The organism is Lactobacillus sp. RTP31084st1_F9_RTP31084_210423 (assembly GCF_040919545.1).
GTDB classification, from domain to species: domain Bacteria; phylum Bacillota; class Bacilli; order Lactobacillales; family Lactobacillaceae; genus Lactobacillus; species Lactobacillus paragasseri.
Genome location: NZ_JBCOVH010000001.1, coordinates 646,680 through 877,365, shown reverse-complemented (window position 1 = coordinate 877,365; position 230,686 = coordinate 646,680). Strand labels below are relative to the sequence as shown.

Genomic DNA, 230,686 nt, shown 5'->3' with positions numbered 1-230,686 from the left:
AACATTCTTTGGTTTAACATTCCAGTCGTTTAAACCATGAACTGAGATCCAAGAACATTTGATATTATCAGTATGATGACGGTAATTTCTAGCTTCCCAGAAATCAGAATATTGACCAGTTTCACGATCTGATTTTTCTAAGAGACGTTTTTGCATAGCATCAAACTTTGGCTTGATCTTAAGATAGTCGCCAGCATCCCAAAGGTTAGACTGACAAGTTTCGGCAAGCATGTCTAAATCTTCACCTTGACAAGCTTCTGGAGCAATTACTAATCCATGTTCACGGTAGTAATCATACCAAGAAGAAATAGCTGCTTCTGAAACTACAGTCTTAAGTCCAGCTACGCCAGTAGTGGCAATGGCAATTTGAAGCGTACCTAAGTATGAACGGCCAGTCATTCCAATATTACCATTACACCAAGATGCTTTAGTTTCATGCTTTCTAGTACGATCAGTATAAGCAATTCGGTCACCATGAAGCCATTCGATAATTTCTTTAGCAGATTCAGTTTCTTCTGGAGCGCCGGTAATTCTTAAACCATCTGAACCCCGAGTTCCGATTGCACCTGCATAGACATTAGCGAAACCGCGTGCAAGTAAGTATTCATTTAAAGAATAAGCTGCTTTGTGGACTGCTTCTTCAGTTGCCGCTTGATCTTCGCTAGCTGGCTTTTTAGCCTTAGCAGTCGGCATTGCTTCATATTTAGGATAAGGACTCTTGCTTGCATCTTCTAAGTTGACATCTACATTGTGATTACGTTTTTCATTAGCGATAATTCCACCAAAATAGGGGTCAGCTGTATAAAGGGCAGGGAACTTGAAGTTGTTTGATTGATATGGTCGAAAGACAGTTACTTGAAGTAAATCGGGTTTGCCATCTTCATCAGTATCAAGATCGCTTTCGACATAAACAACTTCACGAATTACCTTGCTCATATCAAAAACAGGTAAAGATTTTCCATTAAAGTACATAAACTTATTATTACCGTAAAATTGAGTGAAATAGCCCTTACCAGCCATATTATCAATGAAGGTTTGACCGTTTTTGGCACGAGTATTAAGTAAACGATAGAAGACCTTAATTAATTCATCACGATCAATCTCTTCTTTTTCGGTATATGGAAGGGCATTAGCCTTCATGCGAGCTAGGGGATCTTTTAAATCATAGTCATATCCCACGTGATATCCTAGCAATTGCAAAGCAATATTATAGAAACTATTGCGTGAAATTGTAGCAGGCTCTTTAGCCAAAAAATCTTTTAAATTTTCATTTTCACTAACTGCGAATTCTGCCAGCTTAGCTTCTTTTGCGCCATAAGTTTTTGCTTCCGCAACTGAATTCTCAACTAAAGTAGCTAAAAGATCAGAAAAGCTGTTTTCTTTCCAATTATCAGGCAAGAAATTGATGGATTCTAATTCTTTGATCATTTGGTCAAAATCAGTTTGAAGATAACCATATTGATTGTATTTCATTAAATATACGCTCCCTTTTATATAATCTCTTACTCATAATTTTACTAGTTTTACCTCAATAAAAGAAGAAATAAAAATGCCGCAAATTTTGCGACATTTTTGTTGAAATTAAGAGGTTAGTTTTAATTAATTTTGTTCTCAGTGTATTCATTACCAGATTGATAATCATTGAAATCTTCACCATTAAGATGGAAGTGTTCGCCGTAAACTAAGTTAATGATTTTTGGATTTCGATTATCTTCTAGACCGAAGAGGACATAATCCGTCCATTTATTTCTACTAAAACTAGCATCAAAGTCTTGATTAAATTGAATTTCTTTATCTTTGCCCAATACAGTTAATTTAGCAAGGAGCAAACTTTTATCTAGATGGGCTACTTCTTCAAAAATTACAGAATCGATGACTGTTTCATCAACTGTTCCGGTGTTTCTCTTAAGTTCAATTTCTTTAACCATTGCCTTGTAGTAATTTCGATCAAGATACTGCTTTAGACTTTTAACTTGGTACTTTGAGTTAACATACTTCTCTCTTAACAGCTGACTATATAGGAACTGTGCTTGAATATAGACCTCTTTATAAGCCGGGAAGTCATCTTTAGGATCTGGCTTAGTGAATTTGATATGGAGATGATGCAATAGTTTTTGGTATTTATCGAATCCTTGATTAGGATAGAAAAGTTTATAATTATTATCGCCAGAGTTCTTAATGAGGTAATTAGAATCATATTCAAAACGTAGCCGTACTTTAAATATGAAATCAAAAAGAGCAGCAATAATATAAGAACTGAAAAAGATAAGTACTAAAATGGCGAAGCCACCTACTATACCGCCAATAGAAGAATTGTTACTATCATCGCTACTATCAGATGAAGTGTAATTAGTTCCTCCGCCTGAAGAGCCACCAGTACTGTGACCACCACCGGTTGATCCCATTGAAGCAAAGGCTGGTTGAGAAAAATTGGTATTAGTCGTAGTGACGCTTATACCTAAAAAAAGAAGACAAACTAAGATAAATATTTTAACTTTCTTTTTCATAAAATCACCCAACAAATAAAACATGTTATTTATATTTTAACTAAATAAGAAGAAAAAAAGCAAATTAAGATTTAAAGATATTTTTTAGATTTTAATGAATATAACTAAATTATTTTTAATTCAAAAACTGGTAAGTAAGATTTTTATTTCTTATAATAAATACTTGAGAAGCTGTAAATATTGGAGGTCAAAATATGGCAGAAGTTAAACGTTTTTATGAAACTTTTCACCCAGATCATTATGATATCTATTTAGATATTAGCCGTGAAAAAAAGAGCTTCCACGGTAAAACTATTGTAGTTGGGGATGCTCAAGAAGAATTAGTTAAATTAAATCAAAAGTACTTAAAGATTACCTCAGTTAGAGTAGATCAAAAGAAAGCTGATTTTGATTATAACGATAAAGAAGAAGTCGTTAATATTAAGGCTGGCAAAGTTGGTAAGATGAAAATTGAGGTTGACTTTGAAGGCAGGTTAACTGATTCAATGATGGGTATTTATCCTTCTTACTATGAAGTGGATGGCGAAAAGAAGCAATTAGTTGGTACTCAATTTGAAACTACTTTTGCTCGTCAAGCCTTCCCATGTGTTGACGAACCAGAAGCTAAAGCTACTTTTGCGCTTGCAATTAAGTTTGATGAGAAGCCTGGTGAAACAATTATTTCTAACCAACCAGAAGAGAAATTTAAAGATGGGGTTCACTACTTTAAGCCAACTGTACGTATGTCTAGCTATTTAGTTGCCTTTGTCTTTGGCGATATGCAAAAGAAATTGACTAAGACTAAGTCTGGTGTTGAAATTGGTGTATTTGCAACAAAGGCACATAAAGCAAAAGAATTAGATTTCGCTTTGGATATTGCTAAGCGTTCAATTGAATTTTATGAAGATTTCTATGAAACTCCATATCCATTAGAGCATTCATACCAAGTAGCACTTCCTGACTTTTCAGCAGGTGCAATGGAAAACTGGGGCTGTGTAACTTACCGTGAAGCATATTTATTGCTTGACCCTGATAATACTTCACTAGATATGAAGCAATTGGTTGCAACTGTTATTGCTCACGAATTAGCTCACCAATGGTTTGGTGATTTAGTAACTATGAAGTGGTGGGACAACTTATGGCTTAACGAAAGCTTTGCTAACATGATGGAATATGTAGCAATTGATGCCTTAGAGCCAAATTGGAAGATTTGGGAAATGTTCCAAACTTCTGAAGTTCCTGCCGCTCTTCAAAGGGATGCTACTGATGGTGTGCAATCAGTTCACGTTATGGTAAATGACCCAGCTGAAATTGATGCTTTGTTTGATTCAGCTATTGTCTATGCTAAGGGTTCAAGAATGTTAGTCATGGTACGTGCTTTATTAGGTGATAAAGCACTTCGTGAAGGATTGAAGAATTACTTTGCAGCTCATAAATATAGTAATGCCACAGGTGACGATTTATGGAATGCACTTGGTAAAGCAAGTGGCTTAGATATTGGTGCGATTATGCATTCTTGGTTAGAGCAACCAGGTTATCCAGTCGTTAATGCCAAAGTTGAAGATGGCAAGTTAGTCTTAACTCAAAAACAATTCTTTATTGGTGAAGGTAAAGAAGTTTGCCGTAAGTGGCAAATTCCATTAAATGCTAATTATGCAGCTGTACCTAAGATTATGAAGGATGAAGAATTAGTTGTTGGTGACTACAAAGATTTACTTGCTAATAACGGTACTCCTTTCCGCTTAAATGTTGGTAATAATTCTGACTTTATTGTTAAGTATGATCAAACACTTCTTGATGATATCTTAAGTCATGTTGATGAGTTAGACGCAGTTGATAAGTTACAATTGCTCCAAGACTTCAGATTGTTAGCTGAAGGTGGTCAAATGTCTTATGCAGATATTGTGCCACTTCTTCCTAAGTTTGCAGATTCAACTTCACCAATTGTTAATAATGCCTTGTACAGAATTATGGCTACTTTACGTAATTTTGTAACACCTGGTTCAGATGAAGAAAAGCAATTGAAGAAACTCTATGATTTGCTTTCTAAAAAACAAGTTAAGCGTTTAGGCTTACTTCCTAAGGTAGGCGAGTCTAACGATGATAACTTAACTAGACCATACGTTGTTTCAGCTTCTCTATATGCTGATAATGATGATACTATTAATGGTCTTCACGCTATTTATTCAGAAAACTCCGATAACTTAGAGGGTATTTCAGCTGATATCAGAAGTGCTGTTTTAGTTAACGAAGTTAAAAACTTTGGTAATATGACCTTGTTTGATAAGTTGCTTAAGAAGTACCAAGAAACTTCTGACGCTAGTCTCAAACAAGACTTATGTGCTGGTATTACTTCAACTAAAATGCCTGAAATTATTGACGCAATTGTTGATGATTTTGAAAATGCACAAGTTGTTAAACCACAAGACCTACGTGCTTGGTACCGCAATGTTTTAGCTAACCCATTTGGTCAAGAACAAGCTTGGAATTGGATTAGATTAGAGTGGCCATGGCTTGAAGCAACTGTTGGTGGTGATATGGAATTTGCTACTTTCATTACTGTGACAGCAAATATTTTCCATACTGAAGAAAGATTGAAACAATTCAAAGACTTCTTTGAACCAAAGATCAATACTCCAGGATTAACTCGTGAGATTAAGATGGATACTAAAGTAATCGAAACTAAGGTCAACTTAGTTAAGAAAGAACAAGCTGCTGTTAATGCTGCAATTGCTAAAGCAGTTGCTTAAAAATAAAGATTAAATAAATAAAAAAGATGCGCTTTCAGTTTTGAAAGCGCATTTTTGATATAATTTATAAAATAGGAGTGACTTAATTTGATAAAAACAATCTTTTTTGATGTTGACGGAACATTAGTTTCGCATAAAACAGATAGTGTGCCTAAAAGTACTAGAAAGGCACTTAAGCTTTTACGTGAAAATGGAATCGAGCTTGTGTTAGCTACTGGGCGTGATATGAGCCAATTAAAAAAATTACCCGTTAAAGATATAAAGTTTGATGGTTATTTGACGATGAATGGGCAACTCTGTCTAGATGAAAATGGTAATGAACTTTTTGGTAATCCAATTGATGAAAAAGATACTGAAAAGATGATTGAATTAATTAAAGAGGAGGCTGTCCCGATTACTACGATTGGTAAAGAAGGACCATACATTAATTTTGTGACAGATCAAGTAGTTGCTGCTCAAAAAGCTGTTTCTAGTAAAGTTGCACCAGTTGGTAAATATCACGGTGAAAAGGTCTATCAATTTATTGCATATGGAAAGCGCGATGACTTAAAGAAATTAGTCGATAATCTTCCAAATTGCAAGTTAAGTTGGTGGAATGAGTATGCAGTCGACATTATTTCAAAAGATGGTGGTAAACTAGCTGGCGTTGAGAAGTATCTTAAATTGCAGGGACAAACTTTAACAGATGCCATGGCTTTTGGCGATGGCGAGAATGATTTAAACATGCTAAAGGCTGTTCAACTTGGTATTGCTATGGGCAATGGAGAAGAGCAGGTGAAACAGATTGCTGATTATGTGACTAGCGATATTAATGAAGATGGAATCTATAATGCCTGTAAGCACTATAAGCTGATTTAAAATAGCACTATAATAAAAGCAAAGATTAAGTTGAGGAGAAATTTGATGAAAATAATTAAGTGTGTATTCAAATGGTTAGGGATCGCCATTTGCCTATTTCTTATTTTTGCTTTTATGCAAGTGCCAATTTTGGAAAGTACACCTGTATAGTCAATCGATAGTCAGCAACAATTTATTGAAGCTTTTAAGCATGTGAATATGTTTCATAATATATTTATGATAATTATCTTTACAATTATCACATTTATTATGGAATGGTATGTTTGTAAATGGCTAAATAATAAATTGGATTTTTCAAAAAAATTAAGTCGAAAAAATCTGATTTTATCATTAGGAGCCGGTGTATTTTGTTTTATTCTTCAGTTATTAACAATGTTTTCTGTCTTTGTTAATGCCAAACCGGATGTATTTACAGAAACATTGAAAACTGGATTAGCTGTACCTTTAATCTTATCCCTAACTTTAATCGGTCCCACTTTAGAAGAATTATTATTTCAAGCTGGAATTCAAAAAGGTATTTTCAAAAGGTTAAATCCATGGATAGCGATTATTTTGACGGCAATTATTTTTGCTGGTGCTCATAATGTAACTCTGAATTGGTCATTTTTGAATAGATTTTTATCCGGAGTAGCTTTTGGATATGTTTACCAGAAGACGGATGATATAAAAATGGCAATTTTGAGTCATAGCATATCTAATCTTTTACCACTGATAATCTGCTGCATGCAGGCTTGGAGTTGAAAAATCAATTTAAATAAATTTCTTCAAAAAATAATTGACATCCAACTTCCTTTTCCCTATACTAGAATATGTTCTGTTAAGGAACTGGTTTGGTAGCTCAGCTGGATAGAGCAACGGTCTTCTAAACCGTGGGTCGTGAGTTCGAATCTCACCCAAATCACTGATAAGACGCTCCGTAAGGGGCGTCTTTTTTGTGCATTTTTTTATTTGACCCCCAAATGACCCCCAGCGTATTTTTTAAGCATTTTTCTTAAGATTGTTAAAGACTGAATTAACTTTAAAGTCAATCTTTTGGCGATGCTTTTCAAATGTTTCTGCATATATTTCCTCTGTAGTTTTAGTGGTTGCATGTCCTAATCTTTGAGCAATGTCATAGGTGCTTACGTCAGCACTTAGTAAAATTGCAACTTGAGAATGTCGAAGTGAGTGTATATGGTATCCTTCTCGTTTAATTTTTAATTCAGCCAAGTTATCTCGTAAAGTTCGATTTAAACTCTTTGAATTAGGGAAGCCATTCCGTGCTTTTGACCAAAAAACTTTTTCTGGATCATTTATCTTTAGTTCTTTGATTTTTTTCATTATAAAATCTGGAACTCCAATTGGACGAACAGAAGACTCATTTTTAGTTGGACCATATTCTTTTTGAGAATAAACCCAAGAACGGCGAACTTTAATAGTATTATCTTCAAAGTCTAAATCCTCCCATTTAAGCCCAGCCATTTCGCTTTCTCTAAGTCCAGTGGTCAATCCTAGTAAAATCATATAGCTACCTGGAAAATTAGGATTAGCAGCGTTATAGAGATGATTTAGTAGTAATTTTATTTCATCATATTCAAGATAATCTACTTTTAAATCATGATCTTTATTAAATGCTAACTGGATATTCTCAGTAAAGTCTCTTGTAATAATTCCATCTTGAATGGCTGACTTAACGCAAGTGCGGATAGCTCTATGCAATTTTTTTACTGTGTTTTTGGCGTGATCTTTTCCAAACTCATTAATAACTTTTTGATATTTGGAGCGATTTATATTTTTAATTTTGGTAGCTCCTAATAACGTCCTTATTCTTTTTCCTTCAAGACTGTATTCAATAAGGGTATTAGGGGCGACATTGCCTTTCTTATAGGTCTTAACCCAATCATCATAATAATTTGCAAAAATGGGGTTTTCTGTAACATCTATGCCATCATCTATTTCTACTGCAAGCTTATTATCCGCTTTTTCAGCTTCACGTTTTGTTTTAAAGCCCCGTCTAGTTAGATAATGCCGTTTACCATCAATATCATACCAAGAGCGTTTTACATACCACTTTTTTGATTTTTTATCTTGATAAACTCCCATACTATTCCTTTTCTTTATCTTTTTTTCCTAGTATCTCGACTATTTTTTCAAAGTCTTCATCACAAATATCTTTCTCTTCTCCATAGGGATCCCAAGCGAAAATTCCTAATCTTCTAAGTTTTTCCCGATTGGTTAACATTTTTGTCGCCTCCTTTAGAACATCAGTTCTGCTGAACCGTAAAAATAAAACCAGCGTTAACTGGTCATATTGCTATTTAAGTTTAGTTTGAGATTTAGTAGTCAATTTATCGTTTTCAAATGATAAGGTAGCACTAGCTCCATCGTCGCCCTTAATACCTGTTAGCCACACAGCATTAGTGATTTTAGTTCCTGCAACATTGGCTTCATGTAATCCGTCAGGTTCGCCATACTTGTTTACGATATCTTGGTAAGTAGAACCATCAGCAATGTTGTTAAATTCACCTAAAGTAATTTTTTCATCACGCTTGCCCCATTTGAAACCAGTAATTTCTTTTGAAACAACCTTGTTTGAGTCTAAGGTTTGAATTGCTACTGTCACAGCGCCTTTAGTCCAAGTGAGTTGCTTAACCTTAACGCCATTAGATGAGGTAGTGGTAGAAGAAGTAGGATTACCGAGCAATTGTTTTACTTCATCAGTGGTTGATCCACCTTCTCCTTGAGATAAGAAGTTACCAACTTTAATTTGATCGAACTTTTCCCTTAGTTCCTTGTTTTGAGAGATAACTTCGTTCTTTTTCTTAGATTGTTCAGTAGTCTTTTCAGAGTTTCCCTTACTACTGCTATTTGAAGAACAAGCTGATAAAGACAAGCCGAGTAGGGCAAGTCCAGTAGCAGCAACTAAATATTTCTTTTTCATAATATCCTCCTATGAGCTATACCTTAACAGTCAGCTTTTAAAGTCATCAGAATTGGACTATTAAAATAGTAGATCGTTGTTGCTCTCAAACTTTTTAGCAACAACTTTTTTCAATCTTTCAGGAATGCCAAAATGCAACATAAACTCTCCAGGATCTTCGCAAGTATAACCTTGGGAAGAAGCATAGTCCCAAATAAGATTTAAGCCATACAGATCAGCTTGATCTTCCTTGAATGCGTCATCGTTTCTATTAAAGGCATCATGTTCTTGCCAGTCATAATCATGGGCATAGTACATTACACCTTTATCGCCATTCATGTGATGCCCTAATTCATGCGCTGCCATAAATGGGACTTCTGGCGGATTCCACCAATTTGTGTTAATAATGATAGTTTTCTGTTTGGGGAGATACCTAGAGGGAAAATGCCTGTTTTCTACGCGGGATAGTATGACACCCAGACCTTGATCTTCGATTAAGTGACATATATAAAGTAATAAATCATTGTTATACATAGGCATTACTCGTAATGGGGTTCTCCGTCATTCTTATGTCTTTCAAGGATAGCCTTGATAACGTCCATGTCTTCATCTGACACAGGGCGTCCACCATAGCTAAGAACGACAGGGTCTTTTTCTAGGTCAACGGATTTAGGCTCACTAGTTTTGTCTGAACCCAATAAATAATCAGCTGACACATCAAAGTATTCAGCTAGTTTAGCTAAAGCACCGCTTGAAGGCTCAGCTTTCCCATTTTCCCATTTAGTAATAGTTTGTTGAGATACATGTAATAATTTGCTTAGTTCTGTTTGTGAGAGCCTATGAGATGTCCTCAACTCACGTATTCTATCGCCAATCATGCTCTTCAACCTCCGTTTATCAACTATTGTACTTAAATTATAATACTTTATACATATTTTTAACTTAAAAAGTAAAAAAAGTAGTAAAAAGTGTTTACATTATAAACTCTAGTGTATATAATATATATGTAAGTTGATAAAGGAGTTGATAAAATGAAGCGGGAACTTAAAAGCTTACGAGTTGGAGCTGGGCTTACGCAAGCTGAATTAGCAAAGCGATTAGGCGTTACTAATGTTACAGTTTCAAGGTGGGAGAGAGGAGAAGCAGTTCCAAAGCCCAAGTATATTAAAGCTATGGCAAAATTATTTAATATCAAGGGGCAGGATATTTTTTTAAATTTAATTACTACTAAAGTTTATAAAACCGCCACAAAAATAGAAACAAATAGTGATAACAAGGTAGGTGATTAAATGCCTGAGCTAATTAATAAAGATGCTCTCATAGTTATCTTTAAACCGATTATCAAAGCTTTATTTGATAAGGAAAAGGAAGAGGCAGAGGGCGCAACAATCAATATTGATGAGTTCCGAAAAAAGTACTGCGGAGGTAAGGGCAGGGAATGGGTCAGAGTTTTCATATTTGACGAGTTCCCGGAAGTTGATTTCGAAAATGATGGTTTTGTAGTTAACCCACACAACGGCAAAAAAACAATCATTTTTAGAAAAGACGCTAAAAAGTGGATTGAAGAAAATTACCACCGCATTGATTGGAACGCAAGTATTAAGAAAGATTTTGGGAGGTAGAAAAATGATAAAGGTTACAACGGGCGATGTAATTAGACAATTGGTATCAAGAGGCGTATTCGAGTGGAAGAAAGATGCTGAATATCAGATTGGCATCAAAGATGAACAGATTGTTGTTAACAAAGATGGATCGGCTGAAATTGCCTATCTAGGTAACACCTTAGAAAGTGTTATTCAGTTAGCCGATATGTTTAAAAAGGTTGGCACTAAGGAACAACAGGAGCAAATCAACGCAGCACTTACAGATTTAGTAACGATTGGAGATCGCTGGAATGAAGCGTAAGAAAACAGATTGGCTAGTTGCAATTGTGTGTTCAGAAGTAATTGCAGCAGGGGTTATATGTATCACTATGTTGGGCTATTACTTCTGGAGAGTATTTCTTTAAGGAGGTGGAAAAGATGACATTAGAAGCAAGGCTAATCAGCAATAGCAACGCATTTTTTGCAAAACAGGGCAAAGCACCCATTACAAATGATGAGTACGAAAAACAATTCCAAATTGCTTTAATGCAACAAAAAAAGCCGTTACCGACTGGCATCAGTGACGACTAAGAAAATAATATAAAAAAATCAAATTTCTAAAGGAGATTATACCACAATGATTGAGATCATGACACCCGCACAGGCTGCAACTTTTAGAGAGCAGCGTTTGAAAGAAGAACAAAGGAGGCTAGCAGATCAAGGCATTAGTTCAGCATTTGAAGGCTGGAACTTAGTAACTATTGGCGACAGTGATTGCGACTATTTAAACTTCAAGCATTTTGTTACTACTCAAATTTTCAGCCTAGGAATTGATAACTATATCAGTCGTACAGGCTGGGACAAGAAAGAATTGATCGAATACTTAGCCACTGTTGACCAATACGATGATATTTGGAAAGACGATGTCTTAGATTTCTTCGATGGACTGGAGGGTAACTACTGATGACCTCTAAACATGCCGAATTTGAAAAAGAGTACATGACTTGGCAATACAAGTTGGAAAAAGAAGCGAGCGATTGGAGGAAGAAGATAGCTGCCGAAGCCTTAACTCAAGGATCATATCAACAAGGTATTAACTGGATCAATAAGTTGAAACCAAAAATTGACGATAGTTTTCCCGGAGGAACGTTAGGAGCAGAGATCAATTACTTACGAGAAATTGCAGAAGACGCACGTCAAGACGTGATGAAGCAAGCATTATCACAGAAACCTAAGGAGTAACCACTATGACCGACAAGAAAAAATCAGTATATGAAACCTTAGCAAAGGTTGACGTTAAACCACTTTTAGAAAAGAAAGGCAAGCTAAATTATCTAAGTTGGGCTAAGGCTTGGGGCTTAGTTAAAAGCTTATATCCTGATGCTACATATCAAATTAAAGAATTTCCCGAATATATTTTTACCAAAGATGGTTGGCTAGCAACTGGTAGAAAGTTGGATTACCGACAAACCATAGCAGGAACTGAAGTAGAAGTAACAGTAACTATTGAAGGTCAAAATTACACTTCAAAGCTTTACGTCATGGATTACAAAAATAAAGTAATTGCTAATCCTACATATTTTGAGATTAACAAAACACAAATGCGTTGCTTGGTTAAAGCATTAGCATTCGCAGGTTTAGGCTTAGATGTTTATGCAGGAGAAGACTTGCCTGAACAACCTCAACAGAAACAGACAGCCCCTAAGCCTACACAAAAACCAGTAAGGCGACAAGCAGCACCTAGAAAGCCAAAGAAAATGACTAAAGATCAACTGTACGGGTATCAAGCTGACTACAACGGAGAAAAGAAGTTCTTAGTTACCATCTACACCGAGTGTGACAAACAAAAGAAGATGGGACTTGACGCTAAGACAAGTGTTCCGATTGAGTGGTGGCACGAAAAGCTAAAGGAAAATTCGGCTGACGGGGAAGCAGTAAGACAGTTCACTGAAATGGCTATAGCTGCTAACCAAAAGAAACAAGCTAAAGCCAAAATAGAACAATCTAATAGTATTCCTGACTATGCCAAAGATCCCGAAGTTGAAAAAGCAATTGAAGAAGCAATTTCTTAAGAGAGGAGATAGAAATGGGTAGAAGAATGATAAGTAGCAAAGTAGTTGATACAGATAACTTCTTAGATATGCCTGCTACTTCGCAAAACTTATACTTCCACTTATTAATGCACGCAGATGATGATGGTTTTCTCGGAAATCCTAAAACTATCACAAGATCAATTGGAGCACATCAAGATGATTTGAAACTCTTAATTGAAAAAGGATATTTGTTTGTGTTTGAAGACGGAGCAATTGCAATTAAAGATTGGTTCATTCACAACTATATTCCTAAAGATCGTTATCATGAAACAGTTTATAAGGAAGACAAGAAGAAATTAGAAGTCACTGAAACCCAGCAATACCGCCTTGTTACAAGATCCCCGATTATTCAGGATACAAAAAGTAAGCAAGATGATAGCAACATGGATACTAAAAAAGAACAAGATGTAAACAGTTTGGATACAACTTGTATACAAGATGATGACAACGTGTATACCGAAGATAAGTTAAGTAAAGATAAGTTAAGTAAAGATAATAATATAAATAAATTGTCGAGTTCAGAGAACGTCGACTCCGAACCAAAACAAAAATCTCAAAAAATACCTTACGAAAAAATTATTGACTACCTAAACAGAAAGACTAATTCACATTATCGACCAACTTCTAAAGCTACAAGGCGACTAATTAAAGCTAGATACAACGAGGGCTTTATTGATATTGACTTTAAGACAGTTATCGACAAGAAGTGTGCTGAATGGCTACAAGATGGCAACATGGTTCAGTACTTAAGACCAGAAACACTTTTCGGGACTAAGTTTGAAGCATATCTAAATCAGCCAGACACAGGACCTATTCCACGAAGGAATTTTGGAAATAAGTCAGTTCGAAGGGCTACTGATTGGGGACAGGTTCAACAGCAAATTCAGAAACAAAATCCAGTATCGCATATATCACGAGAAGAACGTGACGCAATTTTTAGAGAGTACGGGAGGTAACCACCATGCAAAACAGAATTAAAGAATTAAGACAAGCTAAAGGCTTATCATTAAGAGATATGAGCGAAAAAATAAATATGTCATACATAACTATTAGCCAGTATGAACGGGGGAAGCGTGAGCCAAAACTAGAAACGTGGCAAAAGCTGGCTGATTTCTTTAGAGTTTTAGTACCTTACTTGCAAGGATATGTTGACGAGTATATCGAAATTAACGATTTGAACGATAAAGAACAAGAAGCATACGAACGTATCACGGATATGCTTAGTCAAGAATACCCACAAACTCGTCCAGAATTTAACTGGTCAAAAATTGGTCAATTGCTAATTAATTCAGACATTACGGAGGAATAGAAAATGGAAAACATTATTTACAAAGAGGAAGTATGCGGAAGAATTGCCGTAGTGAAAGAGATGGATATGCCTTTCGGTCACTATTACACGGGATATATTGAAATCTTGCATAAAGATCCATTTAGCTGGAGAAATCACGTTGAGATGGGCAAAGAATTATTTTTTGATTCGTGGGATGAATTTGGAGAGTTTCCTGGTGGTGTAACATTCGCTGGTTCTTTTCCAAATATTGAAAGTGAAGAAGGGTTTGTTGGGTTTGATACAGAACCATTTGCCCCAGGTGAATACACCAAAGAAGATTGCCTTGATATTTTGAAGAAGACAGCTAATATTCTTGCAATTAGAACTAGAGCAGCCCAAGAAGCTATTGCAAGTCAAAAAGTAGAAAATCTAGGCACTAAAGCTGATAAGAAGCCGAAGAATGTAGGGCTGTTGTTGGATACAGTTAACGATATAGCTAATGCTGTTGCATTTAACAAAACTGATGAAACAGACAAAGCAAACCAAAAACTTGAAAATGCTGGTCTTAAGTTGGTTGCATTTCTTGATAAAGAACTAAATGTTAGTCCGGAAGATGTTGCTATGTTTGCTATTTTAAAAACCATATTAAGCGAAGATGAGGACGATGAAGATGAATAATGAATTAATCAAAGTAACGGTCAAGAATGACCAACAGCTAGTTAGTGCTAGAGAGCTATATAAAGGACTAGGTATCAAGCGAAGATTTTCCGCTTGGTGGGAACAGAACAGCAATGACTTTAAAGAAAATAGTGATTTCCAACGTGTACTTATAAGTACACCTAGAGAAAACCGCGGTAGCATTGAGCTTCAGGACTATGCACTCACAATTGATATGGCTAAGCAGCTGTGTCTTTTGAGCCGTACCTCAAAGGGCAAGGAATATCGAGAATACTTAATCGAAGTTGAAAAGAAGTGGAATAATCCGGACATGATTATGCAACGCGCCTTAACTATCGCTAACAATCGGGTGAAGTTGCTGGAAACTGAAAAGAGAGAACTAAAAGAAGCAAATGCTAGACAAGCAGCTAAGATTGCTAAAGATGCTGATGATGTGGTTTTTGCCAAGGCTATTAGATATAGCCATCATGCAATCCCTGTTGGCGAATTAGCTGAAATTCTAACTCAAAACGGTTTTGTAATTGGGAGAAATCAGCTATTCCAGTTGCTTAGAGAAGAAAAATATCTTTCAAGTTTTAATCATAGCTGGAACGTACCAATGACGCAGATGGTTAAAAGAGGACTATTTAGAATTACTCATAACTTGACCAGAGATGGCAGAGGATATTCTCAAACGTGGGTAACACCTAAAGGCCAGAAGCACATTATTAACAAAGCGCTAAGAGGAAAATTTGATGATACTTACCAAAAAGTCATGGTATCAACGTTAAACGTTTAGAAAGGACTAGCACGATGAACGAAATTGAAAATATTAAAGCCGGTTTGACTTATCTTTTAGATATTAACGATTTGAAGAACAATGTAACGGTAACCGAAGATGGCAAGTCGCATTCTATGAATGTGAAAGATTTGAAAGAAGCAAATTATGATGTTCTTTTACAAATTGCTGAATTATTAGGTATGGATGTTAATAACTAGGAGAACAGAATGCTTGAAGAAAATCACGATTTAGAGAAAATCATCGAAGATGCTAAACAATATCGCTGGTACTCAGTTCCTGATATGTACATGGTTGAAATCTTAGACACGACAGGACGTTCAGCTGGATTTGTTCAGTCAATCTTTATAGATAAGAAAGAAGCTAGTGAGGTTGCTAAGGTGCTTCATGGCGTGGTTAGAGAAGTAGTTGGAGGTTAAGCGATGGAAGTTAGTGAATTAGAAACTAAGCTCAATAATTTGGCAACATCATCATTTAAATTTGAGATTAAAGAAAGTCAAAACGAAGATGGAAGCGTTGAATTTAATGGCGATCTCATAAAGCTGGAGCAAGTATATCAGGGAGAAATTATTGTATATCTTGTCAAAGAAAATGATAAGGAGGAAATTTAAAAAATAATGCCTCCTCATGATGGAATTGACCAATGGTATGTAAATACCGAAAGTGCTGCTTGTCTATTCGGTGTTGATGATTTAAAACTATATATCGAAATTTTAAAAATAGTAGCTGTATTTTTACAGGAAAAAGTTGTGGAGGATTAACAATGAGTAAAAAACAGCAACAATGCCCGTATTGCCACACGGATACTTGCTATACAGGATCGGCAGGAGAGCGAGAAGAAAAAGTGCCTCAGAAGTATCTATATAACTACGAATCACAAGATAGTTTATTTAACGCAGCAATATATGTATTGAGTGGAGAACTCTGTATAGATGTTGACGATGAAAGCGGAGCACTTGCAGACAAAATTAAGATTAACTATTGCCCAGTGTGCGGGAGGAAACTATGAAAGTTAGAGTTTATTGGGAATATCCAGATTTTGCTACGCATTAGGCGAACAAAATTACGAAGATATTGAATTGCCAGATGATTACACCGAGGAAGAGATTGAACGAGAAGTGAAAGAGGTAGCTTTGGAACACTTTGGTTGGAGCTATGAAATTTTAACTGAGGAGAAAAAATAATGTTTTTAAATGGTGAAGATTGGAAATGTCCTAAATGTAAAACTGAAAATTATATTGGAGATAGTGTAAATGATGTGGCTACATCAAAAAGTTTAGAATATCTTGAAAATTATAATATTGAAGTACCATTTATTTGCGATAAGTGTGGTTTTAAAGAAGTATTATTAGTTGCGTATGACTTGGCTAAAAATCGTTACGAAGTAGATTATGAAGATACAGCATTTTGTAATAAAGACACAAAATGGAGAGATAAGTTACTCAAAGAAGCTGGATTAATTAGAGGAGATTAGCTGAATGATTAAAACAAAGATTATTACTAGACCAAAATACGAAAATTATGAGTTTGAATTTGATATAGAACGTTTTTCTAATCAACTCAATAGAAAGATTATAGATATTCAGTACACATCAAATAATTCAAACTATGAAGCAATTATTACTTACGAAGTTTAATTGAGGATAAGTAGCATGTCAGATTGGATTTTTGCAGCAGCATTCTTAATTCTGCTAGCTATAGTAATTTTGGTAGTAGGAGCGATGTAAATATGATTTTTAAATTGGAAGAAGATTTACCTTTTGATATACAGGGAAATTTAAATGAATACTGGTTAAATATCTTGGAAAGGAATAAAAAAACACGTGAACTTGAGTACCGAATAGAACTTATGAGTCTTGATGATCTACGGAAATTACAGAAAAAAATCGGATTAAACTTGACAATTTCGTTTGAAGACGATGAAGGCACAAACGAAGTTGATGGGATTATTACAATTTAGGAAATTAAGTATATGAGAGTTAACTTTACGATTGAAGGACCGCCGATTGGTAAGGCAAGACCGAGAGTTACTAGAACGGTAACTTACACGCCATCTAAAACGGCACGATATGAGGATTTAGTTAGGTATACAGCGATTAACAGTTTCAAAGGCATATTCGATAAAGATGAACCTTTAGACGTTAAAATTATTGCGTATTTTGAAGTTCCTAAGAGTTTAAGCAAGAAACGTAAGGCTTTATGTTTAGCTAACCAAGAACTGCCAACTAAGAAGCCTGATGCTGATAACATCGGCAAGATCATCATGGACGGAATGAACCCAAAAATGAAACGTGATAAACGACTTCACAAAATGGTTGAAGTTATGAGGGGCGTTTACCACGATGACAAGCAAGTAACAACCTTGTTAGTCAAAAAAAGGTATGCCGAGCGTGCAAGAGTTGACGTGAGAATTAAGAGAGATATGGGTGATTAGAATGGAAAAGATTAAGGCAAGCGATCAAATTTGCTTTGTCAATTTGATATTTAAGAATGGCTGTACTGATTCTATTGCAGTTGCTAATAGTAAAGAACATCTGTGGGAACATATTGCAAAAAAGTTAGATAAATACGGAGGAGGAATAAAGAACGATATTTTAACTTTTAACGGAATTCATGGATATGGGTATGTAGATCTATCGACAGTAGCAAAAATTGAAATCTCTGAAATTGATAAAGGACCAATGGTATTAGTTAAGTCTAAATTGAACAAGGATTTAGAGCTATGAAGTATAATGCCGAGTTAATCACTGTAGCAGGGATGTTGATCTGTTTAGGAGCTGTCGGATTTGTGGTATTTTGCCTATGAGTAGCGATTTAAAGTATCAAAAGGGTAAATGGTACCACGTACAAGAAGACGGCTCACTTGAGCCAGTAAATTACGATAAAGAAGTTAAAGAGTATTACAAGAAATGGAGAGATAACTATGGCAATTGAGTTAAAGATTGGGGCTAGAGGAACGAGAGAAGATTTTGAAGACACATATACTAGAAGTTTCTTAGAAGATAACGGTCTGTTGAAATTTGATCCAAGAAAGTTTGCAGTTAACTGTGTATGGGGAGTTCATACTAAATACGGCTATATGTGTTCTTTCAGTTATGATGACATTTTGACATACATGGGCGATGGTGTCTGGGACTTAAGAGTAGCTGAAGAAACAAAAATAACTGATGAAGAGTTGAAGAGAGCATTATCAGAACCTGACAAGGAGTTCTAGCAATGCAACTATACGGGCATGAAGTAAATCCTTATACGTATAAGGATTTTAAGACAGAACAACTTAAGAATTTTAGATCAATGCTTAAATCAAACATCAAGAATTTTGAAAATATTATAGAGCCAACAATCGAAGAAATGATTGACGAAGATAAAGCTGAGGAGCTGCTGCCTTTGATTGAGCATGAAATTAAAGTGAGGTCGAATGATGGACGAAACTAGGAACGATTTAGAAGTAGGCAATGAAACAGCAGTCATGATGTACTTGAACATCTTGAAGTATGCTAAGCACCATTGTCCCGAAGATGAAGATCCTTATGAGATCACTGACCGAATATTCACTGATATGTTTGCAGCGAATAAAGCAAGTAACTAAACAACTAGAAGACGAGAGGGAGTGTAAGTGTGTATCAGATTGACTTAGGATTACAGCCAAATTTAAAAGCTACAGCTAAAAGGGTGGATAAGTTCCTGACTATTAATTTTCAGAGCTATCTTAATTTAGCTGGCTTACACCGTAATCAGCTTACAAGCCCTCAATTATCATTTGCACCTGGATCAACGAACAAGAATGGCGTTGAGAAGAATTTCATTGACGAAGCACAAGACGATATTGATATTGTTGATCCTGCTAGGAAGGTCTGTGCAGCTATCTATAAAACAATGGACAATTGCACGGATACAGCCTTTAAACCTTATAGACGCATCTTAATTGGAACATACATAGATCAATTAAGAATTGTTGATGTAGCAGCGACTGTTAATTTATCTACTCGGTCAATCGACAATAAGAAAATTAACGCACAATGTGAATTTGCCGACCGTTGGCTGTACTGGAAGAAGTATTTTGATGTTGAAGACTTACCAGACTTAAGAGTTTTCAGTCAAAAGGTAAAAACAGTATGGCCGGATAAAATTAAGATCCGGAAAAATTAGTCGTGCGTAAAGCTTGCGTAAACCTTGCGCACTGCTTGCGTACGTTTCATGATAAATTGTTATTGTCGAAAGATTAGACGTGGTGGTTACGATCTTTCGACTTCACCTTGAAACGTGCGGTACGTTCGAAAAAATCTCCTTTCGAAATTAATACAGAAGATCTTAATTTGTTTCGGTAAGTAACGAATTAAAGTAACCGTTCTTGGTAGACGTTAGCAGTTGTTCGATCCGACTGGCGGTTATAGCCTGATTAAACTCAGGCGATAAACATTCCTCTAAATGAATTTTTTGGTTTTGGCTTACAATTCTTTTATTTTTTACTTTTTCTTATTTACTTTTTTTATTTGATACAGGCAATCGGGTTCGACTCCTGTTTGCTTGATAACCTAGGCGGTAGTCCATTGTTGATTATTGTATATAATAGTTTGCCTAGGGAGATCCTATGCCATGACCCTCAACGGTTTCGAGGAGAGCGTGGGAAGAGCTGGGGCGTTGTTGGCTGGCCCGCAGCAGCAACTGCCGTGGGTAGAGTGGCACAATTTGGAATTTAGAAAGAAAAGAGGAATTTTCTTTCACAACTATGTAGCGGGGTTCAATTCCTCGCCTGCCCATTGCCTGTCGGAAAGCAGGCGTAAAAATAATATTATTCAGATCACGAATATATTTTGTTTGTCTGATTTTAATTTACAGAATTGCATCTGGTTTAGCTCTGTACCTAACAGAGCATTCTAGGACTATAGCCAAATTGGTAAGGCATCAGGTTTTGATCCTGTGTATTGTTGGTTCGAGCCCAGCTAGTCCTATAGATTAGCTCGTTTTTTGTTTTATAGTGTTTATTTCAAGGAATAGGAGTTAAGTATGAAAGTTGAGACAGTTTCAATTAATAAGATTAAACCTTATGAGAACAACCCTAGAAATAATGATGATGCAGTTGACGCTGTAGCTAATTCTATTAAGGAATTTGGCTGGCAACAGCCCATAGTTGTCGATAATGGGGGGGGTAATCATAGCTGGTCATACACGGTACAAGGCTGCTAAGAAATTGGGCTATAAAGAAGTTCCAATTGTGGTTGCAGATAGCTTCGATTACTGGCAAAGGTTTAATAACTGTGAACCTATTGTTGATCTTCATAAATATAAGTAAGGGTACTTTGAAGGTATAATTATGGTACTTCAATAGTCTTTAGGTATGGTTAAATATATATTGTGAGTTAATGAAAATTAATTCACCGCATTAATAGAATTCCTCTCTATATTTATGTATTTAACATTTAGGCTATTGCTCTGTGTTAGCTGCGCATACATGCATTCTTTAAGAATGTCCTTTAAGAGCATAATTATGATTAGCTTTAGTTTTGAAATGCTTAGTTTTAAGCCACTAAGGCTAATCTTTATAGCAACTTAGTTCAATGGGAGAACAAAGCGTGTACAGTTAAACAATGTGCTTGAGAAGGTGGTTCGATTCCATCAGTTGCTGTAGTCCTTTTTAGGACTAAATAATTCCATTCGTTTCAAAAAGTCAAGTCTTTTAATTAGGCTTGACTTTTTTATAATTATTTTTGAAACGAATGGAGGCTAAATAAAATGAATGTTTTTACAAATAATATTATTGATGGTTATATAAGATGGAATAAAAACAATATGATTAGCAAAAATTTTACATGCGGTTACTGTGGAGCGTATGTTTCTAGTGATAAAGGAATGCCTCTTGTAGATCAAGGTAGAGTAAATCCGACAGAAAGTATTGGTGTGTATATATGTACTAATTGTTATATGCCTACTTTTATTTATGATGATATTCAAGTACCAGGAAATAGATATGGGGTAGCAGTTAGTGGAGTTCCTAAAGATGTAAACGATGTTTATGAAGAAGCTAGAAGTTGTTACGGTGCAAATGCTTTTACTGGAGTAGTTCTATTGTGCAGAAAGTTATTAATGCATGTTGCTGTAGATTTAGGGGCTAAAGATAATCTTAAATTTGTTGAATATGTAAATTATTTAAATGAGAATCATTTTGTAAGTGTTAAAAGTCATGATTGGGTTGATCAAATTCGAAAATACGGCAACGAAGCAACTCATGAAATACAAGTTAATACTAAAGAAGATGCACAAAAGATTATAAAGTTTTGCGAAATGATATTAAAAATGAATTATGAATATCCTTCGGAGATAAATGATTCGAATGATGGGAAAAATAATTAATTTTATAATGACTAGTCGAAAGGCCAGCTCTTTTTTTATGAAGGCTTTTATGAAATTTTTAGCAGTAGTTCTAAAATATTTACCATTGTTGGACTTAGTTAGCTTAAATTTATATTCATCTCAAAGAATAAATCCTATTATTTCGAAATTGATTTTTTTATAATTGTTATTGAGGTGATTTTATGACTGCTTTAAATGCTGAAATTAGTCCTAATAGTATTATTTTATCTATGGATACTTTAGCATCGAGAAAAAACAACAACGGAAAAACTATTCCATCTTACTTTACTCAAAAATTTGAATATTATCCTTTTACTCAAAGCATATTGTGTGGAACTGGAGATTTTTCAATTATTAGACTAGCTTTTGATAGATCTAGATCAATTTTATCGAAAGAAGTTAAAACATTTAGTCTAATAATTCGAGATGTTTTAAAAAATAATATTGAAAAAGTAAATACAGACACAACAATTTATATCTTCGGCTTTGATGAAGATATGAATACACATGCTTATGCTCTTAGGAGCACTAATAAATTTGGTATTCAGGAGATCGCAAGTTATTCAAATCCTAATTGGATATTAAAGCCTCAGTGTGAAGAAGCGATAGATTATTTGCTTAATAGCGATTCAAATAATAAAATTCATATATTCAAAGAACTAATGAAAATCGAAAAAAATATTGACGACAAAAAAACTAAAGAAAGGGTTGGGATTGGTGGTCAAAATATTTTAATTAATTTAGTAGCTAAAGATGGAGAGATATTATCTAGCATTAATATAATTGATGAATTTGAAGATTACGATAAACAATATAAGTTTTGTCTGGAAAATTTATGATTTTTAAGTCAGCATAAGCTGGCTTTTTATTTTACGTAAATTAAGGTGGTGGTGAAATGTTTTGGAATGGAAGTTAACCGCTAAACAGAGATTATTCTGTGATGAGTACATTAAGTCTGGAAATGCTAAAGATGCAGCAATTAAGGCGGGATATTCTCCAAGAACAGCGTATTCAATTGGTAATGAAAACCTGAATAAACCTGAACTTAAATCCTATATTGACGCTAAAATGGCTGAAATTGAGTCTCATAAAATTGCTGATGCCAAAGAGATATTAGAATTTTATACCAAGGTACTTCGAGACGAAGTTGTTGAAGAAGTTCCAATGTCTACTGCTGATGAAGTGATTGTAATTAAAAAGAAACCATCATTTAAAGACAAAATTATGGCTTCGAAGGAAATCATGAAGCGATATCCATTATTTGATCCAGTTGAAAAACAAAAACTTAAAAAATTAATTGCTGATACTCGGATATCAGAAGCAAAAGCAACGGTAGCCGAACGTTTGGGTAGCGAAAGCAATGAACAACTTGATGAATTGATTAACAAACTTGTAGGAGAGGAGAATAAAGATGGGAATAGACGAGATCTTAACAAATAAGCAACAACAAGTTCTGAATTCATATTTACATGATGATTGGAAATTTCTCATTTTAACTGGTGCTTTTCGTGCAGGTAAGACAATCATGAATAATTATTTGTTCATTATGGAGCTTAAAAGAATAGCACGTCTATCAATTCAAAAAAAGGATCCACATCCGCAGTACATACTGGCAGGATATAGTTCTAATTCAATTTATACCAACGTTATCAGTGCAATTGAGTCGTATTTTGGTATCACAATGAAAACTGATCGACATGGTCATTACCATTTATTTGGAATTGATATAGTCCCATCTTATACTGGTTCAATCCGTGGTGTTGGTTCTATTCGTGGTATGACAAGCTATGGGGCATATGTAAATGAAGCTAGTTTAGCTACACATGATGTATTTCAAGAAATTTTGCAACGTTGCTCTATTGAAGGCGCACGCATTATTTGCGATACAAACCCAGATATACCGACGCATTGGCTTAAAACTGATTACATTGATAATCATGATCAAAAAGCACGTATAAAGTCATTTACGTTTACAATAGATGACAATACATTTCTTTCTAAAAATTATGTTGAGGCAATTAAGGCTGCTACTCCAAGAGGAATGTTTTATGACCGTGGTATTTTAGGTCAGTGGGTTACAGGTGACGGAATTGTTTACCAAGACTTTAATAAGGACACTATGGTAATTCCGAGAGATCGTGTTCCAGATGGCTTAGATTACTATGTTGGCGTTGACTGGGGTTATGAACACCCTAATCCGATTATCTTATTGGGCGATGATAAGAACGGTAATACTTACGTCTTAGAAGATTACACACAAAAGCATAAATTCATTAATTACTGGGTTAAGATTGCACAGAACTTACAGACAAGGTTCGGTCGCAATCTTATTTTCTACGCTGATAGTGCCAGACCTGATAACGTGAACGAGTTTCAATCTAATGGCATTAACTGCATCAACGCAAATAAGAATGTGTTGCCCGGAATTGAATGCGTAGCAAGGAAAATGCGTGAGGAAAAATTTTATGTGGTTGATACAGCGTCAAGTGGCTTACTTGATGAGATATATCAATATGCTTGGGACGAAAGTACAGGACTTCCACTTAAAGAAAATGATGTAAGACACAATGACCGGCTAGACGCTATTAGATATGCAATTTATAGCAGAAACAAGAAAGGAGGTTTCATACCTTGGAATTAGACGCATTAAAGAAGTTAATCCAAAATACTTCTACTAGTAGAAATGATCTAATTAATAATTACAAACAAGCAGTTAATTATTATGAAAATAAGACCGATATTACTACCAGAAACAACGGTAAAGCTAAGCTTAATAAGGAGGGTAAGAAAGATCCTTTAAGAAGTGCCGATAATCGTATTCCATCAAGCTTTTATCAATTATTAGTAGACCAAGAAGCAGGCTATGTTGCTTCTGTTTTTCCTGACATTGATGTTGGTAAAGATGCTGACAACAAGAAAATTATTGACGTCTTAGGCGATGATCGAGCTTTGACGCTTAACGGCTTATTAGTAGACAGTTCAAATGCTGGCCGAGCTTGGCTGCACTACTGGATTGATGAAGATAACAATTTCAGATATGGCATTATTCAACCTGACCAGATCACACCTATTTATGCAACAACGCTAGATAATAAGTTGCTGGGTATTCTAAGAAGCTATAAACAGTTAGATCCTGATAGTGGTAAGTACTTTACAGTTCACGAATACTGGACGGATAAAGAAGCACAATTCTTCAGGACAAGTACAACCGACAGCACAGTGATTGAGCCGTATAACATCATTACTTCTTACGACTTAAGTGCTGGCTATGAAACAGGACAGTCCAACATCTTAAAGCACAACTTTGGACGTGTTCCTTTTATCGAATTTCCTAAAAATAAATATCGCTTGCCTGAACTTAACAAGTATAAGGGCTTGATTGATGCTTACGATGACATCTACAACGGATTTATCAATGACCTAGACGATGTTCAAACTGTAATTCTTATCTTAACCAACTATGGCGGTGCTGACTTACATCAATTTATGGACGATTTAAGAAAATATAAGTCTATTAAGATTAATAATACAGGTAACGGGGATAATAGTGGCGTTGACAAGCTACAAATTGATATTCCTGTTGAAGCCCGTGACGATGCACTTAAGATAACCCGTGATAACATTTTCTTGTTTGGTCAAGGAATTGATCCAGCTAACTTTGAAAGTAGCAACGCAAGTGGTGTAGCAATCAAAATGCTGTATTCTCACTTAGAATTAAAGGCTGCTAAAACACAAACTTACTTTGAACATGCTATTAATGAGTTGGTTCGTGCAATTATGCGTTACCTTAACTTTTCAGATGCGGACAAGCGCCATATATCGCAACATTGGACGAGAACTAAGGTAGAAGATAGCTTAACTAAGGCTCAAATTGTTTCTACAGTAGCCAATTACAGTTCAAAAGAAGCAGTTGCTAAAGCTAATCCTATTGTTGATGATTGGCAGCAAGAACTGAAAGACTTAGCCAAGGATAGAGAAGAAAATGATCCATATTCTAAACAAGCTGACGAGTTAAACGGTAAAGGCGTAGACGATGAAGAGTAGTGACTACTGGCGTCAACGTGCTATTGCTGAAAAGAAAAAGCAACTTGAAGCGTCAGCAGATTATGAAGCTGCTATGCAAGTTAGACTAAGACGGTTAGAGCATGAATTCGAAAAAGAAGCATTAGTTTACTTACAGCGATATGCTAATGAGAATAATGTCGGCTTAAAACAAGCTGCTAGCGTCTTAGGAAGTATTAACACAACTAAATGGTCTATGACCTTAGAAGAGTTTGAACGTAAAGCTAAGGCTGGTGGTTATGATAAAGAGCTAAACGCTGAATATTACAAGAGCCGTATTTACAGACTTCAACAGTTGCATGACCAGATGGTTGAGTTTTCTAAAAAGTATGGCATGGCTGAACAACTAAAAATGCAAAAAGGTTTAGCCAAACAGTATCAGAATAGCTATTACTTACATGCTTATGATAAGTACCGAGCTACTGGTCAACTGGATATCAAGCTAAATCATTTCAACGAACAGCAATTAGAAAATATTGTTTACAGCCCTTGGAAAGGTAGCGATTTTAGCAAGCGAATTTGGAAAGAATACACTAAAATTCTTCCTGATGAGTTAACTGATGCACTGCTAAGAGGTACATTGTTTGGTTACTCTACAAGTAAAGTAGTTAGAATGATGCGAGACAGATTCCAAAAGGTTTCTGAAAGAGATTTACATAGACTAGTTATCACTGAGATGGGACACGCTGCCGAAGAAGCTACAGCACAGTTCTATAAAGACAGTGACATTGAACAGTACCAATATTTAGCTACATTAGAAAGTCACACCTGTGACCAATGCGCCCACTTAGATGAGCGAATTTTTAATGTCAAAGATAAAAAAGAGGGTATTAACTATCCTTTGATTCACCCTTATTGTAGATGCACGACTGTTCCTTATGATAAAGACTTACCAGATGTTGAAACTCGCTGGAGTAGAGATCCTGAAACAGGTAAAAGCGTTTATGTTAAGGATATGAATTACAGTGAGTGGAATAAGTCCGTTAATCAAAAACGTTTAGATTATCAAGGTTGGAAGAAAGCATCTGGTGTTAAAATACTTAGCTTAGGAACGTTAACATCATTGCTTTCTCCTAAATTATCATTTGATGAGAAGAAAGCTACAACGAATTACGTTTCAACTGATGCTGATGATTTAGATGACAGGCTTAGAAATGAATAAGATTTGACCTGAGTATGTCGTTAAACTGCTCTTTGTGTGTGCCCTTATGAGAGGCGAACTCGTATAAAACGTGTGAAAGGATAGAACAACAATGAAAAGAAAACAATTAGAAGAGCTTGGATTACAAGAAGAGCAGATTAAAAAGATTATGGATTTAAATGGTGCTGATATTGAGAAAGCTAAGGGCGAATCATCTGACCTGCAGGCAGAAAATGAAGCTCTTAAGTCTCAAATGAGCGAAAGAGATAAGGATTTAAAGAAGTTGCGCTCTCAAGTTAAAGATAATGAAGGCTTGACTAAGCAATTCAACGATTTAAAGAGCAAATATGACAAGGACACAGCTGATCTTACTCAAAAACTTGCTGCTAATCGTTTAAATAGCGCAATTGACCAATCATTAAGCAAAGCTAACGTTCGCAACAATAAGGCTATTAGAGGTCTTTTGAACATGGACGAAATTAAGCTTGATGATGATGGTAATTTGACAGGGTTAGATGATCAAATTAAATCTTTACATAAATCTGACGCTTATCTGTTCAATGAAGGTCAGAAACAGGGTTACCAACCTAGTGACGGTCAACCTCCTGCAACTGATACGACCCAAGCAATGGTAAACGTGTTTAAAGGAGTATAGATAAATGACAATTAATTATGCTGAAAAATATCAATCAGCTGTACAACAAGCCTTTTATGATGGTCACTTATATAGTGCTGATTTATGGAACTCTCCATCGAACTCAATTATTAAATTTGACGGTGCAAAGCATATTAAAGTTCCACGTTTAGAAATTACCAGTGGTCGTAAGGATAGACAACGTAGAACGATCACAACACCAGTAGCTAACTACAGCAACGACTGGGACTCATACGAATTAAAGAATGAACGTTACTGGTCAACTCTTGTAGATCCTTCTGACATTGACGAAACTAACATGGTTGTTTCGTTGGCTAACATTACTAAGCAATTCAACTTAGATTCTAAGATGCCTGAAAAAGACCGCTACATGTTCTCCCACTTATACAGTGACAAGGAAGCTGCAAATGATGGTGGTATTACTACCAACACGTTAGATGAAAAGAATATTCTTACTGCTTTTGATAATATGATGCTTGATTTTGATGAAGCCCGTATTCCATCAACCAACCGTATTCTTTATGTAACACCTAAGACTAATGCAATCTTAAAACGTGCGGAAGTAATGAATCGTGCTTTAACTTTGAAAGATCCTAACAAGGTTCAACGTACTGTTTACAGCCTTGACGATGTAACTATTCGAGTTGTTCCATCTGATTTAATGCAAACGGCTTACGACTTCTCCGATGGTTCTAAGACGATTGATAGTGCCAAGCAGATTGAAATGTTCTTGATTTACAATGGGGTTCAAATTGCGCCTGAAAAATATTCATTTGTAGGTTTTGACCAACCATCAGCTGCAACATCTGGTAATTATTTGTACTACGAACAATCTTACGACGATGTTTTACTATTGAAGACTAAGACTAAGGGAATTCAATTTGTAGTAAGCAATAAGCCTCAACAGAGTCAAGACACAAAACCAACTGCTGCAAGTAGTTTAGAAGAAATCAAGGCCTACTTAGATAAGAATCACATTGATTACACTGGTAAGACCAAGAAAGACGAATTATTAGCTTTAGTGAAGTAGGTGGTTAGATGGATAAATACCCACGATTTGAAGAGGTCAAAAAACATTTAGCTGATTTTCTGCCTAATACTGATAATGCACCTAACTATGACAGCGTATTGGAATTTACACTAGAAAAAGTTATTTCTGATGTTTCAATTTACACAAATATTCCAATTTTAGAGCTACCAGAAGAGCTTGAACCAACTATTTTAGGCTTAGCAGTACAAACTATTGACACTCATCAATGGCTAGTACCAAAAGATCAACAAGTAGAGAATATTCAATCCCTATCAGAGGGCGATACATCTGTTTCTTTTAGATCTCCAAGTGATATTTATTCAGCATTGCAAGCTATTAATACGATTACGGATAACTATGTATTGTTACTCAATAATTTTAGAAGGTTAGCCCAATGAGTTACTTTAATGGTTTAAAAAATGCACTTCCTAAGCTATGGAATGATCGAGTTAAGATTGTGGGTACTCAGCCAACCAAACATGGCTACATCACTAATAACGAAGATGTGACTATTGTTGAAGATGAACCAGCTAAGGTTGTCTTAAAAGGGCAATCAGCTAGTGAACAATCATTCTTCGGCACTGACGAATATGATGCAAAATTGATTATTCGAAATGGCATTAAAATCCCTGCTGGTGCAGATATTTATGTGACTGATGTAAATGGTCAAATGACTAAATATAAACGTGCTAGCAAGGGCTATAGTGGTTATTTCAGTCATCAGGAAGTAGCAATGGTTAGGAGTGAAAAAGCATGAGTTTAGGTCATGTTGATGACGCCCAATTTCAGCAATTTGCTAGCAGAGTGAGACAGAAGATTGACAGTGGCTATGTGAAACAGGAGCTTGGCAAGAGTTCTAAACGCATTGGTACACAATCACTAAGAATCCTTAAAGCTAACACTCCTGTAAAAGAAGGTAATTTGCGGAGATCTTGGACTGCCGAAGGACCTAGTTATAGTGGTGGTGGCTGGACAATTAAACTAATCAACAATGCTGAATATGCTTCTTGGGTTGAGTCTGGGCACAGGCAAACCTCTGGCAGATATGTTCCAGTGCTTAAAAAACGGTTGGTTAGAAATTGGGTGCCAGGGCAGTTTTATATGAAAAAATCTATTCCACAGATCCAAAGCCAATTGCCACAATTGGTAACAGAGGGTCTATGGGGCTTAAAGGACTTGTTTGAATGACAATAGTTGAAAGAATAGCTAAGCGAATATCAGAGATATTTCCTGATGTGACAATTTATTCAGAAAAACAGAAAAGCGGTTTTCAAGTGCCGTCATTTTATATCAGTAAGATAATGACAGTCACTAAGAGTCGCTTTTTTGATATTCAAGATAGAAGCTTGTCTTACTCAATAACATATTTTGCTAATCCAGATCGCCCTAATGCTGATATGGAAGAAGTAGAGCAAAAATTACTGAATAATTTTACAAGATTAGATGATTATGCAACGGTTAGAAACCGAGAAACGACTATCAACCAAGATGATGAAACTTTAGTAATGAGTTTTGATTTGAGGTTAGAGATGTATCCGGTTCAAGACGGTGGAAAGCTAGAAAGGATTGAGTTTAATGGAGGAATCCAATAAAACGGAAACCGAGACTCCGATGGGCGAAATTAAAGCGCCTATTCAAGTTGAAGACGTTAAATTCACAAAACAAGCTTTGATTTCAAGCCCTAAGTTCTCAGTTATTGAACGGGATATTTTGAAATTAGCTTTAGATGATGACAAAGAATACACAATTGCCGAAGTTCAAAAGGCGATTGACAAATTTAAGGAGGGATTTTAATGGCAGGAGGAACTTGGAAAGCTCAAGATAAGCGCAGACCAGGCGCTTATATCAATGTCGTAGGTAATGGTCAAAGAGAAGCAGCTTCTTCTCTAGGTAGAGTGTTGTTAATTCGTGATAAAGGCTTAGGCTGGGGAAAGAATGGTGTCATTGAAGTAGAAGCTAACAGTGATTTCACTAAGAAATTAGGTACTACTTTAGATGATCCATCTCTTACAGCTTTAAAGGAAACACTAAAAGGTGCTTCTAAAGTGCTTGTTCTTAACCCCAATGAGGGTACAGCAGCGACTTTGACTAAAGAAGGACTGCCTTGGACTGTTACTGCAAATTATCCAGGTGAAAAGGGTAATCAAATTACAGTGAGTGTTGAAGTTAGTCCAGCTGATCAGAATGCGGCTACTGTATCAACTATCTTTGGTACTAAGTTGGTTGATGAACAATCAATCAAGTTCAATGAATTAGATAAGTTCAAGGGCAATGATTACATCACTGCAAAAGTAGTCGAAGAGGGTAGTTCAAAGCCTGTAGCATTTACTAATGTTTCAGGCACTTTGACTGGCGGTACTACTACTGAGTCTAATAAAGTTGAAAGCTTATTGAATGACGCTTTAGAAAATGAAGAGTACGCAGTTGTTACTACTGCTGGCTTTGAACCATCAAGCAACATAAACAAGTTGGTTGTGGAAGCAGTTAAGCGTCTCCGTGAAAATGAAGGTCGCAAGGTTAGAGGTGTAATTCCTACTGATGCAGATACTACTTATAACTATGAAGGTATTTCAACCGTTGTGAATGGTTACACTTTAAGCGATGGTACTAATGTAGATGTTAAAGATGCAACTGGTTACTTCGCTGGTATTTCCGCTTCTGCTGATGTAGCAACTTCTTTAACTTATTTTGAAGTTGAAGATGCTGTTTCAGCATATCCAAAATTTGATAATGAAAAGACAATTAAGGCTCTTGATGCTGGGCAAATTGTGTTCACTACACGTCCTGGCCAAAGAGTAGTAATTGAACAAGATATCAACTCATTACACAAGTTTACGGCTGAAAAGCCACAGTCATTCTCTAAAAACAGAGTAATGAGGACTTTAGATGAGATTGCTACTGATACTGAAAATACTTTCGAAAGAACTTATTTAGGCAAAGCCGGTAACAATGCAGCTGGTCGTGATCTCTTTAAGGCAGACAGAATCGCTTACTTAACGGGTTTACAAAATAGAAATATCATTCAAAGCTTCAAGAACACTGATGTCACAGTAGAAGCAGGGAATGATACTGACTCTATCGTTGTTAACTTGGCAGTTACTCCAGTTGATGCAATGGAAAAACTTTACATGACAATGGTAGTTAGATAGGAGGAACGTAAATGGCTGCAATTGATGAGTTTTTAAATGGTCGAGATACCATCTCAACCAAAGATGCTACTTTATCAATCAAAATTAATGGCAACATTATTAAGATGATTGAATGTGATAAGTTCACAGCTAAGCTTGAAAAGAACAAGGAAGATGTTCAAACTTTAGGCTCTCACTGGAAGAGAAAGAAAACTACTTCTGTTGAAGGTACAGGAACTTTAGGTGGCTATTTGATTAGTTCAAATTGGCTTAAGTACGGTATTCCATACACTCAAGACGGTGGGGATTTATATTTTGACGCAACTTTAACTATCCATGACCCAACTTCAAGAGCAGGTAAGCAAGTGGTGCAATTAACAGATGTTAACTTGGACGATATCCCAATTGCTGATTTTGAAGCTGATGATGGCGTAATGGAATGGGAAAGTGATTTCACCTTTGAAGGTGTCAACTTAGTACAAGAATTTAACGGAATTAATTAAGGAGTATTTAAATGGCTGAAAGTGTTGAAGATTTTTTATTTGAAAATGTAGGTAGTCCAGTAGAAGAAAAAGAAATTAAGCTAGAAAGATTTAAGTCTCCTTTTAAGATTAAATCTTTAACTGCTGATGAAGTATCTGACCTTCGAAAGCAAGCAACTAAACGAGTTCTTAACCGAAAGACACATAAGTATGAACAAGAAACTGATGAAAATCAGTTCCAAGACTTAGTTGTAGCAGAAGCTGTTGTTTCTCCTAACTTAAACAATGAAAAGCTCCAAACTTCATGGAGCTGTATTGCTAAACCAGAGGAAGTTTTGAAGAAAATGCTTAAAGTTGGTGAATATACTGAGCTATCGCAGGCAATTATGGACTTATCAGGTCTTAACAATGATGACAGTTCAGAAGACTTGGTTGAAAAAGCAAAAAACTAATAAATGAGTCTGTTGGTGACTTTAACATTTATCACTATGTTCTTAATGAATATCACTGGACGCCTAAACAATGGGCGGAGATGTCAAGACGTGAGCAGGCTTTAGTCGTTGCTTCAATTGAAGTACGACAAAAATACGAAAAAGAAGAAGAGAGAAAAGCAAAAAGAAAGGCTAGGTCTAAGCATATTTAAGGCTTAGCCTCTTTTTTTACATTCAGGAAAGAAAGGAGGTAGTAAATGAGTACAATTAGCACCACTGTTAAGATTAATGACGCTTTTAGTAACCCATTAGATCGCCTGTCTAGTGGTTTGCAAAAAGCGCAAAGTGGTATGAGCAGATTAAAAGAAGCTATTTCTGGCGGTTCTAGTGGCGGTAGCATGTTCAAATCAATGGTTGGCGGTACTGTTGTTGGTGGAGCAATCAACAAGGGGATGGAACTTGCCAGTACTGGAATTCGCTCTATGATTGGAGAACTTAATGAAGCTCAAACATCGTGGACGACATTTGAGGGAAATATGCGTCAAATTGGTAAATCTCCTGCTGAAATTTCAAAAGCTAAGAATGAATTACAAAGATTTGCTGAGCAGACAATTTATGGTGCTGCTGACATGTCAAGCACCTATTCACAATTAGCCGCTGTTGGTACAAAAAATACTACTACATTGGTCAAAGGTTTTGGTGGACTTGCTGCAGCTGCAACTAATCCAGCGCAAGCCATGAAGACTCTATCTGAACAAGCAACTCAAATGGCTGCGAAGCCTAAAGTACAATGGGAAGATTTTAAACTAATGGTTCAGCAAACGCCTGCCGGTATGGCTGCCGTTGCTAAAACAATGGGTATGAGTCTAACTGATTTAATTTCTAAAATTCAAGATGGAAAAATTAAAACTGAAGATTTCTTTAATGCCGTAGCCAAAACGGGAACTAATGCTAACTTTTCCAAAATGGCGACTCAATATAAAACAATTGGGGACGCTGTACAAGGATTAAAAGAGCAAATTACTAATGGCTTGCTAAAAACTTGGGGAAAAGTTAGCCAAATTGGTATTCAAGCGGTAAATCAACTTTCAGATGCTTTAAGTAAAGTTAATTTTGAAAAAATTGGTGATGGACTTTTAAACGGTATTAAGAAATTTGAGCCAGCTTTTGAAGAGTTGAAAACTGGCTTTGATGATTTCAAAAAAGGCTTTGAAGAGTTTAAAGTCCCAAATGCAATTAAAGGAACTATTGACTCTATCAGAGATGCTTTTGAAAATTTAGTCAATTCTATGGATCAAGTTAAAGGTGGAAAGAGCTTTTTTAAACAACTAGGAGAACTTTCTGGAGGTGCTTTAAGCGGATTAGCAAAAGGAATTGGTGCAATTGCAGAAGCAATTGGTAATTTAAGCCCTGAAACTCTTTCTAGTTTGGCCCAAGCATTCATTATCTTAAAGGGTGGTTTGAGAGGGTTAACTTTTGAAGCAATCGTCATTGGTCTTAAAGAATTGAATAAATTAGATCCAGATACAATACAACATCTTGCTAATGCTTTAGTAAAATTGACAACTGCTTTCATAATTTTAAAGGCTTTAGGACGCATTTCTAATTATGCAAAAGGTATTGCAGACTTCTTTAAAGGCTTTAAGAATGCTAAGAAGATCAAAGCTCCTGAAATTGAGTCGCCCAAAATGACTAAGCCGGGCAAAATTTTAAGTAATGCTGGTGCATATATGAAACTTGGTGCAGCATTTGCCTTAGTTGGTGCTGGTGCGTTAATGGTTGGTGCTGGATTTAAGTTACTAGCCGATGCAGCTACTCAGATTTCTAGTGCAGGAGGCGGTGCTATAGCAACGTTCTTTGGAATGATTGCTGCTATTGCCGCCTTGGTAGTTTTAGTCCGGTTCTTAGGACCAGCGTTGATTGGTGGAGCGGTCGGCTTTGCTATTTTTGCAGCTGCTTTGCTCTTAATTGCTGTTGCTGTTTTAGTTGCAAGTGCTGGTATTGCTCTTTTGGCTACTCAACTACCTACTATTTCAGAATATGGAACTAGTGCAGCAGTTGGCTTACTTGCTTTAGCTGGTGCGATTGCTGTATTTGGTTTAGCTGCAATAGTTGGAGCTGTTGGAGTGCTTCTTTTAGGAGTTGCTTTAGTAGTTCTTGCTGTTGGTTTAGTTGCAGCAGGTGTTGGAGCGCTAATTTTTGCGGTTGGTTTAGCATTAGTCGGAATTACTGCTTTAATTGCCGCAGTTGGTGTCTTACTTTTAGGAGTTGCAATTGCTCTAGTTGCTGTAATGGTAATTATCGCAGCAGTTGGAATGCTCTTATTTGGTGTGGCACTTGTCTTAGTCGCTGCAATGGGTATTGTTGCCGCAGTTGGTTTGATGCTGATGTCAGTTGCTTTAATGATGATTATGGTCACGGCTATGGTATCAGCAATCGGATTGATGCTTTTAGCTGTAGCTTTAGTCTTAGTTGGACCAATGGCAATGATAGCTGCTATTGGATTGATGTTATTAGCTGCTGCTGCGATTATGCTAGGTGCTGGATTAATGATAGTAGCTGCTGCGGCTATGGCTGTTTCTAGTGCCTTAGTAGCTGTTGGAGCGTCTGTAATGATTATGGCTTCTTTATTTATTGCTGCTGGTGCAATGATGGTTTCAGCAATCACTAGCGCAATGAGTGGAGTAGTAAGTGCTGTTAGAAGTGGAATTTCTAGTGCTGTAAATGCTGCTAGAAGTTTCGGAAATGCCTTAGTTTCTGTTGGTAGACAGTTAATTCAAGGGTTAGTCAATGGTATTAAATCTATGATTGGTGCTGCTGTTAGTGCAGTGCAAAGTGTGGCAAGTAAAGTAGTAAGTGCTGCTAAAAGCGTGCTTCACATTGGTTCTCCATCTCGTCTATTTAGACAATATGGTCGCTGGGTCGATCAAGGTTTAATCATTGGACTAAACAGAGATGCAGGTGCAGCAGCTGATGCTTCGGCAAATATGGCGCAAGGAGTTGTAGATGCAGCTTCTGGAATGGCACCAACTTTAGACCCTATTGGATTAAGTGGAATAAATCCGGGAGATTTACTTGCTTCTGGATTTGATAGGGCGCTAGACGCAATTAGCAATGTTGCTGGTGCAATTACCGGATTAGATGGATCAAGAGCTAATATTGGCATTTTTGGTCAAGGCGCAGTTTCTTCTAGTTCAGTTGGTAGCGATACAGTAACATCTGGCTCAATTACTCCAAATTCAGTATTGACTAATAACAACAGTAGTAGCCAAACAGACAATAGTACTCAAGTTCAAATTGATAAAGGTGCTATTGTCATCAATGCTTCTGGTGATCCAGATGCAGATGTAGACAAGATTTTAGATAAAATCGATCAAAAGATTATTGATAGACGAAATAAAGCTCTAGGAGGTGGTTAATATGCCGGTCAACGGCTTTGGTGTTTATATCACTGATTACTCAACTAATAGAACGGTTGAATTGCCTGTCAACCCGTCAGAATTAACTTTGAAATATGAAACTGATGATAAATCAGAAACTATTGTGAACTTGGGAGAGATTAATCGAGTAGGTAACATGAAATTGGTGTCTCTTTCGATTGATAGTGTCTTTCCAAAGAAACATAGTTCTTGGATTAGTTCGGACAAGCTTTTAAAACCTGATGAATACATTAATTGGCTTAAAAACATTCAAGCTAATAAACATCATGTTCAATTAGTTGTCAGCTCTACTCAGATTAGTGTAACTATGACAATTTCTAGTTTTGAATATGGCTTTAAGAGTGGCTTTGCAGATGAATATGCTTATACTTTGGGCTTAAAGCAGTATAGAGAAGTTAAGTACCATAAAGTTAACGTTCCAGCTCCCCCTAAACCTAAACCAAGACCAGCTCCTCCTAAGAAGTTAGGCATTGGTTCAATTGTAATTGTAAATGGCCGGCTGCGCTTAGACAGTTATGGAAGTGCGCCGGGTGTATATGAAAATAATGTAAGAAGACGAATTACTTATTTAGCGCCTGGGCATCCTTTTCCAATTCATGTTGCTTTAGTGAATGGAGGACCTAGAGGTTGGGTTAGACAGAGTGAAGTGAGATTAGCATGATTACCAAACTTCAAATTCTAAAACACGATAATGGTGGCGCTAGAATTGGTGTCGAAATCAAGGACATGGTTAAAAATCTTAAGTGGGTAACTGACTTAAATTACTCTGCTGGAGAGCTAACATTTGATATTGTGAATGGCAAAGATCCAATAATTCCAGCGATGGGGGCAATTGTAGACTTCGCTTGGGATAATAAAGATATTTTCTGGGGTTTCGTTTTCAGTGCTGAATGCACGTCAGACACTACAGTGAGCGTTAAAGCTTACGACTTTGAAAGATATCTAAAGAGTGAAGGTTCAGTCGTCTTTCAATCAGGGACGCTTGGAGATAGATACAGTAATGTTTGTCGCCGTTTCGGTGTACCATTTCATATCAAGGAACAGCCAACTTACAGAGTGCCTGCGGAAGTTTGTGATGGTAAGACAGGATTTGACATGATTAAGAGCGCAATAGATAAGACATACTCTGCTACTGGCGAAATGTACTGCATTGTTGCTAATCATATGTATATCGAACTTAGAAGAGCGCCTATTCCTACAAGAACCCTCTTAGTTATTGATACTCAAAACACGATGAGTGATTACACTTACTCTGAGAGTATTGATAATGCTGCTAACGTGGTTCAAGTTGTTCAAAAGAACACCGATAATTCACAGACAAAAACAGCCACTGCTACTTCCGACACTGGAGATGATCCAGCTACTACAAGTTTTACGATTGCCTCTGCTAGGGGTAATACGATTAGAACTTGGGGACAAATCGTTAAAGTAGTGAATGCCAAAAATAAAGCTAACTGGGCACAAATGGTTCAACAAGCTAACGATGAGTTGAAGAAACGCAATGTTTCAGAGCGTAAGTTAACTTTAGACTGTATTGGCGATACTTCTTTAATTGCTGGCGCTGGTGCTAATGTCAAAATCAAAGATTTTGGCAAGACTTGGACTAATTGCCCAATTCTTAAAGCAACTCATAACTTTGGTACAGATTATACTTGCAGTTTGGAAATGAAAGTAGGTACAAAATGGCAGGAGAACAGCTTATAAAAATGTTGACTGAACGGGGCGGTAGTGACTCCGAGTATTCCGATGTAGTCTATGGTCGTGTCATCAGTACAGCTCCATTGAAAGTGCAAATTTCTAACTCAATGATTATTGACGATAATTTTATTGTTTTGGGTAAGCATATCGGTAGCTTTTCTATGAGTGGTAGCTTAACCACTAGCGAAGAAAAGAAAGACAAAGATGGAGAAAAGCCTAAAATAGAAAAAACAACTAAGCCTGCTACTTTTACTTTCGATAATTCTTTAAAAGTAGGCGATAAAGTAACTATGATTCGTGCTGACGGTGGTCAACAATTTTACCTATTTGAGAGAGAAGGTGGTTAGCATTGGATAATGAAGAAAATCAAAATCCAACACTAACTTTTCAAATCGCCAATGGGAGAATAAGAAATAAGTTTGATGGCCTAGGTGCTATGGTTCAAGCAGTAGACAAAATCTTGAAAACAGAACGTTTTGTTTTTCCAATTTACACCGATCAATATGGCAATGACCTAAACGATTTACTTGGCAAAGATATGGGCTATGCCAGAGTTGAAGCGGAAAGAATGGTTAAAGAGGCACTGTTAGCTGATGAACGAGTTATCAAGGTTGAGATAATAAGCGTTGATGAAACTAGCTCTAACACCTTAACTCTTACTGGAGAATGTAAAACAACTTATGGAACTATACCTATAGAAAGTGAGGTAAGCATTAAGTGAGTCCAAATGAATTAATTGCTGAATTTCAGAGTAAAGATTACGATTATTTTCTAAGAAAAATGCTTGATGCTGTACCTGATAATGTCGATAAGCGTGAAGGATCAATTATTTATGATGCTTTAGCACCTGCTGCATTAGTGATGGGTCAGCAATCCTTAGACATGGCTAATGTAATCAAAGAAACTTACATCAAAACAGCTTCCGGAGAGTTCCTAGATTATCGAGCAATTGAACATGGAACAAGTCGATATCCTGCTACTCAAACAGAAGCTAAAGCAAAAGTTTTAAACGATAAGAAAGAACCGTTAGATAATGTTCAAATAGGCGATAAGTTTGCCAGCATTGGCGACTCGCCTATTTTTTATGCTGTGACTAAGATTAATTCTGACCTAACAATTGAATTGACAGCAGAAGTTAAAGGATCTAGTGCCAATAGTTATATCGGTCAAATTTTGCCAGTAACTCCTAATGACTTGCTTTCGTGGGCTGAAATTATCGAAATTACTGCTCCTGCAAGGGACGTAGAAAGTGACGACCACCTAAGAGCTAGATTGCTAAGTTCTCAAAGTTGGATTGCTTACGGTGGCAACGTTGCTGATTATCTGGATATGACAAGTAAAATTGACGAAGTAGGTGCAGCACAAATCTATCCGACTTGGAATGGTGGCGGTACTGTTAAAGTTGTTATCCTAAATAATGACTTGATGCCTGCTAGTGCTAGTCTGGTACAAAAAGTTAAAAATGCACTTGATCCAGAAGACAAACAAGCAGAGGGCTATGGATTAGCTCCGATTGACCATGCCGTTACTGTAACTGCACCTGAAAAACTAATTGTAAATATTGATATTTCGGTAAAGATTGACGACACAAAAGTTGCTCGTTATGTCAAGGACAGCATTAATCAGGCAATTGAAGGATATTTTCAATCTTTGAGAGAAGACTGGTCGGATATCAATCAAAAACTAGGTAGGGGCTACGAACAGACTATTTATCGTTCAAAAATTTTATCTCAAGTTATGTTGACGGAGGGCGTTGTTAACGCTAAGTTACCATTGCTTAACGGTAAAGATGCAGATATTGAGCTTGTCTTTAATAATTCCAAATCGCAATTGCCAGTAGTTGGGACGGTGACGATCAATGAGCAATAAGTATGAACTTCTTAATTACATGCCGGATTATTATCAAGGCGTGTATGAGATGGAAGAGCTGCTTAAATCCGAAAGCTTAATGCTAAAAGATTTAGAAAATAGTCATTTACGCACTCTACTTAACGAATTTGTCTCGACTGCTGATGCTAAGGGAATATCTCTCTTTGAGAGCCAACTGGGTATAGTACCTGACGAAAACGATACTTTAGAGATGCGCAGAAACAAGGTCTTGATGTACGTTTTGCCACCAAGACCTATAACAATTGGATTTTTCAGAAATATACTTGATAACGTCAATCTACCAGTAAAAATTGATGTTAACTATGGTGCTAGGGCTATTTTAGCAACTGCTAAATCTGCTGAAATTACCAGTAATCAGATCGAATATTTAAAATACTTGCTGAATGTATATCTTCCAGCTAATTTGTTGTATCAAATCAAGATTTTGCTAAATACCGCAAAGGTTTCAGATAATTTAAACCTAGGAATTGGCAACGTGGTAAAGGCGACAGGAATAGCAAAAGCAAGTCCTAGCCAAGTATTTAACTAGCGAGGTAATTAGATGTCAGAATATAATAAAACGATTTTAACCAATGCTGGTATTGATTTAGCTAGAAGAGCTAACAAGGGTGCAGCAACTTTCCAATTAACTAGAGGTGTTTCCTCTACTGAAAACTTATCAGGGAAGACAATTGAAGAACTTCAAAACTTAACTCAATTACCGAGTATTCAACAATCAGTAAGCCTGAGTGATGTAGGTGGCACTACTGATAACCCAGACACTGTTCTAGGCGTCAGAATGACTTTTGATAACCAAAATTTGAAGACTGGTTATAACGTTCACACTGTTGGTGTTTATGCAAAAGAACCTGAAAAAGAAGAAATTCTATACGGTGTTGCAACTGCAAAAACTCCAGAATATATCCCTGATTTTAAAGAACAAACACTTTTCAAATTTGATTTTTTGATGTACTTAGTCATTGGGCAAATAGATAAGGTAACTGTACAAGTCAGTCCAGATGATGTATATCTCAAAAAAGATACATATAACAAGGCTGAAATTGATGCTAAAGTTTCAGATGCAGTATCTAAGCTCAACGACAAAGATGCTGAAATTCTTAAAAATTTAAATGATTATAAGCAAGAAAATAAGACTTATCATCAAAATCTTGAACAACAGCTCGACACAAAAGCCGATAAAAGTGCAGTAAATCAGCAACTCGAAACAAAGGCAGATAAATCAACTACCTACACCAAGGACGAAGTCGATAATATAATTTCGCCTAAAGCTGACAAGAGCTATGTCGATAGAGAACTAAGTAAAAAAGCGGATAAAGCTACCACTTACACCAAAGACGAAGTCAATAGCAAAATTGCTGGTCAAGTTAAATCAGTAAATGGTCACACGGCAGATAGTAATGGCGAAGTAACTTTGCCTAAACTTAAGGCGAAGACACTTATTTCCTATGATGTGCCAAACAAAACACCGACTTATGACGGAAATGCTGCTTTCGGGGATAATGGCTACTTTTCACGTTGGCTAGTAGATCGAGTCGTAGTTGATCAATTAGCTGATGCTATCAATGCAAAACTGCCTATTAAAGCAGGTCAAGCCGACGCTGATTTGCTAGCAAATTCAGGCAATGAGATTGTTTATTGGAATGGCAATGGCGATAGCGTCAAGAACTTGCCACCAATGAACAACAAAAGTTGGTTCTTTGCAATCAAGTTACTTGGTCCTGGCTGGGGTTCTGTAACCGTTGTAGATCAAGACGGTAAGTACTGGTTAAACAATAAGAATGGCGATATTTGGGCTGGGTGGCAAAGAATAGCAAACATCGATGAAGTAAATAGTCGACTGTCGCTTGGTGGCGGCGAGATGGCTAAAGGCAGCACTATTTTATGGCAAGGAACTAATGCTGGATCTAATATTCAGGAAGGCAATATTGGCGGTCTTCAATGGAACGGTGCTACAGACTATGTAAAAATTTTTGGCGATAACAATTCCTCTGACAATCTAGATTTAGCCATTCAACTTGGAAACGATAATTCTAACCGTATTTCAATTAGAAACGCCCTAGGCACAGAAACAGCTGCTATTTTGGCGGACGGTCATTATACGGGCACAGTTAATTGGGATTGTGTTAATGGACGACCAGATATTAACAATGCCAATCCTGTTGTAACTGTAATTAATAGTTTTGATGTTGCTAACGTTAAGGAAGGACCACATCAAACTTGGCCTGTAAAGCAACCATGGTTAGTAGATCAAATGGCATTACATCCTTTTGCAGAAGCAATTAACAACCTTAATACTAATTTGACGACTATGCGAACAGAGTTGATGAACTTAAAGAAGAGAACTGATTACAATACTCCTCAAGGAGAGTTCAATAATACCACTGTAAATCTTAATAACTTAAGAAGCACAGGAATGTATCGTCTTTCAAATTGTCATGTTCAAAGTGGACCATATCCAACCGATAATGCGCACTGGGTTTACGTTAAAGTGACAGTATTTGATGCTAATACTGTGTATCAAACGCTTTACGAAGGCGACAATATGTATGGACGAAAGTCTTCTAGCCCGACAAATTGGGATCAATGGCATCAATATTTGAATAAAACTGTTTAATCCTTAGTTAAACTAAGGATTTTTTTATGGAGGAAAATTATGGAAGCAGAAAACTTTTTAGATTTATTAAAACAAGTCGTTGCTGATGGGAAAATCAGCTTTTATTACTTCTCTGATCCAACTAGTCCAATTACAGCTCTTCATCACTTGGAAATTCCTTATCCAGGAGAGCTTAGTCCTGTAGACTTGCCTTACCGCTGGCATGCAGAAAAGCCTAGTGAGGATTTAATTGATGCAGTTTGGGACGATGACTCTCATAGTTGGATTGAAAACAGTGATAAATCTCAGCCAGCTTTAATTGCTAAGTTGCAAGCAAGTAATGCAGCTATGCAAAAGAAAATGGAAAACTACGAAGCAGCTAAGATTAAAGATGCTCAAAATAATGATAAAATCGTTCAAGCTTTAAGTGGCGTACAAAAGGGACAAGCACAAACTACAGCAGTTCTTGCTCAACTTGTGCCAATGGTTCAACAACTTTCCAAGTCAGTAAACACACCAGACAAACCAAATGCAGCTGATGAAACTAAGAAAAAAGAAGGTGCTGAATAATGTTTGATTTTGATTTCAGTTCTATCTATTCAAACCTTGAAAGTTTATGTAAATCATCTCTAGACAATGGGTATTTCACAGACAACACAATTGCGGGATTTGTTCAGCAAGGAACATTTGATGCAGATGGATATAAGAGAATTACGGGTGATGATTATGTTGCAGGAGATCAAAATACTGTGGCAAACGGCTAAACTTAATTTACTTCATTTGATTTTGGGAAGTTTGCTTACAGCTTTTGGAATTGTTCTTTTAGTGAACGATTCCTTTTTTTATTGGCCACCAGAATGGCAATGGCTCTTCAATAATGACTTAGTCGATGCCTTTGCAATCATAGTTGGTATTGGCTTAATTGCATTTGTTTTTGCTGGTGGAAGAAGTCAACTTGCTAATGCCGTGTTACTAGCTTGTTCAGCATTCTTTTTGATGATGTTAACAGTATTGCAACTGGGGCATGTTTTGGTCATGCACGACTATAGCAGATTGCTTTCAATTATTGCACTAATCGGGTGGCTACTAGTAATTCAGTATTTAGCAGTATTTTCTAAGACTGTAAGACGACGAAAGTAGGTAATAAGAAGTGCAAGACTGGGCTAATTTAATCCGTGAAATAGCACTTCTTTTTTCTGTTTTTGTTGCAGGGCTTACTGCTTGGAACGCTTTACGCAAAACAAGCCATGAAGTTTCAAAAGATGATAAAGAAGAACTGAGGGCTGACCGTGACTTATATAGAAATCGGTGGCTTGAAAGTGAGAAAGCTTTTGATGAAATTGATGCAGAAAATGACAAGTTGCGCAAGAAGGTTAAACGGTTAGAAAACAAGATAGATGATTTTAAAGAAAACGAGGACAGAAAATGAGCTTTGAACAAATTGGCGATATGTTAGTTGTTGCTGTATCAGTAGTTATAGCAATCATCTTTTATGTTTATTCAAAAAATAAGATTGCTATTGATAAAAAAGCTATGCAAGGCGATGCACTAGCTAAAGCTGAAAAAATGATTGCTAATTCAGCAAATGCAATCGTATATCAAACTGAAAAAGAGGGCGGTTCAGGTAAGGATAAGCTGTTAGCAGCTTTTAATTACTTAATCGCTATTTTAGATTTGGCGCACTTACCGCATCCCTCAACAGCTTATATCAAAGGCGAGATTGAGAAGTCGGTTACTACGATGAAGCAAACGAAAAACTTTGTTGATAGTATGCAAACACTGACTAAGGAAGACGATGCAGCCAAACAATTGAAAAGTAAGACCATTGTTGGCGAATTGAAAGAAGTAAAGAAGTAGGAGGTAACTATGGTTGAAGTAGCTAAAAGAAGTTACGGTGTAGATGTATCAAGTCATAACAACGGCAATTATTCCGGATCGAAATTTGCCGTTGTTAAAGTGTCAGAGGGCTTAGATTATCGTAATCCTAAAGCACAATCTCAAGTATCTACTGCAAGAGCTAATAGTATGTTGCCAATGGCTTATCACTATGCGAGGTTTAGTGGCAATAGTAACGTAGCAATTCAAGAAGGTAACTATGCAGTTACTTCTGCAAAAGCTGTTGGTCTTGAGGCAGGTACTTACTTAGCTTGTGACTATGAACAAGGAAGTGGAAACGAAACTAGAGGAGATCGTGAAACTAATACGACTGCTATCTTATCTTTCTTAGATACTATTGTGGGTGCTGGTTATAAGCCTTTACTATACTCAGGCGCTTATCTTATGAGAGACAAAATTAATACTTCTAGAATTTTAGCCAAGTATCCTAATTGTTTGTGGGTAGCAGCATATCCATCAGGTAATGGTACTGCGGTAAGTGAACCAAACTTTGGCTACTTTCCATCAATGAACGGAGTAGCAATTTGGCAATTTACCGATAACTGGCGTGGGTTAAATGTTGACGGAAACATCAGCTTGATTGATCTAAAAAATGATAGCAAACCAGTAGCTCAGCCATCTGTTGCACAATCAGCATCAGAAAAAACATGGACTGATGTACAAGGTATGACTTGGCATGAAGAACATGGTACTTTCATCACTGGTGGAGCGATTAATCTTCGCTGGGGCGCTAATACGCAAAGCACACTGATTACCACCTTACCAGCAGGTTCAGAAGTTAAATACAATGCTTGGGCTAGAGATAGTGCTGGGCGTGTATGGTTACAGCAACCGAGAGAAAATGGTAAGAATGGCTATTTAGTTGGTCGTGTCGGCAGTGAGCCGTGGGGAACTTTCAAATAATTTAATATAATTCAAAAGCCGCTCTGGAGATGTTTCTCTGGAGCGGCTTTTTGCATACAACAAATTTTCTATTATTTTAACTATGTTTTCTTGTTACAATTTTACTTACAATATGTTATACTTAACTTGCAACAAGTTAGAAATTCTAAAATTCAATGAACTCAAAAAGCATTACCTGATCGCTACAAAAGGTAATGCTTTTTTTATCGCTTGACGCAACCTATCAAACGTTGAGGGTGGAAATGCGACTATTTATGTTTTTTGTTGTTACGCCGATCATCCAGCCAGTGATCGAATAGTGATTTCACCATTCCCACAAGAATTGGAGCTACAACTAAAGTTAGAAATTCCTTCAACGAACTCACCTCCTTTCAAGGGGAGGCAATAGTCGCTGAAATAATTATAACAAAATTAGATGTCTAATATATGTAGAAAATGAAACTATAAGTAATTATCAACTGACCCCCGCTGTGACCCCCAAACTTAAAATAGAATAAATTCAAATAAAAGAAAAAGTGCCATATCTCAGGCACTTAAAAACATAGAAAATTACATAAAATCAAACGATTTGGTCTTCTAAACCGTGGGTCGTGAGTTCGAATCTCACCCAAATCACTGATATGACGCTCCGCATGGGGCGTCTTTTTTTTGTGCAATTTTTCTTCTTTTTGATATAGACCAATTACAAATAAAACTTCTTGACCAATTTTTAATATAGGGTTATTATTGCTCATATGACAACAAATAAAAGATAGTCCATTTATTTAAAATGAACTATACCAAAGGAGAAAAATGTATGTGTGGAATTGTTGGTGTTGTTGGAAAACCTGCAAGAGATATTATTTTAAATGGTCTGACTAACTTAGAGTATCGTGGTTACGATTCAGCAGGTATGTATTTAAATGATCTTAATGGCAATGAATATTTAACTAAGGCAGTTGGTAGAATTTCTAACTTAAAAGAAAAGTTAACTCCAGATGAACAAGGCTTAGTTGGAATTGGTCATACTCGCTGGGCAACTCATGGTAAGCCAACAGTTGATAATGCTCACCCTCATTTTGATGAAACTAAGCGTTTTTACTTGGTTCATAATGGTGTAATTGAAAATTATGTGGAGTTAAAAGAAAAATATTTACAAGGTGTTAAGTTCCATTCAAATACTGATACTGAAGTGGTTGTTCAATTAATTGGTAAAATTGCACGTGAAAAGAATTTAGACGGTTTTTCTGCATTTAAAGAAGCTTTGAAGTTAGTGAAGGGCTCATACGCTTTTCTTTTGGTTGATAATACTGAACCAGACCATGTTTTTATTGCAAAAAATAAGTCACCAATGATGCTCGGTCTTGGAGATGGATTTAATATTATTGCTTCTGATGCAATCTCTGTTTTAGATCAAACTAAGACTTTTGTTGATTTACAAGATGGTGACGTAGGTGACATTACCAAGGATTCTTACACAATTGAAACTGTTGACGGTAAAAAAGTTGAACGTAAACCTCACGTATTAGATATTGATCCAAATGCTGCTTCAAAAGGCACCTATGAATTCTATATGCTAAAAGAAATCGATGAGCAACCAAGCGTTATGCGTAAAATTTCTCAAACTTATTTTGATGAAAATGGTGACGTTAAGGTTGAGCCTCAAATCATTGATGCTCTTTCTAAAGCAGATCGAATTTACATTTATGCAGCAGGTACTAGTTACCATGCTGGATTAGTAGGAAAGACGCTTTTAGAACACTACACAGGTATTCCAACAGAAGTTGGTTTAGCTTCAGAAGCTGGCTATCATTTCCCAATGCTGAGTAAAAAGCCATTCTTTATTTTTCTAACTCAATCTGGTGAAACCGCTGATTCACGCGTTGTTTTAAAAGAAGTTAATAAGCGTAATATTCCAAGTTTAACCATTACTAACGTAGAGGGTTCAACTTTATCAAGAGAAGCAGACTACACTATGCTGCTCGAAGCAGGTCCTGAAATTGCCGTTGCATCTACTAAAGCTTATACTGCTCAAATTGCTGTTCAAGCAGTACTTGCTAAAGCTTTGGGTGAAGCACTTAATAATCAAGATGCAAAAGACTGGAACTTAAAGCATGATTTGGCCATTGCAGCTGAAGGGATGCAACAGCTTGTTGACAGCAAGGAAAGTTTAAAAGAAATTGCTGACAAGTACTTAATTAAGTCACGCAATGCCTTCTATATTGGACGCGGAATTGACTATGCTGTTGCCTTAGAAGGAGCATTGAAGCTTAAGGAAGTTTCATACATTCAAACTGAAGGTTTTGCTGCAGCTGAATTAAAGCATGGAACTATTTCTCTTATAGAAAAAGGCACTCCAGTTATTGCTTTAATTAATGATCCAGCAACTGCCGATTTAACTCGTGGTAACATTCAAGAAGTTGTTTCTCGCGGAGCTAATATTATTACAATTGTTGGTAAGGACTTCGCTAGAGAGGGCGACGATGTAGTATTACCAGAAATTAACTACTATATGTCTGCGCTTTTAACTGTTGTACCGGCACAGCTGCTTGCATATTACGCTTCTAAAGATAAGGGATTAGACGTTGATAAGCCACGTAACTTAGCTAAGAGTGTGACTGTTGAATAAAATTTAAATAAGTTAGTAAAATAGCGAATTAGTGATCTTGAAAGTGACTAATTTGCTATTTTTAATTGAATGTTTTTTCGAAAATTGATTTAAAATAAGGATAGTTAATAATCAGTGAGGATACTTATGCTATCAAAAATATCAATTTTACTTACAAATCACCAGCTTACATTAAAAGATATTTCTCAAAATCAACATTTGGCAGAACAAGATTTAAGAAAAGCACTCGACGAAAATACTGATAATTGGTCCAGTTCGGTCTTATCAGCTTTGTCGTCATCTTTGAATATGCGACCTGGAGATTTATTAGAATTACTTGATCCGGTTTATTCTTTAAAGATTAATGATCATAGCCAAATGATTCAAGGAATCTATATTGAAGATCCTGAAATTTATGAACAAATTCGCTTTGTGGTAGAAAGTGAGCATTTAGAAGGTTGGCAACCTGATGAAGAGGATATTTTAAGATTGCTTGATGAAGCACTTAATCCATCTCCTACATTCCAAACTGAAATAAGTCAGATCTGGGGTGAGGAAGATGATTGAGGAGAGAAAAGATACAGAATGGTATCGCAGAAAATTTCTTTATCCCAATGGAACACTTAAAAATAAACTTAATATTAAGGATGCAGCAGAATTAGCGCAAAAAGAATACTTAGGTTCAGCTGTGCGCGCGTTAGCTTTTTTGAGGAAGAATAAACAGATTACTAGCGTTGAAGACTTGAAGAAAATTCATAAAATTATGTTTGGTTGGCTTTATGATTGGGCAGGACAAATTCGAGATTATGAGCTGATTAAAGGAGATACTGAGTTTTTAGAATATACTCGAATTAAGTTTGGAATTGAAGAGATAGATGAGAAAATGAGGCAATTGGCTAGTCAAAAAGAACTTGCCAACACCGATTATGCCTTTTTGCTTGATCGCTTAAATTATCTTCATCCCTTTAGGGAAGGAAATGGTAGGAGTAGCAAGTTGTTTTTACAAGCTTTTGCTGCAAATCATGGTCAAGTTATTGATTATCCGCGGTCAAATAAAGAATTGATTATTGCTCAAAATAATGCAGATATTAACCAAATTGCTAGATTAATTAAGGTCAAGTCCAAATCCAAGAGAATTAAGTGTTAAATAAAAAGGCATCCCAATGATGGTTTTTCGTCATTAGAATGCCTTTTTAATTGAACAGAAAACTAATTCTCGATAATTTATTTTCTTTAACCCAACTCCAGCAAAGATGTAATAAGTAAGCAGAAGCAAAAGATAGACACCAAGTAAAAATCCATGTTCCAAAGAAAGTTAAAAAGGGATGATAGTGAGCATGAAGCGACATGTTTAGACCGCGCCAAACTAATTGGTTCCAGAATACATTAGAAAGATACGCACGGTAGGCGTAAATAGCCAGAAAATGAAAAACTTTTAAACTAGTTTGAGAATTTTTCTTTACTTGATGTAAGCAAAATGCAGCAATAAGAGCAATTACTGCTAAAGAGTATAGTGTCATGGAAGGTTTATAATATGGAGCATTATTAAAATTAATGGGGTGGCCAAAACCTTGCAGTTCAATATTGGTCCAAATAAAGCAAATAATAAAAATAATACTAAGTAGCCACCAAAAATTAGTTAAAAATGCGTTGACATAATCGCGTAATTGCCATGCTAAAACTCCATAGACGCCATAGATAAAGAAAGAGATAAAAACTCTATCCAGTAAATACCAGTCATTTTGATGGATGCCATGAAAGACATAGGTATCGTAAAACCAAAGCCAAGTGAAATAAAGGATAAATGTGGCAATTGCAATTATTATTCCACGTTTAGTATTCGTCCCTACATAGCGACTAATCGCCCAAAAGAGTGGCATTAGGGTGATAAATTGTAGCATCATCGTGTTATACCAAAGGTGCGGTGCCGCATTTCCGTTAATGAATTGCCAACAAAAAGTTGGAAAATTATAGTATTTATTTACTTGTTGTTCCCAGGGCATTTCTAATAAATAGATTGAGGTCCACCAAATGGTCGGTACAAATAAATTAGACCAATTACTGCGAAAATATTTCCGATAAGAAAAATGTTTTTTTAAATCATAAGTTCTAATAGTTGTATATAAGATTCCAAAAATAAAAGCAGGGGCGGTATATTTTATTAGGTTATATAGAAAGCCAAAAACATCTTGAGTATGTGTTGGTTGCTTAATATCCATAACTAAGGCCATAATTGGTTGCGCCATAACTGCAGTACATGCAAAGACCTTAAGATAGTCGCCAATATCAGCTATTCTAAATGATAAAAATTGATATTTTTTCATAAATTAGTCCTCTCATGAGTAGAGTCTAAAAGCTAATTCTTAATATATGCATCTTTTTGAAAAAAGACAAGATGTCTATAATTAGGCACTTAACAATTATTAAAATTTGAACTAGGATATAGGTGACTGATCGAAACTTCTCCTCCTAAGAAGTGTAACAATTTATTTTCTTCATTAGGTCATGTTAAGCTGTAATCAGAAGTGGTTGCAGCTTTTTTTATAGTCATAAAAGGGTTAAAATATAAGATATTAATACAATAAAGAAGGAATATATGATGAACGTAGAAGAAGCAATTTTAACTCGGCATGCAGTTCGTTTATTTAACCCAGATGATAAAATTTCAAGAGAAAGTTTAGAAAAAGTTGTTGAGTTAGCGCAACATGCACCTTCATGGGTAGATTCACAACCCTGGAAGGTATATATTGCAACCGGTAATACACTAGCAGCAGTTAAAAAGCGCCATGCTGAAAATGTTAAGAATGGTGTTAAGGCAAATCCGGATTGGCCAACTACTCACCGAGAAGATTGGGCTAAGTTTCCCAGAGAAAATATGCTAAAGCACAATGAAGCAACTGCTCGTTTTTGGGAAAATCTAGAGTTGTCTAGTATGACACGTCAAGATTTACAGACTCGTCTTTATGATGCACCAGCAATTTGTTACTTAACCATTCCTAAAGATTCAAATCAATGGTCAGATTATGACTTGGGTGCTTTTGGTCAAACTTTGATGTTAGCAGCTAGAGGAATGGGGATTGACTCAATGCCAGCTTATGAAATTGTAAAATTCCCTGAATCAGTTAAAGAAATTATGAATATCCCTGATTCTGAATGGCTTGCCATGGGTATAGCATTAGGATATGCCGATATGGCAACAAGAGTTAATTAATATCGAGCTCCACGTGTACCACTAGATGAAATGCTAAAAATAAAAGACTAAAAAAAGACGCCGCTCAGGACGTCTTTTCTGAAGAAAATATAATTAATGAAGGGATGCAGCTTTTTGAGACTGCATTTTTTCTTGCATTTGTTTTTGTAATTTCTGCATATCTTTTGTCGAGATAACCTTCCAGTTTGAAGGAAGGGTAAAAATATACTCTCTATGTTTTAACTCGTTATTATGACTAAACGCACTAAACATAATCCGGCTAAAATTATTTTTATAAACATATCGAGTAGTTCTTATCTTAAGACTAGCTTCTTTACCTTGCTTAACTTTGGTTGAAACCTTATCTAGTTTAATTGCCTTGGGCTTCTTTTGATTGTTATTAGTCTTATATAAATATACTTTTTCTGTTCCATTACCCAGAGATTGATAAAGTAAAATTGGTAGGTTAGGGTTAACGCTTGAAGTTAAATTTTGTGTGCTAGTCTGTGTTTCTGTCTTCAGTCCCCAGTGATTGTAGTCATGTTCGACGATACCCAGCACGCAAAGCAAAGTAATGATTAAAGAAATCCATGAAACTAGAGTATGACCTTTCCCAGGGATGACATTAAAGTATATAAATAAAATTACTGCCAAAATTAAAATTACAATTATCATTATCCGTTCACCTCTTCTTGATTTTCACGTGCACGGTTGCCTTTCTTTAAGAAGAAAGAAAGAACTAAAGCAACTAAGGCAAAAAGAATACTCATTGCAAATGAAGCACGGAATCCATCTAAAGTTGCATTGATTGCTTGATTCTTATATTGAAGTGGGAGGGTATGAAGCAGTTCTTTTGCTGGCATATGGTTGTTGGTTGTAGTAGTTAAAATTGAAACGAGAATAGCAGTACCAATTGAGCTTAAAACTTGTCGAAAAGTATTGTTCACTGCTGTTCCGTGGGAGATTTTGTTTAAAGGCAATGAGTTCATTCCTGAAGTGGTAACGTTCATCATAACTAAAGCAACACCGACCATTCTAATTGCGTACAAAACAATAATCATAGTATATGAGCTTTCTGCAGTTAAGAATACAAATGGAATAGTGCCAAGTGTTAAGAGGGTCATTCCAGTAATTGCCATTTTTCGTGCACCATATTTATCGAATAAACGTCCCGTAATTGGTGACATAATTCCGATCATCAAGGCACCAGGTAATAGCATTAATCCTGAATGAAATGCTGATACACCACGTAAATTTTGAATATATAATGGCAAAACCATTTCAATACCAACCATTGCTAAATTGGTAATACCACTTAAAGCAGCTGCTAGAGAAAATTCGAAATGTTTGAAGACGGTAATATCTAAAAATGGATCTGTCATCTTTAATTGTCGCATGCCAAAAAGAATAACAAATATAATTCCTACGCCAATAAATCCTAGAATTTCAGGGTTAGTCCATCCTTTATTACCAGCTTCTGAAAAGCCGTAAAGTAAACTACCAAAACCAATAGTTGAAGTTGTCACTGACCAAACGTCAATTTTTTCTTTCTTAGTTGGAAGAACGTCTTTAATTAGGAAAAACGCTAAAATAATAACAATTCCAGCAATTGGAGCAATAATACTAAATAAGTAACGCCAGGAAAGATTATCAACAATCCACCCAGATAAGGTTGGACCAATAGCTGGTGCGAGACCAATAACAATACCAACTGTTCCCATCGCAGCACCGCGTTTATTAGCGGGAAAGATTGAAAGCATGATGGTTTGAAGAAGCGGCATAGTAACACCCACGCCGAGTCCTTGAATAATTCTTCCAGTTAATAAAGTCCCAAAATTTGGCGCAACTGCAGCAGTCACTGTTCCAATAAAGAAAACTGACATTGCTGTCAAATACATTTTTCTTGAGCCAAAACGATTAATTAGCCAAGCTGAAACTGGAATCATGACTCCATTAACTAATAAAAATGCAGTTGAAAGCCATTCAGCAGTTGCTGTACTGATATGAAAGGAACGCATAATTGAGGGAAGAGCTGTTGCAAGCAAGGTTCCATTTAACACAGTACAGAAAGATCCAATAATTAAAACTAGAACAAGCAAGTTTCGATTATAGGCTTTTCCGTGAATATCGGTTGGTTGTTGATCCATTTGAATTTTCCTTTCTATTGTTAAAAAATCTTACAAACTATAAGAACTATATGCTTAAATTTAGATATTGTCAAATTTTCTTACATTACAGTAATTTAATCTAACATATATGTTGTAAAAATTGACACAAACTATTAAACTATAGATAAGATTACGAGGTAAGGATTAAACAATGGAATCAAAAAAGATACTTCATAATGTTCTTCAGAATATTGAGGTCGGAATTGGCGAAGTTAGCAAAGTAGTTGGTGTGTCCCAAAGACAATTACGCTATTGGGAAAAAAAGGGCTATATTAAGCCAGTGTCTGATGATAATAGCGGTGTGAGAAGATACAATTTGTCAACTTTATATTTAATTGGTTTTATTAAATATCAACTTGATAATGGTTTTACCCTAGCTGCTGCTTTTGAGCGCTCAAAAGATATTAAGCTAAAGAGTAAAATTGTTCGAACCTTTTTTGAACATACTTTTAGTGATGTTGAAATTACAAATGCAGAGAAGGGATATGGCGAAATTGACTTAGGGGATATCCGCACTGAAGAAGGTAAGAAATATCACTTCAAGGGTGTTCTTGATGAACATGGTAGGTATGTAAAAATTGACAAGTAAAAAAGGAAGCATCTGGTATGCGATGCTTCCTTTTTAGGACAAGTCGATATTGTTTTTCTTTAATATTAATTAATTTATTATTTAGTAAAACCTGCTTCATACCAAACATTAGCTGAAGGTTTTAATGACCAACCAGAGACTTTACTATTCACAGCTGTTACTGAATAGGCACCACTAGTTGGGACTACATAAGCTTTGTTGTACATCCATCTTTGCCATTCGTGGAATTTTTGCACCCGATATTTTTTATCAAAAGATTTGGCAGAATCGATTTCATTCAATAATTTAATATTAGTCGGAGAGACAAAACGGGCAAAATTATAAGGCATCTTTTCACCGTAGAACACGCTTGGAGAAGGATCACCTGCTGCACCCCAAGCTCCTTCAAGAACATCAATTTTAGGATCACTTGCTTTAACTGCAGCTACCCAGCGGTTAAATTCCATCGGACGGCCGCCTAAGAATTTAACGTTTAAACCGGCTTTTTCCATTGTTGAATGTAGTTACGCCAGATGGCCTCGCTGTTTTCGCCAGAACCACGTACTGCTAGATTGATAACTAAGGGCTTACCATTTGGTTGACTCCGATAGAGTGCGCCAGGTGCTTTTTTATAGCCAGCTTTATCTAGTAATTTATTGGCTTTATCTAGATTATAAGAATAGGTTGGAATATTTTTGTCATAATATGGAGTAAATTGTGAGGGAATCAAAGAATTAATTCTGAATTCTAAACCATGGTAGAACCGTTTATTAATGACATCAACATTCATTGCATAGGCCATTGCTTTTCGTAAAGCGGGATTATTCATCTTAGCATGAGGATTTTCAACATTTTTACCAAGTTTTGCATCCCATTTTCCAACTTTAAAGGCTAAGTAATCGTAGCTAAGTGTTTTTTTACCAACAAAATTAACTCCCTTAGTGTTTTTTTACCAACAAAATTAACTCCCTTAGTGTTTTTTACCTGTTCCCATTGTGAGCTTAGAACATTTGCAACGTCGAATTTTTTGCTCTTAATTGCTTGTGAGACATTAGAATTAGTAATATTTGACATGTAAATATGTTCAAAGTTAGGTTTACCGCGCCAGTAATATGGATTTCTTGACCAACTAGTAGATTGTCCTTGAACGGTTTTATCCATTTTATATGGACCAAAGTAGAGTGGATGCTTTCTTACTTGCGGACTAGAAACAAGCTTGTCAAAGGGAACGTGCTTCAAATAATGGTAAGGAGCAGCGTGTTCCCAGAAGAAGCCATTAGCGGAGTTCATCATTGCTGGTTTTAATTCCTTAAAGTGAAGGATTAATTTCTTTCCATTTGGTCCATCTGGCATTTCAAGACCAGAAATATTATTAGCTTTTCCCCGATGGTATTCAGCCATTCCTTTAATATTTTCAAGCGAAGAGGTATATTGAGTAGTTTGAACTTTAGGATTAGCTAAAATTTCGTATGCATACTCTAAATCCTTAGCGGTTACTGGCTTGCCATCAGACCAACGAACTTTCTTTTTCACTTTGATTTCAGCAGTATTGTTACTATGATTTAGTTTTAAACTGGCAGCTCCTTTATTGGTGAATTGATAATGATCATTAATATCAAAAAGTGCTTCGTCTCCTGGAGCAGCTGCTTCAGAATCGGGACTAGTATCAGCAATTTCAGCTGAAAAAATTCCAGTAAATGGTGATTCATTTTCTAAAGCATAGGTCAAGGTTCCTCCTTTTTTAATGGTTTTATGAGGAACGGCCTGGGAAAACTTGATGGGCTGGTTGCTCGAATCAGTTTTCTTGGCACCACAAGCAGTTGATAAAATCGCTAGTGAGCTCGCTAGTGTTACATACAGCAGTTTGGACTTTGACATCTTCATATAAAATTCTCCTTTCGTCAAAAATCCAATAACAGCATGATTAAGAAAACAAAAAGACGCTCTATTAGATCGTAATGATCCAATAGGGCGTCTTGTCGCTGTACCACCTATTTTTACTAGAAAAACTAGTCTTTAATAACGTACGGTTCAATACAAGAGAACGATACGCCGTCGCTATAAAGGGCTGTCCCTTAAACTACTTTAAATCGTAGTTTACGCTCAAAGGTGATTTTCATTAAGACTCTATCTATTTCTTCACACCAACCAGAAATTCTCTGAGAGACGAGCACTTAATTACTTTTCCTTATCAAAGCTGTTTGATAATAATGTTTGTGTTCATAATAATACGCCGATTTGAAAATATGTCAACATAAAATTATATTTTCCTTATTTTAATTATAAATTTATTTTTATATTGATATGATATACCTCACTGCAAGCTTCATACAAAAAATTGCAAATAATCTTTAGAAGATAGGCAAATTTAAAGCCACTGATTTAAAGCAAATGTTATTGATTAAAAATATGAACGGGAGGATAAAGCAAATAATTTATATATTTATTGATTGAAAGATAACTGTCAATTTGTTATTTAATATAATAAAAATATTATAAAAACTTGAGCAAAAAAGTAGATTTTTTCTCTTAAGAGGCCTATACTTGTAATTGATAAGTGATAGAAAGGAACTGTATACTATGAAAAAATTAGATACAAATAAATTAACTGAAAAACAAGCAGATCTTTTTAAGAACAATTTAGTTTATATTGCTACTGTTGACGAAAACGGCAACCCACAAGTTGGACCTAAGGGTTCAATGACTGTATTAGATCCAAGTCATATGCAATATCTTGAAAAGACTAAAGGTGCAGCTTATGAAAACATTAAGCGTGGCTCTAAAGTTGCACTAGTTGCAGCAGACGTTCCTTCTCATACTGCTGTTCAAGTTTTAGCAACTGCACATGTTCATGAAGATGATGAATATGCAAAGAAAGTTGTATCTGGTACTGATACTCCTAATGCATTTGTAGTAGTACTTGATATTGATGAAATTTTTGAATAATTTATATAAATTCAAAGATTTTATTCTGCCTGCATTTTAAATAATTTAAGAGAGACTAAGTATTCAAAAATACTTGGTCTTTTTTGCTAGATAACTTGCTTATTTTTTATATTAATGTAAGATTAAAACTAATTAAATGAATCTAATGAAGTTAAAAGGAGAGATAAAAATGGGTGCTTTATCAGAACAAGAACTAGCAGCTTTTTCTGCAGATTTTAATAAAAATGATAAAAATAAAGTAGCGTCTCGTGCTGCTCGTCGAAATGGATTATTTGAAGCGTCATTTAATGATGAAGTTTCAAAACGGTTAAATCACACTTTTTCTACCGAACTTGATATTGGTGGAGTAACTGACCAAAAGCATTCTGGTCGTTGCTGGGAATTTGCAACTTTGAATGTTTTGCGTCATCATTTTGGTAAAAAATATCATGTTAAGGACTTTACTTTCTCACAAGCTTATAATTTCTTCTGGGATAAGATTGAAAGAGCTAACGCTTTTTATGATAGTATGATTCGTTTAGCTGATAAGCCAGTTGATGATCGTGAAGTTGAAACCTGGTTTGATTTTGCAGGTCAAGATGGTGGTTTGTGGCAAATGGCAATTAATCTGGTGAAAAAGTATGGTGTAGTTCCATCATACGCAATGCCAGAAAATGCAACTTCAAATAATACAACTGCATTAATTGATTCCTTAGCCCGTAAGGAAAGAAAAGATGCGCTAGTATTACGTAAATTAGTTCAAGAAGGTAAGCTTGAAGAAGCTGAAAAAGCTAAGAAAGAATTCTTAAATGAAATTTACCGCATGGCTGCAGTAGCGTTGGGTGAACCACCAAAGAAGTTTGATTTGGAATATCGTGATGACGATAAAAAGTATCATTTAGAAAAAGATTTAACTCCACGTCAATTTGCAGAAAAATATTTAAAAGATTTTAATTGGGATGATTATGTTGTCTTATTAAACTCACCTAATTATGATTACAACAAGCGATACCACCAAGGTTTATATGATAATGTTGCTGGCGGTCAACCAATTACTGGTTTAAATGTGCCGATTGAAGTTTTGGCACGAGCAGCTGCAACTCAATTGAAAGATGGAAGAGCAGTTATTTTTGGAAATGACGTTTTAAAACAAATGGAACGTAAAACTGGTTTCCTTGATACCGATTTATACAAGACTGATGACTTGTTTAGTGTTGATACTCAAATGAGTAAGGCTGATCGTTTAGCTACTGGTGAAGGATCTGCAACACATGATATGACTTTAGTCGGCGTTGACGAAGACAATGGTGAGATTCGTAAGTGGAAGGTTGAAAATTCTTGGGGCGATAAGTATGGTCACAAGGGCTTCTACGAAATGAGTCAAAAGTGGTTTGAAGAGTATGTTTATGACGTAGTTGTTGATAAGAAGTACTTATCTGAAGACTTAGTTAAACTTTGGGAAGAGCCAGCTGTTGACTTGAAGCCTTGGGCACATATCGGCTTATAAAAATGAGAAGAGATCGAAAGATCTCTTTTTTTAATGTCAATTTTTAAACTAAAAAATGTCAATCTGTGACTTGTTTTGAAAATGAATGCACCATAAAATATCATTTGTAAGCGCTAAACATTAGAAGAGGGGATAATAATGAAAAAGAATTATTTAAGCATTGATATCGGAGGAACAAACGTAAAATATGCTGAACTTAATAATGCGGGGAATATTATCGAACAAGGTAAGATTAAGACATCACATGATAAAGAACAATTTTTAAAAAATATTGATCAAATTGTAGAGAAATATCTAAAAAAGGAAATTAAAGGGATAGCTTTTTGTGCTCCAGGAAAAATTGCGCATACTAAAATTCACTTTGGCGGAGCTTTACCTTTTCTTGATGGCATCGATTTTGCAGTAAGGTATAAAAAATATGATATTCCAGTTACGGTGATTAATGATGGTAAAGCCAGCGTTTTAGCTGAGAATTGGCTTGGCAGTCTAAAAGATATGCAAAATTGTGCTGCTATCACTTTAGGTACGGGCGTTGGTGGAGGAATAATTGTTAATGGGAAGCTGTTAAATGGGGCGCATTTTCAAGCAGGTGAATTAAGTTTTTTGCAGCTTAATATGAAAGAGCCTGGATTTGATGGCTTTGCTGGTGGTTATGCTTCTGCTGTTCAAATGATTAAGAATGTTAACGAAGCCATCGAAAATGATGAGGAGACTGATGGTTTAGCTGCTTTTGAAGCAATTAATAATGGAAATGAGAAGGCAAAGAAAATTTTTGATGAGTATTGCAAGCGAATTGCTGCTATTATTATCGATATTCAAGCTGTAGTGGATTTAGATGCAATTGCAATTGGTGGCGGAATTTCTGCACAGCCAATTGTGGTTCAAGGAATTAATCAAGCTTATGATAAAGTTTTAGCTGATAATGAATTGATTAGAAAAACTTTCACTCGCCCAAAGATAGTTGAAGCTAAGTTTAAGAATGGTGCTAACCTTTATGGTGCTCTGTACAATCTCTTTATTCATGTAAATGGTGAGAAACTATAATGACATATGGCAAGAAAATAAAGCAGCATGAAATAGTAATTCCTACTGACCCGCTGCCTGTATGGTATTTTATTTTTCATGATCATAATTCTGAAAAATACATTGCTCCGCATTGGCATCGGGGAATTGAATTAAGTTATGTTGAAAATGGTAGAATAGATGATTTTTTGATTAATAAAAAGCACTATTCTTCTAAGTCAGGCACTATTTTGGTAGTAAATACGCAAGAGATTCACAGTATTCATGACTTTAAAAACACTAATTCACTTGCATTATCAATAATTTTTCCATATGACTATATTACTAACCTATATCCTGATATTGCCCATCAAGTCATTAAAATTAATGACCCTGCTGCTTTTACCGATAAACAAAAACTTGTCTATCTTCACTTGCAGGGGTTACTAAGTCAATTTATTAAAGTATATTTTCTCAAAATTCCAACTAAACACTTAGAGCAGCAACGTTTAATTGATGAAATTTTATGTCTATTATTAGCTAATTTTACTGAAGATAAGAAGGATCAAGAACAAATTAGTGAGCGTAAGATATATACTATTAATCGTTTGCAATACATTACGCAATATGTAAATAATCATTATCAAGAAGAGTTGAATTTAGCTTTACTTGCTGAAAAGTGTAATATTTCAAAAGAATATTTAGCACGCTTTTTTAAGAAAGAAATGGAACTTACGGTTGAAACATATATCAATAATGTCAGAGCTGAACATGCTTATGGCGAATTAAAGAATTCCAAAAAGAATTTGACTCAAATTGCCATTAGCTGTGGCTTTTCTAGTATTAGGACGATGAATAGAGCTTTTAAAAAACTATATGGCAAAAGTGCATCTGAAATGAAGAAGAAATTAATAAAATAGGTCAATTTGCGCCAATAACTGGTTAAGATTGACCTATTTTTTAGATTCATTTTTAGTTATTATGAAAGCGAATTCAATGAGAGAGGGAAATATGATGAAAGATCAAGAGATTCTAAATGCAGTTAAAGAAATGCGTATTAGCTGGAAAGAGAATGATGATAAGAGAGATAGCGGGTTGCCACACGATATTCCTGAAGTAACACGTATAGATGATCTTCAATATGGTAAAGATCCCAAATGGAATTTATTAGACTTATATTTACCTAAGAACGTTAAAGGTAAGATTCCAGTGATTATTAATATTCACGGTGGCGGCTGGGTTTATGGAACAAAAGAAACCTATCAATTTTATGGCTTAGGGATGGCAAAGAGAGGATTTGCATTTGTTAATCCAAACTATAAATTAGGTCCAGAAGTAAAATTTCCTAAGGAACTTGACCAAGTAAATGAATATATTCATTGGGTAGCAGATCACGCTGATGAATATAATCTTGATAAAAATAATGTCTTCTTAATTGGAGATTCAGCTGGTGGTCAAATGGCTGAACAATATACAGTTATTTTGACTAATCCTGAATACCGTGAAAAATGCGGCTATACACTGACAGATTTAAAATTTAGAGCAGTTGCTTTAAACTCACCAGCAACTTTTATTAAAGATCCAGGCATGATTGGAGACGGTACTTTAGCATATTTTGATCCAGAAGTAATGAAGAGTGCGAAGAATCAAGATTTAATTGATGTTGAAAAGTATATTACTGAAGACTTTCTGCCAACCTTTATTTCGACTGCTAATGAAGATTTCATTCATGATTGCGCTGTTAGATTAGATGGATTTTTAAGAGCTAAGGGAATTGAAGTTATTCAAAAGTCTTGGGGCGATGAAAAGCACCCTGAGCCACACGTCTTCTTAATTAATCAAAAAGATGAGTTAGCAAAAGAAGCTAATGACGAAGAAGCTGAATTCTTCAGAAAGCACCTTGTCAAAGATTAGCAGAAATGAAGTGGGAGGAAAATAAAATGAAAGAAAAGAATCCGCAAGATCATGTGATCTTTAAGATATCATTATTATCGATTTCAATCTTTTTAATGATGGCACCAGCCATTGCGCCTGCTTTACCGCTAATGTATCATGCTTTTCCAGGCATAGATAAAGCTGGGGTTGAAATGTTATCGACGATCCCTAATATCGGAATTGTAATTGGTTTATTAATTAGCCCATTTTTAATTAAGTTAATGGGAGAAAAGCCGACTATTATTACAGGGTTGGTAATAACTTTATTAGCTGGTACTTTTCCAATGTATGCCACTGCTTATACACCTATTTTAATTTCTAGATTTTTGATCGGTGCTGGAATTGGTTTATTTAATTCACTTGCGGTTAGTTTGATTCCACAGTTTTATAGTAGTAATGAAGAAAAATTAGCTACAATGGTAGGTTATCAAAATGTAATGGGTAGTTTGGGTGCAGCTCTTGCATCATTTCTGATTAGTTGGCTTTTAACTATTTCATGGCATGCTGCTTTTGCAATTTACTTCTTAGTAATTCCTGTTTTGATTTTGTTTATTCTCTTTGTTCCACTTCCTTCATCAAAACAGACAAAGAATAATACAGCAAAGAAAGCAAAAGAAAAACAAACTATTAATGGTAAAGTGATTTTAATCGCCATTTTAATGTTCTTTATTTTTCTATTTTATATGCCAATGAGCTTTAAGATTCCAGCTTTAGTTGTTCAAGAAAAGCTAGGAACAGTTAGTGAAGTTTCAGCTTTAACTGGGGTTTTGAATTTAGTAGGCATTCCAATAGGTGCATCATTTGGGTTCTTCTTTAAGAAACTACACGATAAGATCTTTCCGTTAGGATTTGGTTTAGTAGCAATCGGTTTCTTTATAATTGCTTTAGCAAGTAATTTCGTTATGTTAAGTCTTGGTTGCTTGATTTTAGGAATTGGCTTTGGCTTGGGCGTTCCATATATGTACAATTGGCTTGACTGGTCAGCTCCAGCAAATTCAGTTAACTTAGCAACAACCATTGTTTTGGTACTAGTTAATGTAGGATGTGCAATTTCACCAATGATTATTAATGCAGTTACGTCAAGTGCTAAAATGGGATTATTGATTTCGGCTATTTTCTTTGCTTGCTTTTCAATATATGCGATTATTCACTATCTCAGAGTTCACAAAAAGCAAAGTGCAACTGCTTAAAACTAAATAATTTACTAATTAAGCGTTAGAATATTATCTAGCGCTTTTTTTGTGTATTAAGTTATAATTAAGCCACAGCTCACTTTTTCTTACGGGGGACCTATGAAAAAACTTTTTCACTTAATAATTGGGATGATAATGCTTGTAACTTTGACTATCATCTTCACAAAACCAGCTTTAGCTGATGTAGATTATAATATTACTAACGTTGATGTTACTGCCCATGTAAATGCAAATGGATCATTGTTGATGGAGAGAAGAATCACTTATAAGTTTGACGATGATGCCCATGGCGTTTTTTATCAACAAAATCTTACTGATAATCAAGAATTAAAAAATCAGCAGGTTAGAGTAATATCTGGTAAAAATTCACAGCCAGTCGTACAAAGTGATAGTCACGCCAATAATACTTATGAATTGAGTCACAGCGATCATGGTTATCGCTTTAAGGTATGGCATAACGTAACTGATGGTGATAAATTTACGATAATTTATACTTATGAAATTACGAATGCCATTATTAACTGGAAAGATACGGCCGAGCTTAATTTTAAAATTATTGGTGATGGCTGGGATACAGACCTTGATAACGTTCGAGTAGGGATCTTTTTCCCAAGTTCAGTTAAGGATCTTAAGGCTTGGGCTCATGGAGATTTGTCGGGCCAGATTACAGTTAATTCTGAAAAAGGCAGTATTATTATGACAGCTGCAAATGTAAGCGGAAATGAGGGAATAGAGGTTCATAGCCTTTTTCCTACGGCAGTGACAAGTCAAAATAAAAATATTAGAGACCAAAATCATAAAAAATATGTCTTAAATCAGGAAGCAAAATTTGCTCATGAAGCTAACGAACGTCGTCAAAGAAGCAGAATGCTTGGCTTAGGTGCTTTGGTACTATCAGGATTATTTTCTTTATCCATAATAATTAGAAGTTTTACTTTGAAGAAATCTGGAGTTAAACCTAAAAAAGAAAAGCAATTACCTAGAAATTATGATGTCCCTACAGTTTCACCAGTAATGGCTGAAATTTTGGATCTGGACGATAAGCCAAGTTCTAGATCATTAACTGCTTATTTAATGGAATTAGCTGTAAAAAAGAGGATAGAAATTGAACCTATTAAGGTAAGAAGAAAAACATACTATAAAATTTCTTTAATTGATAAAGATTTAATGGGTGAAGTTCCTTTGATGAGATACTTATTTAATAAGGTTGGCGATGGGAAAAGTTTTACAACTTATGAACTTAAAAAACAACGATCTTCTAAGCTAAGTAAACTCTTTGCTAATTGGCAAAAAAAGGAAAAACAAGCAGCAATTAATGCTGGCTTTTTTGATAAAAAGGTTGAACATAAGAAGGAAACTAATTTAGTCTTAATGATCATCTTATTAGTATTAAGTGGTGCTGGAATAATTGCTGCTTTCTTTTCTAGTGAGGGACCGGCAGGTCTATTTATAGTGGCCACAATTATGCTAGGATTAGCAATTCTAGCAACTATTTATAGTAATAAAAAGTTATCGCCATATACTGCTAAGGGAGCAGAATCAACTAATCAAGTACGTGGTTTTAAGAAAATGCTAGATAAGATTGGTAATTTTAAAATGCGCGAAGTCGGAGAATTGCCTCTGTGGGAAGAAATTATGCCATATGCGGTTGCTTTGGGTGTATCTAAAAAGGTGTTGAAACAACTTAAAATAGAATTTGCAGATGAAATTGATGACACAAATATTTTGTTCTGGGGTCCATTTTATAGCTCAGGACGGGATGGATTTGCAAATAATTTTAATTCAAGCTTTAATTCAGGCGCAAACTTAAACTCATCAGCTTCTGGTGGATCGGGTGGATTTTCCGGTGGTTCATCAGGTGGCTTTGGTGGCGGTAGCGGAGGAGGTGCCTTTTAAATATTATGAATAAAATCAAAATTAGAGAATTTCAGAAAAAAGACTTTAATGATTTATGTGTAATACATGATCAAGCAAGAAAACAAGAACTAAAAGCGGCTAATTTAGAGGCGGCCTTTAAACCGCTGAAAATTGCAGCAATTGAAGAAGATTTATTTTCATATAATATTTATGTAGCAACAATAGATGAAAAGATTGTCGCTTTTGTTGCATTTAGCGATGATGAACTCGCCTGGCTTTACGTAGATCCTAGTTTTCAAAAGCAAGGAATTGGCAGTAAGCTGATTGAGTTTTCATTAACTAAGATGAAACGACCAACCTATTTAGAAGTATTAACTGGTAATCCTGCTAAAAGTTTGTATTTACATAAAGGTTTTAAATTTCTGAAGCACGAATCAGGAAAAATGCCAGGAAATGAGACATTTCACGTTGAAGTTGACTTATTGATTTATAAGTAGGAAATTGATAGTTTTAGCTAATAAAAAAAGTTGGGGAAAATTTGCGAAAAAGACGAGAATACATTTGGTGTTTAATTGAGCTATCAGACGGTAATAAGGAGTGGTATTGCTTAAGTAAGGTGCTAAGACGGGCACTTTTTATTGAAAAGAAAAACAATCAATTTTGGAAACAAACCATGATTGGTAATTATATTACTGTTGCAAGAAGTAAGTACATTAAAGGGCGAGCACGGTTAACAGTTGGTCGAATTGAAAAAATCAGGATTCGTAAAAGCAATGCTGCTGATTGGCACTGGAGCCGTAATCAATTCATTACAGCAGAACATCTGCTCAACCTTAAGGATTCATATAATTATTTAAGGCATGATTATTGTTGGTATAATCGTTTAGCGATCAAAATGGCCTTAATTTATTGGCATAACAAGTTGCTACAAATTAAACTGAATTCTAAAAGATATGCAGTTAAAAAGAAGCGGTTAAAATTAGAAAGAACATTAAAATGAAAGAAAAACTTTTGATTAGTCAAGATCTCTCCTGCCTGGGTCAAGTTTCATTAAGTGTTGCTTTACCAATTTTAGGAGCGTGTGGCTATCAACCAGATGTATTGCCGACGGCGATTTTGTCTACCCATACTGGTGGCTTTGGCGATAACACTTTTTTAAATTTAAGTAGCGAAATGAGTAAAATTATTGCTCATTGGCAGGACCAAAAGATTGATTTTGAAAATTTATACTTAGGTTATTTAGGCAAAGAAGCCATTGATTTTTGGATAGATCATATTTCTAATTTTAAAGTCAGTAAAGTCCTGCTTGATCCTGCTATGGCAGATTCAGGTAAATTATATCGCGGCTTAAACTTAGATTATGTGGCAAAAATGCGCGTGCTTGCTAATTTTGCAACAATTTTAACACCAAATTTAACTGAAGCTTGCTTATTATTAGATAAAAAATATCGAAGTTTTTCAATTGATGAGATTGAAGAGCTGGCTTTAGAATTAAAGAAAAAGTTTAATGTGAATGAGGTATTGATTACTGGAATTCAAATGCAGGATAAAATTAAGATTGCTGGAGTGTCAGTCAAGGATACAGCTTTTGTAATAGAAACTGATAAGGTGAAACGTTCATTTTTTGGTACAGGCGATATGTTTGCAAGTAGTTTATTAGCGGCAATTTTAGCAGGTTATTCGCTAAAGGAGAGTTCGCAGATAGCAGCAATTTTTGTTAAAATGACAATTAAAGCAACTGATTCAACTCGAGATAAACGGTTAGGACCTAATTATGCAGGTGCTTTATCTTGGTTAATGAAGAAAGTAGAGGAGAAAAAAAGTTAGGAAATGCGAACAAGGGAAAATTCGTTAGTTTCAATAATTATGACCGGTTTATTTGCGGCGATAATTTATCTAGGAGTCTGGGTTTTACGAATTCCAGTTCCTGCTTTAGTTGGTCGTCCCTTTATCCATTTTGGTAATACCTTAACTGCTGTTGCAATTTTGTATCTGGGATGTCGGAATGGAATGCTTGCAGGGATTATTGGGTTAGGCGGCTTTGACTTACTTAATGGCTATGCAGCCACTTCTTGGTTGACAATGCTTGAAGTGGTGGTAGTTGCAAGTGTTTTAACGGCAGTATATAAAGGAATGCACTATCAAGATAGCAAGAAAAATATTATTATTTTGGGAATTATCGCTGGGGTAACTAAAATTTTTACAACTTACTGTGTTTCAATTGTTGAAGCATTGATGGTTGGAACTAGTTTAAATGTAGCCTTAGTGAGTTCTTTTGTGAGTTTACCAGCAACGGTCATTAATTCGATTTCAACTGCAATTTGTACGCCAATTTTATATTTTGCAGTGCGAGATCGTGCAAGAAGAGTTTTAAGAAAGAGTGTATAGCTTAAAATAAGTCTGCTATAATTTTGGTTAAAAAAGGAGAAATTTAAAATGCCATTTGTACATGTAGAATTAATTAAGGGTAGAAGTGATGAGCAATTAACTCAAATGATGAAAGATATCACTGAAGCTGTTCATAAGAATACTGGTGCACCGAAGGAACATATCCATGTAATTATTAATGAACTTGATAAACATACTTACGGCCAAGGCGGCGAATGGAGAGCTTAGTTAAATTTAAGTATTCTTATTGGGCTACTGTTCTTTAGTCAAAAATATTTAAATAATAAATAAAAAACTCGTGATTAGTGTAAACATCTAATCACGAGTTTTATTTTGGTAAAAATTGTAAGAAACTAATCTTCTTTTTTAGCTTCTTCTAACGCCTTCATAATTGAAGGGTTCTTTGAGTGACAATCTTTTAACATTTGGTAATCTTCTTCAGATAATTTAACAGTGTATTTAGTCATAATTTTCCCTCACTTTTTATGTTTACCTTTAATATATCACTTTCTTGAAAGATTGATAGAGAAATTTTGAATTGAAGCAGGTTAAATCGATATAATAGATAAAAAGTAAGTAAGAAAGTGATTAAAATGTTTGATTATCGAAATAATTTAAAAAGAATTTTAAATAATACTGCAGGCGATGACAAAAGTCTTCAAAATAGCTTAAATGCAATTAAGGTAGTATTGGGTATGACAGGCGAAGCAGAGTCTACCTCAGTAAATAATAAAATGGATGACAAAGTTATTGCACAAATAAATACTTTTCTTCAGGGAATAACTACATTAATTGAACGCCCAGGCGACAAAAATGCTAAAAAAATTGTCTTAGGAGCTCTACATAAGTTAACTTTTGATCACAATATTGCCACAAATTTTGAAAAGAAATTAGGATTATTAGACCAAGCTATTCAAGCTTCAGAAGAAACTAGTACTGCAGTAAATCGGAAAATTTTTGAGGATGCGGTAAAGCCTAAAAAAGAAAAAAATCGCGATTATCGAAAGGGTAGAAGATATACTGTCATTCGTGCATTAAAGGGTGCGGATTTGATCAATAATAATGGTGAAGTTGTCTTTGAAGTAAATGAGGGGCAAATTCATGATTTGAATTTAAAGAGTGGTGATATTGTTGAAGCTTTGCCTTTAGCAAATAGTTTAAATGAAGCTGAAGTTTTGCGAGTAGTTGGTTATCGAAAATTGCGCGGCCGTGATTATGACAAAATAGCAGACTTTAAATATGGGGTAGTACAAGGAAGTCCAGGCAATTTAAGTGTTTCACGAAATATCCATGGAGAAAAGCTGGTTATTAATCATAAGCCAGTAATTGTTGCACTTGATTCTAGCTATTATCAAAATGGCAATATTCATTTAGAAGACGGCGCAATTGTTGATTTAGCTTGGTATACAGGCGATGTTAGATTAAAAAAAGATCCAGCAAGCGCAGTTCAGGTTCGCTGGATTTATGAAACAGAGCAACCTAAGCGAGTTTCTAAAACAAAAAAAGCAAAGACAAAGGTAGTAGCAAGTACCCAGGTATTAGCTAAGTTAAATATGAACTTACATTATCAACGAGTAGGGATTGCTGTTGGCGATAATCAAAATGAAGCGATTTTAGAAGGGATTGTTAACCGCTACAATGGCATTCCAATTCCGATTGATGCATTTGAAGGCAAGAAAAAGGTAATTGAAAGTCAAATTAAAGATTTAGACATTGTAATTTTGGTTACTGCATTTGCCGCCCATGATAGTACTTGGAATATTAGCGAATTTGCAAGTAAATATCACGTTAAATTTGCTGTTAGTTCTAGCAAGGGATATCAAGCATTTGAGCGTGCACTATATCGAGCAGAAAATGGGATGCCAGCTTATGAAGGTAACCAACAATTAGAATACAAAATGTTAAAGAATAATTAGGAATAAGCAGTGTAGCTGACAAGATGCATGAAAATTAGATAAAATATTAATAACTTATTTTTAGGAAGGACGATGAAATGACAAAAAATATTAAAAAGAAATCTTGGATGCGTTGGCTAGTATTTTTAGCCGGCTTAGAAATTATCGCCATTTCTATTAATTTCTTCTATGGTCCAATTAATATTGCAGCGGGTGGCTCAACTGGTATTTCAATCTTAGTTGATGCAGTATGGGGTATTAATCGGTCAATTACTGTTTTAGTTGTTAATATTTTAATGCTTATTCTAGCAGCGATCTTTTTAGGAAAAAAGACAACGAAAAACGTTGCCTTAGGTAGTTTATTACTTCCAGTGTTAATGGGACTTACGCCTAGTTTTAAAATTACTAATAATCAATTACTAGCAGTAATCTATGGTGGTGCTTTGATGGGGCTAGGTGTTTCTTTACTATACCGCGTTAATGCATCAAGTGGTGGAACAACAATTCCGCCAATGATTTTAAAGAAATATTTTTACATTAATCCAGCAATTGGATTACTTGCAATTGATATGGTAATTATTTTTCTTAACATTTTCGTTGATGGCTGGAATGCATTTTTATTAGCCGCCTTGTCACAAGTAGTGACAGCCATGACTATGAACTATGCAGAAGCTGGCTTTGACCGTAAATATCAGGTGCGTGTGATGAGTAACGAGCGTTTTGAAGAACTAAAGACAATGCTACTTGATAACTATAACGGTTTAACAATTTACGATGTTGTTGGTGGCTACAGTGATGATGACAAAAAGCAGCTACTATTAGTAGTTGATACCCGTGAATATGGTCCTTTAATTAATAAAATTCATGAGATTGATTCAGATGCTTTTATTATCACTGACACAGTTGCGCGTGTTCATGGCGGACAATGGGGACTATAACCAAGTTTTTTCGTATATGTCTTCTTTAAAACCGCAAGTTAATTTTTTACCGTCAGTAACTAAGGGTCTTTTAATTAATTTTCCATTTTGTGAAAGTAATTTTGCTGCTTCTTCAAGCGTCATCTTGTTTATTTGATCTTTTAAGTGCATTTGGCGGTAAACTTGGCCAGACGTATTGAAAAAATATCTTAATCCGCGATCTTGAAAATCAGTTAGCCATTTAAGTAGATCTTGTTGCTTAGGTGGTTTTTCTACTAAGTCTTGATATTGATAAACAACTTGATGATCATCAAGCCATTTTTGAGCTTTTTTAGAAGTTGAACAACGTTTATAACCATAAAATTTAAGCATATTCTTTCTCTTTATTATAAATACTTGTAAATTTATTTTAGTATTTTTTTAGAAATTTTGATATTGAATTGCTTTAAAAGAGGGATGAGAGTATACTGTAAGAGTTGTATTTGTGGAAACCTCACATCTGCAACCGCACGTTTATGGGGTAAGAAGAGAATTAACGTTAATTCCACCTCATACGGCGAGTCTAAGTATTTTTTCGGAGGTGTACAAATGTACGCAGTTATTAAAACCGGTGGTAAGCAATACAAGGTTGCTAAGGGCGATAGCGTTTTTGTTGAAAAACTTGAAGTTAAGCCTGGCGACGAAGTAACTTTTGATGAAGTTATTCTTGTAAATGATGGTAAGTCAACTAAGATTGGTACTCCTGTAGTTGAAGGTGCTAAAGTTGTTGCTAAAGTTGAAAAGCAAGGCAAAGAAAAGAAAGTTGTTACTTTCAAATACAAGCCTAAGAAGCACTCACACACTAAGTACGGTCACCGTCAACCTTACACTAAGGTAACTATCGAAAGCATTGAAGCTTAATTAAGGGGTGAAACAAATTATGATGATTAATAATCTTGAAGCACTTAAATTATTTGCCCACCACAAGGGTGGTGGTTCAACTGCTAACGGTCGTAACTCAGCTGGTCGTCGTTTAGGCGCAAAGCGTGCTGATGGTCAAAAGATCAACGCAGGTTCAATCATTTTCCGTCAACGCGGTACTAAGATCCACCCAGGTAAGAACGTTGGTATCGGTGGCGACGACACTTTGTTTGCTTTAACTAGTGGCGTTGTTAAATTCGAACGTTTGGGCAGAGATCGTAAACAAGTTTCTGTTTACCCAGTTGAAGAAGCAAAATAATTATTTCTTTTGCAGACTGGACGTCCCTAAGGAACGTTCGGTCTTTTTTTATCTACTCAGGAGGTAGGTCATATGTCTTCAAATCAAGAGTTGCTAACTTTAATTAATAATCGAATTGATAAAACTACTAAATTGATTAAAGAAGAACAAGCAGATGCTTTAATTATTTTTAATCAAGCAAATTATCGTTTCTTAACTAATTTTTCTGGTGAAGAAGCTGAGCTTATTTTGACTGCTGAAGGGGATCGTGTTTTGTTGTCTGATTCACGCTTTAAGGATCAAATTCGTCATCAAGCTCCTGGTGAAATGAAGGTCGTAATGCAGACAATGGATGTGGTTAAAGAAATTGCTAAGCAATTAAAACAATTAGATGTAAAAAATGTTTTAGTTGAAGGAGAATTTATTTCTGCAACTCAATTTGAAGCTTTGAAAGAGGCCTGTCCCGATCTTAATTTTGTCTTAAGTGCTGAATTAGTTGAAAAAGTTCGCAATGTAAAAGACGACTTAGAATTGGCTACTTTACAAAAAGCGATTGATATTTCTGCTCAAAGTTTTAAAGAGATCTTGCCTTTAATTAAACCAGGAGTTAGCGAAAGAGCTATCGGAGCTAAATTAGACTATTTGTTTAAAATGAATGGCGGAGATGGTCCTTCTTTTGAAACGATTATTGCTTCTGGATATCGTGGTAGCTGGGCACATGGCGTTGCTAGTGATAAAAAAATTCAACAAGGTGAATTGATTGTAATTGATTTTGGAAGCTTTTATCATGGTTACACTGCGGATATCACTAGAACAGTAGCTTTAGGACAAGTAGAACCAGAATTAGAAAAAATATACTATATTGTATTAGAAGCCCAAAAGCGCGGAATTGCTGCAGCAATTGCTGGAAATACTGGAAAAGATATCGATCAAGCTGCTAGAAACTATATTAAAGAGCAAGGCTATGGTGAATACTTCGGTCATGGGATTGGCCATGGAATTGGACTAGAAGTACACGAACTCTGTACGCCAGCAATGCCATATGGAAAAGAAGTTATGAAGAATAATATGGCAATTACTGTTGAGCCTGGAATTTATTTACCAGATCGCGGCGGTGTTAGAATTGAAGATGATGTGTTGATTAAGGACGATCATCCTTATGTAATGTCACAATTGCCAAAAGATGAGCTTTTAATTCTATAATTTTATCTAATTATGTGGTTAATGTTGCGAAACAATGGATAAGATTGGTAAGATAAGTAAGTGTAGAAATGAGGTAATTTTACTATGACAATGATCTCAGTTAATGAATTTAAAAATGGATTAACTATTGAATATAACAACGATTTATGGCGTATTGTTGAATTCCAACATGTTAAGCCAGGTAAAGGTAGTGCTTTCGTTCGTTCAAAGCTTAAGAGCTTAAGAACTGGTGCAGTACAAGAATACACTTTCCGTTCAACTGCTAAAGTTAATACTGCTGACATTCAAACTAAAGCTATGCAATACTTATACAATGACGGTACAAGTTTTGTATTTATGGATACTACTACTTATGAACAACTTGAAATTCCAGAAGCTCAAGTTGAAAGAGAATCTAAGTTCTTAAAAGAAAACATGGTAGTTAATGTCATTATGCACGACGGTGAAACTTTAGGTGTTGACTTACCAAACACAGTTGATCTTGAAGTTGCTGAAACTGAACCTAACATTAAAGGCGATACTTCTTCTGGTGGTGGTAAGCCTGCAACTATGGAAACAGGTTTAGTAGTTAATGTTCCATTCTTTATTAATCAAGGTGATGTATTAACTATTAATACTGCTGATGGTACTTACGTTTCTCGTGCAAATAAATAATTTTTGAGGTAAAAAATATGGCTGATAATTCAACGATTCTTTTATCAAGCAATGACAAAGGCGATGAAACCCGAGTTGATCTTGGTGTTTTAGAAGTTATTCTAGGAATTGCTGCCAGAAAAGTCGATGGCGTCAGCGAAATGCGTGGGACGCTGAAGACTGGCATTAATACTCTTTTTGGTCGTTCTAACCAAGGTAAAGGCGTTTCCTTAAGTGTTGAAGACGATAAGTTAACTGCTGATGTTTATGCTTATCTTGACTATGGCGTAAATGTGCCAAAAGTATGCGTCGAACTGCAGAAAAACTTGACTTTGCAATTGAAGCAAATGACGGATTTAGATTTAACTCAAATTAATGTTCATGTAGTTGGCCTAGTTTCAGAAACAGAAGAGACTGAATCTGAAGCAAAAGCTAACACAGAAGCACTTTTCCCAGATGATAAAGAGGACGACTAAATGACACAGCATGAGATGAGAAGAATTGCAATGCAAGCAATTTATTTGGCTAACCAAGGAAATTTAACTGATGCGGAAGAAGTTTGTCAAAAAGCACTAAAAGCTTTAGAGCTAAAGAGTTTTCCGGATTATTCTGCAGAAATAGTAAATGGTGTCTTAGCTAATAAAAAAGAGCTTGATGGGCAATTAAGTAAATACTTAAAAAAGGGTTGGCGTCTTAATAGGATTAACGAAATTGATCTGGCCATCCTTGAAGTGGCTCTTTATGAAATGCAAAATAGTAAGGCAATTGAGCCAGTAGCTGCTTTAAATGAAGCGTTAAATTTATGTGATGAATTTAGCTCTAAAGAATCCAAAAAATTTATTAATGGTCTCTTGGCCAATTTCATTAAGAAAGACTAACTAATGAGTCGGCTCGTTGAGCCGACTTTTTTTGATGAGGTGATTAGGTGAAAAAATTACTAGAAGGAAAAACTCCTGCAAATGAAATTACAGAAAATTTGAAAAAAGAAATAAAAAATTTAAAAAATGACGGAATAAATCCAACTTTATGCGTAATAGAAGTTGGAGACGATCCTGCAAGTAAAATTTATTTGCGAGTTAAAAGAAATTTAGCAAAAAAAGTAGGTATCAATGAAGTTGGATTGCATTTTCCAGCTGATACTTCTCAAGCTGAACTTCTAGGAAAGATTAAGGAACTTAATCAAGATCCAAATATTAATGGGATTATGGTTCAATTACCAGTTCCACCTCAAATTAATCCAAGAGCCATTTTTGAAACTATTGCTCCTGAAAAAGATGCTGATGGATTTTCTCCACTTAACTTAGGTCGTCTTTGGGAAGGACAGAGTGATATTATTCCAGCGACAGTTCGTAGTATTTTAACATTGATTGATTATTACGGAATTAATATGGCCGGAAAGAATACAGTGATTATTGGTCGGAGCGTGATTGTCGGTAAGCCTTTGGCTGCAGTTTTACTTGAACGAGATGCAACTGTAACCATTGCTCATTCAAAGACTAAGAATCTGGCAGACTTGACAAGAAACGCTGATGTAATCATTTCTGATGTAGGTAAAGCTCATTTAGTAACTGAAGATATGGTAAAAGACGGTGCAGTTTTGATTGATGTTGGGATGAACCGAGAAAATGGTAAATTAATGGGTGATGTAGATTTCGATACAGTAGCCCCTAAGGCTGAAGCAATTACACCGGTTCCTGGAGGAGTTGGTCCATTGACAGTTGCTAGTTTAATGAAACAAGCAGTAATTTTAACGAGGAAGCAGCATGGCAGATAATCCAGTTTATCTTTCTGTGAGTGATTTAAATTTTTATATTTCACAAAAATTTAAAAATGATCCTTATCTACATAAGGTTTTTTTACAGGGAGAGTTATCTAATTTTAGATTCAGGATGCATTCCCATCAATATTTTTCATTAAAGGACGATAAGTCTAAAATTAACGTAGTTATGTTTCGCTCTTTTTTTGAAAAATTAAAGTTTAAGCCTGAAGAGGGAATGAAAGTTTATGTAAGTGGTTATGTGGATGTTTATGGTCCGCAAGGCTCATACCAGTTTTACGCTCAAACGATGGAACCAGCTGGGTTAGGTGCTCTTTATGAACAACTAAGACAGCTACAAGAAAAACTTGCAAAAGAAGGCTTATTTAATGAAGATCATAAAAAGCGTTTGCCACTGTTTCCAGATCGTATTGCAGTTGTAACTAGTGCCTCTGGGGCAGTTATTCACGATATTATGGTTACAGCTAACCGACGGTTTCCGCATGCTGAAATTGATCTCTATCCAGCTAAAGTTCAAGGAGATGAAGCAGCTGATACTATTGTTGCTTCTCTAAAACAGATTCAAGCGCAGGGCGATAAGTATGATGTAGTTATTATTGGACGCGGTGGAGGATCATTAGAGGATCTGTGGCCTTTTAACGAAGAAAAGGTTGTACGTCAAATTTATGCAATGCAAATGCCAGTTATCAGTTCTGTGGGACATGAAACTGATACTACTTTAGCTGACCTAGTTGCAGATGCTCGTGCAGCAACTCCGACAGCTGCTGCAGAATATGCAACGCCAAATTTAGCTGATGTATTAACTAAAATTGTACAATTACGCGCTCGGCTTTATGCAGCAATGCAGGCTAATATTCGTGCTAAACGTCAGATTTTAGATCGTCTGAGGAACGCTCCAGTTCTACAAGAGCCAACTAGAATTTATGATCAACAAATTCAACAAGTTGATATGCTTACTCATCGACTCAATCAAGCAATGTCTAACCAGCTTCAGCATGATCGTTCAGGTGTACGTTTGCTTCAGGAACGGTTAAAGGCGCTTAATCCTGGTCGAAGACTAGAACAGCTAGAACGTGAACGAACTTTTATAGTTGCTAATTTATTTTCAACAATGACAACTTATCTAAAAGATCAAAGAAATAAATTAAATCGAACCATGCAGCAGTTAGATGACATTAGCCCTTTGAAGACAATTAGTCGGGGCTACGTTTATACAACGGATCAGGAGGGAAATACAGTTACTTCTGTTGATAAGTTAGAAATTGATGAAAAATTAAAGTTACATTTCAAAGATGGTCAAGTACAAGTAAATGTAGAAAATATTCGGAGAGAAAAAGATGGCAACCAAGAAAAATAATTTTGAAGAACAATTAAATGAATTACAAGAAATTGTCAATAAGCTTGAAAGTGGCAACGTTCCTCTTGAAGACGCTTTAAATGAATTTCAAGCTGGAGTTAAGTTGAGTCGTGAACTGGAAAAGAAACTTAATGATGCCGAGCAAACAGTTGCTAAGTTAGTTGATAAAGATGGAAACGAGAAGACGCTCGATCCCCAAAATGCGTCAGCTCCTGAGGAAGAATAAATGAATTTAAAAGATTTTCAAAAAATATATACACCTCAAATTGATAAATTTTTAGAGGATCACTTAGCAAGTGAAGTTGATAATCCAATTTTTAGTAAAATTATGTCATATTCAGTCATGGCTGGTGGTAAGAGATTACGACCGCTTCTTTTCTTAGCAACACTTGAAACATTAAACTATAAAATTAGTGAATCAGAATTAAGAATCGCATGCGGAATTGAATTAATACATACTTATTCACTAATTCATGATGATTTACCAGCAATGGACAATGATGATTATCGCCGCGGAAAGCTTACCTCTCATAAGAAATGGGGAGAGGCTGAAGCTATTTTAGCTGGGGATGCCTTGCTTCCATTAGGAATTCAATGGATTACAGAAGGTAGTAATTCAGCGGCCTTGGCTATTATAATCTCACAAGCTGTTGGTCCAAACGGAATGGTAGGCGGACAATATCTTGATATTGATTCAACTAATAATGATTTAGTTAAAGAAAACGTCAAAGTTATTGATCAAATGGAGTGGTTAAAGACAGGTTGCTTAATTGAAGCTAGTGTTAAAATGGCAGCTGTTTATGCTGGTGCAAGCACTGATCAAGTTGATCGCCTAGATAATTTTAGTAAACAGTTTGGTAGATCTTATCAAATTTATGATGATTTAGTTGACGTAGTTGAAACAGAGCAAGAAGCAGGTAAAGCTACGCACAAAGATGCAGATGAAGGTAAAAACAATACCTTAACTTTACTTGGAATTGAAGCTAGTCGTAAGCAGCTTTTAAAAATGATTGAAACGGGAAAAGAAGCTGTAAAAATCTTTAAGCAGCCTTTGTTAGGCGATTTTTTTAATTTATATCAGAAGGTATTATAGTAAATGGCTAAAAAGCGTGCAGATGTTTTATTATTTGAACAAGGCCTTTTTAATTCTCGCAGCCAAGCGCAACGAGCTATTATGGCGGGCTTAGTTAATGACCATAATCATCAAAAAATTGACAAAAGTGGTGAAAAATTTCCTGAAGGTGAGATTTTTCATATTAAAGATGATGGCAAAAAATATGTTTCTCGTGGTGGATTTAAATTAGAAAAGGCTTTGCAAGTATTTAATATTAACTTGAAAGATAAGATTTGTCTTGATATTGGTGCTTCAACGGGTGGATTTACTGATGTTGCCTTGCAAAATGGTGCTAAGTTAGTTTATGCCCTTGATGTTGGTTATAATCAACTTGCTTGGAAATTACGCGACAACCCGCAAGTTATAGTTATGGAAAAACAAAATTTCCGCTATAGTAAGCCTGCTGATTTTACTGATGGGCTTCCCGATTTTGCAATGACAGATGTGTCATTTATATCGTTAGATTTAATCATGCCGCCAATGTATGAAATTTTAAAAGATCAGTGTGATGCTGTTTGCTTAATTAAACCCCAATTTGAAGCTGGTCCTGAAAATGTGGGCAAACATGGAATTGTTCATGATCACGATGTTCACGCTAATGTCATTAAGCATACAATGCAAATGGCTCAAAAGATTGGATTTAATATTCTTGGAGTAGATTATTCACCAATTAAGGGTGGCAAGGGAAATATTGAGTTTTTGATCCATTTAGGTAAAGATTTAGCAAATCCTGGACAAGATTTGTGGCAAGGAAGTCCAGTTGATGTGGTTCAACGTGCAGTTAGTGGCCTTTAGGTGAGAAAAAATGTTAGTTGAATTAGATATTAAAAACTTTGCAATTATTAAGACGCTTAAAGTTCGTTTTCAAGAAAAAATGACTGTTTTAATTGGAGAAACAGGTGCAGGAAAGTCAATTATTATTGATGCAGTTTCCCTCTTACTGGGAAGTCGAGCACAAAATGAAATGATTCGCTCTGGTGAAAAAAAAGCAGTTATCACGGGCTTATTTGTGCTGAGCGAGCAAAAAGAGTTAATTGAAAAATTATGTGAAAAATATGGTCTTCCATTTGAAGATGATCAATTAATAATTAGTCGAGAGTTAACGCATAAGGGTAGAAATGTAGTTAGAATTAATGGTCAGCTAACAACAATTAATGTACTACGAGAAATCGGTAAAAATCTGGTTGATATTCATGGCCAAAATGATCAACAAATTTTAATGGATCCAGATCGGCAAATTGACTTAATTGATAATTATGCCAAACCTAAATTTAAGGATGAATTAGAAGATTATGCGGCTGATTTTGAAAGATGGCGTCATCTTACTTCACAATTGCGTAAATTAAGAGAAGATGCGCAAGAAATTGCTCAGAAGCAAGATATTTTAGAATTTCAAAATAATGAACTTGAGAGTGCTGATTTAACTGATCCAGATGAGGACGAAAAGTTAGAAGAAGAATTTAATGAATTAAATAATTATCAAAAAATTGCTGATACAGCCAATTATTTTATGCAATTATATGACGATGACGAGCATGGTCTAGCTACTTTACTTGGGGATGCACAAAATGCAGCAGAAGATTTAAGCAATTATGGTAAAAAATTTGAAAATTTTGCTACTAGTTTTAATGATGGAGTTTATTCGTTAAATGACGCTCGTAGTGAATTGTCTTCTCTAATGGATCAGATGGATTTTGATGAAGAGCGCTATCAATATGTTTCTAGCCGCTTAGATACTCTAAATACTCTTAAGAAAAAATATGGACCAACTCTAGAAGATGTTTTTAAATTTGCCCAGAAGGTTAAGAGCGAACTTGGTAAATTTGAAACTGGAGATTTGGACGAAGAAAAAATTCAAAAACAATTAGCTGATGTTGAAAATAAACTCAGCAGGAAGGCAAAAAGACTACATAAGCAAAGAGAACAAACTGCTCGTGAGCTGGAGGAAAAGATAAAAAAAGAATTAGCTGATCTTTATATGGAAAAAGCTCGTTTTTCTATTCGAATTAATGAGACTGATTCTTTTACAAAATTAGGAACAGATCAAGTGATTTTTATGATTGCGCCAAACCCTGGTGAGTCCTTGATGCCTTTAGTCAAGATAGTATCTGGCGGGGAGCAGTCACGCTTAATTTTAGCTTTAAAAGCGATCTTTAGTCGCGTAGAACCAGTTGGAACGATGATTTTTGACGAAATTGATACTGGTGTTTCTGGACGTGTTTCAGCAGCTATTGGTAAAAAAATGCATGCAATTGGTCAAGAAAAACAAGTTATTACGATAACTCACTCACCGCAAGTTGCTGCTGCTGGTGATCAACGATATTCTGTTGTAAAACAAGTTAAAGATGGAGCTACTTATACTCAAGTTGGACCTCTTACTCAAGAAGAAGCAATTACGGCAATTGCTCAAATGATGGCAGGCTCTGATGTAACTGATGCTGCTAAAAGAAATGCTGCTGATTTGATGGAAAGCTTTAAAAAATAAAATAAAGGACTTCTTGTAATGATGATTTAAAATTGCATCACTTTAAGAAGTCCTTTATTTTTATGCTGTTTCAACATTAAAGATATCATTTAAGTCAATAATTCTAATTATATTATTATCATAACTATCTAGTACAAAACGTCCAGCTGATGTTCGTTTAATTAGCTGTCCAATTTCCGTTTTTCCATTTTGGTAGGTGAGTAAGATGTATTCTTTATGAAAGAGCGCATGCTCTAAAATTCTAATAATTTTACCTGGATCTTGTGCAAAAGTAGTAAGCTTATTAATATTATAGTTAAAGAAATAATTATAGATTTTTTTGCTATAATTATTAAGTGATTTCAATAAATTCATATCTCATTCCTCGTATATCCCGAACTTGTGTTTGCACTATGTATTATACGAACAAATGTTTTTAATTGCAAGCAGAATTTATATCTCTTTGCGAAACTCTTGAAATTGTTCGCTTTTTAGTGCAATATATTCTTGTTACTATAATTTTTAGGAGCAAAAATGGCACATCAAGGTTTATTATTAGTTCTATCTGGTCCTTCAGGTGTTGGTAAGGGGACCGTTAAAAGTGCAATGGTTAAGCAAAAAGCTTTTTCATTTGAATATTCTGTTTCAATGACGACTCGTAAGCCTCGTCCAGGTGAAGTTGATGGCAAGGATTACTATTTTGTTTCGGAAGATCGTTTTCAAGAGGCGATTAGAGATAACGAACTTTTGGAATATAATGAATATGTAGGTAATCACTATGGCACTCCTCTTGCACCTGTTCAAAAGATGCTTAAAGAAGGCAAAGATGTTTTACTCGAAATTGATGTTAATGGAGCAAAACAAGTGCGTAAGTTGATGCCCGATGGTGTTTTTATCTTTTTAACACCACCAGATTTGCACGAATTAAAGCATCGAATTGTTAACCGCGGAACCGATTCTGATAAGGTAATTGCAATGAGAATGAAGCAGGCACGTAAAGAGATCTTAATGATGGAAGACTATGATTATGCTGTAGTTAATGATACTGTGGCTAATGCAGTTGATCATATTAAATCTATTGTTGAAGCAGAACACGTGCGTGTACCGCGAGTAATTAATGATTATAGAAATATGGTTAAGGAGGATTAACAGATGAAAATTACATATCCATCTATTGATAAATTGCTGTCACGAGTAAATTCTCGTTATTCTCTTTCAGTTTTAGCTGCTAAAAGAGCTCACGAAATTCAAGCCGGAGCACCGTTAGCTTTAAAGCATTATAAGTCTGACAAAGCAGTTGGCAAGGCGCTTGAAGAAATTGCTGCTGGTAAAGTTACAATTGATCCTGAGCATCGTGAAGATATTGGCTAGAATTTTTTCCTTCATTGTTAAGCAATGAAGGTTTTTTAGTAGGTGATAAGTTAGATGATTGCACAAGTTATTGTAGATGTGGCTGCTAAGCAAACTGATCGCGTGTTTGAATATCATATTCCTCAAGAACTAACTGATGTAGCTGTTGGCTCAAGAGTGGTCGTTCCCTTTGGGAGGCGAAAAGTACAAGGCTTTGTTGTTGGTATCAGTAAAACAACTTCTTATTCAGGAAAATTGAGAGATTTACTTGTTGTAGTTGATGAATTGCCACCTCTTACTCCAGAATTAGTTGCTTTGTCTAAAACTTTAGCCGATAAAATTTTTGCCTACCGAATTACAATCTTGCAATCGATGTTGCCAAGGGTAATGAGGGCAAATTATCGAAAAATTTTAGTTCCAATTACTGAAGAAGCAAAAAAGCTTAAAATTTTTAAAGGTGAGCCACTTGATTTAAATGAAGTTTCAAATCTTAATACTATTGTAGAAATTAGAAAGTTAATTAAAAATAATCAGGCTAAGATTGAATACCTAGTTGAAAACAAAGCCAAGAAAAAACAGGCTGCAATCTATCTTTTAACGAAAACTAAAGTTGAATACCAAGAGATTTTAAAAGGATTAAGAAAAACCGCTAAAAAGCAGCAAGCTTTATTGGATAATATCGTAAAAAAATATCATGAATATCCAAAATTAGGTTCAAAAATAGTGTCTGAACTGGATGTGTCAAGTTCTGTTCTAAGAACCGCTGTAAAAAAAGGCTGGCTTGTAAAAAAAGAGCAAGAAATATATCGTGATCCGTTAAAAGACTTTGAGTCTAGGAAACAGAAAAATCACATTAAGTTAAATTCAGAACAAACGCATGCTTTAAATTCAATTGGAAAAAGTATTCAAAAAAAAGAAGCTAAAACTTTTCTTCTTGAAGGAATTACTGGTAGTGGTAAGACAGAAGTATACCTTCATGCAATTAGTATCGCACTTGAGCAGAAAAGAAATGCTTTAATGTTAGTTCCAGAAATTTCTTTGACACCGCAAATGGTTAAGCAAGTAAAAGAACGTTTTGGAGATAATGTTGCAGTTTTGCATAGTGGCTTATCTGAAGGAGAAAAATATGATGAGTGGCGCAGAATTCGTCGTGGAGAAGCTCAAGTTGTAGTCGGAGCAAGAAGTGCGATTTTTGCTCCTTTAAAAAATATTGGCTTAATAGTAATTGATGAAGAACATGAATCTTCCTATAAACAAAATGATACTCCTCGTTATCATGCTAGAGATGTTGCTTTATTGAGAAGTAAATTCCATAAATGCCCAGTTGTTTTAGGGAGTGCTACGCCTTCCTTAGCAAGTCGTGCAAGAGCTCAAAAAGGAAGATATGAATTATTGCTTTTAACTAAACGTGCTAATCAAAAATCTTTGCCTAAAGTTGATTTAATTGATTTAAAAACAGTCGAATTTGCTGGAGCTCAGTTTGATTTATCGATTCCTTTAGTGGATGCAATCAAAGAAAAAATAGCTAAAAAAGAACAGGTAATTTTACTTCTTAATCGTCGAGGCTTCGCTAGTTTTATGCTTTGTCGCAATTGTGGCTTTGTCCTAAAATGCCCAAACTGTGACATTTCATTAACCCTCCATAAAGATACCCAACAGATGCAGTGTCATTATTGCGGACATAAAGAACCGATTCCAAGAAAATGTCCAAAGTGTCAAAGTGAAAAAATAAGATTTTTAGGTACTGGAACACAAAAAGTACAAGAAGAACTTGAAAAATTACTACCCGAAGCAAAAATTTTAAGAATGGATGTTGATACGACTAGACGTAAGGGAAGTTATAAAAAAATCTTAGATAGTTTTGGCGATCATAAAGCTGATATTTTATTAGGGACACAGATGATCGCAAAGGGATTGGATTTTCCCAATGTAACTTTAGTTGGTGTAATTAATGCTGATACTGCCCTCTCACTACCAGATTTTAATTCTGCAGAAAAAACTTTTGATCTGCTAACGCAAGTATCAGGAAGAGCTGGAAGAGCAGAAAAAACTGGCAGGGTAATGATTCAAACTTATAATCCTGATAATTATGCGATAAAATTAGCACAAAGTCAGGATTATGAGAGTTTTTACCAAAAAGAAATGCAGGTTAGATTTCAAGGCAACTATCCGCCTTTCTTCTATACCACACTAATTATGATTACATCAAAGAATGAGCAATCGGCTGCTAAAGAAGCATTTGTGATTAAAAGAAAGTTGATGCGGCATCTACATGCTCCAACAATTATTTTGGGACCGACTCCAAGTAGCGTAGCAAAAATTAAAAATCAATATTATTACCAAATCTTGGTAAAATATAAATATGAGCCTAAATTGCATGATTTGCTTCATCAAATTCAGGATGATGCACAATTAGCGCAAAAACGTGGTTTAAATATATATATTGATAATGAGCCAGAAAGAATAATGTAGTTAAGAAGGAAGTTGAATCTATGTCATCAGTTATTTTTTTAGGAACGCCAAATTTTGGTAGTGTTGTTTTGCAAGGTTTAATTGATCAAGGATATGATGTTAAGGCTGTAGTTACTCAGCCTGATAAACGAGTAGGACGTAAGCAAGTAGTTCATCAATCTGCTGTTAAGCAAACTGCGCTAAAACATAATCTTCCTGTTTATCAGCCAGCTAAGTTATCTGGATCAGATGAGCTTGCAGAATTAATGAAGATTGAACCAGACTTTATTGTAACTGCAGCTTATGGACAATTTTTACCAACTAAATTTTTGAAGTCTGCTAAGATTGCACCGGTTAATGTCCATGGTTCACTCTTGCCAAAATATCGTGGTGGTGCACCGATTCAGTACTCCGTTTTAAATGGAGATAAGGAAACCGGAATTACCATAATGGAAATGGTTAAGAAAATGGATGCAGGAGATATTTTCTCTCAAAAAGCTTTACCAATTGAAGCTGACGATACCAGTGGTACTTTATTTGATAAGTTAAGTATTTTAGGTAGAGATTTACTGCTAGAAACCCTGCCAAAATTTATTGATGGAACAATTACACGGACTCCTCAAAATGAAGCTAAGGTAGTTTTTTCACCAAATATTTCTAAAGAACAAGAGCAAATTAAATTATCAATGACGGCTGAGCAAGCTAATAATTTGATTCGCGCCCTTAATCCTGATCCAGGCGCATACTTAATGCTTGATGGCAAGAGATTTAAGATTTGGAAGGCAAAACCTTTAGCTGAGAAAACAAGTTTTCCTGCTGGAACTTTAGTTACTAATAAAAAGAGATTTGTAATTAGCATGGCTAATGGAAGTGAATTAGAACTACTTGAAGTTCAACCAACTGGCAAGAAAAAAATGAATATTAAGGACTACTTAAACGGTCAAGGCAGTCATTTTACAAGTGGAGAAAAGATAATTGATGAGTAATGCGAGAACAGTTGCTTTAGAAACTTTGATTAAGGTTTTTAATCAAAAGAGCTATTCTAATATTGCTTTAAATAATGAACTAGTAAAATATGAGTTAAAGCCAGCTGATAAGGCTTTAGCAACAAGAATTGTTTATGGAACTATTCAATATAAAATATTTTTAGAATATCAATTAAAACCGCTGATTAAGACCAAATTACGCGATAAATTTTTAATGCCATTACTTTTAATGTCTGCATACCAATATTTTTTCCTAGAAAAAGTACCAGCAAATGCAATCTTTGATGAAGCAAATAAATTAGCTAAAAAATTTAGTAAGAAAAATAGTGGTAGCTATAAACTAGTTAATGGAATTTTACGTGCTTTAGAGCGCCAAGGAAAAGTTTTACCATCGTCTGATAATTTAGTTGATTATTTGAGTATCAAAGAAAGCTTTCCTAAGTGGTTGGTAGAATATTTATTGGATCATTTTGGTGAAGATCAGACTAAAGAAATTTTGGTGCGAAGTAATCAACCAGCAGCTAACTCAATCAGAATGGCTGCAGGGAAAGGGAAGTTCGAAGAAATTAAAACCGCATTGAGAAAAGACGGTTTTGATTTTAAAGAATCTTGTTTAACAGGGCATAATTTGAACCTAAGTAAAGGCGGAGTAGCACAAACCAGCTTGTTTAAGGACGGAAAAATTACTATTCAAGATGCGGCAGCTTCACTTGCTGTAGATGCTTTTAATTTTACTGGGAATGAACAGGTTTTAGATGCATGTAGTGCTCCTGGAGGAAAGACTGTTCAAATTGCAGAAAAATTAACAAATGGTAGCGTAATTGCTTTAGATATTCATGAAAATAAACTAAGGCTTGTCAAAAATGCTGCCAAAAGACTTCATGTTAGTGATAAAGTAAAAACAAAGGCTTTGGATGCCAGAAAAGCTCAAGAATATTTTACTGCAGGACAATTTGATAAAATCTTAGTAGATGCTCCTTGTTCTGGTCTCGGTTTAATAAGACGTAAGCCAGAGATTAGATATGAAAAGTCACTAGATGATATTAAAAATTTAGCTAGAATTCAGCTGTCTATCTTAGAAAATATTAGTGGACTTTTAGCTCCAAGTGGAGAGTTGGTTTATTCAACTTGCACGATTAGCCTTGAAGAAGATGAGGGAGTAGTTAATCAATTTTTGAAACTGCACCCTGAATTTGATTTAGTTCCAGTTCAGGTAGGAAAGCTTCCAAAACAGAACATGGTAAGAATTTTTCCTAGTGTAGATGGCAGTGATGGATTTTTTATTGCAAAATTAAAAAAACGAGGGTAAATAATTTTGATTAAAACAGCGTTTGCTTCAAGCATTGGTAGAGTCCGAGAGACTAATCAGGACTTCGTAAAAGTATTTAAAAATCAAAATAATATCATTATGGGGATCGTTTGTGACGGAATGGGTGGCCATCAGGGCGGCGATGTTGCTTCAACAATGGCCGTTAGCCATTTAGGTCACAATTTTGAAAAGACAGATTTTACTGATCCTGATTTAGCTCAAAAATGGCTAACTGTACAATTGCGATTAGAAAATGAAACTATTTTAAATACAGCAGACCGTTTTGCTGATTTAAATGGGATGGGTACTACAGTTGTTTTGGCAATTGCTTTTACCGAAAAAATCTTAATTGCTCATTTAGGGGATTCACGCTGCTATTTGTATGGCGGAAATGAGTTTAAGCAAATCACTGAGGATCATTCCTTAGTACATGAATTAGTTAAGATGGGACAAATAACTGAGCAACAAGCTAGAAATCATCCTCAAAAAAATATCATTACTGAAACATTAGGTGTTTCAAGTACTGTGAATCCAGAATTTGATGTACTTGAAGTACATGCAGGTGATATTTTTCTTCTTTGTACAGATGGACTAACAAATTCTTTAACGGATCCTCAAATTCAACAAATTCTTGCCACTAAGAACTTAAGTTTAAAAGAACGTTGCAATAAATTGATTAATGAAGCAAATCGTTTAGGTGGCGGAGATAATATTACTGTTTGTTTACTTGCCTATGTAGAAAAGGATGGTGACAAATAGCGATGGAAAAGGGCCATTTACTTGGTGGTCGCTATAAAATCATTTCTGTTCTAGGCGAAGGTGGAATGGCTAATGTTTATTTAGCTGAGGATATCATTTTGCAAAGAAAAGTCGCTGTTAAAGTATTACGGCTTAATTTGCAAAAAGATCCTCAAACTATTCAACGCTTTCAAAGAGAAGCACTTTCAACTAGTGAATTAAGTCATCCTCATATTGTTTCTATTCTTGATGTAGGAACGGAAGGAGATTGCCATTATTTGGTAATGGATTATGTTGATGGCTCCGATTTAGAGGAATACATTCAACGCAATAATCCAATTCCTTTGCCTAAAGTGATTGATATTATGGATCAGATTTTGAGTGCTGTAGCTTTAGCACATAAACACAATGTGATCCATCGCGATCTAAAACCACAAAATATTTTAATGGATAAAAAGGGTAATATTAAGATTGTTGATTTTGGTATTGCGATTGCACTAAATCAAAGTACCATGACGCAAACTAATACTGCTATGGGATCAGTACATTATATGTCTCCTGAACAAGCACGTGGCAGTATGGCTACAAAGCAATCAGATATTTATTCTTTGGGGATCATTTTATATAAATTATTGACTGGAACGGTTCCTTTTACGGGAGAAAATGCGGTTGCAGTTGCCTTGAAACATTTTCAAGAAAAAACGCCGTCTTTAAGAGCTAAAAATCCGTCAATTCCCCAAGCACTAGAAAATGTTGTCTTTAAAGCTACCGCTAAAGATCCGAGAGATCGATATAAGTCTGTTTTAGATATGAAAAAAGATTTAGATACTTGTTTGGATCCAAAGCGTAAGGATGAACCTGTCTATAAGCCCCAACATGATCCCGCAGCAGATGAAACTATCGTTATTCCTCCGCTAGAAGGAAGCGTTCATAATAAAGATCATGAAACACAGGAAAAGTCAGAGCCAAAAGAAGAAAAAAAGAATTTCCTAGATAACCTAAAAGGCCATAAGTGGTGGTGGATAGGTGCTTTAATTGCATTTTGCGTGATTATGGTAATTCTCTTTTTTGCTCTTGGTAGAAAAGATATGGTAGATATTCCTAATCTTAATAAAATGACGCAGACAGAAGCTAAAAATTCTTTGAATTCTTCTGGTTTAGAACTTGGAAAAATTAGTTATGAGTACTCTGATACTGTACCTAAAGGAAAGGTAATCAGAACTAAGCCTCCAATTGGTTCGCAAATAAAAGATGGACAAAAGGTAAATCTGATTATTTCTAAGGGGCCTCATCTTGTCGAAATGCCTAATGTGATTGGTGAATCATATACTGTTGCTAAGAAACAGTTAGTTAAATTAGGCTTTTCGGTTGCTAAAACTGAAGAATATTCTAGCAACCCTAAGAATCAGGTTAATGCTCAAGATGTTGAGCCTGGCCAGCAAATTAATCCTGATAAGGCAACTGTAACTTTATTAGTTTCTAAAGGACCTTCTTCGGCGAGTAGTACCCGATCTAGAAGACATACAATAAAATTAAGGGATATTGTAGGCTATTCTTTAAAGGGCGCTCAAGATTATGCTCGTGAGAATCATTTAACACTTAAAGTTGAAGAAGAAGATTCAGATGATAAGAATGATGGAACTGTCTTGCGTCAATCGCCAGAATCGGGTACTGACGTAAGTTCAGGTTCTACCTTAACTGTTATAGTAGCTAAGTCTAAAAAGACAGATGCAAATAGTAGTTCAAACAGCTCTACTACGACTACCACGGTTACTAAGTCATATACAATAAATTATCCAGCAGATTCTAGTCAAAGTAATTCACAAAAGACACCTGATCATATTCAGGTTTATGTTTCGGATGATGATCATTCGATTAATAATATTTATCGTGATATGAATATTACTTCTGAGCAAAGTTTTACTGTTCCTTTTAAATTAACTAAGAAAAATGGCCATATAAAGATATTAAGAAATGGCAATACTATTTTAGATGAGGACGTTAATAAATAATGAATAAAGCACAAGGGACTATCGTTAGCGCTATTTCCGGTTATTACGACGTTGAAATTGAGAACAAGGTAGTTAGAACTAGAGCACGTGGAGTTTTTAGAGATCGTAAGCAAAAGCCATTAGTAGGTGATAGAGTAGTTGTTCAATTAGACGATCAAGGGATGAATTACTTGATAGAAATATTACCTCGAACTAATGAAATTGGACGTCCTGCAGTAGCCAATGTATCAAGAGTATTATTAGTCATTTCAGCGGTTGAACCGGATTTTTCACTTGAATTGCTAGATAGATATCTGACCTTTTTTGCTTGGAAAAATGTGGGAGTAGTTATTTATTTATCAAAATCTGATATTACGCCTAATGAAAAATTAAAAGCAATTAAATGTAAGTTAGATTATTATCAAAAAATTGGCTATTCTGTTTTTGAAGATGCAGAAGAATTAGAACGACAATTGCCTACTATGATTCAGAAAGATCAAATCTGGACTTTAGCAGGTCAATCTGGAGCGGGAAAGTCAACTTTGCTAAATAAGCTGGAAAGAGAAGCAAACCAAGCGACAGGTGCAATTTCAACAGCTTTAAATCGTGGTAAGCATACAACAAGACAAGTTAAGCTTTTTAAATATGCATCTGGTTTTATTGCAGACACTCCAGGTTTTTCAGCAATTGACTTATTTAAAATTAAAGTTGATGAGCTTGGAAATTATTTTTATGATTTAAAAGATGCAAGCGTTAAGTGCAAGTTTAGACGATGCCAGCATATAAAAGAGCCTGGTTGTGAGGTTAAGAAACTAATTGAAGAGGGAAGAATAGCTAAAAGCCGCTATGATTCTTATTTAAAGATTAGACAGGAAATTTCTGAAAACAGAATGCCTGAGTATTTAAAGAAATAGGTGAAGAAATGATAGCACCATCAATCTTGAATGCAGATAACATGCATTTAAGCCGTGATATTAAAGCAGCCATTGAGAGTGGCATTGAAAGGTTTCATATTGATATAATGGATGGCCATTTTGTTCCTAATTTATCCTATGGACCAGAATTGGTAAAAGATTTTAAACGCTCATTTCCTTTTACTAAGGCGGAAATTCATTTAATGAGTAATAATTTGGATACTACTTTGCCACTTTTTGTTGAAGCTGGGTGTGATATTTTAGAATTTCACTATGAAGCCACAAATAAGCCAGATTACTGGTTAAATTATTTGAAAGACCATAATGTTCGTTGCGGAATGGCAATTAATCCTTCGACGCCAGTTAATAAATTAAAGCCTTTTTTAAATAAATTAGATCAAGTGCTATTAATGACTGTCAAACCAGGTTTTGGTGGTCAAAAATTCGAAGAAGTATCGGTTGATCGTTTGACTGAACTTCAAGATATGATTAAAAATGAAAATCTAGATTTGCCGATTGAGGTAGATGGCGGAATAGATCGTGAAACTTTAAAATTAACTCGCGATGCTGGAGCTAAGATTTTTGTTGCTGGATCGTATATTTTTAGAAATGGCAGTATTGAAGACCAAGTAATGAAGTTGAAAAAAGAAGATAAATGAAAGCAATTGCATTATTAGGCGGTCCAAAAGAAGAATGGCCACAAAATTTAGCAGATAAAATTAAATTAGCACAAAAAAAGGGCGCCCTAATTATGGCTAGTGACCGGGGCAGCCTTTTTTTATTAGAACTAGGAATAGTTCCTGATGTTGCATTAGGAGATTATGACTCATTAACTAATCATGAAAGACAATTAGTTGAACGTAAAGTTAAAGATATGCGTTACTCAAATCCTATTAAAGATTTTACAGATTCAGAAATGTTGTATTATGCAGCATTTATTGACTATAAGGTTGATGATTTGACTGTATATGGTGCAACAGGGGGAAGATTAGATCATTTTTTTGTTAATATGTACGCTGTATTAAAAACACCTTTTGCCAGTTTTAAAGAGCAAATTAAGTTCGTTGATAAACAGAATATTGTGCGCTTTTTTGGCAAAGGAAGACACTTAATTTCTTATAATTCTGACTACAAATATTTAGGGATTGGTGCTTTAACCGAGGTGAAAGATTTTAGTATTAAAAATGCTAAATATGATTTAGCCCCAGTTGATTTGAAAGTGCCAACTATGTATTCTTCAAATGAATATTTGCGTCAGCAAGCAGTAAAAATTTCTTGTAAATTTGGTGTTTTAATTGTAATTAATAGCCGAGATAAAAAATAAAAGGGATCAAGTTTTATACTTGATCCCTTTTATTTTTTTTACTTCTTAATTAGGCACGTTTAACCTTACCGGATTTCAAAGCGCGAGCAGATACCCAAACACGCTTTGGCTTACCGTCAACAAGGATGCGAACTTTTTGAAGGTTTGGCTTCCATGAACGCCGCACGGAGTTCAAAGCCTTTGAACGCTTGTTACCAAAGACCGTCTTGCGGCCAGTAATAATGTCTTTTGCCATTTGTGCTAAACCCTCCTTTATTTGTGTTGTAGTACTTATCTAATTTATCACAGCTTTTAGTTTTGTGCAATATTGTCTTTTCATTTTCTTAAAACTAACATTGTTGATATAAAAGCTTGCTGTGTTAAAATAAATTGAGAAAAAATTGTTCTTCGTTAATGGAGGAATACGATGGCTGTTAAAATTAAAACAAAGTATGGCTTAATTGATATTTCAAATAGTGTGATCGCTACTGTCGTTGGTGGCGCAGCAACTTCTAACTATGGTGTAGTTGGAATGGCTTCAAAGAACGCTTTGCGGGATGGAGCTTACACTATTTTAAATCGCGAGAATTATCGACGCGGTGTAGTAATTAAAACTAATGATAATCAAATAGTCGTTGATGTATATATTATTGTGGGTTATGGTCTAAAAATTTCAGAAGTAAGTCACAATGTACAAGATAGTGTAAAATACAATCTTGAAAATCTTTTAGGCATTAAAACAAAATCTGTTAACGTCATTGTTCAAGGCGTAAAGATTTTAGACGATTAATGCAATCTGGAGGAGCTAATTGTGGTTTTAACTGAAATTAATAGTGATCAATTCAGAGATATGGTTCGTGCAGCAACTCATCGCATGGGCAAAAATGCTGAATTTGTAAATAAATTAAATGTTTTCCCAGTACCTGATGGTGATACTGGAACTAATATGAACTTAACCATCGAAAGCGGAGCTAAGGCAGTTAATGAAAACCTCAGTGAATCTGTTGGCGATTTAACAGAGAGTCTATCAAAAGGTATGCTAATGGGAGCTCGTGGTAACAGTGGTGTTATTACTTCCCAACTCTTTAGAGGCTTTTATAAAGCTACAGAAGGTAAAAAGGCCTTAACTGCACAAGACTTAGCAGATGCTTTTGCAAATGGTGTTTCAACTGCTTATAAGGCAGTTATGAAGCCGGTTGAGGGAACCATCTTAACTGTTGCTCGCGTTGCGGCTGAAGAAGGTAAGAACAAGGCTAATGAAACTGATGATGTCAGTGAAGTAATGAGAGCAGTAGTTGACGGTGCTAAGAAAGCTTTAAAGACTACACCAGATTTATTGCCAGTTTTAAAGCAAGTTGGAGTAGTTGACTCAGGTGGTCAAGGACTCGTATTTATTTATCAAGGTTTTTTAGAAGGAATACTTGGCGAAAAAGATAATGATGATTATCAACTTGATGAAGGTGAAATGGATGAGTTAATTAATGCAGCTCACCATCAAGCTGAATCTGCGCAAGTTCAATTATCAACGAGTGATATTAAGAATGGCTACTGTACTGAAATAATGGTTGACTTGACTGCAGATGTTCCAAACAAAGAGAAGTTTGACCTTGACCAATTCAGGGAGCATCTTTCTAACTTAGGTGATTCATTATTAGCAGTTTCTGATGGTGAAGTTGCTAAAGTTCACGTTCATACGGAACATCCTGGAGATGTCTTTACTTATGGTAAAAAATTTGGTCAATTAGGCAAAATTAAGATTGATAATATGCGAATTCAACACGAAACTATCTTAGAAAATAACGAAGAACAAGAAGAAAGTGTTGATTTTGCAGTTATTGCAGTTGCTTCAGGTCACGGAATTCGTGAACTCTTTAAGAGTGAAGGCGTAAATAGAATCATTTCTGGTGGACAAACTATGAATCCATCTACTAAGGATATTATGGACGCAATCACTAAATCAGGTGCTAAGAAAGCCATTATTTTACCAAATAACGGTAATATCATTATGGCAGCTAAACAAGCTGCTGAAGTTAGTGATATTCCAGTTGGAATTGTGCCAACTAAGACAATTTCTCAAGGTTTAACCGCTATGCTTTCATTTGATCCTGATGCTTCAGTAGAAGAAAACGTTGAAGCAATGTCTGAAGATTTAGATACTGTTAAATCTGGTGAAGTTACAAAAGCAATTCGTGATACTAAGATCGATGATATCCAAGTTAAAAAGGATGATTATCTTGGAATTGTTGACGGTACAATTGAGGTTGATAATCCAGATTTAGTTGATACCACTGTATCTATGATTGAAAAGATGTTAGATGAAGATAGTGAAATTATCACTATTATGTACGGTAGCGATGCTACTAGAGAAGAAGCTGATGCAGTAGTTAAAAAACTTGAAGCAAGCCACGATGATTTAGAATTTGAAATTCATGATGGTGGTCAGCCGGTTTACTACTTCTTGGTATCCGTGGAATAAAATATGAATAATAAGCAGAGTAAGTTATTTGAACCAGTAACTGAGCTAAAAGGCGTAGGAGCTAAAACTGCCACGGCTTTAGCTGGTCTTGGCATCAATACAATTTATGATTTACTATTTTATTTTCCTTTTAGATATGATGACTTAGAGACAATCCCTCTTGATCAAATCGAAGATGGACAAAAAGTCTTATTAAAGGGAATAGTGGTAACAGATCCGTTTGTTAGCCGATTTGGTTATCGAAAAACAAGACTCAGCTTTAAAATGAAAATTGATCATGACATAATCATGGTCAATTTTTTTAATCAGCCTTGGTTAAAAGATAAGGTTGAATCAGGTAAGGAAGTTGCCGTTTACGGTAAGTATCAGGTGGCTAGACAATCACTAAGTGGCTTTAAGTTAGTAGCAGAAAAGAAAGACTCAGGTTTTGCGCCAATTTATTCTGTTAACCGTCATTTGAAGCAAAATAAGTTACAAAAACTAATTGATCTGGCTCTAGAGGAAGTCTTGCCTGAAGTTGGGGAAACAATTCCGGCAGTCTTACGAGAAAAGTATCGCCTACTTTCTGATCAAACCTTAGTAGAAAAAATGCATCATCCTAAAAATGGTAATGAAGCCAAAATAGCGCGTAGAAGTGCTATTTTTAGGGAATTTTTTCTCTTTCAAGTGCAACTAGCTCAGCTTCTTTCTCAAAGGGATGAAGATGTGCCTGGTATAGAAAAAAGATATGATTTAGCTGCCGTGAAAGAATTAATTCAAGCGATTCCTTTTGAACTATCAGATGATCAAAAAAAAGTGGTTAATGAAATTTTTGCCGATCTTCATTCTCCAAGACAAATGAGAAGACTACTTCAAGGAGATGTTGGTAGCGGCAAAACAGTTGTAGCAGTTTTTGCTATTTATGCCGCGATTACTGCCGGTTTTCAGGCAGCCTTGATGGTTCCTACGGAAATTTTGGCTCAGCAGCATTTTACTAAAGTAGACGAATTATTAAGACCTTTGGGAGTTAGAGTCGCCTTATTAACTGGTGATACCAAGGAATTAGAAAAGAGAGAAATTTATCGTGAATTAGCTGACGGAACAATCAATGTAGTGATTGGAACACATGCTTTAATTCAAAAGGATGTTCATTTTAAGAATCTCGGTCTTGTAATTATTGATGAACAGCACCGCTTTGGTGTCAATCAAAGAAATACATTAATTAAAAAAGGAGTTGCTCCAGATGTTTTAGCAATGACAGCAACGCCGATTCCGCGTACTTTAGCTTTAACAGTATATGGCGATATGGCTGTTTCAGAGATTCGTCATTTACCTAAAGGACGTAAGCCAGTGGTTTCTTCATGGGCAACATCAAGCAAGTTAAAAGAAGTTCTTGAATTAATGCGTTCACAGCTTGATAAAGGTTTTCAAATTTATGTTGTAACTCCCTTGATTAGCGAATCAGAAAAAAGTGATTTAAAAAACGCTGAAGATCTGCAGGCTAAACTTGCTCACTACTTTAAAGATGAAAATGTAGTTTTGCTTCATGGTCAAATGAAAGGCAACCAAAAGAATGAAATCATGGACAGCTTTGCTGCTGGCAAGATTGATATCCTTGTTACAACTAGTGTGATTGAAGTTGGAGTCGATGTTCCAAACGCAAATATGATGGTAATTTTTAACGCTGATCGCTTTGGTTTAAGTCAACTGCATCAGTTGCGCGGACGAATTGGGCGTGGACAGACGCAAAGTTTCTGCGTTTTTGTGAGTGATCCTAAAACTGAAATCGGTAAAAAGCGGATGAAGATAATTACCTCTACCAGTAATGGTTTTAAGTTAGCAGAAGAAGATCTGAAGCTGCGAGGTGAAGGAGACGTTTTTGGTAAAGCACAGTCTGGCTTACCACAGTTTCAGGTTGGAGATGTGGTAAATGACTATAATACTTTGGTTACGGCTCAAAAAGAAGCTCGTACCCTAATTAAAGCTGATCCTAATTTGACTAGCTCAGAAAATAAATTCTTACTAGAAGTGCTAAAATATAAGAAAGATTTAAATAATAATTAAACGGAGTAAGTATGAAAAAAATTGCAATTGATGCGATGGGCGGAGAGAATGCCCCTCAGGCCATTATTGATGCTGTTTTAAAGGTAAAACCTAAACTAAAAGATACAAAATTTATTTTATTTGGGGACGTAGAGAAAATTAATCAATTGATCCCTGATGAGCAAAAAGAAAGAATTGAAGTTATTGCTACGAGTGAGGTTATTGTCGATAGCGACGAGCCTGTAAGAGCGATTAGACGTAAAAAAGACTCCTCGATGGTAGTTGCTGCTAACTATGTTAAAGCAGGAAAAGCAGACGCATTATTTTCATTAGGAAATACTGGAGCACTGCTTGCTTGCGGAATTTTTATTATTGGCAGAATTAAGGGCGTTGAACGTCCAGCCCTAATGCCAACGCTGCCTAGTGCTAAGAGTGAACAAGGCTTTAATATTATTGACGTTGGTGCTAACGCGCAGAGTAAGCCTGAATACTTAGTTCAGTGGGCTCAAATGGCTAACTTCTATGCTCAAAAAATTAGAAATATTCAAAATCCTACTGTTGCTTTATTAAACAATGGTGCAGAAGATGATAAGGGAGATCCACTTCATCAAGAAGCTTATAAACTTTTAAAAGAAACTAAGCTTAACTTTATTGGTAATGTTGAAGGAAATGATTTGATGGAAGGTAAGGCTGATGTAATTGTGACTGACGGCTTTACTGGAAATGCTACTCTTAAAGCTATTGAGGGAACTGCTAGTGTGATTCTACGTTTACTTAAAGATTCGCTCTTAAATAATGGTTTACGCCCTAAAGTTGGCGCCTTGCTGGCTAAACCAGGATTAACTGCTTTAAAGAAAAGATTTGATACAGCAAGATACGGCGGTGCAGTTTTATTGGGCGTTAATGCGCCTGTTGTTAAAACACACGGAAGATCTAATATTCGACCAATTTACTACACTTTGTTGCAAATTGATAGGATGCTTAGTCAGGATTTAGTTGGTGAATATAAAAAATACTTTAGTGAATCTCGCTAGACTTTAATAAAAAAATGCCTTAGAATTAAACTAAACTTTTTTGGAGGTTAAAGAAATGACCGAAGAGGAAATTTTTAACAAAATTGCTGATATGATTTCAGAACGTTTTAGTATTGATCGTGATAAGATCACTAAAGATTTAAATTTTCAGAATGATTTAGATGCAGATTCAATTGATTTCGTTGAGTTAGTAATGGATCTTGAAGATACATTTGGAGCAGAAATTCCAGATGATGACGCAGAAAAATTACAAACTGTTGGTGAAGCAGTAGAGTATATTAAGAATCACCAAAATTAAAATTTTAATCATTGAAATTTCAGAAGATACTGTCATTTTTCATTTACTTTTATAAAAGTTATTGAAATAGCAGTATCTTTTGTTTATAATAATGACATTAAATTGAAAATCTAATTGACTTTTAATAATGTCGTAAGGTTTGAGAGGAGAATGGCCTTTGGAAAAGCAAAGTGATCTTTTATTAGATATCGAACACTTGCATACCGCATATCGTTTGCACGGTAAGTTTTATGATGCCGCTGATGACATTAACTTGACCTTGAAACGAAATGAAATTTTGGCAGTTGTTGGTGAATCTGGTTGTGGTAAAAGTACAATTGCTTCAAGCATTATTGGTTTGTACGACCACAAAAATACGAGAGTAACCGGAGATATCTTGTACAATGAATTAAACTTAGTTAACTTAAATGAATCATTGTTTAACAAAATTCGTGGAAACAATATTGGAATGATTTTCCAGGATCCATTGGCATCTCTTAATCCATTAATGAAGGTTGGAGATCAAGTTGCTGAGACACTTTACTACCATACTGATATGGGCGAGAAAGCTCGTCATGCACGTGTAATTGAGCTCTTTAACCAAGTTGGTATGCCACGTCCTGAAGAAATGTATGAGATGTACCCACATGAATTATCTGGTGGATTGCGTCAACGTGTCGTAATTGCGATCGCAATTGCATGTAAACCAGAAATCATTATTGCTGATGAACCGACTACAGCATTGGATGTTACTATTCAGGCACAAATTTTGGATTTACTTAAGGAAATTCAAAAAGAATCACATTCAGGAATTATTTTGATTACTCACGACTTAGGTGTTGTTGCTGAAACCGCTGATCAAGTGGCAGTTATGTATGCTGGACAAATTGTTGAAAAAGCTGATGTTAAAACAATTTTTGAGAATCCACTTCATCCATATACACGTTCACTTCTTCATTCAATGCCGCAAACGGATGATGAAAGCCAAGATCTTCACGTAATTCATGGAACAGTTCCTTCGCTAGTTAATATGCCTAGAACTGGTGACAGATTTGCTGCAAGAATTCCTTGGATTCCAGCTAGTGCTCATGAAGAGAACCCTAAGATTCATGAAGTGGAACCAGGGCATTTTGTAAGATGTACTTGCTGGCAAAGCTTCCATTTCCAAGATGAAGAAAAGAAAGGATAGGAAATTATGGCCGATGAAATAATCGAAATAAAAAATTTAAAAGTTCACTATCCAATTCGTTCTGGCTTCTGGAATAGAGTTACTGGATATGTTAAAGCCGTAGATGGAATTAATCTTTCTATCAAAGAAGGGGAAACTTACGGCTTAATTGGTGAATCAGGTTCAGGTAAATCAACAACTGGTAAAGCAATTGTCGGAGTTGAAAAAGTAACCAGCGGACAAATTTTATACAAGGGCGTTGATGTAACTAAAGCCTCAAACCGTAAGAGACTCAACTATAACAAAGATGTTCAAATGATTTTCCAGGATTCTATGTCTAGTTTGAACCCTAGAAAACGTATTGAAGACATTATTGCTGAGCCAATTAGAAACTTCGAAAATTTAACTACTGATGAAGAAAGAAAGAGAGTTCAAGAACTCTTAGATATCGTTGGGATGCCTAGTGATGCAATTTACAAGTATCCACACGAGTTCTCTGGTGGGCAACGTCAAAGAATTGGTGTAGCACGTGCTGTTGCTACTCACCCAAAGCTTATTGTGGCCGATGAACCGACATCAGCCTTGGACTTATCAGTGCAAGCTCAGGTTTTGAACTTCATGAAGCATATTCAACAAGAATACAATATTGCTTATCTCTTCATTTCACACGATCTGGGTGTTGTAAAGCACATGTCAGAAGACATTGCGATTATGCACCGTGGACGTTTTGTTGAAATTGGTAAACGTGATCAAATTTATAAGAATCCAATGCATATTTATACTAAACGTTTACTTTCAGCAATTCCTGTTGTTGACGTTGAACATAGAGAACAACATAAGGAAGAGCGTCAACGTGTAGAAAAAGAATTCTTGCAAGATCAAGACAAGTGGTATGAAAAAGATGGTCGTGTCTTGCCACTTCAAAAAGTTGGCGATCGTCATTTCGTTGCATTACCTAAAGAAATGATTAAGCAAGAATTGAAGGAGGGAGAATAGGTATGTGGAAAACGGTTTTACGTCGAATCCTGATTATGATCCCCCAGTTACTTATCTTGAGTTTGCTAGTCTTTATTTTGGCTAAAATGATGCCTGGTGACCCATTTACTGGAATGATTAATCCGAATTCAGACCCTAAGGAAATTGCAAGATTAAGACAAGAATATGGTTTAAATGATCCAGTTTGGGTGCAATATACTCGTTGGCTGGGAAATATGTTCCATGGTGATTTAGGTCAATCATATATTCAGAAGGTTCCAGTTACTTCTTTGATTTGGGATCGTGCAGTTAATACTTTCTGGTTGTCTTTAATGACTGTTGTTTTAACTTACTTAATCGCAATTCCATTAGGTGTTACAGCAGGCCGTCACCAAGATGAATGGCAAGATCACGGAGTACAAATATTTAACTACATTACTTATGCTGTGCCTCCGTTTGTTTTCTACATTTTAGGTATCTGGCTATTTGGATTTACACTAGGTTGGTTCCCAATTTCTGGGTCCGTTAGTGCAGATGTCAACCCAGGAACTTTTGCTTACTTCTGGAGTAGGTTCTATCACTTGATTTTACCTTCAATTCTTTGTGCTTTAATTTCTACTACAGCAATTGTTCAATATTTAAGAACTGGTATTGTTGATAACAAAGTTGAAGATTACGTAAGAACAGCTCGTAGTAAGGGTGTTCCAGAAAATGTTGTCTTTAATAAACATATTTTGAGAAACTCACTTTTACCAATCGCTGCTTTCTTCGGTAACACTATTACTGGTTTATTATCAGGTTCAATGGTTATTGAATCAGTCTTTAGTTACCCTGGTATGGGTAAGTTGTTCCTAGATTCTATTGGACAACGTGACTATACAACTTTGACAGCCCTAATTTTATTATTTGGTGTGTTAACTTTAATTGGTAACTTATTATCTGATATTATCATGAGTATCATTGACCCAAGAATTCGGATCAAGTAGGGAGGAGTAGAAAATTATGGCTAAAGATAAAAATACATCAAAAAAAGATCAAAATGCTAAAACCTCTCTACCACCGTCTGGATTTAAGATTATCGTTCGCGAGGTTTGGCGCGATAAGGTAGCATTTGCTTCATTTTGTATTATTGTTGCTATCTTACTATTTACTTTTGTCGGCTCATTGTTCTTAAACAAGGGTCAAGTAACAGAAATTAATATTGCTGAAGCATATTATGGATGGGGTGAATCAGGTCACGTCTTCGGTACTGATGACGGTGGTCGTGACATCTTGAAGTTATTGATGATGGGTGGACGTAACTCTATATTAATTGGTCTATCTGTTACTGTACTTTGTGAAGGTGTTGGACTTTTAGTTGGTTTATTCTCTGGTTACTTTGGTGGAGTTACTGACGCAGTTATTATGCGTATCGTAGACTTTATCCAGATTTTGCCTCAGTTCCCAATTATCATTGTTTTGACTACTGTTATTCCTAACTACAATGCTGGAACCTTAGTATTGTTAATTTCTATGTTTGGATGGACATCGACTGCTAGATACTTCCGTGCCTTTGTTCTTTCACAAAGAGAGCGTGAATATGTTTTAGCTTCAAAGACTTCGGGTTCATCTAATTTAACAATTATTTTCCGTGAAGTTTTGCCAAACATTACTTCAGCTTTAGTTATTGATGTCGTATTAATGATCGCTGGTAACATTGGTATTGAAACTACCTTATCTTTCTTGGGATACGGACTACCGACTACTACACCATCACTTGGTACTTTAATTGGATTTGCTAACGACCCAGTTAACGTTACTACTCGTCCATGGTTATGGATGCCAGCAACAATATTATTGTTAATCATCTCATTGAGTATTAACTACGTTGGTCGTGCTCTTCAAAGAGCTGGAGACGCTCGTCAACGTGAAAATTAAATTTAATTGTATTAACATTAAAAAGCAACTCATAATTGAGTTGCTTTTTTTGATATATAGCTAAAAATACAGCTAATATACTAATTTATTTATTTAAATAATGGGCATAAGCTTAATTTTTGACTTTAAAAATAAAAATTTTATGGAACTGAAAGTAGTTGCTTAACATTGATATATCAAGATATCTGGCTAAAACGAATAAATTAAAATGAAAAAATATTAAAATCAATTGAGCAAAAGCGTTGTTTTATGAGTTTGATGATGATACTATTAAATCATCAACTTGTCCCAAATAGATGGAGGAATATAACTATGAAGAAAGCCAAACTATTTGGATGTTTAACTTTACTTTCTGGTGTTGCTTTAACATTAGCAGCATGTGGTAATAATTCAAATTCAAAAGTAGATAACCCAACTAAGAGTTTTAAAGAAGCTACTCCTAAGAAGGCCGTTAAGAAGGGCGGTACTGTAAGTGTAGCTCTTGAAACTGATACTCCAATTACCGGCGTCTTTTTAAATGAACTTTCAGATACTCAAAACGACTCTGATGCAATGGCTCCTGGTAATGAAGCTTTATTTGATACAAATGATACTTATCAAATTAATGATAAGGGACCTGCTACCTTAAAATTGGATAATAAAAATAAAACTGCTACTATCACCGTTAAAAAAGGTGTAAAGTGATCAGATGGCAAGCAAGTAACTGCTAAGGATATTGAATATTCTTATGAAATTATTGCTAATAAAGCAACAAAATCTTCTCGTTATACTGAATCACTTCAAAATATTGTTGGTTTAAGTGAATATCACGATGGAAAATCTAACACTATTTCGGGTATTGAAATGCCAGATGGTGAAAATGGTAGAACTGTAGTACTCCACTTTAAGGAAATGAAACCTGGTATGAAGTATAGTGGTAATGGTTACTTCTGGGAAGCTGCAGCACCATATCATTACTTAAAAGATGTTCCATTTAATAAGTTACAATCCTCTGATCAAGTAAGAAAGAACCCATTATTCTTTGGTCCATATAAAATGAGTAAAGTAGTTCGTGGTCAGGCCGTAACCTTTGTACCTAATAAATATTACTGGAGAGGTACGCCAAAATTAGATAAGGTTACTATTCAAGTTTTGAACCCTAACTCAGCTTCTCAAGCTATTAAGAGTCACAAGTATGATATTGCGGGTGTTGTTAACTCACAATGGAAAAACGTAGCTAATACCAATAACGTTAACTGGATTGCAAATATTCCATTAGCTTACAATTACTTAGGCTTTAAAGTAGGTAAGTGGGACGGAGCTAAAGGCGAAAACGTAATGAATAAGGATGCTAAGATGAATAATAAAGCATTACGTCAAGCTATTGCTTACGGTATGAATGTTTCTGCTGTAACAAAACGTTATACTAATGGCTTAACTTTCCATATTCCAACTTTAATTCCAAAACAATTTGGTCAATATTACGATAAGAATGTTAAGGGCTACGATTACAATATCAAGAAAGGTAATGAAATTCTTGATAAGGCAGGATACAAGAAGAAGGGTAAATATCGTGTACAACCAAATGGCAAACCTTTAACTATTCGTTTAGCCGCTATGACTGGTAACTCTACTCAAGAGCCAATCATTCAAAACTACATCCAACAATGGAAGAAGTTAGGCTTGAATGTTAAGTTAACTGGTGGTCGTTTGATGGAAATGAATTCCTTCTATGACAAGGTTCAAAATGATTCTAAAGACGTTGATATGTTCATGGGTGCATGGTCATTATCTTCAGAACCATCACCAAATGACTTGTACAGTGTAAAGGCTCCTTACAACTTTACTCGTTTCGTAACTGCTAAGAATACTAAGTTACTTCAGGAAATGGATTCTGAAAAGGCATTTAACACAAACTACCGTGTCAAGAAGTTCCATGAATGGCAAAAGTACATGAATGATGAAGCTTATGTTGTTCCAGTATCTAACAGTTACAATGTAAATGCTGTTAACAGCAAGATTACTGGTTACTCATTGAAACCTTCAGCTGCCAATAGTCTTTGGTACAATGTTGGAATTGCAAAATAACAATTTAAAAAAGATTTTCAAAAGGTCGTCAAATTTGACGATCTTTTTTCGTGATTTGTTAAAAATTTTTTCAGTGCTAAAATTAAATATATCAACTTGTCCAATATTATTGGAGGAAAATTTAATGAAGAAAGGCAAATTAATCAGCACATTAACTTTGCTTTCAGGTGTTGCCTTAACTTTAGCAGCCTGTAGTAATAACAATAAAGATACGAGTCACCCTAACTTTAAGGAGTATACTCCTAAAAAAGCAATAAAAAATGGTGGTAGCGTTAGCGTTGCCGTAGTTACTGATACACCTTTTACTGGTATTTTTAACGATGAGCTATCAACTAACAATACTGACTCAGAAGTTATGCAATATGGTGATGAGTCATTGTTTGCAACTAACGACACCTATAAATTTGTTAAAGGCGGAGCTGCTGATATTAAGATTAATAAGAATGCAAAAACTGCAACTATTACAATTAATCCTAAAGTTAAATGGTCAGATGGTCAGCCATTAGTTGCTAAAGACTATGAATATGCTTATGAAATTATTGCTAATAAGGCAACGCATTCTCAACGTTATACTTCAAGTTTAGCTGACCTTGAAGGGTTAGAAGAATATCATGAAGGAAAATCTGATACTATTTCTGGTATTGAAATGCCAGAGGGTGAAAATGGTCGTACAGTAGTACTTCATTTTAAAGAAATGAAGCCTGGCATGAACCAAAGTGGTAATGGTTATATTTGGGAGGCAGCTGCCCCTTACCATTATTTAAAAGATGTTCCATTTGATAAGCTGATTTCAAGTAATAAGGTTCGTAAAAATCCATTATTCTATGGTCCTTACAAGGTAAGCAAGGTGGTTCGTGGACAATCAGTATCATGGGTTCCGAATGAACATTATTACAAGGGTAAGCCACACTTAAATAAAATTACAGCTTCGGTAATTACACCAGCTTCAGTTGCTCAATCCATTAAGAGTAATAAGTTTGATGTAACTCAAGTAAGTAATTCACAGTGGCCTAATATTAAAGGAACTAAAGGAGTAAACTTTATTGCAAATATTCCACTTTCATATTCTTACCTAGGCTTTAAAGTGGGTAAGTGGGATTCAGCTAAGGGCGAAAACGTGATGAATAAAGATGCTAAGATGAACAACAGAGCATTACGTCAAGCTATTGCCTATGGTATGAATGTTGATCAAGTTTACAAGAGATATTCATATGGTCTTTCATTTAGAATTCCTACTTTAATTCCAAAACAATTCGGTGATTACTTCGATAAAGATGTTAAGGGCTATACTTATAACATTAAAAAGGGTAACGAATTACTTGATAAGGCAGGCTACAAGAAGAAGGGTACTTACCGTGTACAACCAAATGGCAAGCCTTTGACTATTCGTTTAGCTGCGATGACTGGTAGCAAGGTTCAAGAACCAATTATTCAAAATTACATCCAGCAATGGAAGAAATTGGGCTTGAATGTTAAGTTAACTAGTGGCCGCTTGATGGAAATGAATTCCTTCTACGATAAAGTTCAAAATGATTCTAAGGACGTTGATATGTTTATTGGTGCATGGTCACTTTCTTCAGAGCCTTCACCTCAAGACTTGTACGGTGCTAAGGCTCCATTTAACTACAGTAGATTTGTTACTAAAGAAAATACTGATTTGTTGAACGATATTGATTCTCAAAAAGCCTTTAATAACAGCTACAGAGTTAAGAAATTCCACCAATGGCAAGCATATATGGACAAGGAAGCTTACGTTGTTCCAGTTTCAAATAGTTACAGTATTTATGCTGTTAACAACAAGCTGACCGGTTACTCATTAGCTCCATCTAAGAGTATGGGTGGCGGATTCCCTAACTGGTACTATGTTGGTTATGCTAAATAAAATCAAATAAACAAAAGGTGCGACTGATGGCCGCGCCTTTTTCTTTAGCTTTTTTTAATAGCAGAAAATAGGTATAATTAAAGGGTTAAAGAAAGGAAGCAACTATGGTTTCAGTAGCTTTTAAAAATAATTTAAAAGAAAAATACGGAATAAAGTTTAATAACGAAAATTTACTTGAAGATGCATTCACTCATTCTTCTTATGCAAATGAACATCCCGGGAGAAAAGATTATGAAAAGTTAGAGTTTCTAGGGGATGCTGTTCTTGAACTAGCTGTATCCGATTATCTATATCGGCATTTTCCAAGATTAAATGAAGGTGAATTAACGCGAATGCGTTCTAATATTGTTAGAACTGAAGGATTTTCTGAATTTGCGATTGAATGTGGTTTTCCAGCAGAAATTAATCTTGGTAAGGGAGAAGAAAAGGCTGGGGCAAGAAAGCGCAAGACACTTCTTGAAGATGTCTTTGAGGCATTTAATGGAGCATTGTTCTTAGATCAAGGAATGCCAGCTGTACAACATTTCTTGCATTTGACAGTTTATCCATTGATTGCTGAAGGTGATTTTAACGCTTCAAGAGATTATAAGACTGAGCTTCAAGAACGTTTACAAGTAAATGGGCCAGTTAAGATTGAATATCAAGTAATTGCCGAAGATGAATCAAAGCCATCCTTTAAAGTACAATTACTTGTAAATGATAAAAAGATTTCTGAAGGACAAGGCCGCAATAAAAAAGCTGCTGAGCAGCAAGCGGCTCAAGCTGCATTAGATAAAAATAAATAAGAAAAGGTGAGTCTGTGCCACTACAACAATTAGTTTTAAATGGTTTTAAGTCTTTTGCTGATAAGACGACAATTAGATTTAATAATGGTATTACGGGAATCGTTGGTCCAAATGGTAGTGGAAAAAGTAACATTACTGAAGCAATTCGCTGGGTAATGGGTGAAGGTTCTGCCAAGTCTTTACGTGGTGAAAATATGAAAGATGTTATTTTCGCTGGTAGTCAAATGCGTGCTCCAATGAATCATGCTGAAGTGGAGTTGATTTTCGATAATCGTGATCATCAACTTGCTTCTGATGAAAAAGAAGTTATCGTGACCAGAAAAATTTTGCGTAACGGCGAAAGTGATTATCTTTTGAATCATCATCCCGTAAGATTAAAAGATGTTAGAACACTTTTTATTGAGTCTGGTATGTCTTCTGACAGTTTGGGCATCATTTCTCAAGGAAAAGTTGATGAAATTCTTAATTCTAAACCGCAGCAGCGTCGCGGGATCTTTGAAGAAGCAGCTGGTGTGCTTCATTTTAAACAACAAAAAGAAACTGCTTTAAAGCAATTAGATAAGACTAATGCTAATTTAATTAGAATTAATGACTTAGTTAAAGAATTAGAAGGCAGAATTGAGCCACTTCATGAACAAAGTTCTTTAGCGAAAGAATATAAGTTTCAAAAAGAACAGCTAGACCATAAGTTAAAGCAACTTTTAGGTTTAGAAATTGAAAGCTTAAATGAAGAGAAAAAAGGTGTTGCTAAGAAAGCAAATGCTAATCAAGAGATACTTGATAAGTTAGATAATGAAGTTAAGCAATCACAGGCTGATTTAGAAGAAAAACGCAAACAATCAAATGCACGTCACGCTGAAAAAGATGAAAAACAACAAGAGCTGTTATCTTTGACGCAAAAACTTGCTGCTCTTAATACTGATCTTCAGATGCACCAACAATCAAGAGAATATGACGTTGCGACACAAAAAGAATATAATGCTCAGGCTGAAGAATTAAAAGAACGACAAAAACATTTATCTAAGCAGCTGACGGCTAATGAAGAAGATCTAAAGAGTCAGAATCAAGTTCTTGCAGAATTTTTAAAGAAACAAAAGGAATTAAAGCAGGAACTTAAGCAAGGACCAGAACAATTAAATAATCAGTTAGAGGAAGTTCGATCCGATTATATTCAAACTTTACAAGATCAAACTAGCAATAATAATGAAATTGTTTACCTAAAAAATGAATTGACGCGAAGCCAAAAGTCAAGTAATAATCGCCAGCAAGAGGTTGAAGAGCAATTAGCAGCAGCGCAAAAAGTTCTTGCAGAACTAAAGAAGCAAGGCCATGATCTTGTTTTAAAACGACAACAATTAAACAAAACTATTTCGTCTCTTGATCAAAAGATTACTCAAAAAAGTAAGCTTAAAGATCAAAATGAACAAACCTATTTGAGTGTCAGAAATAAATTACAACAGATTTCTGCGCAAGTAGAGGGGCTAAAGCGAATTAGAGATCGCCATGAAGGTTATTATTATGGAGTTAAATACGTTTTAAACCATCAAAGTGATTTTCATGGAATTGTTGGTGTTATTGGCGAGCTGATTTCTTTCCCAGCTGAATTAGAAGCAGCCTTATCAACTGCTTTAGGTGGCGGAGTACAAGATTTAGTAACTATTGACCAGAATAGTGCAAGAGATGCAATTAATTTGTTAAAACAAACTCGAAGCGGAAGAGCTACCTTTTTACCATTAGATGGCTTGCGTCATAATGAAATTGCAACTTCTACATTAAATTCTCTTCAAAGCATCGAAGGATTTAAGGGTGTAGCGGCAGATTTAGTAACTGCTAAAACTAAAGTTAATATTTCAAATGCAATTTCTTATCTTTTAGGGAATGTGTTAGTAGTTGATACTATTGATACAGCTTTACGTGTTCAACGCCGAATTGGTCGTTACTATCGTATTGTTACTTTAGACGGAGATATTATTAGCCCTGGCGGAAGTATGACGGGGGGAACCAGAAATACCAGAAATAATTCTCCACTTGCAACTAATGCGGAAATTGATAAATTAACAAATCAAATTAAAGTTGGTAAAGAAAAATTTGCTAAATTAGAAGCGACTTTGAATGATCTAAATCATAAGTTATCTGATTTACAAACTGACTTAGAAACCAAAAATACTGAATTGAATTCTTTAAATCAAAAGATTAGTGAACAAGCAATTAAGTATGAAAATGAAGAAAAAGAAGTAAAGCGACTAAATCAGTTAAACGATCTACAACAAAAAGCTGAGCTTGAGAAAAAGCAAGAAGAAGCAGAACTTACCAGTCGCCTTGAAAAGGCACAAGTTAAAAAAGATCAACTTGAGAAGCTAGCTCAAACACAAAGGTCAAAAATGGATCAGTTAAAGAGTGATCTAAATGATTTTGATGAGGCTTATCAAAAACTTCAGACTAAATTAAGTAACTTAAATTCTGATTTGGCTGTAGTAAAGAATAAGCTTGAAAACCTTAATGCTAAAAAAGCAGAATTAGAAGAGCAATTGGTAAATACTAATTCTAGACTTAAAGACATTGATGAAAAAATCAAGGCACTTGCTTTATCTCAAAATGGTCAAAGCGAAACTGAAATAGAAGAGCAAGTCGCTGAATTAAGTAAAAAGAAAAAGCAGATGCAACAAGCTTTAGCTGAAATAAACCAAGATTTAGGTAAATTTGATGCTCAGATAAATAATCTTGACCAAGTAGCAACCAGAAATTATAACTTACGTAAAAACACAGCTGCCGAACAGGAAGAATATTCTGCAAAACTTGGAGAATTAAAATCTCAAATTAATCAAAAACTTGGTACTTTGAGTGAGGAATATTCTTTGACTTTTGAAGCTGCGTTGCAATTGTCTAAAGGACAAAATACAACAGAGTTGCGTAAAAAGTTAGAGCGTGAGGTTCATTTGCATAAGATGTCTTTAGCAGATATTGGCGAAGTAAATCTGAATGCGATTGAAGAATACGAAGATGTTAAAACTCGTTATGATTTCTTAAATGGCCAGCAGACTGATTTACTAAAGGCTAGAAAAGATATTGAAGAGTCTATGTCTAAACTTGACGACGAAGTAAAGAACCGCTTTAGTACAACCTTCCATCAAATAGAAAAGAGTTTTGCAAAGATCTTTCCAATTATGTTTGACGGAGGACATGCAAGATTAGAGCTAACTGATCCCAAGAACTTGCTTGAAACGGGAATTGAGATTATTGCCCAGCCGCCTGGCAAAAAGTCTCAAAAATTAACGCTTTTGTCTGGTGGCGAAAGAGCTTTAACTGCAATTACCTTGCTATTCGCAATGCTACAAGTTAATCCCGTACCATTCTGTATTTTAGATGAGGTAGAAGCAGCTTTAGATGAAACTAATGTTGATCGCTTTGCTCAGTTCTTGAATCACTATGACATGAAGACTCAGTTTATTGTAATTACTCACCGTCGCGGTACAATGCAAAAAGCAGATAATTTATATGGAATTGTAATGCAGGAATCTGGTATTTCCAAGGTTTTATCGGTATCGTTAAACGAAATTAAGAAAGAAGTGAATTAGCAGTGGGGTTATTTGATAAGATCAAAAAATCTCTTTTTGGTCATAAAGATGAAGATCAAGAAGAAAAAGAAGAACATAAAGTAGATGAGGAAACGACTGAAGAAGCTCAAGATTCTGAAGTGAATACTGAGGCTGAAGAACCTGAAAACGAGTCAGACCTAGCTTTAAAAGAAACTGACAAACATGATGAAGAAACCGAAGACTCTGACGAAACTCCTGGCTGGAGTGATGCTGGTAGTGCTTTTGAAGAAAGTCAAAACGAAGTAGAAGAAAAGACAACTAAAGCTGAAGATACTTCCTCAGAAGAATCAAAATCTGAAGAATATGAAGATAAGATTTCAGAGTCTGAGCCAGAAACTGATTTAGCTGAAAATACTGAAGAAGAATCAGCTGAAAAAGAAGATGAACAAGAGCGATATGATAAAGGATTGGAAAAGACAAATCATTCCTTTGGTGCTCGTCTGAATGCATTTTTTGCTAAATTTAGAACAGTTGATGAAGACTTCTTTGATGACCTTGAAGACTTATTAATTGAATCAGATGTCGGTTTTGAAACAGCTGAAGAGTTAACCGATTCTTTGAGGGATGAAGCAAAACTTCAAAATGCCAAAAGTCACGACGATTTAAAACAAGTCATTGTCGAAAAATTAGTTGATATTTACGACAAAGGCGGCGAAGGCAAAGATTCAAAACTAGCTGATGATCCAGAAGCAAAGCCAAATGTATATTTGTTTGTTGGTGTTAATGGAGCTGGTAAAACAACGACGATTGGTAAATTGGCTAAGAGAATCAAAGATTCAGGCAAGTCTGTCATGATGGTAGCAGCTGATACTTTTAGAGCTGGTGCTGTAGAGCAATTAGTTGAATGGGGACGACGTGATGGCGTCGAAGTAGTCACTGGACCTGAAAAAGCTGATCCTGCTTCTGTAGTTTATGATGGTGTTAAAAAAGCTAAGGACAGAGGAATAGATTTCCTATTAGTTGATACGGCTGGTCGTCTTCAAAATAAAGTAAACTTAATGAGTGAGCTGGATAAAATCAAGCGAACAATAAAGAAAATCTTACCTGATCAACCTAATGAAGTTCTTTTAGTTCTTGATGGTTCAACTGGCCAAAACGCATTGCTTCAAGCAAAAGATTTTGATAAGACTACAAAACTTACAGGTTTAGTTTTAACCAAGCTTGATGGCTCATCTAAGGGTGGAGTAGTTTTAGCAATTAGAAATGAAATGGATTTACCAGTTAAATTAGTTGGTTTGGGAGAAAAGGTTGATGATTTAGCAAACTTTGACGCAGAAAAATTTGCAATCGGTCTCTTCCAAGGATTAATCTAATCATAGATGAAGCTATAAGTAATATAAAAGGAGTAAATAATGAAGCATTTAAGTGCATGTACAACTATTTTAGTTGGTAAAAAGGCCTCAATCGATGGCTCAGTAATGATTTCACGTAATGATGATACTGCTGGCGCAATTACACCTCAAAAATTCATCATTGAACCGGCTGCTCACGGTGAAAAAGGACGTAAGATTAAGTCTTGGCTTAATAAATTTGAAATGGATTTGCCAGAAGATGCTCAAAGAGTACCAGCTGTTCCCAATGTTGACTATAAGAAACTTGGTTATTATGACGAAAGTGGTATTAATCAAAAGAATGTTGCCATGTCATGTACTGAATCAACTTATGGTAATGAAAGAACTTTAGCCTTTGATCCATTGGTTAAAGATGGTTTGGATGAAGATTGTATGCAAACCGTCGTTTTACCATACATTGATTCTGCAAGAGATGGTGTTAAGCGTCTTGGTGCTTTAATTAAGAAATATGGTTCTCCAGCGGGAAACTCAGTTTTATTCGGTGATAAAGATGAAATTTGGTATATGGAAATTGTTACTGGTCACCACTGGGTTGCCCAACGTATTCCAGATGATTGTTATGCTGCAACTGGTAACCGCGTAGCTATTCAAGAAGTGAACTTTGATGATCCAGATAACTTTATGTGGAGTGAAGGAATTCAAGGATTCGTTGAAGAGCATCACTTGAATCCAGATCATGAAGGTTGGAATTTCCGTCATATTTTCGGAACTTATACTGAACAGGATCGTCATTACAATACCAGTCGTCAATGGTATATTCAAAAACTTTTCAACCCAGAAATTGAACAGGACCCTGAAGATCCAGATATTCCTTTCATTAGAAAAGCTTCTAAGAAATTAGCTAAAGAAGATATTGAATTTGCACTAGGTTCTCATTATCAAGATACGCCATTTGATCCATTTGGCCATGGAACTGAAGAGGAAAAACACCGCTACCGTCCAATTGGATTAAACAGAACTCAAAACTCACATATCTTGCAAATTAGAAGTGATGTTCCTGAAGAAATGGCTGGTATTATGTGGTTATGTATTGGTGGTCCAACATTTACTCCATATATTCCATTCTTTGCTAATATGAATGAAACTGATCCAGCATTTAACAACACTTCAATGACTTACAACAAAGAAGATGCTTGGTGGTATTACAAGTCCCTTGCTGCTTTGGTTGAAAGTCACTATCCTCAATTTGTTCAACTTGATACTAAGTACCTTGAAGAACTTAACCGCTATTACCGTGGTAGAGTTGAAGAAATTATTGAAAATGCTAAAGATTTGAGTGGCGAAGAATTAACTAACTACTTGACTCGTGAAAATCAAAAGACCGTTGCTCATACTAAGAAAGACAGTGAAGAATTGATGGGTCAAATGTTCACGGATGCCATTAAGATGTCTAAGTTAACATTTAAGATGGATCCAAATCTATAATTAAAAGTTTCAATAGAAAGAAGGCTAAGCGTTCAGTTGCTTAACCTTCTTTTTGATAAACTAAAAAAGTTGATTTAAAAGTATATGGCTATTATTTTAGAAAAACGTTTTTTTTGCTATACTGGTTCAAGGTGAGACAAATGGATGAACTAGAAAAAAATGAAAGACTAGGTGACTTGTTTGCCTATTATGGTCCACTCTTAACCAAGGGGCAGCAAGATTATTTTGAAGATTATTATTATAATGACCTGTCTTTAGGTGAAATTGCTGATAATCACCACGTATCTCGTCAAGCTGTTTATGATAATTTAAAACGAAGCAGCAAGGCTTTAGAAAAGTATGAAGATAAACTTCATATGAAGCGTGATTATATAAGAATAGAAGAAAAAATAACTGAAGCCGTTTATGCCCTTGAACATGGCAAAATTAATCGTGCTCAGATTGAACTTTTAAAATTATTGAAACAAATGGGAGTAGAATAGCATGGCTTTTGAAAATTTAAGTGAAAGACTTCAAAAAGCATTAAAAAATTTAACAGGTAAAGGAAAAATTTCTGAAGCTGATATTAACGATGCAAGTCGTGAAATTCGGTTAGCTTTACTAGAAGCTGATGTTAACTTTAAGGTTGTAAAAGACTTTATTAAGAAGATTAAGAAAGAAGCCTTAGGTAAAGAAGTTCAAGAGAGCTTAAATCCAGGACAACAAATTATCAAAATCGTTGATGACGAGTTAACTAAGATGATGGGAGAAGAGGCTGTTTCTCTTAATAAGTCTCAACATATTCCCACCATTATTATGATGGTCGGTTTGCAAGGTACTGGTAAAACTACTACCGTTGGTAAACTTGCAAATTATCTAATGAAAAATGAAAAAGCACGACCTTTATTAATTGCAGGCGATATTTATCGTCCAGCTGCGATTGATCAGTTAAAGCAAATTGGTCAGCAGTTAAATGTACCAGTTTATAGTGAAGACAATCAAGATGTAGCAGAGATTGTAAAGCATGGTCTTGAAGAAGCAGATAAGAATAAAAATGATTATGTCTTAATCGATACAGCTGGTCGTCTTGAAATTGATGAACAGTTAATGGATGAATTAAAACGTGTAACAGCTGTTGCTCATCCAGACAATACTTTACTTGTTGTTGATGCAATGACTGGTCAAGCAGCTACTCAAGTTGCTGAAGGATTTAATAATGATTTAGATCTAACGGGTATCATCTTAACTAAGCTTGATGGTGATACTCGTGGTGGTGCAGCTCTTTCAATTCGTGCTGTTACTGGTCTGCCAATTATCTTTACTGGACAAGGTGAAAAATTAACTGATCTTTCAACTTTCCATCCTGATCGAATGGCGTCACGTATCTTAGGTATGGGCGATATGTTGACCTTAATTGAAAAGGCTCAACAAGATTATGACGCTAAAGAAGTCGAAAGAATGGCTGAGAAGATGCGTGCAAATACATTTGATTTTAATGACTTCATTGATCAAATGGATCAAGTACAAAAGATGGGACCGTTGGATCAAATTATAAAAATGATTCCTGGTTTAGGAAATAACCCTGCTTTAAAGAATATCCAAATTCCAGAAAAACAAATTTCTCATATTAAAGCTATCGTTTACTCAATGACACCTGAAGAGCGTGAAAATCCTGATATTCTTAATCCATCAAGAAGACGCAGAATCGCTGCTGGTTCTGGTAGATCAATTGCCGAAGTCAATCGCATGATTAAACAATTTAAGCAATCAAAAGAAATGATGCAAAAGATGACTAAGGGAGATATGGGCGAATTCGCCAATCTGCCAGGTATGAATTCACCAATGGGTAAGATGGCGATGAGATCAATGAATAAGCGCTTCAAGAAAAATAAAAAGAAGCGCATGAAGAAGATTAAACGATATCGCTCAAAATAATTTTTAACTGTTAAGGAAAAGCACTTTACACACATTTAGCTTTATGCTATATTATTTAAGTCAAGAAATTTAGGAGGAATTAATTAATGTCTGTTAAGATTCGTATGCGCCGTATGGGCTCAAAGAGAAAACCTTTTTATCGTATCGTAGTTGCTGACTCACGTATGCCACGTGATGGTCGTTTTATCGAAGAAGTTGGTTACTACAACCCACTTACTAACCCTGATGAAGTTAAGCTTGAAGAAGATAAGATTTTTGAATGGCTTGAAAAGGGTGCTCAACCATCAGATACTGTAAGAAGCTTGCTTTCAAAAGCTGGTTTGATGACTAGATACCACGACGCAAAGTACGGTAAGTAATTTACTATTGCAATTAGAAGTTTGGGAAAGCTTTTCCCAAACTTTTTTTATTAGAAAGAATAAGTATAATGACTGAGTATTTTGAAGTTGGAAAGATATTATCTCCTCATGGTTTGACGGGGGAAGTTAAGGTAAATGCAACTACTGATTTTCCTGAGGAAAGATTAGCTAATGGAAGCAGATTATTCATTAAGAATAGTGATCAGTACCAAGAATTAATTGTAGAAGCTACACGTCGTCATAAACAATTCTACTTGGTTAAATTTGAAGGAATAGATGATATTGATCAAGCTGAAAAAGTTCGTGGTAAAGAGTTATATGTAGCAGAAACAGATCAGCAAGAATTACCTGAGGGCAGCTACTATTTCAAAGATATTTTGAATTGCCCAGTCTATGATGCTAAAACAGGTGAAAAGCTTGGAGTTTTGGCAAATATTGAAACTCCTGGTGCTAACGATATTTGGGAGATAAAACCAGAGCATGGCAAAAGTTTTTGGATCCCAAATATTGAATCAGTCGTTAACAACGTTGATCTAACTAATAAGAGAATAGAAGTAACTTTACTTGAAGGATTACGAGATGAAAATTAATGTTTTAACCCTATTTCCAGATATGTTTACCCCTTTACAAGTATCAATGTTAGGAAGAGGATTAGAAGATAAAAAATGGGAGTTAAATTTAGTTAATTTCCGTGATTTTACTACAGATGTCCACCATCATGTTGATGACACTCCATATGGAGGAGGAGCTGGCATGGTGTTACAAATTATGCCGATAAAAAAAGCTTTGGATTCTTTAACTAATAAAGGAAAGGTAATTATTACAGCCCCTCAAGGAAAGACTTTTAATGAAAAGATGGCGCAAAATTGGGCTAAAGAAGAAAATTTGACCTTTATTTGTGGCCACTATGAGGGATTCGATCAAAGAGTCTATGATTTAGCGGATGAAACAGTTTCAATCGGTGATTATGTTCTTACGGGTGGAGAATTGCCGACGATGAGTATGATTGATGCAACTGTACGTTTATTGCCTGGAATTTTAGGAAATGCTGCTTCTCCAGTTGAAGAAAGCTTTTCTCATGGACTTTTAGAATATCCTCAATATACTCGTCCAGCTGATTTTGAAGGACAAAAGGTGCCTGAAGTATTAACATCTGGAAATCATCAAAAAATTGCTGAATGGCGCCACAAAGAGGCATTGCGAGCAACCTATCTTCATCGCCCAGATATGTTGGTTGAACGAGAACTAACAAATGAAGAAAAGAAGATGCTTGAAGAAATTAAACTTGAAAAAGAGAATTAGTATTTACAAGCTTTTCTCTATTTGGTAAACTAGTCGTTGTGGCATAAGCCACTTATTTATGGGTATTCCGCTGGCACTAAGTGTTGATGAATGCCGTAGAAGGAGAGAAAATAATGGATCCATTAATTCAGGAATTAACTAAAGAACAATTACGTGATGACATGCCTGACTTCCGTGCAGGTGATACTGTTCGTGTTCACGTACGTGTTGTTGAAGGTACTCACGAACGTATCCAGATGTTCGAAGGTGTTGTAATCAAGCGTAAGGGTGCTGGTATTAGCGCAACTTATACTGTACGTAAGATGTCATCTGGTATTGGTGTTGAACGTACTTTCCCAGTAAACGACCCACGTGTTGCTAAGGTTGAAGTTCTTCGTCACGGTCGTGTACGTCGTGCTAAGCTTTACTACTTACGTGACCGTCATGGTAAGGCAGCTAGAATTGCTGAAAAGCGTCGCGGTTAATTCAATTAATCAAGACAATATGAGAAGCTATCTCGAAAGAGATAGCTTTTTTTATACAAAAAAATAAGAGTTTCAAAAACGAAACTCTTAATTATTAATAAAATGTAATATGATTTAATGGCCAGTATCTCATTTTTACCACGCCAACAATTTTACTTCGTGGAATTGTTCCAATGTAACGACTATCCTTTGAAACACTTCTATGATCTCCCATTACAAAGTAGGTATTAGCGGGAACTTTGTTAGTTTTCTGCATTTCTTTTAGTTGCTTAGCAGTGTAGAATTGTCGGTAATTTTGTGTTTTAGCTAAAGAACTTAAAGTAAAGTTTTGAGTTTTGGTATATTTAGTACCAGAAACACCATCTTCACCATTGTCAATTAACTTTTGACCAGCCTTCAACCAAGGCTGATTAATTTTTTTACCATTGATATAGATCTGATTATTTTTACTGACAACGGTATCACCTGGTAGCCCAATAACTCTTTTAATATAAAGAGCTCCAGGCTCATCAGGAGCATCAACAATTACAATATCGCCTTGTTTAATCTTTGCATGGCGAAGTGCAATAACACGATCATTATTTTCAAAAGTTGGCTGCATTGAAATTCCAGATACTGTTAAATTAGCAAAAACAAATTTATTTAGTACAAAGAATATACCAAAAAATATCGCTACTAAAATTAGTACTTGGAGAATCCACTGTCCCCAGCTTTCAGTTTGTTCTTGTTTTTTCAATTTCTTCACCTTATTTAATCTATTTCATCATAAAGTGTAACCTTAAATTTGAATTTTGTCGATTAAACTAAAAATAAGAGAGAAAAATAGAAAAGTAACAAATCTCAAAAAGGTTTAAAATGATAATTTAGCTTATAATGAAGTAAACTGTAAATTAAGAGGAGGGCGCATAATGAAGACAGTGCATGAGTATTCAGCGGGCAGTATCATTTATAGAATTAATAAAAATGAAATAGAGTTTTTATTAGTTCAAAGTATGCTTAATCGTACATGGGGTTTTCCTAAAGGACATCTTGAAGCTGGAGAAAATAATGTACAAGCGGCAAAAAGAGAAGTTTACGAAGAAGTGGGATTAAGACCAAACTATGATTTTAATTTTAAAGAAAGTCTCACTTATAAAATTACTCGTGATCGTTTGAAGACAGTAACTTTGTTTTTAAGCGAATTCATTCCAACTCAAAAAATTAAATTACAAAAAAGTGAAATTGGCGCTTCTAAATGGGTGAATTTAGAAGAGGCCAGTAAATGCTTGCATTATGAAGAATTGAATGAACTCTTAAAAAAGGCACAGGACTACATTAAAAATGAGATATCCAGATAAGTTATTAGTTGAAGTTAAGGAAAGATCAAGAGGGATGAAATTAGAAGGGATCAATTTTGGAGCTGGTCCAGTTCATCCTAAACTAATGATTATTGGCGAAGCACCAGGAAGAGAAGAAATAGAGTCGCTGATTCCTTTTCATGGTGCTTCAGGAAAAGAATTGATGAAGTCATTAGCTTCAATTGGCTTAAAGCGAGAAGATGTTTACATTACAAGCGCAGTAAGAAGTCGACCTTATAGTGTTAAGAGGGTATTTAGTAAAAAAGAAAATAAAGAAGTAGTAAAATACCCTAACCGAAAACCAACTAAAAAAGAAATTCTAGCGCATGCTCCTTTATTAGATTTCGAGCTTCAATATGCTCAACCTAAAATTATCGTAACTGTGGGCACGACTGCTTTGAGCCGTTTACTTGATCATAAATATGAGATTAGTAAAGTGCATGGTAAGATTATTAAAAATACCTCGATTTTGAAATTAAATAGTAAAAAAGATGGCTACGTTTGGTCTAAAGAAAAATATACGGTAATACCACAATATCACCCAGCCGCGGTTTTTTATAACCGAAAACTGACAGATACAATTGCTCAAGATTGGTTAAATATAAAACCTTTAATTAAATTAGTGAAAAAATAAAAACTGGTAGGAATTAATTTCCTAACCAGTTTTTTTAATCAATGTTATTACGGTATAGACCGACAACTTTGCCTAAAATTTGAACCACAGGTAAAATAATTGGATCCATAGTATCATTCTCAGGTTGTAAACGATAATATCCATCTTCTTTAAAGAATCTCTTAACTGTTGCTTCATTGTCTTCAGTCATTGCAACAACGATCTCGCCATTATTTGCACTAGATTGTTTGCGCACAATCACATGATCACCGTTTAAAATTCCAGCATTAATCATTGATTCACCATGAACGCGTAACATGAAAAGTTCGCCAGCATCATTTTCAAGATCAGGTGGAAGAGGAAAGTATTCATCGATATCCTGAACCGCTAAGATTGGTTGACCAGCAGTCACTACACCAACAATTGGAATATCTTTAGGCTTAATTCCTAAAGCTTCTCGTCCCTTTTCAGTTACTTCAATTGCTCTTGGCTTAGTGGCATCTTTTAAAATATACCCTTTCTTTTCAAGTCGAGCTAAGTGACCATGAACGGTTGAAGTTGATGAAAGGTCAACTGCACTACAGATTTCTCTAACTGTAGGTGGAAAAGCTCGTTCTTCAACGGTATCGTAAATAAAACGTAAAATTTCTAATTGTTTATTTGCATGTGGTTCAGTCATAATTTTTTCTCCATCTAGTTACTTACTAGTATTTTAACAAAAAAACTTTATCTCAGCAAACAGGCGTTCTTAGTAGTCGAGTCTTTTTTTATTGCTATAATTAGGGTAAACTAACATTGTTTAGTGAGGTGTTTAATTATGGATAAAAAAGAAGAAGAAAAGCTAATTAAAAGAATTAATGAGCTAACTAAAATTAGTAGAGAACGCGAATTAACTCCCGATGAAGTTGAAGAACGCAAGAAATTAAGATCCGCTTTTCTAGAGAACTTCCGTGCAGGCTTTAGGCAGCAATTAGAAGACACTGTAGTTATTGATGAAAATGGTAAAGAAGTAACTTCAGAAAAAGCAAAAGAGGCACAACGTCGTAAAGGATTAAGAAAAGATTAATCTTTTACTTTAAAAATAGCTGTTTTTTTGGTATGCTGAAAAAGTACATTAATTTTCGGAGGTTTTTGGGAAATGAATTTAGGTTTAGCAATTTTTCTTATTATTATCGCATTATTAATCGGTCTTGTCGGCGGATTTTACGGTGCTCGTGCATACATGAAGAAGTATTTCCAAGACAATCCTCCTATTAGTGAAGATATGATTGCAGCTATGATGGCGCAAATGGGACAAAAACCATCCGCTAAGAAGCTTAATCAAGTTATGAATATGATGAAGCATCAACAACAAAAGTAGTAGCTTACTTTACTAATATTTGGTAATAGACAGAGGACCGGATTCCTCTGTCTATTTGTATATTGTGAGGTGAAAAAATGAATATTTTCAGCAAATTGGGCTGGTTTTTCAAGCAAGAAAAAAAGAGATATATTATTGGAATTAGTTTTCTGGCTTTAACTTCGATTGCAAATTTAGTACCTCCTAGAATTTTAGGATTGATGGCTGATCAATTAGATAAGGGATCAATTAGTTGGAGTGAATATGCAGCTTTGATTTTAGCGGTTGTTGCCGCTGCGATTGTTTTGTATCTATTACGCTACTTTTGGCGTAAGCAGATTTGGGGTGGTGCGGCTGAATTAGAAAGACAAATGCGGTCACGTTTGTTTAAGCACTTTATGGTTATGGATCGCACTTTTTATCAAAGACACCGGACTGGTGACTTAATGGCGCATGCAACAAACGACATCAATTCTATTCAAAATGTTGCGGGAGACGGCGTTTTAACTTTAGTAGACTCATTAGTCACTGGTGGAACAACGATGATAGCAATGATTATCTTTACAGACTTTCGCTTAACTGTTATTGCACTTTTGCCACTTCCGTTTTTGGCTTTAGGGGCCTGGAAATTAGGAGATAAACTTCATTATAGCTTTGATAAGTCACAAGCGGCATTTTCTCGTTTAAATAATAAAACTCAAGAATCTGTTTCTGGAATTAAAGTATTAAAGGCTTTTGGCGAAAGCACGCAAGATTCTACTGCCTTTAATAAAATGGTAGATGAAACTATTCAGATCAATAAGAAGGTTTTTAAGTGGGATTCAATGTTTGATCCACTAGGAACTTTAATTATTGGGGCTACTTATGTAATCACAATTATTTATGGTGGTTTACTAGTAACAAATCATACTTTGTCAGTAGGGCAATTAGTTTCATTTATTGCTTATATTTCTAATATGGTCTGGCCAATGTTTGCGATTGGTTATTTATTTAATATTTTAGAAAGAGGATCAGCTTCTTATGATCGTGTTGAGCGTCTTTTATATGAAAGACCACAAATTACAGATGAAAATGCTGATCAAGGTTTAAAAGTTAAAGATATTCAAGGTGATCTGAAATATGATATTAGATCTTTTGCTTACCCTGATGAAAAGGAAATTCCGGTTTTACAAAATATTGAGTTCACGTTAAAGCCAGGACAAACATTAGGTTTAGTTGGAAAAGTTGGAGCTGGAAAAACTACAATTATTGAGCTTTTACTTAGAGAATTTGATCACTATCAAGGCAAAATAACTTTAGGCAGACATGATATTCGAAATATTCCGTTAAAACTACTTTTAAATGAAATTTCCTATGTACCGCAGAATAACTTTTTATTTTCTACTTCAATTGAGAAGAATATTGCATTTTCTGATCAAGATGCAACTAAGAATAAAATAGAATCTGCAGCTCAAAAGAGTGATTTACATGATGATATTATGCAGATGCCAGCGGGCTATCAAACTTTAGTTGGAGAAAATGGTGTTTCATTGTCTGGTGGACAAAAGCAACGATTATCAATTGCTAGAGCATTATTAAAAGAAAGTCCGATTTTAATTTTAGACGATGCTCTTTCAGCAGTTGATGCAAAGACAGAAACTGCTATTTTGAATTCGCTTCGATCTGAAAGAAAAGGCAAAAAGACGCTGATTGCCGCACACCGTTTAACCTCGGTAATGGATGCTGATTTAATTCTAGTTTTGAAAAATGGAAAGATTGTTGAAAGAGGAAAACATGCTGACTTATTGGCGCAAGATGGTTGGTATGCTGAAATGTGGCGTAAACAAGAACTACAAGCAAAGGTGGGTGAAATAGATGGACAATAATGAAGAAACTAAATCAGTTTGGTCAAAGGCAATCCCGCTTAAAGAACAAATCCATATTTTTAAACGTGTTTTAAAATATGTTAAGCCTTTTAAAGTAGAGATGGGGATCGCCGTTTTTGGAGCTTTCTTAGTAAGTGTAATCAACATGCTTTTGCCGAGAGGACTGCAATTTTTCTTAGATAATTATTTGATTAAACAAAAAGCAACAGTTCAAATTATTATCTGGGCTGGCTTGTTGTATGGGCTGGGAACGATTATTAAGGCAGTTCTTCAGTTTGTTTACCAGTATTTGTATGCACTTGGAGCTGAAAAAACGCTTGAGAGTGTCAGAAAGGATTTGTATCGTAAGCTTCATAGTTTGGGGATGCGATATTTTGATCAGACTCCAGCTGGTTCAATTGTTTCAAGAGTTACTAATGATACGATGACTTTGAGTGATTTCTTGGGAGTGCTTTGTCAGGTAGTTATTGGAGTTTTCTCATTAATAACTGCTTTTGTAGCAATGTATGTGACCAATAAATTTGCTGCTTTAATTGTGCTATTATTTTTGCCAATTTTAGGTTTTGTCTTTTGGATTTATACGCAGAAAAGTTCAAAATTGTATCGTGGTTTTCGTGAACGTCTAAGTAGGATTAATACAAATTTAAATGAGTCAATAGAAGGTGTTTCCTTAATTCAGCAATTTAAGCAAGAAAAGAGAATGACTAATCATTTTGAAAATGAAAATGGCACATTGATGAAGACTCGCTTTAATATGATTAGGGTCAACTCATTGCTTTTATCTCCGATGACTAGTTTGCTTTATTCTTTAGCATTAGCCTTAGTATTGATGTATTTTGGCTTTCCGCTTCAAAAGACATTTGTTCCAGCAGGGATTGTTTATGCATTTTCTCAATATGTACAGCAGTTCTTTAATCCAATTTCTACTATGATGGATCGAATGACTTTCTTTCAAGATGGAATTGTAGCTGGAAAACGTATCTTTCGAATTATGGATGAAACAGAATATGAGCCTAAGCAAGAAGATGATAAAAATGCAGTAATCTCTAAAGGAAAAATTGAATTTAAAAATGTTAGTTTTTCTTATGATGGCAAACATGAGATTCTTCATAATGTATCTTTTGTAGTCAACCCTGGTGAGACTCTAGGAATTGTTGGTCATACTGGATCAGGAAAAAGCTCAATTATCAATGTGATGATGAGATTTTATGAATTTGGTAGTGGAGAAGTCCTAATTGATGATATTGATATTAGAAAGTTTTCGAAAAAAGAGTTACGTAAGAAATTAGGCTTGGTTTTACAGGAACCATTCATGTTTTATGGTGACATTTCTTCAAATATTCGTTTATATAATAATCAAATTACTGATCAACAAATTAAAAAAGCTGCTCAAGCAGTACAGGCTGATTCTTTTATCGAAAAGATGCCTGGTAAGTATCATGCTAAAGTGATCGAAGGCGGATCAGAACTTAGCCAAGGCCAAAGACAGTTAATTTCTTTTGCTAGAACCTTAGTAACAGATCCTAAAATTTTAGTTTTGGATGAGGCAACAGCGAATGTTGATACTGAAACAGAAAACTTGATTCAAGATGGGTTGAAGAAGCTTCGTCAAGGTAGAACAACACTAGCAATTGCTCACCGTCTTTCTACAATTGCTGATGCTGATCAAATTATTGTTTTAGATAAAGGACGAATTGTTGAACGAGGAACACATACAGAATTATTAGAAAAGAAAGGTTACTACTACAATCTTTATAAGTTGCAACAAAATAGCGATAAATAAAATGCTCGGCCGACTGACCGAGCATTTTTACTGCTTAAATTATTTTTAAGTTATTATCTATCGTTTAACATGTACTGACGAGTCATTGGCAAGCTTTTACCTGATGGACCTTTGGTTAATAGATATTGAATAACGTCAATGTTTCCTGATTCAAAAGATGCTGCACAGGCTTGGAGGTACATATCCCACATTCTTGCAAATCGTTCCCCCAGCATGCCTTCAACTTCTGAGCGATGGTCATTAAAGTTCTTATCCCAGATTTCAAGAGTTCTTTGATAGTGACGACGAAGCATTTCCATATCGGCGATTTGCAAGTTAGCTTCTTCAATTCTTGAAACAATTTCTACTAAACCAGGAATGTAGCCACCGGGGAAGATATATTTATTAATCCAAGCATTAGTAGCGCCGCCTTGTTGACGAGTAATTCCATGAATTAAAGCAATACCGTGTGGCTTTAAATATTTAGCAACATCCTTGAAATATTCACCTAGATTTTCAGAACCAACGTGTTCGAACATTCCTACGGAAGTTACATAGTCAAAGTCACGATTACCTAATTCGCGATAATCTTCAAGTAAAACTTCTGCTTGATCTTCGAGCCCCATATCTTTAATTTTTTTGTTAACTAAATCAAATTGTTCTTGACTCAAGGTAACACCAGTAACTTTTAATCCATATTCTTTAGCTGCGGTTAACATTAGTGTCCCCCAACCACAGCCAATATCTAACAAGGTTTTACCTGGCTTTGGATCTAGCTTTTGAAGAATATGATGCACTTTTGCAATTTGAGCTGCTTCAAGATCATCTGTATTTCCGTTAGTGAAGTAGGCACATGAATAAGTCATAGTTGGATCAAGCCATAATTTGTAGAAGTCATTTCCGATATCATAGTGACTCTGAATATCTTCTTGACTTTGTTTTTCAGTATGCTTTTGCTTAGGTAAAAATTTTCTGAATTTTGAAGCACGCATGAAAGATTGGCTACTTTCATAAGCTGCTTCGATTAACTGTTGAATACTTCCCTTGATTTCAAGGTCCTTATTCATATATGCTTCACCTAAAGCTAAAGATGCATTACTCGTAATATCTTTAAAAGGAATCTTTTTGTTAAAAATAACCTCCACTTCCGGTGTGCCATTTCCATAAACTTCTGATTTTCCATCCCAGTAGGTAACTTTTACTGGAATATTGAATGAATGACTAAGCATCATTTTATATAAAGGTTTTTCTAACATTACTGATTCTCCTTTTCTACATTAGACTATGTTATTCTAACACTAAAAAACTAAAATACTAAAAAATTATTTTGCAATATAGTGGAAACTAGGGTTCTGTTCCTTATCTAGTTTATCCCATGCCTCTTCTAATTGATGGTACAAGGCAGGCGTAGTTTCTTTGTTGACTTTTTCTTTGCGCGGAATATAAATAGGGTCGCCAAAACAAACCTCTAATGGTTGTCTCTTAAGTAATCCTTTAAAAGTAAGAGGCCCTTGATAGACAACAGGAACTAAAGGCTTATTGGCCATTTTAGCAATTACAAAGGCGCCACTTTTAAGTTCTTCAGAATGACGAGTTCCAGATGGAAAAATAATTAAAGAGAGGTCACTCTTTCGTAATCCTTTAACTGGAATTTTAATTGCAGAAGGTCCAGGATTATCTCTATCTACTGAAAAAGCATGTGCATGCACTAAAATAAAGCGCAGTACAGGGTTTTTAAAAAGTTCTTTTTTTGCCATAAACATAAATTCCATTGGGCTAGCGGCTAAGGCAAAAAGAATTGGCTCCCACCAAGTTCTGTGCGGTGCTACTAAAATATAGTTTCCCTTTGGAATCCGATCTTTGTGATGAACATGCAGATGTCCATTAAGTACCCATACAATAAAACGTGCAATTGGGCGAATAATTTTATAAAACATATTGTTTCCTCCAATTTTATGTATAGTATTATACAATACAGCAAAGAATTTTTAGAAGGGTATAGAAAATGGATCTATTAAAACCTAATGAACGAATTGACTATATGTATAATGATGATTTACGCATTATTCAAGAAAAAGATGCTTTTTCTTTTTCTTTAGATACACTTCTTCTCGGCTACTTTGCACAGATAAAAATACATGATAACTATAAAGTTGTAGATTTATGTAGTGGAAACGCCGCAGCTAGTATTTATATGTCATATTTTAATCGAGCTCATTATGATGCTGTCGAAATCCAAGCAGATATGGCTGATCAAGCAAGACGTAGCATTGAACTAAACAAGTTGGAAAATCGAATCGAAGTACACTGCTTAAATGCTTTAGAGGCACCCAAGAAGTTGGGCAAAGATAAATATGACATGGTTGTTGTCAACCCACCTTATTTTAAAGTTCCAAAGGGACATGTTATTAACCCAGATGAAAAAAAGGCTTTAGCAAGACATGAATTAGCAATTAATCTTGAACAAATAATAAAAGTTTCAAGCGATATGTTAAAGATGAAAGGAAAAATGTTTATGGTCCATCGCCCAGAGCGTTTGGGTGAAATTATGCATTATTGTTTAGAAAACCATTTAAGTGTGAAATGGGTACAGCCATTTGTTTCAAAGAGAAATGCAGATGCAAATTTAGTGGTGGTTGAGGCAATTAGAAATACAGCTAGCGATGGCTTAACTTTAAGGGATGCAATTGTGGTTCACAACCCAGATGGATCATTTACACCTGAGATAGAGCAAATTATTTCTGAAAATAAAAAGCAAGGGAAAGAATCTAAGAAAGAAAGCTACTACTTTTATTGTTTATTATGTAATGATGGAAGTTTTTATGGCGGTTTTACAAACGATTTAAAACATCGATTAAAAATGCATAATGAAGGAAAGGGAGCTAAGTATACGAAGTCACGGCGACCAGTAAAGATGATCTATCATGAAGAGTTTGATGATAAAAGGCTGGCTTTAAAAAGAGAGTATTGGTTTAAACATCACTCAAGAAAATGGAAAGAAGATTTTCTAAAAGAACATAATGTGAAATTTTAATTGCATTTAAGAACTTTATTCGTTACAATATTTCAGTATGCATTTTGCATATTTAATTTATATCACATCAAGAGCGATTAAATTCCTAGGTGCCAATTTTTGGTCAGAATTTAATACGACCTCTTGAGAGGAATTAACCAGGAGGAATTTTTTATGACAGTTGTTACTATGAAGCAATTGCTTGAAGCAGGTGTCCACTTTGGTCACCAAACTAGAAGATGGGATCCAAAGATGGCTCCTTACATTTTCACTCAAAGAAACGGAATCTACATCATTGATTTACAAAAGACTATCAAGATGTTAGATGATGCTTACAACTATGTTAAGGCAGTTGCTCAAGACGGTGGTGTATTCTTGTTTGTTGGTACTAAGAAACAAGCACAAGACGCCGTTAAAGAAGAAGCTACACGTGCAGGTCAATACTATGTTAACCAACGTTGGTTAGGTGGTACTTTGACTAACTGGACTACTATCCAAAGCCGTGTTAAGAGATTAAAGCAATTAAAAGAAATGTCAGAAGACGGCACTTTCGATGTATTACCAAAGAAGGAAGTTGCACTTTTGACTAAGGAAATGGAAAAACTTGAAAGATTCTTAGGTGGTATCGAAGATATGCCTAGAATCCCAGATGTTATGTTTGTTGTTGATCCTAAGAAAGAAAAGATAGCTGTTCACGAAGCAAACATTTTAGGTATCCCTGTAGTAGCTATGGTTGATACTAATACTGATCCAGATCCAATCGATGTTGTTATTCCAGCAAACGACGATGCAATTCGTGCAATTCGTTTGATTTCAGGTGCTATGGCTGACGCAATTATCGAAGGTAAGCAGGGTCAAGACGATAGCGAAGACGTTGAAAAGGAAATGGCTGATAAAGCTGCAGCTGAAAACGGTGACGAAGAATCTATCGAAGAAGTTGTAGAAAAATCAGAAGACTAATTTGTTTTTACTGTTAGTTCTGTAGGAGGACATATTAATGGCAAAAATTACTGCTCAATTAGTTAAAGAATTACGTGAACGTACTGGTGCTGGCGTTATGGACGCTAAGAAAGCATTAGTAGAAGTTGACGGTGACATGGACAAGGCAGTTCAATATCTTCGTGATAAGGGTATGGCTAAGGCTGCTAAGAAAGCTGATCGTGTTGCAGCTGAAGGTTTAACTGGTGTTTACGTTGATGGTAATGTTGCAGCTATTACTGAGGTTAACTCAGAAACTGACTTCGTTTCTTCAAACGATAAGTTTGTTAAATTGGTAAATGCAGCTACTAAGACTATTGCTGAAGGTAAACCTGCCAACATGGAAGCAGCTGAAGAATTAAAGATGGCTGATGGTACTACCTTAGCTCAATCTTTTGTAGACGCAACTGCTACAATTGGTGAAAAGATTGTTTTGCGTCGTTTTGCTTTGGAAGAAAAGACTGATGACCAAGAATTTGGTGCTTACCAACATAATGGTGGTCAAATTGGAGTTATCACTGTTTTAGAAGGTGCTGACGCTGCTACTGCTAAACATTTAGCAATGCATATTGCTGCTATGAGTCCTAAGGTTATTTCACCTGAAGAATTAGATGACGAATTCATTACTGATCAATTAGCTGTGATGAACCACAAGATTGATCAAGATAATGAAAGTCGTGCTTTGGTAAACAAGAAACCATTGCCACACCTTGTTTATGGTTCAGAAAAGCAATTAAGTGATGAGATTTTAGCTAAGGCTAAGGAAGATATTAAGGCTGAACTTAAAGAAGAAGGTAAGCCTGAAAAGATTTGGGATAAGATTATTCCTGGTAAGATGCAACGCTTTATTGACGATAATACTCAAGTTGATAAGCAATTCGCAGTCTTATCACAAAACTACATTATGGACGACAGCAAGACTGTTGGTGAATTCTTGAAGGAAAAGGGAGCTAAGTTAGTTGCTTTCCAACGTTATGAAGTTGGCGAAGGTATTGAAAAGAAGCAAGAAGACTTTGCTGCTGAAGTACGTGAACAAATGAAGTAATTATTTACTTAAAAGGGAGTAACGCTAAAGCGCTGCTCCCTTTTTTTCTGTATAATATATTACAGTGATTTTATGGTAAAATGATAAAAGCATATGAGGAGGTAAATTTATGAGTCAAATTAAGTACAAACGTATCATTTTAAAAGTTTCAGGAGAAGCTCTTGCTGGTGAAAAAGGTACTGGTATTAATCCAGAAGTTATTAAGCACTTAGCTGAGGAAATAAAGTCTGTACATGATATGGGCGTTGAAATCGGAATTGTTTGTGGCGGTGGAAACATGTGGCGTGGTGAAACTGGTGCAAACTTAGGGATGGAAAGAGCTCAAGCTGACTATATGGGTATGCTAGCTACAATTATGAACGGCTTAGCTTTGCAAGATGGTTTAGAAAATTTAGGTGTTCCAACTCGTGTTCAAACATCAATTGAAATGCGACAAATTGCAGAGCCTTATATTCGTCGTAAAGCTATGCGCCACTTGGAAAAAGGACGTGTAGTTATTTTCGGTGGTGGTACTGGTAATCCTTACTTCTCAACTGATACTACTGCTGCCTTGAGAGCAGCCGAAATTGACGCTGACGTTATTTTAATGGCTAAAAATGGTGTTGACGGAGTTTACTCAGCTGATCCTAAGGTCGATCCAAATGCTAAAAAGTATTCTGAATTAACTCAACTTGATTTGATTTCAAAGAATTTAAAGGTAATGGATAGTACAGCTAGTTCGCTATCTATGGATAATAATATTCCTTTAGTTGTCTTTAATGTTAATAAGCCTGGTAACATTAAGAAAGTTGTTATGGGCGAAAATATTGGTACTGTAATTAAGGGTGATAAATAATGGCTAATGAAGTAATTGAAAAAGCAAAAGATAATATGAAAAAGTCTATCGCTGTCTTTCAAAAAGAATTAGGCGGTATTCGTGCCGGCGTTGCAAATGCAAGCCTACTAGAAGGAATTAAGGTTGATTACTATGGTGTACCAACACCTCTTACACAAATGTCTAGTGTAAGTATTCCAGAAGCACGTGTATTAATGGTAACTCCTTATGACAAGTCAAGTTTAGATGATATTGAACATGCTATTTTGGCTTCTGATCTTGGTATTACACCAGCTAACGATGGAACTGTAATTAGAATTGTTATTCCACAATTGACTGGTGAACGTCGTCAAGAAATTGCTAAGCAAGTAGGTAAACTTGCTGAAAAAGGAAAGATTGCAGTACGTAATGTTCGTCGTGATGCAATGGATACTTTAAAGCGTCAAGAAAAAAATGGCGACATTACTGAAGACGAACAACGTAGTTTAGAAAAACAGGTTCAAAAGGTAACTGATGATGCTACTAAAGAAATTGACAAATTAGCAGATCAAAAGAGTCAAGAAATTACTCAAGGTTAATCTAGGACTTGATAAACTATGTCAGAATCGAAAAAATCACTTAATCATTTAGCCATAATTATGGACGGAAATGGCAGATGGGCAAAAAAAAGACATTTACCTCGTTTTGTTGGTCATCGACATGGAATGGACAATATACGAAATATTGCGCTTGCGGCAAATGAGATGGGGATCAAAGTCTTAACGCTCTATGCCTTTTCAACTGAAAACTGGGCAAGACCTACGGATGAAGTAAATTATTTGATGCGTTTGCCAATTGACTTTTTTGATAAGTTTATGCCTGAATTAATGGAAAATAATGTCCGGGTAAATATCATGGGATTTTTAGATGAATTACCTGAGAAGACTTACTTGGTAACACAAAAGGCAATGTCAGATACGGCTAATAATACCGGAATGATCTTAAATTTTGCCTTTAATTATGGATCTCGCCGAGAGATAACTGCTGGTGTTCAAAAAATTGCTCATCAGGTAAAAGCAGGAGAAATAAATCCTAATGATATTGATGAAAAGATGGTTTCTGATCATTTATTAACTCATTCTTTAACTCCATATGATGATCCCGATTTATTGATTAGAACCTCAGGAGAAGAACGCCTATCAAATTTCTTGTTGTGGCAGATGGCCTATACTGAATTTAGTTTTTCAAATAAATTATGGCCAGATTTTGATAAAAATGATTTAGAAGAATTAGTTAAAGATTACTACGGACGTAATCGTCGATTTGGAAAATTGTAAAATTATTAGAACTGTAGATTTTTAAATGAAACAACGTGTAATAACAGCTATTGTAGCTTTAATTTTATTTATTCCGATTGTTTTAATGGGCGGCATCTGGATTGATGTCCTTGCTTGTGCCTTTGCAGCAGTTGGAATTAGCGAAATTTTTATCATGAAGAAACAGATTATTGTTTCTTGGGATTTTATCTTGGCATTATTGGCCACTTTGACTATGGCAGTGCCTGACTCATTCTTTAAGTTTTTACCAGCTTTTTTGAATAAGTATGATGTTTTTTATATTTTTGTAATGTTAATGCTGGTAAGAACAGTTTTATCTAAGAATAGAGTAACTTTTGATGACGCTGGCGTTTATACTATTGCAGCATTATATATTGGTACTGGATTCCACTTTATGGCAGCTATTAGAAATGCTCATCTTGGATTAGCAATCTTAGGTTATGTTTTTGCTGTAGTTTGGTCCACAGATATTGCGGCTTATATGGTCGGTCGAAAGATCGGAAAACATAAGTTATGGCCAGTAATTAGTCCAAATAAAACGTGGGAAGGCTCTATTGGTGCAGTTATCTGTGCAGTAATTGTTGCAGCAGTTTATGTTGCGTTAGTTCCTACTGGTAGAAATAATGTTTTAATGATTATTTTAGCCTTTTTCTTGTCAATTATTGGACAAATGGGAGATTTAGTTGAGTCTGCTTACAAGCGCTTTTATGGTGTAAAAGACTCAGGAAAAATCCTACCTGGTCATGGCGGAATCTTAGATCGTTTTGATAGCATGCTTTTCGTTTTACCTGTTGTTGCATTTATGGGTATTTTATAGGAGAACTGCTAAATGAAAGGTATTTTAATCTTTCTAGTTGTTTTTGGGATACTTGTTTTTGTTCATGAATTTGGACATTTTATTGTTGCAAAAAAATGCGGTATTCTGGTTCGTGAATTTTCAATTGGTATGGGACCAAAACTATTTCAAAAAATGCGCGCCAAGACCACTTATACGATAAGATGGCTTCCATTAGGAGGTTATGTGCGTTTAGCTGGTCCTGATGATGCTGCTAAGATTGATCCAGGTACTACTGTAGTTTTGCAGCTAGATAAGCAAAATAAGGTAAAGCGAATCGATGCTTCTGGATCTCAAATGCCAATTGAAGGTATTCCTGTGCAGGTTAATTCAGCGGATTTGGTAGATGATCTAATTATTCAAGGCTATGAAAATGGAAATGAAGATCAGCTTAAAACATATGCCGTTGATCATGATGCAACGATTATCGAACAAAATGGAACTGAATTATTAATTGCGCCACGTGATACACAATTTCAAGAAGCAAGTGTTGGAAAAAAACTAGCAACTAATTTTGCTGGCCCTTTTATGAATATTTTATTGGGTTTTATTGTATTTATTATTTGGTCTTTAGCAGCTCCTGGTGCTCCGACTACAACAGTAGGAAGTACAATTGCTAATCAACCAGCTCAGGTTGCTGGTATTAAAGCTAATGATCAAATTATTGCAATTAATGACAAGAAGATTAGTAATTTCAATCAAATTGCTTCTGAACTTGCAAAAAGCAAGGGAAAGACTGTTGAAGTGACAGTAAAGAGAGAAAACAAAGTTAAAGATTTCTCAGTAAAACCCAAAGCTAGAAAAATAGACGGTCAAAGAATTTATCAATTAGGATTTTATGGCAAACCTGACAATAGCCTTGGAGCTAAGCTAAAACGGGGCTGGGATACAAGTATTAGTACTACTGGTTTAATATTTAATGCAGTCGGAAATTTATTTAGACATTTTAGTTTGAATAAGCTTTCTGGCCCAGTTGGTATTTACTCGCAAACAGTTCAAGTTTCAAATATGGGCTTTACGTATTTGCTAGCTTTTTTAGCAATGATTTCTATCAATTTAGGAATTGTAAACTTAATCCCAATTCCAGGATTAGATGGTGGTAAGTTGTTACTTAACCTAATTCAGCTAATTATTGGAAAGCCAATTCCTGAAGATAAGGAAGCTATTGTAGATGTAATTGGTTTTGTCATTCTATTACTATTAATCGTTGCTGTAACTGGAAACGATATTTATCGATATTTTATTAAGTAAATTTTTGGAGGAATAAATGCGTCAATCAAAATTTTTTATGCCAACATTAAAAGAGGCACCTTCTGATGCTGTAGCAAAAAGTCATCAATTAATGCTTAGAGGTGGTTATATTCGTCAGGTAACCGCTGGAGTATATGCATACTTACCATTAGGTTATCGCGTATTACGTAAGGCAGAAAATATTATTGAAGAAGAAATGAACAATATTAATGTGCCTGAAATGATTATGCCTCATCTATTGCCTGCTACTCTTTGGCAAGAATCTGGTCGTTATAAAAAATATGGCGCAGAAATGTTTAAACTTCAAGATCGTCATGGTCGTGAAAGTTTGCTTGGACCTACACATGAAGAAACTTTTACTGAAATTGTTGCCAAGAATTTGAAGAGCTATAAGCAAATGCCACTTGCTTTGTATCAAATTCAGACAAAATTTCGTGATGAAAATCGTCCTCGCTTTGGTCTTCTTCGCGGCAGAGAATTCGTTATGCTTGATGGATATAGTTTTGCTGCAACTCGTGAACAACTAGATGAACAGTTTGATGATCAAAAGGGTGCATATTTAAAGATCTTTAATCGTGCTGGTGTGACTGTTCACCCAGTTATTGCTGACTCTGGTACAATGGGCGGAAAGAACTCAACTGAGTTTCAAGCTCCAGCTGCAATTGGTGAAGATACAATTGCTACAAATGAAAAGGGAACTTATGCTGCAAACCTTGAAATGGCTAAAAGTATTGATACCTTTAAGCAGGAACCAGAAGACGCAAAGGAATTAACTAAAGTAGCTACTCCAGGTATGGACACAATTGATAAATTGGCTGAGTTTCTTAAAGTACCAGCTACTAGAATTGTTAAAAGTATTTTATATATTGCCGATGATCAAAAAGTCTTAGTTTTGATTCGTGGTGATAAAGAAATTAACGAAGTTAAATTAGGTCATGTCTTAGATGCTGACGAAGTAAGAACTGCCAATGCTGATGAACTAGTAGAAATTACTGGTTCGGAAAAAGGCGGTGTAGGACCAATTGGTGCCGACTGGGCTGACAAGATTGTTGCTGATGAAACGGTTAAAGACCTTTATAATGTAGTTGTTGGTGCAAATGAAACTGATTATCAATATCAAAACGCTAATCTAGATCGTGACTTTAAAGTCGATGAATTTGCTGATATTCGTACAGCAAATGAAGGCGAACCAGATCCAGTTGATCATTTACCTTTGAAATTTACTACTAGTATTGAAGTAGGTCATATTTTTAAATTAGGTACTTACTATACAAAGACGATGGGTGCTGATTTCTTAGATAACAATGGTAAGGCGAAGCCTGTAATCATGGGCTCTTACGGAATTGGTGTTACAAGAATGCTTTCCGCAGCAGTTGAACAGCATTTAACTAAGAACGGAATTGCTTGGCCAAAAGAAATTGCTCCGTTTGCGATTCATTTAATTCAAATGAAGATGAAAGATGAAACTCAAACAGAATTGGCTGAAAAACTTGAAAAAGAACTTTCAACTAAGTATGATGTTTTATACGATGATAGAAATGAACGTCCAGGTGTTAAGTTTAATGATGCAGATTTAGTCGGTGCACCATTAAGAATTACAATTGGTCGAAAAGCAAAAGATGGAATTGTAGAAGTTAAGCGTCCAACTGATGAAAAGGCTACGGAAATTAGCATTTCTGATTTGGATGCGATGATTACAAAAGAGTTAGGATAATTTTTGTGGCAAATAAAAACGAACTTTTCAAAAAACTATTAGATCAAATCAAGTTTCCTGATAAGTTTGAAGATAACGATATTGTCCAAAATGGTGAAATTGAAAACGTGGATGTATACGCTAATGAAAGAAAGTGGCAAATCCACGTTTTTTTTGATACACCACTAGATTTTGAAACTTATCGTTCTCTTAATGAACTTATCCATCAAACATTTGAACCGTTTGTAAATGTTGAATTATTAGTCCGGACCAAGGATGGAAATAGTAAAAATTTACCTGAATACTGGACATATGCAATTCAAAATTCAACTAATTTGAAACCTGCGGTTCGAGAATTTTTACAAGGACAAGCCCCACATTTAGAAAAAGAAAAATGGTTGATTCCAACCCAAAATAATGTTGTAAACGGGCTTCTTTCTGAACAAGTTTTAGCAGAACTTAATAGCGAATTTAGAAGATATGGCTTTTTTAATATTAAGTTTACTACCAAGGTTGATGAAACTAATATTGATGAGAATCTAAAAAGTTTAGAACAAGTGCAGGCTCAACATGAATCTGCAATGCAGGAATTCTATGAAAAGCAACCAGCTGAACCTAAGAAAAAGATGCCCATTAAAAGTACGAGAATGGGCAGTAATAAGGTTGATAAAAAGGCTAAATTTATTCAGATTCAAGATTTGGAAGATGGAAGCGGTAATGTAGCTATCGAAGGTCACATTTTTAATACCGATATTCATGAATTAAAATCTGGAAGCGTAATTTTTACTGGTGAAATAACTGACTATACTGATTCAATCAGTTTTAAGAAGTTTGTTTCTGATAAGGATCAAATTGATTATCTAAAAGGAATTAAGCCTGGTGTTTGGGCTCGTATGCAAGGTTATGCAGCTGACGATCAATATCAGCATGATGTTGTTTTCAATATTCGAAACTTGGAATTAATTGAACATAAGGGTCGAGAAGAAAAGTATGAGGGAGAAGAAAAACGAGTTGAACTGCACCTTCATACAAATATGAGTCAGTTAGATGCAACTAGTACTGCTAGCGATTATATCAAAACTGCCAAAAAGTTTGGTCAAAAAGCAATCGCAATTACTGACCACGCTGACGTTCAAGCATTCCCAGAAGCATATCATACTGGTGCGAGTGAGAAGATGAAGATCCTGTATGGATATGAAGCTAATATGATTGATGACCATGCTTTGCTCGTGCTTAATCCTACTGAAATGGATTATCGTGATCGTGAATATGTGATTTTTGACGTTGAAACAACAGGTCTTTCTTCAGTGTATGATACTATTATCGAAATTGGTGCTGTTAAGATGAAAAATGGTGAGGTGCTTGAAAGATTTGATAAATTTATTAATCCTCATCATCCTTTAAGTGATACTACTATTAATTTGACATCAATTACTGATGAAATGGTTGGAGCAGCTGATGATGAAAAGGATGTAATTAAGAAATTTAAAGATTTCTATGGAGATCGTCCTTTATGTGGACATAATGTTCAGTTTGATGTAGGTTTTGTAAACGCTGCTTTACGTCGTGCGGGCTTAGATGAAATTTCTCAACCTGTTGTTGATACTCTTGAAGTTTCAAGATTGCTGCATCCTGAACAGACTCGACATACTCTTGATTCGCTAGCCAAAAAATATAATGTTGTTTTGGAGCATCACCACCGAGCTAACCAAGATGCTGAAGCTACAGGATATTTAATGTTTAAGTTACTTGATGCTTTTAATGCTCGTTTCCATGAAGCTGATTTAGGTAAGATGAATGACTATGCAAAGTATGGTCAAGTATATAAAAGAGCTAAGCCTAGCCATATGAGTGTTCTTGCTTTAAACCAAGAGGGCTTAAAGAATATGTACAAGCTTGTTTCACTAGCAAGCACTAAATACTTCTATCGGATACCTAGAACGCCTAAGTCCGAACTAAGAAAATATCATAAGGGTTTATTGTTTGGTAGTGGTTGCTGGCAAGGTGATGTGTTCATTTCAATGATGCAAAAGGGATATGATGAGGCGCGTGAAAAGGCTCGCTTTTACGACTATCTTGAGGTACAACCACCTGCATCCTACCAGACGCTAATTGACGATGATTTAATTAAAGATGAAGCTGAATTGCATGAAATTATTCAAAATATCTACAAATTAGGTAAAGAATTGAATAAACCAGTTGTTGCAACTGGTGACTCGCATTATGTTGAGCCCCATGAAGCTATTTATCGCAAAATTTTATTAGCTGCCCAAAAATCAAATCCTAATCGTAATAAGAATTTACCTGATTTGCATTTTTATTCTACTCAAGAAATGCTGGATGCTTTTAGCTTTTTAGGAGAAGATGTTGCTAAAGAAATTGTAATTGAGAATACAAATAAGTTAGCAGATCAAATTGAAGAAATTGCTCCTATTAAGAGTGGCTTATATCCGCCACATATTGAAAATGCAGATCAAGAAATGAAAGATCTGACTTACAATAAGGCTTATGAGTTGTATGGAAAACCGTTACCTAAGATTGTAGAGGACAGAATTGAACTTGAATTAAATTCGATTATTTCTAACGGGTATGCTGTTATTTATCTTATTTCTCAGCGTCTTGTTGCCAAATCAAATAAAGATGGATATTTGGTAGGTTCTCGTGGATCGGTTGGTTCTAGTTTGGTAGCGACGATGTCTGGAATTACTGAAGTTAATCCTTTAGCTCCACATTATCGTTGTCCTAAATGTAAATATTCTAAATTTTTTGAAAATGGGGAATATGGATCTGGTTACGACTTACCTGATAAAGATTGCCCTAAGTGCGGAACTCCCTTAGTAAAAGATGGACAGGATATCCCATTTGCTACTTTCTTAGGTTTCCACGGAGATAAGGTTCCTGATATCGATTTGAACTTTTCTGGAGACTATCAGCCAGTTGCTCATAATTATATTCGTGTGATGTTTGGTCCAGATAATTCGTTTAGAGCTGGTACTATTGCGACTGTTGCTGATAAGACGGCATATGGATATGTGAAGCATTATGAAGATGAAAATGAATTGCATCTAAGAAATGCTGAGCTTGACCGTTTAGCTGCTGGTGCTTCCGGCGTAAAGAGAACAACTGGCCAGCACCCAGCTGGTATTGTTGTTGTGCCAGATAATATGGATATTTATGACTTTACTCCTGTACAGTATCCCGCTGATGATTTAAGTGCGGCTTGGCTTACAACGCACTTTGACTTCCACTCTATTCACGATAATATTTTGAAATTCGATATTCTAGGGCATGATGACCCAACTATGATCAGAATGCTGCAAGATTTATCAGGAATTGACCCATTAACTATTCCACCTGATGATCCAGGAGTAATGTCCTTATTTTCAAGTCCAGAAATTTTAGGTGTTACCCCTGAGCAAATTCAGTCAAAGACTGGTACTTTAGGTGTTCCAGAATTTGGAACAAAATTTGTTCGCGGAATGCTTGAAGAAACAAAGCCAACAACTTTTTCAGAATTATTGCAGATTTCGGGTTTGTCTCACGGGACTGATGTATGGTTAGGAAATGCAGAAGATTTAATTAATAACGGCACTTGCAAGCTAAAGAACGTAATTGGTTGTCGTGATAACATCATGATGGACTTAATTCACTGGGGAGTAAAACCAGAAGTTGCTTTCTTTACCATGGAATCTGTACGTCACGGTAAGGGAATCAGTGATGAAAACATGGAAATTTTGAAGAAAAATGATAAGATTCCTGACTGGTACATTCCTTCTTGTTTGAAGATTAAGTATATGTTTCCGAAGGCTCATGCTACGGCTTATATTTTAATGGCACTTAGAATTGCCTGGTTTAAGGTATATTATCCAGTGATTTATTATGCTTCTTATTTCTCAGTTCGTGCTGATTTGTTTGATTTAGTTGCAATGAGCCATGGAAAAAATACAGTAAAGGCTGCAATGAAGGAAATCCAAGATAAGGGAATGGATGTTTCTGCTAAGGATAAGTCGTTACTTACTGTTCTTGAAATTGCAAACGAATGTTTAGAACGTGGTATAAAAATTAAGATGGTCGATGTAAATGAATCTGAAGCAATGGACTTTAAGATTATTGATGATCATACTATTCTAGCTCCGTTTAATGCAGTTCCAGGTTTAGGTGATAATGCTGCTAAGCAAATTGTTGCTGCCCGTGCAGAGCAAAAGTTTCTTTCAAAAGAAGATCTTGCAACACGCGGAAAAGTATCACAAACAATTATGGAATATTTTGAGAATAATGGAGTTCTTGAAGGGATGCCAGATCAAAATCAATTGTCACTATTTTAGCGTGTTAATTTACAAATATTAGCAAATATGCTATTCTAAGAACGAAGTTCGAATAGCAAATTCGAGTGAGCAGCAATGCTCACTCTTTTTATTACGGAGGAAGAGATTTGACAAAAGTTACCGAATTGGTGGCAGACGTAGTTACGCCTTTAGCTGAAGCAAGAGGCGATGAACTGGTCGATGTTGAATATGTAAAGGAAAAGAAGCAATATTATCTTCGCATTTATGTTGATCGTCGCCCAGGCGGAATCGATATTGAAGAGATCGCAAATTTGAGTGAATTGGTATCAGAAAAGTTAGATGAATTAGATCCTGATCCTTTTCCTGAGCCGTATATTTTAGAGCTTTCATCTCCTGGTTTAGAGCGTCCAATCAAAAATGAAAAAGATTGGGAGCGCGCCAAAGGATCATACATTCATGTTAGTCTTTATCAAAAAATTGATGGGGAAAAGACTTATGAAGGTACTTTAAAAGATCTCAATCAAGATCAGATCGTCTTAGAAGTAAAGATCAAAACACGACTCAAAGAAATAACAATCCCTCGAAAGACGATTGCCTCTAGTCGCTTTGCAGTTGAATTTTAGAAAGGATGATCAAAAACTTATGTCTAAAGAAATGGTGGAAGCTTTTGCAACCTTAGAAAAAGAAAAAGGCATCAAGCAAGAAATTATTGTTGATGCAATCAAGGCTGCTTTAGTAGCTGCATATAAGAAAAATTATAATCAAGCTCAAAATGTAGAAGTTGTTTTTGATGAAAAGAAAGGCAATTTCAAGGTTAATGCAATTAAGACAGTTGTCGATGAAGTTCAAGATAGTCGTCTTGAAGTGAGTCTTAAAGATGCACTTGAAATTAATCGTGCGTATGAAGTTGGCGATGAAATCCGCTTTGAAGTAACTCCTAAAGATTTCGGCCGTTTAGCTGCACAAACCGCTAAACAAGTTATCATGCAACGTTTACGTGAGGCTGAAAGAGAACATATCATTAGTGAATATTCTCAATATAAGGATGAAATTGTTACTGGTACAGTTGAAAGACGTGATAATCGCTTTGTTTACGTAAAGATTGGTAACGTTGAAGCTGTAATGCCACATAATGATCAATTACCAGGTGAGAATTATAATCCTCAAGATAAAGTTCGCGTTTTAGTAACTAGAGTAGGGTCCGATTCAAAAGGAGCTCAAATTACTGTTTCAAGAACTGCACCTGATTTAGTAAAACGTCTCTTTGAACAAGAAGTTCCAGAAGTTTATGATGGGACTGTAGAGATTGTATCAATTGCTCGTGAAGCAGGTGACAGGACTAAGATTGCCGTTAAGAGTAATGATCCTGATATTGATCCAGTTGGTACCTTAGTAGGACCAAAAGGAGCTCGGGTTCAAAATATTGTTAACGAATTAGGCGGAGAAAATATCGACGTTGTAAAATACGAAGAAAATCCATCTGATTTTATTGCCAATGCTTTGAATCCTGCAGAAGTGATCGCAGTTCAATTTAGTGGTGATGATGATGACAAGAATGCGCTAGTAATTGTTCCTGATTATCAATTGTCTTTAGCTATTGGAAAGCGTGGACAAAATGTTCGCCTTGCAGCCCGTTTGACAGGTTATAAGATTGACATTAAGCCTGAATCTCAAGTCGAATTTGTCGATTCAGAAGGCGATGACGTTGAAACAGATCAAGATATCGATGATAGTAATGAATCATCAAATGAAGAAACTACAGAATCTACTGCTGAACAACTAGAAGAAGATTCAAGCGATGATTTTCCAAATGGGGAAGATGTTGATTCAGCACTAGATGATGATGCAGATAAAGATGAGGAATAGGTGACTTTCTTTGAAAAAAAGAAAAATTCCAATGCGTAAGGATCTATTGACTAATACTATGCAACCTAAAAAAGAATTAGTTCGCGTAGTTGTTGACAAGGATAAAAATATTTCAGTAGATCCAACTGGAAAGAAGTCAGGTCGAGGAGCCTATGTATCTTTAGAACCTGATAAGATTGCTGAAGCGCAAAAAAATCAGGTTTTAGAAAAAAGCCTTGGTGTTAAAGTTTCAGCTGATTTTTATGATGATCTTTATGCATATGTTGATCATCAAAAAGCAAGAAAAGAATTGTTTGGTGATAAATAATTTTGCAAAACAAACAAAAAACTTTGAATTTACTTGGATTAGCGCAAAAAGCTGGAAAGCTAGCGACAGGATTTGATGCAGTAAAAATATCTTTAAGCAAAAATCAAGCAAAGTTAATTTTTATTGGTAGCGATGTGAGTCAGAATACTAAAGATAAGCTTGCTTTTTTGATGCGTAAAAAAGATGTTAAATTAGTTGATGTATTTTCTAGCGCTGAAATAACACAAGCACTTGGAAAAGAAAGAAAATTAGTTTCTGTTACAGATTCAGGTTTCAGCAAAGCAATGATAAAGAATTTAAACGAAGGAGTGTGATTTGATGGCTAAAAAACGTATTTATGAAGTAGCGAAAGAATTAGGCATTGAAAACAAAATTGTTGTAAAAAAGGCACAAGATTTGGGTTTTGATGTAAAGAGCCACATGTCCTCCCTAGATGATAAGCAAGTTTCTAAGTTAGTAGATAGTTTTAAGTCTGCTAATACTACTAAGCCATCTACTGAAAAGGATTCTAAAAATTCAAGTCGTAAAGAAAAAACAAAAATAAAAGTTTCTGTAGGTGCAATTCGTCGTCGTGATAATAGAAATGATCATGATAATCGCCATAGTAATAATAAACGCAGAAACAATAAGATTAAAAAGCAGCAAAATGATCGTCGTGCCGAACGAAATAAACCACAAGCAGAGGCTAAATCGGCAGCACGCGATTTATTGAATAAATTTAAGAAGAAGCAACGAGCTGAAGCTAGTGAATTAAATGCTCAGACTGAAGCTTCCCGCCGTAAATGGCATCAAGAACAAAATCCTCAAAGATCAAAGGTTAAAAAAGTGGAAAATACTCGTAAGCCAAAAGAAGAAAAACTCGAAGGAGCTGCAGCTGTAAAAGCTCGTGTACAAGCATCACAAAAACCAGTTGGTCCAAAGATTATAAAACCATCGCCGGCAAGAAACAAGGCAAAGAGACCTACTGTGAAGAAGGTTGAACCGATTGCTCCAGTTGTACCTGCTCCTCAAAAAGAAGAAGCAAAGCCGACTCGCAAAAAAGACTTTACTCGCAAGAAACGTGAAGTACCAGATTATGAACGTGAAAGAAGCGAACATTCTGATAAGGCACGTCGCCGTAGAAATAAGAAAAATAAGCGTATTAATCAAAGTAAAGAAGTTAAGAAGCAGCCAACCCAAAGAAAGGAACGTCCATTGCCAGAAACATTAGTTTATGAAGAAGGCATGAATGCTCAAGATTTAGGAAAACTTCTCCATAGAGAGCCTGCAGAAATTGTTAAAAAGCTCTTTATGCTTGGTGTCATGACTAACCAAAATCAGTCTTTAGACAAAGACACTATTGAACTCTTAGCAGCTGAATATGGTATTGAAGCACAAGAAAAAGTGCATGAAGATATTTCAGATATCGATACTTTGTATACTAAAGAAATGGAAGAATCCAAAGCTTCTAAGCATCAAGAAAAACGTCCTCCAGTTGTTACAATTATGGGACACGTTGACCATGGTAAGACTACTTTACTTGATAGATTGCGTCATACTAACGTTTCTGAACATGAAGCAGGTGGTATTACTCAAAAGATTGGTGCTTACCAAGTACGAATCGATGATCGTTTGATTACTTTCTTAGATACTCCAGGACACGCAGCCTTTTCTAACATGCGTGCTCGTGGTGCTGAAATTACTGATATTGTTGTTTTAGTAGTTGCAGCTGATGATGGTGTAATGCCACAAACAATTGAAGCCATTGATCATGCTAAAAGTGCCGGTGTACCAATTATCGTTGCTGTTAACAAGATTGATAAGCCAGGTGCAAATCCAGATCACGTCATGGAACAACTTATGAAATATGGCTTAGTTCCTGAAGACTGGGGTGGCGATACAATCTTTGTTAAGATTTCTGCTAAGACAGGTAAAAATGTTGAAGAACTCTTGCAAATGATCTTGCTTCAAGCTGATGTTATGGAACTTAAAGCTGATCCTGATCAAAAGGCGATTGGTACTGTAATTGAAGCTCGTCTTGACAAAGGCCGTGGTTCAGTTGCCGACGTATTAGTTCAACAAGGTACTTTAAAGGTTGGAGATCCAATTGTTGTTGGCGATACGTTTGGTCGTGTTCGTGTTATGACTAACGATAAGGGACGTAGAGTTAAAAAGGCAACTCCATCTGCTCCTGTTGAAATTACCGGTTTAAACGATGTTCCAGAAGCAGCCGATAAGTTAGTGGTCTTTGAAGATGAAAAGACGGCTAGAAGTGTTGGTGAACAACGTGCTAAGAATGCTTTAGAGAAACAACGTGAAAATGTCCAACATGTTACTTTGGATAATTTGTTTGACACAATGAAGAAAGAAAACATGAAGGAAGTTGACATCGTTCTAAAGGCCGATGTTCAAGGTTCAGCTGAAGCATTGCAACAATCTCTTGAAAAGATTGAAGTTGAGGGCGTAAGAGTTAACATTATTCACTCTGGTGTTGGTGCAATCAATGAATCTGATGTTACATTAGCTGGTGCTTCAAATGCATTTATCGTTGGATTTAATGTTAGACCAACTAATACCGCCAAGAGTCAAGCAGATGCTGAACGTGTAGATATTCGTCTTTATAACATTATTTACAAGGTTATGGATGATGTTGAAGCTGCTATGAAGGGTATGCTTGAACCTACATACGAAGAAAAGGTCACTGGAAACTTAACTGTTCGTGAAACTTGGAAGGTATCTAAGATTGGTACAATTGCTGGTGCTTTTGTTGATAATGGATATGTTACTAGAGATTCCGGTATTCGTGTAATTCGTGACGGTATTGTGAAATACGATGGAAAAGTTGCATCTCTTAAGCGTTTCAAGGATGATGTCAAGGAAGTTAAGCAAGGATTCGATTGTGGTATCACAATTGAAAACTTTAACGATATTAAGGTTGACGATCAACTTGAAGCCTACGAAATGCAAGAGGTACCTGTAAAATAGGCATCTTTTTTCACAAAAAGGAGCTTAATTATGAAACATAGAATTGGTCGTGTAGAAGGCGAGATCCTACGTGAACTAACAAAAATTTTACGTAAAGATATTCGTGACCCACGTTTAAGTGATATTACTATTACAGCTGTAGAATGCACAAATGATTTGTCATATGCAACTATTTACTACAGCTTGTTAACAGAAGACCCGGCAAAGGAAAAAGAAGTAGCTGAAGGACTTGATAAAGCAAAAGGAATGATGCGTCACTTGCTTGGTCAAACCTTGACTGTTTATAAAGTTCCTGAGTTGATTTTTAAACGTGATACTTCTGTTGCTTATGGTTCAAAAATTGATAATTTAATTAACCAAGTAAAGAAGCAAGATCAAGAACGTGAAAATAAGAATAAGTAAAAAGGCGCCGAAAGGCGTCTTTTATTTTGGAGATTAAGATATGCTGAATGGAATTGTAGTAGTAAATAAGCCACGTGGGGTAACAAGCAGTGATTGTGTTTATAAGTTAAGAAAGATACTTCAAATTAGAAAAATTGGACATGCTGGCACGCTTGATCCTGAAGTAAATGGCGTATTACCAATTGCTATTGGACAAGCCACGAAATTGATCGAATTGATGCATGAAAAGCCCAAATCTTATATTGGAAGTGGAATGTTTGGACGGTCAACTGATAGCTATGATTTAGATGGTAAAACTACTGCTGAAGAAAAAATAATTACACCATTTACAAAAAGTGAGATTATTGCTGGAATGAAGCAGTTAACAGGAAAGCTTGAACAGGTCCCTCCAATTTATTCAGCTGTAAGAGTAAATGGTAAGAGACTTTATGAATATGCTCAAGAAAATATTCCAGTTGAACGTCCCAAGAGAAAAGTCAATGTTTATAGTTATGAATTAACAAAAGATCCTGAGTACGATCCACTGGAAAAAACGGAAAGCTTTGATTTTGCAATTCGTTGCTCTAAAGGAACCTATGTCAGGTCATTAGTAAATGATCTGGGTGAAAAATTAGGTGTTCCTGCTGTAATGACTAGTCTTACCCGAACTAGTAGTTCAGGCTATGACTTAAATCAAGCTGTAGATTTAGAAACAATTGAAGCAGAAGTAGATACTCCTGAAAAATGGCTTCAGCCAATTGATAGTTTTTTTGCTGAATTACCTCAATTTCAACTTTCGCCGGATCAATTTAAGCGCGTCTCAAACGGTGCAAGTATCAATTTAAATACCAGTTATGCTAAGGTCGCTTTGGTTTATAATGGTCATATAAAAGCTATTTATCAGCGACAAGGAAAAATCTATCGCCCTGAGATGATGCTTTTAAAAAATGAATAGCGAGAGTAAAAAATGAAAGTAATAACCTTAGATTATCCGATCTCTGCACCTATTACAAATCAAAAGGTAATCTTAACGTTAGGTTTTTTTGATGGGGTGCATATTGGTCATCAGAAACTTATTAAAGATGCAAAATTAATAGCCGAGGAGAAGAAGTTGCCATTAATGGTGATGACTTTTGATAAGCATCCTAAAGAGATATACAAAAATGATCATAAATTTGTTTATTTAGAAACGGCCCATGAAAAAGAACAAAAAATGGAAAAGCTGGGAGTAGATTATTTAGTGATTATTAAATTTACTAAAGAATTTAGTCAGCTTAAACCGCAGGATTTTGTAGATCAAGTAATTATGAAACTTAAAGCAGATACAGTTGTGGTAGGTTTTGATTATACTTATGGTCCAAAAGATATTGCTAATGTAGAAAATCTTCCCAAGTTTGCGCGAGGTAGATTTCAAATTGTAGTGGAGCCTAAACAATCTATTGATAAAATTAAAGTTGGTTCCACCTACATTAGAAAGGCAATCCAAGGTGGAAATGTTGAATTAGCGGCTGCCTTACTAGGCCAACCATATGAAACTTCAGGTATTATTGTTCATGGGTTTAGAAGGGGACATAAAATAGGCTTCCCGACTGCTAATCTTGATATTTCTGATGCTAAAGTTTTACCAGCTGAGGGAGTTTATGCAACCAGGGCTAAAATAAATGGAAAATGGCATGATGCTATGACTAGTGTTGGTTACAACGAAACTTTTAAAACAAACCACGGTTTAACAATTGAAACGAATATTTTTAATTTCGATGAGGAAGCATATGGTGAACCATTAACTTTAGCGTGGTACAAGTTTATACGTTCAAATAAAAAATTTTCTGGAATTGAAGAATTATCACGTCAACTAGACCAAGATAAACGAAATATAAAGCAATATTTCTATGATTTAGAAAAATAATTATTTGGATCTATCTTTTTATAATTAATGTGATAAAATGTCTTTATCAATTGAAATCTAATATTGAAAGAAGGTTACGCCATTGCGTTTTTAATCTTGCAAAATAGCATAGTTGAATTTTAATAATTATTTTTTCTTTTATAGGGGACAACTGTGCACTTTTGACAAGATTGAACGTAGATGGAATATCTTCTTTTTTGCTTAATAAGGAGAAAGTCTGCACTTGTCAAAAGTGTAGGCTTTTTTCGTGAGGTGATTATATGAGCAATATTAAGATTTCAAACCTTTCTTTTAAATATTCCGACAGTAGTGAAAATATTTTTAATAATTTAAATTTAGATTTGGATAGTAGTTGGAAATTAGGACTTGTAGGCAGAAATGGTAGAGGAAAGACAACATTCTTGAATCTGTTACGTGGAAAATTGCAAGGAACAGGAGCCATCAAAGCTAACCTTGAATTTAATTACTTTCCTCTTTATGTAGAAAATGAAGAACAATTAACTCTCTCTGCTTTAGAAGAACAAGTTCAATTTGACCGGTGGGAACTTGAACGTGAATTGAATTTAATGCAAGTAGACGCTAATCTTATTTGGCAACCTTTTAATACTTTAAGTGGAGGGGAGCAAACTAAGATATTATTAGCTCTATCTTTTATTAATAAGGATGCTTTTCCATTAATTGACGAACCAACGAATCATTTAGACGAAGAGTCGCGAAAACAAGTGGTTAGATATTTGCAAAAACATTCGCAAGGTTATATTGTTGTGAGTCATGATCGAGATTTTTTAAATCAGGTAACTAATCATGTTCTTGCAATTGAAAATACAGAGATTCATTTATATCAGGGAAATTATGCAAGCTATGAAGATACTAAAGAGAAGCGTGATAAGTTTAACCGGGAGAAAAATGAAAAACTCCGTGGTCAAATTAAAACTTTAAATGCAAGTAGACAGCGTATTAAAGGATATTCACTTCAATCAGAAAATAATAAAAAAGCTAGTGCACATAAGAATGAAATTCATGCAGATATTAATAAGGGATTTTTTGGTCATAAGGCTGCTAAGATAATGAAAAGATCAAAAAATATTGAAAGAAGGATGAATAAAGATATCCAAGATAGAAAAGGTTTAATAAGGAATGTTGAATCTGTGCCAGAATTAGAGATGAATTTTCAACCAAACTATCACTCGACTTTATTAGAAACTCGGCATTTAGATTTGAAAGTTCAAGATAAAAAGTTATTTAAAGACCTAAATTTAATTGTTAAAAAACGAGGAATTGTTTCCCTTGAGGGAAAAAATGGATCGGGAAAATCTACTTTTTTGAAAAGTGTTTTAAATAAAAATATAGATGTAACTTATCAAGGAATTTTAAGTTTAACTAATGGTTTAAAAATTTCCTATTTACCACAAAATTTTGTAGAATATTCAGGCACTTTGGCAGAATTTGTTCAAAAGGAACATTTGTCTTATGAGAAAATGCTTAATATGCTTAGAAAAATGGGTTTTCCTAGAACAAGTTTTGAGACGAGAATTGAAGAAATGAGTATGGGGCAGCAAAAAAGAGTGGCCATTGCTAAGTCATTAGTTGAAGAGGCTGACCTTTATCTGTGGGATGAGCCAGCAAATTACCTAGATGTGTTTAACCAAGATCAATTAATTGATGTTTTAAAGAAGGTTAAACCAGCGATGCTTTTAGTTGAGCATGATGAGTATTTTATTAGTCAAGTAGCAAGTAAACGGATAAAATTAAAGGTAGATGACTAGCAGATTGTATAGAAAGAATAAAAATGGCATTTGATTATAAAAAAGAATATAAAAATTTGTATCATCCAAAAAAGCAACCTGAAATTATTAAGGTTCCTAAAATGAATTACATCGCAGTTTCAGGAAGTGGAGATCCTAATCAGGAAGATGGGACTTATCACAAGGCGTTAGAATTACTTTATGGGCTTGCCTATACTATCAAGATGAGCAAAAAAAGTGAGCATAAAATTCCAGGATATTTTGATTATGTAGTGCCACCACTTGAAGGACTATGGTGGTCAAAAGATAAGCAAAAAATTGATTATGCTCACAAGGAGAACTTCGCCTGGATATCGATGATTCGACTGCCTGATTTTGTTACAGAAAAAGAATTTAATTGGGCAGTTAAGACAGCTACTGAGAAGAAAAAGCAAGATTTTTCTCAAGTTAAATTCTTTACTTATGATGAAGGACTTTGCGCTCAGGTAATGCACATTGGTAGTTATGATGATGAGCCAGCGACAATTGAAGAGATACATCGATTTGTAAAAAAAGAAAATTATCAGATAGATATTCAAAATCCACGCTATCATCATGAAATATATTTAAGTGATCCAAGGAGAACTAAGACTGAAAGGCGTAAAACTGTAATTAGACTACCAATTAAATGATTAAGGTAAGCACTTGTTGCTTACCTTTTTTTATAAAAAACAAATTTAATTAGCACTCTGCTTGCACAATTGCTAAGTTATGGTATCATATTAATTGTTAGCACAAGAGGAAGAAGAGTGCTAATGATGGGGGCGAGAAAATGTTGACTGAACGGCAAGAACTTATTTTAAAGACTATTATTATGGACTTTACTCAGTCTCATGAGCCAGTAGGTTCTAAGACCGTGATGAATCAACTGCCTGTCAAGGTTTCAAGTGCTACAGTTCGAAATGAAATGGCGGCACTAGAGGAAAAGGGACTACTTGAGAAGACTCATTCTTCAAGTGGTAGAATTCCTTCAACTGCTGGTTATCGATATTACTTAGATCATTTGATTAATCCCGTAAAAATACCAGCATCCGTCTATAATCGAATTATTTATCAATTAGACCAACCCTTTCAACAAGTTAATGAAATCGTACAAGAAGCTGCAAAAATTCTGTCTGATTTAACTAACTACACTGCTTTTGCAGCGGGTCCTGAAACTCGCTCGGTTAAAGTAACTGGTTTTAGGATCGTTCCCCTTTCAAGCCATCAAGTGATGGCAATATTAGTTACGGATGACGGTAATGTAAAGAATCAAATCTACACGTTACCTCATCATACAAATGGGGAAGAGATTGAAAAAGCAGTTCGACTAATTAATGATCAATTAGTTGGAAAGCCACTTAGTTCAGTTAATGAAGTGTTACTTAAGAGAATTGCAGACCATCTAGTTGCTGGTGGATCAGCACCTGAAATTTTGGATTTGCTTCAAGATGTTATTAAGGATGCTGCTAGTGAGCAAATGTATGTGGATGGTCAGATTAATCTTTTGAGTAATTATGAAAGTGACGATTTAGCTAAAGTTAAATCTCTCTACAAATTAATTGATCAAAATGATGCTATTTCAAGCTTGATTGGTTTTAATCCTAAAGATGAAATTAAGAATGATTCAAAGTCGAAAGTTCAAGTTAAGTTAGGTTCTGAATTACAATCAGATCTACTTGAAGATTATAGTTTGTTGACTGCACAATATAGCGTTGGTAAATATGGTAAAGGAACAATAGCATTACTTGGACCAACTAACATGCCATACTCGCAGATGATCGGATTACTCGAGTATTTTAGGAATGAACTAGCAAAGAAATTGTTAGATTATTATGGTAGATTTAAGTAAGGAGGTTAGCTGTGAGTAAAGAAGAGTTTCCGCATGAAAAAGATTTAAAAGACGAGGTGACCCCAGATAAGGCACCAAAGAAAGATCCAAAAGCAACTCCGAAAGAGGAAGTTAAGGAAAATCCAGCAAAAGATTATGAAAAAGAAATCGCTGAATTGAGAGCTAAGAATAAGGATCTTGAAGATAAATATCTACGTAGTGAAGCTGAGATTCAGAATATGCAAGCACGTTATGCAAAAGAGCGTGCGCAATTGATTAAATATGAATCTCAAAGCCTCGCTAAAGAAGTTTTGCCAGCAATGGATAACTTAGAACGCGCGTTAGCTGTTAAAGCAGATGATGAGGCAGCTAAGCAACTCCAAAAGGGTGTTCAGATGACACTTGACTCATTAGTTAAATCAATGAAAGATCAAGGAATCACTGAAATCAAAGCCGAAGGTGAAACTTTTGACCCTGCACTACATCAAGCTGTTCAAACTGTTGCAGCAGAAAATGATGATCAAAAGGATCACGTAGTTAAAGTTTTACAAAAAGGATATCAATATAAAGATAGAACATTAAGACCAGCAATGGTTGTAGTGGCTCAATAAGAAAGGAAGTTACATATATGTCAAAAGTTATTGGTATTGACTTAGGTACGACTAACTCAGCTGTTGCCGTACTTGAAGGAAAAGAACCTAAGATTATTACTAACCCAGAAGGTAACCGTACGACTCCTTCTGTAGTTGCCTTTAAGAATGGTGAAATTCAAGTTGGGGAAGTTGCTAAGCGTCAAGCTATTACTAACCCTAACACTATTGTTTCAATTAAGAGCCATATGGGTGAAGAAGGTTACAAGGTTAAGGTTGGCGACAAGGAATATACTCCACAAGAAATTTCAGCCTTTATTTTGCAATACATTAAAAAGTTTTCTGAAGATTACTTAGGTGAAAAGGTAACTGATGCAGTTATCACTGTTCCTGCTTATTTCAATGACGCACAACGTCAAGCTACTAAAGATGCCGGAAAGATTGCTGGTTTAAATGTTCAAAGAATTATCAACGAACCAACAGCTTCTGCTTTAGCATATGGTCTTGATAAAGATGAAAATGATGAAAAAGTTTTAGTATATGACCTTGGTGGTGGGACTTTTGATGTTTCCATCTTGCAACTAGGTGATGGTGTCTTCCAAGTATTATCAACTAATGGTGATACTCACCTTGGTGGTGATGACTTCGATAAGAGAATTATGGATTGGTTAATCCAAAACTTTAAGGAAGAAAATGGTGTTGACTTATCTAATGATAAGATGGCATTACAACGTTTAAAGGATGCTGCTGAAAAGGCTAAGAAAGACTTATCTGGCGTTTCATCAACTCACATTTCACTTCCATTCATTTCTGCTGGAGAAGCTGGTCCTCTTCACCTTGAAGCTGATTTAACTCGTGCTAAGTTTGATGAATTAACTGATGACTTAGTTCAAAAGACTAAGATTGCTTTTGACAATGCATTAAGTGATGCTGGCTTGAGCGTAAGTGATATTGACAAAGTTATTTTGAATGGTGGTTCAACTCGTATTCCTGCAGTTCAAAAAGCTGTTAAGGAATGGGCTGGAAAAGAACCTGATCACTCAATTAACCCTGATGAAGCTGTTGCTTTAGGTGCAGCAATTCAAGGTGGTGTTATTTCTGGTGATGTTAAGGATATCGTTTTACTTGATGTCACTCCATTATCACTTGGTATTGAAACTATGGGTGGTGTCTTCACTAAGTTAATTGATAGAAACACTACTATCCCAACTTCAAAGAGCCAAATCTTCTCAACTGCAGCAGATAATCAACCAGCTGTTGATGTTCACGTTCTTCAAGGTGAACGTCCAATGGCAGCAGATGATAAGACTTTAGGACGTTTTGAATTAACTGATATTCCACCAGCACCACGTGGTGTTCCACAAATTCAAGTTACTTTCGATATCGACAAGAATGGTATTGTAAATGTTTCTGCTAAGGATATGGGTACTGGTAAGGAACAAAAGATTACCATTAAGAGTTCTTCTGGTCTATCAGACGAAGAAATTAAGAAGATGCAAAAAGATGCTGAAGAGCATGCTGAAGAAGATAAGAAGAGTAAGGAAGAAGTTGATTTACGTAATGAAGTAGATCAATTAATCTTTACTACTGAAAAGACTTTGAAAGAAACTAAGGGTAAAGTTCCTGAAACTGAAACCAAGAATGTTCAAGATGCTTTGGATGCTTTGAAGAAAGCTCAAAAAGATAACAACTTGGATGAAATGAAAGAAAAGAAGGAAGCTTTATCAAAGGCTGCTCAAGATTTAGCTGTTAAACTTTACCAACAAAACGGTGGTGCTCAAGGTGCTGCTGGTCAAGCTGGACCTCAAGGAGCGCAAGGTGGTCAACCAAATAATGATAATGTCTCAAGCAACGGTCAAGGTGGTTCAACTGTTGATGGAGACTTTCACAAGGTAGACCCTGACAAGTAAAAAGATTTATAATTAAATCAAACAAGAAAAGAACTGCGTGATTGTAGTTCTTTTCTTTTATGAATGAAGGAGTTTTCAGATGGCACAACGTGATTATTATGATGTGCTGGGTGTTGATAAGAATGCTAGTGAAAGCGACATTAACAAGGCTTACCGCAGGCTGGCAAAAAAATATCACCCAGACTTAAACCATGAACCTGGCGCTGAAGAAAAATACAAAGAAGTAAATGAAGCATACGAGGTTCTGCATGATAAGCAAAAAAGGGCTCAATATGATCAATTTGGTCAAGCCGGTGTAAACGGTCAAGCTGGTTTTGGCGGTCAAGGTTATGGTGGCTTTGGTGGCCAAGGTGGTTATTCATCTCAAGGCTTTGGTGATTTTGGTGATATTTTTGGTGATATCTTTGGTTCAGCTTTTGGTGGTGGACGAAGTCGAGTAGATCCAACTGCTCCTCAAAAGGGTCAAGACTTGGATTATACAATGACAATTGACTTCATGGATGCGATCAAAGGCAAGAAGACAGATATTACTTACACAAGAAGTGAAGTTTGCCCAACTTGTGATGGTTCAGGTGCTGAAAAGGGAACTCACCCAATTACCTGTGACAAGTGTCACGGAACTGGTGTCATGACTGTAACTCGTCAAACGCCACTTGGAGTTATCCAGCAGCAAACTACATGTGATAAATGTGGTGGACGTGGTACGATCATTAAACATCCATGTCAAACTTGCCATGGTAAAGGAACTGTTGATAAAAAGCAAACACTTGAAGTTAAAGTCCCAGCTGGTATTGACAATGGTCAACAAATTCGCTTAAGTGGTCAAGGCGAAGCAGGTAAGAATGGTGGCCCTTACGGAGATTTATACATTGTCTTTAGAGTTAAACCAAGTAAAGAGTTTAGAAGAAATGGTACAACTATTTATAGTGAAGCACCGATTTCTTTTGCTCAAGCAGCTCTAGGTGATAAAATTCGCGTAAACACTGTTCATGGACCAGTTGATTTGACTATTCCAGCCGGGACTCAACCTAACACTAACTTCAAGTTACGTGGTCAAGGCGTTCCTAAGATTAACGGTACTGGCAATGGAGATCAAGAAGTAACGGTTAAGGTTGTTATTCCAAAGAAAATTAACGATAAACAAAAAGAAGCTTTAGTTGATTATGTTAAAGCTGGTGGAGGAAATATTTCACCTCAAGAAAAGAACTTTTTTGAACGTTTAAAAGATAAATTAAACGGAGAATAAAAGTTAAAAGCGTATATCTCTATGAAGAATGAGATATACGCTTTATTTTTAGTAAAAATTATCTTTGAAAATATTACATTAAGAATTTTATCTAAGTATCAGCCTTTGATATAATTAATAGAGCGAAAAAGGTGAGAACATGGATATTAAAAAATTACAAGACTATCAAAAACATATTCGGAATTTTTCGATCGTTGCTCATATTGATCATGGTAAGTCAACGATTGCAGATCGTATTTTAGAATTAACCGATACTGTATCTGAACGTCAAATGAAAAATCAATTACTTGATGATATGCCATTAGAGCGTCAACGCGGCATTACCATTAAACTTAATTCGGTAGAAGTAAAATATCATGCTAAAGATGGAGAAACATATATTTTTCACTTAATTGATACTCCGGGACATGTAGACTTTTCTTATGAAGTTTCGCGTTCTTTGGCAGCCTGTGAAGGAGCACTTTTAGTAGTAGATGCAACCCAAGGTGTTCAAGCGCAAACTTTAGCTAATACTTATCTAGCAATTGACGATGATTTGGAAATTTTGCCAGTCATTAATAAGATTGATTTGCCTTCAGCTGATCCTGAAATGTGCAAAAACGAAATTGAAGAGATGATTGGACTCGATGCCTCTGATGCTGTTGAAGTGTCCGGTAAGACAGGTCAAGGAATTCCCGAACTACTTGAGGAAATTGTTAAAAAGGTACCAGCACCAACTGGTGATTTGAATGCTCCTTTGAAGGCCTTAATTTTTGATTCAAAATATGATGATTATCGCGGGGTCGTTTTATCGGTTCGAATTGAAGAAGGAACTGTAAAACCTGGTGATAAGATTCGAATTATGAATACTGGGAAAGAATTTGAAGTGACAGAGGTTGGTGTTTCAAGTCCTCATCCTGTTAAAAAAGATATGCTTATTGCAGGGGACGTAGGATACTTGACTGCGAATATCAAGTCTGTTCGTGAAACTCGTGTAGGTGATACGATTACTAGCGCTGAAAATCCAACTGAGAAACCACTTCCCGGTTATCGCCAAATTCCACCAATGGTTTACTCTGGTATGTATCCAGTTGATAATCAAAAATATGATGATTTAAAAGAAGCACTGCAAAAATTGCAGTTAAATGATGCTGCCTTAGAGTTTGAACCTGAAACTTCTCAAGCATTAGGTTTTGGCTTCCGTTGTGGCTTTTTGGGATTGCTTCATATGGATGTGGTACAAGAAAGACTTGAGCAAGAATTTGGTATGGATTTAATTATGACTGCACCAAGTGTAGACTACCATGCAATTATGAATGATGGTTCAACTAAATTAATTGATAATCCTGCTGATTTACCAGATGCTGGTGAATATAAAGAAGTTCAAGAACCTTATGTTAAGGCAGAAGTGATGGTGCCAAATGACTTTGTAGGTCCAGTAATGGAGCTATGTCAGCGAAAACGCGGAGAATTTGTAACTATGGATTATTTAGACAAATACCGTGTTAATGTTATTTACAATATGCCCCTAGCTGAAATTATCTATGATTTCTTTGACGAACTAAAGTCTTCAACTAAAGGTTATGCTTCTCTTGATTACGAAATAACAGGTTATCGTGCAACAGACTTAGTTAAGATTGATATGTTGCTTAATAAAGAGCCAATTGATGCTCTTAGTTTCATTGCACACCGTGAAGAGGCTCAAAATCGTGCTCGTCAAATGACAACAATGCTTAAGAAGTTAATTCCACGTCAAAACTTTGAAGTTGATATTCAAGGTGCAATTGGTGCTAAAATTATTTCTCGTGCGACAATTAAACCATATCGTAAGGATGTTACTTGGAAAATTCATACTGGTGACCCAGATAGACGTGCTAAATTACTTGAAAAGCAGCGTCGTGGTAAGAAGAGAATGAAGGCAGTCGGAAAGGTAGAAGTACCTCAAGACGCATTTATGGCTGTTCTAAAAATGAATGATGACGATATTAAAGGTAAATAATTGTAACTTTCTAGACGTACTAAGCTTTTTGGTACGTCTTTTTTGATTTTTAAAAATATATAATAGTCTTTCATCAAGTTATAGCTAACTTGATTTAGTATCTTTTTTGAAAAATGTGTTAGAATTTATAACAGCATTAATAAAATTGAGGATAAAAAACGTATGGCAAAAAAAACAAGAAATACTTCTAAAAAAGCTTGGATAGTTAGAATTGCTGCGATTATTTTATTAATCATCGGTTTAGGGATGATTTTTAATAGTCAAATCCGAGATTTCATGGTTCGACAAAATCAGACTACTGCTTTGAAGAAATTAAACAAAGATACTGTTAAAAAAAATCAAGCAAAAAAAGGAATGTTCGATTTCTCAAAAGTTGAAGAAATTGATTTTGGAAAGGTGACTAAATCAAGGGTTAATAATACTGCTGATGCAATTGGCGCAATCGCAATTCCAAGTGTAAAAATGTATCTTCCAATTATGAAGGGGTTAAGTAATGATGCCATGTCGACTGGTGGTGGAACAATGCGTCCAGACCAAGTTATGGGCAAGGGAAACTATCCTTTAGCAGGTCACTATATGACAGCCAAGGGTGTTTTATTTTCACCACTTGAAGACACTAAATTGGGCGAAAAAGTATACTTAACTAATCTTGATAAAATTTATATTTATCGAATTTATATGAAAAAGGTTGTAGACCCAACTGCTGTTTGGTTAGTCGATAATACTAAGCAAAATATTGTTACTTTAATTACATGTGCTGATGGTGGTGTTAATCGCTGGGCGATTAGGGGAAAATTAATTGCTGAAAAGCCAGCTACAGATAAGAATTTACAAGTTTTCAAACTTAAATAAAGAGGATTTGCTTTTGTTGAAGAAGTAAATCCTCTTTAACTTTTGCTATAATAGAAACTTAGATGTTATAAATGATTTAGGTGAACTAAAAATAATGAAATGGCAACAAAGACAAGCAAGTAGTTTAGATCAGGAATTAATTGAAGATTATGGATTAACAGATATTCAAGCTAAGCTTTTCGCATTAAGAGGTATTAATACCGCGGAGAAGTTGGATTTTTGGCTAAATGCAGATGAAAATGATTTGGCCGATCCGTTTTTAATGCACGATATGGAAAAGTCTATTAACCGCATCAATCAGGCAATTGATAATGGTGAAAAAATAACTATCTATGGTGATTATGATGCTGATGGGATCACGGCAACTAGCATCATGATGGATACCTTAGAAATTTTAGGTGCCGATGTTCACTTTTTTATTCCGGATCGTTTTAAAGATGGATACGGTCCAAGTATGAACCGTTACCAAGAGATAGTAGAGGATGGGACTAAATTAATCATTACGGTTGATAATGGGGTAACCGGTGTTGAAGAAGTTAAATATGCCCAGGAACATGGCGTTGACGTAATATTAACTGACCACCATACATTTCAGGATCAAAAACCAGCTGCTTTTAGTACAGTTCACTGTAACTATCCTGGTCAAAAATATCCATTTGATGATTATTGCGGAGCCGGTGTTGCTTATACAATGTGCCGAGCACTAATGCAGGATACAATGCCAGAACTATTAGATTTAGCCATGATTGGAACTATAGGCGATATGGTTAAAGTAACAGGTGAAGGACATATTATCGTTAAGCGTGGCTTAGATATTCTGAACCAAACAGAGCGTCCAGGATTACGAGCTTTAATTAAGCAAGCTGGTTTAACCATGGGACAGATTACAGCCACTGATGTTGGCTTTAATATCGCTCCTAGATTAAATGCTGTGGGTCGTCTGGCAGACGCGAGTTTAGCGGTTGAACTGCTTTTGAGTGATGATGAAGAACAGGCTGAAGAAATAGCAGCGAAAATAGAAGAATTAAATAATGAAAGAAAAGAGCTTACAGCTGAAGTTTATGAAAAATGTTTGGCTCAAGTTGAAGAAAAAGGGTGGCAGCATCGAAATACATTAGTATTATATGATCCTGACTTTCATGAGGGCGTGTTAGGCTTAGTAGCCAATAAAGTTGTTGAGAAGCTTCATAAACCCACGCTTGTTCTTACCAAGGATGAAAATGGTGAATTAAAAGGCTCAGGTCGGTCAAGCGAAGGCTTTAATTTATTTGATGCTTTAGAACCAATGAAAGATGATTTTTTAGATAAATTTGGCGGACATGATTTTGCCTGTGGCTTATCTTTAAAGGTTGATAAACTTGAAGAGTTGCGTTCACGTTTTGAAAAAAGTTTTAAGCCAAGTACGGATCTTGAAGTAAAAGATTTTGATTTTGAATTAAATTTGAGAGAAGTTACACCAGATACATTAACAGAAATTAATTTGGTTGGTCCCTTTGGAACTGGAAATCCTGAGCCCATATTTAGTATCAGCGAACCGCACATCAAGAGCCTATTTAAGATGGGAAAAGATAAGAACCATGTTAAGTTTACTGCAGAAAAAAATAATGGCAAGCTAACAATTGTTGGCTTTAATAAAGGATTTTTGAATCAGAACTTGCTTCCTTTTATCAAAGAATTATATGTAACTTTAGCGCTCAATAGCTGGAAGAATGTTTCGTCTGTTCAAGGAATGCTAGCTGGTATTGAATATGGAGCACCCAAACTAGCTGTTTTTGATCAAGTGATAGACATGAGGCAAGAAGATTATGTGATGGGATTTGCGGATAAGTATTTGATTTTTGATAAAAATACTATTTCTTGGGCTAGAAATGGTTTAGGAATCCCAGAAGAAAAGATTAGTCTTGCTAGAGATTATCATGGAAATTCTGAGGTTGTAGCTTTATTAGATACTCCGCGTAATCAGGTTGAATTAAATACCGCTTTAGAAAATAAATATCATCAGCTCTATCTGCGTTTTTTATTTGATAGATTGCCAATTACTAATTTGCCTAGTAGGGATGCTTTTGGCAAAACATTGAAATATATTTATGCTCACCCCAATCTAACTGTTGAAGATTATCAGGTAGTATCTGTTTATCTCGGCTTAGATTATCAAGCTGTTTTGTTTATTTTAAGAGTGTTCTTTGAATTGCGCTTTGTTTCATTTATTGATGGAAAAATTATTGGCAATAAACGTCCTGAAAGTAAAAAACTAACTGCTTCAAAGTATTTTACCAGTGTAGCATCACAGATTAAATTTAAAAATCAGCTAAAGACAATGCCTAGTGATCAACTAATTAGTTACGTTAAGCAATATTTAAAGTGATCATTACTAGTTATAAATTAATAAAAAGTTCGGTATAAAACTGATTTTAATCTAAAAATTTGGTAAAATATACAGGTCAAAGGCCGTTAGGTCTGATTTTTCAATGAAAGTCTAAAATGGAGGTTTCTCTTTAAATGGCAATTGATTTTAAAGAACACATTGCAAGTGTAAAAGATTTCCCAAATAAGGGAATTATCTTTCGCGATATTACCCCAATTTTGCAAGATGGGAAGCTATATCGAGCTGCTACTCATGAATTAGCTGAATACGCTAAGAGTCGTGGAGCAGAAGTAATTGTTGGTCCTGAAGCTCGTGGATTTATTGTCGGCTGTCCTGTTGCAACAGAATTAGGAATTGGTTTTGTACCGGCTCGTAAGCCTCATAAGTTGCCACGCGAAGTAGAAAGTGCTTCTTATGATTTAGAATACGGTTCAAATGTCTTAGAAATGCATAAAGATGCAATTAAGCCAGGGCAAAAAGTTGTTATTTGCGATGATTTGATGGCTACCGCAGGCACCTTGCACGCAACTAAGGAATTAATTGAAAACTTGGGCGGAGAAGTAGTTGGTGCAGCATTTTATATTGAATTAACTGACTTGAAGGGAAGAGAACAATTCCCTGATTTAGATATTTATTCTCTTGTTAAGTACCACGGTGCATAAGAGTTATTGAGAAGGCCAAATTAAGGCCTTTTTTATTTTGCTCAATTTCAATCAGTTTTGTATTAATTTAATAAAAAGCGCATAATAGTTAATGTTTGTTTGAAAGAGGGAGTGTTTTAGTTTTTTATGAAAAAAGACAAATCCGTCAAAATTGGATTAAAAAGTCTAGTTTTGATGATCTTTTCAGCCATTTTTGGCTTTAGCAATTCATTAACTGCCTATTATCAAATGGGGTATGCAAGTATTGTTTGGTACATTATAACCGCAATTTTATTCTTTTTGCCTTCTGCATTAATTTTTGCAGAATATGGAGCTGCTTTTAAGGGGGGTAAAGGTGGAATTTTTTCTTGGCTTAAAGGATCAGTTAGTGAAAAAACCGCATTTATTGGTACTTTTATTTGGCTAGCTGCTTGGGTTGTTTGGCTGGTGTCGTCGACTCAATTTTTCTTGGTGTCAGTGTCGACTGCAATTTCAGGTCATGATACAACGCAAAGTTGGCATTTTTTAAGTTTGTCATCAACACAATTATTGGGAATTTTAGAAGTAATATTTTTAGTAGTAGTGACTTTTTTTGCAGCTAAAGGTGTCGATAAAATTGCGGCTGTAAGTAATGTTGGTGGCTTTTTTACTTTAGCTATTACCATTGGCTTTACTTTAGTATCTATTTTGGTTTTCTTTTTGAATCATGGACATTTAGCAGAACCGTTGACTACGCAATCACTAGTTCATTCTCCTAATCCAGCTTTTCAATCTCTAATTGCTGTGGTGTCATTCATTGTTTATGCATTATTTGCTTATGGTGGTTTAGAGACCTCAGCAGGAGTAATTGATTCTGTTGATAAACCTGAAAAGACTTTTCCTAAAGCCTTGATCACAGCTATGATCTGGATGACAGCTTTATATGTCTTAAACATTTTAATGTGTGGAGTTGCTGCAAATTGGAGTAGCGAATTAAGTGGCAAAAATGTTGATTTGGCCAATGTGGAATATGTTTTGATTAACAATTTGGGGGTTGAAACAGAAAAGGCTTTCGGACTTTCTCATTCGGTTTCATTGACACTTGGTGCAACATTTTCTCGGTTTGCTGGGTTAGCTGATGTATTGGCTGGAATTTCAGCAGCATTTTTAATGGTTTATTCACCTGTTAAGTCTTTTATTGAAGGCTGTGACCCTAAACTTCTACCTAAAAACTTGGTTAAATTGAATAAACATGGCATGCCAGAACGTTCAATGTGGGTTCAGGCAGTGATTGTTAGTGTTATTATCTTATTTATCTCTTTTGGTGGTAATGCAGCGGGTCAGTTTTATACTATTTTGATGGATATGATGAATGTTTCATCGTCAGCTCCTTACTTATTTTTGATTGGAGCTTATCCTTTCTTTAAGATGAAGCAGGGAATTGATCGTCCATTTGTATTTATTGAGGGAAAAAAGCGTGTCTGGACAGTAACACTTGTGGTTTGGCTTGTGGTTGCAATTGGTATTATCTTTACTTGTGTTGAGCCGCTCTTTACTGGAGATTATGCAACATCCTTCTGGACTGCTATTGGACCAGTAGCCTTTGGAATTATTGCTTGGATATATTATTCATATCAAGAAAGAAAAAGCGTTACTGTAGTTGATGGAGAAGAATAACGAAAAAATAAAAGAAGCTTCTATAGTTTAGAAAACTAGGAGGCTTCTTTTATTTTTACCAGTTTTATAAAATAGGTGATAGCAATCTTGAGAAATACTGTTTGAATTTGCGCCAGTGAGATTGATCATTAAAGTATTTTTTAGTTAATAATGTTGATTCTTTTAGATCTTTTTCAAATATTCCTTTTAATTCAGTTGTAAGAGCAGGATTGTATGTAAAAGCATTTACCTCAAAATTAAGCTGGTAACTCCGAAAATCTTGATTAGCCGAGCCAACGGAAGCAATATTAGAACCACTTACAATGGTTTTAGCATGTATAAAACCATTATCATACTTATAAACTTTTACGCCGTTATTAACCAGGTACTTGGCGTAATATTCAGTTGCTCGATAAACGAAGGGATGATCTGGCATAGATGGAATCATAATTCGAACGTCTACGCCACTTTTTGCAGCAATAATTAAGGCTTCTAAGATTGAGTCACCTGGAATTAAATATGGCGTTTGAATGTAGATGTAGTTTTGGGCTTGCGCAATTATTTCTTCATAGGCACGACGAATACCAAAATTACTGTTATCAGGACCTGAAGAAACAATTTGCATTGGAACTAAGTTCTTAGCTTGAACAACATTTAATCTGAAGTTTTCAATTAAATTATCAACACTATATGTAGAAAGATGAGATTTACGACAACTTGTATTCCAATCCATTGCAAAACGAATTTCCATCAGGAGGGCTGCCTGTCCTGTAACTCGCAAATGCGTATCGCGCCAATGACCGAATTTTTTGCTTCGATCAACATACTGATCCCCAATATTAAAACCACCAATATAACTAATTTGATTATCGATGATAACTAGTTTTCGGTGTAAATGATAATTAGCACGCGGGGTAGTAAAGAAACGATTACCAGCTGTTGAAATAAATGGTTGGGCTTTTCCACCTAGTTGTCGAAGCTTATTGAAAAAGGAGGGCTTTGTACCGCGGGAACCACTAGCATCGTAAAGAACTCGAACTTTAACACCGCGATTAGCAGCTTTTTCTAATGCTTTTAGAACTTGGTTACCTAATTGATCATCATAAAAAGTATAGAATTCAATATTGATGCTACTTTTTGCTTGTTCGATATTTTTAATGAGATTTTGAAATAAAACTTTTCCATCAATAAAAGTTTCTACCTCATTGTTAAAGGTAAGGAGAGCATCGTCATTGTTTAAATTTAATTCAACCAGTCTTCGTGCCCGGGGATTTTGATCTTTATTAGGTAATAGATCATGTAACTTTAATAATTTATTTTGCTCATTTAAAAACTGGTCTCGGAATTTTTGCTGTTCAGCTTTAATTGAAAAAATATCATCATGAGATAGTTGGCGACCAGTAAATAAATATAGAATGAAACCAACATATGGTAAGATCGATAGAATTAAAAGCCAAGCCCAGGTTGAGGCGATATCACGATGGCTGCGAAAAACTGTCCAGATAGCTAAGCCAACATTAATTAACCAAAGTATTTCAATAATGCGTCTGATGATATCCCAGGTTAAAATCATTAAAATCCCTCCAATTGTATAGATAATTAATTCTACCATATCTCGAAATATACAAAATATAGTATTTGTATTTACCAAAGCACTAAATCTATGATAATTTAAGTTATAACGTGCGCAATAGAAAGAAGAAAGACAATGGCAACTTTAGAGCAACCATACTTGGATTTATTAAATAAAATTATGACTGAGGGTCATGATAAGGAAGATAGAACTGGAACGGGGACAAGAAGTTTATTTGGGGCTCAAATGCGGTTTGATTTAAGTGATGGTTTTCCTATTTTAACTACTAAAAGAGTTCCTTTTGGTCTTATTAAAAGTGAATTATTGTGGTTTTTAAGAGGAGACACTAATATTCGATTTTTGTTAGAGCATAATAATCATATTTGGGATGAATGGGCATTTAAGAACTGGGTTGAAAGTGATGAATATCATGGCCCTGATATGACTAATTTTGGGCTCAGAAGTCAAGAGGATGCCAAATTTAAGAAAGTTTATCAAGAAGAAATGAAGAGGTTTGGTGAACGAATCTTAGCTGATCAAGACTTCGCAGCCAAATTTGGTAATCTTGGAGATGTTTATGGCGCTCAATGGCGTCACTGGCAAAAGCGAGAGGGAGGTTTTATTGATCAAATTCAAAATGTGATTGATCAAATTAAAAAGACGCCATACTCAAGAAGATTAATTGTTAGTGCTTGGAATCCAGAAGATGTCCCAAATTCAGCGCTGCCACCTTGTCATGTTTTATTTCAATTTTATGTTAATGATGGTCGTTTAAGTGTTCAGCTTTATCAGAGATCTGGAGATATGTTTTTAGGAGTTCCTTTTAATATTGCTAGCTATTCTTTACTAGTTAATTTAATAGCTCAAGAAACTGGTCTTAAACCTGGTGAATTTATTCATACTTTAGGGGATGCACATATTTATCGGAACCATTTTGATCAAGTAAAGGAATTATTAACTAGAAAACCTTATGATTCACCAAAGCTTTGGTTAAATCCTGATAAGAAAAAGATTGAAGATTTTGAAATGTCAGATATCAAACTTGTTAATTATAAGCATCATGGCACTATTAAAGCACCTGTCGCTGTTTAGTTTATACAATTTATAAGGGAGAGTTGAGAATGATAAGATTTATATGGGCAGAGGATGAAGACGGACATATTGGTTATCAAGGCACCTTGCCCTGGCATTTGCCAGCTGATCTAAGGCATTTTAAGGATTTAACTTCTAATCATGTAATTGTTATGGGAAGACGGACCTTTGAAAGTTTCCCTGGATTATTACCTAAAAGACAGCATATTATTCTCTCGACTAGTCCAACTTTACAGCGTAAATACCAAGATAATGTACACGTCCAAATTTTTTCTCAACTTGAAGAATTAAAGAACTGGATAAAGCATCATAGCAACCAAACAATTGATATTATTGGCGGAAGAAGAGTCTTTGAAGAATTTATGGACGAGGTTGATATTTTAGAAAAGACTAAGATTCACCATGTTTTTAAGGGGGATACTCTGATGCCAGAGATAAATTATGGAGATTTTAAATCAGTTAATTCTGAAATTCATCAAGCAGATGAGAAAAATAAATTTGCATACGATTTTTTAGAATATAAAAGAATAGAAAAATAATAAACTTTATAAAAAGCTAACAATCATTATTTAGTTGTAATAATTGTTAGCTTTTTTGATACATTTAGTTACCGGTAACACTTCATTTTCCGTTGAAAGCATTTTCAACCTCACTTAGTATAAAATATTGAAAGCGCTTGTGCGTTAAATAGCGAGGGAGAAAACTATGAATGAAAATGATAAAGTAGCTGGTTTACCAGAACTTGCTAAAAGTGTGATTTGGATGATTAATTTTGGGTATTTAGGTATCCAAATTGCTTTTACACTTGAAACATCACAAATGAGTCGTATTTTTCAAACTTTGGGTGCGGATCCTACGAAGTTAGGTTGGTTTTTCATTTTACCGCCTTTGGCTGGTTTAGTTGTTCAACCAGCCATTGGATCACTTTCTGATAAAACTTGGGCACCTAAGCTTGGCGGAAGAAGATTACCGTATTTATTAATTGGAATGATTTTTGCGGTAATTATGATGCTACTGCTACCAAATATCGGAAGTTTTGGTTTAGGTTATGGATCGGTTGAAGCCTTGGTATTTGGTGCTATTGCAATTGCTATTTTAGATGTATCTGCAAATATGGCTATGCAACCCTTCAAAATGATGATTGGTGATATGGTTAATGACGAACAAAAATCATATGCATATGGCATTCAAAGTATGCTTTCGAATTCTGGTGCAGTAATCGCAGCATTTTTTCCATTTCTATTGACTATTCTTGGAGTTGCTAATACTGCTAAAAAGGGTGTAGTACCACAATCAGTTGTAATTTCTTTTTATGTAGGTGACGTAATCCTTGTTATTACTAGCTTGTTAACAGTAACAAAGGTGCATGAATATGATCCTAGAACTTATGCACGTTATCATGGTATTAATGAAGAAGATAATAAAAAAGATGGAAATTGGTTTGTCTTATTAAAAAAAGCACCGAAAGTCTTCTGGGAAGTTTCATTAGTCCAATTATTTTGCTGGTTCTCATTTCAATATTTATCAACTTATGCTACAGGTGCAATCGCAGCTAATGTATGGAAGGCATTTGACCCCAGCCTCTGCTGGTTATCAGCTTGCAGGCAACTGGTTTGGCGTTTTGACTGCTGTGCAATCAATTGCTGCAGTAATTTGGTCATATATTTTGGCAAAAGTACCAAATAATCATCATAAGTTGGGGTATGGAATTAGTTTATTATTTGGAGCTGTGGGATATGGCTCGATCTTTTTTATTAAATCTCAAAATTTACTTATCTTGTCATTTATTTTAATTGGAATTTCTTGGGCAGCAATGAATACTTATCCTTTGACGCTGGTTTCAAATGCCTTATCTGGCAAACATATGGGGACATACTTGGGTCTATTTAACTGTTCAATTTGTTTACCGCAAATTATTGCTTCATTGTTGAGTTTCATCTTATTTCCACTCTTAAAATGTTCAATGCCTGCAATGATGCTAACGGCAGGAATTTCCGGGATTTTAGCGGCAATTTCTGTTTTATTTATTAAGGAAACGTATCGAAATTAATTTATTTAATAATATTCATTAAAAATTCCATCTTAGCGAACAAAAAGAAGCAGACTACTTTCAAAATAGTAGTCTGCTTCTTTTAATTATTTATTTTTCATAATTGGTTGATAGAACAAATCAATTACGATAGCGGCGATTAAAGCTACAATTATTGTTAATCCAAGATTGGTAAAGTTGATTGTCATCGCTAAGCCTAATAGTGCGAGTGTAAAAGTTAATAAAACATCAATAATTTGAACAATTGCAACTGATTTTGATGGAGCTGATTGCCAGAAAAATTTTCTAGTCCTAGTGATTAAGACAATTAACATTGCACTTAAAACGAGGTAAACATAAACCATTGTTGATACTGTTCCTTGAGCATAATTGTGAGAAACCAGATACCAAACAAAATCAAAACCGATCACAGTCCAACCAGCTGCCAGGGAGAAAGCAATTTTGGCTAATTTAAGCATATTCCAGCTTTCCGGCTTATAAGTGATATGCGTGTTATCGGTACCAATCATCATCGTTACCATATTATTCATGATAGTGTAAATAACCATTGCATTTAAGGCCATTGGGATGTAGTTGAAACATAAGTAGCCAAATGTTAGAAGCATAGTTAATTCTGCTGTACGAGATAATTTGGTTAAAGACCAAGTCGTCATTCTTTGATAAACGCGATGTCCAGCATCTAAGATTTTAACAATTGGAGTAAGACCATCTTCTAGAAGCACCATCTTACCACTGCGTTTTGCAACGTCAGCGGCATTTGAAACGGCGATTCCAACTTCAGCTTGTTTTAAGGCTGGTGCATCATTAACACCGTCCCCAGTCATTCCAACAATATAACCATCTTCCTGGAAAAGTTTAACCATTTTTAATTTATCTTCAGGTAGCACATCAGCGATTCCTGCTAAATCATTAACATCAGTTTTATCATTAAAATCGTGAATTGAAATTACTTTTCCGGTTAAGCCAACTTCTTTTGCAACTGCTTCAGCAGTTCTGCGATTATCTCCAGTCAGCATAATTGGCTTGATCCCACGCTTCTTAAGCTCTTCTAAAGCCTTCTTTGAATCTGATCTGACTTTGTCGCGTAAAATAAATACACCGGAGAGTTTATCGTTAATTAAAACAGCAACTGAGCGTCCCGCTGTGAAATCAATGTTTTTTGCCTCTTGATCAGCATTTTTATCAATTAAAGATAGCTGCTTAAAAGAACCTAATTTAATATTGTAGTTTTTAACTTCAGCCATCGAATAGCCAGTATTGGAAGTAAAAGGCGTAAAAGAGTTAGGTATATCAGGAGTAATTCCTTTTTCTGTCAGATAGTCGTTAATAGCTGTATCGATAATGCTTGGGCTACGCTTATCTATTGCAGCTCCAACTAAAGCTAAAACCTCTTTATTTTGAAGTTTGCTTAAATTATCCCATTGAGAAACAGCGGTTTTATTTTCGGTGATAGTTCCAGTTTTATCAAGTAAAAGCAAGTTTAAGTTAGCAGCGTCTTGAATTCCTGTTAAGTCTGAAGTTAGAACACCTTCTTTGCTAAGGCGCGTAGCTTCAAAGGAGTTAGATAAGGCAAAAGTAGATGGCATTGCAACCGGGATAGAAGCGATGAACATCATGGCCAAGAATGGCAACATTTCAATGACATTTTGTCCCCTAATTAAAGCAGCAATTACTAAAATTAAGGTTAAAACTCCATCTAATAAACAAAGGTAGTAAATAATTCTTGTAAGAAGTTGTTGCAAGTGACCTGGAGCTGCAGAATTATTAATTAAGTTAATAGTTTTACCTGAGCGAGAATTACTTCCAGTTGCAATTACTGTCGCAAGCGCATCACCATCAACTACAGTAGTTCCAGCATAGGCAGTTTTGCCAACAGATTTTTTTATAGCTTTTGACTCGCCTGTGATAGAGCTTTCATCAACTGTAATTTGACCTTGGACAATTTTTACATCAGCGGCCAAAACATCTCCGCGTTTTAAACTAATTAAGTCTCCCGCAGCTAAAAACTTTGAATTAATCTGCTTCCATTTCCCATTTCGTTTTACTGAAACAGTAGGAGTTAATTCGTGAGAAATTGTATTTAAAACTCGACGAGATTTTTTCTTTTGAGTTGCACCATTAAAAGCAGCAAACAAAAGCATCAGTAAAACAAATAGGGACTGAATCCACTTGCCCAAAATGCATTCTAAGATTAGGGCGGCTTCTAAGATCCAAGCAGATAAGTTCCATAATTTTGACATGAATTCTTTAAAGAAATTAAATTCAGGTTCAGGTACTTCATTGAGACCGTCTTTTTTTAGACGCTCTTTTGCTTGGGCGTCAGTCAGTCCATTTAAGTCTTTATTTTCCATGAAAATCCTCCATTAAATCTTTATTTCCTAAAGTATTTTAGCGCAGTTCTTGCTATTAAGAAAATATCAAATTAAGATATAAGATATTAAAAAAATAGATATCAATTAAGAAGATGAACGATAATGAATCTAAAACAATTAAAATATTTTTTAGTGGTAGCTGAAGAAAGACAGATTACATCGGCTGCTAAAAAATTATTTATTGCTCAACCACCATTGAGTTATCAATTGAAACAATTAGAAAAAGAAATTGGGGCACAACTTTTTATTAGAAATGCTCATGGGATGGAATTAACTGAAGAGGGGAAGGCTTTTCAAAAGTATGCTGAAAAAATTGTTGACCTTAGCTTAACTGCGACAAGTCAGATAAGGCAAATTAAAACAGGTGAATTAGGTAAAATTCGAATTGGAGTTATTTCTTCTTGCGGAGGAGTTGTTCCGAATAAGCAATTTAAGAAATTAATTGAATATTACCCCAATGTATCTTTTGAAATACATGAAGCAAATACCTTTGGAATTATTGAACAATTGCAAGATGGAATTATTGATTTAGGAATTGTAAGAAGTCCGTTTAACCTTGAAGGATTGAATTTTAAAGATTTTCATCAAGAGCCGATGGTTGCAGTTACAAATAATAATGACTTTGATAGAGGAAAGATTGAACATTTAAGTCAATTAAAAGGTAAGCCAATTATTTTATATCGTCGTTTTCAGGAAATATTCAATCGGAGTTTTCGTCATCAAGGGATTCGACCTTTCTATGCAGTAACTTGCGATGATGCCCGAACGGCAATTCACTGGGCTGATGAAGGCTTAGGAATTGCTTTAGTTCCCCAATCAATAGCGCAGACATACGCAAAAAGTAGTATTGTTTCAATTAAACATGCGCACTGGGTTACTCATTTAAATATTGTATGGCGTAAGGATAGACAAGTTACACCGTTAATGGAAAAAATTATTGAAATGTTTTAACCAAAAAAGCCAACCGAAACGGTTGGCTAGAAATTTAATTGCTTTTAATAATTTTATGGTTTAGGTAACGCTCAATAGCCTGGCGCATTAATTTTATTTTGCGGGGCTTGTAAATAATTATCTTTGCCATAATATGAGTCCTTTCATTGTCAATCAGTATATTTTTAAGATACATGAAAAATATGAAAGAATAGTGACTTTTTGAAGACAAATTTTAGAATTGGGATTTTTTTATTTACCATTTATTTCTTAATTGCTATAATAAAAACGTTGCAATTGGAGAGTTGGCAGAGTGGTAATGCACCGGACTCGAAATCCGGCGAACCGGCTTATACCGGCGCGCAGGTTCAAATCCTGTACTCTCCTTAACTTCATATAGCCTAGCGGTATATTAGTATTATTTAATATTGATATACCGCTATTTTTATCTTAATTTGTTAAATAAATTTTAAAAACATATGTCTTTTATTTATTTGCTGTTACAATGAGCATTAGCACATTTGATTGAGGTTAGATAAAAGTGAAGTTACATTGTTTAATTCAATTAATGATTTCAGCGATAATTCTGTTAGGATTAATATTTAATATTAGAAATTCACGTCTCTTTAATTTCTATGATCATTTATTGCACCATAAGCTTGTTAGAAATAGAGATAGCAAGATTTGGAAGATTATTACGATTTTAAATGAGCCTAAGGTGATTGTAGTTTGGGATTTTTTGCTAGCTGGACTTTTAGTTTTGCTTAATCATCCTTGGCTGGCAGTTTGGTCACTTGGCACTTTAGCAGTAACCGATGCAGTTGGAATTTTTTTGAAGCATTCAGTAAAAAGACAAAGACCTCTATCGATGAAAACATATCGAGATGGATATAGCTTTCCAAGCGGTCATGTTTTAAGTGCAACAATAATGTCATTAATGCTCTGGCAAATTTTTGGACATACTATGGGTATTTGGTTGTTAATCATTTTGATAACTGCTTGGGGATTAGTAGTTATATCACGCTTAAACATGCGAGCACATTATCCATCTGATGTTTTAGGAGCGACTAGTTTAGCTCTATTTTGTTTTACAATTGCACAACAACTTTTGGGATTGGCCTTTTAAAAGGTCAATCTTTTTTTGCAAAAAAATAATTGCCTTCTTTAGTTTACATACTCACAAAGTTGCTTTAAAATAAATCTGTAGTCAAAAGGGCTATGCCTAAAAGCGACGAAAGACACTGACTAGCGCCAATTCGGTTAGTTTGTATTTTTCGCCACAAATTTAAGGAGGATTTTTTTAATGCTCAAATCAGTTATTGAGAATGTACATGCACTTGAAATCTTTGATTCACGTGGTAACCCAACTGTTGAAGTTTTCGTTACCCTTTCAAACGGTGTCGTAGGTAAGGCCGAAGTTCCATCTGGTGCTTCAACTGGTGAAAACGAAGCTGTTGAATTACGTGATGGTGGTTCACGTCTTGGTGGTAAAGGTGTTATGAACGCTGTTAACAACGTTAACACTGAAATCAACGATGCTTTAAAGGGATTAGATCCACACGATCAACCAAACATTGACGCAACTATGATCGCTTTAGACGGTACTCCAAACAAGGGTCGTCTTGGTGCTAACGCTATCTTGGGTGTATCTATGGCTACTGCTTGTGCAGCTGCTAAGGATAACCACCAACCATTGTACCGTTACCTTGGTGGTACTGACCTTGAAATGCCTCAAACTTTCCACAACGTTATTAATGGTGGTGAACACGCAGACAACGGTATCGATATTCAAGAATTCATGATTACTCCAGTTGCTAAGACTTCATTCCGTGATGGTTTTGAAAAGATTGTTAACGTATACCACACTTTGAAGAAAGTTCTTGAAGACATGGGTTACGAAACTGGCTTAGGTGACGAAGGTGGTTTCGCTCCTAACATGAAGAACTCAGAAGAAGCTTTAAAGGCATTACATGAATCAATTATTAAGGCTGGTTACAAGCCAGGTGAAGATATTGCTATTGCATGTGACTGTGCTGCTTCATACTTCTACAACAAAGAAGACGGCAAGTACCACCTTGAAGGTAAAGTTCTTACTGACGAAGAATTGGCAGATTACTACGACAAGTTACTTGACGAATTCCCAGAATTAATTTCTATGGAAGACCCATACGATGAAAACGATGTTGAAGGTATGGTTAAGTTCACTGAAAGCCACAAGGACCGTATCCAAATTGTTCTTGACGACTTCATTTGTACTAACCCTAAGCTTTTGAACAAGGCTATTCACGAAGGTGCTGGTAACGCTTCATTAATCAAGTTGAACCAAATCGGTACTGTTACTGAAACTCTTGAAACTATTCGTCTTTCACGTAAGAATGGTTACAACACTATGATTTCTCACCGTTCAGGTGAAACTGGTGATACCTTCATCGCTGACTTCGCAGTTGCTGTTAACGGTGGTCAATTGAAGAGTGGTGCCCCAGCTCGTTCAGAACGTGTTGAAAAGTACAACCGTTTACTTGAAATTGAAGAAGAACTTGGTAAGGGTGAACGTTTAGCATTCTTCCCAGACAACGTTGACTTAGACTAATTTAAGTTAATATTTCTTTAAAAAGAGATTGATTTTTGATCAATCTCTTTTTTTATGCTTGAGTTAGTTATGGAAAGTAAGTAAACTAGATACTATAGATAGAAAGGAAGATTAGTTGAAAAAGAAAATTAAATCTTTTGATAATAAAACTGTGTTAACAATTGGACGAATTGGATCTGTCTTGTCTGTTTTGATGTATGTTTCTTATATTCCTCAAATTATGAATAATTTGTAGGGAAATTATGGTAATCCAATTCAGCCATTGGTTGCGGCTATTAACTGCCTTATTTGGGTTTTATATGCCTTGTTAAGAGAGAAAAAAGATTGGCCGTTATTTGTAGCTAACTTTCCAGGAATCTTATTTGGATTAGCTACATTTGTTACTAGTTTGCACTAATTTTTCAGTCGATCGTTTTCTATAAAAAATAGATGTAAGAGGGGAAAATAATTTGATTACTGTCTCAGATTTGAGTTTAAATTTATCTGGTCGTACTTTATACGAAGATGTTAACTTAAAATTTACTCCCGGTAATTGTTATGGAGTAATTGGCGCTAATGGTGCGGGTAAGTCTACTTTTTTAAAACTTTTAGAAGGTAAAATTGAACCTACAACAGGAAATATTTCTATTGACGCTAATGAAAGAATGTCTAGCTTAAATCAAGATCACTTTGCGTTTGAAGATTGTACTGTTTTAGATACAGTGATTCAGGGGCATAAAGAACTTTATCAAGTAATGAAAGATAAGGATGAGCTTTATTCTAAACCTGATTTTTGTGATGAAGATGGTGTAAAGGCAGCTGAACTAGAATCAAAGTTTGCGGAACTTGATGGTTGGAATGCGGAAGCTGATGCTTCTAAATTGTTGCAATCTTTAGGTATTCCTGAAGACTTGCATCAAAGTAAAATGAGCGAGTTACCAGAAGCAGATAAAGTTAAAGTTTTATTAGCGCAAGCCTTGTTTGGTAATCCTGATATTCTTTTGCTTGATGAGCCGACTAACGGTTTAGATGTTCATACTGTTAACTGGCTTGAAGATTTTTTAGCTGACTATCCAAATATTGTCATTGTAGTATCTCACGATCGCCACTTTTTAAATCAGGTTTGTACGAAAATGTGTGATGTAGATTATGGCAAAATTCAGCTATATATGGGCAATTATGATTTCTGGTATGAATCAAGCAAACTTGCATCTGAATTGGCAGCTAACCAAAATGCTAAGAAAGAAGAAAAAATCAAAGAGTTGCAAGAATTTATTGCACGTTTTTCAGCCAATGCATCTAAATCTAAACAAGCTACTTCAAGAAAGAAACAGTTAGAGAAAATTACGCTTGATGATATTAAGCCATCTTCTCGAAAATATCCTTATGTCAAGTTTGAAATGCATCGTGATTTAGGAAATGACTTATTGAAAGTAGAAGATGTATCCTATAGTGTTGATGGTGAAAAGATTTTAGATCATGTTTCATTTATCGTTCGCCCTGGCGATAAAGTCGCCTTTTTATCACGCAATACTTTAGCAACTACTGCTTTAATGGATATTATTGCTGGTAAAATAAAACCAGAAACTGGCACTGTGACATGGGGACAAACAACTGCTTTTAACTATATGTCTCGTGATTTGAACGCTAACTTTAACAATGATGAACTAACGATTTTAGATTGGCTACGTCAATATGCTACTAAAGAACAGGATGATAATACTTTCCTACGCGGCTTCTTAGGTCGAATGCTCTTTTCTGGAGAAGAAATTGAGAAGAAAATTAAGGTGCTCTCCGGTGGAGAAAAGGTGCGTTGCCAACTGTCTAGGATGATGTTAGAACCAGCTAATGTATTGGTAATGGATGATCCAACAAATCACTTGGACTTAGAGTCAATTACTTCTCTTAATGATGCATTGAAAGATTATCAAGGATCAATTCTGTTTACTTCCCATGATCATGAATTTATTCAAACGATTGCTGATCATATTGTAGAAGTTGGACCTAAAGGAATTGTTAGTCGAGCTGATACGAGTTATGATGAATTTCTAAACAGTCCAACAATTCAGGAGCAAGTAGAAAATATTTATTAAAATATAAGAAAAAAGGAATTTTATTGTGAAAATTCCTTTTTATTTTGTCAAAAAAGAGTACTATAAAACTTGTGAGCTTTTTTAAGGAGGATTTGTAAAATGTGTACCTCAATTATTTATGATTCAAACGGCCAACATTATTTTGGGCGTAATTTAGATTTAGAAATTTCTTTTGGTGAACACCCAGTAATTACACCGAGAAATTATGTGTTCAAATATCGGAATTTACCTAATAGAAAGGCAACCTATGCTATGATTGGGATGGCAATCGTTAAAGATAACTATCCTTTATATTTTGATGCAGCGAATGAAAAAGGGCTAGGAATTGCTGGACTTAATTTTGATGGGCCGTGTCACTATTTCTCTGAATCAGCAGAAAAAGACAATGTAGCCCCGTTTGAATTGATTCCATATTTATTGAGTCAATATACTTCAGTTGAAGAAGTAAAAAATGCCTTGAAAAATATTAATTTGGTAGATATTAATTTTTCTGAAAAATTACAAGTATCACCACTACACTGGTTAATAGCTGATAAGACAGGCAAATCAATTGTGGTAGAATCGACTGTAAGTGGTTTACATGTCTATGACAATCCAGTAAGTGTTTTAACCAATAATCCTGAATTTCCAGAACAATTTGCTAATTTAGCAAATTATATTAATGTTTCTCCAGCACAACCTGAAAACACTTTGATTCCTGATGCAAATATTAATCTTTATAGTAGGGGATTAGGCACACATCACTTACCAGGTGGAATGGATTCCGCCAGTCGATTTGTTAAAGTTGCCTTTGTTCGAGCTCATGCACCTGAAGGCAAGGATGAGGCAAGTAGTATAACAAATTATTTCCATATTCTTCATTCTGTCGAACAACCAAAAGGAACAGATGAAGTAGGTCCAAATTCATATGAATATACTATTTACTCTGATGGAACTAATTTGGAGACTGGAACTTTCTACTATACCAACTATGAAAATAATCAAATTAATGCTATTAAATTAAGCAATGAAAATTTAGATAGTGACAAGTTAATTGATTATGAATTGCTTGAAAAGCAACATATTAACTATCAAAATTAAATTTTAAAAAGAAAAAACTTTGACAGATAGAATACAATTGTAATTCTAAATGTCAAAGTTTTTTATTTATCTTCTTTAGCAAAAGTATTAATTATAGTAATAAAACTCTTAGCTAAAGCTTCTTCCTGAGCGACAGGAAGCTTTTTCATGTCATTTGTAAGTTTGTCAAGAAAAACACGGTCATTACTTAACTTGTTTACAAATGTCTGTGATTTGGGAGTTTTTGAGGATTCATCAATTAAAGTAATTACGGATGTTTGTAGTGCTTTTGCAATCGCATCTAATTTTTGAATACTGATATTTTGGTTACCTGTTCTTTCAATCTTAGAGATGAAATTTACTGATAGACTACTGAATTCCGCAAGGTCCTCTTGAGTCATTCTCAAACTCCTGCGTCTTTTTTTGATCGCAGCTCCTAAGTTGTCTATCACTTCAATCACAATTCCTTTCACACAGATTTCTGCCTGCGCTTTTTAGAATAAAGTTAAACTGTAATTAAATGAAGAATTTATAATATTATCTTCCTTCATTTAGTATATTCATACACCAAAACCTGCTGGACAAACGCTAACCATATTGGTGTTATGAGCTATTAAAATTAATTTAAACTTAGGAAATTTGAGAGAGGCGAAAAGCAGTATAACAAATATCAAAATTTTAATGTAGTTATTTTATTAAATTTTAAGAAATTTTGCTGTTTCCAGTATTATAATCCAGGGTTACTCCATCTTGTACATTAAAAATATAAACATGAAAATGAACGTCATTTGAATTAATAGATTGTCCTTCCATTTCAACTCCGCGAGCGAGTAATTCATTATTTCTAAAAATTGGTGTTACTCGGTAGCGGACATAATTGGTCGGCGAAGATTTTAAGTAAGTGGCTACTTCATTTTCATACATTAGCATGTCAGGATCATTTAAGTGTCTAGTTCCTGTCATTAAGTTTTTCCAATTATTGTTTTGGCCAGTTAATTGGTAGCCAATTAAGTGTGAACGATTAAAGAGCCAATGATGATTTATCTTTTTATTATGCCAGCCAGTTGGGTTAACATGAAGCGCTTCTCTTTTAGTCTTGGGCATTAATGATTTGTTTAAAAGTGCATTGGCTGCTGTTACTCGATTTTGAGAATCAAGATCACCATATTTTTGCCAAGCGCCCTGGCTGGTATCCAAGTCTTCCTTTGAAAAATCAGGATTATTGTTATTAACATTAACAACGCTTTTACCTTCGTAATTGAGAGTAGACAATTTTTGTTTACTTAAAGACTCAACAGCATTGGGATTTGTGTAATGCTTTAATTGTTTTTGAAGATCAGCTATTTTTTTATCTAGAGAACTAATTTTCTTTTCAACTTTATGATTTTTATTTTTTAAACGACTAGCTTCTTTTTGATTACTATAGTCATACTTGTATTTTTTAACAATCTTAATAGCACTAGCTGAACTTATCTGAGAGGTATATGTTTGACCGGCTCCTAATGAAAACAAGAGGGCAGCGGCTAAAAATTGAGTAATTTTTTTATTTATCATTATCTTTTCGCCTTTCTATAACCAGCATTAATAGCATCTTGCTCACTATTAAAATAGACTGCATTGGCTGAATGCATGTGGTAGCCTGCTTGTCCGGGAACGTGGTAGATCTTTGAATTGCGATTGCCGACAATTGTACCCTGATTTGCAGTATATAGATCACCTTGACTTTGACTAGATGAGCCATTATTGTTTATTTCTTGATTTTGCTTAGCTTTTTTCTGTGCTTCTTCAATTTCTTTCTTTTTAGCAGCAGCTTCTTTTTGAGCTTGAGCTTCAGCAGCCTTTCTCTCCCGTTCAGCTTCTTGTTTTTGCTTTTCTTCTTTTACTTGATAGTCATCAAGTTGCTTTTTTAATTTATCATATTCAGCTTGCTTGTTTTTTTCTTCCTGCGTAAGAACTTTAGCTCTAGCTTTTTCTTTATTAAGTTCCGTCGTTCCTACTTTTTTAGTAATTGTCTTAGTAATAGTTTTGTGGGCTACTTTTTTACTTTTAGTTAAAGTAGTTTTTTGAGTAGACTGTTGGCTTGTATTGTGCGAACTAGGAGAGGTGACCAATCCTAATACGAAGAATAAGCCAATTGTGACACAGTTAGCCCAAAAAATTGGATGAGCGGCTTTTTTGAATAAAAACTTTTTAACAAGATAATATGGAATTAGGTAGAACCAAAAGAGGATCCACATAATTATTTTGACAACTTTATTTTTCATCTTACTTTCTCCATTCATAAATATCCTCATGTATCAGGATAATATAATGGTTTCGATAAGAAAATAAAAAATTAAAAAAAGACTTGACGAAAATTGATTAAGATTATAATATATTTTTAACAATTAACTTAAACATTTTGCTAGTTGAGTAAATTAGGGATGTTCTTTTAGAGAGTCTATGTGTGGTGGAAATAGATAGGACAGCTAATTGAAGATGGACTAGAAATTAAAATGGTGGTAATGAATTTTAATAATAAGTTACCAACGGAGTTGCGATCGTTAACAACGCAAGGTAATTCTTAATTAAGTTTAAGAGCTACTTACTAAGGTTATTTACGTGAGTAAATAGCAAATTAAAGGTGGTAACGCGAGCACTCGTCCTTTTTGGGATGAGTGCTTTTTTGTTTTAGGAGGAAAGCACGATGCATAAGAAAAGAATTAGAAATCGGATAATTTGGTCAGTGGTAGCAGTTTTAATCGTCATTGCTGGGTGGTTTAGTTTTAGCCCCACGAGTACTAATACAAAAGATCAAAAAGAAGTAGTTGTTGGGGTAGTTGGTCAAACCAAGCAAGACGCAGAGATTTGGAAAAGCGTCGCAGAAACTGCTAAAGAAGATTATGGTATAAAAATTAAAATTAAGAATTTTACTGATTATAACCAGCCAAATAAGGCTCTTCAAAATGGTGATATTGATCTAAATGCCTTTCAGCACTATACATTTTTAAACGCTTGGAATAAGGCAAATCATGGTTCATTGGTTGCAATTGGAAATACTTATATTGCTCCAATCAGATTATATTCAAAGAAATATAAGAATATTAATGAGTTGCCACAAGGAGCTACAATTGCAGTTCCAAATGATGCTTCTAATGAATCAAGAGCTTTATATGTATTAAAGAATGCAGGATTAATTAAATTAAGAAAAGGCGTTAAATTAGCTACAGTTGCTGATATTACTTCAAACCCTAAAGGATTAAAAATTAAAGAAGTTAGTGCTGAGCAAACAGCTAGAGTAATTGATGATGTTGATGCAAGTATTGTTAATAACACTTACGCTGTTCCAGCTAAATTAGGTGATAAGCAGACAATTTATATTGAGCCATTAAATAAAGATTCAGAACAATGGATTAATATTATTGTTGCTAACAAAAAGGATAAGAATAACAAGATCTACAAAGATCTAGTTAAGGCATATCAGACTGAAAAGACTAAGAAGTTATCTGAAAAGCTCTACGGTAAGACCGAAATTGCAGCTTGGGGATTGAAGTTGAAGTAAGAGAGGAGAAAGTCGAATGACAGCACAAATTAATTTAAAAGATATTACTGTTAAATTTGGAGAAAATAAGGCAGTTAATAATGTAAATTTAGAAATAAACAAGGGCGATATTTATGGTGTGATTGGCTTCTCTGGTGCAGGGAAATCTACCTTGGTTAGGACAATTAATTTACTGCAATATCCTTCTGCTGGTTCTGTAGAAGTTAATGGAACCATTTTGTTTAAAGAAGGTAAACTTCAAGTTTCTAAAAAGCAACTTCAGGAAAAAAGACGAAAAATTGGAATGATTTTTCAGAATTTTAATCTTTTAAATGAAGAAACTGTGATTGAAAATGTCGCTTTTGCATTGCAGCATACGCATTTATCTGACAAGGAATTAGAAGAAAAATCACTTCATTTATTAGAATTAGTAGGTTTGAAGGATAAATCTGACTTTTATCCAGCACAATTATCTGGAGGTCAAAGACAGCGTGTAGCAATTGCCCGTGCCCTAGCTAATGATCCTGATATTTTGATTTCTGATGAAGCAACTAGTGCACTTGATCCCAAAACAACTAATCAAATTTTAGATTTGCTTTATGATTTAAATAAAAAATTAGGTTTAACAATTGTATTGATTACTCATGAAATGGATGCAGTAAAGCGAGTAGCAAATAAGATTGCTGTAATGGAAACGGGAAAAATAATTGAAAAAGGTGACTTACGAGAAGTATTTTTACATCCTCAAAAACAGCTTACACGTCAATTTGTGGGTGGAGCTTTGCAGGCTCAACATATTTTAAATACGTACAACTTTGATAAGCTAGCAGATAATGCAGAATTATATCAGTTAGTTTATAGCATTAATGATGTTACTAAGTCAGTAGTTGCTGATTTAGATGTTTCATTAAATACTAAAGCAAGTATTTTGTATGGAAATGTAGAAGTCTTAAGTGGTGAACCAATTGGAACACTTGCCATTTTATTGAACCTTGATGAGCAAAAACAAAAAGAAGCAATTAAATTTTTAGAAAGTAAAAATGTTGTAGTAACAAAATTAGATAAAGGAGTGCTGACTAATGATTAGTTTTTTGACTAAAAACTTTCCTAATGTTGTGGCCCTAGGGTGGGGCGGAGATGCTGGTTGGGGAACAGCTATTTTCCAAACCTTATTTATGACTTTTTGGTCAGCTATTTTTGGAGGAATTCTTGGTTTAGTTTTTGGTTTACTGCTCGTTTTGACAAAACCAAAAGGAATTTTAGCCAATAAAGTTGTTTACTGGATCGTTGATAAACTAGTATCTATTTTTAGAGCCGTTCCATTTATTATTTTACTGGCTTTTGTTGCTCCAGTTACTCAAAAAATTGTCGGCACTCAAATTGGGATGAAAGCTGCTTTAGTACCATTAACTTTAGGTGTTTTTCCATTTTTTGCTAGACAGGTTCAAGTTGCACTTGAAAGTGTCGATAATGGAAAGATTGAAGCAGCTGAAGCTTTAGGTGCATCAACCAAAGATATTATTTTTGATGTTTATTTAAGAGAAAGTAGATCCGAATTAGCTAGAGTTTCGACAGTAACTTTGATTAGTTTAATCGGCTTAACAGCAATGGCTGGTGCTGTTGGAGCTGGCGGTTTAGGTAATACAGCTATTTCTTATGGTTATAATCGATTTAATAATGACGTTACTCTAGTAGCAACATTATTGGTCTTATTGTTAGTGCTAATTGTACAAGTAGTTGGAGATTTAGTAGCAAAGAAATTGAATCACCAAGAACGTTAATCAGATGGCATTGAATAAGTATTTTTAGTATAATTTAATACAATTATATTAGCGAAGAATTATATTCTCCGCTTTTTGTATGCCCTTTCATTTAAATGTAGCTTATAATGAAGATAATGAAAACGGAGGACAAAAAATATGGTAAAAAAAGGTTATCGTGTTGAAAGTGATACATTAGGTCCGGTGGAAATTCCTGAAAAAGCATTATGGGGCCCACAAACTCAAAGAAGTAAAGACAATTTCCACACTGGAGCATTAATGCCAATTGGTATTATTCGGGCACTTCTTCAAATAAAACTAGCTGCTGCTCAAGCTAATATTGAAGCTGGTACTGAAACGGAAGAAAAGGGACGCGCAATTATTGAAGCAATTCATCAATTGCTCGATCTAAATAATGAAGAATTGCAACCATACTTTCCACTTCATGTTTACCAAACTGGATCTGGTACTCAGACTAATATGAACGTTAATGAGGTCGTAGCTAATTTAGCTAATCAGAATCATCCTGGGTTGAATGTTTTACCTAATGATGACGTGAATATGGGACAATCTTCAAACGATACTTTCCCGACTGCAATGAATTTAGTGGCTACGCAAGCTTTAGATGATTTAAAACCATCTGTCAAACACTTAATTAAAGAATTGAAGGTTAAGCAAGATGAATATTGGACTACAGTTAAAGTAGGTAGAACTCACTTACAAGATGCTGTTCCATTGACTTTTGGACAAGAACTATCAGGCTATATTGCTGCTCTAAATCATGATTTAGCTTATATTAATGAATTGGAAGAAACTTTATATGAATTGCCAATTGGAGGAACTGCTGTTGGTACTGGACTTAACGCAGCTCCGGGTATGGCTGAAGATATTGCTGAGCGTTTATCAAGAAAATATGGTCACCAATTTGATGTAAAAACTAATAAATTTTTCGGTTTAGCAAATCACTCAGGCTTGAATGTTGTTCATGGTGCTCTAAAAGCCTTAGCTGCCGATATGTTTAAGATCGCTCAAGATATTCGCTTCCTAGGTTCTGGACCCAGAGCTGGATTAGGAGAGTTAAATTTGCCAGCAAATGAACCTGGTTCCTCAATTATGCCAGGTAAAGTCAACCCTACTCAAGCAGAAGCGGTTACTATGGCATGCTTGAGAGTATTTGGAAATGACACGACAATCACAATGGCAGCTTCTCAAGGAAACTTTGAAATGAATGTCTTCAAACCTGTCATGATTGCAGCCTTCTTAGAATCCGCAAATGTTTTATCAGGAACTATTTCAAGCTTTGCTAATAAGATGATTCATGGTTTGACTGTAAACAAGGAAAGAATGGCAAAAGATGTCACTGATTCCTTAATGACTGTTACTGCGCTTTCACCTCATATTGGCTATCATGAAGCAGCTACAATTGCACAAACTGCAGCTAAAGAAAATACAACTTTACGAACAGCAGCCTTAAAGAGTGGATTAGTCACTAAAGAGCAATATGATAAATGGATGAAGCCAATCACAATGACCAATGCGATGAACACGAAACCAATTGATGATTAAAAGAAGGGAAAAGCATGGCATATAAATTTCCAACACAAACAGTAGATAACTTAAAGGAAGAATATGATGCAATTATCGTTGGTAGTGGCGGTACTGGGTTAGCAGCTGCAATTCAGGCGCATCAATATGGCCTAAATGTTGCTATTTTAGAAAAGAATAGCTTTTTAGGTGGAAATACTATGAGAGCCAGTTCAGGGATGAATGCAGCTGAAAGTATCGTTCAAGCTCGTCTAGGAATAAACGATAGTATGCAAAAATTTTATGATGAAACGCTAAAAGGCGGCGGTTATATGAATGACCGTGAAATGCTTCATTATTTTGTTGAGCATGCACCGCTAGCTATTGCTTGGCTTGAAGATTTAGGCATTAAGGTAGATGATTTAACTATTACAGGTGGTATGTCTAAAAAGAGAACTCACCGTCCATCTTCAATGGCTCCAATCGGTGCCTTTTTAGTTAATAATTTACTTAAGCTAGCAGATGAGCGTCACATTCCAATTTTTATCGATTCAAAGGTTACTAGCCTGTTACAAGATAAAGATAAGAAAATTACTGGTGTAGAAGTTAATAAGGAACATCAAGTAAGAGCTAAAGCAGTTTTACTTGCTACTGGTGGTTTTGGTGCTGCTAAAGATTTAATTGCTAAATATCGTCCTGATTTGCGTGATTATAAAACAACCAATCAAGCAGGTGCTACTGGAGACGGTTTGAAGTTAGCTGATAAAGTTGGGGCACAATTAGAACAGTTGGAGTTAGTTCAGGTTCATCCAACTGTGCAGCAAGATACCGATCACGCATATTTGATTGGTGAAGCAGTGCGCGGCGAGGGAGCAATTTTGGTCGACCGCGATGGTGAGCGGTTTATTAATGAATTAAGTACTCGTAAGATTGTCTCTAATGCGATTACTGAAACGCCTGAACATTCTGCGTATTTAATTTTTGATCAAGGAGTTAGAGATAGAGTTAAAGCAATCGAATTCTATGACTCAATTAACTTGGTTGTTCATGGAAGTACAATTGAAGAATTAGCTGAAAATATTAAAGTTCCGGCTGCAAATCTGAAAAAAACTCTTCAAAGTTGGAATGAAGCAGTTAAAAAGAATAGTGACACAGAATTTGGACGAACAACTGGTATGGCTAGCTTAGATCATGCACCATATTATGCGATTCATATTGCACCTGCTATTCACTATACAATGGGCGGAATTCATATTGCGCCTGATACCAGAGTTTATGATACAAATGGCAATTTTATTGCAGGACTATATGCTGCTGGTGAAGTTAGTGGTGGTTTGCATGGAAATAATAGAATTGGCGGTAATTCAATTGCTGAAACGATTATTTTTGGACGTGAAGCAGGGAAAACCATGGCAAAGTTAATTAAATAAAGCGGTTTCAATAAATAGCTTATTTGTGTATACTTAAAGTGTAAAAATTAAGTTTTCATTCAAAGGAGTTATATATAAAAATGAGTCGTAGAAAAGTATTTTTAGTCGGTGACGGTCGTGTTGGCTCAACTTTTGCAAATGATTTATTACAAAATGTAAAAATTGATGAATTGGTAATTTGCGATGTAGTTAGGAAAATTACTGAAGGGGATGCGTTAGACTTAGAAGATCTAGCCCCATTTGTTGGTCAATGTACAGTAAAGAGCGGAGATTACAATGATGCTAAAGATGCAGATATTGCCGTAATTACTGCTGGTGCTGCAAGAAAACCGGGAATGACTAGATTAGATTTAGTAAATACTAATGTTAAAATCCTAGAATCCATTGTAAAGCCAATTGGCGATTCTGGCTTTAATGGTATTTTCGTTGTTTCTGCAAATCCAGTAGATATTTTAACTACTTTAACACAAAAACTATCTGGTTTTCCTAAGAATAAGGTTATTGGAACAGGGACATCTCTTGATACAGCACGTTTGCGTGTAGCATTATCACACAAGACTGGTGTGAATGTTGATCACATTGATGCTTATGTTTTAGGTGAACATGGAGATACTTCTTTTGAAAACTTCGATGAAGCTATTATCGACCAAAAACCACTTCGTTCTTACAAAGAATTAGATGAACAAACATTAGTTGAATTGGAAACTGATGTACGCAAAAAAGGTGGCAAGATTATTGCTAACAAGGGTGCAACATTCTACGGCGTTGCAATGTGCTTAACTCAAATTTGTAAGGCAATTTTAGAAAATAATGCTCGCGTTATGCCGTTATCAGCTCCAATGACTGGAGAATATGGTATTCATGATCTTTATCTTGGAAGTCCAGCGGTTGTTACTGCGAACGGAATTAGTGATGTGATCGAGCTTCACTTATCAGAAGATGAGAAAAAGAAAATGACTTATTCAGCAACAAAAATGAAAGAAGTTGTTGATGGAATTGAGCTATAAACAATAGATTCTAAATAGAAAAAGGTTTTGCCCTTACTTAAATTAAGAGTGCAAGGCCTTTTTTCTGTGATAAAATTTTAAAGGTATGATATTTAATCAAAGTTTGGGGACTATGAAAAGTGAAAAACAAGGAAAACAAAATTGAGCGTGTAAATCAATTACACCATAAGCATACTTTGTCGCATCACCATCATATGCGAATTCGTTGGCAAGAATTTTTTACGAGTGATAATATTACACCTGCTAAAAATGCTACTTTGGCTGAGCGTTCTGTGATTGTAGGTCATATTGGAATGATGCTTTTGTCATATGGGACAGGAGCTTGGCGAGTAAGATCTGCGATGAATACAATTGCTCGTTGCTTAGACATGACTTGTAGTACTGATATTGGTTTAGTATCAATTGAATATACTTGTGTTGATGCCGATGGGAAGAGCTATACTCAGGCCTTGAGCTTACCAACAACTGGCGTTAATACTACAAAATTAGACCGAATGGAAAATTTTGTTAATCAGTTTAAAGAAGATGATGGAAACTGGACTATTGGTCAAATTCATAATCGTTTAGAAAAAATTTCAACTATGAAGTCACGGTATTCACCTTGGCAAGTTGGGTTAGCAGCTGGTTTAGCCTGTGGAGGATTTATCTTCTTACTTGGTGGTGGAATTTTCGAAGTTATTTGTGCCTTTTTTGGGGCTAGCTGCGGAAATTATGTTCGCCGTAAAATGGCAGACCGTCATCTCACTATTTTGGCTAATATTACTGTTGCCGTAGCGGTTGCCTGCGCAGTTTATGTAGGAAGTTTTTATTTAATCAGATTATTTTATCCAGTAAGTTTACATCATTTAGATGGCTATATTGGAGCAATGTTATTTGTAATTCCAGGATTTCCGTTTATTACATCAGGGCTTGACCTTTCTAAGCTGGATATGCGATCAGGTTTAGAAAGAATGGCTTATGCAATTATGATTATTGTTGTTGCCACAGCGGTTGGTTGGATAATGGCTTTAATTTTAAACTTGCATCCACAGAATTTTGAAAAGTTAAATTTAGCTCCACTAGTTTTGACTCTTTTAAGGTTAATAGCTAGTTTTTGCGGGGTCTTTGGTTTCTCAATTATGTTTAATTCTAAGATCTCAATGGCAACTGTAGCTGGTCTTTCAGGAGCTGTTGCCAATACCTTACGCTTAAGCTTAGTTAATTGGTCAAACGTACCTCCAGCAGTTGCTGCTTTTATTGGAGCTTTCGTAGCAGGGATGCTTGCGTCAATTATTAGACGTAAAATTGGTTTTCCAAGAATTGCAATCACTGTGCCCTCAATAGTAATCATGGTTCCAGGTTTGTATATGTATCGAGCAATGTTTAATTTGGGATTAACGTCATTGAATGCTGGTGCATTATGGATGGTGCAAGCCTTGATGATTGTTATTTGTTTACCATTAGGACTGATTGCAGCACGTATTTTAATGGACAAAGACTGGCGGCATGCAGGATAATTTTTTCACAAAAAGTTGTCATAGAATTTAAACTATGGCAGCTTTTTTCGTATAATTAATAGAACGATAGAAAATAAAGAATGAGTGACGATTATGCAAAAGAAAATCTTATTGCTTTCTACTGGAGGCACAATTGCTTCTGTTGTGTCAGATGCAGGTTTAGTTCCTAAGGAATCTGGAGAACAATTAATCAATATGTTGGGTGAGTTACCGTATGATATTACGGTCGAAGATATATTACAGTTGGATTCTTCAAATATTCAACCAGAGGAATGGAAACTTATTGCAGAAAAAATTTTTGAGAATCGAAATAAGTATGATGGAATTGTAGTTTCTCACGGAACAGATACCATGGCTTACACTGCCTCAATGCTAACTTTTATGCTACAAAATATTAATATTCCAGTTGTTCTAACTGGAAGTCAGGTACCAATTAATGTTGTCTTAAGTGATGCACCGGATAATTTAAAATTAGCTTTTGCTGCTGCAGCTAGTTGTCATCCAAATATTTACTTAGCTTTTGATCGAAAAGTAATGCTGGGATGTCGTAGTGTAAAGGTTAGGACAATAAACTTTGATGCTTTTGAGAGCGTAAACGTGCCACCTGTTGCTAAGGTTACATCCGATGGTCTGGTTTTTTCTGAGCAAAATTTACCTAAAAATACTAAAGAATGTACTTTAAATACGGAAATTAATCCCCATGTTTCACTAGTAAAATTATTCCCTGGCTTTGATCCTAAGTTGCTATTTGCGATGGTTGAGAGTGGATGTAAAGGAATCGTCATTGAAGCGTATGGCTTAGGCGGAATGAATTATATTAGAAGAAATATGGTAGGAGCAGTGGGTGAATTAATTCGCTATGGGATACCAGTGATTGCAAGTAGTCAATGTTTATATGAACGAAGCGACCTTACCAAGTACGAAGTAGGGAGAGAAGCCCTTCTTGAAGGCGCAATTAGTGCGCGTGATATGACATCAGAAAGTGCCATTACTAAGTTAATGTGGGGCTTAGGTCAAGGATGGGATGTACATCAAATTGCTGAATTTTTTAATACGGATGTAGTTGGTGAAGTAACAATAGAAAAAGACGATACACTTCGTGTGGATTAAATTTAGGAAAATAAATGAAAGATAATTTTAAGCAACCAATTGGGTTAACGAGTGTAGAGGTTGACCAAAGAACTAAAGAAGGTAAAGTAAACCGCGCTGTTAATGATCAAGCTAAAACAGCATGGCAAATCATTAAAGAAAACACTTTTACGTATTTCAACTTAATTTTTCTAGTGTTGTCTATCTTACTAGTAATTGTTGGTGAATATAAAGACTTAACTTTCTTACCAGTAATTATTGCGAATATGATTATTGGAATTGTTCAAGAATTACGGGCAAAAAGAGTTTTAGATAAGTTAAACGTAATGAATACAACAAAGATTGCCGTAATTCGCGATGGAAAAGAAGAAGTTATTCCTATTGAACATTTAGTTTTAGGAGATGTAATTGTTCTTCAGACTGGTGATCAAATCCCGGCTGATGGTCAGGTGATTTCTGGAACATTACGTGTAAATGAAGCCTTGTTAACTGGTGAAGCAGATGAAATAGAAAAAGACGTTGGTACAGAATTAATGTCTGGAAGTTTCGTAGTATCTGGAAAAGCATACGCGCGCCTTGAAAAAGTTGGGAAGAATTCATATGTTTCTAAGTTAACTTTAGAAGCTAAGGCAATGAATTCCAAAGAAGGATCAGAAATGGTCCGTTCGATTAATCGATTAATTAAATGGGTTGGGATCATTATTATTCCATGTGGAATTGCGCTGTTTATTGTAGCTAGATATGTAAACCACTTGAATTTAGCTGATAGTGTGGTATCAATGGAAGCGGCAGTAATTGGGATGATTCCAGAAGGATTATATCTATTAACAACGATTGCATTAGCTTTAGCTGCTATGCGTTTGGCTCGTTCGCAAGTAATGCTTCATGATATGAAAAGTGTAGAAACTTTAGCCAGAGTTAATGTTTTATGCGTTGATAAAACTGGGACAATTACTGAACCAAAAATGGAAGTTGAAAAAATTATCCCGGTTAATACAAATAAAGATGATTTAGCAAAAAATATTTCTGTTTTTGCTCAAAATATGCCACATGATAATGCCACGATTAAGGCGGTAGCAAACGCTTTTAACCAAAAGGCTAATATTCAAGTAAAAAAAATCATTCCCTTCACATCAGTAAATAAGTATAGTGGAGCCGTTGTTGGTGAAAGCACGTTACTTATGGGTGCACCGGAGTTTGTATTGCGTGGTCAATTTAAAGATTATGAAAAAGAAATCAATAAGTATACTAGTCAAGGCTACCGTGTTTTAGCTTTTGCAAAATATCCGGAAGCTTTAGAAGATGAAAAGCAGAAACTCTCTAAAGAAGTTGATTTACTCGGTTATATTTTGATTTCTAATCCCATTCGAAAAGAAGCTAGAAATACCTTTAAGTACTTTGAACGTCAAGGAGTAAATGTCAAAGTTATTTCAGGAGATAATCCTTTAACAGTAGCTAGAGTAGCTAAGCAAGCTGGAATTAAAGATGCTGATAAACTAATTGATGCTACTGAAATTGGTGAAGGTGACTACGAAGAAGTTGTCAGAAAATACAATGTTTTTGGTCGGGTAAAACCAGATCAAAAGAAGAAGTTGATCAAAGCACTTCAAAAAAATGGTAATACAGTCGCAATGACAGGTGACGGTGTTAACGATATTTTGGCGATGAAGAGTGCAGATTGCTCAATTGCGATGGCATCAGGAAATAGCGCTGCTGTGCAAGCATCTCAAGTAGTATTACTTGATTCTGACTTTGCTAGAATGCCTAAGGTTGTCGATGAAGGTAGAAAAGTCGTTAACAATATTGAAAGATCAGCTAGTTTATTCTTAGTTAAAAATATTTTTTCATTCTTGATGGCTATTTTCTCTCTCGTTTTTACAATGTCGTATCCATTAAGACCAGCACAGATTGCCTTAATCTCGGCGTTTACGATTGGGCTTCCTTCATTTTTACTTGCTCTTGAAAACAACTACAACCGTATTCGCGGGAAATTTATCCCGAATGTTTTATCCCGTGCAATTCCAGGTGGAATTACGGATATGCTCGCTGTGTCGATCTTGGTAGTTGCTGATATGGTTTTAGCTTTAGGACGACAAGAAGTGGCAACAACTGCTACGATGCTTTTAGTGGCTGTGGGGATGATGGTTCTGTACCATATTTCAAGACCTTTGAATAAATTTAGATGGACTGTGTTAGGTGGTTCCTTTTTAGCTTTAGTCTTGGCAGTTATTTTCTTCCATAATTTGTTTGCTCTTTCTCGTATTTCAGCAACAGCGGTATTCTTACTGCTAGTGTTGTTCTTTGCAGAAATTACGATTTTCAGATTCTTAAGTAAATTTGCGGACGGAGTAAGGGAAGTCTTAGTTGTTTATGACCAAAAAGGAAAAGATTTAACTTTAAATGACATCAAGCAGGCATATCGTAAGGGAAGAAACTTGGTAAATATGCCGATAGGAAAATGAAATTTAAAATAAGTATAATCTTTTAGCTAGTTGAATGATACAATTAAAAAGTCAAATAACTAGGTTATCAGAGGTTAAAAATGAAAAATAGTGATATAAAAAAATATAAGAGTAAAGTAATAGATTATCTTATCCCGATAATTTTAAGTTTAGTAATTGCAACTATCTTGATTTGGACGATATTGAGCACTCGATCAGGTCTTACTTTAGATGATACTGCTTTTCATTTTCATCGTTTTTATGATACAAATCAGCAAATTAAAAACCATAATTTTTCTTATTTTCAGATGAACTATGGAATGGGTGAAAGTGGTCGAATAGTTAATGCACTTTATGGTCCATTTTTTGCCTACATAATGGGATTTTTATTGCTATTTTGTAGTTCTTGGCTTCGCTTTCAAGTTGTAATAACTTATCTGATTTTTCTAGTTGGTGGTTTAGGAGTATATCATTTAAGTCGAAAGGTAAAGATGACAAGGACTGTTTCCTCAGTAATTACTGCTTTATTTTTGACAACAGGTTATATTGCTTACTGGTTACGGTCCAACGCTTTTAATTCTTGGGGTGCAGTTTTAATACCCTTTGTTTTAATTCAAGGAATTAATCTTTTAAATAATTATAAGAAGAGATTTAGCTGGATCAGTTTAGGCGTCGTGATGGCAATCGTGGCACAGGTTCACTTATTGAGCACATTCTTTTCTATCTTAGCCTTAATTCCTTTCTTTATTTATGGGTTAATTCTAAGTGAAAACAAACGTCAGATGTGGTTTGATGTCTTTAAGGCTGTGGTGTTATTTGTTGTTTTAACAGCAAATGTGTGGGGAGCATTTTTGCTTCTTTATCCGACAAACCAAATGGCATCTCCAATTGATTTTTCACCCGTTCTTACTTCTGTCAATCTTTCACTTGCTGGTACAAGTACTATGTGGACGTCGATTACAGAAGTCACATTATTGCTATTTATTGTACAAATAATTTATGTAGCATTTAACTTTAAGTCTTCAAGAATCAATACTTTTGTTACTCTCGAAGGATTAGTATTCTTTTATTTAAGTTCTAATTTATTCCCGTGGCAGTTTGTTAAAGACAATTTTCCAGCTGTAACTGGATATTTACAATTTCCAAATCGATTTACTGTTGTAGCTTATCCTTTATTGTTTGTTGGGGTAGGTTTAACAATTACAGAACTAATTAAAAAACACGGCAAAAAGCTTGGCTTGCTAGCTAGTGGTTTGGCTATAGTAATAGTTCTATTTAATGTCAGAGCTGATTTTAATGAAATTAATAATAATATTTCTTATAATAAGGGAATCACTAATAGTTCAAGAGAGATGCAAGAGAAGGGGCTAGAAGCATATATTAATAAAATTGATATTAATACTCCTGATTATCTTCCCGTCCAGAAAAAAATTAAATCTGCTGATGTTACAGGAATGCTAATGAACATGGCACCACAAAGAAAAAACTTTAGTAAAAAAGTTTTATCAGGGGGACGACTTGAAATTAAGTGGAATGGGAAAACCGCTAAGTCAACTACGCTTCCAGTTTTTATTTACCATCAGTCTGAACTAACAGTAAATGGCAAAAAGGTAAATCCAAAACTCAATAAGATCGGAATGCCAATTGTTAAATCAAAACAAGGTCGAAATACTGCAATTCTTTCATTTAAGACACCAACATGGTTTACAATTCTACTTTATATTTCAATTCTTGGTTGGGTAGTAATGTTGATTTATGGCGTGTTTAGATTAGTTAAAATAGTTAAAAAATAATGCAAAAAAACTTCCTTAAACTAGAAATTCTAGTCTGAGGAAGTTTTTTAATTACTCTAATAAATCAACAAAAGTGGCTTCGGTGATTTTTTGTAAATCATCTGGATTAATCATAATACTGCGTCCAACTTCACCGCTTGAAACAGCAATTTGATCATGTTCTTTCATACTGCTGTCGAGATAAATTGGAAAATGATGTTTTTGATAAATTCCAATTGGTGTATTTGCACCGTGAACATAACCAGTTGTTGCAACTAGCTTCTTAAGAGGAAGCAATTCGCACTTTTTATTGTCAGAAGCTTTAGCGAGTTTTTTCATACTCAAATGCTCAGTGACTGGTACTACGCCAACTACTGGGCTATTTTTATTTCCTTCGCATACTAAGGTTTTGTAGACCAAAGCCTCTTCATCGTCTAAAATGGAAGTATCCATTTGTTTAACATCACCCTTTTGTATGGTGTTAAATGATAGTTGTTTATATGGAATTTTTTGCTGGTTGAGCATTTTTTCGACTAACGTCTTATTAAGTTTTTTCTTTTTATTTTTTTTCGACATTTTTCTCACCTGTTAATATCATAAACGTGGGAAATTAACATGTCAAAAGGGGACAAGATTAGTGAAATTATTAGCAGTAAAAGTTGAATGTGGTCATGAGTTGGAAGATGGATTAAGCTTTTTCATGCAAGATGAACTAGATGCACAAGGAATTGAAAGTCGTAAGCGAAGCGATTTTATTGCTGAAGGTCAAAAACATGATAGTAGCTTGGTTGAACTTGATGATATTGAAAATTTACCAAAGGATTTAGAGTTAACAGCATATTTTGATTATGAAAGTGCTGATAAAAAAGATCTAATTAAAAAGATTATGGATAAAATTGCGGAGATGAAGAGCTATGGCTTAGATACTGGCGAAGTTTCAATTAGCACTAAAGAAGTGGCAGATGAAGATTGGAATACAGCTTGGCAGAAATATTATCACGTAATTGATTTTTCTCGTTATCTGGCTATTGTTCCTGAATGGGAAGATTACCATCCAGCTTTTACTGATCAAAAATTGATCCGTCTAGATCCAGGTCTAGCTTTTGGAACGGGTGGTCATACTACAACTCAACTTGTTTTGCTTGCAATGGAGCGAGCCATAGTCAAACCAATGTCGGTTTTGGATGTTGGAACTGGATCAGGCATTTTAGCCATTGCAGCTAGTAAATTAGGGGCAAGCCATGTTTTAGGAACTGATATTTCTGATGAAGCAGTAACTGCCGCAAAAGAAAATATTGCGTTAAATGATGTCGATAATATTGATGTACGCAAGGCAAACTTATTAAAAGATATTGATGATAAATATGATTTAATTGTGGCCAATATTTTAGCAGATATTTTGTTAGAATTAATTCCAGACTTAGATAGTCATTTAAATGAAGAAGGAAAGGTTATCTTCTCAGGAATTGATTATTTGCAATTGCCAAAAATTGAAAAAGCTCTTGCAGAAAATAACTTTGAGATTAAAATGAAAATGCAAGAAGGACGCTGGATTGGTCTATTAATCGCTAGAAAACCAGACTAAAAATATATTAAAAGAAAAGGTAAGCAAAAAATGAAGAAAAATAGTGAAGAAAAGAAAAATTTTAATTTTAAGGCTTGGTGGGGTAAAATAAATGAAAAATCATTTATGCCACTAGTTTGGTTAACTTTGTTAGGAGTAATTGTCTGGATTATTTGTCCATTAGTCCATTTAAGCCGTGTTTGGCGAATTGGATTAGTATTCTTTATTTTTAATAGTTATTTAAGTTACCAAATTGGCCGCATTATGCAAATTAGAAAATTGAGCTATTGGTGGTTGCTTTTATTCCCAGTAGTGTTTGCAATCGCTGTTTTAATTCATTTTGCAAAATATAATTTTCTACTTTGCTTAGTATATTTAAGTTTTGAGTTGTTTGGACTCTGGCATGATGATTTTTACAAAGAAAAGAAATAAAGAATAGGTGATGCTTTATGTCAAAATATCGTGAGATGACTCATGAAGAAGTTCTTGCAGAATGCAAGAAATATATGAATGATGAACACTTAGCTTTTGTTGAATCGGCATATAAATTTGCTAAGAATGCTCATGAAGGTCAGTTTCGAGTTTCTGGACAACCCTATATAATTCACCCAACTCAAGTTGCGGGAACTTTAGCTACTTTACGTTTAGATCCCGATACGGTAGCAGCTGGTTATCTTCATGATACTGTAGAGGATACGCCGGTAACTAATGATGATATTAAGGAAAAGTTTGGAAAAGATGTCGCTTTTATTGTTGACGGTGTAACAAAGTTAAGCAAGATTCAATATAAGTCGAAGAGTCACGAAGAATATCTAGCAGATAATCACCGTAAGATGCTAATCGCAATGGCTAAAGATTTACGAGTAATCATGGTTAAGCTTGCTGACCGCTTGCACAATATGCACACTTTGGACCATTTACGTCCTGACAAGCAGAGAAGGATTGCCGATGAAACGCTAGACATTTATGCACCACTTGCAGACCGGTTAGGTATCGGAACTATTAAGTGGGAACTCGAAGACATGAGTTTGCACTATTTGAATCCTCAGCAATACTACCGAATTGTTAACTTAATGCAGTCTAAGCGAAGTGAGCGGGAAGGATACATTGCTGATGCAATTAAAACTTTAAAGCAAACGCTTGATAGCTTAGGAATTGAGTATGAGATTTATGGACGCCCTAAGCATATTTATTCTATCTACAAGAAGATGGTTAATAAGCACAAAGACTTTAGCGAAATTTATGATTTACTAGCAGTTCGTGTAATTGTGAAGTCTGTTCGTGATTGTTACGCCGTTTTAGGTGCTGTTCATACTAAATGGAAGCCAATGCCTGGCCGTTTTAAAGACTATATTGCTGTTCCAAAAGTTAACGGATACCAATCGTTACATACAACAATTATTGGACCTGGCGGCAAGCCACTTGAAATTCAGATTAGAACTGAAGCGATGCACCAGGTTGCTGAATACGGTGTTGCTGCACACTGGGCATATAAAGAAGGCGTTAAGGGCGAAGTTGAGCAAACTGATGCAAATAAGAAGCTTAACATGTTCCAAGAAATTCTTGAACTTCAAAATGAAACAAAAGACTCGCATGAATTTATGAAGAGTGTTAAGACTGATATCTTTTCAGATCGTGTTTATGTCTTTACTCCTAAAGGTGACGTTTATGAACTTCCAAAAGGCTCAGTACCATTAGATTTTGCATATATGGTTCACTCAGAAGTTGGTGCTCATTCAGTTGGTGCTAGAATTAATGGCAAGATTGTTCCATTGGACTATAAACTTAAAAATGGTGACGTAGTTGAAATGCTCACTCAGACTTCAGCTCGTCCATCCCGTGATTGGGTTAACTTAGTCAAGACTTCAAGAGCAAGAAATAAGATTAAGCGTTTCTTCAAGGCTGAAGATCGCGAGGAAAATATTGAAAAAGGTCAGAACTTTATTGAACAAGAATTACTTAACCGTGATTTAGCTCCAAAAGAGTTCATGGATAAAGAACACATTCAAAAGGTAATTGGTCATTTTAATTATCATAATGAAGAAGAAATGTTTGCAGCCGTTGGGTATGGAGAAATTTCTGCAGCTACTGTTGCTAATCGATTAACTGAAGACCTACGTAAGAAGGCTGAAGATGAAAAGCAGCGGCAACTTGAAGAAAAGATTATGAATGCTGGCCAGCAAAGTTCAACTGAAGAAGATGATAGTTCTGATGCACCAGCTGATATTATGCGTGTTAAGCATAATAATGGCGTAATGGTCCAAGGTGTTTCTGACTTAATGCTTCACTTAGCTAAATGCTGTAATCCAGTTCCAGGAGATCCGATTATTGGCTACGTAACTAAGGGACGCGGGGTAACAATTCACCGTGCTGATTGTCCTAATATTACTGAAGAAGCTAAGAAACAAGGGCGATTAATCGATGTGGCTTGGGAAAACATTGCTAAAGATAAAGATAAAGAAAACTATAATGCAGATATTGAGATTTATGGTTTCAATCGTTCCCGTCTTTTAAGTGATGTAATCAATGCTTTAAATTCAAAGACAAAGAATATTGTTAATATTTCTGGAAAAGTAGATAGTAACAACATGGCACATATTTATGCTACTGTGTCAGTTAGAGATGCAGCACACCTAGAAGATATCCTGAGCCGGATGCGTGATGTGCCAAATGTTTATGAAGCAAAGAGGTCAATTAATTAATGCGTGTTGTTGTTCAAAGAGTGAATAAAGCCCAAGTTACCATTGATAATGAAGTTGTGGGTAAAATTAAACGTGGCTTTCTTCTGTTAGTTGGGTTACGTGAAGGCGATGAGCTAGATCAGGTAAAAAAGGCTGCTGATAAAATTGCTAAAATGCGTATTTTTGAAGATGAAGATGGAAAAACTAACTTGTCTTTAAAAGATGTTAATGGAGAAATTTTAAGCGTTAGTCAATTCACCCTGTTAGCTAATACTAAAAAAGGTAATCGTCCAAGTTTTGTAGAGGCAATGCGACCTCCTAAGTCAAAAGATCTTTGGGAAGATTTTAATCAAGAATTAGAAAATAGAGGCTTTCATGTTGAAACCGGCGAATTTGGAGCTGATATGCAGGTTAGTCTTGAGAATGATGGCCCATTTACAATTGTGCTAGATATTTAATTCTTTAAGTAAAGGCTTACAAAGGTTGACTTTACTGGCTGAAAAATATAAGCTAAAAAGGAATTATCGATGACAAAGAATGTAGATTAGCATGATCTATCTCAGAGACCGCTCGTTTGGTGAGAGAGCGGATAGGTTGCGATCTGTGACACCTTTAACAGATAATAGTTCGTTTCGCGAGCGTTAATCGCAGCAAGCAAAAGGTGGTACCGTGCTAATTTATTGCGCCCTTGATTAAGTTCAAGGGCGTTTTTTTATTAATATATTAAAGGATGATTAAATGAAAGTTCAAAGACCAAAAGGTACAGTCGATATTTTGCCAGCAGATTCTGGTTCATGGGAAAAAGTTGAAACAATTGCAAGAAATTTCTTCAAACGTGCAAATTATCGTGAAATTCGGACACCAAGTTTTGAAAATTATGAAGTCTTTTCTCGTTCATCTGGTGAAAGTTCAGATGTTGTAGAAAAGGAAATGTATGACTTTAACGATAAAGGTGGTCGTCATATTGCACTTCGTCCTGAAGGAACAGCTGGTGTGGTTAGGGCATATGTTGAAAATAAATTATATGGTCCTGATGTAGTAAAGCCATTTAATGTTTACTATATTGACAATACTTTTAGATATGAAAGACCTCAAGCAGGTCGTCAACGTGAATTTCACCAAATTGGTGTTGAAAGCTTTGGCTCAAATAGTCCTCTAGCTGATGTTGAAACTATCATGATGGGGCACGATTTATTAGCTGAGTTAGGCGTTAAGAATTATGAATTGCACATTAATACTTTAGGTAATGCGCAAGTACGTAAAGATTATCATGATGCTTTAGTAAATTACTTCACGCCTCTTAAAGAGCAACTTTCAGAGGATTCACAAAGACGTTTGTCTATGAACCCACTTCGTATTCTTGATTCAAAGGCTGATGAAGATAAGCAATTTTTACCTGACGCTCCAAGAATCGTTGATTACTTAGATGAAGACTCTAAGAAGAATTTTGAAACTATTACTGATATGCTTGAACAATTAGGCATTAATTATGTATTAGATGATGATTTAGTACGTGGACTTGATTACTATACTGGTGTAATCTTTGAATTTATGGTTGAAGATAAGAACTTATGGGAATCAGCAACCACAATTTTGGGTGGTGGACGCTACAACCACTTGGTAGAAGAATTTGACGGTCCAGAAACTCCAGCCGTTGGTTTTGGTATTGGCGAAGAGAGATTAATGCTTGTTCTTAAGGAACAAAATCCAGCTTTATTTAAAGATGAAGGTATTGATTTCTTCATCACTAATATTGGCGAAGGAACAGAAATGAAGGCTGTTGAAATTGCGCGTTCCCTTCGTAAGCAAGGCTTTAAAGCTCAATATGATGTTGATCAAAAGAAATTAAAACAACAATTTAGAAAAGCAGATCGTGTGCATGCCAAATTTGTAATTACGTTGGGTGCTAAAGAGCTTGAAAATGGCGTACTTAACATTAAACGTTTAGCTGATGGTAAGACTTTAGACTTAAGCTTAGAAGATCTAAATGATATGAAATCTGTAATGGAAAAGATAGAGGATTAAAAATTATGATGAATATGGAAAAAAGAACGGACTATGCTGGCAATATAACTAGCAAATACGAAGGACAAGAAGTAACCCTTTATGGTTGGGTACAACGCGTTCGTAACTTAGGTAACTTGGTATTTATTGACCTTCGTGACCGCGAAGGTATTGTTCAAGTTGTTGTTAACAAAGATTCTGGTAAAGAATTAATGGATATTGCGGATTCTCTTAACAACGAAGACGTAATTGAAGTTAAAGGTAAGGTTGTTAAACGCTCTAGCGTAAACCCAGATATGAAGACTGGTGAAGTTGAAGTTGATGCAACTGAAATTGATATTTTAAATAAGTCAAAGGTACCACCTTTTGAAATCAAAGATGATATTAATGCAGCCGAACAAACTAGATTGAAGTACCGCTACCTTGATCTTCGTCGTCCAACTTTGCAAAAGGCAATTATGCTTCGTTCAAAGATTTTAAAAGCAACTCACGAATATTTTGATGAACATGGTTTTATTGATATTGAAACTCCAATTTTAGGTAAGTCTTCTCCAGAAGGTGCTCGTGACTACCTTGTTCCGTCAAGAATTTACCCAGGTAGCTTTTATGCACTTCCTCAATCACCACAATTGTTCAAGCAATTGTTAATGGGTGCAGGTTTTGATAAATATTACCAATTAGCACGCTGTTTCCGTGACGAAGATTTGCGTGGTGATCGTCAACCTGAATTTACCCAAATTGATATGGAAACATCATTTACTGATGAAAAACAAGTTCAAGACTATACTGAAGGTCTTTTGAAGAAGATCATGAAAGATGTAATGGGAATTGACTTGAAGACACCAATCAAGCGTATTACTTGGAATGAAGCAATGAATAAGTATGGCTCTGATAAGCCTGATACTCGTTACGAAATGTTTATTCATGACTTAAGTCCAATTTTCAAAGATTCTGACTTCAAGGTCTTCTCTGGTGCAATTGCTGATGGTGGCTACGTGAAGGGGATTGCTGTTAAGAATGGTGCTAAGCAATATTCACGTAAGAAGATTGAAGAAAAACAAGATTACATCAAACGCTACCACGCTAAAGGATTGGCATGGGTTAAATATGAAGATGGCGAATTCTCAGGTCCTGTTTCTCGCTTCTTAACTGATGAAAATAAAGAAGCTTTGAAGAAAGAATTTGACCTTGAAGGTGGCGAATTAGTAGTATTCGTTGCTGATAAGTGGAAGGTTGTAACTGATTCTCTTGACCATTTACGTCGTGAATTCGCTAAAGAAACTGGAATTATTCCAGAAAATGTTTACGACTTTGTTTGGGTTGTTGATTGGCCACTATTTGAATATGACGAAGGTTTGGGTCGCTGGATTGCTGCTCACCACCCATTTACTATGCCAGATGATGAAGGAATTAAGTTACTTGATACTGATCCACATAAGGCTCATGCTCGTTCATACGATATTGTTATGAATGGTGACGAAATGGGTGGTGGATCAATTCGTATCCACAAACGTTCAATTCAAGAAAAGATGTTCAAGGCCCTTGGCTTTACTAAGAAGCGTGCTTATGAACAATTTGGCTACTTACTTGATGCATTGGACATGGGATTCCCACCACATGCAGGTCTTGCAATTGGATTAGACAGATTTGCAATGATGTTAGCTCAAAAAGACAACATTCGTGACGTAACTGCCTTTCCAAAGAATGCTTCTGCTTCAGAGCCAATGATGCATGCTCCAGCACCTGTTGCTGATCAACAATTAGATGACATTGGTATTAAGGTAGAAGACAAGTATGAAGACAGCGTGAAGGAAATTGAAGCACGTCTTGAAAAGGAAGCTCAAGAAGACGCTGATAAGAATTCAACTTGGGATGAATAAAAAATTAGCTTAATAAATAAGAGTAAGGATTATTTTTGAGAGATAGTCTTTACTCTTTTTTTATTGGCTGAAACTAGATAATATTAAACTTGAAGATTGTTGAATATTGGAAAATCATAATGTATAAAAAAGCACTGATAAGCTCAATTCAAGCTATCAGTGCTTTATTTTGGATAAGTTAAATATTTTCAACAAATTCTGCAATTCGTTTTAATGCTTCTTTTAATTGCTCAGTTGAGGAAGCATAAGACATTCTAACGTATCCTTGACCGCCATCCCCGAAGTAGCGACCAGGAGTTACGCCAACTTTGGCCTTGGTAGCTAGTTCATTTGCAAATGCTTCATCATCAGTACCAAAGGCATCTGGAATTTTAGCAAAAATGTAGAAAGCTCCTTGTGGGGTAGACATTTCAAAACCTAATTTTTCTAATCCAGCTTTCATGAATTTGAGTCGATCTTCGTAAATTTTTCTGGATTCAAGCGGATCAGCTTGACCATTGTTTAGGGCTTCAATTGCTGCTGCTTGTACATTATCGGTAACTGAAGTGACTAAGAAAGCATTCACCTTTTGAATTGTTTTCATAATATCTGCGGGAGCAGCAATATATCCTAATCTCCATCCCGTCATTGCATAGGCTTTTGACAAGCCAGAAATTAAAATGTTTCTTTCAGGAATATATTGTGATAGAGAATGATGAACATTATTGTCATAAACTAATTCTCCATAAATTTCGTCAGTTACAGAAAATAAATGATATTTAGTAATAATTTCTGCTAGTGCCTTTAAAGTTTTTTCTGGATATACTCGCCCGGTAGGGTTTGATGGATCAGTTAAGATAATTGCCTTGGCACCTTTACCTTCATTTTGTAAAACTGTTTCGAGGTGTTCAGGAGTAAGAATAAAACCATCTTTTGAAGTATCCATTTGAACTGGGATAGCACCAGTTAATTTAATCAATTGGAAGTAAAGTGCCCAAACAGGAGTAGGGACTAAAATTTTGTCTCCTGGATTTAAAATTGACATAAATACATCATTTAAAGCGCCTGTCGCACCAACAGTTACACAAATTTCTGTTGCTGGATCGTATTTTACATTAAGGCTACGGTTAAGGTATTTGCTAATTGCATCTTGCAATTCTGGTTTACCAGCTTGTGGAGCATAATGAGAGTCATTTGCTTTAATATCAGCAATTGCTGCTTCTTTAACATGATCTGGTGTATTTAAATCTGGCTCGCCAATTGTTAATTTAATAATTCCAGGAATTTGAGAGGCCTTTGCATCAAAAGCTCTTATTTTTGAAGGTCCTAAAGAATTTAGTCGTGTATTTTTTGTAAGTGATAAGTCATTTGATAATTTTGGCATAATATAAATCCCTCCGTTAGTATTATAGATTATTGTATAGAAACAAAAATCATGAAACAACAATTTTCTATTAAAATTTGATATGTTTAAACAAGAAGGTGAGAAAATGTTTAATAAAGAAGAAGCACTGAAGAAATTAAACTCAGAGCAATATGAAGTTACTCAGCATGCTGCGACTGAATATCCTTTTACTGGAAAGTATGATAATTTTAACCAAAAAGGAATTTATGTTGATGTGGTATCTGGTGAGCCATTATTTTCTAGTGAAGACAAATACGATGCTGGTTGTGGTTGGCCAAGTTTTACTAAACCAATTGAAAAACTTGTTTATCATCGAGATCAATCGCATGGAATGGAACGAACCGAAGTAAAAAGTCCAATAGCTGACTCACATTTAGGGCACGTGTTTACAGATGGGCCTGTTGATCAAGGAGGCTTGAGATATTGTATTAATTCTGCTGCGTTAAAGTTCATTCCTTATGATAAGCTAGAGGAGGAAGGTTATAAAAATTATCAGAAGTTATTCAAAGGACGATAGAAAATGAATTTTGAAGAAGAACTTTATAACTTAGATGTACCTGAAGAACATATTCCTGAATTATTGAAATTCGGCAAGGATAATCCTGAATTTTTAACTAAGGTAATTAAAGCAGAAGGAAACGCTAAAAAATATAGTGTTGCCCAAACTAAGATGGAACCAAGTGATCTGATTAATAACCAAATTGCGTTTCTAGGAAGTTCAGTAACATATGGTGCTGGTGCTTTAGGTGAATCATTTGTTGACTATTTAAGTAAAAAAGATAATATTTGTGCTTTTAAGGATGCTGTTTCGGGAACAACGCTAGTTGATAATGACTCTAATTCATACATTGGTAGAATCGGAAGATTGCCAGTTTTAGAAAAATTAACAGCATTTGTCTTGCAACTTTCAACTAACGATGCAATTAAAGGAAAAGAAGATCTAGGCGAAATCGCTACAGATGATAATTTTGATACACAGACAGTAACGGGTGCAATTGAATATATTTTAAATTATGTAAAGAAGAACTGGAATTGTCCTGTTTTGATTTTTAGTAATCCAAAATTTGATTCAGAATTCTATGGTCAAATGGTTGAAAGAGTTAAGGAATTACAAAATAAGTGGAATTTTGATTTTCTTAATTTGTGGGATGATGATTCTTTTAACTACAATGAAAAAGATAGAGAACTTTATATGCTTGATCCGATCCACCCAACGCGTGCAGGATATAAGTTAAGCTGGTTGCCGGTAATTGAAGAAGAGCTATTAAAGATAAAAAAATAGTAAAAATCAAGTAAATACTTTAAGCTAAATAGTGAATTGATTATGAACTAAATAATTAATCCGCTATTTTTATATATAAATCTATAACGAAAAAATAGTGAAAATAATCCAGAATTATTCAAATTTAGAAAGAAGTGCTAATAAAATGAAAGTAGCTAAAAACCTTGATAACACTAAAGAATCGCACTATGATACGGCTATCTTTGCTGGTGGATGTTTCTGGTGCATGGTTGAACCTTTTGACACTTACCCAGGCATCATTAGTGTTGTTTCTGGCTATACTGGTGGTCATGTTAAGAATCCAAGTTATGAAGAAGTTTGTACTGGAACAACAGGACACGTTGAAGCTGTAAAAATAACCTTTGATCCTAAAATTATTTCTTATCAAAAACTAGTTAATATTTATTGGCAAGTGACTGACCCAACAGATGCTATGGGACAGTTTCAAGATCGTGGTAGTCAATATCAACCGATAATTTTTTATAATTCTCCGCAGCAAAAGAAAATTGCCGAAGAATCTAAAAAACAACTTGAGGATTCGCACAAGTTTGATCAGCAAATTGTGACAGAAATTGAACCTGCTGAGCCTTTTTATCCTGCAGAAGAATATCATCAAGATTTTTATAAAAAAGACCCTTTGCGCTATCAAATTGAAGAAGCTGGTGGCAGATCACAATTTATTGAAAAGCACTGGAAAAAATAATAGCTAAATAGGCACTAGAATTAGCTTTATTTTTTAATAATGATTGTTAGAATAGATAGTGCAAAATATTATTTGATATAAAAAGGAAAATCAAGATGAGTCAATTAGAAAAGCTGTCTCGTAGACACTATCTAATTTCGAAATTATCTGCTGCCTTTCTTTATGCTTTGGCGGTTGCGGTTGCCCTGAACTTCTTCTGGGGACCTGGTAAGATTTACGCCTCTGGTATTACGGGATTTGCGCAGATTATTCAATCAGTGTCAGAACGATTCATGCCATTTACCTTATCGACCTCAGTGATGTACTTTGTTTTAAACATTCCGCTTTTTATCTTGGGATGGTGTAAAATAGGACATCGCTTTACAATTTTTACCATTATTGCCGTGTTACTTGGATCGATTATGATGCGAGTAATTGCTCCAATCAAGATTACTTATGATCCAATCATTTGTGCTTTATTTGGTGGCGTAATTAATGGAGTTGGGACAGGAATCGCCTTGAAATCAGGAATTTCTACAGGTGGTTTAGACGTTTTAGGCATTATTTTAAGAAAAAAGACTGGTAAAAGTTTCGGTCAAATTAACATTTTCTTTAATCTGATCATTGTTATCTGTGCTGGTTTTGTTTTTGGCTGGACGAGAGCTTTATATACGGCTTTGAACATTTTTGTTAATGGTAGAGTGATTGACGCTGTTTATACGCAACATCAAAAAATGCAAGTCTTTATCGTTACCGAACACCCGAAACATATTATTGAAGGAATTCAACGCAAGATGCACCGCGGTATTACAATCTTTCATGACGTTGAAGGTGCATATAGTCATACGGAAAAAACTGTTTTAATGACAATCATTGATCGTTACGATATGTTTGATATTTATAATATTGTTATTCAATCTGATCCTTATGCATTTATGAGTGTAAGCGAAGTTGATAAAGTATATGGACGCTTCAAGGAGCAGAAACCAGTTTAATAGGTAAGTAAAAAAGGCTTAATCTACATAAGTTGTAGGTTAAGCCTTTTGAAATACATTCATAAAACTAATTATTTCGCATAGTCATCGATGCCGAGATGTTCCATAATTAAAGCAGCTGTCTCTTCAATTGAACGGTGTGCAACATTAATTACGTAACAACCAAGTTTCTTATAAAGCTTATTAGCAGCGTCAAGTTCGGCATTGATAGAATCCATATTTGAGTAAGTTGTATCAGGATTTAAGCCGTAAGCAATCATTCTTTGGCGTCTAATTTCATTTAAGACAGATGGGTCATTAGTTAAGCCAATAATCTTTTTAGGATCAACTTTATAAATTTCATCTGGAATATGGGTTTGAGGGACAAGAGGTAAGTTAGCTACTTTCAAATTCTTGTTTGCTAAGAATAATGAGAGAGGGGTCTTCGAAGTTCTTGAAACTCCAAGCAAAACAACGTCTGCTTCTAAGAATCCTTTAGGATCTTTTCCATCATCATACATTACGGCAAATTCCATTGCAGAAATTCTGTCGAAATAGTTTTGTCCCATGTGGTGGACAGCACCGATTTCGTGTTTTGGTTCTTCACCGGTTAAGGAGTGAATGTTTTCAATTACACCTGAAAGTAAGTCTACATACTTCATATTATGTTCACGTGCGAATTTGATTGCGGCTAATTGTTCATCTTCGTGAATTAATGTAAACGCAATTAATACGTTTTCAAATTCTGTGATTTCGTCGAAAACTTTTTCTAGTTTTTCACGATTAGTAATAAATGGATAGCGACGGTAATTAAACTTCACATCTGGATACTGAACAGCACCAGCTTGCACCATGTTAAACGCAGTATCTCCAACAGAGTCAGAGATAATAATTAAGTTAACGATTTTTTGATTTTCTTTCTTTTCTTCAGTCATATATCTTCACCTCATTGTTTACCTAAATTATACCAAAATAAGTTAGAAAAATGTTAATCGACTATTGACCGACTTTTCTCGTTTAGCTATAATTTAACTATATTGTTGTGGCACATATTTGTGTGCCAAGAAATGGAAGGAGGGATCTCACATGGCTAAGACAATCGTTCACGAAAACGAGTCTATTGATGATGCTCTTCGTCGTTTCAAACGTTCCGTTTCTAGAAGTGGTACCTTGCAAGAATACCGCAAGCGTGAATTCTACGAAAAACCAAGCGTTAAGAGAAAGTTAAAATCCGAAGCTGCTCGTAAGCGTAGACATTATTAATATAAAGAAAGCTCTTGATAGAAATTCGCTCTATCAAGAGCTTTTTTTGTATAAAAAGTTTAAAATAGACTTTGTAAGTTTTGATTAAAGAGGAGAAAAATAAATGTCACTAAATGATACTTTAATGCAAGATATGAAAGCAGCTATGAAGGCTAAAGATAAGGATGCTTTAACAACTATTCGCTCACTTAAGGCTGCAGTAATGAATTATAAGATTAAAGTGGGACATGACCTAACTAGCGATGATGAATTAACAGTTTTGTCTAGTGCACTTAAGCAACGTAAAGAATCTTTAGAAGAATTTACTAAGGCAGGTAGAGACGATTTAATTGCTCAAACTAAAAAAGAAATGCAACTAATTGAAAAATATATGCCAAAACAAATGTCTAAAGAAGAGCTTGAACAAACAGTTGAGGAGACAATTAAAGAAGTCGGTGCAAGTTCTAAGAAAGACTTCGGTAAAGTTATGCAAGCTTTAATGCCAAAAATCAAAGGTAAGGCTGATGGCAAGGCCGCTTCTTCAATTGTTGGTAAGAAGCTTAACTAATCACTTGATATAATGGAGGTTCAATTTTAAGTGGGACAAACTATAGAAGCAACATTTACACCAACTAAACCTGAAACAATTATGAACTTAGTTGGGATTAACGATGCAAATTTGCGTTTAATTGAAGAATCTTACGATGTACAAGTTACTGATACTGGTAGTGAGATTGAAGTAACTGGGGAAGAAAGCCTTGTTAAGAAAATTATGCAAATTTTTACTGCTTTAGATAAGGTTGTTACCCGAGGAGTTACTATTACTGCAACTGATGTCGTAAGCGCAATTAAAATGGCCGACAAAGGAACTTTGGAGTTCTTTGGTGAGTTATACAATAAGATTTTAATTAGGGATGCTAAGGGACGCCCGGTTCGAGTTAAGAACATGGGGCAAAAGCGCTATATCGAAGCTATTCAAAAATATGACGTTGTTTTTGGAATTGGACCGGCTGGTACAGGGAAAACTTTTTTAGCAGTAGTTATGGCAATTGCGGCCTTTAAGAAAGGTGAGGTATCACGCATAATTCTAACCAGACCAGCTGTTGAAGCAGGAGAATCACTGGGATTTCTACCTGGAGATTTGAAGGAAAAAGTTGACCCATATTTAAGACCAATTTATGATTCTTTATATGCAATTTTAGGAGTTGAAACGACTAATCGGTTGATGGAGCGAGGAGTGATTGAAGTTGCACCTCTTGCTTATATGCGTGGTAGAACTTTAGATGATGCTTTTGTAATTCTTGATGAAGCACAAAACACTACTCAAGCTCAAATGAAGATGTTTTTAACTAGATTAGGTTTTAATTCTAAGATGGTTGTTAATGGTGACCAAACTCAAATTGACTTACCAGGAAAAGCAAAGAGTGGGTTATTGCAAGCTGAACATATACTTGCAAATATTGAACAAGTAAAATTCATTAACTTTACCTTCAATGATGTTGTTCGTCACCCAGTAGTAGCTAAAATTGTTAGAGCTTATGAAAAAGAAGGACACTAAAATTTGAATAACTTAGATATTTCTTTCAATGATGAAGTTAATTTCTTAGATAATGACGATAAAGATTGGATTCCTTGGATTACCAATCTGCTTTTGTCGGCCAAAAAAGAAATTAATAAGGAAAATGCTCAAGAAATGAGTATTAATTTTGTTTCTTCCGAAAAAATTCACGAAATCAATAAAAAATATCGTGGAAAAGATCGACCAACCGATGTGATTTCTTTTGCAATTGAAGATGGATTAGACGAAGACTTTATGTCTGCTTTTAATGATGATCCTGATTTTGTTGAAGATATTGGAGATCTATTTCTTTGTCCAGAAGTAATAAAAAGACATAGTGTCGAGTATGAAACTGGATTTAATCGTGAGTTTGGATATACACTAGTTCATGGATACTTGCATTTAAATGGTTTTGATCATATTGAAGATGATGAAGCTAAAGTAATGTTTGGTATCCAAGGCAAAGTTTTACGTGAATATGGGCTTCCGCTTCATCCAGATCAGGAAAATCACGGAAAGCAAATTCACTAAGACTTAAATAAAAGGATGTAACAATGATGGATGAAAAAAAAGATTATAAATCAGGCTTTGTAGCTTTAATTGGTAGACCCAATGTTGGTAAGTCGATACTTTTAAACTTTTTGGTAGGTCAAAAAGTAGCGATTATGTCACCACAGCCACAAACAACTAGAAACAAAATATCTGGTATTTATACTGATGATCAAGAGCAAATTGTGTTTATCGATACTCCTGGGATTCATAAGCCTAAAAACAAGTTAGATGACTTTATGGATAAGTCGAGTTACTCGGCTTTAGATGAAGTAGACGTTGTTTTATTTATGGTTGAACCTGAACCAGCAGGTAAGGGAGACCAATATATTGCTGAACTTCTTAAGAAAATTAAAAAACCTGTATTTTTAGTGATAAATAAGATTGATAAAGTCCACCCAGATAAGTTATTATCTATTATAGATTCGTATAAGAATCTAGGCGATTTTGCTGAAATTGTTCCAATTTCTGCTTCTCAAGGAAATAATGTTTCCGAATTGATTAAAACAATTGCCAAGTATCTGCCAGAAGGTCCGCAATTTTATGATGCAGACCAATTGACTGATCGTCCAGAATATTTTATTGTGGCTGAATTAATTCGCGAGCAAGTTTTGAAGCTCACTCATGAAGAAGTCCCACATGCAACGGCCGTGGTAGTTGACCGAATGCGGGATCATGAAGGTGGTAAGCTTCAAATTGAGGCTACAATTTATGTTGAACGTCCAGGTCAAAAAGGCATTATAATTGGTAAAAAGGGTCAAATGCTGAAGCAGATTGGAATTGCTGCACGTCAAGAAATTGAAGCTTTATTAGGCGAAAAAGTTAATTTACGTCTATGGGTTAAGGTTCAAAAGAATTGGCGTTCTGATCCTGCCTTCCTTAAATCTATTGGATATAATGCCAAGGAATTAAGATAGATGGTACGTGAACTTTGTGAGGTTCAAGGATTAATTTTTAAAAGAAAAAAATATAAAGAAGCTGATGTTCTAGCCAAGATCATGACGAAAGATCATGGTATTTTTACAATAGATGTTAGAGGAGCACTGAGACCAAAGTCCAGATTAGGAGCTGCAACCCTTAACTTCTCTTATGGAAAATATATTGTAAATACAAATTGGAAGGGAATCAGTACGCTGCGAACTTTTAAGGATGTAAAGCAGTTAGACCAATTATATTTAGATTTAACTAAGAATGCGTATTCGAGTTATGTTTTAGACTTGCTTGACCATGCTTTTGTTGAATATAAGGATATTGGGAGCTTTTATGATTTGATTATGAAAGTGTTGCTGAAGATAAATTCTGGAGAAGATGCGGCAGTCATTACCCAAATGGTGCAATTGAAGTTGCTTAATGCATATGGAGTAGCACCGCAGTTAGATCGATGTTTAATTTGCGGGAAGGTGCAAGGCACGTTTGACTATTCGTTGGAATTAGGTGGAATTATTTGTAGTGATCACTTTAATAGTGTCAGTCAAAGGATGCATCTAGATCCTAAAGTAGTTGCTTTGATACGGACTCTAGCTTTAGTTGATATTGATCGTTTAGGAAAAGTAAAAATTAATCCGCAATTAAAAAAGAATTCTGGCAAGGTTATTGATCGGATGTATGCTAACTATTTAGATCTTAACTTGAAAACTAAGAAGTTTCTTGATGAATTGGCGCTTTTTTAGCTGTTGACTTTTTATATTCGTTTAAAGACTAGTGAGGTTTCTTACTAGTCTTTTTTTATAAAAGATGATAAAATATAAACGTATTTTGACAACTATAAAGGAATAGAAAAGTACCAAGACAGCGAGTGCAGAATGGTGGAAGTGCATTTGGGAAAAGGCACCTTTTAGTCAAAGTTGTTAATTAAGGGCAGGAAGAATATTTTCCTGAATTAGGGTGGAACCGCGAAGTAAATCGTCCCTATGCAATTTTTGCATAGGCTTTTTTTATGCCTATGTTGTGAGGAGAGAGTATAGATGTCAGAAAAACTGAATATCCAGAATATGATTTTTAAATTGGAACAGTTCTGGGCCTCTAAAGGTTGTATGATTATGCCTTCATATGATGAGCAAAAAGGTGCCGGGACAATGAGTCCATATACATTTTTACGTGCTGTTGGGCCAGAACCTTGGGCAGCTTGCTATGTTGAGCCTTCAAGAAGACCTGCTGATGGTCGATATGGTGATAACCCTAACCGTTTATACCAACACCATCAATTCCAAGTTGTTATTAAGCCTGCACCAAAAGACATTCAACAATATTACTTAGATAGTTTAAGAGTTTTAGGAATCGAACCTCTTGAGCATGATATCAGATTCGTTGAAGATAACTGGGCAAATCCATCTATGGGTTGTGCCGGTGTTGGTTGGGAAGTATGGCTTGATGGAATGGAAGTTTCTCAATTTACTTACTTCCAAGTTGTTGGCGAACTTGATGTAAAACCAACAATGAGTGAGATTACATATGGTGTTGAGCGTCTTGCTTCTTATATTCAAGATGTCAATTCAGTCTTTGACCTTGAATGGGGAGATGGCGTCAAGTATCGTGATATTTTCAAGCAACCAGAATATGAACATTCTAAGTATGCCTTTGAAGAAAGCGATCAAGACCAGTTGCTTAAGTTCTTTGATATTTATGAAGCAACCGCTAAACGTTTGTTGAGTCAAAACTTGATTCACCCAGCTTACGATTACATCTTGAAGTGTAGCCATACATTTAATTTACTTGATGCACGTGGTGCTGTTTCAGTTACTGAGAGAGCAGGTTACTTATCAAGAATTAGAAACTTGGCTCACCTTGCTGCGAAGGGATTTGTTGAAGAACGTGAAAAGCGTGGCTTCCCATTATTGAAACACCAAGAAGAAACTAAGAAAGCGGGGCAAAACAATGACTAAAGATTATTTATTTGAAATTGGTACTGAAGAAATGCCAGCTCACGTTGTTTCTAGAAGTGTTAAGCAATTAGCTGATCGTACTAAAAAGTATCTTAAGGAAAATGGCCTTTCTTTTAAAGACATTAAGACTTATTCAACTCCACGTCGCTTGACTATTTTGGTTGAAGACTTGGCTGAAAAGCAAGATGATATTGATGAAGTAAAAAAAGGTCCTGCTAAGAAAATTGCTCAAGATAAAGATGGCAATTGGACGAAAGCTGCTCAAGGTTTTGCTCGTGGTCAAGGGATGACGACTGACGATATTTACTTTGAAGAGCTTAAAGGAACTGAATATGCTTATGTTCATGTTCAAAAAGAAGGTAAAAAAGCTTCTGACATTTTAATGGGCATGAGCGATATCATTAAAGCCATGACTTTCCCAACTAAAATGCGTTGGGACAGCAATGATTTTGAGTTTGTACGTCCAATTCATTGGATGGTTTCTTTACTTGGTAGTGAAGTTGTACCAGTTAAATTACTTGATGTAGTTGCTGGTCGCAAAACTCAAGGCCACCGCTTTTTAGGTGATAGCGTTGTACTTGCAAATGCAGATGACTATGAAGAAGCATTGAAGAGCCAATATGTGATTGCCGATGCTGATGAACGTAAGGGCATGATTCTTAATCAAATTCAAGAATTAGTTGCTCAACATAACTGGAAAGTAAACATTGATAAGGGATTACTTGAAGAAGTTACCAACTTAGTTGAATATCCAACTGTTTTTGCTGGTTCTTTTGATGAAAAGTACTTGAATATCCCAGATGAAGTTTTAATTACTTCAATGAAAGATAATCAAAGATACTTTGAAGTTTATGATGAAAATGGCAAGTTGATTAATCACTTTATTGCTGTTAGAAATGGTAACAGTGAATACTTAGATAACGTAATTGCCGGTAATGAAAAAGTTCTTGTTGCACGTTTAGATGATGCTCAATTCTTCTATGATGAAGATAAGAAATACCCATTAGCTCACTTTGTTGACAAGCTTAAGAATGTTTCTTTCCACGACAAGATTGGTTCTGTTGCTGAACATATGGCACGTGTCCAAATTATTGGTGACTACCTTGGTAAGAAATTCAATATTTCAGAAACTGAAATGAAGGATTTTGATCGAGTTAGTGATATTTACAAATTTGACCTTGTTACCTCAATGGTTGGTGAATTTGCCGAATTACAAGGTGTAATGGGAATGCATTATGCTCGTTTAACGGGTGAAGATGAAAATGTTAGTGTAGCAATTAAAGAAAGCTACATGCCAACAAGTGCTGAAGGAGATTTGCCAAGTACAACTGTGGGTTCTCTTCTTTCAATTGCTGATAAATTAGATACAATTATTTCATTCTTCGGTGCAGGTATGATCCCTTCATCATCTAATGACCCATATGCTTTAAGAAGAAACGCTTACGGAATTGTAAGAATTTTGTTGAACGAAGGTTGGTCACTTCCTGTCAAAGATGTTTTACCAGAATTAATTCAATTATTGTCTGGTAAAACTGCAGCTAAATTACCTAAGGATGCTGAAGCTGAGAATGAAATTGCTGACTTTATCCGTGACCGTGTAAAGCAACAATTGCAAGTTGAAGAGTATGATTACGATGTTATCGATGCGGTACTTGCATCTAGCCAACAAGATCCAATTCAAATTTTAGCAGCAGCTAAGACTTTACAAATGCACCACGATGATGCTGACTTTAAGCCAGTAGTTGAAAGTTTGACTAGAATTACTAACATTTTGAAGAAGGCAAAATATAGAAATGCTGCTAAAGTTGATGAAAGTCTTTTCCAAGATGTAAGTGAAGAAGAACTAAACGCTGGTGTAAATGCACTAGAAGAAAATACTGATTTGAGTATTGCCGATCTATACAAAGGTTTTGTTGAATTACAACCTGTAATTAACAATTACTTTGAAAGTAATATGATTCTTGATAAGGACGAAAAAGTAAAGAATAATCGTTTGGCACAATTATTAAAGGTTAATAACTTGGCTGATCGAATGGGTGACTTAAGTAAATTAGTAATTAAATAATAGTTGATTGGGATGATCCATTGATGGCAGGACGTATTCCTGAACAATTTATCGATGAAGTTCGCAATTCTGTCGATATTGTTGATGTAATAAGTCAATATGTTTCTTTAGAAAAAAAGGGTAAAGACTATCTAGGACTTTGTCCCTTCCACCAAGAAAAAACGCCATCTTTTACTGTTAGTGAAGGTAAGCAGTTTTTTAAGTGCTTTGGATGCGGCAAAGGCGGAAATGTATTTAAGTTTTTAATGTATCAGGATCATCTTACTTTTCCTGAAAGTGTTAAAAAAGTGGCTGAATTGGCGCATCTTCAGATGCCAGAAGGTTACGGAGAAGCAGCCAAGTCACTTAGTCCATTAAAGAAGATGTATCGGCAGGCAACGGAATTTTACCAACATATTCTGCTAACTACCAAAGTTGGCGAAAGAGCGCTTAATTATGCCAGAAAGCGTGAATTAACCGATGACTTGCTAAAGCATTTTAAGGTAGGGTATGCACCAGATAGTGATAATATTCTCCTTACTTATCTAAAACAGAAAGATTACACTGATGATGATCTAAGAGAAAGTGGGTTATTTGTTGAATCGCAAGATGGTCAATTGTTTGACCGCTTTCGTGATCGTTTGATGTTTCCTTTAGGGGATGAATCAGGCTATACAGTTGGTTTTTCTGGTCGAAGAATTAGCAATGATAAAACTATTGCTAAATATATGAATAGTCCAGAAACTAAGATTTTTAATAAATCTAAACTGTTATTTCATTTTGCTGAAGCAAAAAAAGCAGCTAGAAGTGAAAAACATTTGATTCTTTATGAAGGCTACATGGATGTTATTGCTGCTTATAAAGCTGGCATTCAGTCTGGTGTAGCTTCAATGGGAACCAGCTTAACGACCGAGCAAGTTTATATGCTAAGGCGAATTACACCTAATATTTTGGTTAACTATGATGGAGATCCACCCGGTATTCATGCTGCTGAACGTGCAACAAAATTATTTGGGCAAGTTCAAGGCTTTAATTTAGGAATAATTGTTTTACCAGAAAATCTTGATCCAGATGAATATGTAAAAAAATATGGAAAAGAAAAATACCGTGCAGAAGTTGCAGGTGCTCTTAGTTCAACAGATTTTTTACTTGAAAGATTAGCAAATCAGTATAATTTGCATAATGATCGAGAAAAACTAGCTTATATAACAGCAGCTGTCCAAATGATTGCAGGATTAAATGATCCTGTAGCTGCTGATTTGTATCTTGATAAATTGGCACGTCAAACTGGCGTAACTCGTGAATCTCTTAAAGTGACTTTTGTACGTGAGAGACGAAAATTACAAAGAGCTAGAAATCACCAGCAAGCTTATCAAGCATCTACATTAATGGAGAATGTAAGTGAATCAGCAGAGCCTAAAGAGGCTCAAGCAGGAACTGATAGTGAAACTAGAAATCCAGCTTTAGATCGCTTACTGTACCTATTTATACATAGTGATGAAGCAAGAGATTACCTTTTAAGTCAGCAGTTTTTATTCCCGGAGGAGCGTTATGCAAAATTAGCAGAATTTTGGCTAAAATATCATCAAACCCATGATGAAGCAGAAGTGAAGGGTTTTATTGATTTTATTCCTGAGGAACTTCAAGGTATAATTATTAATATGGAAATGATTCCGATGCCTCCTGATTATTCTAAGCGTGAGTTAGATGATCAATTAAGGGCATTGGAAAAGAGCAAGATTGATGAGCAATTAAACGACTTGCTTAGTCAATTAAAGGAAGCTCAAAGAAAACAAGATAATAGTTTGGAGCTTGAAATAGCGCAAAAAGTAATTGCGTTAAGAAGAAAGAAGTTTTAGAGGGGGCTTTTTTACATGGCAGAGAGTAAGACTACCAAAAAAGAAGCAACAATGACACTTGATAAGAAAGTCAAGGAAGTTGTTAAGGAAGTTAAAAAAGATAAACAAATCACTGAAAAAGAATTTACTGCTCAACTAATTAAGCCATATAATCTTCAAGGAAAAGCGGTAGATCAACTTGTTCAAGAATTTGAAGACAATGGAATTAGTATCGTTGATGAAAAAGGCGAACCTTCTAAATTAGCTTTAAAGAAACAAAAAGATGTTGAAAAAGCTGAATTAAAGGATATGTCTGCACCTTCAAGTGTAAGAATGAACGATCCAGTGCGGATGTATTTGAAAGAAATTGGACGTGTTTCGTTGTTGAATGCGGACCAAGAAATTGCCTTAGCTAAGCGAATTGAAGCTGGCGACGAAGAAGCGAAGCAAGAACTTGCTGAAGCTAACTTACGTTTGGTTGTTTCTATTGCCAAGCGTTATGTTGGTCGTGGAATGTCCTTCTTAGACTTAATTCAAGAAGGTAACATGGGCTTAATGAAAGCTGTTGACAAGTTTGACTATCGTTTAGGATTCAAGTTCTCAACTTATGCAACTTGGTGGATTAGACAGGCAATTACTCGTGCAATCGCTGACCAAGCTAGAACTATTCGTATTCCAGTTCACATGGTTGAAACAATCAACAAGTTGATTAGAATTCAAAGACAACTTTTGCAAGATTTAGGTAGAGAACCAACTCCAGAAGAAATTGGTGCTGAAATGGACATGCCAACTGATAAGGTTCGTGAAATCTTGAAGATCGCACAAGAACCTGTTTCTCTTGAAACTCCAATTGGTGAAGAAGATGATTCTCACTTAGGTGACTTTATTGAGGATAAGGATGCCACAAGTCCAGAACAACATGCTTCTTATGAACTATTGAAGGAACAACTTGAGGAAGTTCTTGATACCTTAACTGACCGTGAAGAAAATGTGTTGCGTTTACGTTTCGGTCTAGATGATGGACGTACTCGTACTCTTGAAGAAGTTGGTAAGGTATTTGGAGTAACTCGTGAACGTATCAGACAGATTGAAGCTAAAGCTTTGCGTAAGTTACGTCACCCAAGTCGTTCAAATCAATTGAAAGATTTCTTAGATTAAGATATTTATATGATGACAAGCCTTGTAGTAATCGTAAAATTGCTACAAGGCTTGTTTCTTATAAAATATTTTCAAGTAAGTTTTAAGCCATCTATGCTAAAATTTTTAGTAAGAGGTGAGAGTGTGTTAGAAGAAAGACTAGCTCAAATTGGTAAAATGGTAGATCCTGAAAGCCGATTGGCTGATATTGGTACCGACCATGCGTATTTGCCAATTGCATTAGTAAAAGAAGGAAAAATAGATTTTGCGATTGCAAGCGACGTTGCTGCAGGTCCTTTAAATAATGCAAAACAAGATATTGAACAAGCAGGTTTAGAAAATAAAATTGAAACAAGATTAGGATCAGGCTTAGAGACTTTAAAGGCTGAAGATCGAATTGATACCGTGGTAATCGCGGGAATGGGCGGAAAGCTGATGACTAATCTTTTAGAAACGGCTTATCAAGAAGGTAAAAAGTATCCAACCTTAATTTTGGAAGCTAATATTGGTGAACCATTAGTAAGAAAGTGGTTGATGGATCATCAATATGAAATTGTTGCTGAGCAAATTATTGAAGTGGCTGGCCATATTTATGAAATAATTAAGGCAGAAATTAAGACAAACAAGCATGATTTATCTGAGCAGGAATTGGCATTTGGTCCATTTTTATTAAAAGAAAAGAATCTTGTTTTTATTAAAAAGTGGACTAATCAACTTAAATACTATCAAAATTTAAAGGCTAATTTGAATAAGGCTAAGAATAAAGATGAGGATAAGATCAACAAAATAAATGACTTAATTAAAATGATTGAGGAAGTGTTGAAATGACAAAAGTAGCAGATATTGTAAAACGGTTAAGAGAAGATTTTCCAGAAGAAATTGCTTCTGAAGGTGATCCAGTTGGAATGCAAATCGGATCGATAGATGCTGAAGTTACTAAGGTAATGACTACTTTGGATGTTCGTCCTCAGGTAGTAGATGAAGCAATTGAAAAGGGCGTTGATTTGATCATTAGTCATCATCCGGTAATGTTCAGACCAGCAAAGAATTTGGACTTTTCTGATCCTCAAAATGCAATGTATGGCAAATTAATTGCTAACGGTATTACTGTATATTCAATTCATACTAATTCTGATAAAGCTCAAAATGGCTCAGCTGATTGGCAAGCAGAAGAATTAGAGTTAAGAGATGTTGAACCCTTTGCTTTAGATGCTGATGGAATCGCAATTGGTCGAAAAGGAAAATTACCTAAATCAATGACCGCTAAAGAATTTGCTTACTACGTGAAAGATAAAATGCAAATTCCAATGGCAAGATTAATCACTGCTGATAATGATAAAATAATTTCTACTGTAGCATTTATTTGTGGTGATGGTGGCAAATTTTGGCGCCAGGCATTGGTAGATGGTGTCGATGCATTTATTACTGGTGATGTATATTATCACGTTGGGCATGATATGATATCTGCAGGTTTAACAGTAGTTGATCCAGGTCACTATACTGAGAAGCTCTTTAAATATAAAGTAGGCGAGCGTCTTGAAAAGTGGAATAAGGACTATAATTGGAATGTGCCTGTAGTAATATCAGAAGTATCTACTAATCCATTTCAAGATTTATTTTAGGGGAGATTAAAATGACAGAATATCCAACTTTACTACCAAGATTTTTAAAATACGTTAAAGTAAACTCACGATCTGATGAGCATTCAGACCGTTTTCCATCAACTGAAAGAGAAGAAAACTTTCAAAAGAATGTAATTATGAAGGACCTAGAGGAATTAGGCCTTAAAGATGTTCATTATAATCAAAAAAGTGGCTGTGTAATTGCTACTATTCCGTCAAATATTGACTATAAGGTGCCAACATTTGGCTTGTTAGCACACTGTGATACAGCTGATTTTAATTCAGTTGATGTGAAACCACAAATTACTGAAAATTATGACGGTAAATCCAAGATTCAACTAGGTAATAGTGAGTTTTACTTAGATCCTGAAGTCTTTCCGCATTTAAAAAATTATAAGGGTCAAACTATTATTTCAGCTTCTGGCGATACTTTACTTGGTGGGGATGACAAGTGTGGTATTTCAGAACTTATGACTTTTGCGGAATACTTGATGGAACATCCCGAAGAAAAACACGGTGAAATTAAATTAGCTTTTACTCCAGATGAAGAAATTGGAACCGGAGCAGAACATTTTGATGTTGAAGAATTTGGAGCAGATTTTGCTTATACAGTTGATGGTGAAGCACCAGGAAAACTTGACTGGGGTACGTTTTCAGCAGCTCAATTTGGCTTAGATATTCAAGGAGTAAATGTTCACCCAGCAGTAGCAAAGGGACAAATGATCAACGCAATTCAGGTTGGGATTGATTTCCATAATCAATTACCTGAACATGATCGTCCAGAACACACTGATGGTCGAGAAGGATTTTTCCACTTAATGAATTTTGATGGAACTGTTGATTCAGCACATATGGATTATATTATTCGTGATTTTGAACGCGATGGACTTGAAAGAAGAAAAAATCTGGTTAAAGACATCGTTAAGAAGATGAATGACGAATTTGGCAGTGAGAGAATTAAGCTTAAGATGTGGGATCAATATTACAATATGGCTGATGAATTAGAAAAGCATATGGAGATTGTTGATTTAGCTAGAGATGCTTATAAGGCTGAAGGTCTTACTGTCAATGAAGATCCAGTTCGTGGCGGTACTGATGGTTCACAATTAACTTATATGGGCTTGCCTTGTCCAAATCTTTTTGCTGGTGAAGAAAACATGCATGGTAGATATGAATATACTGTTCTCGAAAGTATGTGGAAAGCTGTGGATGTTTTACGTAAGATCAATCAATTGAATGTTGAGAGAAATAAGAAATAAATAGTAAGTGAAACAATTTTTAACTATTTTTGATTAAATTCATTACTTTTTATTTTTCTTGAACTTGCTTAGTTGTACAAATATCAACATTTATAAATTAATTAAAAATTAAAAATAGTTTTACACTGATACTATTAACCTGCTAAATAGCAGATAAAAAGCTTGAAATATAAGCATTTTGTCTGCTATTTTTTTATTAAAAAATATAATTTTAAAACTGTGAAACAAAAATATAACTTGTATTTAAAAATAGATGTTGGTATTATATTAGTGTAATAGATAAACCATACACTAGTGAAGAAGGTGTAAAGATTGCAATTCCAAGATAATATTCCAATTTATGTTCAAATTGAAAAGTATCTTTACCGACAAATCGCTCTGGGCAAAATAAAGCCAGGAGAGAAAGTTCCTTCAGTTCGCCAATTAGCCGTTGATCTAACTGTAAATGTAAATACTGTTCAACGAGCACTTAACCAAATGAATACTGAAGGTATTCTTGAAGTTCGAAGAGGACTGGGATCATTCGTTACAACGGATACAGAGCTGATTTTACAAAAGCGTAGAGAGCTAATTAAGGACACAATGAGCGAATTTCTAGAAAGCACAGCACAATTGGGCCTAACTCCAGAAAAGACGCTTGAGGAGCTTAAAAAGTTCATAGAAGAGAAGAAGGGAGATTAAAATGAGTAAACTACTTGAGGTAAAAGGATTAACATATCGCAAAAATTTAAAAACTATTCTTGAAGATGTAAATTTAGACGTTGATTCTGGTAAGATTATTGCGCTTTTGGGTGAAAATGGTGCCGGTAAGACTACTTTGATGAGAGTGATTGTAGGAATTGCCAAACATTATCAAGGAGAAGTACTTCTTAATGGCGATGGCAGTGAAGTTTACCGCAAGGCTAACATTGCTATGACAGATAACCTAAAAGGTTTAAGCGATTCTACTAAGGTTGGCGAGGTAGAAGAATTTTATCAAAAATTATTTGTTGATTTTGATAGTAGTAAATTTGAACAGCTACGTTCATTTATGAAACTCAACAACGATATGAAGTTAGGACAATTATCACGTGGTATGCGCGAAAAACTTGAAATTGCGCTAACTTTGAGTCGAGAAGCAAAATTATACTTACTTGATGAACCGTTTTCTGGAATTGATCCAATGGCTAGAAAAAGAATTATTAATTCAATCTTACTTTGGAAGAGCCCAGATAGCACTATTGTTATTTCTGATCACTTCGTAAATGAAATTACGACGATTTTAGATGAAGTTGTAATTGTAAAAGATAAGAAAATCGCTAGTCATCTCTCAGCAGATGATATTAGAGCAAAGGGACATAGTATTGAGGAATACTATGAAAGCTTATATGCAGATGAAGGAGCTGAATAAACATGACTACTTTTAAAGCATTATTTAATCAAATGGGTAAAAAGAAACGTCGCAGCGTTTATTTACTGGCTCTCTTGCAATTGGTAGCAGCCTCCGTTTTCGCACTCTGGGCATTATTTTCAAATGGCGGTGCATTTTCTAATCAAGATAAACCAATAGCCTGGTTTGTAATGGTCTTCACTTTTGCCCCTTTGGCAGATATGGCTTATGTAGTGCTCTCTGCTTGGCAAAATGAGAAAGAATATAGCTCACAAACTTGGCGCTTAGTTCCAATCTCATCAAGTAAGTTTTACTTAGCTAATATATTATCAGCTATTGTTAACGGACTTTACTTAGTTTTAATCCAAATTGGAATGGGCGTTGTTACATTTTTACCAGCGTTAATAAGTAATGATGTAAGAACCAATATCTGGGAAATTAATCAAGCTATCTCTAAGTCAAGCCAGGCAGGTGACTTTTGGAAAAAGCTCTCTGATTCATTTCCAATCGGAGAAATGCTAAGTGCATTATTAGCATTTTTATTATTTGCAATTTTAGTTTATAGCATTGTAACAACACTTAATCTTTCAAGTAGAACAATCACTGATTTTCTTCCTGATAAGCATAGTAAGTTAATTCGTTTCGTGATTATGATCGTTTTGATTTTTATCTTTATTGTATTAACAAACAATTTAGGCAGTTTACTAAATCAATTACGTTGGGGCGAAACAAGTAATGGGCTAGTTGCATTTGCTGAAGGTAATTTAATGATGGCCTTAATTGATATTATCTTAGGTTCAATTAATATCTGGCTTTTGAAGGACTTCCATGAGGGAAAGTAGGGATGCCAAATGACGTCTTTTTCATCAATATTTAAAGAATTAACTAAAAATAAGGTACGACTAGTTCGGCGTCTTGTATTTTTACAAATAGTAGTTGGTATTCTGCTTGGTTTTTGGGCACTATTTTATTCTGCTTTTGAAGGTGAAAGTAAGGCATATTTCCTAATTTCGTTTATTACTATTACACCTTTGTTTGATGTAGCTTACTTATTTCTATCAAGTAGAAAAAAATGAACAAGTTTATGCCTCTCAGACTTGGCGTTTAGCACCAATCAAGGAAAGTACCTTGCTACTTGCAAATTTGTTTTCTGCAATTGTTGATGGCTTATATTTAGTAGTTATTCAATTAGCAATGATATTAATTGCAGGTTTACCAATAATTGGCACAAACGAGTTTTGGAAAACGACATTTAAAAATTTCGGCTCAATTGGTGAAGGAAAGTTATGGCAAGATATCCATATAACAGATTTGATTTCAGTTATTGTTTTGCTGATTTTAATTGGAATTTTTATTTATCTTGCGGTTAGTTTAATTAACTTTACTGGAAAAATAGTTAGCGATTTCTTGCCAGAAAAGATAAGTAAACTAGTTTACTTCCTTGTAGTTGTTTCGCTAACTTGCATCGGATTAATATTCTTAATTAATGTTTATTGGTTCGTCATGGATTCAGTGACAGGATTTTTACAAAATGGAATGTTTTTAACAACTTTAGGTAAAGATGCTATTGACGTTAGGTCTGATCTAACTGGTAATTATCTGACCATGGCAGTTGTTTTAGCAGTTGATATAATTCTGATTGCAATTAATGTCGTACTTCTGCGTAAGTATCATGAAGCGAAGATATAAGAAAAAGGAATAAGATTTTGAAAATTTGTTTTCAAAACCCTATTCCTTTTTTTGCTGCCAGTAATTTTAAATTAAGAATTAGCTTGAATATAATCTAAAACTTGTTCAGCTTCTTCCATTGTGTACTTAGCTTCGCCAGTCTTCATCGCATGCAATTTTTCTACAGATAGGTGACTTGAGAAAGCAAGCGCTGTATCGTTGACATTATTTTTAACTTCAAACTCAATAATTGCATCGGATAATTCTTCAGGACTCATTTTATAATTCACACTTTCTAAAAAAATCTATTTAAACCATTGTATTTGATCAAATGGGAAATATCGTAATTTGACCTCACCAACAATATCTTTTTTCTTGATAAAGCCAAACATCCGTGAATCTTTTGAAACATTCCGGTGATCGCCCATTACGAAATAACAGTCTTTTGGTACTCGCTTTACATGATAAAGCTGCTGCAGGCTGAAATTATTGGTGTATAGTTGACCCTTAGCAAGCTTTTTCTTGTATTCTGTTAAGTACGGCTCTTTGATTGGCTTTCCATTAATATACATTACATCATTTTTTGATTTAATGCTGTCTCCAGGCACTCCGATAATTCTCTTAATATAAAGTGCGTCTGGTTGATCTGGCGCTCGTAAAATCACAATATCACCACGTGAGAGCTTAGAATGTCTTACTGCAATGATTCGATCATTATTCTCAAAGGTTGGCTGCATTGATGGTCCAGTGATAGTTTCATTAGCAAGTAATACGTGGAACATAAAAATATATAAACCAAAAATTACAATTGCTAGAATGAATACCTGCAGGAGCCAATGACCAAGCGATTCAGCCGATTCAGTTTTATGTTTTGACATAATTTTTGCTCCTTAATGCTTACATCACTTTTATTATACCTGTTTTTATTAATTTTGAATGGTAAAATCATTTCATAGGGAATGTATCAAATGAAACAGTATCAAATTAAACTCAATCAATTAGACAGAGAACTGAATTATTTACCTCTTCATAGACAAGTTGACATAATTAATAATATAATTGCCAATATTCAGCAAAAAAAGATTTTACCAAAATCACCTAATTCACTTGGATTTTTACCTGATAGCTTAGATATAATGATAGATAAAATTGGAAATAAAGATAAAGCCCAAGAAGCAAATAATTTACTTAATAATTTTCGAAGTTTTCTTTCAAGAGAATATGGAGTTTGGTCTTTGCCAAACTTAGAAACAGCTAGGTTAATTAAGCAAGAGTATCATGTTAAATCAAGCTTAGAAATTATGGCAGGAAATGCATATTGGTCGAAGGCTTTAAGTCAGGTGGGGATAAAGGCAACAGCAAGTGATTCTTTTTCTTGGGCTAAAAGTTCAACAACCGGAGAAGCTCCGATTTTTGCAACAGAGAATCTGGATGCCTTAAGTGCAATTAAAAAGCATCCTGAAGTTGATCTGATCATTTGCTCCTGGGCGCCTAATTTTGGCGAAGATGATTTAAAGATTCTTGATTTATATCGTAGTCTTGATCATCAACCAGTGTTATTGTTTATTGGCGAAAAAAATGGTGCTACAAATTCTACTTATTTTTGGCAGAAAGCAAAATGTAGGACTAATACGAAAATTAATCGCAGCTTTCAAAGCTTTGATTTTATTAACGAAAAGGTTTTTGAAATAAAATAATGAAACTAAAACGACTTATTCTTTTAATAATTTCTTTTGTAGCCTTTTTGGGATTAGGGATGATTTTATCTCGCCAGCAATCTCAAAGAGCTGACCAAGTTTTGAATAATAATGGTTTGTCGAGTACATATTATGTTTTTAAATCTAAGAAAAAGCATAATATTAAGCAGTTATTAAACTATGTAAATAAAAATTTTGCTCATGATAAAGTGCAGATTCATTTTGAATCAGATTATATTCCAGATCGAGTATTAATTTGGGCTAATTATAATTTAAAGAGTCAACCATTGGCCAAAGGAAGCTCGCGTTACTTTACTAAAAGCGACTTTGATGGATCAATTCCTTTTGCAGTTATTTCAGCGGATACCAAAAGTAAAGTTGTAACTTTACAAAATAATCATTATCTAAAAGAAAATAATGATTATGTAACCATTATTGGTGAATTAAAGAGAAATAACGAAAGTCAAAATGGACAAGCAGTTTATTATCTTTCAACAGGGATTAATCAGCCCACTGCCAAAGAGTCAATTACTAATTATAAGATCGTAGTAGATGGTTTAAACAAAAACGAAGCTAATTCTATGCATGCGTATTTAAAAGGAAACATGCAGACTAAAGATTTCAGTAAAACTTACAATAGACAGCATGGAATTAGTCCTACTAAGAAACTAATTGCAGCTATCTTGTGTGTGGTAATTGCTCTTGTAGTTGCAGCTATAGCTGCTGTTTTAGCTGAAAATCCGGTAAACCTAAAATTTGTACCTGGAAAAATCTGGGCTCACTTATTGGCTGATTCTGGACTACGTTTTTTCTTGGCAAACGGAATTGTAGTTTTGTTAACTAGTTTAGGATTACAGACTTGGAAGTTTTATTCTAATCATAGTCAACTTTATATTTTATTTTTAGTTGTATTTGCTATGCAGATTATTACATACGTGTTGATGCTACTTGCGATAAAAATTAAGAAGGAAAAATAATGTCATTACCGTTTGAATTTATTAAGAAATATCAAAATTTGCTTGGAGAAGAAGAGAGCAATAAATTTTTTGCAGCAATTGATAGTTCTAGTAAGAAGGGATTTCGATTAAATCCTTTAAAGAATAATTATCACGATGTCCAATATAGTCTTGCAGACCCCATTGAATTTACTAGTGATGGTTATTATGGTGGAATTTCGGGACGTGACAGTGAGTGGACTAGCGGTTATGTTTATTCTCAAGACCCATCAGCGATGTATCCAGCCGTTGCCCTTAATGTAAAACCTGGAGAAAAGGTACTTGATTTATGTGCTGCACCCGGTGGTAAATCAACTGCACTAGCAAGTTTTTTAGAAAATAAAGGACTTTTAGTGGCTAATGAAATTTCAAAGAGTCGAGCTAAAGATTTACGTGAAAATTTGGAGCGGTGGGGAGCTACAAATGTTGTAGTTACAAATGAGAGTCCTGAACGTTTATCAAAAAAGTTACCCAATTTTTTTGATAAGATTCTGGTTGATGCACCTTGTTCTGGTGAAGGAATGTTTAGAAAAGATCCTGCAGCAATGCAGTACTGGTCTCCAGAATATGTCTTAACTTGTCAGGCAAGACAGAAAGAAATTCTGACACAAGCAATGAAAATGTTAAAGGCAGGCGGTGAATTGGTTTATTCTACTTGTACCTATTCTCCAGAAGAAGATGAAGAAATAGTTGCTTGGTTAGTTGAAAACTACCATTTAAAAATCGAACCTTTAAAGTTATATCCAGGAATGTCAATGGGTAAATCAGATTGGTCAAAGTCTAATTTGCCTGAATTAAAAGATACAGTTAGACTTTGGTTTCAGAATGGAGTTGGTGAAGGTCAATTTATAGCCCATTTAAGAAGTACTGAAGCAGTTGAAGATGCTTCAGGTAAAGTTAAGAAGAGAAAGAAAAAACATCAGAAAAAGAGCTCTATTACGCGTTTAACTAAGGGTGAAATTACAACAGTAGCAAAAGTTTTAGATAATTTTGTATTGCCAGATAGTTTAGAAAATTGGCAGAAAACAGTTTTACAAAGTAATGGTCATGTTTTTGTCCCAGCTGTTGATCCAGAATTATTAAATGAATTACACATTTTAAATAATGGTGTTGAATTAGGCCTACTTAAGAAAAAACGCTTTGAACCTAGTCATCAGTTAGCTGAAGTTTTAGGTCAAAAAGAGCAAAAGCAATTGCTCAATTTGAAAAATGAAACTGATTATGAACATTATCTACATGGTGAAACTATTAAGGTAAATAGTGAATTGCGAGGTTTTGTTTTAGTCGCATATCAAAATCACATCTTTAGTTTTGGAAAAATCGGCAATGATCAAATTTTGAAGAATTTCTACCCTAAAGGCTTAAGAAAATAAAAAAGACTGACTAATGTCAGTCTTTTTAGCTAATCAATAAATTTAACAGCAGTTCCGTAAGCAACTACTGATTGCATATCGCCTGCAATAGATCCTGAGTCAAACCGCATCATTACTACAGCATCTGCCCCTAAATCTGCTGCATTTTGGCGAAGACGATTAATTGCTTGATCTCTTGATTCAGTTAGCATGGATGTGTAGGCTTTGATTTCACCACCAACAATACTTTTCAATCCAGCACCAAAATCGCGAATAGCATTCTTTGATTGAGTAGTTACACCGAAAACTTCACCAATAATTTCGTATTTTTGGTTGGGAATGTTTTCAGTGGTTGTTACTAAAAGTTGATCTGTCATATTGATTCCTCCCTAAAAATATTTTCTTAATTATACTGAAGCAAACGTATCAGTACAATTTATTTTGTATAATTAAGAAAAGGGGACATCTAGAGATATTTACGTTACATTAAGGTGGTGAAATGATAAGTGATCTTATCATTTTCAATTGTATTAATTTTGTTTTTGCTGGCTTTAGCAACCTTTGTTTGGGTATTGACCCATGAAAGACGAAGTCTGTGGTCAGGGATGACGTTAGTTTGGACAATAATAACTTTCGGTTTACTCACAGTAGTTAGCTTAATGATTGCAGCAGAGGTTTTTCCAATTACACACCAATTTGTTCTACTTGTTTTTGCAGTGATTTTAATTGCATTGATGGTTTTGGTCTTTGCCTTTATTGCAGTTTTAATAGTGATGTTTATTTATAATGGAATTAAAATTTTAATTCGGGAAGGTAATCGCTGGACTAACTTTTTATCATTAGCAATGGGAATTGGAATTATTGCTTACTTATTCTTATTCCCTGTAGTTGGACGATTAACGCGCAATAATTTTGGTACCTACTTGTATTTATTTGTTAATTTGACCATCATTTATTTAATTTTTATTATGATGATGTATACTTTGACTTCATGGATTAATCTGATTAATTTTAAGATAAAAAAATTAAATTATATCGTAGTTTTAGGTGCTGGTTTAATTGGAAAAAAAGTGACACCGCTGCTTGCAGCTAGAATTAACCGTGGAATTGAGATTTACCGTAATAATCCAGGTTCAAAAATTATTATGTCAGGTGGACAGGGACCAAGAGAAGAAATTCCTGAAGCAGCTGCAATGGCAAAATATGCCGAAGAAAAGGGAATCTCTAAACAAGATATTATTGTTGAAGATAAGTCAAAGACAACTAGACAAAATTTAGCTTTTTCACATAAGTTAATGAAAGCTGATTCACATTTTGCAATTGTCACAAATTCTTATCATGTGTATCGCGCATTAGTTTTAGCTAAGAGAATGGGGCTAGATTGCATTGGCTATGGAGCTAAAACCAAATGGTATTTTACTCTAAATGCATTTGTGCGGGAGTTTATTGCTTATTTAACGATTACTTGGCGTTTACAGTTGAGTGTGGTTGGTTGTATTGGCTTAGTTGTTTTGTTAGGAGCTTTGTTGAGGTAAGAGAATGAATGAAATTAAGGTAATTGCAATTGATGTTGATGGAACTTTGTTGAATTCTCAAAAACAGCTGACCAGGGGAGTGAAGAATGCAATTTTAATGGCGAGAAAAGCTGGAATTAAGATTGTGATTGCAACTGGAAGGCCATTAAGCGGTGTAAGGCAAATTTTGCATGAATTAGACTTGGCTAATCAAAATGACGAATATGTCGTTTGCTTTGGAGGCGGCGTAGTTGAAACAACTTCTGGCAGTGTTTTATTTGAAAAGAAATTGACCTATGACAATTACCTTGATTTAGAAACAATAGCTTTAAAATTAGGGCTGCATTTTCATGCTTCTGCTCCAGATCGTATTTATACAGCCGATCGAGATATCGGAGACTTTACGCTATACGAAGCTAATTTGGTTAATTTAGGCATTTCTTATCGGACTCCTGCTGAGATGAAAGATGTGCCAATTATTAAGTGCATGTACGTTGATGAACAAAAATACTTGGATAAAAAAATTGCAGATCATACGCCATTTGCGCATTTAGACGATAAAATTACATTTACAAAAACTGCCCCATTTTACTATGAAGCTAACCCCAAGGGTGTTTCAAAAGGAAATGCATTGAAAATTCTGTGTCAAAAATTGAATTTAACTAGTGAAAATATAATGGCTATTGGGGATGAAGAGAACGATTTAAGTATGATTAAATATGCTGGAATTGGTGTAGCTATGGGAAACGCGGTAACGTCTGTAAAAGATAATGCTCAAATGGTTACAAAAGATTGTGATCATGATGGGGCTGCTGCAGCGATTGAAAAAGTTTTGCAAGAAAAATAAAAGGCTTTCGGAATAGATTTTCCGAAAGCTTTTTGTATCTTTAGCGATGTTTAGATGGCATACGTAGTTTTCTTTGCTTGAATAATTCCATTACTAGTTGGAAAAAGCCATAAATAATTAATAAAATTCCTAAGCTAATTACTGCCTGCCGACTAAAGTAATTTGGATTTATAATCACAATAATTCCTGCAGCAAAAGCGATCAAACTTTCTAGGACATCAATAATATTTCTAAAGATTCCATTTTTCTTATTTTTAACAATTACGCTACGTAATCTTACGTATGCAAAACCAATTAAGAAGATACCTAAAACGTAATGAGCTAAGAAGTTAAGCAAGCGATTATTTGAAATAATTGCAATTGCAAGGCCAAAAACTATTAGGTAGGAAATAATGAAGAATCTTTTGGGTTTAGGCAAAAGATGAGAATTTGCGGTCTCAACAATGTGATAACCACTCCAACCTACGCAAAAGAGGGCAACTAAGCCACCAAACGCGCGATAAGCGTAATCAGGAATTGTGAGATCAACAATACCAAGAAGAATTAAAACCCAACCGATAATTGAATTAGTATTAATAAAAAGTTTTTCGAGATGCGTTGCTTTAATACTACGCCAAATGGTTTCCCATAAACTACCTAACACGAATCTAGTTCTTCTTGAAGAATCTGTAAGTGAAAAAAGTATTGCGCCAAAACCGCCAAAACCATTTTTATTAAGCTCAGTAATTTTGGTTGCGCCACTTGCAGCAAACGCGCTGAATAAATCATTAGTTAAGGCTTCTCGCTCCTGTAGATTTGCTTCGCCAATCCATTGATTGATAATTTGATTATATATTTTAGAAGTAGGGTTTCTATGGTTTCTAGTAATAAAATGAGAGCCTGAAACTTCCCAACTCATTGGATCATGCTGAGCAAGTTTGGACCGATCACTGACTAAAATGGTTGGGGTAATATTTTCTGGCTCAAACAATCGTCCAATAATACTGAATTCTGGAACATAGCGTTTTAATTTATCGGTTACGCCATCAACTTGTGTACTAAGTCCGGGACTATCAAAAGTATAAATAGTGTCAATATTTTCTTTTAGATCATCTGGTAAGTTAACTGCCGCATATTCAGCTAGATTACCACCTTTAGAATGTCCTGCGAGACTATATACTTGATTGGTAGTTTTAAGAATATTTGTGAGGTATTTCAATGCATATTTTTGAGCTCCAGTAGTTCTAAAACTAATTTCAAAATCTTCTTTCCAGCCAACTAATGTATCGTCAGTACCACGAAAAGAAATAAAATTAGTATCATTATCTAAACTAATTTTTATCGCAGAAAATTGAATGCGGTCAGTTAGAACATCAGCAAAATAAGATAATTTGGCATCCCCAAACCGAACTGAGTTAGCCATTAATTTCAGTAAATCTTGATACTTGTAGTGATCTAAGTTTTGATTTGATGAATTAAAATATTTTTGGGCAACGTCTTTAATTGAAACTTCTTTATTAGAGTCAGGGACGATACCATCGAGATGAATATAAGAAAATGTGGCAATTACTAATGCATCTACTTCGTCAAATGGTCGTGCAGAAAGGGAAATATCGCCACGCCATTTTATGTAAGACAAAATATTATTTGTATCCATATTTCATCCATCCTTTCTGCTAGTTACAATTATTATAAATAAAAATGTTGTATTTTTTATTAACAAAATGCTAATAAAAAAGAAAATGACTTACTCTTCTTAAGTCTAACACAAGCAAAATAAAGCGATTAATTAACTTTGAAGTATGGATTTTATCAAGAAATATAATCGATAAAATCGTGTGTCAATTTATTAGCATTAGTACGATAGAAAAAGCCAACATCTACATTAAAATTCCATTTAACTGTTTTCAAAATAAAAGGTCTACAAAAGTCAGAAAGAGATTTTGGCACCAATATTAATTTATTATTTATTAAAGCTTCATTAACAGTTGCCCTGTTATAGATGGCATAAGTTTGAATCTTGATATTTTTGCAATGTTTTGTCAAATAAGTTTCGATTTCTGAAGTTTTGCTAAAGATATTTTTCTTAATGAGTAAGATAGTTTGATTATTTAAATCAGGCATACTTATGTTTTCTTTAGTGGCTAATCTGTTTCTGGGAGGAACTCCTATTAAGAGAGGAGAAGTTGAAACTTTCTTGAACAGGAAATTTTGTTTAGGTATAGGCTGGCTGGCATAAATAGTTTCAATTAAATCGATATCACTAGAAATATTTTCATAATCTTGAATTTCTTTAAATTGAAGCTTGAATGATTGATTTTTAGAAAACTTATTCCAGTAATCTTCAAGAAAATTAGTTGTACTAAGATAACCCGTTCCAACGATAATTGTATTTTTATAATTTTGCATAATTTTATTAGTTTCTATAAAAAGATGCTGTATTTTTCGAGCTTGAATTAAAAAGATTTTCCCGGCTTCAGTTAAATACACGCCATGCGAATTTCGATCAAAAAGAATGCAATCTATCTTTTTTTCTAGTAAATTAATTTGCTGCATAATAGCTGATTTTGAAATATATAATTTTCTCGATGCTGCAGAAAAACTTCCCAGTTCTGCTACAGTAATGAATGTATTTAATTCTTGAGTATACATGTTTTTTAAGCCCTTTCAGAGTTAAGTCTAACCTTTACTCTGCGTCAGTACAATATAGAAAGCTAAAGTTTAAGAAACTCATATAATAAGAATAGAAATGAGGTGTCGGATATGGAAAAATACGATATTGTTGTTGTAGGTGCTGGTGCTTCGGGTATAAGTGCTGCCCTAGCTGCTGCTCAAAGTGGTGCAAAAGTTGCTTTACTTGAAAAGGGAGATAAATTTGGTGGTGCCGGTATGTTCGGTGCACAAGGATTGTTTGCAGTTGAAAGTGCTGCACAAAAGGCAAGTGGAGAAAAATATAGTATCCAAGATGCTTATGAAGAGATCATTAATTATACGCATCATTCTTCAAACGCTAAAATGACTAAGCTGATTTTAGAGAAGTCCGCGTCAACTATTCAATGGATGAAAAATAATGGACTAGAGACTGAATTAGTAACTAATACGCAAGAAGTACATCAAAATCATCCAAGAACTTACCATCAATTTATTGATAAATTTAATGGCTTTAAGAGAGTAATGAATAATTTTATTAAAGCCGGCGGGGTCTTAATGACGGAAACTACGGGTAATAAAATTATTAGAAATGAAAATAATAAAGTAACTGGAATTGAAGTTATTAGCAAAGGAAGGAGCATGACTTTAGCAACTAAAGCTGTCATTTTAGCCGATGGTGGTTTTGTCGGTAATAAGGAAGAGATCAGTAAAAGCTTGGCAATTGATCCAGATAATTTATATTCTATGGGTGAAAGAAAAGCAACTGGTGATGGATTACGCATGCTGAAAGAAGTGGGCGGTGTGAATGATTATAAGCGTATTTTTGAAAATCATGCCACTACAGTTTTTTCAAAGAATAATATAAAATGGCATAACGATACCATATTTACCTTAACCAATCTTCCATTTTTATGGATTAATAATGAGGGTAAAAGATTTACGAATGAGGATATAGTATATGACTTTGCTCTTTGGGGTGATACTGTTTATGCGAATGGTGGCTATTATTATTTCTTAATAGATCAAAAGCTAGTTGATTATTTAAAGAAAGAGTCACTTAACTGGACTAATTCATTTGAACGTACTTTTAGGTTGTTAGATGGAAAACCAATGACTCATAAAGTTGGGCCATTTACTAGTATTGAAGAAGATTTGCAAGAAGCAATTTCTGAAGGAGCGGCTTTTAAAGCAGGAACTTTTAAAGAACTTGCTGAAAAAATAGATGTTGATCCTAATACGTTAACACTTGAGATAAACCGATATAATCAACTAGTAGAAAATGGTAAAGATGCTGATTTTTACAAAAACAGTAAATTCATGAATGTAAAAGTTCAAGATGGTCCATTTTATGCAGTAAGAGCCAATTCGACTACTTTGGGAACTGTTGGTGGAGGATTTGTAACTGAGAATTTTGAGGCTTTAAATATTAAAAGAAAAGTGATTCCTGGTATTTATGCAGTTGGAAATAATGCCTCGGGTTTGTTTGACTCTTCATATCCTACTATTGAAGGATTAAGTAATGCCTTTGCTTGGAATTCGGGAAGAATTGCTGGCGAGCATGCAAGTGAATTTGTAAAAAACGCTTAATAAACAAAAAAAGCAGGGATGTAATCGTTGTCTATCATCTCTGCTTTTTCAAATATTTGTATTAATTATTGAACTTTTTACCCCAAGCCCATGGATCTTTATGCCAAGTCTTCAAAATATCATATTGTTCACTAGTAATATGACCAGACTCGTTTTCTTTCTTCAGCAATTCAGGGTAGGAAAGAAGTGGTGCATATTTTACATTTGCCTTTTTAAAGTTTTCTTTGGCATCTGGTAAGTAATAAGTGAAAATTGAAGAAACACCAGCAACATGACCACCATCTTTTTCTGTGGCTTTAACTGCATTAAGGACTGAGCCACCAGTAGTAATTAAATCATCAATCAAAACGATCTTATCATTTTCTGAGAAGCGGCCTTCAATTTGACGACCTTTTCCATGATCTTTTGGCTTGGGTCTAACGTAAATCATTGGTAGGTGCAATTTTTCAGCAACTAAAGCAGCATGTGGAATTCCTGCTGTTGCAACACCTCCGACAATTGTTGATTCAGGAAATTCTTTTGCAATTAAATTGGCTAAGTCGCTAGCGATCATGTCACGCAATTCGGGATAGGAAACAGTTAAGCGTAAATCGGTATAGATTGGTGAAAGCATCCCGCTTGCGTATGTAAATGGTTTATCAGGTGAAATAGTAATAATTTTTTCTTGGATTAATTGGCTGATAATTTGATCTTTATGCATTTTAGTTGAACTCCTTCTTAATTGCTTCATATGCTGCTTCTGGATTAGTTGCTAGGGTAATCGGACGTCCCACTACAATCGCGGTTGAACCCCATTCTTTTGCCTGGGCTGGCGTAGCTACTCTAGACTGATCATCTTTGGCATTTCCTGCTGGGCGAATGCCAGGAGTTACGTATAAAAAGTCGTCACCAACATTTTGACGCAAATTCTTAACTTCTAGCGGTGAACAAATTACTCCATCAGCGCCAGCCTTTTTAGCAGTTTCAGCTAGACTTAAAACCTGCTGCTTCATTGATAAATTACAATTTTGTTCTTCGTGCAAAATATCATCAGAAATTGAAGTTAATTCTGTAACAGCTAATAATTTAGGGATGTTTTTACCGACAGGTGTGCCAGCAATTAAACCTTCTTTTGCTGCTTTAATCATTTGACTGCCGCCAAGAGCATGAACTGTAGTATAAGTGATTCCTAATTGAGCTAGGGCTTTAGCCCCATTGTAAACAGTATTAGGTATATCACTCATTTTTAAATCTAAGAAAATTTGATAGCCTTGCT

242 protein-coding genes, 3 tRNA genes, 5 pseudogenes and 2 other annotated features (2 of these 252 only partly in view) are annotated in these 230,686 nt (G+C 35.2%); of the genes and pseudogenes, 215 read left to right on the top strand and 35 right to left on the bottom strand.

Annotated elements, in window-relative coordinates; all coding sequences use genetic code 11:
* Both AB5359_RS04465 and AB5359_RS04460 read right to left on the bottom strand, forming a co-directional pair.
* Positions 1 to 1,473, bottom strand: partial view of a Xaa-Pro dipeptidyl-peptidase gene (locus AB5359_RS04465; protein WP_048684825.1) — the 5' portion only. It extends 912 nt beyond the left edge of the window; the window shows 1,473 of its 2,385 coding nt (coding positions 1-1,473); its start codon is at positions 1,471 to 1,473; its stop codon lies beyond the left edge, outside the window.
* Between the two features lie 122 nt (positions 1,474 to 1,595).
* A complete protein-coding gene (locus AB5359_RS04460) occupies positions 1,596 to 2,507 on the bottom strand; it encodes a hypothetical protein (protein ID WP_368287196.1) in 912 nt (303 codons plus the stop codon).
* A 194-nt stretch (positions 2,508 to 2,701) separates the two neighbouring features.
* Here AB5359_RS04460 and AB5359_RS04455 point away from each other — a divergent pair, with 194 nt between their 5' ends.
* From AB5359_RS04455 to AB5359_RS04440, 4 genes are all read left to right on the top strand, one after another.
* Positions 2,702 to 5,236 carry a M1 family metallopeptidase gene (locus tag AB5359_RS04455; RefSeq protein ID WP_368280019.1) on the top strand — a complete coding sequence of 845 codons (2,535 nt, stop codon included), beginning with the start codon at positions 2,702 to 2,704 and terminating at the stop codon, positions 5,234 to 5,236.
* A gap of 87 nt (positions 5,237 to 5,323) precedes the next feature.
* Complete coding sequence (locus AB5359_RS04450; RefSeq protein WP_048684819.1) at positions 5,324 to 6,094, top strand: Cof-type HAD-IIB family hydrolase; 771 nt, start codon at positions 5,324 to 5,326, stop codon at positions 6,092 to 6,094.
* A 216-nt stretch (positions 6,095 to 6,310) separates the two neighbouring features.
* Complete coding sequence (locus AB5359_RS04445; RefSeq protein WP_368287195.1) at positions 6,311 to 6,835, top strand: lysostaphin resistance A-like protein; 525 nt, start codon at positions 6,311 to 6,313, stop codon at positions 6,833 to 6,835.
* 86 nt (positions 6,836 to 6,921) lie between these two features.
* Positions 6,922 to 6,995 (top strand) — tRNA-Arg (locus AB5359_RS04440).
* 77 nt (positions 6,996 to 7,072) lie between these two features.
* Here the strand turns inward: AB5359_RS04440 and AB5359_RS04435 are convergent.
* From AB5359_RS04435 to AB5359_RS04415, 5 genes are all read right to left on the bottom strand, one after another.
* Positions 7,073 to 8,176 (bottom strand): tyrosine-type recombinase/integrase, encoded by a 1,104-nt coding sequence (locus AB5359_RS04435; RefSeq protein ID WP_368280020.1) that lies wholly within the window; start codon positions 8,174 to 8,176, stop codon positions 7,073 to 7,075.
* A 1-nt stretch (position 8,177) separates the two neighbouring features.
* Positions 8,178 to 8,315 carry a hypothetical protein gene (locus AB5359_RS04430; protein WP_003648012.1) on the bottom strand — a complete coding sequence of 46 codons (138 nt, stop codon included), beginning with the start codon at positions 8,313 to 8,315 and terminating at the stop codon, positions 8,178 to 8,180.
* Between the two features lie 72 nt (positions 8,316 to 8,387).
* Positions 8,388 to 9,014, bottom strand: a complete 627-nt coding sequence (locus AB5359_RS04425; protein WP_020807696.1) for a DUF3862 domain-containing protein — start codon at positions 9,012 to 9,014, stop codon at positions 8,388 to 8,390.
* Between the two features lie 60 nt (positions 9,015 to 9,074).
* On the bottom strand, positions 9,075 to 9,359 hold the full coding sequence (locus AB5359_RS04420; protein ID WP_329513409.1) for a toxin-antitoxin system toxin subunit: 285 nt from the start codon (positions 9,357 to 9,359) through the stop codon (positions 9,075 to 9,077).
* 173 nt (positions 9,360 to 9,532) lie between these two features.
* A complete protein-coding gene (locus tag AB5359_RS04415) occupies positions 9,533 to 9,871 on the bottom strand; it encodes a helix-turn-helix domain-containing protein (RefSeq protein WP_003648015.1) in 339 nt (112 codons plus the stop codon).
* A gap of 153 nt (positions 9,872 to 10,024) precedes the next feature.
* Here AB5359_RS04415 and AB5359_RS04410 point away from each other — a divergent pair, with 153 nt between their 5' ends.
* From AB5359_RS04410 to AB5359_RS04115, 60 genes and pseudogenes are all read left to right on the top strand, one after another.
* Positions 10,025 to 10,282 carry a helix-turn-helix transcriptional regulator gene (locus AB5359_RS04410; protein ID WP_020807694.1) on the top strand — a complete coding sequence of 86 codons (258 nt, stop codon included), beginning with the start codon at positions 10,025 to 10,027 and terminating at the stop codon, positions 10,280 to 10,282.
* Entirely contained in the window at positions 10,283 to 10,615 is a 333-nt protein-coding gene (locus tag AB5359_RS04405) for a DUF771 domain-containing protein (protein ID WP_368280022.1), read from the top strand.
* 4 nt (positions 10,616 to 10,619) lie between these two features.
* Positions 10,620 to 10,898 (top strand): hypothetical protein, encoded by a 279-nt coding sequence (locus tag AB5359_RS04400; RefSeq protein ID WP_025012262.1) that lies wholly within the window; start codon positions 10,620 to 10,622, stop codon positions 10,896 to 10,898.
* A gap of 116 nt (positions 10,899 to 11,014) precedes the next feature.
* Positions 11,015 to 11,167, top strand: coding sequence for a hypothetical protein (locus AB5359_RS04395; RefSeq protein WP_347106943.1), 153 nt, complete (start codon positions 11,015 to 11,017; stop codon positions 11,165 to 11,167).
* Between the two features lie 46 nt (positions 11,168 to 11,213).
* Positions 11,214 to 11,540 (top strand): hypothetical protein, encoded by a 327-nt coding sequence (locus AB5359_RS04390; RefSeq protein WP_003654231.1) that lies wholly within the window; start codon positions 11,214 to 11,216, stop codon positions 11,538 to 11,540.
* Positions 11,540 to 11,818: a hypothetical protein gene (locus AB5359_RS04385; protein WP_003648022.1), complete on the top strand. Its 279-nt coding sequence runs from the start codon at positions 11,540 to 11,542 to the stop codon at positions 11,816 to 11,818. The genes AB5359_RS04390 and AB5359_RS04385 overlap by 1 nt, the downstream gene beginning before the upstream one ends.
* 5 nt (positions 11,819 to 11,823) lie before the next feature.
* Positions 11,824 to 12,648: a DUF1071 domain-containing protein gene (locus tag AB5359_RS04380; protein ID WP_368280023.1), complete on the top strand. Its 825-nt coding sequence runs from the start codon at positions 11,824 to 11,826 to the stop codon at positions 12,646 to 12,648.
* Positions 12,649 to 12,662: 14 nt separating this feature from the next.
* Positions 12,663 to 13,625, top strand: coding sequence for a conserved phage C-terminal domain-containing protein (locus tag AB5359_RS04375; protein ID WP_368280024.1), 963 nt, complete (start codon positions 12,663 to 12,665; stop codon positions 13,623 to 13,625).
* Between the two features lie 5 nt (positions 13,626 to 13,630).
* Positions 13,631 to 13,978, top strand: coding sequence for a helix-turn-helix domain-containing protein (locus tag AB5359_RS04370; RefSeq protein WP_368280026.1), 348 nt, complete (start codon positions 13,631 to 13,633; stop codon positions 13,976 to 13,978).
* 3 nt (positions 13,979 to 13,981) lie between these two features.
* Entirely contained in the window at positions 13,982 to 14,617 is a 636-nt protein-coding gene (locus tag AB5359_RS04365; protein WP_270229618.1) for a hypothetical protein, read from the top strand.
* Positions 14,610 to 15,395 carry an antA/AntB antirepressor family protein gene (locus AB5359_RS04360; protein WP_368280027.1) on the top strand — a complete coding sequence of 262 codons (786 nt, stop codon included), beginning with the start codon at positions 14,610 to 14,612 and terminating at the stop codon, positions 15,393 to 15,395. Before AB5359_RS04365 ends, AB5359_RS04360 begins: the two co-directional genes overlap by 8 nt.
* Before the next feature lie 14 nt (positions 15,396 to 15,409).
* The gene (locus AB5359_RS04355) at positions 15,410 to 15,595 is read left to right on the top strand and encodes a hypothetical protein (protein ID WP_003654242.1); all 186 of its coding nucleotides are present in this window, start codon (positions 15,410 to 15,412) and stop codon (positions 15,593 to 15,595) included.
* Positions 15,596 to 15,604: 9 nt separating this feature from the next.
* Positions 15,605 to 15,814, top strand: coding sequence for a hypothetical protein (locus tag AB5359_RS04350; RefSeq protein ID WP_015981452.1), 210 nt, complete (start codon positions 15,605 to 15,607; stop codon positions 15,812 to 15,814).
* A gap of 3 nt (positions 15,815 to 15,817) precedes the next feature.
* Complete coding sequence (locus AB5359_RS04345; RefSeq protein WP_368280028.1) at positions 15,818 to 16,006, top strand: hypothetical protein; 189 nt, start codon at positions 15,818 to 15,820, stop codon at positions 16,004 to 16,006.
* 6 nt (positions 16,007 to 16,012) lie between these two features.
* A complete protein-coding gene (locus AB5359_RS04340) occupies positions 16,013 to 16,156 on the top strand; it encodes a hypothetical protein (protein WP_368280030.1) in 144 nt (47 codons plus the stop codon).
* Between the two features lie 2 nt (positions 16,157 to 16,158).
* The gene (locus AB5359_RS04335; RefSeq protein WP_207991546.1) at positions 16,159 to 16,404 is read left to right on the top strand and encodes a hypothetical protein; all 246 of its coding nucleotides are present in this window, start codon (positions 16,159 to 16,161) and stop codon (positions 16,402 to 16,404) included.
* A gap of 13 nt (positions 16,405 to 16,417) precedes the next feature.
* Positions 16,418 to 16,579, top strand: coding sequence for a hypothetical protein (locus AB5359_RS04330; RefSeq protein ID WP_186277792.1), 162 nt, complete (start codon positions 16,418 to 16,420; stop codon positions 16,577 to 16,579).
* Positions 16,579 to 16,869, top strand: a complete 291-nt coding sequence (locus AB5359_RS04325; protein ID WP_368280031.1) for a hypothetical protein — start codon at positions 16,579 to 16,581, stop codon at positions 16,867 to 16,869. Before AB5359_RS04330 ends, AB5359_RS04325 begins: the two co-directional genes overlap by 1 nt.
* Before the next feature lie 4 nt (positions 16,870 to 16,873).
* Positions 16,874 to 17,032 carry a hypothetical protein gene (locus AB5359_RS04320; protein WP_207991548.1) on the top strand — a complete coding sequence of 53 codons (159 nt, stop codon included), beginning with the start codon at positions 16,874 to 16,876 and terminating at the stop codon, positions 17,030 to 17,032.
* Between the two features lie 92 nt (positions 17,033 to 17,124).
* On the top strand, positions 17,125 to 17,355 hold the full coding sequence (locus AB5359_RS04315) for a hypothetical protein (protein ID WP_319499000.1): 231 nt from the start codon (positions 17,125 to 17,127) through the stop codon (positions 17,353 to 17,355).
* Positions 17,356 to 17,367: 12 nt separating this feature from the next.
* Positions 17,368 to 17,829: a RusA family crossover junction endodeoxyribonuclease gene (locus tag AB5359_RS04310; protein ID WP_368280032.1), complete on the top strand. Its 462-nt coding sequence runs from the start codon at positions 17,368 to 17,370 to the stop codon at positions 17,827 to 17,829.
* 1 nt (position 17,830) lies between these two features.
* The gene (locus AB5359_RS04305; protein WP_015981457.1) at positions 17,831 to 18,121 is read left to right on the top strand and encodes a hypothetical protein; all 291 of its coding nucleotides are present in this window, start codon (positions 17,831 to 17,833) and stop codon (positions 18,119 to 18,121) included.
* A gap of 76 nt (positions 18,122 to 18,197) precedes the next feature.
* The gene (locus tag AB5359_RS04300) at positions 18,198 to 18,329 is read left to right on the top strand and encodes a hypothetical protein (RefSeq protein ID WP_269260149.1); all 132 of its coding nucleotides are present in this window, start codon (positions 18,198 to 18,200) and stop codon (positions 18,327 to 18,329) included.
* Positions 18,319 to 18,609, top strand: a complete 291-nt coding sequence (locus tag AB5359_RS04295) for a hypothetical protein (RefSeq protein WP_102695652.1) — start codon at positions 18,319 to 18,321, stop codon at positions 18,607 to 18,609. Before AB5359_RS04300 ends, AB5359_RS04295 begins: the two co-directional genes overlap by 11 nt.
* Positions 18,610 to 18,611: 2 nt before the next feature.
* Positions 18,612 to 18,830, top strand: coding sequence for a hypothetical protein (locus AB5359_RS04290; protein ID WP_011678823.1), 219 nt, complete (start codon positions 18,612 to 18,614; stop codon positions 18,828 to 18,830).
* Positions 18,817 to 18,984, top strand: a complete 168-nt coding sequence (locus tag AB5359_RS04285; protein ID WP_003648036.1) for a hypothetical protein — start codon at positions 18,817 to 18,819, stop codon at positions 18,982 to 18,984. Before AB5359_RS04290 ends, AB5359_RS04285 begins: the two co-directional genes overlap by 14 nt.
* 29 nt (positions 18,985 to 19,013) lie before the next feature.
* The gene (locus AB5359_RS04280) at positions 19,014 to 19,544 is read left to right on the top strand and encodes a hypothetical protein (protein WP_368280033.1); all 531 of its coding nucleotides are present in this window, start codon (positions 19,014 to 19,016) and stop codon (positions 19,542 to 19,544) included.
* 447 nt (positions 19,545 to 19,991) lie between these two features.
* Positions 19,992 to 20,276 (top strand): hypothetical protein, encoded by a 285-nt coding sequence (locus tag AB5359_RS04275; protein WP_015981461.1) that lies wholly within the window; start codon positions 19,992 to 19,994, stop codon positions 20,274 to 20,276.
* A tRNA-Gln gene (locus AB5359_RS04270) sits at positions 20,275 to 20,347 on the top strand. Before AB5359_RS04275 ends, AB5359_RS04270 begins: the two co-directional genes overlap by 2 nt.
* 55 nt (positions 20,348 to 20,402) lie before the next feature.
* Positions 20,403 to 20,688 (top strand): annotated as a pseudogene (locus AB5359_RS04265) (ParB N-terminal domain-containing protein).
* A 440-nt stretch (positions 20,689 to 21,128) separates the two neighbouring features.
* On the top strand, positions 21,129 to 21,746 hold the full coding sequence (locus AB5359_RS04260) for a DUF4145 domain-containing protein (protein ID WP_003648039.1): 618 nt from the start codon (positions 21,129 to 21,131) through the stop codon (positions 21,744 to 21,746).
* Positions 21,747 to 21,928: 182 nt separating this feature from the next.
* Entirely contained in the window at positions 21,929 to 22,585 is a 657-nt protein-coding gene (locus AB5359_RS04255; RefSeq protein ID WP_003648517.1) for a hypothetical protein, read from the top strand.
* A 61-nt stretch (positions 22,586 to 22,646) separates the two neighbouring features.
* Positions 22,647 to 23,186, top strand: coding sequence for a terminase small subunit (locus tag AB5359_RS04250; RefSeq protein WP_368280034.1), 540 nt, complete (start codon positions 22,647 to 22,649; stop codon positions 23,184 to 23,186).
* Complete coding sequence (locus AB5359_RS04245) at positions 23,158 to 24,387, top strand: PBSX family phage terminase large subunit (protein ID WP_368280035.1); 1,230 nt, start codon at positions 23,158 to 23,160, stop codon at positions 24,385 to 24,387. The genes AB5359_RS04250 and AB5359_RS04245 overlap by 29 nt, the downstream gene beginning before the upstream one ends.
* A complete protein-coding gene (locus tag AB5359_RS04240; protein WP_368280036.1) occupies positions 24,378 to 25,790 on the top strand; it encodes a phage portal protein in 1,413 nt (470 codons plus the stop codon). The genes AB5359_RS04245 and AB5359_RS04240 overlap by 10 nt, the downstream gene beginning before the upstream one ends.
* The gene (locus AB5359_RS04235) at positions 25,780 to 26,970 is read left to right on the top strand and encodes a minor capsid protein (RefSeq protein WP_260677232.1); all 1,191 of its coding nucleotides are present in this window, start codon (positions 25,780 to 25,782) and stop codon (positions 26,968 to 26,970) included. Before AB5359_RS04240 ends, AB5359_RS04235 begins: the two co-directional genes overlap by 11 nt.
* A 91-nt stretch (positions 26,971 to 27,061) precedes the next feature.
* Positions 27,062 to 27,604 (top strand): phage scaffolding protein, encoded by a 543-nt coding sequence (locus tag AB5359_RS04230; protein WP_142777716.1) that lies wholly within the window; start codon positions 27,062 to 27,064, stop codon positions 27,602 to 27,604.
* Positions 27,605 to 27,608: 4 nt separating this feature from the next.
* Entirely contained in the window at positions 27,609 to 28,634 is a 1,026-nt protein-coding gene (locus AB5359_RS04225) for a capsid protein (protein ID WP_285044942.1), read from the top strand.
* 8 nt (positions 28,635 to 28,642) lie between these two features.
* Positions 28,643 to 29,032: a hypothetical protein gene (locus tag AB5359_RS04220; RefSeq protein WP_100733349.1), complete on the top strand. Its 390-nt coding sequence runs from the start codon at positions 28,643 to 28,645 to the stop codon at positions 29,030 to 29,032.
* Positions 29,029 to 29,391 (top strand): hypothetical protein, encoded by a 363-nt coding sequence (locus AB5359_RS04215; protein ID WP_100733348.1) that lies wholly within the window; start codon positions 29,029 to 29,031, stop codon positions 29,389 to 29,391. Before AB5359_RS04220 ends, AB5359_RS04215 begins: the two co-directional genes overlap by 4 nt.
* Positions 29,388 to 29,822: an HK97 gp10 family phage protein gene (locus AB5359_RS04210; protein WP_142777718.1), complete on the top strand. Its 435-nt coding sequence runs from the start codon at positions 29,388 to 29,390 to the stop codon at positions 29,820 to 29,822. Before AB5359_RS04215 ends, AB5359_RS04210 begins: the two co-directional genes overlap by 4 nt.
* Positions 29,819 to 30,226, top strand: coding sequence for a DUF6838 family protein (locus tag AB5359_RS04205; RefSeq protein ID WP_003648045.1), 408 nt, complete (start codon positions 29,819 to 29,821; stop codon positions 30,224 to 30,226). Before AB5359_RS04210 ends, AB5359_RS04205 begins: the two co-directional genes overlap by 4 nt.
* The gene (locus AB5359_RS04200; RefSeq protein WP_003649127.1) at positions 30,210 to 30,428 is read left to right on the top strand and encodes a hypothetical protein; all 219 of its coding nucleotides are present in this window, start codon (positions 30,210 to 30,212) and stop codon (positions 30,426 to 30,428) included. The genes AB5359_RS04205 and AB5359_RS04200 overlap by 17 nt, the downstream gene beginning before the upstream one ends.
* Positions 30,428 to 31,783 (top strand): phage tail sheath family protein, encoded by a 1,356-nt coding sequence (locus AB5359_RS04195; RefSeq protein ID WP_368280037.1) that lies wholly within the window; start codon positions 30,428 to 30,430, stop codon positions 31,781 to 31,783. The genes AB5359_RS04200 and AB5359_RS04195 overlap by 1 nt, the downstream gene beginning before the upstream one ends.
* Positions 31,784 to 31,794: 11 nt before the next feature.
* The gene (locus AB5359_RS04190) at positions 31,795 to 32,265 is read left to right on the top strand and encodes a phage tail tube protein (RefSeq protein WP_003648048.1); all 471 of its coding nucleotides are present in this window, start codon (positions 31,795 to 31,797) and stop codon (positions 32,263 to 32,265) included.
* Positions 32,266 to 32,276: 11 nt separating this feature from the next.
* Positions 32,277 to 32,696 (top strand): hypothetical protein, encoded by a 420-nt coding sequence (locus AB5359_RS04185; protein WP_049148933.1) that lies wholly within the window; start codon positions 32,277 to 32,279, stop codon positions 32,694 to 32,696.
* A gap of 236 nt (positions 32,697 to 32,932) precedes the next feature.
* The gene (locus AB5359_RS04180; protein ID WP_368280038.1) at positions 32,933 to 36,094 is read left to right on the top strand and encodes a tape measure protein; all 3,162 of its coding nucleotides are present in this window, start codon (positions 32,933 to 32,935) and stop codon (positions 36,092 to 36,094) included.
* Position 36,095: 1 nt separating this feature from the next.
* Positions 36,096 to 36,776 carry a hypothetical protein gene (locus AB5359_RS04175; RefSeq protein ID WP_180963243.1) on the top strand — a complete coding sequence of 227 codons (681 nt, stop codon included), beginning with the start codon at positions 36,096 to 36,098 and terminating at the stop codon, positions 36,774 to 36,776.
* Entirely contained in the window at positions 36,773 to 37,819 is a 1,047-nt protein-coding gene (locus AB5359_RS04170; protein WP_142777723.1) for a late control protein D, read from the top strand. Before AB5359_RS04175 ends, AB5359_RS04170 begins: the two co-directional genes overlap by 4 nt.
* Positions 37,798 to 38,160, top strand: coding sequence for a DUF2577 domain-containing protein (locus tag AB5359_RS04165; protein ID WP_117285543.1), 363 nt, complete (start codon positions 37,798 to 37,800; stop codon positions 38,158 to 38,160). Before AB5359_RS04170 ends, AB5359_RS04165 begins: the two co-directional genes overlap by 22 nt.
* Positions 38,161 to 38,162: 2 nt before the next feature.
* On the top strand, positions 38,163 to 38,534 hold the full coding sequence (locus AB5359_RS04160; protein WP_368280039.1) for a DUF2634 domain-containing protein: 372 nt from the start codon (positions 38,163 to 38,165) through the stop codon (positions 38,532 to 38,534).
* Positions 38,531 to 39,682, top strand: a complete 1,152-nt coding sequence (locus tag AB5359_RS04155; protein ID WP_368280040.1) for a baseplate J/gp47 family protein — start codon at positions 38,531 to 38,533, stop codon at positions 39,680 to 39,682. Before AB5359_RS04160 ends, AB5359_RS04155 begins: the two co-directional genes overlap by 4 nt.
* On the top strand, positions 39,672 to 40,232 hold the full coding sequence (locus AB5359_RS04150) for a putative phage tail protein (protein ID WP_368280041.1): 561 nt from the start codon (positions 39,672 to 39,674) through the stop codon (positions 40,230 to 40,232). The genes AB5359_RS04155 and AB5359_RS04150 overlap by 11 nt, the downstream gene beginning before the upstream one ends.
* 12 nt (positions 40,233 to 40,244) lie before the next feature.
* Positions 40,245 to 42,317, top strand: coding sequence for a DUF4795 domain-containing protein (locus AB5359_RS04145; RefSeq protein WP_368280042.1), 2,073 nt, complete (start codon positions 40,245 to 40,247; stop codon positions 42,315 to 42,317).
* A 39-nt stretch (positions 42,318 to 42,356) separates the two neighbouring features.
* Positions 42,357 to 42,866, top strand: a complete 510-nt coding sequence (locus tag AB5359_RS04140; RefSeq protein ID WP_003648056.1) for a hypothetical protein — start codon at positions 42,357 to 42,359, stop codon at positions 42,864 to 42,866.
* Complete coding sequence (locus AB5359_RS04135) at positions 42,866 to 43,060, top strand: XkdX family protein (protein ID WP_003648057.1); 195 nt, start codon at positions 42,866 to 42,868, stop codon at positions 43,058 to 43,060. Before AB5359_RS04140 ends, AB5359_RS04135 begins: the two co-directional genes overlap by 1 nt.
* Positions 43,017 to 43,436, top strand: a complete 420-nt coding sequence (locus AB5359_RS04130) for a hypothetical protein (RefSeq protein WP_232610101.1) — start codon at positions 43,017 to 43,019, stop codon at positions 43,434 to 43,436. Before AB5359_RS04135 ends, AB5359_RS04130 begins: the two co-directional genes overlap by 44 nt.
* Before the next feature lie 10 nt (positions 43,437 to 43,446).
* On the top strand, positions 43,447 to 43,725 hold the full coding sequence (locus AB5359_RS04125) for a hypothetical protein (RefSeq protein WP_123338258.1): 279 nt from the start codon (positions 43,447 to 43,449) through the stop codon (positions 43,723 to 43,725).
* Positions 43,722 to 44,153, top strand: coding sequence for a phage holin (locus tag AB5359_RS04120; protein ID WP_011678851.1), 432 nt, complete (start codon positions 43,722 to 43,724; stop codon positions 44,151 to 44,153). The genes AB5359_RS04125 and AB5359_RS04120 overlap by 4 nt, the downstream gene beginning before the upstream one ends.
* A 9-nt stretch (positions 44,154 to 44,162) precedes the next feature.
* Positions 44,163 to 45,095 (top strand): GH25 family lysozyme, encoded by a 933-nt coding sequence (locus AB5359_RS04115; RefSeq protein WP_011678852.1) that lies wholly within the window; start codon positions 44,163 to 44,165, stop codon positions 45,093 to 45,095.
* 248 nt (positions 45,096 to 45,343) lie between these two features.
* Here AB5359_RS04115 and AB5359_RS04110 read toward each other — a convergent pair whose 3' ends face one another.
* Positions 45,344 to 45,460, bottom strand: coding sequence for a type I toxin-antitoxin system Fst family toxin (locus AB5359_RS04110; protein WP_223890564.1), 117 nt, complete (start codon positions 45,458 to 45,460; stop codon positions 45,344 to 45,346).
* Between the two features lie 168 nt (positions 45,461 to 45,628).
* The gene (locus AB5359_RS04105) at positions 45,629 to 45,829 is read right to left on the bottom strand and encodes a hypothetical protein (RefSeq protein ID WP_368287194.1); all 201 of its coding nucleotides are present in this window, start codon (positions 45,827 to 45,829) and stop codon (positions 45,629 to 45,631) included.
* Positions 45,830 to 45,891: 62 nt separating this feature from the next.
* On the opposite strand from AB5359_RS04105, the gene glmS reads away from it, so the two are divergent.
* The 3 genes from glmS (at position 45,892) to AB5359_RS04090 (ending at position 48,829) form a co-directional block, all read left to right on the top strand.
* Positions 45,892 to 47,703, top strand: coding sequence for a glutamine--fructose-6-phosphate transaminase (isomerizing) (gene glmS, locus AB5359_RS04100; RefSeq protein ID WP_048685330.1), 1,812 nt, complete (start codon positions 45,892 to 45,894; stop codon positions 47,701 to 47,703).
* A gap of 126 nt (positions 47,704 to 47,829) precedes the next feature.
* A complete protein-coding gene (locus AB5359_RS04095) occupies positions 47,830 to 48,249 on the top strand; it encodes a helix-turn-helix domain-containing protein (RefSeq protein ID WP_048685333.1) in 420 nt (139 codons plus the stop codon).
* Positions 48,242 to 48,829, top strand: a complete 588-nt coding sequence (locus AB5359_RS04090) for a Fic family protein (RefSeq protein ID WP_048685336.1) — start codon at positions 48,242 to 48,244, stop codon at positions 48,827 to 48,829. The genes AB5359_RS04095 and AB5359_RS04090 overlap by 8 nt, the downstream gene beginning before the upstream one ends.
* A 46-nt stretch (positions 48,830 to 48,875) precedes the next feature.
* Here AB5359_RS04090 and AB5359_RS04085 read toward each other — a convergent pair whose 3' ends face one another.
* Positions 48,876 to 50,006: an acyltransferase family protein gene (locus AB5359_RS04085; protein WP_048685339.1), complete on the bottom strand. Its 1,131-nt coding sequence runs from the start codon at positions 50,004 to 50,006 to the stop codon at positions 48,876 to 48,878.
* Positions 50,007 to 50,278: 272 nt separating this feature from the next.
* On the opposite strand from AB5359_RS04085, the gene AB5359_RS04080 reads away from it, so the two are divergent.
* Positions 50,279 to 50,893 carry a nitroreductase gene (locus tag AB5359_RS04080; RefSeq protein ID WP_077410315.1) on the top strand — a complete coding sequence of 205 codons (615 nt, stop codon included), beginning with the start codon at positions 50,279 to 50,281 and terminating at the stop codon, positions 50,891 to 50,893.
* A gap of 93 nt (positions 50,894 to 50,986) precedes the next feature.
* Here the strand turns inward: AB5359_RS04080 and AB5359_RS04075 are convergent, their stop codons facing one another.
* Together AB5359_RS04075 and AB5359_RS04070 are read right to left on the bottom strand one after the other, a co-directional pair.
* Complete coding sequence (locus tag AB5359_RS04075; RefSeq protein WP_048686684.1) at positions 50,987 to 51,547, bottom strand: DUF4811 domain-containing protein; 561 nt, start codon at positions 51,545 to 51,547, stop codon at positions 50,987 to 50,989.
* On the bottom strand, positions 51,547 to 53,019 hold the full coding sequence (locus AB5359_RS04070; RefSeq protein ID WP_048686686.1) for an MDR family MFS transporter: 1,473 nt from the start codon (positions 53,017 to 53,019) through the stop codon (positions 51,547 to 51,549). Before AB5359_RS04070 ends, AB5359_RS04075 begins: the two co-directional genes overlap by 1 nt.
* A 172-nt stretch (positions 53,020 to 53,191) precedes the next feature.
* Here AB5359_RS04070 and AB5359_RS04065 point away from each other — a divergent pair, with 172 nt between their 5' ends.
* Positions 53,192 to 53,629: a MerR family transcriptional regulator gene (locus tag AB5359_RS04065; RefSeq protein ID WP_048686688.1), complete on the top strand. Its 438-nt coding sequence runs from the start codon at positions 53,192 to 53,194 to the stop codon at positions 53,627 to 53,629.
* 77 nt (positions 53,630 to 53,706) lie between these two features.
* On the opposite strand, the pseudogene AB5359_RS04060 reads toward AB5359_RS04065, so the two are convergent.
* Positions 53,707 to 55,492, bottom strand: a pseudogene (locus AB5359_RS04060) (oligopeptide ABC transporter substrate-binding protein).
* Positions 55,493 to 55,572: 80 nt separating this feature from the next.
* Positions 55,573 to 55,812 (bottom strand) — a binding site (T-box leader).
* A 376-nt stretch (positions 55,813 to 56,188) separates the two neighbouring features.
* Here AB5359_RS04060 and AB5359_RS04055 point away from each other — a divergent pair.
* From AB5359_RS04055 to AB5359_RS03990, 14 genes are all read left to right on the top strand, one after another.
* Positions 56,189 to 56,554, top strand: coding sequence for a pyridoxamine 5'-phosphate oxidase family protein (locus tag AB5359_RS04055; protein WP_003649099.1), 366 nt, complete (start codon positions 56,189 to 56,191; stop codon positions 56,552 to 56,554).
* A gap of 169 nt (positions 56,555 to 56,723) precedes the next feature.
* A complete protein-coding gene (locus AB5359_RS04050) occupies positions 56,724 to 58,040 on the top strand; it encodes a C1 family peptidase (protein WP_077410317.1) in 1,317 nt (438 codons plus the stop codon).
* A 138-nt stretch (positions 58,041 to 58,178) separates the two neighbouring features.
* Positions 58,179 to 59,084, top strand: a complete 906-nt coding sequence (locus AB5359_RS04045; RefSeq protein ID WP_048686691.1) for an ROK family protein — start codon at positions 58,179 to 58,181, stop codon at positions 59,082 to 59,084.
* Positions 59,084 to 59,962, top strand: coding sequence for an AraC family transcriptional regulator (locus AB5359_RS04040; RefSeq protein WP_048686693.1), 879 nt, complete (start codon positions 59,084 to 59,086; stop codon positions 59,960 to 59,962). The genes AB5359_RS04045 and AB5359_RS04040 overlap by 1 nt, the downstream gene beginning before the upstream one ends.
* Before the next feature lie 94 nt (positions 59,963 to 60,056).
* A complete protein-coding gene (locus AB5359_RS04035; RefSeq protein ID WP_180374230.1) occupies positions 60,057 to 60,956 on the top strand; it encodes an alpha/beta hydrolase in 900 nt (299 codons plus the stop codon).
* A gap of 5 nt (positions 60,957 to 60,961) precedes the next feature.
* The gene (locus AB5359_RS04030; RefSeq protein WP_048686697.1) at positions 60,962 to 62,167 is read left to right on the top strand and encodes an MFS transporter; all 1,206 of its coding nucleotides are present in this window, start codon (positions 60,962 to 60,964) and stop codon (positions 62,165 to 62,167) included.
* Between the two features lie 102 nt (positions 62,168 to 62,269).
* The gene (locus AB5359_RS04025) at positions 62,270 to 64,066 is read left to right on the top strand and encodes a DUF2207 domain-containing protein (RefSeq protein ID WP_048686699.1); all 1,797 of its coding nucleotides are present in this window, start codon (positions 62,270 to 62,272) and stop codon (positions 64,064 to 64,066) included.
* A 5-nt stretch (positions 64,067 to 64,071) separates the two neighbouring features.
* A complete protein-coding gene (locus tag AB5359_RS04020) occupies positions 64,072 to 64,524 on the top strand; it encodes a GNAT family N-acetyltransferase (RefSeq protein ID WP_048686701.1) in 453 nt (150 codons plus the stop codon).
* A 41-nt stretch (positions 64,525 to 64,565) separates the two neighbouring features.
* Positions 64,566 to 65,027, top strand: a complete 462-nt coding sequence (locus tag AB5359_RS04015; protein WP_048686703.1) for a hypothetical protein — start codon at positions 64,566 to 64,568, stop codon at positions 65,025 to 65,027.
* Positions 65,024 to 65,854 carry a PfkB family carbohydrate kinase gene (locus AB5359_RS04010; RefSeq protein ID WP_077410319.1) on the top strand — a complete coding sequence of 277 codons (831 nt, stop codon included), beginning with the start codon at positions 65,024 to 65,026 and terminating at the stop codon, positions 65,852 to 65,854. Before AB5359_RS04015 ends, AB5359_RS04010 begins: the two co-directional genes overlap by 4 nt.
* 3 nt (positions 65,855 to 65,857) lie before the next feature.
* Entirely contained in the window at positions 65,858 to 66,415 is a 558-nt protein-coding gene (locus AB5359_RS04005) for an ECF transporter S component (protein ID WP_048686705.1), read from the top strand.
* 48 nt (positions 66,416 to 66,463) lie between these two features.
* On the top strand, positions 66,464 to 66,643 hold the full coding sequence (locus AB5359_RS04000; protein ID WP_003647546.1) for a 2-hydroxymuconate tautomerase: 180 nt from the start codon (positions 66,464 to 66,466) through the stop codon (positions 66,641 to 66,643).
* 365 nt (positions 66,644 to 67,008) lie between these two features.
* Positions 67,009 to 68,331 (top strand): DUF2325 domain-containing protein, encoded by a 1,323-nt coding sequence (locus tag AB5359_RS03995; protein ID WP_077410321.1) that lies wholly within the window; start codon positions 67,009 to 67,011, stop codon positions 68,329 to 68,331.
* 77 nt (positions 68,332 to 68,408) lie between these two features.
* Positions 68,409 to 69,248, top strand: coding sequence for a YitT family protein (locus AB5359_RS03990; protein ID WP_048686709.1), 840 nt, complete (start codon positions 68,409 to 68,411; stop codon positions 69,246 to 69,248).
* On the opposite strand, the gene AB5359_RS03985 is transcribed toward AB5359_RS03990, so the two are convergent.
* Positions 69,243 to 69,599: an arsenate reductase family protein gene (locus AB5359_RS03985; protein ID WP_048686711.1), complete on the bottom strand. Its 357-nt coding sequence runs from the start codon at positions 69,597 to 69,599 to the stop codon at positions 69,243 to 69,245. The two genes, AB5359_RS03990 and AB5359_RS03985, sit on opposite strands and share 6 nt — an antisense overlap.
* 121 nt (positions 69,600 to 69,720) lie before the next feature.
* Positions 69,721 to 69,801 (top strand) — a sequence feature (ribosomal protein L21 leader region).
* Positions 69,802 to 69,815: 14 nt separating this feature from the next.
* Here AB5359_RS03985 and rplU point away from each other — a divergent pair.
* From rplU to recN, 12 genes are all read left to right on the top strand, one after another.
* Positions 69,816 to 70,127: a 50S ribosomal protein L21 gene (gene rplU, locus AB5359_RS03980; RefSeq protein ID WP_003647543.1), complete on the top strand. Its 312-nt coding sequence runs from the start codon at positions 69,816 to 69,818 to the stop codon at positions 70,125 to 70,127.
* 19 nt (positions 70,128 to 70,146) lie between these two features.
* Positions 70,147 to 70,446: a 50S ribosomal protein L27 gene (rpmA, locus tag AB5359_RS03975; protein ID WP_003647542.1), complete on the top strand. Its 300-nt coding sequence runs from the start codon at positions 70,147 to 70,149 to the stop codon at positions 70,444 to 70,446.
* A 72-nt stretch (positions 70,447 to 70,518) separates the two neighbouring features.
* A complete protein-coding gene (locus AB5359_RS03970; RefSeq protein ID WP_020806955.1) occupies positions 70,519 to 71,628 on the top strand; it encodes an aminopeptidase P family protein in 1,110 nt (369 codons plus the stop codon).
* A gap of 84 nt (positions 71,629 to 71,712) precedes the next feature.
* A complete protein-coding gene (gene efp, locus AB5359_RS03965; RefSeq protein WP_003647540.1) occupies positions 71,713 to 72,282 on the top strand; it encodes an elongation factor P in 570 nt (189 codons plus the stop codon).
* Positions 72,283 to 72,299: 17 nt separating this feature from the next.
* Positions 72,300 to 72,737 (top strand): Asp23/Gls24 family envelope stress response protein, encoded by a 438-nt coding sequence (locus AB5359_RS03960; RefSeq protein ID WP_048686712.1) that lies wholly within the window; start codon positions 72,300 to 72,302, stop codon positions 72,735 to 72,737.
* Complete coding sequence (gene nusB, locus AB5359_RS03955; RefSeq protein WP_048686714.1) at positions 72,738 to 73,139, top strand: transcription antitermination factor NusB; 402 nt, start codon at positions 72,738 to 72,740, stop codon at positions 73,137 to 73,139. It begins immediately after the preceding gene.
* A gap of 47 nt (positions 73,140 to 73,186) precedes the next feature.
* The gene (locus AB5359_RS03950; RefSeq protein ID WP_003649082.1) at positions 73,187 to 74,035 is read left to right on the top strand and encodes a bifunctional methylenetetrahydrofolate dehydrogenase/methenyltetrahydrofolate cyclohydrolase; all 849 of its coding nucleotides are present in this window, start codon (positions 73,187 to 73,189) and stop codon (positions 74,033 to 74,035) included.
* Positions 74,025 to 75,395 carry an exodeoxyribonuclease VII large subunit gene (xseA, locus tag AB5359_RS03945; protein WP_003649081.1) on the top strand — a complete coding sequence of 457 codons (1,371 nt, stop codon included), beginning with the start codon at positions 74,025 to 74,027 and terminating at the stop codon, positions 75,393 to 75,395. The genes AB5359_RS03950 and xseA overlap by 11 nt, the downstream gene beginning before the upstream one ends.
* Positions 75,376 to 75,621, top strand: coding sequence for an exodeoxyribonuclease VII small subunit (locus AB5359_RS03940; RefSeq protein ID WP_003647535.1), 246 nt, complete (start codon positions 75,376 to 75,378; stop codon positions 75,619 to 75,621). Before xseA ends, AB5359_RS03940 begins: the two co-directional genes overlap by 20 nt.
* Entirely contained in the window at positions 75,622 to 76,488 is an 867-nt protein-coding gene (locus AB5359_RS03935; RefSeq protein WP_003649080.1) for a polyprenyl synthetase family protein, read from the top strand.
* Positions 76,489 to 76,491: 3 nt separating this feature from the next.
* A complete protein-coding gene (locus tag AB5359_RS03930) occupies positions 76,492 to 77,304 on the top strand; it encodes a TlyA family RNA methyltransferase (protein WP_048686720.1) in 813 nt (270 codons plus the stop codon).
* Between the two features lie 10 nt (positions 77,305 to 77,314).
* The gene (recN, locus tag AB5359_RS03925) at positions 77,315 to 78,994 is read left to right on the top strand and encodes a DNA repair protein RecN (protein ID WP_048686722.1); all 1,680 of its coding nucleotides are present in this window, start codon (positions 77,315 to 77,317) and stop codon (positions 78,992 to 78,994) included.
* Positions 78,995 to 79,054: 60 nt separating this feature from the next.
* Here the strand turns inward: recN and AB5359_RS03920 are convergent, their stop codons facing one another.
* Positions 79,055 to 79,348: a hypothetical protein gene (locus AB5359_RS03920; protein ID WP_048686725.1), complete on the bottom strand. Its 294-nt coding sequence runs from the start codon at positions 79,346 to 79,348 to the stop codon at positions 79,055 to 79,057.
* A gap of 159 nt (positions 79,349 to 79,507) precedes the next feature.
* Between AB5359_RS03920 and gmk the strand changes: the two genes are divergently transcribed.
* The 10 genes from gmk to AB5359_RS03870 are packed head-to-tail and all read left to right on the top strand — an operon-like array spanning position 79,508 to position 90,036.
* The gene (gmk, locus tag AB5359_RS03915; protein WP_003649076.1) at positions 79,508 to 80,122 is read left to right on the top strand and encodes a guanylate kinase; all 615 of its coding nucleotides are present in this window, start codon (positions 79,508 to 79,510) and stop codon (positions 80,120 to 80,122) included.
* 3 nt (positions 80,123 to 80,125) lie between these two features.
* On the top strand, positions 80,126 to 80,344 hold the full coding sequence (rpoZ, locus tag AB5359_RS03910; RefSeq protein WP_003647530.1) for a DNA-directed RNA polymerase subunit omega: 219 nt from the start codon (positions 80,126 to 80,128) through the stop codon (positions 80,342 to 80,344).
* Positions 80,345 to 80,398: 54 nt separating this feature from the next.
* Positions 80,399 to 82,795, top strand: a complete 2,397-nt coding sequence (priA, locus tag AB5359_RS03905) for a primosomal protein N' (RefSeq protein WP_048686728.1) — start codon at positions 80,399 to 80,401, stop codon at positions 82,793 to 82,795.
* Positions 82,796 to 82,815: 20 nt separating this feature from the next.
* Positions 82,816 to 83,760 carry a methionyl-tRNA formyltransferase gene (gene fmt, locus AB5359_RS03900; protein WP_003649074.1) on the top strand — a complete coding sequence of 315 codons (945 nt, stop codon included), beginning with the start codon at positions 82,816 to 82,818 and terminating at the stop codon, positions 83,758 to 83,760.
* Positions 83,753 to 85,069: a 16S rRNA (cytosine(967)-C(5))-methyltransferase RsmB gene (gene rsmB / locus AB5359_RS03895; protein WP_048686730.1), complete on the top strand. Its 1,317-nt coding sequence runs from the start codon at positions 83,753 to 83,755 to the stop codon at positions 85,067 to 85,069. The genes fmt and rsmB overlap by 8 nt, the downstream gene beginning before the upstream one ends.
* 6 nt (positions 85,070 to 85,075) lie before the next feature.
* Positions 85,076 to 85,828: a Stp1/IreP family PP2C-type Ser/Thr phosphatase gene (locus AB5359_RS03890; RefSeq protein ID WP_003649072.1), complete on the top strand. Its 753-nt coding sequence runs from the start codon at positions 85,076 to 85,078 to the stop codon at positions 85,826 to 85,828.
* 2 nt (positions 85,829 to 85,830) lie between these two features.
* On the top strand, positions 85,831 to 87,819 hold the full coding sequence (gene pknB, locus AB5359_RS03885) for a Stk1 family PASTA domain-containing Ser/Thr kinase (RefSeq protein ID WP_048686731.1): 1,989 nt from the start codon (positions 85,831 to 85,833) through the stop codon (positions 87,817 to 87,819).
* Positions 87,819 to 88,712, top strand: a complete 894-nt coding sequence (gene rsgA, locus AB5359_RS03880; RefSeq protein ID WP_039156975.1) for a ribosome small subunit-dependent GTPase A — start codon at positions 87,819 to 87,821, stop codon at positions 88,710 to 88,712. The genes pknB and rsgA overlap by 1 nt, the downstream gene beginning before the upstream one ends.
* A gap of 8 nt (positions 88,713 to 88,720) precedes the next feature.
* Positions 88,721 to 89,371 carry a ribulose-phosphate 3-epimerase gene (gene rpe / locus AB5359_RS03875; RefSeq protein WP_048686733.1) on the top strand — a complete coding sequence of 217 codons (651 nt, stop codon included), beginning with the start codon at positions 88,721 to 88,723 and terminating at the stop codon, positions 89,369 to 89,371.
* The gene (locus AB5359_RS03870; RefSeq protein WP_048686735.1) at positions 89,368 to 90,036 is read left to right on the top strand and encodes a thiamine diphosphokinase; all 669 of its coding nucleotides are present in this window, start codon (positions 89,368 to 89,370) and stop codon (positions 90,034 to 90,036) included. The genes rpe and AB5359_RS03870 overlap by 4 nt, the downstream gene beginning before the upstream one ends.
* A gap of 49 nt (positions 90,037 to 90,085) precedes the next feature.
* Here AB5359_RS03870 and rpmB read toward each other — a convergent pair whose 3' ends face one another.
* Positions 90,086 to 90,271 carry a 50S ribosomal protein L28 gene (rpmB, locus tag AB5359_RS03865; protein ID WP_003647522.1) on the bottom strand — a complete coding sequence of 62 codons (186 nt, stop codon included), beginning with the start codon at positions 90,269 to 90,271 and terminating at the stop codon, positions 90,086 to 90,088.
* A 171-nt stretch (positions 90,272 to 90,442) separates the two neighbouring features.
* Here rpmB and AB5359_RS03860 point away from each other — a divergent pair, with 171 nt between their 5' ends.
* From AB5359_RS03860 to rplS, 21 genes and pseudogenes are all read left to right on the top strand, one after another.
* Positions 90,443 to 90,805 (top strand): Asp23/Gls24 family envelope stress response protein, encoded by a 363-nt coding sequence (locus AB5359_RS03860; protein WP_003647521.1) that lies wholly within the window; start codon positions 90,443 to 90,445, stop codon positions 90,803 to 90,805.
* Positions 90,806 to 90,826: 21 nt separating this feature from the next.
* Entirely contained in the window at positions 90,827 to 92,491 is a 1,665-nt protein-coding gene (locus AB5359_RS03855; RefSeq protein ID WP_039156972.1) for a DAK2 domain-containing protein, read from the top strand.
* A 3-nt stretch (positions 92,492 to 92,494) separates the two neighbouring features.
* Complete coding sequence (recG, locus tag AB5359_RS03850; RefSeq protein WP_048686736.1) at positions 92,495 to 94,534, top strand: ATP-dependent DNA helicase RecG; 2,040 nt, start codon at positions 92,495 to 92,497, stop codon at positions 94,532 to 94,534.
* Between the two features lie 11 nt (positions 94,535 to 94,545).
* Positions 94,546 to 95,547: a phosphate acyltransferase PlsX gene (plsX, locus tag AB5359_RS03845; RefSeq protein ID WP_039156969.1), complete on the top strand. Its 1,002-nt coding sequence runs from the start codon at positions 94,546 to 94,548 to the stop codon at positions 95,545 to 95,547.
* Between the two features lie 55 nt (positions 95,548 to 95,602).
* Positions 95,603 to 95,845 carry an acyl carrier protein gene (gene acpP, locus AB5359_RS03840; RefSeq protein WP_003647518.1) on the top strand — a complete coding sequence of 81 codons (243 nt, stop codon included), beginning with the start codon at positions 95,603 to 95,605 and terminating at the stop codon, positions 95,843 to 95,845.
* Between the two features lie 157 nt (positions 95,846 to 96,002).
* Entirely contained in the window at positions 96,003 to 97,013 is a 1,011-nt protein-coding gene (locus tag AB5359_RS03835) for an ABC transporter ATP-binding protein (protein ID WP_048686738.1), read from the top strand.
* Between the two features lie 6 nt (positions 97,014 to 97,019).
* Positions 97,020 to 97,988: an ABC transporter ATP-binding protein gene (locus tag AB5359_RS03830; protein WP_003647516.1), complete on the top strand. Its 969-nt coding sequence runs from the start codon at positions 97,020 to 97,022 to the stop codon at positions 97,986 to 97,988.
* A gap of 2 nt (positions 97,989 to 97,990) precedes the next feature.
* A complete protein-coding gene (gene opp4B, locus AB5359_RS03825; protein WP_003649062.1) occupies positions 97,991 to 98,953 on the top strand; it encodes an oligopeptide ABC transporter permease in 963 nt (320 codons plus the stop codon).
* A gap of 16 nt (positions 98,954 to 98,969) precedes the next feature.
* Positions 98,970 to 99,884 (top strand): ABC transporter permease, encoded by a 915-nt coding sequence (locus AB5359_RS03820; protein WP_020806935.1) that lies wholly within the window; start codon positions 98,970 to 98,972, stop codon positions 99,882 to 99,884.
* 312 nt (positions 99,885 to 100,196) lie between these two features.
* Positions 100,197 to 101,951 (top strand): annotated as a pseudogene (locus tag AB5359_RS03815) (oligopeptide ABC transporter substrate-binding protein).
* A 124-nt stretch (positions 101,952 to 102,075) separates the two neighbouring features.
* A complete protein-coding gene (locus tag AB5359_RS03810) occupies positions 102,076 to 103,833 on the top strand; it encodes an oligopeptide ABC transporter substrate-binding protein (protein ID WP_048686741.1) in 1,758 nt (585 codons plus the stop codon).
* A gap of 104 nt (positions 103,834 to 103,937) precedes the next feature.
* Positions 103,938 to 104,618: a ribonuclease III gene (rnc, locus tag AB5359_RS03805; protein ID WP_039156961.1), complete on the top strand. Its 681-nt coding sequence runs from the start codon at positions 103,938 to 103,940 to the stop codon at positions 104,616 to 104,618.
* Positions 104,619 to 104,632: 14 nt separating this feature from the next.
* Positions 104,633 to 108,193 (top strand): chromosome segregation protein SMC, encoded by a 3,561-nt coding sequence (smc, locus tag AB5359_RS03800; protein ID WP_048686743.1) that lies wholly within the window; start codon positions 104,633 to 104,635, stop codon positions 108,191 to 108,193.
* 2 nt (positions 108,194 to 108,195) lie between these two features.
* The gene (gene ftsY, locus AB5359_RS03795; protein ID WP_077410329.1) at positions 108,196 to 109,527 is read left to right on the top strand and encodes a signal recognition particle-docking protein FtsY; all 1,332 of its coding nucleotides are present in this window, start codon (positions 108,196 to 108,198) and stop codon (positions 109,525 to 109,527) included.
* Positions 109,528 to 109,566: 39 nt separating this feature from the next.
* Positions 109,567 to 110,991, top strand: coding sequence for a C69 family dipeptidase (locus AB5359_RS03790; protein WP_048686745.1), 1,425 nt, complete (start codon positions 109,567 to 109,569; stop codon positions 110,989 to 110,991).
* Between the two features lie 140 nt (positions 110,992 to 111,131).
* Entirely contained in the window at positions 111,132 to 111,473 is a 342-nt protein-coding gene (gene ylxM, locus AB5359_RS03785; RefSeq protein WP_003649054.1) for a YlxM family DNA-binding protein, read from the top strand.
* A gap of 1 nt (position 111,474) precedes the next feature.
* Positions 111,475 to 112,905: a signal recognition particle protein gene (ffh, locus tag AB5359_RS03780; protein ID WP_368280049.1), complete on the top strand. Its 1,431-nt coding sequence runs from the start codon at positions 111,475 to 111,477 to the stop codon at positions 112,903 to 112,905.
* An 86-nt stretch (positions 112,906 to 112,991) separates the two neighbouring features.
* Positions 112,992 to 113,264, top strand: coding sequence for a 30S ribosomal protein S16 (gene rpsP, locus AB5359_RS03775; RefSeq protein WP_003647505.1), 273 nt, complete (start codon positions 112,992 to 112,994; stop codon positions 113,262 to 113,264).
* Between the two features lie 68 nt (positions 113,265 to 113,332).
* Positions 113,333 to 113,854 carry a ribosome maturation factor RimM gene (gene rimM, locus AB5359_RS03770; RefSeq protein ID WP_048686749.1) on the top strand — a complete coding sequence of 174 codons (522 nt, stop codon included), beginning with the start codon at positions 113,333 to 113,335 and terminating at the stop codon, positions 113,852 to 113,854.
* Positions 113,844 to 114,566: a tRNA (guanosine(37)-N1)-methyltransferase TrmD gene (trmD, locus tag AB5359_RS03765; protein ID WP_048686750.1), complete on the top strand. Its 723-nt coding sequence runs from the start codon at positions 113,844 to 113,846 to the stop codon at positions 114,564 to 114,566. Before rimM ends, trmD begins: the two co-directional genes overlap by 11 nt.
* A gap of 113 nt (positions 114,567 to 114,679) precedes the next feature.
* Positions 114,680 to 115,030 (top strand): 50S ribosomal protein L19, encoded by a 351-nt coding sequence (gene rplS, locus AB5359_RS03760; protein WP_020806926.1) that lies wholly within the window; start codon positions 114,680 to 114,682, stop codon positions 115,028 to 115,030.
* A 94-nt stretch (positions 115,031 to 115,124) separates the two neighbouring features.
* On the opposite strand, the gene lepB (AB5359_RS03755) is transcribed toward rplS, so the two are convergent.
* Positions 115,125 to 115,766: a signal peptidase I gene (lepB, locus tag AB5359_RS03755; RefSeq protein ID WP_048686753.1), complete on the bottom strand. Its 642-nt coding sequence runs from the start codon at positions 115,764 to 115,766 to the stop codon at positions 115,125 to 115,127.
* A 172-nt stretch (positions 115,767 to 115,938) separates the two neighbouring features.
* Between lepB (AB5359_RS03755) and AB5359_RS03750 the strand changes: the two genes are divergently transcribed.
* Together AB5359_RS03750 and AB5359_RS03745 are read left to right on the top strand one after the other, a co-directional pair.
* On the top strand, positions 115,939 to 116,367 hold the full coding sequence (locus tag AB5359_RS03750) for a bis(5'-nucleosyl)-tetraphosphatase (RefSeq protein ID WP_039156952.1): 429 nt from the start codon (positions 115,939 to 115,941) through the stop codon (positions 116,365 to 116,367).
* Positions 116,351 to 117,001, top strand: coding sequence for a uracil-DNA glycosylase (locus AB5359_RS03745; protein WP_048686755.1), 651 nt, complete (start codon positions 116,351 to 116,353; stop codon positions 116,999 to 117,001). Before AB5359_RS03750 ends, AB5359_RS03745 begins: the two co-directional genes overlap by 17 nt.
* 34 nt (positions 117,002 to 117,035) lie before the next feature.
* Here AB5359_RS03745 and lexA read toward each other — a convergent pair whose 3' ends face one another.
* Positions 117,036 to 117,659: a transcriptional repressor LexA gene (gene lexA, locus AB5359_RS03740; protein WP_003647498.1), complete on the bottom strand. Its 624-nt coding sequence runs from the start codon at positions 117,657 to 117,659 to the stop codon at positions 117,036 to 117,038.
* A gap of 138 nt (positions 117,660 to 117,797) precedes the next feature.
* Here lexA and AB5359_RS03735 point away from each other — a divergent pair, with 138 nt between their 5' ends.
* The 4 genes from AB5359_RS03735 to AB5359_RS03720 all read left to right on the top strand — a co-directional run bounded on the left by AB5359_RS03735 (position 117,798) and on the right by AB5359_RS03720 (position 121,967).
* Positions 117,798 to 118,046, top strand: coding sequence for a DUF896 domain-containing protein (locus AB5359_RS03735; RefSeq protein WP_003649045.1), 249 nt, complete (start codon positions 117,798 to 117,800; stop codon positions 118,044 to 118,046).
* 72 nt (positions 118,047 to 118,118) lie between these two features.
* Complete coding sequence (locus tag AB5359_RS03730; RefSeq protein ID WP_003649044.1) at positions 118,119 to 118,340, top strand: YneF family protein; 222 nt, start codon at positions 118,119 to 118,121, stop codon at positions 118,338 to 118,340.
* 77 nt (positions 118,341 to 118,417) lie between these two features.
* Positions 118,418 to 120,184, top strand: coding sequence for an ABC transporter ATP-binding protein (locus tag AB5359_RS03725; RefSeq protein WP_368280051.1), 1,767 nt, complete (start codon positions 118,418 to 118,420; stop codon positions 120,182 to 120,184).
* The gene (locus AB5359_RS03720) at positions 120,174 to 121,967 is read left to right on the top strand and encodes an ABC transporter ATP-binding protein (RefSeq protein ID WP_048686759.1); all 1,794 of its coding nucleotides are present in this window, start codon (positions 120,174 to 120,176) and stop codon (positions 121,965 to 121,967) included. Before AB5359_RS03725 ends, AB5359_RS03720 begins: the two co-directional genes overlap by 11 nt.
* 53 nt (positions 121,968 to 122,020) lie before the next feature.
* On the opposite strand, the gene AB5359_RS03715 is transcribed toward AB5359_RS03720, so the two are convergent.
* Both AB5359_RS03715 and AB5359_RS03710 read right to left on the bottom strand, forming a co-directional pair.
* Entirely contained in the window at positions 122,021 to 123,202 is a 1,182-nt protein-coding gene (locus AB5359_RS03715) for a cyclopropane-fatty-acyl-phospholipid synthase family protein (RefSeq protein ID WP_003649041.1), read from the bottom strand.
* 66 nt (positions 123,203 to 123,268) lie between these two features.
* The gene (locus AB5359_RS03710) at positions 123,269 to 123,883 is read right to left on the bottom strand and encodes a 1-acyl-sn-glycerol-3-phosphate acyltransferase (RefSeq protein WP_003649040.1); all 615 of its coding nucleotides are present in this window, start codon (positions 123,881 to 123,883) and stop codon (positions 123,269 to 123,271) included.
* 68 nt (positions 123,884 to 123,951) lie between these two features.
* Here AB5359_RS03710 and AB5359_RS03705 point away from each other — a divergent pair, with 68 nt between their 5' ends.
* The 29 genes from AB5359_RS03705 (at position 123,952) to yjeM (ending at position 159,433) form a co-directional block, all read left to right on the top strand.
* On the top strand, positions 123,952 to 124,980 hold the full coding sequence (locus AB5359_RS03705; protein WP_048686761.1) for a GIY-YIG nuclease family protein: 1,029 nt from the start codon (positions 123,952 to 123,954) through the stop codon (positions 124,978 to 124,980).
* Positions 124,981 to 125,133: 153 nt separating this feature from the next.
* Entirely contained in the window at positions 125,134 to 125,919 is a 786-nt protein-coding gene (gene rpsB, locus AB5359_RS03700; RefSeq protein WP_003649038.1) for a 30S ribosomal protein S2, read from the top strand.
* Positions 125,920 to 125,956: 37 nt separating this feature from the next.
* Positions 125,957 to 126,982 carry a translation elongation factor Ts gene (gene tsf / locus AB5359_RS03695; protein WP_003649037.1) on the top strand — a complete coding sequence of 342 codons (1,026 nt, stop codon included), beginning with the start codon at positions 125,957 to 125,959 and terminating at the stop codon, positions 126,980 to 126,982.
* 109 nt (positions 126,983 to 127,091) lie between these two features.
* Entirely contained in the window at positions 127,092 to 127,817 is a 726-nt protein-coding gene (gene pyrH, locus AB5359_RS03690) for a UMP kinase (protein WP_003647488.1), read from the top strand.
* The gene (gene frr / locus AB5359_RS03685; RefSeq protein WP_003647487.1) at positions 127,817 to 128,374 is read left to right on the top strand and encodes a ribosome recycling factor; all 558 of its coding nucleotides are present in this window, start codon (positions 127,817 to 127,819) and stop codon (positions 128,372 to 128,374) included. Before pyrH ends, frr begins: the two co-directional genes overlap by 1 nt.
* Positions 128,375 to 128,392: 18 nt before the next feature.
* The gene (locus AB5359_RS03680) at positions 128,393 to 129,112 is read left to right on the top strand and encodes an isoprenyl transferase (RefSeq protein WP_048686763.1); all 720 of its coding nucleotides are present in this window, start codon (positions 128,393 to 128,395) and stop codon (positions 129,110 to 129,112) included.
* Between the two features lie 25 nt (positions 129,113 to 129,137).
* Positions 129,138 to 129,929 (top strand): phosphatidate cytidylyltransferase, encoded by a 792-nt coding sequence (locus tag AB5359_RS03675; protein ID WP_003649034.1) that lies wholly within the window; start codon positions 129,138 to 129,140, stop codon positions 129,927 to 129,929.
* A gap of 12 nt (positions 129,930 to 129,941) precedes the next feature.
* Positions 129,942 to 131,198, top strand: a complete 1,257-nt coding sequence (gene rseP / locus AB5359_RS03670; protein WP_077410337.1) for an RIP metalloprotease RseP — start codon at positions 129,942 to 129,944, stop codon at positions 131,196 to 131,198.
* 16 nt (positions 131,199 to 131,214) lie between these two features.
* The gene (locus AB5359_RS03665) at positions 131,215 to 132,912 is read left to right on the top strand and encodes a proline--tRNA ligase (protein WP_048686767.1); all 1,698 of its coding nucleotides are present in this window, start codon (positions 131,215 to 131,217) and stop codon (positions 132,910 to 132,912) included.
* A 5-nt stretch (positions 132,913 to 132,917) separates the two neighbouring features.
* The gene (locus tag AB5359_RS03660; protein WP_048686769.1) at positions 132,918 to 137,216 is read left to right on the top strand and encodes a PolC-type DNA polymerase III; all 4,299 of its coding nucleotides are present in this window, start codon (positions 132,918 to 132,920) and stop codon (positions 137,214 to 137,216) included.
* A gap of 107 nt (positions 137,217 to 137,323) precedes the next feature.
* A complete protein-coding gene (gene rimP / locus AB5359_RS03655; protein WP_048686771.1) occupies positions 137,324 to 137,800 on the top strand; it encodes a ribosome maturation factor RimP in 477 nt (158 codons plus the stop codon).
* 19 nt (positions 137,801 to 137,819) lie between these two features.
* The gene (gene nusA / locus AB5359_RS03650; RefSeq protein WP_020806912.1) at positions 137,820 to 139,043 is read left to right on the top strand and encodes a transcription termination factor NusA; all 1,224 of its coding nucleotides are present in this window, start codon (positions 137,820 to 137,822) and stop codon (positions 139,041 to 139,043) included.
* Between the two features lie 10 nt (positions 139,044 to 139,053).
* Positions 139,054 to 139,350, top strand: coding sequence for an RNase P modulator RnpM (locus AB5359_RS03645; protein ID WP_003649028.1), 297 nt, complete (start codon positions 139,054 to 139,056; stop codon positions 139,348 to 139,350).
* Between the two features lie 2 nt (positions 139,351 to 139,352).
* Positions 139,353 to 139,664 (top strand): ribosomal L7Ae/L30e/S12e/Gadd45 family protein, encoded by a 312-nt coding sequence (locus AB5359_RS03640; protein ID WP_003649027.1) that lies wholly within the window; start codon positions 139,353 to 139,355, stop codon positions 139,662 to 139,664.
* 4 nt (positions 139,665 to 139,668) lie between these two features.
* Positions 139,669 to 142,314 carry a translation initiation factor IF-2 gene (gene infB / locus AB5359_RS03635; protein WP_048686774.1) on the top strand — a complete coding sequence of 882 codons (2,646 nt, stop codon included), beginning with the start codon at positions 139,669 to 139,671 and terminating at the stop codon, positions 142,312 to 142,314.
* Positions 142,315 to 142,344: 30 nt separating this feature from the next.
* Positions 142,345 to 142,716 carry a ribosome-binding factor A gene (locus AB5359_RS03630; protein ID WP_003647478.1) on the top strand — a complete coding sequence of 124 codons (372 nt, stop codon included), beginning with the start codon at positions 142,345 to 142,347 and terminating at the stop codon, positions 142,714 to 142,716.
* A gap of 40 nt (positions 142,717 to 142,756) precedes the next feature.
* The gene (gene truB / locus AB5359_RS03625; RefSeq protein WP_048686775.1) at positions 142,757 to 143,650 is read left to right on the top strand and encodes a tRNA pseudouridine(55) synthase TruB; all 894 of its coding nucleotides are present in this window, start codon (positions 142,757 to 142,759) and stop codon (positions 143,648 to 143,650) included.
* Positions 143,651 to 143,662: 12 nt separating this feature from the next.
* On the top strand, positions 143,663 to 144,601 hold the full coding sequence (gene ribF, locus AB5359_RS03620; protein WP_003649024.1) for a riboflavin biosynthesis protein RibF: 939 nt from the start codon (positions 143,663 to 143,665) through the stop codon (positions 144,599 to 144,601).
* A gap of 260 nt (positions 144,602 to 144,861) precedes the next feature.
* Positions 144,862 to 146,367, top strand: coding sequence for a ribosomal protection-like ABC-F family protein (gene abc-f / locus AB5359_RS03615; RefSeq protein ID WP_048686777.1), 1,506 nt, complete (start codon positions 144,862 to 144,864; stop codon positions 146,365 to 146,367).
* Positions 146,368 to 146,390: 23 nt separating this feature from the next.
* Positions 146,391 to 147,017 carry a GyrI-like domain-containing protein gene (locus tag AB5359_RS03610; RefSeq protein ID WP_048686779.1) on the top strand — a complete coding sequence of 209 codons (627 nt, stop codon included), beginning with the start codon at positions 146,391 to 146,393 and terminating at the stop codon, positions 147,015 to 147,017.
* Between the two features lie 140 nt (positions 147,018 to 147,157).
* Entirely contained in the window at positions 147,158 to 148,216 is a 1,059-nt protein-coding gene (hrcA, locus tag AB5359_RS03605; RefSeq protein WP_003647474.1) for a heat-inducible transcriptional repressor HrcA, read from the top strand.
* Between the two features lie 11 nt (positions 148,217 to 148,227).
* Positions 148,228 to 148,806 carry a nucleotide exchange factor GrpE gene (gene grpE / locus AB5359_RS03600; protein ID WP_003649021.1) on the top strand — a complete coding sequence of 193 codons (579 nt, stop codon included), beginning with the start codon at positions 148,228 to 148,230 and terminating at the stop codon, positions 148,804 to 148,806.
* A gap of 17 nt (positions 148,807 to 148,823) precedes the next feature.
* Positions 148,824 to 150,695 (top strand): molecular chaperone DnaK, encoded by a 1,872-nt coding sequence (gene dnaK, locus AB5359_RS03595; RefSeq protein ID WP_048686782.1) that lies wholly within the window; start codon positions 148,824 to 148,826, stop codon positions 150,693 to 150,695.
* Between the two features lie 79 nt (positions 150,696 to 150,774).
* Positions 150,775 to 151,941: a molecular chaperone DnaJ gene (gene dnaJ / locus AB5359_RS03590; protein WP_020806902.1), complete on the top strand. Its 1,167-nt coding sequence runs from the start codon at positions 150,775 to 150,777 to the stop codon at positions 151,939 to 151,941.
* A gap of 139 nt (positions 151,942 to 152,080) precedes the next feature.
* On the top strand, positions 152,081 to 153,919 hold the full coding sequence (gene lepA, locus AB5359_RS03585) for a translation elongation factor 4 (protein ID WP_003649018.1): 1,839 nt from the start codon (positions 152,081 to 152,083) through the stop codon (positions 153,917 to 153,919).
* Positions 153,920 to 154,081: 162 nt separating this feature from the next.
* Positions 154,082 to 154,771 (top strand): class A sortase, encoded by a 690-nt coding sequence (locus AB5359_RS03580; protein ID WP_003649017.1) that lies wholly within the window; start codon positions 154,082 to 154,084, stop codon positions 154,769 to 154,771.
* Positions 154,772 to 154,865: 94 nt separating this feature from the next.
* Positions 154,866 to 157,136 (top strand): single-stranded-DNA-specific exonuclease RecJ, encoded by a 2,271-nt coding sequence (gene recJ, locus AB5359_RS03575; RefSeq protein ID WP_048686785.1) that lies wholly within the window; start codon positions 154,866 to 154,868, stop codon positions 157,134 to 157,136.
* Between the two features lie 134 nt (positions 157,137 to 157,270).
* The gene (locus AB5359_RS03570) at positions 157,271 to 157,798 is read left to right on the top strand and encodes an adenine phosphoribosyltransferase (protein WP_003647467.1); all 528 of its coding nucleotides are present in this window, start codon (positions 157,271 to 157,273) and stop codon (positions 157,796 to 157,798) included.
* 126 nt (positions 157,799 to 157,924) lie between these two features.
* Positions 157,925 to 159,433: a glutamate/gamma-aminobutyrate family transporter YjeM gene (gene yjeM, locus AB5359_RS03565; protein ID WP_368280056.1), complete on the top strand. Its 1,509-nt coding sequence runs from the start codon at positions 157,925 to 157,927 to the stop codon at positions 159,431 to 159,433.
* Positions 159,434 to 159,497: 64 nt separating this feature from the next.
* Here the strand turns inward: yjeM and cls are convergent, their stop codons facing one another.
* Positions 159,498 to 160,985: a cardiolipin synthase gene (gene cls, locus AB5359_RS03560; protein WP_368280058.1), complete on the bottom strand. Its 1,488-nt coding sequence runs from the start codon at positions 160,983 to 160,985 to the stop codon at positions 159,498 to 159,500.
* Between the two features lie 135 nt (positions 160,986 to 161,120).
* On the opposite strand from cls, the gene AB5359_RS03555 reads away from it, so the two are divergent.
* From AB5359_RS03555 to AB5359_RS03545, 3 genes and pseudogenes are all read left to right on the top strand, one after another.
* Positions 161,121 to 162,077, top strand: coding sequence for a thymidylate synthase (locus AB5359_RS03555; RefSeq protein WP_048686790.1), 957 nt, complete (start codon positions 161,121 to 161,123; stop codon positions 162,075 to 162,077).
* Between the two features lie 29 nt (positions 162,078 to 162,106).
* Entirely contained in the window at positions 162,107 to 162,616 is a 510-nt protein-coding gene (locus AB5359_RS03550; RefSeq protein WP_003649012.1) for a dihydrofolate reductase, read from the top strand.
* 166 nt (positions 162,617 to 162,782) lie between these two features.
* Positions 162,783 to 164,127: pseudogene (locus AB5359_RS03545) on the top strand (SLC45 family MFS transporter).
* Positions 164,128 to 164,213: 86 nt separating this feature from the next.
* Here AB5359_RS03545 and AB5359_RS03540 read toward each other — a convergent pair.
* The gene (locus AB5359_RS03540; protein WP_048686793.1) at positions 164,214 to 166,478 is read right to left on the bottom strand and encodes an HAD-IC family P-type ATPase; all 2,265 of its coding nucleotides are present in this window, start codon (positions 166,476 to 166,478) and stop codon (positions 164,214 to 164,216) included.
* Between the two features lie 123 nt (positions 166,479 to 166,601).
* Here AB5359_RS03540 and AB5359_RS03535 point away from each other — a divergent pair, with 123 nt between their 5' ends.
* The 7 genes and pseudogenes from AB5359_RS03535 (at position 166,602) to bsh (ending at position 173,171) form a co-directional block, all read left to right on the top strand.
* The gene (locus AB5359_RS03535) at positions 166,602 to 167,450 is read left to right on the top strand and encodes a LysR family transcriptional regulator (protein WP_048686795.1); all 849 of its coding nucleotides are present in this window, start codon (positions 166,602 to 166,604) and stop codon (positions 167,448 to 167,450) included.
* Positions 167,451 to 167,728: 278 nt separating this feature from the next.
* Positions 167,729 to 167,816 (top strand) — tRNA-Ser (locus AB5359_RS03530).
* Between the two features lie 154 nt (positions 167,817 to 167,970).
* Positions 167,971 to 168,555 carry a phosphatase PAP2 family protein gene (locus AB5359_RS03525; protein ID WP_077410339.1) on the top strand — a complete coding sequence of 195 codons (585 nt, stop codon included), beginning with the start codon at positions 167,971 to 167,973 and terminating at the stop codon, positions 168,553 to 168,555.
* A gap of 177 nt (positions 168,556 to 168,732) precedes the next feature.
* Positions 168,733 to 170,019: a phosphopyruvate hydratase gene (gene eno / locus AB5359_RS03520; RefSeq protein ID WP_003647458.1), complete on the top strand. Its 1,287-nt coding sequence runs from the start codon at positions 168,733 to 168,735 to the stop codon at positions 170,017 to 170,019.
* Positions 170,020 to 170,134: 115 nt separating this feature from the next.
* Positions 170,135 to 170,416: pseudogene (locus AB5359_RS03515) on the top strand (hypothetical protein).
* Between the two features lie 52 nt (positions 170,417 to 170,468).
* A complete protein-coding gene (locus AB5359_RS03510; protein WP_368280060.1) occupies positions 170,469 to 172,091 on the top strand; it encodes an ABC-F family ATP-binding cassette domain-containing protein in 1,623 nt (540 codons plus the stop codon).
* A gap of 99 nt (positions 172,092 to 172,190) precedes the next feature.
* Positions 172,191 to 173,171 (top strand): choloylglycine hydrolase, encoded by a 981-nt coding sequence (bsh, locus tag AB5359_RS03505; RefSeq protein WP_048686801.1) that lies wholly within the window; start codon positions 172,191 to 172,193, stop codon positions 173,169 to 173,171.
* A 62-nt stretch (positions 173,172 to 173,233) separates the two neighbouring features.
* Here bsh and AB5359_RS03500 read toward each other — a convergent pair whose 3' ends face one another.
* The 3 genes from AB5359_RS03500 to AB5359_RS03490 form a co-directional block, all read right to left on the bottom strand.
* A complete protein-coding gene (locus AB5359_RS03500) occupies positions 173,234 to 173,623 on the bottom strand; it encodes a helix-turn-helix domain-containing protein (protein ID WP_077410342.1) in 390 nt (129 codons plus the stop codon).
* A 229-nt stretch (positions 173,624 to 173,852) separates the two neighbouring features.
* On the bottom strand, positions 173,853 to 174,704 hold the full coding sequence (locus tag AB5359_RS03495) for a DNA/RNA non-specific endonuclease (protein WP_048686805.1): 852 nt from the start codon (positions 174,702 to 174,704) through the stop codon (positions 173,853 to 173,855).
* A complete protein-coding gene (locus AB5359_RS03490; protein ID WP_368280061.1) occupies positions 174,704 to 175,444 on the bottom strand; it encodes a DNA-entry nuclease in 741 nt (246 codons plus the stop codon). The genes AB5359_RS03495 and AB5359_RS03490 overlap by 1 nt, the downstream gene beginning before the upstream one ends.
* Before the next feature lie 392 nt (positions 175,445 to 175,836).
* On the opposite strand from AB5359_RS03490, the gene AB5359_RS03485 reads away from it, so the two are divergent.
* The 10 genes from AB5359_RS03485 to AB5359_RS03440 all read left to right on the top strand — a co-directional run bounded on the left by AB5359_RS03485 (position 175,837) and on the right by AB5359_RS03440 (position 189,210).
* Complete coding sequence (locus tag AB5359_RS03485; RefSeq protein WP_048686809.1) at positions 175,837 to 176,691, top strand: MetQ/NlpA family ABC transporter substrate-binding protein; 855 nt, start codon at positions 175,837 to 175,839, stop codon at positions 176,689 to 176,691.
* A gap of 16 nt (positions 176,692 to 176,707) precedes the next feature.
* Positions 176,708 to 177,757, top strand: a complete 1,050-nt coding sequence (locus AB5359_RS03480) for a methionine ABC transporter ATP-binding protein (protein ID WP_048686811.1) — start codon at positions 176,708 to 176,710, stop codon at positions 177,755 to 177,757.
* Positions 177,750 to 178,451 (top strand): methionine ABC transporter permease, encoded by a 702-nt coding sequence (locus tag AB5359_RS03475; RefSeq protein ID WP_003647450.1) that lies wholly within the window; start codon positions 177,750 to 177,752, stop codon positions 178,449 to 178,451. Before AB5359_RS03480 ends, AB5359_RS03475 begins: the two co-directional genes overlap by 8 nt.
* Before the next feature lie 138 nt (positions 178,452 to 178,589).
* Positions 178,590 to 179,996, top strand: coding sequence for a class II fumarate hydratase (locus AB5359_RS03470; protein ID WP_020807337.1), 1,407 nt, complete (start codon positions 178,590 to 178,592; stop codon positions 179,994 to 179,996).
* A gap of 14 nt (positions 179,997 to 180,010) precedes the next feature.
* Entirely contained in the window at positions 180,011 to 181,384 is a 1,374-nt protein-coding gene (locus tag AB5359_RS03465) for a flavocytochrome c (protein ID WP_048686813.1), read from the top strand.
* Between the two features lie 80 nt (positions 181,385 to 181,464).
* Positions 181,465 to 182,391, top strand: coding sequence for an L-lactate dehydrogenase (locus tag AB5359_RS03460; RefSeq protein ID WP_048686815.1), 927 nt, complete (start codon positions 181,465 to 181,467; stop codon positions 182,389 to 182,391).
* 194 nt (positions 182,392 to 182,585) lie between these two features.
* Positions 182,586 to 183,887, top strand: coding sequence for a threonine/serine exporter ThrE family protein (locus AB5359_RS03455; protein WP_003648995.1), 1,302 nt, complete (start codon positions 182,586 to 182,588; stop codon positions 183,885 to 183,887).
* Between the two features lie 93 nt (positions 183,888 to 183,980).
* Positions 183,981 to 184,997: an asparaginase gene (locus AB5359_RS03450; protein WP_048686818.1), complete on the top strand. Its 1,017-nt coding sequence runs from the start codon at positions 183,981 to 183,983 to the stop codon at positions 184,995 to 184,997.
* A 14-nt stretch (positions 184,998 to 185,011) separates the two neighbouring features.
* Positions 185,012 to 187,438, top strand: a complete 2,427-nt coding sequence (locus AB5359_RS03445; protein ID WP_156235983.1) for a cation-translocating P-type ATPase — start codon at positions 185,012 to 185,014, stop codon at positions 187,436 to 187,438.
* An 80-nt stretch (positions 187,439 to 187,518) separates the two neighbouring features.
* Positions 187,519 to 189,210, top strand: a complete 1,692-nt coding sequence (locus AB5359_RS03440; RefSeq protein WP_048686823.1) for a cell division protein — start codon at positions 187,519 to 187,521, stop codon at positions 189,208 to 189,210.
* A gap of 51 nt (positions 189,211 to 189,261) precedes the next feature.
* Here the strand turns inward: AB5359_RS03440 and ybaK are convergent, their stop codons facing one another.
* Positions 189,262 to 189,765, bottom strand: coding sequence for a Cys-tRNA(Pro) deacylase (gene ybaK, locus AB5359_RS03435; protein ID WP_368280065.1), 504 nt, complete (start codon positions 189,763 to 189,765; stop codon positions 189,262 to 189,264).
* 61 nt (positions 189,766 to 189,826) lie between these two features.
* On the opposite strand from ybaK, the gene prmA reads away from it, so the two are divergent.
* The 6 genes from prmA to aspS all read left to right on the top strand — a co-directional run bounded on the left by prmA (position 189,827) and on the right by aspS (position 197,318).
* Complete coding sequence (gene prmA / locus AB5359_RS03430) at positions 189,827 to 190,774, top strand: 50S ribosomal protein L11 methyltransferase (RefSeq protein WP_048686826.1); 948 nt, start codon at positions 189,827 to 189,829, stop codon at positions 190,772 to 190,774.
* 30 nt (positions 190,775 to 190,804) lie between these two features.
* Positions 190,805 to 191,185 (top strand): hypothetical protein, encoded by a 381-nt coding sequence (locus tag AB5359_RS03425; RefSeq protein ID WP_048686828.1) that lies wholly within the window; start codon positions 190,805 to 190,807, stop codon positions 191,183 to 191,185.
* Positions 191,186 to 191,202: 17 nt separating this feature from the next.
* Entirely contained in the window at positions 191,203 to 193,455 is a 2,253-nt protein-coding gene (locus AB5359_RS03420) for a bifunctional (p)ppGpp synthetase/guanosine-3',5'-bis(diphosphate) 3'-pyrophosphohydrolase (RefSeq protein ID WP_020807328.1), read from the top strand.
* Positions 193,455 to 193,892 (top strand): D-aminoacyl-tRNA deacylase, encoded by a 438-nt coding sequence (dtd, locus tag AB5359_RS03415; RefSeq protein ID WP_048686830.1) that lies wholly within the window; start codon positions 193,455 to 193,457, stop codon positions 193,890 to 193,892. Before AB5359_RS03420 ends, dtd begins: the two co-directional genes overlap by 1 nt.
* 280 nt (positions 193,893 to 194,172) lie before the next feature.
* Complete coding sequence (gene hisS, locus AB5359_RS03410; protein WP_048686832.1) at positions 194,173 to 195,459, top strand: histidine--tRNA ligase; 1,287 nt, start codon at positions 194,173 to 194,175, stop codon at positions 195,457 to 195,459.
* Between the two features lie 5 nt (positions 195,460 to 195,464).
* A complete protein-coding gene (gene aspS, locus AB5359_RS03405; protein ID WP_003648985.1) occupies positions 195,465 to 197,318 on the top strand; it encodes an aspartate--tRNA ligase in 1,854 nt (617 codons plus the stop codon).
* A 178-nt stretch (positions 197,319 to 197,496) separates the two neighbouring features.
* Here aspS and AB5359_RS03400 read toward each other — a convergent pair whose 3' ends face one another.
* Positions 197,497 to 198,681 (bottom strand): aminotransferase class I/II-fold pyridoxal phosphate-dependent enzyme, encoded by a 1,185-nt coding sequence (locus AB5359_RS03400; protein WP_048686834.1) that lies wholly within the window; start codon positions 198,679 to 198,681, stop codon positions 197,497 to 197,499.
* A 106-nt stretch (positions 198,682 to 198,787) separates the two neighbouring features.
* Here AB5359_RS03400 and msrB point away from each other — a divergent pair, with 106 nt between their 5' ends.
* The 4 genes from msrB (at position 198,788) to AB5359_RS03380 (ending at position 201,661) form a co-directional block, all read left to right on the top strand.
* A complete protein-coding gene (msrB, locus tag AB5359_RS03395) occupies positions 198,788 to 199,219 on the top strand; it encodes a peptide-methionine (R)-S-oxide reductase MsrB (protein WP_126327884.1) in 432 nt (143 codons plus the stop codon).
* A gap of 3 nt (positions 199,220 to 199,222) precedes the next feature.
* Complete coding sequence (locus AB5359_RS03390) at positions 199,223 to 199,984, top strand: SGNH/GDSL hydrolase family protein (RefSeq protein WP_048686838.1); 762 nt, start codon at positions 199,223 to 199,225, stop codon at positions 199,982 to 199,984.
* A 145-nt stretch (positions 199,985 to 200,129) separates the two neighbouring features.
* Positions 200,130 to 200,687, top strand: a complete 558-nt coding sequence (gene msrA / locus AB5359_RS03385; protein WP_048686840.1) for a peptide-methionine (S)-S-oxide reductase MsrA — start codon at positions 200,130 to 200,132, stop codon at positions 200,685 to 200,687.
* Between the two features lie 95 nt (positions 200,688 to 200,782).
* Positions 200,783 to 201,661, top strand: coding sequence for a YitT family protein (locus tag AB5359_RS03380; RefSeq protein ID WP_003647178.1), 879 nt, complete (start codon positions 200,783 to 200,785; stop codon positions 201,659 to 201,661).
* Positions 201,662 to 201,732: 71 nt separating this feature from the next.
* On the opposite strand, the gene AB5359_RS03375 is transcribed toward AB5359_RS03380, so the two are convergent.
* The gene (locus tag AB5359_RS03375) at positions 201,733 to 202,575 is read right to left on the bottom strand and encodes a pyruvate, water dikinase regulatory protein (RefSeq protein ID WP_020807321.1); all 843 of its coding nucleotides are present in this window, start codon (positions 202,573 to 202,575) and stop codon (positions 201,733 to 201,735) included.
* Between the two features lie 151 nt (positions 202,576 to 202,726).
* Between AB5359_RS03375 and rpsU the strand changes: the two genes are divergently transcribed.
* From rpsU to AB5359_RS03285, 18 genes are all read left to right on the top strand, one after another.
* Positions 202,727 to 202,903 carry a 30S ribosomal protein S21 gene (gene rpsU / locus AB5359_RS03370; protein WP_003647180.1) on the top strand — a complete coding sequence of 59 codons (177 nt, stop codon included), beginning with the start codon at positions 202,727 to 202,729 and terminating at the stop codon, positions 202,901 to 202,903.
* A gap of 103 nt (positions 202,904 to 203,006) precedes the next feature.
* A complete protein-coding gene (locus AB5359_RS03365; RefSeq protein ID WP_048686843.1) occupies positions 203,007 to 203,450 on the top strand; it encodes a GatB/YqeY domain-containing protein in 444 nt (147 codons plus the stop codon).
* 30 nt (positions 203,451 to 203,480) lie between these two features.
* Positions 203,481 to 204,440 carry a PhoH family protein gene (locus AB5359_RS03360; RefSeq protein ID WP_003648978.1) on the top strand — a complete coding sequence of 320 codons (960 nt, stop codon included), beginning with the start codon at positions 203,481 to 203,483 and terminating at the stop codon, positions 204,438 to 204,440.
* A 3-nt stretch (positions 204,441 to 204,443) separates the two neighbouring features.
* Positions 204,444 to 204,971, top strand: a complete 528-nt coding sequence (ybeY, locus tag AB5359_RS03355) for an rRNA maturation RNase YbeY (protein ID WP_039156841.1) — start codon at positions 204,444 to 204,446, stop codon at positions 204,969 to 204,971.
* A gap of 23 nt (positions 204,972 to 204,994) precedes the next feature.
* Complete coding sequence (era, locus tag AB5359_RS03350; protein ID WP_368280068.1) at positions 204,995 to 205,906, top strand: GTPase Era; 912 nt, start codon at positions 204,995 to 204,997, stop codon at positions 205,904 to 205,906.
* Positions 205,907 to 206,659 carry a DNA repair protein RecO gene (gene recO, locus AB5359_RS03345; RefSeq protein ID WP_048686845.1) on the top strand — a complete coding sequence of 251 codons (753 nt, stop codon included), beginning with the start codon at positions 205,907 to 205,909 and terminating at the stop codon, positions 206,657 to 206,659.
* A gap of 294 nt (positions 206,660 to 206,953) precedes the next feature.
* Positions 206,954 to 207,871, top strand: a complete 918-nt coding sequence (glyQ, locus tag AB5359_RS03340; protein WP_003648974.1) for a glycine--tRNA ligase subunit alpha — start codon at positions 206,954 to 206,956, stop codon at positions 207,869 to 207,871.
* Positions 207,864 to 209,936, top strand: coding sequence for a glycine--tRNA ligase subunit beta (gene glyS, locus AB5359_RS03335; RefSeq protein WP_048686846.1), 2,073 nt, complete (start codon positions 207,864 to 207,866; stop codon positions 209,934 to 209,936). Before glyQ ends, glyS begins: the two co-directional genes overlap by 8 nt.
* A gap of 23 nt (positions 209,937 to 209,959) precedes the next feature.
* Positions 209,960 to 211,774: a DNA primase gene (gene dnaG / locus AB5359_RS03330; protein ID WP_048686848.1), complete on the top strand. Its 1,815-nt coding sequence runs from the start codon at positions 209,960 to 209,962 to the stop codon at positions 211,772 to 211,774.
* A gap of 15 nt (positions 211,775 to 211,789) precedes the next feature.
* Positions 211,790 to 212,911 carry an RNA polymerase sigma factor RpoD gene (gene rpoD, locus AB5359_RS03325; protein ID WP_003647189.1) on the top strand — a complete coding sequence of 374 codons (1,122 nt, stop codon included), beginning with the start codon at positions 211,790 to 211,792 and terminating at the stop codon, positions 212,909 to 212,911.
* 93 nt (positions 212,912 to 213,004) lie between these two features.
* Complete coding sequence (locus AB5359_RS03320) at positions 213,005 to 213,718, top strand: class I SAM-dependent methyltransferase (RefSeq protein WP_048687098.1); 714 nt, start codon at positions 213,005 to 213,007, stop codon at positions 213,716 to 213,718.
* The gene (locus AB5359_RS03315) at positions 213,715 to 214,512 is read left to right on the top strand and encodes a Nif3-like dinuclear metal center hexameric protein (protein WP_048686852.1); all 798 of its coding nucleotides are present in this window, start codon (positions 213,715 to 213,717) and stop codon (positions 214,510 to 214,512) included. The genes AB5359_RS03320 and AB5359_RS03315 overlap by 4 nt, the downstream gene beginning before the upstream one ends.
* 11 nt (positions 214,513 to 214,523) lie before the next feature.
* On the top strand, positions 214,524 to 215,771 hold the full coding sequence (gene pepT, locus AB5359_RS03310; protein WP_020807309.1) for a peptidase T: 1,248 nt from the start codon (positions 214,524 to 214,526) through the stop codon (positions 215,769 to 215,771).
* A 312-nt stretch (positions 215,772 to 216,083) separates the two neighbouring features.
* Positions 216,084 to 216,452, top strand: coding sequence for a GntR family transcriptional regulator (locus AB5359_RS03305; RefSeq protein WP_003648968.1), 369 nt, complete (start codon positions 216,084 to 216,086; stop codon positions 216,450 to 216,452).
* 1 nt (position 216,453) lies between these two features.
* Positions 216,454 to 217,161 (top strand): ABC transporter ATP-binding protein, encoded by a 708-nt coding sequence (locus AB5359_RS03300; protein ID WP_003648967.1) that lies wholly within the window; start codon positions 216,454 to 216,456, stop codon positions 217,159 to 217,161.
* A gap of 2 nt (positions 217,162 to 217,163) precedes the next feature.
* Complete coding sequence (locus AB5359_RS03295) at positions 217,164 to 217,982, top strand: hypothetical protein (protein ID WP_048686855.1); 819 nt, start codon at positions 217,164 to 217,166, stop codon at positions 217,980 to 217,982.
* Positions 217,983 to 217,991: 9 nt separating this feature from the next.
* A complete protein-coding gene (locus AB5359_RS03290; protein WP_269261270.1) occupies positions 217,992 to 218,216 on the top strand; it encodes a hypothetical protein in 225 nt (74 codons plus the stop codon).
* Positions 218,217 to 218,268: 52 nt separating this feature from the next.
* A complete protein-coding gene (locus tag AB5359_RS03285) occupies positions 218,269 to 218,829 on the top strand; it encodes a hypothetical protein (RefSeq protein ID WP_319493836.1) in 561 nt (186 codons plus the stop codon).
* Between the two features lie 71 nt (positions 218,830 to 218,900).
* Here the strand turns inward: AB5359_RS03285 and AB5359_RS03280 are convergent, their stop codons facing one another.
* Positions 218,901 to 219,086 carry an LBP_cg2779 family protein gene (locus AB5359_RS03280; RefSeq protein ID WP_003648964.1) on the bottom strand — a complete coding sequence of 62 codons (186 nt, stop codon included), beginning with the start codon at positions 219,084 to 219,086 and terminating at the stop codon, positions 218,901 to 218,903.
* 27 nt (positions 219,087 to 219,113) lie between these two features.
* Positions 219,114 to 219,686 carry a signal peptidase I gene (lepB, locus tag AB5359_RS03275; protein ID WP_048686859.1) on the bottom strand — a complete coding sequence of 191 codons (573 nt, stop codon included), beginning with the start codon at positions 219,684 to 219,686 and terminating at the stop codon, positions 219,114 to 219,116.
* 90 nt (positions 219,687 to 219,776) lie between these two features.
* Between lepB (AB5359_RS03275) and AB5359_RS03270 the strand changes: the two genes are divergently transcribed.
* Genes AB5359_RS03270 through AB5359_RS03260 form a run of 3 tightly spaced genes read left to right on the top strand, consistent with a single transcriptional unit; the run spans position 219,777 to position 222,873 of the window.
* Complete coding sequence (locus AB5359_RS03270; protein ID WP_065425549.1) at positions 219,777 to 220,505, top strand: SAM-dependent methyltransferase; 729 nt, start codon at positions 219,777 to 219,779, stop codon at positions 220,503 to 220,505.
* The gene (locus AB5359_RS03265; RefSeq protein ID WP_039156805.1) at positions 220,505 to 221,482 is read left to right on the top strand and encodes a hypothetical protein; all 978 of its coding nucleotides are present in this window, start codon (positions 220,505 to 220,507) and stop codon (positions 221,480 to 221,482) included. The genes AB5359_RS03270 and AB5359_RS03265 overlap by 1 nt, the downstream gene beginning before the upstream one ends.
* On the top strand, positions 221,482 to 222,873 hold the full coding sequence (locus AB5359_RS03260) for an RsmB/NOP family class I SAM-dependent RNA methyltransferase (RefSeq protein WP_048686863.1): 1,392 nt from the start codon (positions 221,482 to 221,484) through the stop codon (positions 222,871 to 222,873). The genes AB5359_RS03265 and AB5359_RS03260 overlap by 1 nt, the downstream gene beginning before the upstream one ends.
* Positions 222,874 to 222,902: 29 nt before the next feature.
* Here the strand turns inward: AB5359_RS03260 and AB5359_RS03255 are convergent, their stop codons facing one another.
* On the bottom strand, positions 222,903 to 223,229 hold the full coding sequence (locus AB5359_RS03255) for a heavy metal-binding domain-containing protein (RefSeq protein WP_003648959.1): 327 nt from the start codon (positions 223,227 to 223,229) through the stop codon (positions 222,903 to 222,905).
* Positions 223,230 to 223,358: 129 nt separating this feature from the next.
* On the opposite strand from AB5359_RS03255, the gene AB5359_RS03250 reads away from it, so the two are divergent.
* The gene (locus AB5359_RS03250; protein ID WP_048686865.1) at positions 223,359 to 224,387 is read left to right on the top strand and encodes a YdcF family protein; all 1,029 of its coding nucleotides are present in this window, start codon (positions 223,359 to 223,361) and stop codon (positions 224,385 to 224,387) included.
* A gap of 4 nt (positions 224,388 to 224,391) precedes the next feature.
* Positions 224,392 to 225,213, top strand: coding sequence for a Cof-type HAD-IIB family hydrolase (locus AB5359_RS03245; protein ID WP_048686866.1), 822 nt, complete (start codon positions 224,392 to 224,394; stop codon positions 225,211 to 225,213).
* A gap of 40 nt (positions 225,214 to 225,253) precedes the next feature.
* On the opposite strand, the gene AB5359_RS03240 is transcribed toward AB5359_RS03245, so the two are convergent.
* Both AB5359_RS03240 and AB5359_RS03235 read right to left on the bottom strand, forming a co-directional pair.
* Complete coding sequence (locus AB5359_RS03240; protein WP_048686869.1) at positions 225,254 to 226,849, bottom strand: Mbeg1-like protein; 1,596 nt, start codon at positions 226,847 to 226,849, stop codon at positions 225,254 to 225,256.
* Between the two features lie 155 nt (positions 226,850 to 227,004).
* Complete coding sequence (locus AB5359_RS03235) at positions 227,005 to 227,844, bottom strand: LysR family transcriptional regulator (RefSeq protein WP_048686871.1); 840 nt, start codon at positions 227,842 to 227,844, stop codon at positions 227,005 to 227,007.
* 102 nt (positions 227,845 to 227,946) lie between these two features.
* On the opposite strand from AB5359_RS03235, the gene AB5359_RS03230 reads away from it, so the two are divergent.
* Positions 227,947 to 229,431, top strand: coding sequence for an FAD-dependent oxidoreductase (locus tag AB5359_RS03230; protein WP_368287193.1), 1,485 nt, complete (start codon positions 227,947 to 227,949; stop codon positions 229,429 to 229,431).
* Positions 229,432 to 229,492: 61 nt separating this feature from the next.
* Here AB5359_RS03230 and pyrE read toward each other — a convergent pair whose 3' ends face one another.
* Entirely contained in the window at positions 229,493 to 230,131 is a 639-nt protein-coding gene (pyrE, locus tag AB5359_RS03225) for an orotate phosphoribosyltransferase (RefSeq protein WP_048686876.1), read from the bottom strand.
* Position 230,132: 1 nt separating this feature from the next.
* On the bottom strand, positions 230,133 to 230,686 hold the 3' portion of the coding sequence (gene pyrF, locus AB5359_RS03220) for an orotidine-5'-phosphate decarboxylase (RefSeq protein WP_048686878.1). The gene runs 154 nt beyond the window's last position; only the last 554 of its 708 coding nucleotides appear in the window; its start codon lies beyond the right edge, outside the window; it ends in the stop codon at positions 230,133 to 230,135.

Excerpts from the sequence above, each read along its gene's own strand:
- AB5359_RS04325 (WP_368280031.1), top strand. The coding sequence starts at position 16,579 with ATGTTTTTAAATGGTGAAGATTGGAAATGTCCTAAATGTAAAACTGAA.
- AB5359_RS03610 (WP_048686779.1), top strand. The coding sequence starts at position 146,391 with ATGGCATTTGATTATAAAAAAGAATATAAAAATTTGTATCATCCAAAA.
- rplS (WP_020806926.1), top strand. The coding sequence starts at position 114,680 with ATGGATCCATTAATTCAGGAATTAACTAAAGAACAATTACGTGATGAC.
- AB5359_RS04210 (WP_142777718.1), top strand. The coding sequence starts at position 29,388 with ATGAGTTTAGGTCATGTTGATGACGCCCAATTTCAGCAATTTGCTAGC.
- AB5359_RS04460 (WP_368287196.1), bottom strand. The coding sequence starts at position 2,507 with ATGAAAAAGAAAGTTAAAATATTTATCTTAGTTTGTCTTCTTTTTTTA.
- AB5359_RS03240 (WP_048686869.1), bottom strand. The coding sequence starts at position 226,849 with ATGGATACAAATAATATTTTGTCTTACATAAAATGGCGTGGCGATATT.
- AB5359_RS04255 (WP_003648517.1), top strand. The coding sequence starts at position 21,929 with ATGACTGCTTTAAATGCTGAAATTAGTCCTAATAGTATTATTTTATCT.
- AB5359_RS04070 (WP_048686686.1), bottom strand. The coding sequence starts at position 53,019 with ATGGATCAACAACCAACCGATATTCACGGAAAAGCCTATAATCGAAAC.
- AB5359_RS04200 (WP_003649127.1), top strand. The coding sequence starts at position 30,210 with ATGGAGGAATCCAATAAAACGGAAACCGAGACTCCGATGGGCGAAATT.
- lexA (WP_003647498.1), bottom strand. The coding sequence starts at position 117,659 with ATGACTGAACCACATGCAAATAAACAATTAGAAATTTTACGTTTTATT.
- AB5359_RS04415 (WP_003648015.1), bottom strand. The coding sequence starts at position 9,871 with ATGATTGGCGATAGAATACGTGAGTTGAGGACATCTCATAGGCTCTCA.
- nusA (WP_020806912.1), top strand. The coding sequence starts at position 137,820 with ATGTCTAAAGAAATGGTGGAAGCTTTTGCAACCTTAGAAAAAGAAAAA.
- nusB (WP_048686714.1), top strand. The coding sequence starts at position 72,738 with ATGACACAGCATGAGATGAGAAGAATTGCAATGCAAGCAATTTATTTG.
- AB5359_RS03995 (WP_077410321.1), top strand. The coding sequence starts at position 67,009 with ATGTTTGATTATCGAAATAATTTAAAAAGAATTTTAAATAATACTGCA.
- pknB (WP_048686731.1), top strand. The coding sequence starts at position 85,831 with ATGGAAAAGGGCCATTTACTTGGTGGTCGCTATAAAATCATTTCTGTT.
- rsgA (WP_039156975.1), top strand. The coding sequence starts at position 87,819 with ATGAATAAAGCACAAGGGACTATCGTTAGCGCTATTTCCGGTTATTAC.
- AB5359_RS04065 (WP_048686688.1), top strand. The coding sequence starts at position 53,192 with ATGGAATCAAAAAAGATACTTCATAATGTTCTTCAGAATATTGAGGTC.
- AB5359_RS04350 (WP_015981452.1), top strand. The coding sequence starts at position 15,605 with ATGCTTGAAGAAAATCACGATTTAGAGAAAATCATCGAAGATGCTAAA.
- recG (WP_048686736.1), top strand. The coding sequence starts at position 92,495 with ATGAATAATAAGCAGAGTAAGTTATTTGAACCAGTAACTGAGCTAAAA.
- AB5359_RS04315 (WP_319499000.1), top strand. The coding sequence starts at position 17,125 with ATGATTTTTAAATTGGAAGAAGATTTACCTTTTGATATACAGGGAAAT.
- AB5359_RS04355 (WP_003654242.1), top strand. The coding sequence starts at position 15,410 with ATGAACGAAATTGAAAATATTAAAGCCGGTTTGACTTATCTTTTAGAT.
- AB5359_RS04235 (WP_260677232.1), top strand. The coding sequence starts at position 25,780 with ATGAAGAGTAGTGACTACTGGCGTCAACGTGCTATTGCTGAAAAGAAA.
- AB5359_RS04225 (WP_285044942.1), top strand. The coding sequence starts at position 27,609 with ATGACAATTAATTATGCTGAAAAATATCAATCAGCTGTACAACAAGCC.
- rpsP (WP_003647505.1), top strand. The coding sequence starts at position 112,992 with ATGTCTGTTAAGATTCGTATGCGCCGTATGGGCTCAAAGAGAAAACCT.
- AB5359_RS03750 (WP_039156952.1), top strand. The coding sequence starts at position 115,939 with ATGAAGACAGTGCATGAGTATTCAGCGGGCAGTATCATTTATAGAATT.
- AB5359_RS04300 (WP_269260149.1), top strand. The coding sequence starts at position 18,198 with ATGAGTAGCGATTTAAAGTATCAAAAGGGTAAATGGTACCACGTACAA.
- AB5359_RS04455 (WP_368280019.1), top strand. The coding sequence starts at position 2,702 with ATGGCAGAAGTTAAACGTTTTTATGAAACTTTTCACCCAGATCATTAT.
- recN (WP_048686722.1), top strand. The coding sequence starts at position 77,315 with ATGTTAGTTGAATTAGATATTAAAAACTTTGCAATTATTAAGACGCTT.
- AB5359_RS04140 (WP_003648056.1), top strand. The coding sequence starts at position 42,357 with ATGGAAGCAGAAAACTTTTTAGATTTATTAAAACAAGTCGTTGCTGAT.
- ffh (WP_368280049.1), top strand. The coding sequence starts at position 111,475 with ATGGCTTTTGAAAATTTAAGTGAAAGACTTCAAAAAGCATTAAAAAAT.
- AB5359_RS04320 (WP_207991548.1), top strand. The coding sequence starts at position 16,874 with ATGATTAAAACAAAGATTATTACTAGACCAAAATACGAAAATTATGAG.
- AB5359_RS03470 (WP_020807337.1), top strand. The coding sequence starts at position 178,590 with ATGGTAAAAAAAGGTTATCGTGTTGAAAGTGATACATTAGGTCCGGTG.
- AB5359_RS03725 (WP_368280051.1), top strand. The coding sequence starts at position 118,418 with ATGAATATTTTCAGCAAATTGGGCTGGTTTTTCAAGCAAGAAAAAAAG.
- AB5359_RS03940 (WP_003647535.1), top strand. The coding sequence starts at position 75,376 with ATGGCAACCAAGAAAAATAATTTTGAAGAACAATTAAATGAATTACAA.
- AB5359_RS03495 (WP_048686805.1), bottom strand. The coding sequence starts at position 174,704 with ATGATAAATAAAAAAATTACTCAATTTTTAGCCGCTGCCCTCTTGTTT.
- AB5359_RS04180 (WP_368280038.1), top strand. The coding sequence starts at position 32,933 with ATGAGTACAATTAGCACCACTGTTAAGATTAATGACGCTTTTAGTAAC.
- AB5359_RS04050 (WP_077410317.1), top strand. The coding sequence starts at position 56,724 with ATGGGTGCTTTATCAGAACAAGAACTAGCAGCTTTTTCTGCAGATTTT.
- rpsB (WP_003649038.1), top strand. The coding sequence starts at position 125,134 with ATGACAGTTGTTACTATGAAGCAATTGCTTGAAGCAGGTGTCCACTTT.
- AB5359_RS03295 (WP_048686855.1), top strand. The coding sequence starts at position 217,164 with ATGACTACTTTTAAAGCATTATTTAATCAAATGGGTAAAAAGAAACGT.
- AB5359_RS03300 (WP_003648967.1), top strand. The coding sequence starts at position 216,454 with ATGAGTAAACTACTTGAGGTAAAAGGATTAACATATCGCAAAAATTTA.
- opp4B (WP_003649062.1), top strand. The coding sequence starts at position 97,991 with ATGTGGAAAACGGTTTTACGTCGAATCCTGATTATGATCCCCCAGTTA.
- AB5359_RS04175 (WP_180963243.1), top strand. The coding sequence starts at position 36,096 with ATGCCGGTCAACGGCTTTGGTGTTTATATCACTGATTACTCAACTAAT.
- AB5359_RS03320 (WP_048687098.1), top strand. The coding sequence starts at position 213,005 with ATGCTAAAATTTTTAGTAAGAGGTGAGAGTGTGTTAGAAGAAAGACTA.
- glyQ (WP_003648974.1), top strand. The coding sequence starts at position 206,954 with ATGTCAGAAAAACTGAATATCCAGAATATGATTTTTAAATTGGAACAG.
- AB5359_RS03235 (WP_048686871.1), bottom strand. The coding sequence starts at position 227,844 with ATGTATACTCAAGAATTAAATACATTCATTACTGTAGCAGAACTGGGA.
- AB5359_RS03830 (WP_003647516.1), top strand. The coding sequence starts at position 97,020 with ATGGCCGATGAAATAATCGAAATAAAAAATTTAAAAGTTCACTATCCA.
- rpmA (WP_003647542.1), top strand. The coding sequence starts at position 70,147 with ATGATGATTAATAATCTTGAAGCACTTAAATTATTTGCCCACCACAAG.
- AB5359_RS03375 (WP_020807321.1), bottom strand. The coding sequence starts at position 202,575 with ATGACTGAAGAAAAGAAAGAAAATCAAAAAATCGTTAACTTAATTATT.
- AB5359_RS03245 (WP_048686866.1), top strand. The coding sequence starts at position 224,392 with ATGAATGAAATTAAGGTAATTGCAATTGATGTTGATGGAACTTTGTTG.
- AB5359_RS03445 (WP_156235983.1), top strand. The coding sequence starts at position 185,012 with ATGAAAGATAATTTTAAGCAACCAATTGGGTTAACGAGTGTAGAGGTT.
- rseP (WP_077410337.1), top strand. The coding sequence starts at position 129,942 with ATGAAAGGTATTTTAATCTTTCTAGTTGTTTTTGGGATACTTGTTTTT.
- AB5359_RS03550 (WP_003649012.1), top strand. The coding sequence starts at position 162,107 with ATGATAAGATTTATATGGGCAGAGGATGAAGACGGACATATTGGTTAT.
- AB5359_RS04165 (WP_117285543.1), top strand. The coding sequence starts at position 37,798 with ATGGCAGGAGAACAGCTTATAAAAATGTTGACTGAACGGGGCGGTAGT.
- trmD (WP_048686750.1), top strand. The coding sequence starts at position 113,844 with ATGAAAATTAATGTTTTAACCCTATTTCCAGATATGTTTACCCCTTTA.
- AB5359_RS03485 (WP_048686809.1), top strand. The coding sequence starts at position 175,837 with ATGCATAAGAAAAGAATTAGAAATCGGATAATTTGGTCAGTGGTAGCA.
- AB5359_RS04205 (WP_003648045.1), top strand. The coding sequence starts at position 29,819 with ATGACAATAGTTGAAAGAATAGCTAAGCGAATATCAGAGATATTTCCT.
- AB5359_RS04365 (WP_270229618.1), top strand. The coding sequence starts at position 13,982 with ATGGAAAACATTATTTACAAAGAGGAAGTATGCGGAAGAATTGCCGTA.
- AB5359_RS04425 (WP_020807696.1), bottom strand. The coding sequence starts at position 9,014 with ATGAAAAAGAAATATTTAGTTGCTGCTACTGGACTTGCCCTACTCGGC.
- AB5359_RS04190 (WP_003648048.1), top strand. The coding sequence starts at position 31,795 with ATGGCTGCAATTGATGAGTTTTTAAATGGTCGAGATACCATCTCAACC.
- dnaK (WP_048686782.1), top strand. The coding sequence starts at position 148,824 with ATGTCAAAAGTTATTGGTATTGACTTAGGTACGACTAACTCAGCTGTT.
- AB5359_RS03535 (WP_048686795.1), top strand. The coding sequence starts at position 166,602 with ATGAATCTAAAACAATTAAAATATTTTTTAGTGGTAGCTGAAGAAAGA.
- AB5359_RS03970 (WP_020806955.1), top strand. The coding sequence starts at position 70,519 with ATGTCTTCAAATCAAGAGTTGCTAACTTTAATTAATAATCGAATTGAT.
- AB5359_RS03450 (WP_048686818.1), top strand. The coding sequence starts at position 183,981 with ATGCAAAAGAAAATCTTATTGCTTTCTACTGGAGGCACAATTGCTTCT.
- AB5359_RS03960 (WP_048686712.1), top strand. The coding sequence starts at position 72,300 with ATGGCTGATAATTCAACGATTCTTTTATCAAGCAATGACAAAGGCGAT.
- infB (WP_048686774.1), top strand. The coding sequence starts at position 139,669 with ATGGCTAAAAAACGTATTTATGAAGTAGCGAAAGAATTAGGCATTGAA.
- AB5359_RS03365 (WP_048686843.1), top strand. The coding sequence starts at position 203,007 with ATGTCACTAAATGATACTTTAATGCAAGATATGAAAGCAGCTATGAAG.
- hrcA (WP_003647474.1), top strand. The coding sequence starts at position 147,158 with ATGTTGACTGAACGGCAAGAACTTATTTTAAAGACTATTATTATGGAC.
- rpoZ (WP_003647530.1), top strand. The coding sequence starts at position 80,126 with ATGAAAATTACATATCCATCTATTGATAAATTGCTGTCACGAGTAAAT.
- hisS (WP_048686832.1), top strand. The coding sequence starts at position 194,173 with ATGAAAGTTCAAAGACCAAAAGGTACAGTCGATATTTTGCCAGCAGAT.
- AB5359_RS04030 (WP_048686697.1), top strand. The coding sequence starts at position 60,962 with ATGAAGTGGGAGGAAAATAAAATGAAAGAAAAGAATCCGCAAGATCAT.
- AB5359_RS04040 (WP_048686693.1), top strand. The coding sequence starts at position 59,084 with ATGACATATGGCAAGAAAATAAAGCAGCATGAAATAGTAATTCCTACT.
- AB5359_RS03665 (WP_048686767.1), top strand. The coding sequence starts at position 131,215 with ATGCGTCAATCAAAATTTTTTATGCCAACATTAAAAGAGGCACCTTCT.
- AB5359_RS04090 (WP_048685336.1), top strand. The coding sequence starts at position 48,242 with ATGATTGAGGAGAGAAAAGATACAGAATGGTATCGCAGAAAATTTCTT.
- AB5359_RS03555 (WP_048686790.1), top strand. The coding sequence starts at position 161,121 with ATGGCAACTTTAGAGCAACCATACTTGGATTTATTAAATAAAATTATG.
- recJ (WP_048686785.1), top strand. The coding sequence starts at position 154,866 with ATGAAATGGCAACAAAGACAAGCAAGTAGTTTAGATCAGGAATTAATT.
- AB5359_RS03710 (WP_003649040.1), bottom strand. The coding sequence starts at position 123,883 with ATGTTTTATAAAATTATTCGCCCAATTGCACGTTTTATTGTATGGGTA.
- era (WP_368280068.1), top strand. The coding sequence starts at position 204,995 with ATGATGGATGAAAAAAAAGATTATAAATCAGGCTTTGTAGCTTTAATT.
- AB5359_RS03870 (WP_048686735.1), top strand. The coding sequence starts at position 89,368 with ATGAAAGCAATTGCATTATTAGGCGGTCCAAAAGAAGAATGGCCACAA.
- AB5359_RS03860 (WP_003647521.1), top strand. The coding sequence starts at position 90,443 with ATGGCTGTTAAAATTAAAACAAAGTATGGCTTAATTGATATTTCAAAT.
- AB5359_RS04055 (WP_003649099.1), top strand. The coding sequence starts at position 56,189 with ATGAAAAAATTAGATACAAATAAATTAACTGAAAAACAAGCAGATCTT.
- gmk (WP_003649076.1), top strand. The coding sequence starts at position 79,508 with ATGGCACATCAAGGTTTATTATTAGTTCTATCTGGTCCTTCAGGTGTT.
- AB5359_RS03420 (WP_020807328.1), top strand. The coding sequence starts at position 191,203 with ATGTCAAAATATCGTGAGATGACTCATGAAGAAGTTCTTGCAGAATGC.
- bsh (WP_048686801.1), top strand. The coding sequence starts at position 172,191 with ATGTGTACCTCAATTATTTATGATTCAAACGGCCAACATTATTTTGGG.
- AB5359_RS04035 (WP_180374230.1), top strand. The coding sequence starts at position 60,057 with ATGAAAGATCAAGAGATTCTAAATGCAGTTAAAGAAATGCGTATTAGC.
- AB5359_RS03820 (WP_020806935.1), top strand. The coding sequence starts at position 98,970 with ATGGCTAAAGATAAAAATACATCAAAAAAAGATCAAAATGCTAAAACC.
- AB5359_RS04375 (WP_368280024.1), top strand. The coding sequence starts at position 12,663 with ATGGGTAGAAGAATGATAAGTAGCAAAGTAGTTGATACAGATAACTTC.
- dtd (WP_048686830.1), top strand. The coding sequence starts at position 193,455 with ATGCGTGTTGTTGTTCAAAGAGTGAATAAAGCCCAAGTTACCATTGAT.
- AB5359_RS04095 (WP_048685333.1), top strand. The coding sequence starts at position 47,830 with ATGCTATCAAAAATATCAATTTTACTTACAAATCACCAGCTTACATTA.
- AB5359_RS03460 (WP_048686815.1), top strand. The coding sequence starts at position 181,465 with ATGAGTCGTAGAAAAGTATTTTTAGTCGGTGACGGTCGTGTTGGCTCA.
- AB5359_RS04385 (WP_003648022.1), top strand. The coding sequence starts at position 11,540 with ATGACCTCTAAACATGCCGAATTTGAAAAAGAGTACATGACTTGGCAA.
- ylxM (WP_003649054.1), top strand. The coding sequence starts at position 111,132 with ATGGATGAACTAGAAAAAAATGAAAGACTAGGTGACTTGTTTGCCTAT.
- AB5359_RS03810 (WP_048686741.1), top strand. The coding sequence starts at position 102,076 with ATGAAGAAAGGCAAATTAATCAGCACATTAACTTTGCTTTCAGGTGTT.
- AB5359_RS03390 (WP_048686838.1), top strand. The coding sequence starts at position 199,223 with ATGAATTTTGAAGAAGAACTTTATAACTTAGATGTACCTGAAGAACAT.
- AB5359_RS04170 (WP_142777723.1), top strand. The coding sequence starts at position 36,773 with ATGATTACCAAACTTCAAATTCTAAAACACGATAATGGTGGCGCTAGA.
- AB5359_RS03735 (WP_003649045.1), top strand. The coding sequence starts at position 117,798 with ATGGATAAAAAAGAAGAAGAAAAGCTAATTAAAAGAATTAATGAGCTA.
- AB5359_RS04085 (WP_048685339.1), bottom strand. The coding sequence starts at position 50,006 with ATGAAAAAATATCAATTTTTATCATTTAGAATAGCTGATATTGGCGAC.
- AB5359_RS03720 (WP_048686759.1), top strand. The coding sequence starts at position 120,174 with ATGGACAATAATGAAGAAACTAAATCAGTTTGGTCAAAGGCAATCCCG.
- glmS (WP_048685330.1), top strand. The coding sequence starts at position 45,892 with ATGTGTGGAATTGTTGGTGTTGTTGGAAAACCTGCAAGAGATATTATT.
- AB5359_RS03790 (WP_048686745.1), top strand. The coding sequence starts at position 109,567 with ATGAAGCATTTAAGTGCATGTACAACTATTTTAGTTGGTAAAAAGGCC.
- cls (WP_368280058.1), bottom strand. The coding sequence starts at position 160,985 with ATGATTTTAACCTGGGATATCATCAGACGCATTATTGAAATACTTTGG.
- rpoD (WP_003647189.1), top strand. The coding sequence starts at position 211,790 with ATGGCAGAGAGTAAGACTACCAAAAAAGAAGCAACAATGACACTTGAT.
- rpmB (WP_003647522.1), bottom strand. The coding sequence starts at position 90,271 with ATGGCAAAAGACATTATTACTGGCCGCAAGACGGTCTTTGGTAACAAG.
- AB5359_RS04120 (WP_011678851.1), top strand. The coding sequence starts at position 43,722 with ATGAGCTTTGAACAAATTGGCGATATGTTAGTTGTTGCTGTATCAGTA.
- AB5359_RS04295 (WP_102695652.1), top strand. The coding sequence starts at position 18,319 with ATGGCAATTGAGTTAAAGATTGGGGCTAGAGGAACGAGAGAAGATTTT.
- AB5359_RS04275 (WP_015981461.1), top strand. The coding sequence starts at position 19,992 with ATGACCCTCAACGGTTTCGAGGAGAGCGTGGGAAGAGCTGGGGCGTTG.
- AB5359_RS04435 (WP_368280020.1), bottom strand. The coding sequence starts at position 8,176 with ATGGGAGTTTATCAAGATAAAAAATCAAAAAAGTGGTATGTAAAACGC.
- AB5359_RS04075 (WP_048686684.1), bottom strand. The coding sequence starts at position 51,547 with ATGATAATTGTAATTTTAATTTTGGCAGTAATTTTATTTATATACTTT.
- AB5359_RS03270 (WP_065425549.1), top strand. The coding sequence starts at position 219,777 with ATGAAACAGTATCAAATTAAACTCAATCAATTAGACAGAGAACTGAAT.
- abc-f (WP_048686777.1), top strand. The coding sequence starts at position 144,862 with ATGAGCAATATTAAGATTTCAAACCTTTCTTTTAAATATTCCGACAGT.
- rnc (WP_039156961.1), top strand. The coding sequence starts at position 103,938 with ATGGTTTCAGTAGCTTTTAAAAATAATTTAAAAGAAAAATACGGAATA.
- AB5359_RS04135 (WP_003648057.1), top strand. The coding sequence starts at position 42,866 with ATGTTTGATTTTGATTTCAGTTCTATCTATTCAAACCTTGAAAGTTTA.
- pyrH (WP_003647488.1), top strand. The coding sequence starts at position 127,092 with ATGAGTCAAATTAAGTACAAACGTATCATTTTAAAAGTTTCAGGAGAA.
- AB5359_RS04360 (WP_368280027.1), top strand. The coding sequence starts at position 14,610 with ATGAATAATGAATTAATCAAAGTAACGGTCAAGAATGACCAACAGCTA.
- AB5359_RS04445 (WP_368287195.1), top strand. The coding sequence starts at position 6,311 with ATGATAATTATCTTTACAATTATCACATTTATTATGGAATGGTATGTT.
- AB5359_RS03920 (WP_048686725.1), bottom strand. The coding sequence starts at position 79,348 with ATGAATTTATTGAAATCACTTAATAATTATAGCAAAAAAATCTATAAT.
- AB5359_RS04290 (WP_011678823.1), top strand. The coding sequence starts at position 18,612 with ATGCAACTATACGGGCATGAAGTAAATCCTTATACGTATAAGGATTTT.
- AB5359_RS04245 (WP_368280035.1), top strand. The coding sequence starts at position 23,158 with ATGGGAATAGACGAGATCTTAACAAATAAGCAACAACAAGTTCTGAAT.
- AB5359_RS04150 (WP_368280041.1), top strand. The coding sequence starts at position 39,672 with ATGAGCAATAAGTATGAACTTCTTAATTACATGCCGGATTATTATCAA.
- efp (WP_003647540.1), top strand. The coding sequence starts at position 71,713 with ATGACAATGATCTCAGTTAATGAATTTAAAAATGGATTAACTATTGAA.
- AB5359_RS03455 (WP_003648995.1), top strand. The coding sequence starts at position 182,586 with ATGCGAATTCGTTGGCAAGAATTTTTTACGAGTGATAATATTACACCT.
- fmt (WP_003649074.1), top strand. The coding sequence starts at position 82,816 with ATGTCATCAGTTATTTTTTTAGGAACGCCAAATTTTGGTAGTGTTGTT.
- AB5359_RS04020 (WP_048686701.1), top strand. The coding sequence starts at position 64,072 with ATGAATAAAATCAAAATTAGAGAATTTCAGAAAAAAGACTTTAATGAT.
- AB5359_RS04400 (WP_025012262.1), top strand. The coding sequence starts at position 10,620 with ATGATAAAGGTTACAACGGGCGATGTAATTAGACAATTGGTATCAAGA.
- AB5359_RS03745 (WP_048686755.1), top strand. The coding sequence starts at position 116,351 with ATGAGATATCCAGATAAGTTATTAGTTGAAGTTAAGGAAAGATCAAGA.
- AB5359_RS03260 (WP_048686863.1), top strand. The coding sequence starts at position 221,482 with ATGTCATTACCGTTTGAATTTATTAAGAAATATCAAAATTTGCTTGGA.
- rpe (WP_048686733.1), top strand. The coding sequence starts at position 88,721 with ATGATAGCACCATCAATCTTGAATGCAGATAACATGCATTTAAGCCGT.
- AB5359_RS04080 (WP_077410315.1), top strand. The coding sequence starts at position 50,279 with ATGATGAACGTAGAAGAAGCAATTTTAACTCGGCATGCAGTTCGTTTA.
- AB5359_RS04370 (WP_368280026.1), top strand. The coding sequence starts at position 13,631 with ATGCAAAACAGAATTAAAGAATTAAGACAAGCTAAAGGCTTATCATTA.
- acpP (WP_003647518.1), top strand. The coding sequence starts at position 95,603 with ATGACCGAAGAGGAAATTTTTAACAAAATTGCTGATATGATTTCAGAA.
- AB5359_RS04000 (WP_003647546.1), top strand. The coding sequence starts at position 66,464 with ATGCCATTTGTACATGTAGAATTAATTAAGGGTAGAAGTGATGAGCAA.
- AB5359_RS03990 (WP_048686709.1), top strand. The coding sequence starts at position 68,409 with ATGACAAAAAATATTAAAAAGAAATCTTGGATGCGTTGGCTAGTATTT.
- AB5359_RS03265 (WP_039156805.1), top strand. The coding sequence starts at position 220,505 with ATGAAACTAAAACGACTTATTCTTTTAATAATTTCTTTTGTAGCCTTT.
- AB5359_RS03465 (WP_048686813.1), top strand. The coding sequence starts at position 180,011 with ATGGCATATAAATTTCCAACACAAACAGTAGATAACTTAAAGGAAGAA.
- AB5359_RS03985 (WP_048686711.1), bottom strand. The coding sequence starts at position 69,599 with ATGCTTAAATTTTATGGTTATAAACGTTGTTCAACTTCTAAAAAAGCT.
- lepB (WP_048686859.1), bottom strand. The coding sequence starts at position 219,686 with ATGTCAAAACATAAAACTGAATCGGCTGAATCGCTTGGTCATTGGCTC.
- AB5359_RS04105 (WP_368287194.1), bottom strand. The coding sequence starts at position 45,829 with ATGAGCAATAATAACCCTATATTAAAAATTGGTCAAGAAGTTTTATTT.
- AB5359_RS04115 (WP_011678852.1), top strand. The coding sequence starts at position 44,163 with ATGGTTGAAGTAGCTAAAAGAAGTTACGGTGTAGATGTATCAAGTCAT.
- AB5359_RS04335 (WP_207991546.1), top strand. The coding sequence starts at position 16,159 with ATGAGTAAAAAACAGCAACAATGCCCGTATTGCCACACGGATACTTGC.
- AB5359_RS03540 (WP_048686793.1), bottom strand. The coding sequence starts at position 166,478 with ATGGAAAATAAAGACTTAAATGGACTGACTGACGCCCAAGCAAAAGAG.
- AB5359_RS03315 (WP_048686852.1), top strand. The coding sequence starts at position 213,715 with ATGACAAAAGTAGCAGATATTGTAAAACGGTTAAGAGAAGATTTTCCA.
- AB5359_RS03440 (WP_048686823.1), top strand. The coding sequence starts at position 187,519 with ATGAAAAATAGTGATATAAAAAAATATAAGAGTAAAGTAATAGATTAT.
- AB5359_RS03480 (WP_048686811.1), top strand. The coding sequence starts at position 176,708 with ATGACAGCACAAATTAATTTAAAAGATATTACTGTTAAATTTGGAGAA.
- AB5359_RS03680 (WP_048686763.1), top strand. The coding sequence starts at position 128,393 with ATGTCAGAATCGAAAAAATCACTTAATCATTTAGCCATAATTATGGAC.
- rpsU (WP_003647180.1), top strand. The coding sequence starts at position 202,727 with ATGGCTAAGACAATCGTTCACGAAAACGAGTCTATTGATGATGCTCTT.
- AB5359_RS04025 (WP_048686699.1), top strand. The coding sequence starts at position 62,270 with ATGAAAAAACTTTTTCACTTAATAATTGGGATGATAATGCTTGTAACT.
- AB5359_RS03400 (WP_048686834.1), bottom strand. The coding sequence starts at position 198,681 with ATGCCAAAATTATCAAATGACTTATCACTTACAAAAAATACACGACTA.
- truB (WP_048686775.1), top strand. The coding sequence starts at position 142,757 with ATGCTGAATGGAATTGTAGTAGTAAATAAGCCACGTGGGGTAACAAGC.
- recO (WP_048686845.1), top strand. The coding sequence starts at position 205,907 with ATGGTACGTGAACTTTGTGAGGTTCAAGGATTAATTTTTAAAAGAAAA.
- plsX (WP_039156969.1), top strand. The coding sequence starts at position 94,546 with ATGAAAAAAATTGCAATTGATGCGATGGGCGGAGAGAATGCCCCTCAG.
- eno (WP_003647458.1), top strand. The coding sequence starts at position 168,733 with ATGCTCAAATCAGTTATTGAGAATGTACATGCACTTGAAATCTTTGAT.
- priA (WP_048686728.1), top strand. The coding sequence starts at position 80,399 with ATGATTGCACAAGTTATTGTAGATGTGGCTGCTAAGCAAACTGATCGC.
- AB5359_RS04395 (WP_347106943.1), top strand. The coding sequence starts at position 11,015 with ATGACATTAGAAGCAAGGCTAATCAGCAATAGCAACGCATTTTTTGCA.
- AB5359_RS04145 (WP_368280042.1), top strand. The coding sequence starts at position 40,245 with ATGTCAGAATATAATAAAACGATTTTAACCAATGCTGGTATTGATTTA.
- AB5359_RS03715 (WP_003649041.1), bottom strand. The coding sequence starts at position 123,202 with ATGTTAGAAAAACCTTTATATAAAATGATGCTTAGTCATTCATTCAAT.
- AB5359_RS03425 (WP_048686828.1), top strand. The coding sequence starts at position 190,805 with ATGAAGAAAAATAGTGAAGAAAAGAAAAATTTTAATTTTAAGGCTTGG.
- ybaK (WP_368280065.1), bottom strand. The coding sequence starts at position 189,765 with ATGTCGAAAAAAAATAAAAAGAAAAAACTTAATAAGACGTTAGTCGAA.
- AB5359_RS04230 (WP_142777716.1), top strand. The coding sequence starts at position 27,062 with ATGAAAAGAAAACAATTAGAAGAGCTTGGATTACAAGAAGAGCAGATT.
- AB5359_RS04410 (WP_020807694.1), top strand. The coding sequence starts at position 10,025 with ATGAAGCGGGAACTTAAAAGCTTACGAGTTGGAGCTGGGCTTACGCAA.
- AB5359_RS03935 (WP_003649080.1), top strand. The coding sequence starts at position 75,622 with ATGAATTTAAAAGATTTTCAAAAAATATATACACCTCAAATTGATAAA.
- pyrE (WP_048686876.1), bottom strand. The coding sequence starts at position 230,131 with ATGCATAAAGATCAAATTATCAGCCAATTAATCCAAGAAAAAATTATT.
- AB5359_RS03490 (WP_368280061.1), bottom strand. The coding sequence starts at position 175,444 with ATGAGGATATTTATGAATGGAGAAAGTAAGATGAAAAATAAAGTTGTC.
- AB5359_RS04220 (WP_100733349.1), top strand. The coding sequence starts at position 28,643 with ATGGATAAATACCCACGATTTGAAGAGGTCAAAAAACATTTAGCTGAT.
- AB5359_RS04185 (WP_049148933.1), top strand. The coding sequence starts at position 32,277 with ATGGCTGAAAGTGTTGAAGATTTTTTATTTGAAAATGTAGGTAGTCCA.
- AB5359_RS04305 (WP_015981457.1), top strand. The coding sequence starts at position 17,831 with ATGGAAAAGATTAAGGCAAGCGATCAAATTTGCTTTGTCAATTTGATA.
- AB5359_RS04390 (WP_003654231.1), top strand. The coding sequence starts at position 11,214 with ATGATTGAGATCATGACACCCGCACAGGCTGCAACTTTTAGAGAGCAG.
- AB5359_RS04195 (WP_368280037.1), top strand. The coding sequence starts at position 30,428 with ATGGCAGGAGGAACTTGGAAAGCTCAAGATAAGCGCAGACCAGGCGCT.
- AB5359_RS03675 (WP_003649034.1), top strand. The coding sequence starts at position 129,138 with ATGAAACAACGTGTAATAACAGCTATTGTAGCTTTAATTTTATTTATT.
- AB5359_RS03705 (WP_048686761.1), top strand. The coding sequence starts at position 123,952 with ATGGATCTATTAAAACCTAATGAACGAATTGACTATATGTATAATGAT.
- AB5359_RS03730 (WP_003649044.1), top strand. The coding sequence starts at position 118,119 with ATGAATTTAGGTTTAGCAATTTTTCTTATTATTATCGCATTATTAATC.
- glyS (WP_048686846.1), top strand. The coding sequence starts at position 207,864 with ATGACTAAAGATTATTTATTTGAAATTGGTACTGAAGAAATGCCAGCT.
- AB5359_RS03630 (WP_003647478.1), top strand. The coding sequence starts at position 142,345 with ATGAAACATAGAATTGGTCGTGTAGAAGGCGAGATCCTACGTGAACTA.
- AB5359_RS04215 (WP_100733348.1), top strand. The coding sequence starts at position 29,029 with ATGAGTTACTTTAATGGTTTAAAAAATGCACTTCCTAAGCTATGGAAT.
- AB5359_RS03570 (WP_003647467.1), top strand. The coding sequence starts at position 157,271 with ATGGCAATTGATTTTAAAGAACACATTGCAAGTGTAAAAGATTTCCCA.
- rplU (WP_003647543.1), top strand. The coding sequence starts at position 69,816 with ATGTACGCAGTTATTAAAACCGGTGGTAAGCAATACAAGGTTGCTAAG.
- AB5359_RS03380 (WP_003647178.1), top strand. The coding sequence starts at position 200,783 with ATGAGTCAATTAGAAAAGCTGTCTCGTAGACACTATCTAATTTCGAAA.
- AB5359_RS04345 (WP_368280028.1), top strand. The coding sequence starts at position 15,818 with ATGGAAGTTAGTGAATTAGAAACTAAGCTCAATAATTTGGCAACATCA.
- AB5359_RS04010 (WP_077410319.1), top strand. The coding sequence starts at position 65,024 with ATGAAAGAAAAACTTTTGATTAGTCAAGATCTCTCCTGCCTGGGTCAA.
- lepA (WP_003649018.1), top strand. The coding sequence starts at position 152,081 with ATGGATATTAAAAAATTACAAGACTATCAAAAACATATTCGGAATTTT.
- aspS (WP_003648985.1), top strand. The coding sequence starts at position 195,465 with ATGATGAATATGGAAAAAAGAACGGACTATGCTGGCAATATAACTAGC.
- AB5359_RS04260 (WP_003648039.1), top strand. The coding sequence starts at position 21,129 with ATGAATGTTTTTACAAATAATATTATTGATGGTTATATAAGATGGAAT.
- AB5359_RS04310 (WP_368280032.1), top strand. The coding sequence starts at position 17,368 with ATGAGAGTTAACTTTACGATTGAAGGACCGCCGATTGGTAAGGCAAGA.
- pepT (WP_020807309.1), top strand. The coding sequence starts at position 214,524 with ATGACAGAATATCCAACTTTACTACCAAGATTTTTAAAATACGTTAAA.
- AB5359_RS03280 (WP_003648964.1), bottom strand. The coding sequence starts at position 219,086 with ATGAGTCCTGAAGAATTATCCGATGCAATTATTGAGTTTGAAGTTAAA.
- dnaJ (WP_020806902.1), top strand. The coding sequence starts at position 150,775 with ATGGCACAACGTGATTATTATGATGTGCTGGGTGTTGATAAGAATGCT.
- AB5359_RS04340 (WP_368280030.1), top strand. The coding sequence starts at position 16,013 with ATGCCTCCTCATGATGGAATTGACCAATGGTATGTAAATACCGAAAGT.
- yjeM (WP_368280056.1), top strand. The coding sequence starts at position 157,925 with ATGAAAAAAGACAAATCCGTCAAAATTGGATTAAAAAGTCTAGTTTTG.
- AB5359_RS03475 (WP_003647450.1), top strand. The coding sequence starts at position 177,750 with ATGATTAGTTTTTTGACTAAAAACTTTCCTAATGTTGTGGCCCTAGGG.
- AB5359_RS03930 (WP_048686720.1), top strand. The coding sequence starts at position 76,492 with ATGGCTAAAAAGCGTGCAGATGTTTTATTATTTGAACAAGGCCTTTTT.
- AB5359_RS03580 (WP_003649017.1), top strand. The coding sequence starts at position 154,082 with ATGGCAAAAAAAACAAGAAATACTTCTAAAAAAGCTTGGATAGTTAGA.
- AB5359_RS04380 (WP_368280023.1), top strand. The coding sequence starts at position 11,824 with ATGACCGACAAGAAAAAATCAGTATATGAAACCTTAGCAAAGGTTGAC.
- AB5359_RS04405 (WP_368280022.1), top strand. The coding sequence starts at position 10,283 with ATGCCTGAGCTAATTAATAAAGATGCTCTCATAGTTATCTTTAAACCG.
- AB5359_RS03255 (WP_003648959.1), bottom strand. The coding sequence starts at position 223,229 with ATGACAGATCAACTTTTAGTAACAACCACTGAAAACATTCCCAACCAA.
- tsf (WP_003649037.1), top strand. The coding sequence starts at position 125,957 with ATGGCAAAAATTACTGCTCAATTAGTTAAAGAATTACGTGAACGTACT.
- AB5359_RS03290 (WP_269261270.1), top strand. The coding sequence starts at position 217,992 with ATGACGTCTTTTTCATCAATATTTAAAGAATTAACTAAAAATAAGGTA.
- dnaG (WP_048686848.1), top strand. The coding sequence starts at position 209,960 with ATGGCAGGACGTATTCCTGAACAATTTATCGATGAAGTTCGCAATTCT.
- msrB (WP_126327884.1), top strand. The coding sequence starts at position 198,788 with ATGTTTAATAAAGAAGAAGCACTGAAGAAATTAAACTCAGAGCAATAT.
- msrA (WP_048686840.1), top strand. The coding sequence starts at position 200,130 with ATGAAAGTAGCTAAAAACCTTGATAACACTAAAGAATCGCACTATGAT.
- AB5359_RS04045 (WP_048686691.1), top strand. The coding sequence starts at position 58,179 with ATGAAAAAGAATTATTTAAGCATTGATATCGGAGGAACAAACGTAAAA.
- AB5359_RS04130 (WP_232610101.1), top strand. The coding sequence starts at position 43,017 with ATGATTATGTTGCAGGAGATCAAAATACTGTGGCAAACGGCTAAACTT.
- ribF (WP_003649024.1), top strand. The coding sequence starts at position 143,663 with ATGAAAGTAATAACCTTAGATTATCCGATCTCTGCACCTATTACAAAT.
- AB5359_RS04285 (WP_003648036.1), top strand. The coding sequence starts at position 18,817 with ATGGACGAAACTAGGAACGATTTAGAAGTAGGCAATGAAACAGCAGTC.
- frr (WP_003647487.1), top strand. The coding sequence starts at position 127,817 with ATGGCTAATGAAGTAATTGAAAAAGCAAAAGATAATATGAAAAAGTCT.
- AB5359_RS04430 (WP_003648012.1), bottom strand. The coding sequence starts at position 8,315 with ATGTTAACCAATCGGGAAAAACTTAGAAGATTAGGAATTTTCGCTTGG.
- AB5359_RS04420 (WP_329513409.1), bottom strand. The coding sequence starts at position 9,359 with ATGGCAGCGCATGAATTAGGGCATCACATGAATGGCGATAAAGGTGTA.
- rimM (WP_048686749.1), top strand. The coding sequence starts at position 113,333 with ATGACTGAGTATTTTGAAGTTGGAAAGATATTATCTCCTCATGGTTTG.
- rsmB (WP_048686730.1), top strand. The coding sequence starts at position 83,753 with ATGAGTAATGCGAGAACAGTTGCTTTAGAAACTTTGATTAAGGTTTTT.
- AB5359_RS04005 (WP_048686705.1), top strand. The coding sequence starts at position 65,858 with ATGCGAACAAGGGAAAATTCGTTAGTTTCAATAATTATGACCGGTTTA.
- xseA (WP_003649081.1), top strand. The coding sequence starts at position 74,025 with ATGGCAGATAATCCAGTTTATCTTTCTGTGAGTGATTTAAATTTTTAT.